This window comes from Lihuaxuella thermophila, assembly GCF_900110165.1.
In the GTDB taxonomy this organism is placed as follows: domain Bacteria; phylum Bacillota; class Bacilli; order Thermoactinomycetales; family Thermoactinomycetaceae; genus Lihuaxuella; species Lihuaxuella thermophila.
This window is the reverse complement of sequence record NZ_FOCQ01000003.1, coordinates 57,672-288,357: the sequence shown is the minus strand read 5'-3', so window position 1 is coordinate 288,357 and position 230,686 is coordinate 57,672. Positions and strand designations below refer to the sequence as shown.

Sequence of the window (230,686 nt, the reverse complement as noted above, 5' to 3'; positions counted from 1 at the left end):
TTCAAATCCACTCCGCAGACACAACCGATTCCCGGGAAGCAGATGGTACAGGGTCGTTCCGGCGGCTACATGTTTGAAGCCGGAACCTGGGCGATGGTTCGACGTTGCCTGATCACGGGAACCGCAAACGGAGCTTACTATGCGGGACGAACCGAGCTAACGGAAGACTTTGTAAACACCTTGAAACTGGCGATCGAAGAAGATCCGTGCAAAGTTGCCGAGGAGATCGTCTACGCCTCCGATGGTCGCTCGGTGAACAACAGCTCTCCTTTGTTCGCTTTGGTTCTGCTTTCAATGGGGACCAAGCCTGAAGCGAAGCAGGCATTTTTGGACATCTTTCCTCAAGTGGTACGAACGGCAAGCCATTTTTACGAGTGGCTTTCCTATACAAAAGCCATTCGTGGTTTCGGCAAGATCGTCCGGAAAGCCGGAATCGAATGGCTGTCCAGGAATGACGTGAAAGGTCTGGCTTACCAGCTTCTCAAATACCAACAACGTCATGGATTCTCCAACCGGGATGTGTTGCGTCTGTTCCATGTCCATCCGCCAACGGTTGACCATCAGCGTCTGTTTGAATGGGTCGTCAAAGGATGGACAGATTTGCCTGAAGAACCGCCATCTGATGCACTGTCTCAAATCTGGTGGTATGAATGGTTAAAGCGAAATCCTGAGCAAACCCATACAGCGATTCGGGAGGGGCGCTTGACCCATGAAATGGCAGCGCCTGTCGGAGTGATGGACAAACAAGCATGGCAACTGCTGTTTGAAGGCATGCCGATCACGGCGATGCTTCGGAATCTCGGCTCCCTCACCGAAATTGGTGTACTTCGTGCCGATGAAACGGCGAATCTGGACAGGGTCGAAGAAGTTCTGAACAATAAAGATCATCTGCGCAAAGGTCGCATCCACCCCATCGATGTGCTGAAGGCGCTCAAAACGTATGAATCCGGAGGAAGGATCGGCAGAAGCAAAAAGACATGGGAACCGGTTGCCCGCCTTGTAGACATTCTCGACAAAGCGGTGGAGCTGTCCTTCGAGGTGCAAGAACCGACCGGAAAGGTGTTCATGCATGCCGTGGACGTTTCCGGCTCGATGAGTTATGCCCATGTTCCTTCCGTCGGATTAACCTGTTCAGAAATCGCAACCGCGATGGCGCTGGTTACTGCCAAAGCGGAAAAGAATTACATGATTCGTGGCTTTGCTGAAACGTTTCGTGACTTGAAGATCACCGCGAAAGACAGTTTCTCCTCCGCTCTCAAGAAGGCAGAGAATCAAACCTTCGGCGCGACAGACGCTTCGGTTGCTTATGATTGGATGATCAAGAAAAACTTTCACGCGGATGTGATCTGTTTCTGGACCGATAGCGAATCCTGGGCAGGGCGCAGGCATCCCTCTCAGGCGCTGGCGGATTATCGGAACAAGGTGAATCCGCACATCAAGGCGATCTATGTCACTTTGACGCCCTACAATATCACGCTGGTCGACCCGGATGATCCGAACTCCTATGACTTCGGCGGATTTGACCCGGGTATTCCCAAACTTGTCCAAATGATAGCCAATAATGAACTGTAAATCCCTCTATATGACATCGGTGTTGTTCACCGTCATCAATAAGAACGAAAGCCGGCAGGTAACGCTTGGTGCGTTATCGCCTGCTTTCTTTTTGGATGATTCGTGGTTTCTCTCTGCTGCTGTGGCATTAAGGTGGAAAGAGGAATACCTGACGGAATTGAGGAAAGCACGGCTCCATGCTCAACCTTCGATTTCATGACTGGCTGGGACAAGCAGAAGCAATTTGATATAATATACATAGAAAGTTTGTAAAAGTATGAATAAAAGTTTAATTTATTAGCTGATTCCCGTTGAGATCAAGGCATGGAAGGAGGAACCTGATGAACGAATTTCGCGTGCCGCCGGTCATTCTGTACGGTCGCGGTTCTCTGTCGCAGGCAGGTGATCAGGCGGCAAGTTTGGGGAGAAGGGCGCTGATCATCAGCGACCGCGTCATGGAAAAGCTCGGCTATGTGAAGCGGTGTGAACAGTTACTGGATCAAGCCGGGGTTTCTTCTGTTTCGTATCCGGATGTCAATTCGGAGACCACGGATCAGCATGTTGCGGAAGCCCTGGAGATCTTGCAACAAGAAAAGTGCGACCTGCTTGTCGCCATCGGCGGGGGCAGCTGTCTGGACGCAGCCAAAGCGGTCTCCATCGTGGCGAAAAACGGTGGTTATATCCGCGATTATATGGGCGGGAAAAGAGCGATCATCCATCCCCCGGTCCCGATGATTGCGATTCCGACGACAGCTGGGACAGGTTCCGAGGTGACCAGTGCCGTCGTGGTCACCAACACGACCAACGATGTGAAGATGATGATCAAGCATCCCGCTTTCATCCCCAAAGTAGCGATTGTCGACCCCGTTTTGACCGTTTCGTCACCGCCCCATGTGACTGCTGCCACCGGAATCGATGCCTTGTGCCATGCGGTTGAGGCCTACCTGTCACGCCGTGCCCAACCGGTCACGGATTCGCTGGCCTTGTCGTCGATTCGGCTGATTGGCCGGAATATACGAACGGCTTATAAAAATGGGAGCGATCTGGAGGCCAGAGAACACATGGCCATCGCTGCGATGCAGGCGGGTATGGCTTTTTCCAACGCATCCGTTTGTCTGGTTCACGGAATGTCCCGCCCGATTGGAGCGGTTTTTCATGTCCCGCACGGCATATCCAATGCGATGCTGCTGCCGGCCGTGCTGGAGTTCAGCAAGGAGGCATGCATCGAGCGTTTGGCCGCCATTGGCCGGGTCTATTGCGATGATTTGAAAGCGCTTGCCGATGAGCGGGCGGCGGACGAGTTTGTTTCCATGATCAAACAACTCTGCCTGGATCTCAATATTCCCAATATGAAAGAACAGGGGATCGACCGGGCCAAATTGGAGCAAGTCGTCGATAAAATGGCGGCTGATGCTCTGGAGAGCGGAAGTCCGGCAATGAATCCGCGCATTCCGACACATGCGGAAATCGTGGAGCTGTATCGTGTTTGTTATGATTATAATTTTCAAAGTATTGGAAATTATGAGTGAGGGGTGAACCCGATGAAACCATCCAAGGACCAGGTCGTCAAATCCGCATTTTCCAGCTTCATCGGTACGGCCATCGAATGGTATGACTTCTTTTTATACGGGACAGCGGCCGCTCTCGTCTTTCCCAAGCTCTTCTTTCCGGAGTCCGATCCGCTGGTTGGAACACTGCAATCGTTTGCCACTTTTACGCTCGGTTTTGTCGCGCGGCCGTTTGGCGGAATTATTTTCGGTAATTACGGGGACAAAATCGGACGCAAATCCATGCTGGTCTTGACACTCTTAATCATGGGGATTTCCACCGCGCTGATCGGACTGTTGCCGACTTATGAAAACATCGGGATTTGGGCTCCCGTCCTGCTCATCGTCCTGCGCTTGTTGCAAGGGATTGGAGTGGGAGGAGAATGGGGAGGAGCGGCTTTGATTGCAGTGGAGCATGCTCCGAAAGGCAAAAGAGGTTTTTACGGCAGTTGGCCGCAGATGGGGGTTCCGGGAGGATTGTTGCTGTCGACCGCTGTATTTACCCTGTTTTCCTCTTTGCCGGACGAACAATTTTTGTCATGGGGATGGCGTATTCCGTTCCTGCTCAGCATCCTTTTGGTCGGGGTCGGTTTGTTTATCCGCCTGCGCGTGATGGAGACGCCAGCCTTTCAAAAAGTGAAGGAAACGGGGACAGAAGCCCGCATGCCGATCCTGGAAGTGCTCAAAGCGCATCCGAAAGAAGTGCTCCAGGCGATGGGCGCTCGCTTTGCCGAAAACGGGTCCTTTTACATTTTTAGCGTGTTTGTCCTTACCTATGCCACGGAACAATTGGATCTGGCAAAAAACATGGTGCTGACCGGGGTCACGCTGGCCACTGCCATCGGGTTTTTTGCCATGCCGCTGTTTGCCGCTCTTTCAGACCGCATCGGACGCCGTCCGGTCTACATGGGCGGGGCCGCATTTACCGCGCTGTTCGCTTTCCCCTTCTTTTGGCTGCTTGATACCAAGAGCACCTTATTCATCTGGCTGGCCATTGTGCTGGCGATGGTGTTCGGCCATGCGGCGATGTACGGACCGCAAGCCGCCTTCCTGTCCGAACTGTTTGGAACACGGGTCCGTTACAGCGGTATCTCCATCGGCGCTCAATTGGCATCGGTATTTGCGGGAGGAATCGCCCCGCTGGTCGCCACCTCGCTGATCGCCTGGACCGGCGGCAAACCATGGGCTGTCGCCGTTTACTTGATCTTTATGAGCCTGATTACGCTCATCTCCGTGTACTGGACCTCTGAAACGTATCAAAAAGAAATATCGGAAGAACGGACTAACGCAAAAAAAGAAGGATTTCAACGTAACACCCCTGCGGGATGAGTGCATCCTTCTTCTTGCGACCCTTGTCCAATAGCGGATAGGGGGTTGTTTTTTTACCGCTTACGCCCAACCTCCGCGATGGCCTCAGCTCAGGGCTTCCACAATGCTCTCTTCCAGGCAGTAGATCTCCACTTTTTCTTGGCTTCTCAAGACAATATCAGAATAGCTGCATACGACATGACGTCCGGTGATTTCTGCCAGTCTCGCTTTCATGAGCGAATCATATACCTCTTTTTTCATATCACGCAAGACGGAATCGACACGTCTTCCCCGAAGGGTCATACGTGTATATACTTCGTCAATCGTTGGCGTTCCTCTGGAAATGATCACGATGATGTTTCCGGAAATGAATACTTCGAAATCATTGCATGGGGTTCCAAGCAACTGATTTTGACATTCGCTAAAAGCATCGCAAATTTCTTTTTGATACCCGGTCAGATTTTTGAATTGCATCTTTCTGCTCCTTGTTCCTTCCTGCTTTTATCAGTTTAGGCCTTTTCCTTGACCAATATTCAAACAAGCAGTTAAAACCTTTACTTTTGTTAAAAATCACCGTATAATTGCCTTGGAATAAAATTAAAAATTGTTTGTTCAGGAGGAGCCTGCCACCCGCAGGCTCCTTTTGTCTTTTTTTCGGTACGGGCCGGAGAAGCAATGTTTGACAAAGGGGGACATCCGATTTAACTTCACCATTTTTGGGCATAAATGAAAAAAGTTTCTACATTTATAGGAGGAGCTATGGAACAACAAGCAATTTGGGCGATTGGTATTTTTCTTGTCATTTACGCACTGATTATTGCCGAAAAAATTCATCGCACCATTGTTGCCATGATCGGCGGGGGACTGATGGTGGTACTCGGCATCGTCGATCAAGAGACTGCGGTTCACCATATTGACTTCAATACGCTCGGACTTTTGATCGGCATGATGATTCTGGTGAACATCACGGCGGAAACGGGAGTGTTCAAATATATCGCGGTAGTGGCCGCCAAAAAGGCCCGGGGAGAGCCGGTCCGCATCCTGATTGCGCTGGCTCTTATCACCGCGGTTGGCTCGGCATTTCTGGATAATGTAACCACCGTGCTATTGATGGTGCCGGTCACCTTCAGCATCACCCGCCAACTCCGCGTCAATCCCATTCCTTTTCTGATTACGCAGATCCTCGCATCCAATGTGGGAGGAACGGCAACGCTGATCGGAGATCCGCCCAACATCATGATCGGAAGCGCCGTCAAAGAGCTGACATTTATGGCCTTTATCGAAAATTTGGGACCGATCGCAGTTATTATCATGGCCGTGCATATCCCGCTTTTTATCCTGTTATTCCGCAATCAGATCCAAACCACCGATGAACTGAAGCGGAGCATGATGAAAATGGATGAAACCCAATTAATCACGGATCGCAAACTGTTGAAGAAGTCCTTAACTGTCCTGGGGCTGACGATTCTCGGTTTTTTCCTGCATCAGCTGCTGCATCTGGAATCAGCGACGGTCGCATTGGCCGGCGCATTCCTTCTGCTTCTTTTCACTGGGGAACATGTGATGGAAGAGGCGTTTGCCAGAGTGGAATGGATGACCATTTTCTTCTTCGTAGGTTTGTTTGTTCTGGTTTCCGGCCTTATTGAAACAGGGGTGATCTCTCAACTGGCCAAGACGGCGATCGAGCTGACCGGCGGGGATCTGACGGCCACCTCGATGCTGATTTTGTGGCTGAGTGCCATCGCATCCGCTTTTCTTGACAACATCCCGTTTGTCGCCACGATGATCCCCATGATTCAGGAAATGGGGAATATGGGAGTCAGCAATCTGGAGCCGCTGTGGTGGAGCCTCGCGCTCGGAGCCTGTCTCGGCGGAAACGGATCACTCATTGGCGCAAGCGCAAACGTGATTGTAGCCGGCATGTCAGGAAAAGAAGGATATCCGATTTCATTTGTTCAGTTTTTTAAATACGGTTTTCCGCTGATGCTGCTGTCCATCATTTTGTCCAGCGTATATGTGTACATCCGTTATTTAATGTAAGGGAGAATAAAACGTATGTTAACTTACCAGTATAACCAGGACATCATAAGAATCCGGGAAACGGTAAATAAGGACGATGTGGAGTTCCACATTCAAGTCCTGAAAGAAAAACCGTTTGTAGACCATCTCAAACAAGTACAGAACTTTTTTGAAGATAACGAGGTGTATACGGACGTCCTGTTTTACGCATACGCGGACCACGAATACCGGGTCATTGTGCGTCATGATTATTACACGGATTTCATTCTGGCGCTGATGAAACATCGGTTATTACAAAGTGTCAAATGGGAGAAGGAAGGGCTCACGGATTCGGAACAGTGAAAACTCCATCCGGAGCTCAAATATGCGATCGGTGCAGGTCCGGACTTTGATCAGATCGACCGCGAGGATGTACAAAAGGTACGAGAGGCCGGACTGATGATCCACCCCTATGCAGTAAACGGAAAAGCAGATATGAAAAGGCTGCTTGAGTGGGGAGTCACCGGCATGTTTTCCAACTTCCCCGACCGCTTGCAAGCAGCTATTCGTGAGCATCGTCAAGAAACTAAGCGATAAAACAGATGCGAATCGACCGGGAAACCCTTGATCCATTTCAAGGGTTTTTCTTGTTATGGGGTGATGCGGTTTTCGGAATGACAAAAATCCCTATCCTGCCGCATCGTTTGGAAAAACGGCAAAAAAATCAATGGCCATAAAAAATAAAAAGTATGGTATTGTTAAAGTATGGCATTTTCATTATGGGAGAAAGAACAGGTTGGAACAATGGGTCAAGGAGGGGAAGACGTGAACAACAGCCTGCACCGAGCCGAAAATCTACTCGTTCCTGCTTCCAAGACGGAACCTTGTTCAATCTGTGGAAAAGAAGCGCGTTTCGTGGAGATTAGTTTTGAGTCCCCCATCTGTTCGGCAGAATGCGCCAAGCAGATGTGGAAACAGTATGTAGACACGCAAATCTCCAGAAAGTACAGGGCGATTACAGATTTTGCAAAATCACAGGACCGATGATGAAACCGGTCTGTGGTTTTGCGTTTCTATTTTTTGGATGCCGACATGGAGAGCAGGTGCGACCGGTGTGTTGAAACTGGGACGCTTGCTCTCTTTCTATTTCAATGATGTGATCCATCATCCGGTTGTTCCTTCGTCTTTTCAGAACCCAAAAAAAGAGATTTTATGCGAATAATAGGTTAAGGGATTTGCACTACCAATCATCAAGCATTCTATTACGGAATGGGAGGTGACTCGGAGATCATTGAAGAATACGGGTTCCGCCCTGTTTATTTTCGTGTTCATTTAATATAATAGATGAAAGAATTGAGGCGCATGACAGAATCATGATAGTAAAGAGAGGAGAACTATGATTAACACTGAGAAGTCTCGGACAGAGCGGGTGAAAAAGCAGAAACGCAAAAGATGGCTTCAGATTGTCATCATTGCCCTGGGGGTTCTCCTGTTTGCCTCGGGAGGATATGCCTACTATTTATACAGCTCGGTTGAATCTGCCGCAAAGAAGATGTACACGCCTTTAAAGAAAGAAAAGTCTGACCTTCGCGACGAAAAGGTTTCGGTTGATAAGAAACAACCGGTCTCCATTTTAATTATGGGTGTCGATGAACGGGAAAATGACAGAGGACGCTCGGACTCCATGGTGCTGTTAAATGTGAACCCCAGAAACAACTCCATCTTGATGATGAGCATCCCGCGGGACAGCCGCACGGAAATCGTGGGCAAAGGAAAAGAGGATAAAATCAATCACGCGTATGCGTTTGGCGGGGTTGAAATGACCATTAATACCGTGGAAAAATTCCTCAATATCCCCATTGACTATTACGTGGAAATCAATATGGAAGGATTCGCCCAAATTGTGGACACTTTGGGCGGAGTCGACGTCACCAACAAATTCTCATTTAATTATGAAGGCTATTCCTTTCCAAAAGGGGACCTTCATCTGAATGGCGTGAAGGCCTTAAAATATTCGAGAATGCGGTACGATGATCCCCGGGGGGATTTCGGCCGTGCGGAACGCCAGCGGCAGGTACTGAAAGCCGTCATTCAAAAAGCGGCCACTCCGGCGGTCTTGACCAAACTGGGAGAAATTCTGGACAGCCTGGGGAATAATGTGAAAACCAACTTGACCTTTGAGGAAATGCAAACGATGAGCACCACCTACAGGCAAGCGGCACAAAATATCAAACAAGAAGAAATCAAGGGCCGCGGCACGAAGATCAACGGTGTTTATTATTACATCGTTCCCCAGGAAGAACGAAACCGGTTAAACACTTTGATCAAACAACAATTGGAGTTGAAATAAGGAGCCGCCTCTCATGGGCATAGATGAAGCGTACCAAGCTCGTCCCGCCCCGAGAGGCTGCATTATTTTGGGATAAAATGTGCATCAACGTAAAATATGCCGGTTTTGGCTTGTAATTGATGTCAAAGATGAGGGGAAAGCTTTCTTGCTGTCGGGTGTATTTATCGGTGAAACCCTGCATCATAAATGCGGTGCAATGGCTTGATGACAGACACGCTTTCAGGGCGATTCCGTATAGCTCGGCTTGTTTCTTCAAATTCTCCTTAAATGGTAAGTTATTATTTTTTATTTTTACATCAAAATCGATGATCTGCACCTGCATGCCGAGATTGGAAAAACGATTCATATTTGCTGACAAGGCATGGCTTGAAAACTGTTGGTCACTGTCTGTTTGTATTCTTATCCCAATGCCGTGGATGGGGACACTTCGTTTTTTAAACTCTGATACCATTTGATAAACGGTTTGAGACTTGGCATTCCATCGTTCCATCTGATGGTCATCGTAGAATAAAAGTGCATGAGGGTCCGCTTCATGTGCCCAGCGGAAGGCCAGCTCAATATATTCGGGACCAATAGTTCGAAGCCAGAAATTATCGCGAAACGAACCGTCGTCATTAAAAGCGCCGCTGACCACATTCCATGTGGCAACTCTCCCTTTGTAATGGGAAACTATCGTTTGGATATGTTTCTTCATCATTTGTTTGATTTCTTCTTTGGAATGGTCTCCTTGTGTCACCCAGCCGGGAAGTGCTTCACTTTGAATGAGTGTTTGCCCTCTGACATGGATCTGCTTCTCCATGGCGAAATCCACCAGAAAGTCAGCTTTGGAAAAGTCGAATTGATTCGGTTTTGAATGGATGGTTTCAAATTTTAATTCATTGGCAATGGTGATCATATTAAACTCTTGGTTCACACGTTGCCGATACGTTCTTTCACTGATGAACGATTCAAATCTGACGGATGAACCAATTTGGAAGCTTTTCGAGCTAGCCAACTCACGAAGGGAAGCAGTTTTTGCTCCCGGTCCTCGGTCGGAGGTGCCCTTTGTTTCGTTTGTTTTAGAGATGAGATATACCCATAGAATCAGCAATAAGTTCATGAAAAACAAGAACAGGCATAAGTAAAGCAATCTTCTGTTTATAGGAAACCTCTCGAACAAAATGGTGGCCTCCTTTCATCAAGATCGATGGGCTGCGGCAACGGATGATGGAAGCCGAAATGTTGCAGGGAAGCCGGCGGATTGTGATAGAATGTCGATTAATTTCTGATAAGCCGGCTTGGGATTGTAATTTTTATCAAAGATCAGAGGGGAGTATTCTTCCAGCCAACTATGGCGATCCGTAAAGCCCCACATGATAAAAGCTTTGCAATTGCTCGCTGACAGACAGGTTTTAAGAAGATCACCATAGATTTCTGCTTGTTGATCCCAGGCTTCTTTTGTCGCTGCTTGTTTTTTGTTTACTTTTACGTCCAATTCTGTGATATGTACTTGGATATTGAGATCTGCCAAGCGCTTCATATTTTTGGAGATTGCTTTCAGATCCGGCTTTTGATCGATCGCTGTATGCAGCTGAAATCCGACTCCGTGAATGGGAACACCCCGTTTTTTAAAATCTGATATCATTTGATAGATGGTATCAGATTTGGCGTTAGATCCTTCATTATTATAATCGTTGTAGAATAAAAGGGCATCAGGGTCCGCTTCGTGTGCCCAACGAAAGGCGAGCTCAATATACTCAGGGCCGATGGACCGAAACCAGAAATTATCGCGGTACGTCCCATCGTCATGAAAAGCTTCGTTCACCACATCCCAAGCAAAAACTTTTCCCTTGTAATGAGAAACGATCATTTGAATGTGTTCTTTGAGAATTCGTTTGGTTTCCTCTTTGGAGTACTTGCCTTCTGTGATCCATGTTGGAAGCCCTTTGTCCCAGACGAGTGTGTGCCCCCTGACTTTCATTTGATGATCGGAAGCGAAATCTACCAGTAAGTCGGACTCCGAAAAATTATAATGATCCGGTTGGGGATGGATATTCTCGATTTTCATCGCATTTTCAATCGTGATGGTGTTGAATTCCCGATAGAGGATTTCTCTGTACTTATGTTCTCTGGTAAAAGGCCAGTGTCTTAAAGATGTTCCGATTAACAAGTTTTTCTTTTTGGCCAGCTCCCGAAGAGAGGTCTGTTTTCCTGAGGCAGGAGACGGCTGATCGGTACCCCCGGACCGGTTATTTAAAGCGGGAGTGGGTTGTACATTTCGGGAAGTTTCATTCACTCTTGTTTCAGCGGTATGGTTTATTAACTGGATGATTAAACATATGTTGGCTAAAGCAAAAAAAAAGGAGATGAACAGCAATGCTCGATTGACCGGAAGTCTCAAATTATAAGATCCTCCTTCATAAACATTCATAACTAAATTTACCACAACGAATTGGAAATGCAATGTCAATCCGTCTACATACAAACAGAGGGGGGATTGACAGTGACTGAAGAGGATGTTGGGTGATTTCCGTACCGGAATGAATGACAAATATTGCTGGTTTTCTTTTCTTTTTACATATTTTTAAATGGTTTTTCAGGAATAAAGCTGATAAAATGATGAACAAATATAGGACTGCATAAATTTTACCAGGAATTGCTGAAAGGTCTTTTTGACACAAAATCGCTTCTGATTTCGAAAGATAGGGTAGGAGTTGTTCCATTCCAACCATGTACAGTCAAATGTTATGATATGTATTCGTAATAGAAACGGGCTTTAAATTCATGATTTTCTTATTTACAAATGCTTAAACTTACGGGAAGAGGAGCTTATATACATATATGGAAAGGGAAATCGGACTCGCTGATATTTGGAGAATCATTCGCAAACATTTAAAGCTGATTCTGACTGTCTCATTGTTGCTCAGTCTCGCTACCGGACTGGTGATCTATTTTGTGCAGAAACCTGAATATGAAGCTACGACATATGTATATGTCAAAACATATAGCAGCGGTAATTCTTTTAATGATGTGTTGGCCAATCAAAAGGATCTGAACACACACGCGGACATCATTAGAAGCGAACGGATCGCAAATGAAGTTATCAGCATGTTAAATTTGAAGCTTACCCCTGATCAGCTGCTGCAGAAAGTGAGTGTAACCCCCGTCAAAGATTCGCTAATTCTCTCGATCAAGGTTACGGATGGCAACCATAAGCAGGCAGTGATGATTGCCAATGGCTTTGCTGAAGTTTTTGAGAAAAACATTCACCATATTATGAAAGTGGCAAGAGTTACAGTCTTTGACAAAGCAAAGGAAGAACCGAACCCGGTTCCTGTAAACCCCAGTCCCTATAAATATTCGGCTCTCGTTTTTGCGCTTGGGTTGATGGTCGGGATTGCCGTTGTGCTTTTGAAGGAGTTTTTCGATCGATCCATTAAAACCGAGCAAGAGGTTGAACTGTTGTTTGAGGCTCCACTCTTGGGGGTCATCACCAACTTTGAGAAAGAAAAGAAAGCGAAGGTGTGAAAAAGATGGCGAAAGGAGGGAAACCGTTGAAGGACCGTGAAGCAGCAGGCAAGCTGATTTGCCTCTATAATCCCAAATCCCCAATAGCGGAAGCCTTTCGAACTTTGCGAACAAACATTCAATTCACGGCGATGAACCGGGGAATCAAAACGATCATGATTACATCTGCTCTTCCCGGTGAAGGCAAATCCACCATTATTTCCAATCTTGCGGTTGCCATGGCGCAATCGGGAAAGCAGGTTTTGCTCATCGATGCCGATTTTCGCCGGCCTGATCTCCATCATATCTTCCGAATGCCTAATAATAAGGGGCTCTCTAACGTGTTGATGAATCAGGCTGAAGCCGGTGAGGTGATCAGCGAAGTCCCGGATATCTGGCTGGATGTCATCACTTCCGGCCAACCGCCAAGCAGCCCTGCGGATTTGATCGGATCCCGGCGGATGCAGGACCTTCTCGAGGAAGTAAAAGAGCAATATGACGTGATCTTTATCGATACGCCACCGATTCTCGCCGTTACGGACCCTCAGCTATTGGCCAGCTTTGTGGATGGCGTGCTTTTGGTGATCAGCAGCGGTAAAGTCAGTTATGATGACGCAAAGAAAGTAAAGGCAATGCTGGAGTACGTGAAGGCAAATCTGATTGGTACAGTTTTAAATGATAAAGAGGTTGAAACGATTGCTTATTATTGAGTGATGTTTCTGCGGGTGGTGTCAGCGATGGGAGGAAATATATGATCGATCTCCATTGTCATATTCTTCCGGGACTTGATGATGGAGCACAAACCATGGTAGAGGCGCTGGAGATGGCCCGAATAGCCGTTGCGGACGGAATTACCGATATCGTGGCAACGCCGCACACGCATGACGGTATCTATAAAAATCTCTCCAAAGAGGTATTAAAAGCGGTTGATGAGTTTCAATCGGTTTTGGATCGCAAAGGGATTCCCCTGCGTGTCCATCCGGGGGCGGAAGTTCACATTCATGTGGAGTTTCTGAGAAATATTTTTTCGTTTAATGTACTTACCGTCAATCAATGCAGATACGTTTTGCTTGAGCTTCCTGTTCAAACCATCCCCCGGTTTACTGAAAAGCTCATTTATGAGTTGCTGGAAAATGGACTGGTTCCGATGATCGCACATCCTGAACGAAACGCAGTGATTCGGGAAAATTTCGATCTCCTTGCGGACTGGATACGCGAAGGAGCGATCGCTCAACTGACGGCAGGCAGCTTGATGGGATGGATGGGAGAACGGACAAAAGCGGTTGCTGAGTATATGGTTAAACACCGTTTGGTTCAGGTGATCGCCAGCGACGCACATAACACAGTACGAAGGCGCCCGGAATTGAAAACCGCCTATGAATTGATTTCACACATAACTTCCAGAGAAGAGGAACGGATGTTTCGAATCAATGCCGAGGCCGTTTTCTGGGGAGAAGATTGCGAACGATTGGAACCGACCATAGACAGGAATAAGAAGTGGATTTCTTTTTGAATATCTTCAGAGATCTTTCAGGGGTGGGATCATTCATGCAGAGAACAGTCAAAAAAGCGGTCATTCCGGCAGCCGGATTGGGGACAAGGTTTCTGCCGGCCACAAAGGCCATGCCGAAAGAAATGCTTCCCATCGTGGATAAGCCGACGATTCAATACATTGTGGAAGAAGCGGTCCAGTCCGGAATTGAAGAAATTATCATCATTACCGGCCGCAACAAACACGCGATCGAAGACCATTTTGATAAAAACATTGAACTGGAGTTCAATTTGGTAGAAAAAAATAAACAAGAGTTATATAAACTTGTCGAAGGCATTACCAATCTGGCAGATATTTATTATGTGAGACAAAAGGAAGCATTGGGACTGGGACATGCCATCTGGTGTGCCCGTCAATTAATTGGAAATGAGCCCTTTGCCGTCTTATTGGGAGACATGGTTTGCTACAGCGAAACTCCTTGTTTAAAGCAAATGATCCGTCTCTATGAGGAGAAACAAGCCAGTATCATTGGTGTTCAGCCTGTTGCCTGGGAAGATGTGGACAAGTATGGCGTGATTGAGGGAGAACAGATTAATCTGCGGGTGAATCGAATCAAAAACCTGGTGGAAAAGCCAAAGAAGAACCCTCCGTCTAATTTGGCGATCATGGGACGTTATATTTTAGAACCGAAGATCTTTCAAATCCTGGAAAATACCCAAAGAGGGGTTGGCGGAGAGATTCAATTGACGGATGCGTTGCAGATCCTTGTTCAACAAGAAGCCATGTTCAGCTATATGCTGGAAGGCAAAGTGTACGATGTTGGAAGCAAATTGGGCTTTTTAGAAGCCAATATCGAGTTTGCCCTTAGAAATGAAGAGTTGAACGAAAGCTTTAGTCAATATTTGGCAAACTTTGCGAAAGAAAACTCACTTCAAAATATCAATCGTTGACGGAGGCGCATGCGTATGGGGCTGATTCAGAATCAAGCATATGCGGGATTGACAACCGAGAGAGTAAATCGCCCATATATCACAATATCAAACCATTGTTTGATATTGTGATTGCTGCGTTTCTCCTCATTTTGCTCTCCCCTCTTTTGGGCGCAATCGCTCTCTTGATCAAGCTGGACTCCCGAGGGCCCGTAATATTTAAGCAACCCCGAATCGGGAAAGGCGGAAAAGAGTTTTTCATCTATAAGTTTCGCACCATGTATGTGGATGCACCCAGCCAGGGAAGATCTCCGGAAAGCGAGGATGATCCCAGGATTACGAGAATAGGGAGGGTCCTGAGAAAAACCAGTTTAGATGAATTGCCGCAATTAATGAACATATTAAAAGGGGAGATGAGTTTAGTAGGACCCCGTCCCGAACAGAAGATGATTGTCGAACAGTATTACACAAACTATGAAAAGCAACGGTTTTTAGTAAAACCCGGCATTACGGGTTTGTGGCAAATCAGCATGGACCGGACCAAACCGATTCATGAAAACTTGCAATATGACTTTACCTATATCGAAAATGTATCTTTCCGCAACGATTTGAAAATCCTGTTGAAAACAGTGATGGTCATGGTCAGGAGCAATACATTTAGCATTGGGTTTCTTTCATTTGTGTTTTTATCATCATAAATTTACCTTCATAGCCGGATGTGACTAGAATGCTAGGTAAGATGAAAAACAGCGGGTTGGTCCGAAATACATGGTGGACTTTGCTTGGACAGGGAGCGCGCATTGGAATACAAGCCATCTATTTTGTCATCATCGCCCGCTGTCTGGGAAATGCAGGGTACGGGGCCTTTATCGGAGTCGTTTCCCTTGTCGCAATTCTCGCTCCTTTTTCCGGCTTGGGGACCGGATTTCTCCTCATTAAAAATGTGGCCAGAGATTCTGGTGTGTTCAGGCATTATTGGGGCAACGCTTTAGTGGTCACGATGTTGTCCGGGTGTCTTTTCACTGTCTTGGTTTTATCTATTTCTCATTTTATATTGCCAGCTTCCATCCCGGTAGCGTTGACTCTTACGATTGCTCTGTCAGACCTGTTGTTTGCGAGAGTTTTAGATATTTGCTCTCAATCCTTTCAGGCTTTCCAACAGATGGCAAGATACACACAGCTGCAAGTATTACTGAGTGTTTCAAGACTGTTTGCCGCGTTCAGCCTGGTTATCTTCAGCAATACTCCGTCACCGGTGTATTGGGGATGGCTTTATCTGTTAAGCACTGTCGTCAGTGCCGTCGTGGCAGTGATCTATGTATGTATAAAGCTGGGGCTTCCGAAGTGGAAGGCGGCCGGATTGAGCAGCGAGATGATCGAAGGCTTCTATTTCTCGATCAGCTTTTCGGCACAGAGTATTTATAACAGCATAGATAAAACGTTGCTGGCCCGTTTGTCCACATTGGAAGCGGCGGGAATTTACGCTGCGGCTTTCCGGATTGTGGAGGTCTCTTTTACTCCTGTGCTGTCTTTGGTATACGCCTCTTTTGCGAAGTTTTTCCAACAAGGGGCAACAGGTATAAGAGGAAGCCTTCACTTTGCCAAGCGGCTGTTGCCGGCAGCGGGTGGATATGGTTTGCTGGTCGGATTGGGAATCTATTTTACCGCTCCGATTCTTCCCTTTGTCTTGGGTGATGATTATCAAACAGCCGTCGAAGCCATTCGTTGGTTAGCCCTGATTCCTTTTTTAAAATCTGTGAACGTGTTTGCTGCCAATTCACTCACAGGTGCCGGTTATCAGGGACTTCGAAGCGCCATTCAAGTGGGTGTCGCTTTGTTGAGCATACTGCTCAATATTTTGCTTATTCCAGTTTACTCTTGGAAAGGGGCGGCCATCGCAAGTTTGGCGTCCGAGACCTTGCTTGCAGTCGGACTCTGGGGGGCGGCTTGGTATCTTTACAAAAAACCTACCCGCTTGCTTGCGGCTCAGGAGGTTAAAGTTGAGAGTTAAAGTAAAAGAAATTCCATCCATCTTAGAGAAGATCTTTATTGTTGCGGCAATCTTTTTTTATACCCGATCTCCCCTTCCGCTGGTATGGAGCACAGAAGAGTTTTGGCAGGCGCCCGTGTTAAATTTTATTTGGTCTTCCATCTATGGCATTACCGTTTTTTTGATCCTCTTTCATTGGAGAAAATCGATTGCCAAGGCCCGAAAAGATATCTTTATCCTACTCCTCGCAGGCCTTGGTCTTATTTCGGTCTTTTGGTCTGACTATGCAGCCGTTACCTTCAGTCGGGGCCTGACGCTGCTGATTATCACCCTGTTTGGAATTTATCTCGGCAGCCGATACGAATTGAAGGAATTGCTGTGCCTTTTCGCCTGGGCATTGGGCATCGCAGCCGCAATCAGCCTGATATACGGGTTGCTGCTTCCACAAACCGGAATAGACTCGGAATTTCATGTCGGGGCTTGGAAAGGGATTTACGGACATAAGAACCATCTGGGGCGCATGATGGCGTTATGTGCCATCCTCTTTCTTCTCTTTGGGCAAACGTTTACGAAATACCGGCGGGTTTCTCTCATAGGATTTACGCTATCCGTTTTGCTTGTCTTACTCTCAACTTCCACAACTGCCTTGGTCGTGATTCTGACGCTCCTGGTCTTGCAGCCTTTATTTAAAGCTTTGCGCCTGCATTTGCTTATAATCATCCCGTTCTTCATCTTTACCCTGATCATTGCCGGGGGAGCACTGGCATGGTTTGTCAGCAATGCTGAAACCGTGTTTACCACATTGGGAAAAGATATTACCCTCACTGGCCGGACTCAGCTGTGGGAGACAGTTTTTTCAATGATCCAGGAACGGTCCTTACTTGGATACGGGTATGGTGCATTTTGGCTGGGCTATGATGGCCCGTCTGCACAGGTTTGGCTGACGGTCAATTGGGACCCCCCGCATGCGCATAACGGGTATCTGGACACTTGGCTGGAATTGGGCTTACTGGGACTCCTTCTCTTTGTGCTTGGATATATCAGGAATATAAAAATGGCGGTACAGTTTTTGCGTTCCACTCCAACATCGGAAGGATTGTGGCCGCTGGTATTCTTGACATTTATGATTTTGGTCAATATTTCGGAAAGCTGTATTTTAAGTTTAAACGGTTCTGCTTATTGGTTGATCTATACAGCAACCGTACATTATGTTCATAACCGGATCTATCAGAGAGGGCAAAGCCAGGATCGAAGAGATACTGGATCAGGAGTTTTAAAGACGGGAACGTGTAAAAGTGCGTAACTATTTGTGGTGATGATTTTGATGCAAGTTTAATCCGAAATCAGGCAAAAGGACGGTTTTTCTATGAACAAAACTCCTATTGTCAGTGTCGTGATTCCCACAAGGGGCCGGGCCCTTCTTTTGAAGAGGGCGATCGAAAGTGTACTGGCTCAGACTTTTCAAGATTTTGAGATTGTGGTAGTCGTTGACGGACGTGATGAAGAGACAGAGAAAATACTTGGGGAAATTCCTGACCCGCGTTTAAAGACCATCATCAACGAACATTCTCTAGGCGGTGCTGAAGCGCGGAATGTGGGGGTGCGCCATGCCCGGGGGGAATGGATCGCGCTCTTAGATGATGATGACGAATGGTTGCCTCGAAAATTGGAGGTTCAGTATCAGGCGGCCAGGCAATCATCCTATCGGTATCCTGTCGTGTACTGTCAATTATTCGGCAGAACGCCGCGCGGCGATTATATCTGGCCGAGACGGGGCATGAAAGAAAATGAACATATCTCTGAATATCTGATGGCCCGCCAAACACTGTTTCAAGGAGAAGGGTTGATTATATCAACCATGTTGTTTGTCCCGCGTGATTTGATGCTTCAAGTGCCTTTCCAAAAAGATTTAAAAAGAAATCAGGATTGGGATTGGATTTTAAGAGCGGCGTTACATGAAGGAGTTGGATTTGAGTATTGTGAAGAAGTGCTTGCTGTATGGTATGTCGAAGACGGAAGGCAAAGTATCAGCAGGCAAGGGAACTGGGAGTATTCCGCCCGGTGGATTAAGCAGAATAAATCGCTCGTCACTCCCCGTGCATACGCTGCTTATTTAATGGTTGTAGTAAGCAGCATAGCGGCACGAGAAGGGGACCGGAAAGGACTTTATCAAATTTTCCGAGAAGCGATTTCGAACGGAAAGCCGGCTTTGATCGATATTTTGCTCTTTTTCGGCATCTGGATCATACCCCAGGAGACCAGGCGTAAATTGAGGAGTTTGATTCAACTTCATTCAAAATAAACGATCAGGACTGACAAGGGCCATCTCCTGCACGAGCCGTGATTGGACGTAGTTGCATGTGGGAGGGCGTACCCGGCGGAGAGGGAAAGCGGGCCACTTGTTTGAACGACATCGAGTTGGAGTCTCAATCGAAGGAGAAACCGGAAAGATGCCGAAAGCCGATCTCGCGGCATACACACTTTCTTATAAAAAGGGTGAAAGTATGAAGGTTGTTCAAGTGGTGACACAAATGGAAGGAGGGGGGGCACAACGTGTAGCCGTACTCTTAGCTGAACAGTTGATGAAGCGGGGGCATGAGACTGAGGTCTGGTTTTTGTATCAAAAAAGAGACACTTATGCTTCGCTTCCCTGGGCAAAAGTGTTTCTTTCCCACCCGCCCGGGAACTTATTTGATGTTTGTAAGATCCTCTTCACTTTAGCGGTTATGATCATCAAAACCAAACCGCAAGTGCTGATCTCTCATACACATTACTCCAATGTCATCGTTCAGTCCCTTGCTCTATTATTGGGAGTAAAACGACGAATCGCTGTACAGCACAGCCCTGTGGAATCCTATCCCAAGTTGGCTCTTCTGTTAGACCGCATCATCGGTTCGATGGGAGTATATACCCGTAACATCGTCGTTTCAGGAGCTGTATATGAATCTCTGAAGAGATATCCGAAATCATATATAAGAAAAGTCATGCAGATCGATAACGGGATTCCTTTCTCTCAGCCGACCATGGATCGTGAGGAATTGAGAGAACGCTTCTCGATTCCCGGCAATGCTCCGCTGTTGGTGAACGTAGGCCGATTGTCCAAACCAAAGAATCAGCGCGTATTAATTGAGATGATGCCTTTTCTGCCTGGTTTTCATCTGGTCATCGCAGGAGACGGAGAATTGAGGGATGACCTGAAAAAGTTTTCGGTGGAGTTAGGCTGTGAAGATCGGGTCCATTTGATCGGGGAAGTGGCTCCCGAAGATGTGGTCAACATCTTACACATGGCGGACATATTCATATTTCCTTCGCTCTATGAAGCCATGGGAATCGCATTGATTGAAGCCATGAACCAAGGCTTGCCGATCATTGCAAGTGATATTCCTGCGACGAGAGAGGTTACGGGAGCCGAAGAAGGCGTCCATGCCGCAATACTCGTTTCACCTGAGGATACCGTCGGCTTTATTGAAGCTGTCAACCGTGTTCTGGCTGATCAAGTCTTGGCCGAAAGGTTGGGAAAAAAGGCAAAGGAGAGAGCGAAGCGGTATCGGGTAGAAGATATGGCGGATAAATATATTGATTGTTCGTTATGATCCCCAGTCAGCTATCTAGGCCACTGATATTGACGTTGTTTACAGCAGGAGGAAAAAGTGAATGCCTCAAATATTGGGTGTTTCTGTTGATGCGCTAACCATGGATGATCTCCACCGGATTATCGGGAAAATCGTTTCTAACGACGAAAAAGCGATCATTGCCAACCACAATCTGCACAGCCTTTATATTTATCATCACGATGCCCGAATGCGCGAATTTTATAAGCTGGCCAAGTATGCGCATATCGATGGCATGCCCATCGTTTTCTTGGGCCAACGGCTCGGATTTCAGCTGGAACGTCGCCACCGCGTCACCTATGTGGACTGGATTCGCCCGCTCATGAAAGAGGCGGTCCAAAACCATTGGCGAGTCTTCTTTTTGGGTTCCAAACCCGGTGTCGGAGAGAAAGCAGCAGAATTGCTCAGCTCCGAGTTTCCGGGATTGAAGATTCACACTCATCACGGTTACTTTGATATCACCCCCGAGAGCGTCGAAAATCAATCCATTCTGGAACAGATTCGCCGAGTGAACCCACATCTTTTGCTGGTTGGAATGGGAATGCCGCGTCAAGAGAGATGGATTCTCGAAAATCTGAATGATATATCGGCAAATGTCATTCTTCCTGCGGGAGCATGTATGGACTATGTGGCGGGTGTTGTGCCCACTCCGCCGAGGTGGATGGGCCAAGTCGGGCTGGAATGGCTCTACCGGTTATTTAGTGAGCCTAAACGGCTTTGGAGACGATACTTGATCGAACCATGGTTTATTTTGCGATTGTTTCTCAAGGAACTCGTTGGGAACAGGGCACACCGTCAGGAATAACTCATTTTAGGGGGAGTTCAAAGTGATCTTGGTTATCGGAGGAGCTGGCTATATCGGCAGCCACGCAGTGAAATTGCTGTTGGATCAAGGATATCAGGTTGTTGTGTTCGATAATTTGTCTACCGGCCATCAGGAAGCGGTAGATCCACGGGCGGTTTTCGTACAGGGAGAATTGGGCAGCCGGACAGACTTGGATCATTTATTCTCTAAATATCCCATTGAGGGAGTGATGCACTTTGCTGCCCATATCCAAGTGGGCGAGTCTGTGACCGATCCGTTCAAGTATTACGAGAATAATGTTGCTTCTACCTTGACGCTGCTTTCAGTTATGCTTCAACATGGCGTGAAGAAATTGATATTTTCTTCAACCGCGGCGGTGTACGGATTGCCTGAGGAGGATGTGATACAAGAGGAGTTACCAGCCAATCCCATCAATCCTTATGGAAGAAGCAAGTGGATGGTCGAACAGATCTTACAGGATTTCTCCTATGCTTACGGGCTGGAATACGTCGCGTTGCGTTATTTTAATGCTGCAGGCGCGGATCAATCCGGAAAAATTGGAGAGGATCATGATCCGGAAACCCACCTAATTCCTGTGATTTTGCAACATCTGTTGGGCCTGAGGGAGAAGATTACAGTGTTTGGCACGGATTATCCTACTCCTGACGGAACTTGCATCCGGGATTATATCCATGTGGTAGATTTAGTTGAGGCGCATATATACGCTATGCGTGCACTTTTGGACAACCGTGTAAAAAATGAAGCCTTTAATCTGGGAACCGGCCACGGTTACTCGGTCAAAGAAGTAATCGACATGTGTGAAAAGGTAACAGGAAAGAAGGCAACTGTAGAATATGGAGCGCGCCGGGAAGGAGATCCACCGAAATTGGTGGCGTCCTCGGAAAAGATGCATCGGGTACTCGGATGGAAACCGACGCACAATCTGGAAGACATCGTGCGGACGGCTTGGAACTGGCACCGGAATCATCCGAACGGATATGTGGACAAGCGTCATCATGTTTAAACAGATACGGGTGATGGTATGAAAAAGATTGTTGTTACAGGGGCAGCAGGCTTTCTTGGTTCCCATCTCACCAGGGACTTGCTGGGACAAGGCCATCAAGTGATCGGAATCGATAACCTGTCTACCGGAAAAAGAACCAATATCGAAGACTTTCTCAGTGATCCCAACTTTCATTTTATCGAGTTTGATGTGGCGGATCCCCGCATTCTCGAACTTATGGAACTGGATGGTGTCCGGGAAATCTACCATCTTGCATCCCCTGCGTCGCCGAAGTTTTATCAGGCGGCCCCTTTTGAGACAATTGCCGTCAATACGATCGGGACCCAAAACATGCTGGAGCTTGCGAAAAAGAACAATGCCAAGCTGTTGTACGCGAGCACCAGTGAAGCTTACGGTGATCCGCTGGTACACCCCCAGCCGGAAGACTACCGCGGCAATGTGAACACATGGGGCCCGCGGGCCTGCTATGACGAAGCGAAGAGAATGGGGGAAGTTTTCTGTTATGAATACTTCACCCGCTTTCACGTACCGGTGAAAGTGGTGCGGATCTTCAATACTTACTCGGCGGGACTTCGCAATGATGATGGAAGGGTGATTTCCAACTTCGTCACCCAGGCCTTGACCGGGCAGGATATCACTGTGTACGGTGACGGATCCCAGACCCGTTCCTTCTGTTACATCGATGATAATATCCGCGCGTTAGAGCTGGCGATGGAAAAAGATGAAGCGACGGGTGAAATCATCAATATCGGCAACCCGAAAGAATACACCATTCTCGAGGTTGCCCGGATGGTAAAAAGACTGACGGGATCTGAAAGCAACATCACTTTCCACCCGCTTCCCCAGGATGATCCGAAAGTGAGGCGTCCTGTCATCGATAAAGCGAAAAAGTTGTTGGATTGGGAACCGGCGGTAGACCTCGAAGAAGGCTTGAAAAGAACGATCGCCGTTTACAGACAGAGGTTAACATGTTTACAGTAACGAGAGATTTGGAGGATGCCCTATGAATGTGGTGTGTATCGGGTCGGGTTATGTGGGAAGTGTGACAGGGACAGCCTTTGCTGTGTTGGGACACCCCACCACGGTCATCGATATCGATCCATCGAAGATCGATCTGTTAAATGCGGGAAAAAGTCCGATCTATGAACCGGGATTGGATCAGCTCGTCCGGAAATATATCGGAAAGACTTTATTTGCGACAACCTCCTACCAACCCGTCCATGAGGCAGATGTCGTTTTTATCGGAGTGGGCACGCCTTCCAAACAGGACGGGACGGCTGATCTCACCTATATAAAAAAAGCGGCGGAACTGATCGGAGCCTATTTACATCCCCACCGCTTTACCGTGGTTGTGAATAAATCCACCGTGCCGGTGGGGACGGCCGATCTTGTCACTGCCATTATCGAGGAAGCATCCGGTCTCAAAGCGGGTGAACACTTCTCCGTTGTCAGCAACCCGGAATTTTTGCGGGAAGGTTATGCCTTGGAAGATGTGTTTTTCCCTGACCGCATCGTGGTCGGATCCAATCATGAGCGGGCCAAAAACATCATGAGAGAATTGTATCACCGTCTGGTGGAGAGAGTCTCGTATGAGGAGATAAGCAAAGATTTTGCATTCCCTTATAATCCATTAACTCCCAAAGCTGTCTATTTTGAGACGGATGTCAAAAGCGCCGAAATGATCAAATACGCTTCCAATGCCTTTTTAGCCGTGAAAATCAGTTATATTAACGAAGTGGCCAGGCTGTGTGAAACCCTGGGGGCAAACGTACTGGATGTAGCCAGGGGCATGGGACTGGATTCAAGAATCGGCGGGAAGTTTTTGCAAGTTTCCAGTGGTTGGAGCGGAAGCTGTTTTCCGAAAGACACGGCCGAGTTTTTGCAGACCAGCCGGAAATACGGAACGGAGCTTTCCATCGTGAAGGCGGCGATCGAATCCAACCGGAAAATGCATGAATTTGTGGTGGAAAAGATCCGGCGCCGGTTAAAGATCTTAAACGGCAAAAAGATCGGCATCCTGGGCTTGACTTTCAAACCCAACACCGATGATGCCCGCCAGACGCAAGCCTCGGTCATTATCCAGATGCTGCTCGACCTTGGAGCAAACATAAGGGTTCACGATCCCAAAGGAATGGAAATGTTCAAGGCAGTCCATCCCCACTTGCACGTTCAATACTGTGCTTCCGCCGAAGATGTGGCGCATCAAGCGGACGGCATCGTCTTGCTCACCCACTGGAATGAATACTTGCAGCTGGATTGGAAGCAAATGCTTTCCATCATGAAAACTCCTTATCTGTTGGATACGCGCAACTTCCTGCCCAAAAAGCTGTTAATCGGGCTCGGTTACCAATATGAAGGCTTGGGAATCGGTACTGAACAGGAGATCGATGGAGGAATCATGAATCAATTTTCCGTTTTGTCTGTTTAAAGTGTGGAGAAAAACACTTTGTGTTTTGCTTTCTATATTTACGGACGAGCTTATGCGGTTTAACATTAAAATAAGAAATTACCGAATGAACTGCGTTGAGAGGGTGGACCCAAAATGGTCACCCTTTTCGTTTATAATGTGAAAAACAAATGCTTTTTTGCAAAAAAACAAATGACAATGAACTCGAACCAATTGAATATGGGGAGGTGAATTCATGGCAGTCTACAATAAATTGATCCGTGACAAGATTCCTGAGATAATCGCTGCCTCCAACAAAGAAGCTGTCATCAGAACACTTACTGATCATGAATATATGGAAGAGGCGAAGAAAAAGCTGTACGAGGAGCTGGAAGAGTATAAAGCCGCGGTGAATGACCGTGAAGCACTGGAAGAGTTGGCCGATATTATGGAATTGATTTATGCTCTTGCGGCTGTGCACGGTTCATCAAAAGAGGGACTGGAAGAAATCCGCCTCTCAAAAGCGGAGAAACGCGGAGGGTTTGCAAAAAAACTATTTTTGGTCGAGGTTAAGGAATGAGCAGAGTACGATTGACTACATCTCAATTATATCCTCATTTAATTCAAGCAATTGAGAAGTCGGATGCAATTTACATACTTGTCTCTTTTATCATGGCATCTGGTGCTTCTCTCCTACATGAACCGCTGGAACGGGCAGCTAAGCGTGGGGCGGATATCAAAATCTGTACGGGGGACTATCTGTATATCACGTCGCCGATTGCTTTGGAGCAGCTTTTATCTATTGAAGGAGCCGAAATTCGTCTTTTTCGATCTCTGAACCAATCGTTTCACGCCAAGGCGTATTTGTTTCGTTCAAAAACCGACGGTTTTATTGTGATCGGTTCTTCCAATCTGTCTAATAGTGCTCTCACATCCGGGATTGAGTGGAACCTGTCTGTTTCCAAAAATGCCGATCCGGAAGTATTTGAGCAGGCGTTTTCAGAGTTTATGGCCGTTTTTCACCATGAGCAAACGATTCCGGTCAATTTGGAGACTCTCGCTGATTATAGGAGAGAATATACAGAGTACCATAAAATCCATCCGGTTCTCCCGATTTTTAAAGAAGAAATTGCTGAAAGCAGACCTGAATATGAACTGGATACAGAGGTCGAAATTACTCCCCATGAGGTGCAAAAAGCAGCACTGGATTCTCTCCTGTCTACCATGGAAGAAGGATATAAGCGCGCAATGATTATCATGGCGACAGGATTGGGGAAAACATATTTAAGCGCATTCTTTGCACAGCATTTTAATAAAGTTCTTTTTATTGCCCATCGGGAAGAGATATTGCGCCAGGCTGAACGTTCTTTTTTAAAAGTGGATGACTCATGGAAGACAGGATTTTATTATGGAAGCCGGGAAGACCGCCATGCAGATGTTTTATTTGCCTCTATTCAGAAATTGTCAATGAAGCATCATCTGACTTCTCTTACACCTGATGAATTTGACCTTATCATCGTTGATGAGTTCCATCACGCTTCCGCAAACTCCTATCGTAAAGTGATCGATTATTTTAAACCCCGTTTTTTGCTGGGGATGACAGCCACACCGGATCGGTTGGATGGCGGAAATATTTATGCCCTTTGTGAGAATAACGTTGCTTTCCAAATGCACTTTATTGAAGCGATTGAGAGAGGTTTTCTCGTTCCTTTCCACTATATGGGCGTTTATGATGAGATTGATTATTCGAAGATTCGTCTGGTTGGCGGGCATTACGACCGGAGCCAACTGGAAGCGGCGCAAATTCAAGAAAAGATGGCGGACAATATTTATCAAGCGTGGAAAAAGTACCGCCAAACGAGAACGATTGCTTTTTGTTCTACGATTCGCCAAGCCCAATTTTTATCCGATTATTTTAACCGGCATGGGGAAAGAACGATTGCACTGCATAGCAAGTCGGGTCTGGCTGCACGTTCCAGTTCCATCAAAGAGCTTGAAGAGGGAAGGATGGACGTCATTTTTACGGTCGATCTGTTTAATGAAGGGGTGGACATCCCTGCTGTGGATACTCTGCTGTTTGTCCGGCCTACCGAATCGATCTCCATCTTTACCCAGCAAATCGGACGCGGTTTGAGGTTGGCTGAAGGAAAGAAGTATTGCCAGATTATTGATCTGATCGGAAACTATAAAAACTTGGATGCAAAACTACGCCTGTTTGAAAAATCGGGTATCAAAAAAGGAAACCGAATCGAACCTGCCGTTCCTGAACTATGCGTGTTTGAGCTGGATACAAAGGCGATTGACTTTCTGGAGTACTATAAAAAAAATCTGCCATCACGCAAACAGCGGCTTATCCAAAGCTATTACGATGTAAAACGGGAGATCGGAAGAAGGCCTTCTTATCTGGAATTGCATCTGAACGGTTGGGAAGATTCGGGAGGTTACCGGCAAGAATGGGGATCCTACGCCGATTTTCTTGCTTCAGTGAATGAACTGTCCGATAATGAAGAAGCGGCTCTCACTTCTCATGGAAGCCTGATACGCGAAGTGGAGAAAACCTCGATGAGCAAAAGTTATAAAATGGTGCTGTTAAAAGCCATGTTGCAACGAGGAACTAAAAAATGGGCTCACCCGGTTTCGCCCGCTGAAGTGGCTCACTTTTTCCACTCTTATTTAACCAGCGCACCTTATCGACGAAAAATTGACGGGATTTCCAGTAAAACGCTTGCAGAAGAATACGATGAAAGAAAAGTGGCTGAACTGATTCTGAAGATGCCAATGTCCAAATGGGCAGGATCAACAGATGGGAACTTTTTACTTGAGGATGGCCGCTTTTTTGTGAACGGTTATCAGACCATCCATTCAGACGAATTGTATCAATTTGTTTCAGAGATCTGTGAATATCGTTTGCACCGCTATTTTGAAAAGAAAGCGAAGAGGGTTGACTCCGGTCAATGAAACTGAATTTATAAAATGGCAAAGGATGTCTCCGATGAGTTGTGTTTTTTGCAGCCAGCCAAATAAGATACTGGAGAATGATCTGGCATTTGCCATCTATGATAAGTATCCTGTCAACCAGGGGCATATGTTGATCATCCCGAAACGGCATGTCAGCGACTACTTCGATCTGACGGTGATGGAGAAGCAGGCGGTCGACCGGCTCTTGGCAGCAGCAAGAAATCATCTGGAGAAACATTATCAGCCGGATGGTTATAACGTAGGCATTAATTGCGGGAAGGCGGCGGGGCAAACCATTTTCCACGTTCATGTCCATCTGATCCCGCGTTATGTCGGGGATCTAAATGATCCGCGCGGCGGAGTTCGGGGAGTGATCCCGGACAAGCGTATTTACTAGGCGTGAAGCTGGCAGTTGAAATGGTCTAACATTCACCATTCCAGACTCAGCTTAATTAGTTGACAGGTTGGTTGACGGCTCAATTGATCTCTTAATAAGAAAATGAAACAGGAGTAAAACATTTCCCGGAGGTCTGTCATTGAACAGGCCTCTTTTTTGTTAGTCCGAGAGTGATAGGATGGCCTGCATTTACATGGATTTATGGAAATTGACGCAAAAAATATATTATATAACATTTTCTCTAAAAGGGTGATACCAAAAATGCAATGACTTGTTTTATAAAATATTTCCATCCATTATTTTAGTTGCGGAGGGATGTTTGTGGAACCAACTAATACTTCTGGTTCAGGGAAAGCAGCCCAAGTACCGAAAGAGATAAAAAAATGGAACTGGGGTGCGTTTTTCGCAAACTGGATGTGGGGAATCGGAAACCGTACTTACTCGGCTCTACTCGCGGCGATCCCATTGGTTGGATGGTTGTATGCCATCGTTCTCGGTTTAAAAGGCAGTGAGTGGGCGTGGCAGAATAAGCGTTGGAAAAGTATCGAACATTTTAAGAGAGTCCAGCGGATTTGGGCAATTGTCGGATTGCTCTATTTTATTTTTTTCGTTTTTGTAACGGTGGGTTTGTTAAGTACAAACCCACCCGGCCCGGCAGAAACAGAATCGGCGGCACAGATTGCAGATGAAAGCGACGAGAAAGATTCAGTAAAGCCCGCGCCCAAAAAAGATCAGGATACGAAAGATGAATCATCACCCGTTAAGACGGAGCCAGGGAAAACGACCCCATCACCGGATGAAGATAAAAAGACGGGCACACCAAATCCCGCACCTTCACCTAGCGATGAGAAAAAGGCAAATTCGCCAAATCCTGCACCTACTCCTTCTGCGGAACCCAAGCTAAAATATGATCCCCATGGCCCGGACCGGGATTGCAAAGATTTCAGCAGCCCGGAGGAAGCCCAAGCCTTTTTTGAAGCGGCCGGGCCCGGGGACCCGCACCGTCTGGACCGGGATAAGGACGGGGTCGCCTGCAATTCAAACTGATCAATGATGTGTTTGTGAGGTTGCTGAGAAAACTCGGTAACCTCTTTTTTTATCCATATCGTGACATTAAAAAACACTGATGTTCTGAAGGTATAGATTCCGCTTGAGTTTTTCGGAATAAATGCAAAAGAAAAAGTTTATGGAATTAAAGGGAAGTTGCGCTTATCATCCCCTTTTCTTACGATGAAACAAAGTTTTTGGTCCCTAAATTTTCGGATCAATACGAATACCTTAACAGAGGAGATTTGTTTCTTGAAAAACAATGCAACAGTGTCGGAGGTCTTGAATGGGGGATATCAGTGGAAAAGTGCGATTGCTCAAGGTGTTGGAGGTTTTGGAGAGAGAAACGGACGAAGATCATTATCTGAGCTTGGATGAGTTGGAAAAAAAGCTGATGATCGAATTTGGGCCGGATTTTTCAGTGGGCAAGAAAGCACTTTTGTCGGACATCAGGGCACTGAAGGAGGCCGGTTTTGACATCCTTGAAGATGAGGGGAAATTCGGAAAAAAAATGTTCAGTTATCCCCATCGGCTGTTTGAGCCATACGAATTGCGCATGCTGATCGATGCCGCGATGTATTCGCATTTTATCACCAAGGAAGATGCCAGGTCATTAATTGAGAAGTTGCAAAAACAGACCAGCAGCCACATCTCCAAAAAGCTTCAGGAGCAAATCAGGTATCTGGATTATACCATGAAGGCGGATAATCACCAGTTAAAATATTATGTGGACACGATTTACCAAGCTTGCTCGGAGCGCAAAAAGATCCGCTTTCGATACGGAAAGTATAATCTGGATAAAGAATTTGTGCTGAAGAAAAACGGAGAATGGTATGAAGTAAAACCCTATGCACTGGTCTGGTTGTACAGCAATTACTATTTGATTGGCAAATACGGAGAGGAAGAAACATTTCGCCATTACCGCGTCGACCGGATGAGAAATGTGCATATGCTTTCCCGGCGCTTTAAAAAAGAGCCATTCAACGTCGTTGATTATGTAAATAAAACAGTCCGCATGTTTTCCGGACCGGAAAAACAAGTAAAAATCCAGTTTCATGACGATGAGGATCACACCTTTATCAATATTGTTCTGGATCGTTTTGGAAAAGATGTCCATATTGAAAAGGGGGATGATGGTTCATTTATTGTAACTGTGTCTGTAAATATCAGTCAGGGTCTGGTCAGCTGGATCTTAACCTGGGGTTCCAAAGTGAAGGTATTGTCGCCGCTGGAACTGGTGGAGAATGTAAAAAGAGAAACGGAGAAAATGTACCGGTTGTATCATGAGGCCGAAATCGCCGGGTATCGGATTATCTCTTCCCATTCATAAGTGTTGATCCCAATGATCAAAATCAACGAGGGCAGATTCACGTTCTGCCTTTTTTTCATGACGAACTCCCGGTTTTCAGCTGCGGGGTGGAGTGATGATGGAAACGGGAGGGCTGTTTGGTCTGGAAAGTCTACCCTCTTGTTCAATCGCCAACCAGACGGCCATCCACGGATGAGGGGAGCCCAAGCAGTGTTGAAAGTTTAAAAGAGATCAAGGTGGCTGATGAAGCCGCCTTTTTTAGGTTTTCTCCTAAAAAAAGCATTAACTTCTTCGCTGAAAATTTTTGTTAAGTATACGGGAGATTCGCATAAGCTGTATTAGGGAATTCGGGTGGAGGAGGTTGGGGATGATGTGGCAGGAATATTTGGCCAGGGCCCATTTGTACAAGAAGCTCGCTGATTATTACAGATATAGAAATACCAGGCGCTACCTGGATTATGAGCGAATCTACTATGAGTACTTGAAAAGATTTGCCGAAGTATATGTGCAAGAAACGGGACTGGACCCCCAGCCTTACTTGAACCTTGCCTCCCATTCTGCCGCTAGCAAAGCTGAAAGCAGACTGACGGCCATCCGCCTGTTGCATGCGTCCCCAAGCCTGGGGAAAATCCCGTTGGATATCTATGTGAATGGGCGTTTGTTGATCAGGATGCTTCCGTACGGAGTGACAAGCAAATACTTCCTTTTGCCTGGCGGAGAATATCGATTTGATGTGTTCCCGACAGGAAGAAAAAGATTTAAACCTCTCAGCAGCCAATCTTTGAATTTGGAAGCGGGAACCCATTCTCTGATCGGGATGGTAGATGGGGGACTGATGACCTACCGGCAAGAACCCAATCCGGTGAAGGATAGGGTGAGAATCAGATTTATTCATCTGGCAGCAGGCGTTTCGGAGTTGAGTATCGCCCTTTCGGACGGAACGGTCTTGACCCGGAGGATCGGTCTCACAGAAGCAACGGAGTATTTTACCCTCTCTCCGGTGAAAAATCGTTTTGTCTTCAAACAGGTTAACACAGAAGAACCGATATTCGCCACTTCAGAGATTCATTTACGAGAGGAAAAGGTTTATACGCTGATCATTTTGTATGCCCATCAGCGGATTTACCCGCTCATTTTAAGAGATCTTGGCAGATTTTCGCATTCATGAACCGGAACTTGTTGTTGATTTGAACCAGGTCCCGGTCTTTATTTATGAAACGGATCGACAGACGGAGCGGAGGAATAAGTGGGTGACTCTGCGCTAGGAAAACAAATTGCGGAGCGGTCTTTCATCCAGGGGTGTGATCGTCCGTTTTATTTTTTTGGTGCCGAACTGGCACTTTTTTCTTTAATAAAGTTTACGTATCAATGGGGAAGACAAATTTATTTTCTTAAAAAACCAGTAAAATTGGAGTCATTTGCTTTTTGGCCGGAGTATGGAAAAATTTACACTCCTAAATATCCCAGTTTTTATGCATTTCTTTATTTATTTCAATAAAGAGATAGATTAAACTAGATATAACAAGATTCCGAAAGGGAGATCGACATTGAACGTTTTAGAAATGAACGAAATTGGCAAATTTATCCGTAAAATTAGAAAGGAGCGAGGGCTGCGCCTGGAAGATTTGTCCGATGAGCACATCTCCACAGCGACAATCAGTAATATCGAGCGTGGAGTCCCGCATGTCAATAAAGAAAAAGTATTATATTTATTAAGTAAATTAAATATCGATATCAATGAAATTCCGGAATTAATGGAAAAAGACAGCGAAAACATGGAGAGCTTACAGCTGAAATTCACAGCTGTGGAAACGATGATCGAAATAGGCAATGAAGGAGGCGCACTCCGTTATTTATCGGAAATTTTAGAGGAATCTCCTTCCAGTCACCCCGCTACCGTTCATTTTTTAAAGGGAAAATGTTATGCCGGGAAAAAGGACTGGAGAAAAGCTGAACGTGAGTTTGGCGAAGCAATTCGGTTGTCTTACCAGGACGCCTACTCACAGAAGACAAATCTGGAAGCGATCAGTTATGAACATCTTGCGGAGTGTCGTTCAGCGCAAAATGACTGGGAGCAAGCATTGAAGTTTGCAGAACGCGGATTGGAAGTTTTTCAGGAAGGGGCGTCCGGTTATGACCAGGTTCAGTACTCCTTGATGATGAACCGCGTCGTTTATCTGGACCGGTTGGGACGCGTGGATGAAGCGCAAAAAAGTCTGGACGAGCTGTGGAGTTTTATTCCGCACATTCAAAACCAGGGTGTACTGCTCAGGATGTATGCGCTCAGAGCCGACCTGTTCCGGCGCATGAAGTTATATCATGATGCGGTCCGTTATGCCAGAGAAGGAATTCGCATAGCAGCCGCCAGCAAGAATTATGACGGCATGTTTAGATTATGGAACATCCTCGGGATCGCTTACATGGAGCTTTCCGATTGGGAGGATGCGGAGACCTGTTTTGAGTTTATTATGAACCTGAAGGACCGGATTTCCAATAAAAAGGAAATGATTCAGGTTTACTGTTCTCTGGGACATCTCTATTTATTGCAGCAAAAATGGGTACGGGCGCAGGAGATCTTGGAGCAAGCCGTCAAATGGGGAGAAGAGCTGGAGGATGATGCAGAGTTAAGCCTGGCCCTTTTCATGATGGGACGTTTGCTGAAAGAGAAGAAACAATACAGCGAAGCGGTCTCCTATCTCAAGCGATCCGTGTACCTGGCTGAGAAAAACAAACTCGCGGAGCGGGTATGCGCGGGGTACTACGAAATTGCCCAATGTCATGAGCAGTCAGGGAATCGGGATGAACTCAGAGATACAACAGAAAAGCTCTATCAATCGCAAAAACAGTTGAGGCTCAACCCGGGGTTGACGAGTAAATGGTAAGGTTCAAGTGACGGCATCTCATCAAATTTTTTGAGATGCTTATTTTTTTTGCTTCGAGGCCGGTCGGTTGAATACAGGAAAAGATTCGAATGTGTAGAATTATCTATTTGTTTCGTGAAAAATTAAGGAAATCGTTGTAAGGAGGATCTTCATGAAAAGAAAGCTTTTGCTCGCATCTTTGTCGCTGGTCTTACCAGCCTCTCTTCTTTTCACGACGGCTTTCGCCAAACCGGCGGTTCAGCCCAAAGTTTCAGCGGAAAGAATTTACGCGGATATCGCCCGGCTGGCATACAAGGATGACGCAAGGGTGGCCGGAACGGAGGGGGAACATCAAGCGGCTGCATTTATTGCAAAAAAATTCCGCAAAATGGGGCTGGAGGTGCAAATCCAAAAATTCCCGTTCACCGCATTTATCAATCGCGGGGCATCTTTGAAAGTAAACCAGCCTGAGGCTAAAGAGCTTGGGACCCATGCTTTTGAGTATTCCGCCAGCACTCCGGATGCCGGAATCACACAGGAAATCGTCGATGCCGGACTTGGGGGGCCCGATGATTTCTCCAGAATTGATGCAAAAGGAAAAATCGCCCTCATCAAGCGCGGAGGTTACACATTCTATGAAAAAACAGAAAACGCTGCTAAAGCGGGAGCCGTCGGAGTCCTTATTTACAACAATGTGAGCGGGACCATCAATGGAACGCTGGGCCAGCCTTCCAGTATTCCTGCGCTGGCGCTCAGCGATGTGGACGGAGTTTACCTCAAGGGCCTTCTCGATCAGGGGAGTCAAGTGGTCGTTACGATGAAAGCGGATACGGAGATCCGGCAAAGCTATTCGCAAAATGTGATCGCCACATTAAAAGCGGATCAAAAAGCGAGCAATCCCAAAACGATCGTTCTCGGCGCCCACTATGACGGGGTGGATACACCCGCCGCCAATGACAACGCTTCCGGAACGGCTACGATGCTGGAAGTAGCGCGCATCTTGTCCAAGAAAAAATGGGATCACCAGATCCGCTTTATCGCTTTTGGGGCGGAAGAGGCCGGACTTGTCGGCTCTGAAAAGTATGTGGAATCGCTCACTCAGGAGCAAAAGGCCGAGATTGCCGGAATGATCAATATGGATATGGTGGGAGTGGGGGATACCCTCTACATCATGACCGCTGCGGATGGAGACCAGTCTTACCTGGTTGACGCGGCTGAGCAAAAAGCGGAAGAAATGGGGATCGCCCATGCAAGATCCTGGTCCAACCGCAGCGACCATGTGCCATTTGCAAATGCAGGCATACCGGTGGCTTTCCTGCACTATGCGGAAGATCCCAATTATCATACCGATCAGGATACGCTTGATAAAATTCAGAAAGAAGATCTTTATAACGCCGGGACACTGGCAGCCGGCTTGCTCGCGGATCTTGCAGATGAACCCAAACCCAGGATGAAGCAGGGGAAAAAGGTAAGTGGGATGGACGAGTTTCATGCACTGAAACATCGTCACCAAGCCTTGTTGACAAGGTAATTCAACTAAAAGAGTTAGGTACGGAGCCCGTTTAACCCCTCCGACAGGGGTGAAAAGTTTCCAGCGAAGTTCCGACCGGTGTTGGCGGGCCGTTCGTGCGCATCCCGGGTGGATGGAGTGATCCGGCCGGCAAAGAAAACGATCCGGTTTATACGGCGATGTAGAAAAAAGCTGGACAGACGTGATGGAGACAAAATAAAATAGAGATATCTACAGTTGACATATCCGCGAATTGTTTGTATATTGTATTAAATATATATTCTCTTATCCAGAGTGGCGGAGGGACTGGCCCGATGAAGCCCGGCAACCGGTTGGAGGAATTCCAATGAGGTGCCAATTCCTGCAGAGAAGTTTTCTCTGAGAGATGAGAGAGGTCGAGAATGAATGTAGACGCCTTTTCTGCTCTCAGAGTGGAAAAGGCGTTTTTCAATATTATTTTTTGATAAAAAAGGATGAAGACAATGAAGAAAAAGACGGTGGCAGAGCGGTTAAAAGAAAAGATTCTCATTTTGGACGGCGCGATGGGGACCATGTTGCAGCAGGCCAACCTCACGGCGGAGGACTTCGGCGGGGAAGCGTATGACGGATGCAATGAATTTTTGAATATCACCCGTCCCGATCTGATCCGCCGGATTCACGACGCCTACTTTGAAGCGGGAGCCGATATTGTGGAAACCAATACGTTTGGAGCGACTTCCGTTGTGCTGGCGGAATACAATCTTCAGCACCGGACGGAGGAGATCAACCTGGCGGCGGCGCGCTGTGCCGTGGAAATGCGCGACAAATGGTCGACCCCGGACTGGCCGCGCTATGTTGCCGGGGCGATGGGACCGACGACGAAAACGTTATCCGTCACCGGCGGAGTTACGTTTGAGGAACTGATCGATTCTTACTACCTCCAGGCGAAAGCGTTGATCCGGGGGGGAGTCGACCTCCTCCTGCTGGAAACGTCCCAGGACACGCTCAATGTGAAAGCAGGCAGTATCGGGATTCGCCGGGCATTTGAAGAGCTCGGGACAGAGCTTCCCATCATGATCTCCGGCACGATCGAGCCGATGGGAACGATGCTGGCCGGTCAGGGTATTGAAGCCTTTTATATCTCGGTTGAACACCTCAAACCGATTGCGGTCGGCCTCAATTGCGCGACCGGCCCGGAATTTATGAAGGATCACATCCGGACTCTGTCAGGCTTGGCCGGTTGTGCGGTAAGCTGTTATCCCAATGCCGGTCTTCCGGATGAAGACGGCAACTACCTGGAAACGCCGCAGGCTCTGGCCCGCAAACTGGCCGACTTTGCCGATGCCGGTTGGTTGAACATGGCCGGCGGCTGCTGTGGAACGACACCGGAACATATCCGGGCGATTGCCGAGGCGATGAAAGAAAAGCAACCCCGTCAGCCGGCGAAACAGCACCCTCCTGCGGTCTCCGGGATCGAACCCGTTTATCTGGAGCCGGAAAACCGCCCGCTTTTGGTCGGAGAGCGGACCAATGTGATCGGGTCCAGGAAGTTTAAACGGCTCATCGCAGAAGAGAAATATGAAGAAGCTTCTGAAATTGCCCGCAAACAGGTGAAAGGCGGAGCACAGATTATCGACATCTGCCTCGCCGATCCGGATCGCGATGAGCTGGCGGATATGGAGCAATTCTTGAAGTTTGTCACCAAAAAAGTGAAGGTTCCCCTGATGATTGATTCGACAGATCCCCGGGTGCTGGATCGTGCCCTTGCCTATTCGCAGGGAAAGGCAGTGATCAACTCGATCAACCTGGAAGACGGGGAAGAGCGTTTCGCCGAGGTGGTCCCGCTCCTTCACCGTTACGGGGCGGCGGTTGTGGTCGGAACGATCGATGAAAAGGGCATGGCGGTATCCAGAGAGCGCAAGCTGGAAGTGGCGAAGCGGTCGTATGACCTGCTTGTCCGTAAATACGGGGTTCGTCCGGAGGATATTATTTTTGACCCGCTTGTCTTTCCGGTGGGAACAGGGGACGAGCAGTACATCGGTTCCGCTCTCGAGACAGTGGAAGGCATCCGGCTGATCAAGGAAGCGTTGCCCCAGTGCTCGACGATTCTGGGTATCTCCAATGTTTCGTTCGGGTTGCCGGGTGCGGGACGCGAAGTGTTGAACGCCGTTTACATGTATGAATGCACCAAGGCGGGGCTGGATTATGCGATTGTCAACACCGAGAAACTGGAGCGGTATGCCTCCATCCCGGAAGAAGAAAGACGCTTGGCCCAGCAGCTTTTATTTGAAACCGACCACGGAAATTACGAAGCGGTGTTGGCTGAATTTACCGCTTTTTACCGGGAGAAAAAGGTAGAAAAGAAAATTCCCGTCACCAACCTGTCCCTGGAGGAGAGACTGGCCCGTTATGTCGTGGAAGGAAGCAAAGACGGGCTGTTTGAGGATCTGGAGGAAGCGCTGAAAAAATATGCGCCGCTCGACATTATCAATGGGCCACTGATGGCGGGAATGGATGAAGTGGGCCGGTTGTTCAACGATAACCAGCTGATTGTCGCCGAAGTATTGCAGAGTGCGGAAGTGATGAAAGCATCGGTGGCTTTCCTTGAACCACACATGGATAAAACGGAAACCAACACCAAAGGCAAAATCATTCTGGCCACGGTAAAAGGAGATGTCCACGACATCGGCAAAAACTTGGTGGAAATTATTTTGTCCAATAATGGCTACGAGGTGGTCAATCTGGGGATTAAAGTGCCGCCGGAGCAGTTGATCGAGGCGGCGCGCAAGGAAAAGCCGGATGCGATCGGGCTGTCCGGACTCCTGGTCAAGTCGGCGCAACAGATGGTGGTGACGGCCCAGGATTTAAAAGCGGCCGACATCGACATTCCGTTGCTGGTGGGCGGAGCGGCCCTTTCGCGCAAGTTCACCGAAACGAGGATCGCTCCCGAATACGACGGTCCTGTCCTGTACGCGAAAGATGCCATGAATGGCCTGGAACTGGCCAACCGGCTGATGAACCCCGAAGAGAGAGAAGCGCTGGTGGAAGAGCTTCGACGCAGCCGGCTGGCAGCTCTGGAACGGGCGGAGCAAAAAGAACGGGCGGAGACGGTGTCCGTTTCGGCCGCGAGAAGCACAGTGGACAGGGAAGCCCCCGTTTATGTGCCGCCTGACTTTGAACGTCACGTGTATCGCGATTATCCGGTCACCCATCTGCTTCCCTATCTGAATGAGCAGATGCTTCTGAGCAAGCATTTGGGCATCCGGGGGAATGTGGAGAAGTTGCTGGAAGAGGGGGATCCGAAGGCAGTGGAGCTAAAGGACAGGGTGGATGAATTCATCCTGCGTGCCATCCGGGACCGTCTGATCCGTCCGCAGGGGGTATACCGGTTTTTCCCTGCCCAGGCAGACGGAAATGACATTCTCGTCTACGATCCGGCGGAGCCCGGCCGTATACTGGAACGTTTTTCATTCCCGCGCCAGACCAAGCCACCCTATCTTTGTCTGGCCGACTACCTGCGTCCCGCGGAGTCGGGGGTCATGGATTATGTCGGATTCCTCGCCGTCACGGCCGGGATTGGTGTGAGGGAACTGTCGGAGCAATGGAAAAACGACGGGGATTATCTCCATTCGCATCTGCTGCAGGCGGTGGCGCTGGAGCTGGCCGAAGCTTTCGCCGAGCGCTTGCACCATGTGATGAGGGACCGCTGGGGCTTCCCCGATCCGGCTGAGATGACCATGAAAGAGCGGTTTGGCGCCAGATACCAGGGGATTCGCGTATCGTTCGGCTATCCGGCCTGTCCGAATCTGGAAGATCAGAAAAAGCTGTTCCGTTTGATCCAGCCTGAAACGATCGGCATCCATCTTACCGAGGGATGTATGATGGAGCCTGAAGCTTCTGTTTCGGCCATGGTATTTTCACATCCCCAGGCGCGTTATTTCAATGCGGTGTAAGGAGGAGTCGAGTTGAGCAAAAAACCGTTAAAAGAGTATCTGGCAGAGTCCCTGATCGTGGGGGACGGAGCGATGGCCACTTATTTATTTCAACAGGGAGTCTCGATCGGCCATTGCAACGAAGAGTTAGTACTGACGAGTCCCTCCTTGATCGCTGAAGTCCACCGGGCGTATTACGAAGCGGGAGCCCGCCTGATTGAAACCAATACCTACGGAGCCAACCGGGAGCGGCTGGCCCGGTACGGACTGGAGAGCAAAGTGATCCGCATCAACCGGGAAGCGGTGAAGGTGGCGCGCGAATCCGTGGGGGAGGATGCTTATGTGGCCGGCTCCATCGGTTCGATCTGCGCCGGCCGGGTTGCGGCTTTTGATGAAGAAGAGTATCGGGATATGTATGAAGAACAAGCCACGGCTCTCTTGCATGCAGGAGTGGATGCCATCATTCTGGAAACTTTTTTGGATGTAAAAGAGCTCCTGATCGCTGTGAAGGCCATCCGCCCGTTGACCCGGGTTCCGCTCATTGCCCAGTTGTCCACCATCGAAGTGGGACGCACACGGGATGCGTATTCCTTAACTGAAGCTTTCCGCTTGCTGGCGGAGCATGGCGCTGACGGAGTGGGGATCAATTGCCGGCTCGGCCCGGTCGAGATTTTGCGAAGCCTGGAGAAGACAGTGGTTCCGGAAAACCTCATTCTGTCCGCCTTCCCCAACGCTGGCAGATTGGGAATGAGTGACGGGGAGCTGAAATACAAATCGATCCCCGGCTATTTTGAGGAAACGGCAGACTTATTAGTGGAGCAGGGGGTTCGCCTTCTCGGGGGATGCTGCGGGACGACTCCGGAGCATATTCGCCGGGTAGCGGCCGCTCTTTCCGGAAAAAAACCTGTCAAACGAGTGAATCCTGAACTTTGCCGAATCGAAGCGGTAACCACGGAACCGGTAGAGATTGTCCGGACCCGACCGACAGTGGTCGAAAAGGTGAAAAATGAACGCACCATTATCTGTGAATTCGATACGCCGAAGGATTTGGAGATCAGCGGCTTTTTAACCGGAGCCCAGCGCTTGCAGGAAGCCGGTGTCGACACGATCACGATGGCGGACAACTCCCTGGCCACCGCCCGTATGAGCAATCTCGCTTTGGGAGCCATCTTGAAATCACAATTCGGCATCGACCCGCTGGTGCATGTGGCTTGCCGTGACCGCAACTTGCTCGGCCAACAATCCCATCTGATGGGGCTCCATGCGCTGGGAATCGACCAAATTCTCGTGATTACCGGGGACCCCACCCGAATGGGCGACTTGCCGGGAGCCAGCTCCATTTATGATGTCACTTCCTTTGAATTGATTCGCATGGTGAAACAGTTGAATGACGGTATTTCCTTTTCCGGAAAAAGATTAAAACAAAAAGCCCGCTTTGTGGTGGGAACCGCCTTTAACCCTCATGTAAGGCAGCTGGAAGCAGCGGTGCGAAGGCTGGAGAAAAAGGTGGCAGCCGGAGCCGACTTTGTGATGACCCAGCCTGTGTATGATGAACAAGGAATCCTGAATGTTTACGAAGCGACCAAACATGTGGGCATCCCTGTTTTCATCGGTATCATGCCGCTGACCGGATACCGCAATGCGTTGTTTCTGCATAACGAAGTGCCGGGGATTAAGATTCCGGAACATGTGCTGAAGCGGATGGAAGCCGTTCAGGAGGACCGGGAAGCGGGGAGAAGGGAAGGCGTAGAGATTGCCAAGGAATTGCTGGATGTGGCCATGGAAAAATTCCGGGGCATCTATCTGATTACTCCGTTTTCCTTCTGGAAGATGACCGAAGAACTGGCTCTCTATATCCGGCAGAAAGACCGGCGTCGCGTCGCTGTGGAGGCGTAATGAGAACAACGGCATGGAACGGTTCCGGAAACCGTTTCCGGTGAGTCTGCCATTGGAGACAAATAGAAAAGCAGTGTTTTACAAGGCAGTCTACAGTCGCAAAGCTGGCTCAAATAGGGTCGGCTTTTTATACGATATTTGCAACCATTTCATCCATGGTGGTGGACGTTAGGCATAAGGGTTTTCCAGTGCGTGTGTCCTTTGTGGTCAAAGTGCTCCTGAGTTTGTGCTTCCGGGGCGGTCGGTCGTGTTGGTCTCCGTTCTCTTGAGGCCGGCAAGGATGAAAAAAACCGGCCGCTCCGGCCTCTCACTACGGGCGCGGGTAAAACTCGCTGCCGCTCAAGCAGGTGATCCGCTTTCTCCCCACGCTTAAGGTCCTCCGCTGGGAGCGGCCTCAAAGGCACTTCGTCCAATCACAGCCCCCCTGCACGATTTTGCGTTTCGTCTCCAGGTGTATCAACTAGTCAAACTGTTATCTGTGCAAGATCGACACGTGTGAGCGGAGGAATTTGTTTTCCGGCGGAGCGACTCTGCCACTGCATCGGAGCGGAGACGGAAAGCAAATTCCGCAGCGGGCTCTCATCGCTGGGTTGTGGCCAGCTGTCAAGGACTGTATTCTTCGCAATCTCCCTAAGCAGAACCAGCGGAGAAATCTTTTTTGCGGCGAAGCATCGGAACGGAGTCGCAAAAAAAGATTTTGGAGCGGCTTCAAACAGATCCACTTTCATTCCCGGTTTGTCTCCGTAATCATGATCGTTTGATACGAAAATTGCAAGACCCGCGTATTCATCCAAGTTGTGACAAACGATCATGTCCGATCATTATAAGTGCCAAGGATGATCCCCGCTCTCATCACCGCGTTCGGCTTCAGGTAATCTCACTTGATCATGGGGATTTTGGCGCAGTCTCCCAAAGAGATCCAATAACGGCCGCTTTTTTGCTGTATTTCCACAGGTGTTTCATAAAAGTGGCTCAGACGTTCAGTGGTCAAAACTTCCGGAGTACGGCCAGTCGTATATACTTCACCGTTTTTCAGGAGCAGTGTATGTGTAAAACAGGGCAAAATCTCCTCAATATGATGGGTCACATAAATCAGAGTGGGGGCATCCGGTTGCTCGGTGATCTTACGGATCATGCTTAATACCTGTTCTCTGGCGATGAGGTCAAGGCCGGTACACGGTTCATCCAGTATCAATAACCGGGGTGAAGCCATCAAAGCTCTTGCGATCAGCACTTTTTGCCGTTCGCCCTGGGATAATGTCGCATAAGTTCTTTTCCTGAGCTCTTCACACCCCAAAAAAGACAGCAAAGCGGCGGCTTGTCCCACATCCGTCTGATCCGGCTGTTCATAGAGGCCGATGGAAGCAAATTTGCCGCTGAGCACGATCCTTTCGGCGAGTTCATGGCCATGCAATCGTTCCTGCAATGACGTGCTTACCCAGCCGATTTGCCTGCGCAATTCGCGCAGATCGCATTCGCCGAATTTCTTGCCGAGAACAGAAATGCTTCCTGTTGTGGGCCAAATATAGCCATTGATCAAATTGAGCAGAGTTGTCTTGCCTGAGCCGTTCAGACCGGCCAGGCACCAGTGTTCACCCGCTTGCACGCGCCAGGTAACATCTTTTAAAATCATTCTCTTTTCCCGCTGGAACGAAACGTTTTGTAGATCGATCACCATCACAATCCCCCTTTTCAGCTATAAATAAAAACAGACCTTCCATGCATGAAGGTCTCCGCTATATTATAAGGATTCCGGTTAAGACAAGCTAATTCCTTCTTCTCACACTGAGAAAGAATAAAGCCCTTTGTTCGATCCAATCAATTAAATGCAACGATTCTGCTCGCATCCAAAGCTGCTTTCAAGGGAGTTTGCTGAAAAAAACACTTTTGCACGCAGGGATCTGTTCAATTTCCGGTAAGGAAGCTGGAAGTTTTGATCGCTGGAGATCCGTTCCGTCAAGGGACGAATCCGCTGGCGCAAAACCCGGTACTTGTATCCGAGCCTTCTTCCTTTGAAGCTGTATGCCAGTTGGTCGGCATTGCCCATGTCATCGCCCCCCTTTGGTTTATGTTATTGGACATCGGTCTGCCGGGATTCCTTCCGTTCGACATAAGATGTGATAATATTCCTCCTTTTGACAAAAAACACCGCCGCAACAACCATTAAAAGCGGACGGTAAAGGTGGAGCCCTTCCCCGGTTTGCTTTGTACCGAGATTTTGCCTCCGTGCTTTTCGACGATCCACTTGGCTATGCTCAAACCCAGTCCGGTCCCGCCATCACTTCTTGTCCGGGCCTGGTCTCCACGGAAAAATCGGTCAAAAATCCGCGGTAAATCCTCTTTGGAAATGCCCATTCCCGTATCCGCCACTTGCAGATAAATCTCGTTCCCTTTTTTCCGGCAGGTTAAGGTAATGGTTCCCGAGGGAGGAGTGTATTTGAAAGCATTGTCCAGCAGGATCACCAGCAATTGATGGAGGCGTTCACGGTCGCCGTTCAAAGTGAGCGGACCGCTGATATCCACGTGAAATTGGTGTTGATTCAACTCGGCCAATTCCTTAAAATGATCCGCCACTTCATGAACCAATTGATCAAAATCAAAAACGTCTCTGTTGAGCTCCAGTTGGTTGGAATCGCTCCGCGCCAACGTGAGCAGACTGGAAACCAGCTTGCTCAGCCGGCGTGTTTCACGGTAAATGGTCGAGATATCCGGGCTCTTCTCTTCAATCGTTTGTTTGGGGTTTCTGAGCAATAGTTCGGTCCGGGTTTGGATCACCGCCAGCGGAGTGCGCAGTTCATGTGAGGCGTCGGCGACAAATTGTTGTTGAGCCTGCCAAGCTTGCTGAATCGGGACCAGGGAGCGCCTTGCCAGATAATATCCCACGCCGGCAGCGATCAGGATGGCAACACAACACCCGATGACAATATTTTTTCGGAGTTCACCCAGCAATTGAAGCTCGGCATTGGTGTTGCGAATGACCTGTACGATCAATTCCTCATCTTGTGATGTGAGCACGGATACGGCGATGGAACGGAACTGAAGGCTTCCGATGCGCAGGTTGTGGACTTTTCCATCCACTTGTTCAGGGTACAATTGAGAGATGTTGTAAATGTTAATAGGAGTTTGGCCGATTTTTCGGATTTCCTTTTGTTTAACATCCCAGACGATGACTTCCACCAAAGGGTCGGGGTCGGGAAAAATAAAGAAAGGTTCGCCCAACATTTCCGCTTTCATCTCTTCAGCGCGAAGAATCAGGGTTTGATCAATTTTCTTAAACTGTTGATTCTCCATGAACCAGTACAGCCAGGCGCCCAGCAGGCTGACAACGAGAAGAAAAACGATTGCATTTTGCAAAGTGAGGCGAAGCAGTGTTTTACGAAACATCACAGTCTTCCTTTAGCATATATCCGACGCCGCGAACGGTGCGGATGATTTTTTGCAGATGAAAGGGGGACAGCTTTTTACGCAGATAGTGGATATACAGCTCAACCACCGAAAGAGTGGTGTCGCAATCAAATCCCCATACCCGGTCAAACAATTGTTCACGGGTTAAGATATGGCCGGCATTTTGCACCAAATACTCAAGCAGCGCGAATTCTTTGGCGGTCAATTCGAGGGGAGATCCCTGGATCACCGCTGTTTGCTGTTTGGGATTCAGGGAGATGGGGCCGTAAGTCAATGTTCCTTCGCGTCCAAGCGCTCCTTTTCGCCGCAACAGCGCACGCACCCGGGCCAACAGTTCCGGAACGGCAAACGGCTTGACCAAATAGTCATCCGCTCCTTCATCCAATCCGCGCACTTTATCTTCCACGCTGTCTTTGGCGGTCAGCATCAGCACGGGCACGTCGATGTTTTGTCGCCGGATTTGTCTCAACACTTCCAGTCCGCTCATGACCGGCAGCATGATATCCAAAATGATCAGGTCGTAAATGTTTTGTTCGGCCAAAAAAAGACCTTCATCTCCTGCAGATGCCGTATCCACTTGGAATTCTTCCTGCAAGATGCGCTGAATCGATTCAAGCAGAGGTTGGTCATCTTCAATTAAGAGGACCTTCATGTTAAATCCCCTCGCGATCCGTTACTGATACTCGGGTAGCAGAATGGCAGAAGAATGTATGAAGTGTGAGGAGTCGAAAGAAAAGTTATCATATTATTCATCATACCAATTCTATTCAGCAAGGAGGAGATGAAAAGGGAGAAACCATAAAATTTTCACAGAAAAGAGAGTGGTAAAAAGCGGGTGCGGAAACTGAAAATCACCATTCACCGAGATTATGGCTGATAACAGGCCCGAAATGAAAAAAGTTGAATGATTTCGTGACTTTCTTCACCTGTACAAGCTATCAATTATGTAGTATATATTTATTTGGGCAAAGGATTAATTACGGGAGGGTAATATTCGAAAATGAATGAAAATTTACTGGACTCCTCGGCACTTTTGATCTTTTTTATGATTATTTCGTTTGTTTTAGCCACTCTTTATATCCGTGAAAGAATGAAAAGCTCGAAAGAATGAAAACCTCCTGTGATGCCTCGCTGAAATGCGGGGTTTTTTAGTTTTTGAAATGTGAGACCCTCCTGAATGGCAGGAGGGTCTTTTTCAGGCAGATCAGTCTCCGCAACTTTCCCAGTGTCTGCGACCCGAAGAGGATTCACGCGATGAGGATTCCCAGTATCTGCGGGCAGAGCTGGGATATCTGTGATGGCAAGAGTCGTACGGTCTTTGATGGCAGGAATCATAAGGCATGTGATGGCAGGAGTCGTAATAAGGTCTGTGATGATGCGGATTTCTGCAATATTTCATATACCACTTGAGCATTTTCTTTTCATATTTATGGCACATTTTCATGTGGTGATACAGGTGGCGCAACATATGGGGATCGCAGGGCAGATGATAGTGCATGGGCATCATATGTTCCATCGGCGGCATCACAGGCATCACAGGAGCTTCCATCGGCGGCCTGGGCCGTTTGACAGGAGGGTACGGCGCCACCGGCCGCTTTGGCTTAGGTGCTGGTCTGACTGGTGCAGGCTGCACAGGTGGCAGAGGCTGCACAGGCGGCAGAGGCTGCACAGGTGGCATGGGTTTTTTCTCCACAATCTTCACACCCTTTTTCGTTTTTTGACAGTGTATCCTATGTTGTTTCTGTGACACATGTACCAAGTGTACCAGCCTATCTTTGTGAGCAGTGGATTCGGAGCTTACTTGGTGGATGGGTCATAATAAGATATAATAGGAACGACTACGCCTTCGAACCTGCGATGGCGTCGGGAGGGACTAATCATGGAAGTTTTGAAAATTACTCCGCGCGGCTATTGTTACGGAGTTGTGGATGCGATGGTTCTCGCCAGACAGGCAGCCAAAAACCTGGACTTGCCGCGACCGATCTATATTCTGGGAATGATCGTTCACAATAAACACGTCGTGGAAGCATTTACGGATGAAGGCATTATTACGCTCGACGGAACCAACCGTATGGAGCTGCTTGACAAAATCGATCAAGGGACAGTGATTTTCACTGCGCACGGGGTATCCCCGGAAGTACGCCGCCGTGCAAGGGAAAAGGGGCTAACCATTGTGGATGCGACCTGTCCCGATGTGACGCGCACGCATGATCTGATCCGGGAAAAAGTAGCCGAAGGGTACGAAGTGATTTATATCGGAAAACAGGGGCACCCGGAACCCGAGGGGGCCATGGGGGTTGCCCCCGGACATGTTCACTTGGTGGAAAAAGAAGAGGATATCGAAAAACTGCACTTTGATACGGACCGTCTGCTGGTCACCAACCAAACGACCATGAGCCAGTGGGATACGGCGCATCTGATGAACAAAGTGAGAGAAAAATTCCCCACCGTGGAGATTCACAATGAGATTTGCCTGGCGACCCAGGAACGCCAAGAAGCGGTCGCTGAACAGGCCAAGGAAACGGATCTGGTGATCGTGGTCGGTGACCCGCGCAGCAACAACTCGAATCGACTGGCCCAAGTAGCCGAAGAAATTGCCGGCGTCAAAGCGTACCGTGTCTCCGATGTGACGGAAATCGATATTGAATGGTTGAAAGGGAAGAAAAAAGTGGGGGTTACATCGGGAGCGTCCACTCCGACTCCCATCACCCGGGAAGTGATTCGTTTCCTTGAACAGTTTGACGAGAACGACCCATCCACCTGGAATAAGGAACGAACCGTGGATATGAAAAAAATCCTCCCCCCTGTCCGGGAGAAAAAAGTGCAGACAAAAGGGTAACCGGGAGAGCTCTCCCGGTTTTGTTATCTCGAACCTATTGTTATTATTCTGTCAACTTCGGTCAGATGAGCGTGCTTTTGTTTTGCGGATAACGGGAAGCCATAAAATCGTAGCATTGATTCATGGTGCCGCGAAACTCTATGCGATGATCTTTTTTCATCGGGTTATACCAGGCAAAATAGTTATCCTCATGGATAATGGATGGCGGCAATTTTTCCGAATCTCTGATTACGTAATACACCAGAAAACACCTCCTAGCTGTAGTATGGTTCAAAAAAATGAAAGTTAACCATGATTTAAAAAAAATTTCCTTCTTCATCATAAACCAATTCGTTCGCACGACATCCTGCACCAGGGGCATGCTTACCAGCGCCTTTTAAATCCCGATCTTCCGGCAGGCGGGTTGAATATTTGTTATGATGAAAAGGGAACGGGTAATCCCGGAAAAGGACCCGTTCGCGGCAGGTTTGAATCAGGATCCGTCCTGGAGGTGGACACCATCGCTGTAGTTCTGCTTTTTATTGACGGAGTGGGCTTGGGTGATCAAGCTTCCTATAATCCGTGGGTGACACATCCTACGCCGCACCTGAGCGATCTGTTGGGTGGAAACTCCTTATGTGAACGGGCGGTGGGAGCTTACGGAGCGGACGTACTGCTAATAAAAACGGACGCCACCCTGGGTGTGAGGGGGATTCCGCAGAGCGCCACCGGACAGGCAGCCATCTTTACGGGCAGAAATGCTCCTGCCGCGATGGGCTGCCATATGAGCGGTCTGCCGTTTCGCCGCTTACGGGAGTGGGTGGAACAGGATAATATTTATCGGCAGTTTCGAAGAAAAGGGTGGAGGGCGACGTTTGCCAACAGTTATACCAAGGAGTATTTTGCCCGGCCGGCCACCCGCAGGGGCTGGATTTCGGTCACGACCGCAACGGTTCAGTCAGCGGATGAGCCGCTCAGGGATTTATCCGACTTGTTGGCGGGGCGTGCCGTCTATCATGACCTCACCCGCCGCACCTTGAAACGGTACATGCCAGAACTGGAAGAAATCGTTCCCGAACAAGCGGCCCGCGATTTGTGGGGGATCGCCCGTGATTATCACCTGGTGGTGCACGAGTTTTTCCTGAGCGACCGCGCCGGGCATAAGCAGGAGCCGGAACTGGTTTCCTGGGTGATCGAAACCTATGACCGCTTTCTGGGGGAACTGGTCAGGAAAAAAGGGCCCCATGATACGATTGTGCTTGTCAGCGACCATGGAAACAGCGAAGATTTGCGGGTGCAGACCCACACGGCGAATCCGGTCCCTACACTGATCATCGGAGATCGGGAAGCCGTGGAGGAGAAGGAGATTGCCAAATGGGATCTGACCTGCATTGCGCCGCTATTGCATCGGCTGGTACAGCGTCAGATCCGAGGAAAAGAAGAAAAGGACGGATAAATATGTCGAAACGGTATATACCTCAAATCAGAGAAGCTTCCATTCCCGAAGATGGAGGATGGGCAGAACTGGATACCAACCCGGTGCTCCTGTTATCCATCCCCGAATGGAAAGATGTGGTCACCAAGCCTTCGGAGGGGCATCAGTACGTATGGATGTATGATCGGGCCGAAGACGCTTATTTGTTTTGCTTTCGATTAAGCAATCGGGTCGAGAAGGCGATCGCCTTTCCGCGGGAGCACGCCGGAATGCTGCTGACGGATGAACGGGCGTATCAAACTTTTTCCATCCTCATCACGTCGGAGAGTCTGGAAAACATCCATCCCAGCTCTCCCTTGTTGCTTTTACGAAATGTGGAATTAAAGAGGCATCCCAAGGCAGGATGGTAACAGAAACGGTGACCGCCGACCAGGCGATCACCGTTTGAATGTATTACGGCCGAATGTACACAGGTGTACCGATTCCTACATAGCGGGCCAAATCTTCAACATCGCGGTTATGCATGCGGATGCAGCCTCTGGACACCATTCTTCCGATGGAAGCCGGGTTGTTGGTTCCATGAATGCCATAATGCGGTCGGGACAGTCCCATCCAAAGAGTTCCAAACGGGCTGAGCGGTCCTCCCGGATAGGAGTAGGGATATGGGACTTTGTTGATGATCCTGTAGTCCCCCACCGGCGTCCGGGTGGCAACTCTTCCGATGGCGATCGGATAGGATTTGATCAGCCTGGTTCCGTGGTACAGGTACAGGCGGAATTGGGAGAGCCGAATCCGGATGACATACATAAAAATCACTCCTTTCTTCAATGTACGAAGAAAAGGAGTGAATGGTCACGCATCCGGATCAATAATCGTCGATATGAAAACGTTCGGTCAGTTCGGGACCATCGATTTTTTCCTGCTCGGCTTTCAGGCGTTCCAACAATTTTTTATACTCATCTGCTCTGGCATATGGAGGTTCTGTTTCCAAAACCTTGGTCAACGCGCGAATCACAATACCCCGCTCTCTGGGTGATAAATACATGACCGATCCCCCTGTTTGTTCAATAATGGTAGGGTAGTCGCAAAAAATTCTTAGATTTCCAAATTGAGTATAGGCAAACTTTATCTAATATCTTTCCCAGGAAAAACAAAAGTTACACATAAAAATATTCGTTTATTTAATAGTTGATACCTGAATCCCAACAGAAACATGAAATAAAAAGATTGCCATCTTCTGTGAGAAATTGGACATAAATACAAGGGTAAATGGCGGATCAGCAGGGGATACATATATCCAAAAGATCCAATCGAGAGGGAGGAAAAAGGACAGTGAATGTTGTGCAGAAAACAACCCCCGATGCAGCCATTGAGCTGGATGAATACAATAGCCGGATTAAGCTGATGCGTTATCAGACAGATGATCTGGAACGCCTGGCCTTGCATCTGGAGGAGCTGGCCAAAGAAAGAGGGATCGGAAAAGTAATGATTTATGCCGATCCCGAGGATGAGTCCTCCTTCGAAAAGCTGGGCTTTGAAAAAGAAGGAGAGATCAGTGTTTTTTTTAACGGTGAACCTGCATTTATCTTGTCCCGGTTTCTGGATGACCGGCGTGCCGTGACAAAGGATGAAGAAAAGAAAGACTCCATCGTGGAGATGGCCGAACAGACGGAAACATTGAGCCAGCCTCCGGAATTGGATCCCGCCTTTACCCTGCGCCATGCGACTCCGGATGATGCCCGGGAACTGGCCGAATTGTACCGGCTTGTCTTTGAGACTTACCCAACGCCGATTCATGAGGAAGAATTTATTCGGGAATGTATGCAAAATGATGTATACTTTTCGGTTGTGCTGCATGAAGGGAAGATCATCAGTTCAGCTTCTGCGGATGTGTTTACCAAATATAATTGTGCGGAAATCACAGACTGTGCCACCCATCCCGATTACCGGGGAAAAGGTTTGCTGAGCGCCATTATCTTTGATTTGGAACAGCGGATGAAACAAGCGGGGGTCCCCAATCTTTTTTCCTTGACCAGGGCCGTTTCCGCCGGGATGAATATTGTGATGGCCAAACTGGGATTTGAGTACCAGGGGCGGCTCATTCAGAACAGCCACATTGCGGGACAATTTGAGGATATGAATATCTGGGTGAAAAAGTTGAAAATTTAAGATCAATATAGATCAAACATCCCGACGTCGTAACCCAATTGTTTGAGGTAGGTAAACAGCTGAGCGCGGTGATGGGCCGTGTGAGTGACGATTTCAAGCAGCCACTTCGCCTGGGAATTGGGCTCGTGGGCATAAAAAGCTGTTGTTTTTTTCTCAAAGAAGGTGTGTGGATCCAGTGATTCCATGTATTCCTTTAAACGGATGAATCCGGTTTCCAATACATCGATCAAACCTTCTTTGTCCTCGGCAGACAGTTCTGCCTCCAGTTGCCGGATGGCGATTTCATCATTTTCCAGCAAAATGGCCAGATCTACGGCAGGAATTTGCACCAGATGAGTGGCCAACTCCTTCAGAGTGCGCATCGACTCATGTGGACGGAAAGTCCAATCAGCAGCGTCGATTTTCATAAGCAATTGACGTGTCGTGCGTACAAGCACAGAAAGTTCGTGCAGGAGGAGTTCCCTGGTGTGGATTGAATCTTGCATCCAATTTCCCCTTTCCTACGATCGTTCGGTAGTCTAAATGGATGGATTCGTTTCTTTTTACCGAATTTCCTCCCTATCCTTCAGTGATTCCTGCTGTTATGAATATGACATTAAATTAGGGTGAATTAACTATTGCAGTTTGAAAGAGAATGTGCTAAGTTAAACATTGTGACATTGAGCTAGTAGGATCCAGGATTCACTTAAAGGGTTGGGACCTCACTGGACTAACCTTCCCCCGTGGTGAACAAGCAGATCCTAGCGGAATTTGGCTCACACCAACTTTTTGCTAGGAAAGGGGGCCGAAAGAGATGGAATATTCTACTTTCGGAAGGCATGTAGCCATGGATGCATGGGGTGTTGATTTTGACCTGCTAAATGATGTTTCGCTGCTTGAGTATCACTTGAAGGAAGCCGCAAAAAAATGCGGGGCAACCGTCCTGTCCGTTCAATCCCAACAGTTTGAGCCGCAAGGAGCAACGGTGCTGGTCATGCTCTCGGAAAGCCACCTGTCGATTCACACCTATCCGGAAAGAGGATTTGCAGCTTTAGACTGCTACACTTGTGGTCACACTGTTGATCCCATGATCGCCATTGAGTACATGCTCAATGTGTTAAAGCCGACCCAGGCATTTCCGAAAGTGCTTCGGAGAGGCGTCGGGCCTATTGAGGTAGTCCAACCGACAGCAATTGAGCTGAAAAAAGAAGTGACCGTTTAACGAATACATGAACCCCTTCGCTGCTGAGTGAAGGGGTCTTATATATGATTCAATAAGAAAAAGGAACCATGAGAGCCATTGTTCTCAGGTTCCTTTTTCTTTTTTACGTGCGGCGGCCGGCGATTTTTCTTACTTGGTCTCCGTCTTCCTGGCGGACCGCTTCATCAGCGAGCGATTTGGCCGCCTTTGCATCAACCCGGCGCACGGCTTGTTTCACTTCCGGAATGCTGCCGGCGCTCAGTGAGAGTTCGTGCAGGCCGAGTCCGATCAACACCTCAGCCATGGCGGGGTCTCCGGCCAGCTCCCCGCACATGCCCACGATGATGCCGGCTTTCTCAGCTGCCTGACAAGTCATTTGCACGAGACGGAGCACAGCGGGATGAGCAGCATCGTAAAGATGGGCCACTTGCTCATTTCCGCGGTCAGCCGCTAAGGTGTATTGGGTTAAATCATTGGTGCCGATGCTCATAAAGTCGACTTCCTGCGCCAGCAAATCAGCGGTGACAGCCGCTGCCGGAACTTCAATCATAATTCCCACCGGAATGGAATCAGAAACAGGGATTCCTTCCTGTTTCAGTTCATTTTTGCACTCATCGAGCAATGCTTTGGCAGCACGGACTTCGGACAGATTCTCGATCATCGGAAACATAATCCAAAGCGTTCCGTGTACGCTGGCACGGAGGAGAGCACGCAGCTGCGTTTTAAAAATATCCGGATTGGCCAGGCAATAGCGAATGGCCCGGTGTCCCAGGAACGGGTTTTCTTCTTTCGGCAGGTCGGCATAAGGCAGATCTTTGTCTCCGCCGATATCCAGAGTGCGGATGACGACCGGCTTTGTGCCGAATGCTTTCAATACTTTGGAGTAAGCCTGATATTGCTCTTCTTCCGTGGGCCAATGATCATTTTCAAGGTAAAGAAACTCGGTGCGGAACAACCCGACGCCCTCTGCATGGTTTTTGAGTGCGAGATCCACATCATTCAGGCTGCCGATGTTGGCAAACACTTGGATGCGTTTGCCGTCTTTGGTCACGGCATCCTGGGCTGCTTCAGCGAGAGCCTGCTCGCGGGCTTTCTTTTGTTTTTCGATTTGCTCACGGGCCACACGCTCTTCTTCGGCAGACGGGTTGACGGTAATCTCGCCTTTGTCTCCGTCGATGATCAGGATATCCCCGTCCTGCAATTTTTCAATCGCCGCACCGAGGCCCAGAACAGCAGGAATGCCGAGAGTACGCGCCATGATGGCGGCATGGGCTGTTTTGCTCCCTTTGGCGGTCACCATCCCGGCGATTCCTTCCGGAAACTGAGCGGTATCAGAAGGAGTCAGCTCTTCCGATACAACCACGCTCCCCGGCTCCAGGAGTGAGGGGTCGAAGGGTGTTTTGCCCAGCAGGAGGAGCAGGAGGCGGTTTCCGACATCGCGGATATCGTCCGCGCGGGCTTGCATGTATTCATCGTCCAATGAAGCGAGCATGCCGCTCATTTCCTGGGTTACTTCCGCACAGACAGCTTCCGCATTTTTCTGCTGAGTCTGTATGCGGTTCCGCATTTCACCAGTAAAGGACGGATCATCCAGAAAGGCCAGATGGGCATCGAAGACAGCGGCTTCTTCTTCTCCCATGCGCTCGGCCGTTGTTTCCCGCAACTTGGAAATTTGTTCTTTGGCCTGTTCCACCGCTTTTTGCAGTTTGGCCAGCTCTTTTTCGGGCTCGTCCACATGCCGGGTCTCAACAACGGGTTTTTCTTTGCGCCACCAGATCACCCGGCCGATCGCCAGGCCGGGTGAGGCGCCAACTCCTTTAACTTGGGTCAATGTTTTCCCCCCGTTCGTTTGACGTGGTTATTCCTGATGGTTTTCGAGAAAAGAAGCCAGCTTTTCCACAGCAGCTTCCGCATCTTCTCCCTCAGCGCGAACGGTGAGGGTGTCATTTTGTTTCGCGGCCAGTGACATCACACCAAGCAAGCTTTTCGCGTCTACTACTTTTTCGTTTTTGATAATTTTGATCGTGCTTTTAAAGGACCCCGCTTCTTTTACCAACAGTGACGCCGGACGAGCATGGAGTCCGCTTGGATTTTTAATTGTAACCGTTTTTTCTGCCATTCGTATTTTACCCCTTTACTTGTCTTGCTTTCATAGAGTGCCAGCCGGGACAACCAAATCGGTTCCCGAACTGCTGAGCGGCCCGGATGGCCTTCGGAGTGATCCGGGGGAGTGTTTGAATTCACATGGTCTGCCCCATTTGAATGAGTATGACACCCATGGAGGTACATATGCCCGCTGAGGAAAGCAAATGGGACGGGTGATGACCAACCTTCACCATTGGGGTGCCAACGGTCATCAATCAAGAATCCCATTGCTCAGCCGCATGGCGTCTCAACATGGATAAGACTTGGTTTAATACCTTTTCGCCGTTCATCGTCGCAAAAGCGACCGGATCGATCGGTTCAAGAGGAATGTGATGCTGTATGGCGATGGGTCCCAGTTCTTTGATCAAGTGGCGCACCTGGGGCTCCAGCAAAACCGCATCCGCTTCTTTGGCCTTGAAACGGAAGTGGGCAACGCCGGAAGCTTCCGCCACCAGTTGAATTCGCCTGTGAACGGCTGCATCGGTCACTTTTTTGCAAAGAATGCCGGAGGTCATTCCCATGCTGCATAAAATCAGTAAACGGATTGGTTTGGACATTGGATCCTCCGAAAGAACAATTTCGACTTTATCTTTCCCGTCCCCCAAACAACGCATGTGCCTGAAAAAAAGAAGCCCATCCGCCTCTAAAATATAGTAGCAAATTTTATGCCAACCATGGAGGATCAGGGAAATAGGATCATTGGATGGTTACGAGTCCGACATGATCTGCCGTGCCGGGTCCCGCCGAATCAATATTTTTCGCTCATCTGCGGGAGTTTTTTCAAACACCCCAAAGGTTGAAAAAAAAGAAAAAAGTGTGCAGGGAAATTTGCACACTTCACACGGTTCCGTCCGGGGCGGCAGAGGAGAGGCGGGCCAATTCTTCGGCTGTACCGGTCGGGTACTCAAGATGAAAAATTCCTTCCAGTTGTTGGAGAAGCTTTTTCCAGACAAATATTTGCGTCGAGGGCGGATGGGTTCCTTCGATTGGCCGGGCGGGTTCCTCCTGCTTTCTTCCTGCATCCAATTGTGTTTTCAACAGCCGGTCCGTATACACGCCCAGGTGCATCCAACATCCCAGCTCCCGTTCCGGGTCCCACTGAAATACTTGGCGAAAAGTGCTCATCTCCTTGTTGATGATTTCCACAAACCGCCGCGGATTGTAATGAACGACCGTCTCCAGGAGCCCCTGCAGAATCAAATCGGGAATCTGTTGCCAAGATAGTTTGGGTTCACCGTCTTTGCCGACCGGGACGGGGCGGGTCTCATTCAACCGCTCAACCAGGCGTTGAAATCCATGGGGTTGATACAATTCCCACACGGGGAGATAATACACGTCATCCAGGTCCGGAGGTACGGTTCCCACAACTGCGATTAAGTCAAATTCTTCTTTTAAATACTCCAGCATGAGAGAGCGGCGGCTCATCGGATCAATCTGAACGGACTTAACGGCAACATCCTGATCCGACTTTGGCAGGTTTTCTTTAAGCCAATCCTCCAATGAGACGGCGGACCCCTCGCCGGTTAAACAAACAGTTGCGATTAAACGTTGCTTGGGCGATTTCCTGCCTTTATGGGCAGTCAGAAAGAGAGAGATTAAGTCTATTTCGTGATCGGGCAGGGAAATGCCCAGCCCCTGCTCTAAATCATCCGCGATCTTTTGCGCGATTTCCTTGTAGACTGCTTTTGGATTGGCCGGCGGCAGAGACGACATCCTGGAAGAAGATCCCGATCTCTTTAAATAAGACTGAATGTGGAGGTTTAGCGCCGTTAACTGGGTACTGGAAACAGGGATATTCAATTCCTGAACCGACCTGTGCAGGATCTCCGCAAGTTTAAGCTCCAACTCCCGGTTATCGGGTATGAACTGCTTTTCATTCCGTTCCGCGGACTCCAAAAGAGAAAGGATATATTGACTCACGATTTCCTGCATCTCTTGATCGATTTCCGTCGGGCTGGCGTTTTGCCCGAGCAGAGCTTCTTTTCGTCTCCGGCATTCATCGTAAATATTGGGAAACGGGTTCTCACTCAGATCCTTGGGCCGCTCTTTTCCAGAAAGCAGAGGTTTTACCGTTTGCGAGACCCGTTTGTGTTCACGCAAGTTATGCGGCAGATCTTCGAATCGGATCACAATCTCATCTTCGTTTGGATGGTTCAGGTGGCGCAAAAAGGCGCGGGCACAGGCAATTTGCACATCGCTTTTCAGTTGGCCGATGTTTCCCGGACAGTCGTAACGGAGAAGGACCGTCCGGCATTCAGGAGCCATGCGCAAGGGCACATGCATTTTGCGTGCTTCCTCATCCAGAAAAAATTGCAGTAACCGTTCCCGTTCCTGCGGGCCTCTCTTTCGGAGAGGGGGGAGTGTCAGCTTCACCGAAAATCGACGGTATAAGGTGGGAAGCAACGCTTTTTGCGGGGATTCGGTAGTAGCGGCGACCATGCGAATATTCACCCTGCGTGCGGCCCCGGTCTCTCCCAGCCGGCGATAGGTTCCCTGGTCCATCAGGTAAAAGAGCATTTCCTGCCCGGAGGGAGGAAGACGATGAATTTCGTCCAAAAACAAAATTCCACCGTCAGCTTTTTCCACCAAACTCTCTTTATCTGCTTGTGCCCCGGTATAAGCTCCTTTTTTCACCCCGAATAATTGGGCCATCAATAATTCCGGGTTTTGCGCGTATTCGGCACAGTTGAAAGCGATAAAAGGAGCGTCCGGCTCCATTCGCCGGTCAGAAATGGCGATCTGATACAGGGTTTTGGCGAGATAGCTTTTACCGGTGCCGGTTTCCCCTGTCAGCATGATGGGCAGTCCGTTTGGCGGATAGAAGAGAGCGGCCAGCGCTTCTTCCAAAATGGTCTGCAAACTTTGGTCCACGCCAATCAAAGACGGGAATGACAGAGATTCGCGAGACACAGGTGTCCGGGACGGTGGATGTGCCGGTGAGGGGCTGCCCTGATTTTCCATACCGGTTGCCGATATATAGCGTACAGGCCGGCCGATAATTTTTCTGGCTTTCTTGTTCTTAACCAATTCATTCAGATAGCGGCTGGCGGTGGAACGGTCAAGGTTTAATTCTGCGGCCACTGTTTGTGCCGTTACACCGTCTTGAGATCGGTGGATGAGTTGTTCGACCCAATTGATTTTTTTCATCACTGCTCCCCAACCTACGCTGATGTTATAAAATCTTCCTTTCTATCATACACAGTTTGCACACTGATTGGGAATGTAAATCATAGGAACCGGGCTTGAATTATTTCTAAACGCGAAGGAAAGAGAGGGGATCGTGAAGAATTGTTACACGAGCATGATGAAATAGGAAGGCAGGAAGTGGCTGGTAATATATTTGAATAAACTGAGGGAGGTTTATGGATATGGAAGAAAAAATGCAAGAATTAAAGAAGCGTTTGCGTGAAATTTATGATATTCACTCCGCTTTGTCCGTGCTGAGCTGGGATCAGAATACGTATATGCCTCCGGCGGGAACGGAAGCAAGGGGGAGGCAGATGTCCACACTGGGGCGGGTAGCCCATGAAAAGCTGACCGATCCGGCCCTGGGGCAACTCTTGGAAGACCTCTCTTCTTATGAGAAAAGCTTGCCTTATGAGTCGGATGAGGCCAGCCTGATTCGCGTGACCCGCCGTGAATACGAACAAGCGGTGCGTGTCCCGTCGGATTTCATCGCCAACTTTTACAACCATACCGCCCAGGTCTATCAGGCATGGGTGGAAGCCAGAGCGGAGGATGATTTTGCCAAAGTAGCCCCGCTGCTGGAAAAAACACTGGAATTCAGCCGTGAGTATGCCGGATATTTCCCCGGATATGAACATATCGCCGATCCGCTCATCGACCGGATGGATTACGGGATGAAAGCGTCAGCCATTCAATCCTTGTTCTCCGAGCTGAGAAAGCAGTTGGTCCCGTTGGTGGAAGAGGTGACTTCCCGCCCGTCTGTTGATGATTCTTGTTTGCTCCAGCATTATCCCAAAGACAAGCAGCTTGAATTCGGGATGAACGTGAGCAGGAAACTGGGCTTGGACTTTACCCGTGCCCGCCAGGATTTGGCTCCCCATCCGTTTATGACCAAGTTTGCGCACGGTGATGTCCGCATTACCACCCGTGTCAAGGAAAATGATTTGGGGGAGGCACTCTTCAGCACCATTCATGAAACAGGGCATGCTCTCTATGAATTGGGCATCGATCCTTCTCTGGAAGGAACACCGCTTCACGGAGGAACCTCGTCCGCCGTCCACGAAAGCCAGTCCCGCCTGTGGGAAAACATTGTCGGCCGGAGCCGCGGTTTCTGGAACCATTTCTTCCCCCAGCTCAAAGAAATGTTTCCGTCCCAGCTGGGCAATGTGACACTGGACGAGTTTTACCGCGCCATCAACCGGGTGCAGCGCTCCCTGATTCGGACCGAAGCGGATGAGCTGACGTACAACCTGCATGTGATCATCCGTTTTGATCTGGAACTGGCCATGCTGGAAGGAAACCTGGCTGTGAAGGACCTGCCGGATGCCTGGCGCAGCCGCTACCAGTCCGATCTGGGCATCTCTTCCCCCGATGACAAAAACGGAGTGTTGCAAGATATCCACTGGTTTATGGACTACATCGGCGGCGTGTTCCAGGGTTACACCCTTGGCAATATTTTGAGCTGCCAGTTCTATGAAGCTGCGTTAAAAGCCCATCCTGAAATCCCGGAACAAATCGAGCAAGGGGAGTTCGGAACCCTGCACGGATGGCTGAAGGAAAACATCTATCGTCACGGAAGCAAATTTACATCGGAAGAACTCGTGCAACGGGCCACCGGCTCCACTCTGACCATTGAACCTTACATCCGGTATTTGCGTAAGAAATACAGTGAATTGTATTTAACTTAATCAATAAAACGAGAGAGAAGAATACGGGGATTGAGACATCATGGGATGATCTCAATCCCTTTTTGTGTTGTGTGGGTGTTTAAAAGTCCGATCTTTGCCCGTTTACGTTGGAGGGTACCTGTTTTTTCCTTCTCCCGTTTATCTTCACGCTTTTCTTTTGCGATGCTCTCTCTATGAAACCTTGCTTTCCAGTACTCTCATTAAACCTGTGTTATGTGCATGACTTTTGCTTCGATCCGATACAGGAAGCCGAGATCATTGACCCGGCTTTTCCAAAATGAACCCATATCAATTTGCGATTGGAAGAAAAGGTGACTTGAAGTAAGATTAACGTAAAAGAGATGTACAGGCGAAGGGATGTGAAGGGATGAGTACCAAGAACAATTTTAACCATTCGGCGGACGAGCTGGAATTTCAGCACACCGCGGAAGAGGAAGAGGAGTACGTGATGGAGCAAGAGTTGGAGAATGAGCAGTGGGAGGTTTTGGAGGAGCAAAACACGGTTGAGTTCTTCCCGGCGCAGGCGGTCGTGTCCAATCCGGTCAACAGTACGGTGCTTGAGCCGCATAATGAAAATAAATTTAATAGCGAATCTTTAGGAAGTAGCTGGGAGTCTGCTTCTGCTGTCCGTATTGATTTGGAAGAGGATTGGGAAGAAGACGCATGGTTGGAGCGCTGGCGGATGAATCCGGAAAAATATCTGGTCACAGCTTTGCCGCCGGATCTGTCGCAGCGATTGGAAGAAGCGGCCCGGGAGAAGAAAATGAAAAGAAATGAGTTTGTCCTGAAAGCGTTGGAAGAGGCTTGCCGTCAGGCGGAGTTGGACAAGATCCGCAGAAGGGGATTGGCTGAAGGCGAACCGGCGAAGCTGATCAAAGATCCGAAAACCGGAAAATACCGCTGTTTCCCGGCCGATTTCTTCACCGATGAAGAGCTGTACGGTTATGAAGTGATTGAGGGCAAGTATTACCAGAAGAACTGGGAAAAGACCGAGAATGGCTGGGTACAGGTCAATAAAGGATACTTTGAGGCCAGCGGAGACCAGAATGCCCCTTATATTCAAATGGTCAACAACAAACCGGTCGGTTCCTGGGAAGTGTATCCGTTTGAGTTCTTTGAACATGACTGGAAATGGGGCATCTATGACAATAAAAATGTGGTGATCGAAGTGGTCGGCCGCAAAGGGGAAGACGGACAAATCCTTCTCGATGTATTTGTGGACAATGAGCTCGTGGATTCGGTTAAAACTTCCCGGGAAGTTCACCGGATCATCATGGAGCACCTGTAATGGTTACATAGGGAAGGCTAATGTTTTTTCCCGATTGATGCCGGATCTGGCTGAAAAAACGGTTTCCGGTTGTGAAGCGGTGTTTAACCACTTTTCCGTTAAAAAATGATGCCAAGGAGGGGGAGACAAGTTGAAACTCAGAAAGATTAATCGTTTGTTGGTTGCCAACCGCGGGGAAATCGCGATCCGGATTTTCCGCGCTGCTACCGAGTTGGGAATTCGGACGATCGCTATTTATTCCGAACAGGATAATGTCTCATTGCACCGGTTCAAAGCCGATGAATCTTATCTGGTGGGGGCGGGCAAAGGTCCCATCGAAGCGTATCTGGATATTGAAAGTATTATCGACATTGCCAAGCGCAACGATGTGGACGCCATCCATCCCGGGTATGGCTTTCTGGCTGAAAACGCAGAATTTGCCAAGCGCTGTCAGGAAGAAGGGATTATTTTTATCGGCCCTTCCCCGGAGTTGATCGAGAAATTCGGTGACAAGGTAGAAGCGCGCAACATGGCGATTCAAGCCGGCATTCCGGTGATTCCGGGGACGGCTGAGCCGATTGAATCCCTGCAGGATGCCTTGCTGTTTGGCAAGCAACACGGGTACCCGATCATCATTAAAGGAGTTTCCGGCGGCGGCGGACGGGGAATGCGGATTGTCCGCAATCAGGAAGAGCTGAAAGAGGCGCTGGACCGGGCCCGGTCCGAAGCGCGTTCAGCCTTTGGGAACGCCAAGGTGTACCTGGAGAGATATTTGGAAAATCCCAAGCATATCGAAGTGCAAATCCTCGGTGACGAGCATGGGAATATCGTTCATCTTTATGAGCGCGATTGCTCCGTGCAGCGCCGGCACCAAAAAGTGGTCGAGGTAGCCCCCAGTCTCTCTCTCTCCGGCAAGCTGCGGGAAGAAATTTGCCAGGCAGCGTTAAAACTGATGAAAAACGTCGGTTATACCAATGCGGGAACCGTGGAGTTTCTGGTCACGCCTGATCAAAAATATTACTTCATTGAGGTCAATCCGCGCATTCAGGTGGAGCATACCATCACGGAGTTAATCACGGGCATTGATATTGTACAAGCCCAGATTCGCATTGCCGAAGGTCATTCGTTGAGCGATCCCGAAATTTCGATCGGTTCACAGGCGGAGGTCCGAACCAACGGATACGCGATTCAATGCCGGGTAACCACCGAAGACCCGGAAAATGACTTCTTCCCTGATACGGGACGGCTACTCGCTTATCGTTCCGGCGGCGGATTCGGGGTGCGCCTGGATGCGGGCAATGGCTATGCCGGGGCCGTCATCACCCCGTATTATGATTCTTTGCTCGTTAAAATCTCAACGTTTGGCGTCACTTTTGAACAAGCCGCTAAAAAAATGCTCCGAACCTTGCGGGAGTTCCGGATTCGCGGTGTGAAAACGAATCTGCCGTTTTTGGAAAATGTGGTGACACATCCCGATTTTCTCAGCGGCAATTACGATACCTCTTTTATCGACACCAAACCGGAGCTGTTCGCCTTTAAAGAAAGAAAGGACCGCGGAACCAAGCTGCTAAATTACATCGGAAACACCATTGTCAACGGGTATCCCGGCCTTGCCAAGGATAAAAAGCCTCATTTTGATCCTCCGAGAATACCCAGGACGTCTTTCGCCCAGCCGTATCCGGAGGGAACGAAGCAAATTCTTGATCGCGAAGGGCCGGATGGATTGATTAAGTGGATCCAGGAACAAAAGAAAGTGCTGGTCACGGATACCACCTTCCGTGATGCCCATCAGTCCCTGTTCGCAACGCGCGTGCGCACGTATGACATGGTGGCGATTGCGGAAGCGACAGGCAAGCTTGCCCCGGGACTGTTTTCACTGGAGATGTGGGGCGGTGCCACCTTTGATACCAGCATGCGCTTCCTGTACGAATCTCCATGGGAACGGCTGCAGCTGTTACGGGAAAAAATCCCCAACATTTTGTTCCAGATGCTATTACGCGGCGCGAATGCCGTCGGCTATACCAACTATCCCGACAATGTGATCCGAGCGTTTGTCAAGGCTTCCGCCGAGCAGGGGATTGATGTGTTCCGCGTCTTCGACAGCTTAAACTGGCTGCCGGGCATGCAGGTGGCGATCGAAGCGGTGCGGGAAGCCGGGAAAATAGCGGAAGGGACCATTTGTTACACCGGGGATATTTTGGATGAGACGAAAACCAAATACACGCTGAGCTATTATGTGAATCTGGCGAAAGAGCTGGAAAAAGCGGGAGCTCATATTCTCGCCATCAAAGACATGGCGGGACTGCTCAAACCTTATGCCGCTTATGAACTGATCCGCGCGCTCAAACAGGAAATCGGAATCCCGATCCATCTGCATACCCACGATACCTCGGGGAATGGCGTGGCCATGCTGCTCAAAGCCGTGGAAGCGGGTGTCGATATCGTGGATGCCTGCGTGAGTTCCCTGTCCGGGCTCACCTCCCAGCCCAGCCTGAATGCACTGATCGCCGCGCTGGAACGGACCGGGCGCGATACAGGACTCAACCTCCTGGAATATAATCAGCTTTCGGATTACTGGGCAGATGTCCGTCACTATTACCGTGGCTTTGAAAGTGATATGAAGGCGAGCACGACAGATGTTTATCTCCATGAGATGCCTGGCGGGCAGTATACCAACCTCGAGCAGCAGGCGAAAGCCGTCGGTCTCGGAGGCCGCTGGGACGAAGTCAAAACGATGTATGCCACCGTCAACCAGATGTTTGGAGACATTGTAAAAGTAACGCCATCTTCCAAGGTTGTCGGGGACATGGCCCTGTTTATGGTCCAGAACAACCTGACCGAACAGGATATCTATGAAAAAGGAGAACGCATAGATTTTCCTGATTCCGTCGTTCAGTTCTTCCAGGGCTATTTGGGCCAGCCACCCGGCGGGTTCCCGAAACGGCTGCAGGAAATTATTCTAAAAGGAAGGGAGAGTTTTACCACCCGTCCGGGCGAACTGCTTGAACCGGTTGATTTTTCACAGATCAAACAAGAACTGGAAGAGAAAATCGGGCGGGAGCCCGGCGAGCTGGACGTGCTCTCTTATATCATGTATCCGCAGGTATTCCTGCAATATGAGCAAACCAGAAAAGAATACGGGGATCTGTCCGTGCTGAGTACACCTGTCTTCTTCTACGGATTGCGGCCCGGCGAAGAGACGGCGGTCAGCATCGAACGCGGAAAAACGCTGATCATCAAGCTCATGGCTGTCGGTGACCTGAACCCTGACGGAACCCGCACCATCTACTTTGAATTAAACGGCCAGCCGCGTGAGATCCGGGTACGCGACGAGTCCGCCAAGGTCTCGGAAAACACCCGTCCCAAAGCGGACCTGAAGAATCCGAACCACATCGGGGCCACCATGCCCGGAAAAGTGGTGAAGGTACTGGTGGAAGAAGGGGATAAGGTACACAAAGGAGAGCACCTGCTCGTCACGGAGGCGATGAAGATGGAAACCACCATCCAGGCCCCCGCTGACGGCCGAATCAAAACCCTGGTCGTCAAAGCGGGCGACATGATCGAAGCGGGCGATCTGCTCCTGGAATTGGAATAGATCCTGATGAAAACAGACCGGCTACCATAGCCGGCCTGTTTTTTTCAATCCTTGTTCAAATGTTTATCTCATGCTATACTCTAATCGTTAATTGTAAACCTATATATATTTTCGGTTTACATATGGGAAGGAGTTGGTGATTTGGCCTACTCATATCAGGAGTTGCTGGAGAAAAACAGGCGCTACCTGTGGAATCCGTTTACGCAAATGAAGGAATATTTGCAAGATGAACCGCTCATCATCGAACGCGGCGAAGGGGTTAAGCTGATCGATGTTCTCGGCAACGAGTATTATGACGGCAATGCTTCGGTGTGGTTGAATCCGCACGGGCATAACCGAAGGGAATTAAATGAGGCAATTATCGAACAGTTGGGCAAAATCGCCCACTCCACCTTGCTCGGAATGGCCAATGTCCCGTCCATTTTGCTGGCGGAACGGCTGGTTCAGCTGGCGCCGGAAAATCTGGACAAAGTGTTTTTTTCGGACAGCGGGGCGGAAGCGGTCGAGATCGGCTTGAAAATGGCTTTTCTCTACTGGAAACATCGCGGACGGCCGGAGAAGCAGATCTTCCTCAGCATGAAAAACGCCTACCACGGGGATACCGTCGGGGCGGTGAGCGTGGGGGGCATGGACTTGTTTCATGCTTCCTTTGACAAACTTTTGTTTCAGACAGAGAAAGTTTCCTATCCGTATCCCTATCGCTTTCCGGGCACGAAAGAGGAGTGCAAGGAAGCGTGCCTGCGGGAACTCCGGGAACGCCTGGAAGAAAAAGGGGACCGGATCGCCGGATTGATCGTGGAGCCGATGGTGCAAGGGGCCGGAGGCATGATTATGATGCCGGAAGGGTATCTCGCGGAAGTGGAAAAGCTGTGCCGCCGGCATGATGTGTTGCTGCTTGTCGATGAAGTGGCGACCGGCTTCGGACGGACCGGCAAGATGTTTGCCTGCGAGCATGAGGGAGTTCAACCGGACATCATGATGGTCGGGAAGAAGCTGACCGGCGGTTACCTGCCCGTGGCGGCCACCCTCACCTCTGACGAAGTGTACGATGCTTTTTACGGGGATCACGAAGAAGTGAAAACCTTTTTCCACGGGCATTCGTATACCGGAAACCAGCTGGGATGCGCGGTCGCGATTGCCAATCTGGACTTGTATGAAAAAGAGCGGTTGGTCGAATATGTGGCGGAAACGAGCCGCCTGCTTGCCGATTGGCTGAGTGAGATCGGGCAGCTTCCCCATGTGGGGGAAGTGCGTCAACTGGGATTTATGGTCGGGATTGAACTGGTCCGCGACAAGAGGACAAAAGAGCCGTATTCATGGGCGGACAAAATCGGGGTGCGCGTGTGCCGCCGGGCAAGGGAGCTGGGACTCATCACCCGGCCGCTGGATCATGTGATCACCTTAATGCCTCCGCTGGCCGCGACACCGGAAGATCTGAAAGCGATGGTCCGGATTTTGCACCGGGCGATCCGGGAGGTGACAGAATCATGAGCCAAGGCATCTTTATTACGGCAACGGATACGGGTGTGGGGAAAACGGTGATTACGGCAGGATTGGCCCTGGCACTCAAGGAACAGGGCTGCCGTGTCGGGGTGATGAAACCCGTGCAAAGCGGACACTCCCTCAGTGATCCGGAGAGTGACGGGATGAGGCTTAAAGCCTGGACGGGTGTGGACGACTCCATCGATGAGATCGTCGCTTACAACTTTCACCTCCCGGTCGCCCCCGGGCTGGCTGCGGAACTGGCAGGGGAAACCATTGACCGGTCGGTGATTCTGGAACGCTTGGACCGGCTGGCCGGCAAATATGATGTGGTGTTCGTCGAAGGCGCCGGAGGGTTGATGGTCCCCCTCGGCAGCAACTGGACGATTGCCGATCTGGCCGGAGAGATCGGCTGGCCCCTGTTGATTGTGGCCCGGCCGCTGCTCGGCACGGTCAACCATACGGTCCTCACCACCCTGGCGGCCCGCCGGTTGGGACTGTCTCCTGTCGGGGTGATTTTAAACGGGCTTCGTCCTGAAGAGACGGAACCCAGTGTGGAACATAATCCGCGTTTGATCGAAGCCTTTGCGCAAATTCCGGTACTCGGCTCCGTTCCCTGGCTGGCCGATTTGTCGCCGGAACATTTGAAAGAGTCCGTTCTGGAACATGTGGATGTAGCAAAGCTCTTACATCTTCTCCAAAGGGAGGCGTCATAAGATGACGGAACAAAGCGTTGTCACTCAAGAGTCGCGCTGGGAGACATATGCGGACAAAGCGCTCGCGGGTGAATGTTTAACGATGGAAGAGGGGTTGTCCGTCCTCACTGCCCCTGATGAAGAATTGCTTCCCCTTCTTCACGCCGCCTTTCGCGTTCGGCGCCATTATTTCGGGAAAAAAGTGAAGCTGAACATGATCATCAATGCGAAAAGCGGCTATTGCCCGGAAGATTGCGGCTACTGTTCCCAGTCGATCGTGTCCACCGCGCCGATTGAGAAGTATACCCTGCTGAAAAAAGAGGTGCTGGTCCAAGGAGCCAAAGAGGCGCTTGCCAGGAAAGCGGGCACATACTGTATCGTGGCCAGCGGACGCGGCCCGACAGACAAAGAACTGGATGAAGTGGTGGAGGCGGTCAAAGAGATCAAACGGGACATGAAGCTGAAAATTTGCGCCTGCCTGGGAATTTTGCGGGAAGATCAGGCGAAACGGCTGAAAGAAGCCGGTGTGGAACGGTATAACCACAATCTGAATACCAGTGCCGATCACTATGCCAACATTACGACCACCCATACGTATGATCAACGGGTTCAAACGGTAAAATCGGTCAAAGAAGCGGGGATGTCCCCTTGCTCCGGCTGCATTATCGGCATGGGTGAAACCCATGAGCAGGTGGTGGACATCGCCTATTCCCTGCGTGAACTGGATGCCGACTCCATCCCGGTCAACTTTTTAAATCCCATTCCGGGAACACCGCTTGAGCACAGGCGCGATTTGGACCCTCGCTACTGCCTGAAAGTATTGGCTTTGTTCCGCTTTATCTGCCCGGCCAAAGAGATTCGCGTCTCCGGGGGAAGAGAAGTCAACTTGCGCCATTTGCAACCGCTCTCCCTTTATCCCGCCAACGCGATTTTTGTGGGGGATTACCTCACCACGGAGGGACAGGCGGCCAGTCTTGACCACCAGATGATTGAAGACCTGGGCTTTGAGATCGAAGAGTGCGCCTTATGAGCCGGAGCTGGGATTCATTCATTCAACAGGAATTAGCCCGTCTGGCTTCCCTCGATCTGAAGCGGGAGCTGATCCCCGTCGAACGTGCGGTTCAACCGGTGTGTATCCGTCAGGGAGAGCAAATGATTAATTTTTCTTCCAACAATTATCTGGGCTTGGCCGGACATCCGGAACTGGTCAAAGCGATGCAACAGGCGGCCGGGCGGGGAGCAGGTGCTACCGCTTCCCGCCTGATTTTGGGGCACGACCCGGAGATGGAGCGGTTGGAAGAGGAAATCGCCCGTTTTAAGGGGACGGAGGCTGCTCTGGTGTTCGGAAGCGGATATATGGCCAATGTAGGTGTGTTGTCGGCTTTCCTGAGTAAAAGCGATGCCGTATTTAGCGATCAGCTGAATCATGCCAGCATTGTGGACGGCATCCGTTTAAGCGGGGCGAAACATTACCGCTTTCGCCACCGGGATCTGGATCACCTGGAAAAGATGCTCAAGGATGCTGACGCGAAAGGGTATAAACGAAAATGGATTGTGACCGACACGATTTTCAGCATGGATGGGGATACGGCTCCGCTTGCAGGGCTGGTTCAGTTGAAGGAAAAATATGAAGCGGCCTTGATGGTGGATGATGCCCATGGATCGGGCGTGTTCGGCCCGAACGGAGAAGGCTATCCCCACCAGTTGGGCTTGCAGGACCGCATCGATCTCACCATGGGCACATTCAGCAAGGCGTTTGGCGTGTACGGGGCGTATGTAGCCGGAAAAAAAGACTGGATTCGTTTCCTGGTGCACAAATGCCGCAGTTTCATCTATACGACAGGCTTGCCGCCGGCCGTCACCGGGGGAATTCGCGCGGCGCTAACATTGGTGAAAAACGGACAAGAGTTGCGCCGCCGGCTGCGGGATCAAAGCGGATGGTTCCGGGACCAGCTCCTGAAGCGGGGATTTGATCTGGCCGGGTCTACGACGCACATTGTGCCTGTTGTCATCGGCGGGAGCGGCTCTGCTTTGGCATTCAGCCGGTTTCTCTCGGAACGGGGAATTCTGGCGGTTGCCATCCGCCCTCCGACTGTACCGGAAGGAAAGGCCCGCCTGCGTTTTTCCCTTATGGCCAACCATACGGAAGAAGATTTGGCGAAGGCCGTCGAGGTCATCTCGGAGGCGGGAAGAGAATTGGGTGTGATCTGAGTGAGAGAACCAGCTTCGTTTTTGTGGCTGAGCGGCTGGTCCGTATCGGCGGAAATTTGGCAGCCGTTCATCCGCGAGTTTCCAGGCGTGCGGCATCAGGCGATTGATTTCTGTGATTGTGAACAGAGGGAAGAAATTTTACCCAAAGCCAAAGAAGCCCTTCAAACTCTGGATTCATCCCGGGTGGTTCTGATCGGTTGGTCGCTGGGAGCCATGGCGGCTCTCGAACTGGCTTACCAATTCCCGGACCGGATTGAAGCTTTGTTTTTAATCGGAGCGACGGGAAAATTTGTCCGGTCCATAGAGGAAAAATCCGGCTGGGACGAGAGGGTCCTGAAACGGATGATGAAGGCAGTAAGCTCTGCCCCCGCCCAGGTGATCGGATCATTTGACCAGCGCATGTTTTCCGCTTCAGAATTGGAGTCCGGGTGGCTGAATCAATGGCAAAAAAGATACCGTCGCCGGTTGCCCCCGGTTACGCCGCTGCTCTCGGGTTTGGAGTATTTGCAGCATTTTTCCGTGTACCCGGCGGTCCGGGACATCCAAGCTCCGGTTTACCTGCTTACAGGAGAAGAGGATGCCATTTGTCCGGTCCGGGATGCCAGGTATTTGGAGCGGCACTTGCGTTACGGGGAGTTGACGGTTTGGGAAGAAACGGGCCACTTGTGTTTTTGGACGGAACGGGACCGTTTTCATCACTGGCTGGAGGAGAAGATTTTGGAATGCAAAAAGGACAGGTAGCCAAACGGTTTAATCGTTCGGCGGTCACTTATGACCAATATGCCCTCGTGCAGAAGGAGATGGCCCGTCGCCTTCTTTTTACGCTGCAAACGCTTGATCTGAAAGCAGAAAAGATCCTTGAGCTGGGGTGCGGCACCGGGTATTTCACCCGTCTGCTGCTGGATCATTATCCCGCATCCGAAGTGACGGCTGTCGATCTCGCGGAGAAAATGGTGGAGACCGCCCGGCAAAAAACAGAACCCTCGGACCGTGTCCGCTTTTTCGTGGGTGATGCGGAAAATCTGGACCGAAGCTCGCTTGGGACTTTTGATTTGATTGTGTCCAATGCCATGATCCAGTGGCTGGCGCGTCCCAGCGAAGCCTTATCCGGGTGGGCTTCCTTATTGAAGCCGAATGGCTGGCTGGTTGCCTCCACGTTCGGTCCGGACACCTTTCAAGAACTGCGTTCTCTCTTTCAGCGGGTCGAGGAAGAGATGGGACTGGAACCGAAACCGCATGTAATCTCCATGCGGACACCGGGTGAATGGCAGCGCTTGTTTCATGAATCCGCTTATCGTGAGGTGGATTATCTGGAGTATCGCCATCGCGCAGAATACCGGGATTGCCGTGATTTTCTGAAATCTGTCAAAGCGACCGGGGCCAGTTACAATGAAGCCGAACTCAATTTGCTAACGAGTAGTCGCGTTCTTCTTCGGGTGATGGATGCGTACAACCGAATCTATCGGTCCGGAAGCGGGGTGTCGGCCACTTATCACTTGGTGGAGATCCGCGGGCGGAAACGGGCCGAATAACAATGAATGATGGGGAGAGATCCCCGTTTTTTCTTTGTTTAAAACGGGAAGTTTGAAACATGGGCAGGAGTTTGCGAACAAAAGGAGAAACAAATAGCTCAATAGAAACGGAATTCCTTTAACATATTACAGAATTTTCTGTAATATAGAAATAGAAATAGGAAAAGTCAAGAGAGGAGCGGTGAGCAGTGAAGATGGACAAAGACCGGCTGGTACGACAAATCAATCAATCCGTAACTTCATTTGATGAACATGCGGTTATACATAAAAAGATGGCTCATCGGCTCCTCTTCGCTGTCAAAGAAAAAATGGCTCATGCAGAACAGATTTTGGAGATCGGGTGCGGCACCGGATATTTGACGCAACTCCTCATCGACCACTACCCCACAGCCACGGTGACGGCGGTTGATTTGGCGGAAAAAATGATCTCGACTGCCAAAGAGAAAGTGGAACCCCGCGAGCGGGTCCGGTTTTTAACAGCCGATGCGGAACAGATTGAATTCAGCCGGCTCGGTTCTTTTGATTTTATCGTCTCCAATGTCACCTTTCAGTGGCTCACTTCTCCGGAGAAAACCATTTGCAATTTAATAAGGGCTTTAAAAACGGAGGGGTGGTTGATGACCACCACATACGGTCCCGACACCTTTCAGGAATTGAGGGAGATGTTTCAACGAGTGGAGCAGGAGGCCGGGATCCAACCGGAAAAACACACCTTGCCGCTCAGGTCTGCCGAGCAGTGGGAACTTCTTTTCCAAAGAACCGGTCTGACTCATGTCCAGTCCATTGAAGGCTGGCACCGTTCCGTCTTTTCCGACTGCCGCCAGTTTCTCGAATCCGTGAAAGCCACGGGGGAAAGCTACAGTGAAGCAAATTATTCCGTCTCGGCCACCCGCCGGATCCTGACCACGGTGATCGAGCGATATAACTATACCTACCGGTGCAGGGAGGGAGTCTACGCAACCTATCACCTGCTGCAAATCATGGGTCAAAAAGGCCGGGATTCTTCATTTTCCTTTTGCTTGTAAACGTGCTTTATACGATAATAGAAGCGTATATGGATAAGAAAGGGTTGACGGCATGTTTAAATCGCTTCTTGCTTCCCTGGGCGTAGGCGCTGCGAAAATCGACCTGATCCTGGATCGCGATGTAGTGGTGATGGGCGAAGAGGTGACAGGAAAGATCGTGTTGAAAGGCGGAGAGGTGGAACAGCTGATTGAAGGGCTCTCCGTCGAGTTTCGTCTGGCTTCCTCTTATAAAAAAGGAGACCATCATGTCCATGTGAATGAAAAAATCGCCACCATCCCGATTTTGACCGAAACGTATACCGTCCCTCCCCACCAAGTCACAGAGTATCCGTTTTCGTTTATCTGCCCCAATTATTTGCCCGTTTCTTCCGTCAACACGCGCTATTACTTTCAAACCAATCTCGAGATCAGCAATGCTTTGGATGCGAAGGATCGCGATTTTGTCGAAGTCCATCCTTCCGGCTTGCAAAAAAATTTCCTGGACGGTTTCAAGGCCCTGGGCTTCGTTCATCGCGGGGAAGGATATACCGGCAGCAGGGACCAAGGAATTCAAATCATTCAGTTTCATCCCACCACTTGGCTGAAGGGTGAATATGACGAAATTGTCTTTATGTACCAGCCGCATGCCACCCAACATGGGGTGAGCGGATTTTTTGAGCTGGACAAACGCACCAGCGGGCTGCTCGGCATGATTGCCGACGAGCTGGATTTGGATGAGAAAAAAGGCCGTTTCCATTTTAACGCCGCTGAACTGGCTTCGGTGGACCAAGCAGCTGAAACGATTCGCCGGTTTATTATTACTAATTCTCAAGGGTTGATCGGCAAGTAATGATCGAAGATGTTTCGCGCCGGATTATTAAACTCCGGCGTTTTTTTATGTTGCCGAATTTTTCAGCCCATCACCGAGGGAACTCTTTTGCTAAGATAGAGAGGGATGGTTGAAGCAGGATATTCACAGAAGAAAGAACAGCTTCGATCACGGAGGGAGTGGAATGTGTGTCGGAAATACGCATCTTGCTGGTCGACGATGAGGTTGAAATTTTAAATATGATCCGAATCGCCCTGCTGAAAGAGGAAGTCGGTCAGGTGTTGACGGCCGGGAGCGCCGCTGAAGCCGTCCGGCTGTGCCGGGAACACCGTCCGCATCTCATCGTGCTCGATGTCATGCTGCCCGATGGGGAAGGGTTTGATGTGTGCCGGGAAATGAGGCAGTTCACAGATGCTCCCATCCTCTTTTTAACGGCACGAACCACCGATTTAGACAAACTGACCGGCTTCAGCATGGGTGCGGATGACTATATTACCAAGCCGTTTAACCCCCTGGAACTGGTTGCGCGCATCAAAGCCCAACTCCGGCGCTTGCAACTGATCCGGTCTGCGATTCAGGCCAAACCCAACATTTATGACTTTGGCCGCTTTTCGATCCATGAGGAATCCGGACAGCTGATCGTGAACGGGAGAGAAGTTCCCTGTCCCGCGATGGAGTATAAACTGCTGGTGTTTCTTTGCAGCCACCCGAACCGCATTTTCAGCAAAAAACAACTCTACGAGCAGGTGTGGGGAGAAGAGAGTTTGGGGGATGAGAACACGGTCATGGTCCATATCAGAAGATTGCGGGAAAAGATCGAAATCAACCCCAGTCACCCCGAGTATTTGGTCACCGTGCGCGGACTTGGCTATAAACTGGTCGCTCCCAAAAGAGGGTTGCCGCAGTGAAGCTCAACGGTCGGATTACATGGCATTTTTTATGGCGGTCTTTTTTGGTGATGGTGCTGATCACCGTGTATTACATGGGATTGATCCTCGTCGCCTATAACGACCTATCCGACATTATAGAGAGACAGACCCGAAAATACGAGTCTCCGCGCGATCTCCTGGTCGATGTTTATCATCACACCCATATTCAGGGCCGGACAGTGAAAGTGGATTCACAACAGCTCAGAGAAGTGGCGAAAAGCCGGGGGTGGGTGCAAGTTTTGGATCGGACGGGGAGAGAAATCTTCCAATATCGGCGGCCGGACGACATCCCGAGACGATATACGCCGGGAATGCTTGTCGACTACAGAAAAAAAGAGGTCTCCGCCTATCAAATCTATACCTGGTATCATGGCGATTACACCTGGATTTACGGGGTCACCAAACCGGAGGCGGCTCTGCTGCAGGAAGTGCAAAAGCAAACCTCGCTGCAAGGCGAAAGAGTGAATGTGGCTCCGTCGGCATTGGCGAAACTCTCCCAACATCATTCCTGGCTGCAAATATTGGATGAACAGGGGAGAGAAATTTTTCAATACCATCGTCCCGCCGGCCAACCCATCCGGTATACTCCAGGCTTGTTTGCATATCACGAAGAATATGAATCCCGTCTGATCTATCACAGTGATACCTTGAACGGCAAACGGCTCACCTGGGTGATTGGACTGCCGGACTCTGACTTCGGGACAGATACCGATATGAACCAATATGGGGCGGAAAGAAGGAGAGAAAGAGGGGAATTTATCTTTTATGCGTCCATGGCGGGCAACATCGTCATCGTCTTTTTGATCGCCTTTTTGTTTGGAAACCGACTGGGCAGGCCCGTATTGCATATGATGGACTGGCTGCAGGATCTGGCCCGGGGAGTCTATGCCGAACCGGTGAACAGAAAAGGAGTCCCGAAGAGCCTGGATCCGGCCAGCGGGAAATTGCGCCGTTCATACCGGACGTACCGGGAAGTGATCGAAGCACTCCGCCAACTCACATCTGCCTTAAAACAAAACGAGGACAACAGGCTTCGCCTTGAAAAGACCAGAGAAGAGTGGATTGCCGGGATCTCCCACGATTTGAAAACACCGCTGTCTTCAGTGAAAGGCTATGCGGATTTGCTCTGTGAAGAAGAGTATGACTGGAACAGAGAGGAAATCAGGCAGTACGCCCGCGTCATCCGGGATAAAGCGCAGTATATGGAAGAGCTGATCGATGACCTCAACCTGACTTTTCGCTTGAAAAATGAAGCGCTGCCTCTGCAAAGACAAGAACAAGATCTGGTGGAGCTGGTCCGCCGTTCGGTGATCCATTTGGCCAACAATCCCATGGCGGCAGATCAATGCATCACATTTGAACCCGAGGCAGAACCGCTTTATTTTCCCGTGGATCCAAAATGGTTCCAACGGGCGCTCAACAATTTGCTGACCAACGCGTCCGTCCATAATCCGGCCGGAACGAAAATCTCTGTTACTGTTGCCAAAAGAACGGACAAAGGCAGGGAAGAAGTAATCATCTCCATTGAAGACAACGGGCGGGGAATGGATGAGGAAACGCGGTCCCGGTTATTTGACAGGTATTATCGCGGAACCCATACGTCCGTGAAAGAAGCCGGAACGGGTCTCGGCATGGCGATCGCCGACCAATTGATCCAAGCGCATGGCGGCCGGATCGAGATTGACAGTTCACCGGGAAAAGGGACCAAGATCCGCATTGTATTGAGACAGTAAAGAATAGGATCAAACGCCTGGTTTTTACAGAAAACCAGGCGTTTTTTACTGCCGGAAATCAACGGATGAACACAATGTATGGGAAATTTGCAAGATCCAATCTTTGCGAGCTGCTCGGCTGTTTTGGGGTAGGCCATTACCACGGCTGAAACCACGAACAACGTCGTCCAAATAATTCGATTCGAATCCCGATTCCGCCTTTATTTTATTTCTTGAAACGATTCTCATCCCTATATATACTCAGTATATGAGTACTGAGTATATAGTGATGAGGAGAGAGTAACGATGGTCCGTTTGGAAAACGTCACCAAAATCCACTCGACCGGGACTGCCCCATTTGCCGCCTTGAAAAATATCTCTCTTCAAGTGAACAAAGGCGAATTTGTTGCCGTTATGGGACCGAGCGGTGCAGGAAAAAGCACGCTTTTGCAACTGATCGGAGGACTCGACGTCCCTACGGAAGGTTCTGTGTGGGTGGATGGGATGGAACTGTCCCAGTTGGGGGAGACGAAACGAACGATGTTTCGCCGCAGCAAGATTGGTGTAATATTCCAAAATCATCAGCTGCTTCCGATGCTGACGGTAGAGGAAAACATTGCCTTTCCCCTTTACGCCGACAGGACACCCAAAGCTACGATTAAGAAACGCGTGGCCCGGTTGCTTGATCAGTTGGGCCTGAAGGATAAAGCGAATAGTTTTCCCTCAGCGCTCAGCGGCGGCGAACAGCAGCGTGTGGCCATTGCCCGTGCCCTGGCCATCAAACCGGCCCTTTTGCTTGCCGACGAGCCGACCGGGAATTTGGACAGAAGTCAGGGAGCTGAGTTACTGAAACAATTGTCCAGGCTTCACCGGGAAGAGGAACTGACCCTGATCATGGTGACTCACGATCCCTACGCCGCCGGGTTTGCCGAGCGCATGCTCATGCTTCGTGATGGACGGATCGTCGATGAGTGCTCAGCAAAGGGGGGAGACATTCGTGAACTTATGGAAAATCTCTTTTCGCCCCTGGATTCGCCATAAATGGCGCACGATTTTTACGATGATCTCGATCGTGTTGGGAACGGCCCTGATGACGTCCATGATGACTTCCGTGCAGGCAACTCAAACGGCTGTGCGGGCCAAACTGGAACAGGAGCCGCCGAGGCTGACGATCAAAGGGAACAACTTTGTCTTTTCAGAGGACTTGGTTTCCCTTGTCCGTCAATCGGTTGGTCCGGATGTACGGGTCAAGGCCCGGTTGGATTACACTGTTCAAGTTCAGTTGTCCCATCGCCCCTCTCCGAAGGAAGAGACAGACTCGCTGAAGGTTCGTCTCCATGGATTCGTGTCCCCGGCGGAAGAGCTCCGGCCTTTTCGGATGCAGGATGGGGATTCGCGCGGACAGGGGCTTTGGATCGATCAAAAGACAGCCCGGTTATGGAAGGTTCAAGCGGGCGATACCGTTTTGTTTATGGTGAAAGGAAAGCCTCAACCCATTCGCGTTACGGCCGTTGTGAATCAAACACCGGAGCTGAGCAATCCCGATCATTGGGAGGAAGCGAATGACCAAGTTTGGAACGTGGCACTTCCGCTCTCCACTTTGCAGCGTTGGACGGACAATGGGGGCAAGATCAGCGCCATTGAAATAACTCCCCCGCGCGATGAGATCCCTGCTTTCAAAAAACGGCTCAATGATGCGCTATCCCGTTATCCTGTCTATGTGGAGCAGGATATCAAGGATGAGTTGGATCTTGCACGGGGAATGGATGAAATTTTTCAGGGTCTCCAGGCGGTCGGCTTCCTGGGGATCGCCTTGGGCACGCTGATTCTATATGGAACCTACCATGCTTCGGTGGCGGAACGAAGAAGCGAATTTGCCGTGATGAAAGCTGTCGGTTTCACTTCCCGGCAAATCGTCGTTTGGCTCCTGCGTGAAATCATGATCTTCGCTTTGATGGGGGTCCCGATCGGAGTGCTTCTCGGTGCGGTCTCGTCCCGTTGGATCGCCCAAGAACTGGACAGAATCTTTGATTTGCGGACGCCAGTGCCGCCCGACTGGTTCCCTTCCCTGTTGATCGCGGGCTGTGCAAGCTTGATCGCCGTTGTGCTCGCAACCCTTGTTCCGCTTTTCCATGCGGCTAAAACCAAATGCGGCCACTATGGTGAAGCAAGGGGATCTAACAAGCGGTCTCTTCCTCTTCAATGGCTGTTCAAGATTTTGTCCCTGTTTCCGGCAGTCATGAAATGGGTCTTTCTAGCGGTTTCTCTCATCGCATCTAAGCTTCTCGGCTATGAAGGTGAACTGGCCAAACGCTATACGCTCAGCAATCCCTCGAGAATCGCGTTGCCTGCCGGTCTGATTTGCGTGACAGTCGCTTGCATGGTTGTGACGGTGCACATAGAGGCTGCCGCAGAGCGCAACATTCACGTCAGTTCGCGCCCGTTGTTGGGCGGTGACCTTGCGTTTTCCCTGTATGAGCCGGCCGGGGCCGAAGAATTGTCACAAATGTCCAGGTGGCCCGGTATACAAAAGTGGTCTGCTTATCGTGAAATGAAGGCAGCCGCATGGATGGATCGGAAAAGCCGGGACGTGCTTGTCATCAGTTCGCCGGACCCCGAATGGAAACTGCCCCTGTTTGTCCCGGACCAACCGGGCGGAGAAATTCGGGACCGGATGAAGAAGCCCAACGCGATTTTGCTGGGACAAACCCTTTACCGTGAATGGGGCGGGAAAACGGGAGATTTCATCTGGATCGAAACACCGAAAGGAAAGCGCCCTTTCCAGGTGGTCGGGCAAGTGTACACCCTGCGGGGAAAAGGGAACGCCGCTTTCGTCTCTGACGATTCATTTGTCCAAACATTCGGGTCGCACGATGTGAGGCACGTGGTGATTCAAAAGGCTCCGTCCGCTGACATTTCCCGGATCAAACAACAAGTGATCGACACTTATTCGGAACGTCTCTTCTCCGTTCAAACCTTGGATGGGTTTATCGAACACCGATTGGAAGCCACACGGCACCCGCTCAAACTTTTCCGGCTTCTGCTTGGAGCGATCTGGATCGTCGCTGGCCTGGGCTTATTGAATGCGATTTGGGTGAGCGTGCTGGAACGTTCAGAAGAAATCCGGTGGATGAAATTGATTGCTTTCACCCCAAAGCAAGTACGCAACACCATCATCGCAGAAGGTTTCATCATCGGGATGTCGGGTACGCTCGCCGGAATCACACTCGGCTTCCTCCTTGTTCCAGCGGCGATGGCTGGTGCGGACATTATTGGAGTGCGGGAAGCGGGTCCAATGCCGTTCAGTTCCTTGCTTCTCATCGCCGTGTTTGGGTTGATCATCAGTTTCCTGGCGAGCTTTCCCCCGGCGGCCAAAGCAGCCCGCATTTCTGTTGCCCATGTTCACCAGCAGGATTAAGGAGGGGCTTCGATGTCTGTTAAACATGCGATTCTCGGACTTTTATACGAAAAACCGCGCCATGGGTATGAGATCAAGACAGGTTTTGAACAGATGGTCCACCAACAATGGCCCTTGAATTCCGGACAAGTGTACACCACCTTGGAACGTTTGGTTCGGGACCGGCTGGTTGAGCCGCTGGGAGAAGATGTACGGGACCGGAAACAATATCGGATCACCGAAGCGGGCAAACAAGAGTTGAGGCGATGGCTGCTTGAACCCGTGCAAAAATCGCTGTTGAAAGACGAAATGTTTTTCAAATGGTTGTGTGCGAGAAAAATGGGTTTTCCCGAAATCGACAAGATGATTATGAACCAAAAGAAAAAAATGATGGAAACGATCTTGCAGCTTACGCAATTACAAGCACAACTGGATCGGGAACAACACGGGGACATGATCCTTTTAATCGAGGGCGGCCTGCTGCATCTGGAAGCGGACCTCAAATGGCTGCAATGCCTGGAGGAAGAAGGATCGTCCCCTGCCTGGGAGGTTCAACATGAAAAGAAGAGGGAGTAAGGGGAGCCCGGTCTTAGAGGTCCTTAACCTGACGAAGCGGATCGGGGGCAAAGCCTTAATCGATCAGGTGTCTTTTCAAGTATATCCCGGGGAAGTGTTTGGCCTCCTCGGACCCAATGGCGCCGGTAAGACGACACTCATCCGGATGATGGTGGGGCTGATGGGGATCACCGAAGGAGAGGTGCTCATTCACGGAGCCAGCATTCGAACGCGTTTCGAAGAAGCGATTCAACATGTGGGGGCGATTGTGGAAAATCCCGAGTTCTACGGGTATATGTCAGGATACAAGAACCTGGTCCACTTTTCCTGCATGCGGCCTGAGGTAACAACAGACAGAATCGATGAGGTGGTTTCATTAGTCAGGTTGGACCCGTACATCGATGACCCTGTTCGGACATATTCTTTGGGAATGCGGCAGCGGCTGGGATTGGCACAGGCCATCCTTCACCGGCCTTCCATATTGATTCTGGACGAGCCGACGAACGGGCTGGATCCGGCGGGAATACTGGAACTTCGCCATTATTTGCGTGATCTTGCCGCAAAGGAAGGAACCGCAGTGGTGGTTTCGAGTCACTTATTATCTGAAATGGAGCTCGTATGTGACAGAGTGGCCTTTCTTCAGCAGGGGAGACTGATTGACATCAGGCGAATGGATGAGAGGGTGCGATCCGGTCAAGAGCAGCCGGTTCGAGTGGAAGTGGATCAGCCGGAAAAAATTCCCCGCATTTTAAAGGACTGGGGGGGTGGCCGCCATTGGAGGTTTGTATCCGACGGATTTGAAATTATCCTGCCGAGGGAACAGATTGCGGATTTGAATATGAAACTGTGTGCCGAGGGAATCCGGGTATATGAAATTCGAAGGCTGGCACCCACTCTAGAGCAGATGTTTCTGGAGATGACAGGAGATGATCCGAATGCCTAATCTTTGGAGTCTGATTCGGATGGAAAATCTAAAAATATTTGAACGTTCCAGGACATGGGTATTTTTCGGAGCGTTGATTACATGCAGTTTCATCATCGCCTGGATCATGAACTGGTTTGGGTTTTTGAATGCTGGCCGGGATGATGCATGGGAATTTGTATGGAGTTCCGTGCAAACTCTGTTTCTCGCAAAGCTGCTTGCTTCGGTGATTGCAGGGGATATTGTATCCAGTGAATTTGCCTGGGGAACGGCAAAATTATTATTGATTCGCCCGGCCAGCCGAACGAAAATTCTCTTCGCCAAGTATATGGCCGTTCTGATATTTGTCGCCCTATGTATGATCCTGACCTTGTTCTCTTCCTTTTTGTTTGGCGCCATGTTTTTTGGCATTCGTTTCGATGTTCAGTACGTCACTCCCAAATGGCAAGACATCGGGGCTGTTTATGGGTTATTTTTCGTTGAAATCATCATGACAGCGACATTTGCTTTTATGCTGTCAGCCATCTCACGGAGCAGTTCATTTTCGATTGGCCTGTCGGTTTTCTTTATACTGGCCGGACCCGCAGTGGTAGAGTTGTGCCGAATGGTCGGATTTGACGGAGGAAAATATCTGCTGTCTGCCAATATGAATCTGCGTCAGTATATGGAAGGAAACAACCCGTTATTCGAAGGAATGTCGCCGGGATTTTCCATCACTGTTCTGCTTATCTATTTCTTCGTTTTTCATCTGTTGTCATGGATCTCTTTTACCAGAAGGGATATAGACGTCTAATGTGAATGGTGCAACGATTGAATTCACGACGAACCGCCATTCAACTGAAAGTTGGTCTGTGAACTGTTTCGATTTAACAAAGCAGCAGATGTCGTTCATCCGATGTGTTTTCGGGAGTGAGAGACTCCAATGATCGGGTTGTTGCAGGCCATCAACACATCTCCTTAAACTCACCAATCCATATGAAAATCTTTGGAGGATCACAATGAAATTGTTTAAAAATAAACCATTCAAACGCAAATGGATCTATGTATCTCTCCTTTTCCTCCTCTTTGTCTATCTGAATAACAGTTCACTGCTGGTCGCAGAAAATCAGGGGAAACCTTTGCTGCTTGCTCACCGCGGACTTGCCCAAACATTTCCGATGGAAGGATTAACAAATGAAACGTGCACAGCGAAGCGGATTTACCAGCCCGAACACCCCTACTTGGAAAACACGATTCCTTCTATGAAAGCAGCGTTTCAGGCCGGGGCAGATGTGGTTGAATTGGATGTCCATCCCACAAAGGATGGGAAGTGGGCTGTTTTTCACGATTGGACCCTGGAGTGCAGGACCAATGGCAAGGGAGTCACACGGGATCATACGCTGGCAGAATTGAAGAAACTGGATATTGGTTACGGCTATACGGCTGATGGCGGAAAAACCTTTCCTTTCCGTGGCAAAGGGGTGGGTCTGATGCCATCCCTGGATGAAGTCTTTCGGCAATTTCCGAATCAATCGTTCCTGATCCATATCAAAAGCGATGATCCGAAAGAAGGTATCCAACTGGCTGGTTATCTTTCCAAACTTCCACCCTCTCACCTGGATAAATTAGCGGTGTATGGCGGAGATCAGCCGATTCAAGCTTTACAAGAGCGACTTCCCGGCATGCGGGTGATGTCAAAACAAACCATGAAAGATTGCCTGGTTCCATACATTGCCGTAGGATGGACGGGCTATGTTCCAAGTTCTTGCTCCCGCACTCAATTGCATATCCCTGAAAAAATCGCCCCGTGGCTTTGGGGTTGGCCCGATCGTTTTCTCCAGCGAATGGATCAACACGACACGCGTGTGATTCTTGTCGCCGGAGGGGGCGGTTTCTCCGAGGGATTTGACACAGCCGAGGATCTCAAACGGCTTCCCCGCCATTATACCGGCGGAATTTGGACAAACCGGATTGACCGAGTGGCGCCTCTACTCAAGGAAGAGATTCAGAAACAAGAGTAGATATCTTGAGGCTACGAATAAAAACGGACATGACAGCTTGGCACGACCCTGGATGAAAAGCCCGGCTGCGGAATTTGTTTGTGTCAATCCGGTGGGAATGTTGGCCTGTTTTGATCCCGCTCCGAAATCTTTTTGGCGACTCCGTTCCGATGCAGTGGCAGAGTCACTCGTCGCCAAAAAGATTTCTCCGCTGGTTCTGCTTATCAAGATTGACAAAGAAACGGGTCCATGAAAGCTTGCAGAATTCTGGATAAAAGCCCGCTCCGGAATTTTTTTCCGTCTCCGCTCCAATGCAGTGGCAGAGTCGCTCCACCGGAAAACAAATTCCTCCGCTCACACGTATCTATTTTTCACACAAAAGCTTACATGACGTACTGAGACAACCTAAAGATCAAACGCAAAATCGTGCAGGGAGGCCGTGATTGGGCGAAGTGCCTTTGAGGCCGTCCCCAGCGGAGGCCCCGAGCGGAGGGAGGAAGCGGGTAACGTGTTTGAGCGACAGCGAGTTTTACCCGCGCCCGTAGCGAGAGGGCCGGAGCGGCCAGTTTTCATCCCCGCCGGCCTCAAGAGCACGGAGACCAACACGGCCGACCGCCCCGGAAGCACAATCACAGAAAAAATTCTTTCACAACCCGTTTTGCTTCATTGGCAGTTACAAGAGCACGGAGACCAACACGGCCGACCGCCCCGGAAGCACAATCACAGAAAAAATTCTTTCACAACCCGTTTTGCTTCCTCGCCGGCCTCAAGAGCACGGAGACCAACACGGCCAACTGCCCCCGAAGCACAAACATAGATACACCTTCCCTACACAACACAGTTTGACAGAAAACGATCATGGCTCACAGTACACTATCATGGTAGGGAATGTGGACCATACAATTTTCGTATAAAAAAGAACCGAGGGATGCACGTGAAAATCGACTATTCCCGCAAAATCCCAAAAACGATCTTAACCCCGGCCACGGGCTATTTAACCGGATATAACTATACGTTAAATCCCTACACGGGTTGTGCGTTTGCCTGCTCATACTGCTATGTGCGCAGAATGCCGATTGCCCTGTTCCGCGGGCAGGAATGGGGAACATGGGTGGAGATGAAACAACATGCAACTGAACTCCTGCGCCGGGATTTAAAAAAAGCGAAGAAAAAAGGGCCGGTCACCATCTTTATGTCTTCCAGCACAGACCCTTATCAGCCGCTGGAATATAAAGAACAGGTGACCCGGGCGCTGCTCGAAGTCATGGCCGTGAATCAACCGGACTTCCTGTTCGTCCAGACGCGCAGCCCGCTTGTCACCAGAGATATCGATTTATTTGCGGAGCTGAAAGACCGGATTCGCATCAGTGTAACGGTGGAAACCGATCTGGAGGAGATCCGGAAAACATTTACCCCATTTGCCCCGCCGATTGCAGCCAGGCTTCAGGCACTGAAAAGATTAAGAGCTGCCGGCTTGCCGGTTCAAGCCACTCTTTCACCGGTTCTGCCATTTTCAAAAAAATTTCCGGGGAAATTGGCAGAGATTGTCGACCGTGTTTGTGTGGATGATTATTTCCGGGGGGACGGCAGCGGCGGGAGACGGACGGAGAAGCTGGGAATCAGGCGGATTTATGAAAGGCTCCATCTGGAAGAGTGGTACCAAAAAGAAACCATCGAAAAAGTCGTGGAAGAACTGAAAGAGACTTTTGACGAAAGCCGGATATTGTTGAGTCAGCAAGGTTTCCTCCCTTGACGTGCCGGGAGGAAACCTTGACGACAAAATGTACGAAAAAGTGCGACTTCCCTCTTGACGGATGAAGAAAACAGAGAAATAATATTATTGAAATCAATTTTAAAGCAAGGAAAATTTCTGTATGTTTAAAATGTAATACGTCCCGTCTCTACATGAAAAGAGTGGAGTTATTGCGCCTATCCTGATGAAGGTGTTTTTTTCTAACCATTTAATGAATGATCATTCATTCAGGTGGGCGCCGCCAGCCAACAGATCACGAGAGGAGGAACGCGCTTGGCACGCATAAAAAAAGCTGCTGTGCTGGGAGCCGGTGTGATGGGTGCTGCCATTGCCGGCCATTTGGCCAACGTGGGCATTCCCACACTGCTGTTGGACATCGTTCCGCGCGAATTGACGGAAAAGGAAAAAGAAAAAGGATTGACATTGAGTGACCGGGTGGTGCGCAACCGCCTGGCCCAAGCCGGGAAAGACCGGCTGTTTAAAGAAAAGCCCTCCCCCTTGTTCACCAAAGAGACAGCCCATTTGATCCAGGTCGGCAACATGGAGGACGATTTCGACAAACTGGCCGGGGTCGACTGGATCATTGAGGTGGTTGTGGAAAATCTCAAAATCAAACAAGACCTGTTTGCCCGTCTGGAACAAGTGTGGAAGCCGGGAATCATCGTCAGTTCCAATACCTCCGGAATTTCCATCAATCAGATGGTGGAAGGGCGTTCCGAGGAGTTCAAAAAGCATTTCATGGGGACGCATTTCTTCAATCCGCCCCGCTATATGAAGTTGTTGGAGATCATCCCCAACGCATCGACAGACCCTGCGATACTGGATGAAATGAAAGCGTTTGCCGAAGAGGTGTTGGGAAAAGGGGTTGTCATCTGCAAAGACACTCCCAACTTTATCGCCAACCGGATCGGCACCTACGGTTTGCAGATCACTTTGCAGGCGATGGAAGAATTGGGGCTGGGGCCGGATGAAGTGGATGCGGTCACCGGGCGTGCCATGGGCCGACCGAAGAGTGCAACTTTCCGCACGTTGGATCTGGTTGGTCTGGACACTTTTATCCATGTGGCCAACAATGTCCACGACAATGTAGAGGATCCCGAAGAAAAACAGGCTTTTGTCGTTTCACCCATTCTCAAAAAAATGGTGGAAAACAAGTGGCTGGGTGAAAAATCGGGGCAAGGTTTCTATAAAAAAGTGAAGACGGATGCCGGCAAGGAGATTTTGGCCCTCGACCCCAAAACCATGGAATACCGTCCGAGCAAGAAACTGAAAGCCCGGTCGCTCGACCAGGCAAAACGGGCCAAATCGCTGCCCGAACAGTTGCAGGCATTGGTTTACGCCGATGATGCGGCGGGAAAACTCGCCTGGTACATCACGAAAAAGGTACTCATTTACTCCGCCAATCGCCTGCATGAGATCGCCGATGATATCGTCAGTGTGGATCAGGCGATGAAATGGGGATTCAACTGGGAGCTCGGCCCGTTTGAAATGTGGGACGCCATCGGAGTGGAAAAATCAGTGGCCCGTATGCGCGAAGAAGGGGAAACCATTCCGAAGCTGGTGGAAGACCTGCTTGCATCCGGCGGGAAAAGCTTCTACAAAACCGATGCGGGAAAACGCTATGCGTTCTATGTGGGCGGTAAGTTCAGCGAAGTCAATGAGCATGACAAAGCGATTTCGCTTGCCCGTTTGAAAGAGCAGGGCAAATTGATCAAAGGCAACAAAGGAGCCAGCCTGATCGATCTCGGTGATGATATCGCCTGCCTGGAGTTTCACTCCCCCAAACAGGCCATCGGAGCCGATATTCTCAACATGATCAACACGGCTGTCAAAGAAGTGTCAGCCAACTACCGCGGTCTGGTGATCAGCGCGGAAGCACCCAACTTCTGTGTCGGGGCCAACCTGATGCTGATGTTGATGGAAGCGCAGGATCACAACTGGCCCGAAATCGATCTGATGGTGCGCCAATTCCAGAATGCGATGGGATCGCTCCGATACCTGGACCGCCCGGTGGTCGCCGCTCCCTATGGCATGACCCTGGGAGGCGGGGTGGAAGTTTGCCTGCCTTGTGACCGGATTCAGGCAGCGGCGGAAACATACATGGGGCTGGTTGAAGTAGGTGTCGGCCTGATCCCGGGCGGGGGCGGAAACAAAGAAATGCTGATCCGCTGGACGGAAGGAGTGGACCCCAACGACCGGGTCGCTTTGCAACCGCTCGTCAACCATGTGTTTATGGCCATCGGGCAGGCCAAAGTATCCACCAGCGGCTTGGAAGCGAGAAAGTACAAATTCTTGCGGTCCTGTGACGGCATCACCGCCAACCGCGACCATCTCATTTATGACGCGAAACAAGTGGCGCTCGGCATGGCGAAGGCCGGTTATCAACCGCCGCAGCCCGTCAGGATTCCGGTGGTGGGTGAAACCGGATATAACGTGCTCAAACTCGGGGCTTACGGACTTTTGAAATCTGGTTATATCTCCGAACACGATTACAAGATTGCCTGCAAACTGGCGTATGTCCTCTCGGGGGGAGATGTGCCGGAAGGAACGCTCGTCACCGAACAATACCTCCTGGACATTGAACGGGAAGCTTTCCTCAGCCTGATCGGAGAGCCCAAAACACAGGCGAGGATGCAATATATGCTGGCAAAAGGAAAACCGCTCCGCAACTAAGATCATAGAAGGAGGAGAAAGGATGCGCGAAGCTGTCATCGTTGCAGGTGCCCGCACCGCGGTCGGAAAAGCGAACAAAGGCACCTTGCGCCATACCCGTCCCGATGAGCTGGGCGCCGCAGTGGTCGCCGATTTGATGAAGCGCGTACCGCAAGTGGACCCGAAAGAAGTGGAAGATGTCATCATCGGCTGTGCTTTTCCCGAAGGAGAACAGGGGATGAACATGGCCCGGATCATCGCCCTCAGGGCAGGTCTGCCCACCGATGTTCCCGGCATGACCGTCAACCGGTTCTGCTCTTCGGGATTGCAAACGATTGCCATTGCCGCCGAAAAAATCATGTGCGGATTTGCCGATATCATGATTGCCGGCGGAGTGGAAAGCATGAGCATGGTACCGATGGGGGGGTACAAGCCGGCACCCAATCCCTATCTGATGGAGCATCTTCCCGAAACATACATGTCCATGGGACATACGGCTGAAGAAGTGGCCAAGCGGTACAACATCACGAGGGAAGACCAGGACCGCTTTGCCGTGGAAAGCCACCGAAAAGCGTATGCGGCGATCCAGGCCGGCAAGTTTAAGGACGAGATTGTTCCCGTTCAGGTCCAACATCGTTATTTCGATGAAAAAGGGAAGCTGCAAGTCAAAGAAGAAGTTTTTGACACCGATGAAGGAGTGCGGCCGGGAACCAGCATGGAAGTGCTCAGCACCCTGCGTCCGGTTTTTCATGTCAATGGAACCGTCACTGCGGGCAACTCTTCTCAGACGAGTGACGGGGCGGCCGCGGTGATGCTCATGTCCCGTGAAAAAGCGGAGGAACTGGGGGTCAAACCGCTCGCCATTTTCCGCGGGTTCACCCTCGGCGGCGTCGATCCCGACGTGATGGGCATCGGTCCCGTCGCCGCTGTGCCGAAACTGCTGAAACGTACCGGGGTTCGTTTGGAGGAGATTGATTTAATCGAATTGAACGAAGCGTTTGCTTCCCAGTCTGTGGCTGTCATCCGCGAACTTGGCCTCAATCCGGACATTGTCAATGTGAACGGGGGCGCGATCGCCCTGGGGCATCCGCTGGGGTGCTCGGGCGCCAAACTGACCGTCACCATTCTGAACGAACTGATTCGCAGGCAAAAGCGTTACGGATTGATCACCATGTGCATCGGCGGCGGAATGGGTGCGGCCGGGTTGATCGAACGGGTTTCTTAATACTTCGGATTAAGGGGGAATACGCAAATGACAAAAGTGAACGGCGGCGCTTTTCTGATCGAACCAACCGATCCCAAAGACGTTTTTACTCCGGAAGACCTCAATGAAGAGCAAAAAATGATCGCCAAAACGACGGAAGATTTCGTGAAGGACAGAGTCTGGCCGGTGTTGGAAGAGATTGAGCAGCACAAATTCGAGCATACCGTCAGACTGTTAAAAGAAGCGGGAGATCTGGGCCTGTTGGGTGCCGACGTCCCGGAGAAATACGAGGGACTGGGACTGGATAAAATCAGCTCCAGCCTGATTACGGAAAAAATATCTCTGGGTCGTTCCTTTGGCCTTTCCCACGGGGCGCATGTGGGAATCGGCACGCTGCCCATCGTCTTTTTCGGAAATGAGGAACAAAAGAAAAAATATCTGCCCGATCTGGCAACGGGCCGCAAATTTGCCGCTTATGCACTGACGGAGCCCGGGTCCGGCTCGGATGCGCTGGGTGCTAAAACGACGGCTGTGTTAAGCGATGACGGCAAGCATTACATCTTAAACGGCGAGAAGCAATGGATCACCAACTCCGGTTTTGCCGATGTGTTTGTAGTGTATGCCAAAATCGACGGCGACAAGTTTTCCGCCTTTATCGTGGAGCGCGATTTTCCGGGTGTATCCACCGGTCCGGAAGAGAAGAAAATGGGGATTAAAGGATCTTCCACCCGTACGCTCATTTTGCAAGACGCCAAAGTGCCAGTGGAAAACCTGCTGGGAGAAGCAGGCAAAGGCCACCTGATCGCATTCAACATCCTGAACATCGGCCGCTACAAACTGGCCGTGGGGACCCTGGGATCATCCAAACGGGCGATTGAAATTTCCGCCAAATATGCGAAAGAGCGCAAACAATTTAAAATTCCGATCGCCAAATTCGGACTCATCCGCGAGAAACTGGCCAACATGGCGATCAAAACGTACGCGTTGGAAAGCATGGTTTACCGGATCGGCGGGATGTTTGAAGCCGGCCTGGAAGGAGTCGAAGATGCCGAAGGTTCCGTCGCAGCCCAGGCGATCGGCCAGCTGGCGATCGAGTGCTCCATTGCCAAAGTGTTCGGTTCGGAAGTGCTCGACTACGTGGTGGATGAAGGGGTTCAAATCCACGGCGGTTACGGTTTCATGAATGAGTACGAAATCGAAAACATGTACCGCGACTCCCGCATCAACCGCATTTTTGAAGGAACCAACGAAATCAACCGGCTCTTGATCCCGGCCACGCTGATGCGCAAAGCGATGAAAGGCGAGTTGGCGCTGATGCAGGCCGCTCAAGACCTGCAAGAAAAATTGCTGACCTTGATGCCGTCCCTGCCGGAGGAAGATGCTCCTGTTCTGGAAGAAGAGGAGAAATTGGTGGAGAATGCGAAAAAAATCTTCCTCATGATCGCTGGCCTGGCGGTGCAAAAATATGAACAGGAACTGAACAAGGAGCAGGAAATCCTGCGTGACATTGCCGATATCGCCATCGAGACATTTGCCATGGAAAGCGCCCTGTTGCGCACCAAAAAAGCGATCGCCCAAAACGGCGAAGAGAAAGAACAGGCGAAAATCGATCTCACCCGAGCTTATATCTACGAATCATTCCAGAAGGTAGATGCCTTTGCCCGCCATACGCTGGCCGCGCTCGAAGAAGGGGATGTTCTCCGTACCCAGCTGTCCGTGCTGAAGAAACTGACCCGCCTGCAACCGCTGAACGAAGTGGCGCTCAAACGCACCATCGCCGCCCGCATCCTGGACACGGAAAAATATACAGTGTAAGGAAAAAGGTCCTGCAGACCAATGATCTGCAGGACTTTTTAACGCTGAACTTATGTAACAAACATCTGATAAAGTACCCATGAAATCCAAACAGCCAAAGTGATCCAGATGAGAATGATCAGTGCCCCCATTACCCAATTTTTCGGTTTCCTTTGGGCCATCAGCTTCTCAGCTTTTTCAGCACAATCGGAAATCACATGTTCCGGAATCATCTTCAACGCCAACCAGATCCCCAGAGGAACGATGATGATATCATCTAAATATCCGAGAACGGGAATAAAATCAGGAATGAAATCAATCGGACTGAAAGCATAGGCTACGACACATATAGCAAATAACTTCGCATACCACGCCACACGATTATCCCTGTACGCATAGGAAAGAACATAAGCTTGCTTTTTTAATTGCCTTGCCTTATTTTTGAGTGCCTGTAACGCTGTCGATTCTGCCAATCATGTCACTTCCTTCTTCTTTCGTGACAGCTAAATCTTTCACGGGTGGAACCACTTGTTGCCCAGATTGTAAACATGAAAAACTCTTTCAAGTAACATGTGTGACTGACGGAACTGGGTTAGAAGCAAAAGCAGGAGTGAAAAAAGGCAGGCTTGTGTGGTGATGTTCAGCCATGCCTTCATTTTCTAATCTTATTCAATAATGGACTGCTTCTCAAAAGTTTTTTAACCATGGGACATGATTAACACGTTCGTTTCATTTAAGTGGAATTTTGTCTGATGCGTTAGCTAGTTTGCTGGAAAGCAGATAAACCCGTTTACCATTTGCTTAAAATGCCGGCTGTTCCTGCCACGGCGAGAATGACGATCAGGGGAAACGAGCCGGGGAGTAAACCATAAAGAGCGACAAGAGCGAGGGAGGACCAGATTCCGGTACACCAGTGGCAGCTCAGCATCACTCCCACCCAGTAACGCCATCCGGTTCCTTTGATCTCGACATTTGGAACCACCTTTCCGGACTCATCCTCTTCCAGGGTAATGGTCACAAAAGGGTCGCGAAGGAAGGCAGTGATCTGATCATACATAATCAGATGGGTAAGCCGGTAGGAGGCGAGAACCAGCATCACGAAGTGCAGCCACGAGATTTCATGCAACATGTTGATCACCCCGGTTTTTTCTGTCTTTATTTCGTCGAAAGCTTTTAACTTTCAAACGCGAGTTGAAAGATAAGTAGAAAAGCAAAAAGACTCTGCTTGAAGGGTTTAAGAATATACATCATTTTCTTCCATATTGTATGAGTGATTTTTGCAGAACGTGCCGTTTTCTTTCATATTCATATAAAAAAGGCGTTCATGCGAAATCAATGGATCGATCAATAAAAAAGAGCACCAAAAAAGGTGCTCCGGGATGCGAGCATCGACTTTTCTACCCTATGGTCTTGGTCTTCTTGGTCTTGGCCTTCTTGGTCTTGGAGGTCTTGGTCCTGGACCCGGTGGTGGTGTCGGTGGCAGTGCAGGGCATTGTACTTGACCGAGACGTTCCTGCATACAAACTCTAAAGCTCTCTAAAGTTGTCGTGAGTCCAAAGCACAAATCAGCGATCGTGAAACAAGAATTTTGAGTTGGCGTTTGTCTGGGTGAGATTTTCTTTTTCAAACCCATCCTCTCCTTTCAGTTTTTGCATGGGATTAATTTATAAGATGGATTGATCAGGTGAATCCTAACTTCTCTTTTTTCGTCTTGGTCCTGGTGTCGGGCATTGTACCCTGCCCAGGTTATCGAACAAACAACTTCTAAAAGAGGACCGGGGACCGGTTGGGAAACGAGAAATACAGAGAGTAGCGATATTCAAACAAGCTTCTTGTTCCGGCCTCAATTGTCTGGGTTTCAATGTCTTTTTCAGACGAATCATCTCCTTTCAAAGGATCTATACTATTAAATGCAAAGACTAAATAGATTGTAAGGGCGGTTGATATAATGCATTCATTCGTTTTTTATCTATCTATCAACTGCTCTCTAAAATAGGTGCCTTCAGACTGTAAACAAAAAAGCCCTCTTCAGTTCAGATCCTGACCCCTCTCTTTTGTTTGTGCACTTATAAATAGTCTCTATCAAGATATCAATTGGGTGAGCAGGATATGCGATGAACCAATCATATTGAAACTGAATTTCATAGAATTTCTTGTAAAGAGGAAGGGAGGCAATCAACTGGAGAGAAAAATTTCTGAAGCAAGAAAACTCCATTCAAGAAAAATCCGACTAACATACTCTGCGTAGATTTGACAGATTTATTAGGCGTGTACCTTGTTTTGAGTTGGAAGATCTTATAAACGGCTACTGCCCCTGTCGTCGCTACGGAATATGAACAAAGGTAAAGAGCACCAAAAAAGGTGCTCCTGGATGCGAGCATCGATTTATCTACCCTATGGTCTTGGGCGTCTTGGTCTTGGCCTTCTCGGTCTTGGGGGTCTTGGTCCTGGTGTCGGTGGCAGTGCCGGGCATTGAACTTGACCGAGACGTTGCTGCATACAAACTCTAAAGTCCTCTAAATTAGTTCCTACAAGTCCCCAGCACAAATCAGAGATCGTGAAACAAGATTGTTGTGTTGGCGTTTGCCTGGGTGAGATTTTCTTTTTCAAAAAATCCTCTCCTTTCAGCTTTTGTATGTGATGGATTTATCAGGTAAATCCTAACTTCTCTTTTTTCGTCTTGGTCCTGGTGACGGGCATTGTACCCGACCAAGTTGATCGAACATACAACTTCTAAAAGAGGCCCGATTGGTCGGGAAACGGGAAAAGCAGAGTGAAGAGATACTCAAACAAGCTTCTTGTTCCGGTCTTAATTGTCTAGGGGTGAGTCTTTTTTTCAAACCCATCCTCTCCTTTCAAGGATCTATACTATTAAATGCAAAGAGCAGATAGATTGTAAGGGCCGTTGATTTAATACAACCGCCCATTTTTTAACCATCTGTCAACTACTCTCTAAAATGTGCTCTCAGACCGTAAACAAAAAAGCCCCCGTCAATCCGGGTTTCCCCTTGTCTATGTTCGATATCCCATCTTTCACAGTTTTGAAGAGGTTCTGCCTCCGTCGATGTTCTGCTTTTTGGTTGTGCACGTAAAAATAGGCACTATCAAGTTATCATTTGGGTGAGCAGGATGTGCGATGAACCAAACATTATAGAATTGAATTTCATAGAATCTCTTATATAGAGGTCGAAGGGAGGCAATCAAATGGAGAGGAAAATTTCCGGAAACAAGAAAACTCCTGTTCATAAAACTTCAACCAAGAAAACCCCAACGAAGCATACTCAGCGTGAATTTTTCAGATGTGTGCCTTGTTTTGAGCTGGAAAGACTTGTAAGATTCTACTGCCGTCGTCGTCGATTCTAAGGGATGTTATATACAAAGGCAACCGAGATCAGTCTCGGTTGCCTTTTCATGCGATCCTGAGGCCATTGTCCCCGTTTCCTAAGTAAATGGGGCCCAATCGGTCCGATCCCCCTTGACCCTTTCGAATAGCCAATATATACATAAAATTTGGATAATTATAAATATATGATATAATAAAAGAAATGATCCCGGAAGGGGGCTGTCCATGCTTAAAGAGGCAAAGACTGGAACGGATAAGGAAGTGGGCTTTGTCGTGATCGAAGGCTTTTTGGCACTGGGTTTGACCGTCTTCTTCATTATTATGACCGACCATCATCATGTCCGATGTGTGGGTGAAGCCCAAGCCGCTCCTGCTTATTTCGGTCTCGTACTCTTCGGTGGCCCCTTGCTCTTGTTGTTTTTTATCGTGATCATGGTCATTTTGCGCAGGCTTGGACACGGACAGATGAAATTACATGGGATGAAACTCTTTATCTTGGTCGTCGTTTCCCAACTCCTTGTCTTTGTCCTGCTCAGTGCGTTGATGAAATCAGGGAAATGTTCCTCGTTTTCATACGCTGCTGCAAAGGTTTCGGACCAAAAATCATAATTCCATACCCCCGGCAACAGAACGGGGGCAGAACTTCAGGATTTCAAATACAAATGACCGGGCCTCAGAAGGTTGAACCCGTGGGTTCGGTACATTTTCACTTTCATCAACGGTCACTTTCCCATGTATCGCCGCCGGTATTGGGCCGGCGTTACACGGGTCTCTTGGGAGAAAACGCGGGTGAAGTAATGGACGGAACCGAAACCGGTCATCTCGGCAATCTCCTTGATCGTGTGATCCCCGGCCGTGAGCAACCGGGTCGCGGCCTTGATTCGTTCCCGGCGAATGAACTGGGAAAACGTGCATCCCAGCTCCCGGGAAAATAACCGGGCGAGATGTCGGCCGGAGATGTGGAGATCATTGGCTACATCATTCAGGTTCAAAGGAGAGGAGAGATTATCCCGGATAAACAACTGGGCTCTTTGCAAGAGGATGGAAGAGGATTGCGGGATCGGCGACATCTGCATATCTCCGTGTTCCAGGAAAGCGGTCAGGAAGGAAAGGAGCAGCGAGTGAGCCATGCTTTTGATCATGGCTTCATTTTTTATCGGATGGCGGCTGCCCGCCTCCGTCAGTAATGCTTTCCAGAGATGAACAGCGGAGATTTCTTCCACATGTGATAAAATCATCCGTTCTGCTTCACGAAGCCGCAAGAAATGGTTCCTGCAAGTTTCGCCGGATTTTGAAGATAAGAGATCAAACGCCACAAACAGTATAAACAAACCGGTTTGGCTGCGGATCTGATGAATGACCCCTGGCCGGGATAAAAATAAGGTTCCCCTTTTAAGCGGATGTTCTTCCCCATCATCCACATACATGCCCTCACCGTCCACAATGTAGCAAACCTCGAAAAACGAGTGGCGGTGGAGGGGATTGTCGTGATGGTTCGGGTTGGCTCCCCAATAGTAAACCTGAAAAGAGGCCTCGTCATTCATCAGCTCCCGCGCATATCGGTTGAGATAGGCTTCTCCTTCTCTGCACACCTGCTTAAACATGAACGATCCCCCCATGTCCTGATCAGACAAAAGAATGACGGTTAAATCCAAAGACACCAATGCCTCTCTCCTCTTACAATAAAGGAAAATGACGAAAGGGTTTGATTTTATGATAACATCCCGCGATGTCGAATTTTACAAAGAAAATGGCTATTTGCTCGTAAAAGAAGTGTTTGACGCGGATGAAGTGGAGGAGATGAGGCAGGCATTGGATCACATCCTGCGGCGGGCGGTGGAGGCCAACCGGGATCGGAATGCCGCCTGGCAGGGGGATTATATTCCGGCTGATGAATTGAAGAAGCTTGTCCTGAAGGGATTTCATGACCTGCACTACCATGACGCGGCATTTATGAGAGCGATCATTCACCCGCGGCTGGTTTCCGTCTTGCAGATGCTGATCGGGCCCAATGTCCAGCTGCATCATTCCAAGATGCTGGTGAAACCTCCGGAAAAAGGTGCCGCTTTTCCCATGCATCAGGATTATCCGTACTTTCCCCACGAAAAGCATACGATGCTCGCGGCCAGTGTGCATCTGGATGATGCTGACCCCGAGAACGGGTGTATCTATGTCATTCCCAAATCACATCAAAAAGGCCCCCTTCCCCATGTGGGCCACCATTATTTGAATCATAAGGAATACCCGATTACGATGGGAATTCCGTGTCCAGCCCGGGCCGGTGATGTGCTCTTCTTCAATTACTTGACGATACACGGTTCCCAGCCCAATAAGAGCGACCGGATCAGAAGAAATGTTCTCTTTCAATACAGGGACCCGTCGGATCCTCCGACCAAAGATGTTCATGTCAACTGGGGGCAAGGTTTGATGGTGTGCGGGGAAAATCCTGTTTTCCGTGAATATCATCCGGAATACAAGTTAAAATAAGGGGATTTGAAGAGGAGCCGGGGGATTAGGATGCTTTTTTGCGCAGTTTTAAGATATGCCGGAAAGTCTCGCGATCGAGGTTTTTAAAGACCAGCGTTCCCGGCTTGATGTTGATTTCATAGATCCAGATGCGATGAAAAGGATCGATGCCGATATCCAGGCCAAATTCGCTCCATCTTGGATAGACCCTGCTGATGATCTTTGTCGCCTGTTTGGAAATGGTGCAAAGTTCTTCAATGGTGTGCTCGGCTCTTCTTGGATTGTATCCCAGGTCATCCGTAAGCAGACGATCCACATGCTTGGAAATTCCGCCGCTATACGCGTTGGTCACAATACTTTTTTTGGGAGCCACCCGTCCGACGATGCCGGCAACTCGCCATTTTCCCTTGATCCGCATCAGATGTACCCGGATATCAAACAAATGTCCGGTTAACGTGACGCTGTTAATTCCCTGCTGGATGATATAGGGGCGGTCGATTTTGGCCTGATGGATGGCTTCCCACAGGTGCGGCAAGTGAAAGTGGACAGATTCCGACCCGGTATCTCTGGTACGCAGCAAAAACTCGCCTGACGGCAATGGGTCAATGCGCAGGATACCCTTGCCCTGGCAGGAGTTGTCCGGCTTCAGGTAGACAAAAGGAAACTGCCTCAGCATGGGGGAAAGAGAGGCCTGCGACAGGGGGAGAGTCTCGGGAATATACGGACCGATGGTTTTGTGTCTCCGGAGTAAACGGGAGTTGTCCAATTTACTGATCACACTGCCCATCAACGCATCTTCCTTTCATGTAGATTGAAAATGGAGGAGATGCTGAAGCTATTTCAGCATTTGCCGGCTCCAACCAACGCCTCTTGGTGAAGCGGAAAAAGAGCCCCTGGGTTGGAGCCGGGTTGAGCATCGGTTGTGTGGGTCTCTCAATATCAGATCTCTTACTATTGTATGTTTCTCATTGATAGAATGTCAGAGCTTGTGCCGATCGCGGAAGTCTATTTCAGGTCACACCCGCTGTTTTTGCCGGGCTTCACACGATGGGAACGCCTTTTACAGAAAAAACAGCCCAAGGCCTTAAACCGGCCTCGGGCTGCAAGGAGGAGGCGATACTTCAGAAACTTGCGACAGCTTATGGAGGTAATAACACTCTTCGCGGTACATATGATCCGCCAGCAACGGGGCAATGGTACTCAGCGCTTTTTTGCTCAGGCTCAACTCCTCAATTTCCTCCAAAAACTTTTGAAATAAAATGATTTCCAATTCCACTTCTCGGTTAAATCTGGAGAGGGCAGGAAACCGTTTGAGATGGGTGCGGAGAAAACCGGCCAGTTCAATGGCTTTAAGGTAAAACGCATTGAAATGTTTGGTAAACATGCGGCTTTTTTCGATGAGCTTTTTTTCTACTCCATCCAGCCGTTGTTCAATGCCGGTTGCATGTCCGGAAGCGTCGGGCAACCATAACAGATGATGATGAAGAGGATGGAGCGGAGGGGGGACCTTCCCCTTTAGGAGGAAACATAAAATCCGCAGATATTCGTCCAGTTCGTTCACCATATGATTGATAAACGTTGGCGTCAGGTTGAAGGCGAACTCTTCGGTCAGCAATCGGCGCAATAGATGCAGCTTAAACTTGCGCAACTTGTGGGCCGCTTTATAAGATGCCTTCAAGTCATGGGGCGAGTCGCGGATGATGTCTTTAAACAACTGGCGCAAACATTTCGCTGTTTTCACCTCTTCTTTTTCCCGCGGAGACAAAGAGTCGAGGATAAATTGACAATGATCCCTTAATATATGGAGCCAAAAACTTTGTTCAAATTGAACCGTTTCCGTAAAGCTATGCAAATGAATCCAGCTCCTCTCACCGGCTTTGGGATGCATACCCAAGAATATACTTATGAGGGACCACGGATGATTATTAAAAGGAATTCGGCTTATTTTCCGGGTTTGCGGCTCAGATTTCTTCTCTGGTGAAATAAATTGATTCTCAACATTGGGTTTGCGGTTTGGGTAAAGATGAATTGGTTGTATCTGGAACGAAGATTTAATCAAGCTTCTGGTTCCTAGTTAAAAAGCTCTTACTTTATGTCATGACCATAAAGTAAGAGCTTTTTTTCGCTTAAATTTAGATTTCTTATCAAGGTGCTTGGCTGGCTCCACTCCGGCCCCGCTTGGAACGCCATTCGCACAGCAGGATGCGAGCAGAATTGAAGTATTATCCGAGTGAGCGCTTGGGGAGCAATTGTCTCTTTCTGTTCACAAAACGTTCGATCCGTGTCAGCGCCTCACCCAGCCGCTCGATCGAAGTGGCATAGGAACAACGGATGTGGCCGGTTCCGCTGGGGCCGAATACATCTCCGGGAACGACCGCCACCTCTTCTTCTTCGAGCAATTGTTCGGCAAAGGTGTGAGCGTCCAGTCCGGTGGATTCGATCGAGGGAAACACATAAAAAGCGCCTTGAGGATCGTGGCATTTCAGCCCCATATCCTGAAAAGCTTTGACGACCAGGCGACGGCGGCGGTCATATTGGGAGACCATCGCTTCGCATTCCTGGAGTCCGTTTTTAACTGCTTCCAGTGCCGCCATCTGGCTGGTGATGGGGGCACAGAGCGCGGTATATTGGTGGATCTTGAGCATTCCGGACAAGATGGGGAGCGGGGCCGCTGTATAACCGATCCTCCAGCCTGTCATGGCAAATGCTTTTGAAAAACCGCTGACCAGAATCACGTGCTCCTTCATTCCGGGCAACGAACCAATCGAAGTGTGCCGCCCCTGATATGTCAGTTCTGCATAAATTTCGTCGGAAATCACCAACAACCCGTGCTTTTTGACTAACGCGGCGATCGGTTCAAGGTCTTCTCTTCGCATGATCGCCCCTGTAGGGTTGTTGGGGTAACACAAAATAAGTACTTTGCTGCGGGGGGTGATCGCTTTTTCCAATTCCTCCGCGCGCAATTTGAACCCGTATTGGGCATAAGTGGGCACAGGGACGGGTTTCCCGCCGGCCAATTGGACGCAGGGGGTATAGGAAACATAACAGGGCTCCGGAATCAATACCTCGTCCCCGGCAGCGACCAGGGCGCGCAAAGCGAGGTCGATGGCTTCACTGGCCCCGAATGTGACCAGAATCTCCTGTTCATCGTAGTTGAGAGAAAAACGCCGGTTCAGGTATGACGCAATCTCCCGGATGAGTTCCGGCATCCCCTGGTTCGAGGTATAAGTGGTCATTCCCCGCTCCAAAGCGGCTACACAGGCTTCGCGCACATGCCAGGGTGTGACGAAGTCCGGCTCTCCTACCCCGAGGGAGATGGCGTTTGGCTTTTGATTAACCAGATCAAAGAAGCGGCGGATTCCGGAGGGGGCCAGGTTTTTTACGACCGGTGACAGTTTTTCTTCCAAATTCATGGGGTGATCACCAACCGCTCGTCTTTTTCCGGGTCATCCAGAATGACGCCGTCTTCTTTATATTTCTTCATGACAAAATGAGTCGTGGTTCCCATCACGGAGTCAAGAGTTGCCAACTTTTCCGTGACAAAGCGCCCCACGGCTTCCATCGAATCCACTTCCAGTTCCACCGACAAATCGTAAGCCCCGGACATCAGATAAACACTGCGCACTTCCGGAAAGCGGTAGATTCGTCTCGCCAGAGCGTCAAAGCCGTATCCGCGCTGCGGCGCCACTTTGACATCGATGAGTGCAGATACTTTGGGCTTTTCAGATTTTTGCCAGTTGATGACGGCTCCATATTTGACGATGATTCCTGTTTTCTCCAATTCCTGGATGATCTGTTCCACTTTTTCCTTGCTTTCCCCCAGCATGTGGGCAATTTTTTCCGTTTCCAGCCGCGAATTCTCTTTCAACAAAGAAAGAATCTCGTGCTGAAGGTGTTCGGACATCTTGGCAAGCTCCTCTCGAAATGGGAAATAAACTTCTTTGTATTATACAACAGACACGGAAAGTTGGCGATAAAAAGTCCTATGGTGAAGGATGCAGGAGAGAAGTTGCGGGGATGGGGAAATGGTTCATATTCTGTCTGATGAATACGGGGAATTGCTAAATTGTGAGTAGTCAGTAAAGGGAAGGGAAAAAGAGGAAGGAACCCTCGGTTTGAGAGATGTCCTTTCTATTTTTGGAACAAGTTTTTTATTACGAAAAGCGCATTGGCCGGGCGTTCGGCGATGCGTCGCGTAAAATACGAATACCAGTCTTTTCCGTAAGGAGTATACACACGCACCTTGTACCCTTCGCTGACCAATTTTTTCTGAAGGCCGCTCCTGACTCCGAACAACATCTGGAATTCATACAGGTTGTTTGGAATCTGGTTTTCCTTCAACCAGGTTTTCAAATGGTCAATGATTTGTTCATCATGGGTGGCGATGGCGGTATAGGACCCGTTGTTCAGGTGCATTTTCACCAGCTTCACATAGTTTTCATCCACGTCTTTTTTGTCAGGGAAAGCCACTTCCGGCGGCTCTTTGTACGCCCCTTTGACAATCCGCAAATTGATTTTCCTTTTGCCCAGTTCGGCCACATCGCCATGTGAACGGTACAGATAGGATTGAATGACTAAACCGATATGCTCTTTTCCGTACCTTTCCACGAGTGTGTTGAAAATGTCGATCGTCATCTGGACCCGGGGGGAATCTTCCATATCGATGCGGACAAAATTATTCATTTCTTTCGCTTTGGACGTAATCCGGTCCATGTTTTCCAAACAGAAGTCAGGGTCAATATCGAGGCCCAATTGGGTCAGTTTGACGGAAACATTGGAACGGACTCCGTGCTTTTCGATCGCGTCATAGATATCGATGACGGCTTGTGTGGCCGCCAGTGCGTCCTCACGATTGGAAACACTTTCCCCCAAATGGTCCAACGTCACCAAAAGCCCCTCAGCATTCAATTTTTTGACGGCTTCGATGGCTTCGTCCAGCGTTTCTCCCGCGACGAAACGGGAAGCCCCCAACTTCATTCCGTACTTGGACACCAAGGCCGTGACAAGGCGGTTTCCCGCGACAGACAAGACTGCTTTCCGGGATAAAGACATGGCTTGTTCACCCGCTTTTTTATTAAGGGTTTAAAAAAATCGTATTCATTATACGTATGACAAGAAAAATAAACAATAGGTACAGGGAGCGATTGAAGTCGGCCCACAGAGTGCGTTACAATGGCTGAGGGTGAACATACCCGAGGTAGCCAATGAAACCAAACAGGGGGGAATCGTCGTGATCGAATTCAGAAACGAGCCTTTTACCGATTTTTCGAAGGAAGAAAACCGCCTTGCTTTTGAAGCGGCTCTCTCCAAAGTAAAATCGGAGCTGGGCAAAGAATATGACATCATCATCGGTGGCAAGCACATCAAAACGGACCGCAAAGTGAAGTCGATCAACCCGTCCAATTTGGACGAAGTGATCGGAATCATCTCTGAAGCGGATACCGACCTGGCTGAACAAGCGATGCAAACGGCGATCGAGACGTTTGCAACCTGGAAAAAAGTTGATCCGGCGGCACGTGCCCGCGTTTTATTCAAAGCGGCAGCCATTCTGCGCCGCAGAAAACATGAATTTTCCGCTTGGATGGTGCTGGAAGCCGGTAAAAGCTGGCCGGAAGCGGATGCAGATACCGCTGAAGCGATCGACTTCATGGAATTTTACGGCCGTGAAATGATCCGTTTGAGCGAACGCCAACCGCTTACCCGGATTCCGGGCGAGGATAACAACCTGACCTACATCCCGCTCGGTGTGGGTGTCGTGATTCCTCCGTGGAACTTCCCGCTCGCGATCATGGTGGGAATGACCACCTCCGCCATTGTTGCAGGAAACACGGTCGTGCTCAAGCCGGCAACCCCGACCAATGTCATCGCGGCGAAATTCATGGAAATCCTGAAAGATGCCGGCCTTCCGGATGGGGTGGTCAACTACGTGCCCGGCCCGGGTGCTGAAGTGGGCGAATACCTGGTAAAACATCCGTTCACCCGCTTTATTTCCTTTACCGGATCTCGTGAAGTGGGGCTCCGCATCAACGAGTTGGCAGCGAAAACAGCTCCGGGACAGAAGTGGATCAAACGCGTGGTCGCGGAAATGGGCGGAAAAGACTCCATCATCGTGGACGAGGATGCGGATCTCGACCTGGCTGCAGATGCCATCGTCAAATCGGCTTTCGGTTTCTCCGGACAAAAATGCTCGGCATGCTCCCGTGCCATTGTCCATCAAAATGTATATGATGAAGTGCTGAACAAAGTGGTGGCCAAAACCAAGGAACTGAAAGTGGGCGAAGCCAAGACGCTGGGCATCGACCTCGGGCCGGTGATCGATGATAAAGCCTATAATAAAATCCTCGAGTACATCGAAATCGGCAAACAAGAAGGGCGCTTGATGACCGGCGGAGGCAAAGCGGAAGGAAACGGATACTTTATCCAACCGACCATCTTTGCCGATGTGGATCCGAAGGCGCGCATCGCTCAGGAAGAAATCTTCGGACCTGTCCTGGCGTTTATCAAAGCGAAAGATTTTGATCATGCTCTTGAAATCGCTAACAACACGGAGTTTGGACTCACCGGATCGGTCATTTGCCGCGACCGCTTGAAGTTGGAAAAAGCGCGTGAAGAATTCTTCGTGGGTAACCTCTACTTCAACCGCAAATGTACGGGTGCATTGGTCGGCGTTCATCCGTTTGGCGGTTTCAACATGTCCGGAACCGACTCCAAAGCAGGCGGACGCGATTATCTCTTGCTCTTCACCCAGGCCAAACTGGTGTCCGAGCAACTGTAAAACTGCAAAAACAACGGGATTGAGACGGGCTCTCGTCCTGTTGTTTTTTTTATTTCATTAATATGCGCCCCCCGTTCATGGTTGCTTTATACAATGAAAGCGGACGCGAAACAGGTTTACAAGCTAAGGGAAGAGGGAATAGCCACTCTAAAATTACTATAAATAATATTTGCATTCATCCGGGATTACATAATCGGACACAAACATAGAAAACTTGACATTTTTTTAACATAAATATATATTCAATTTAGGATTATTATTGTAATATTTTGTGATGATCTTTTAAAAAGTAACTGTTTTCGGAAAATTTTGTTAGGGGGGGATCAGAATAATCCGCTTTTCGAATGTGAACAAATGGTTTGGGGATTTCCAGGTACTAAAAAATATCAACCTGGAAATTAAAGCAGGGGAAGTCGTCGTGATTCTCGGTCCCAGCGGATCCGGCAAAAGCACGCTGCTTCGCTGCATCAACAAATTGGAAACCATTTCAGAAGGGGAACTGGTCGTTGACGGCTTTAAAGTGAATGACCCCAAAACCAATATTAACCTCCTGCGTCAGGAAATCGGCATGGTCTTCCAGCATTTTAATCTCTATCCGCACAAAACCGTGCTGGAAAATATCACATTAGCTCCGATAAAAGTACGGAAAATGAATCCGGAAGAAGCCAAAAAAATCGCGCTTGAATACCTCAAAAAAGTAGGCATTCCGGAAAAAGCGGATGCTTACCCGTCTCAGCTGTCCGGGGGGCAGCAGCAGCGGGTGGCGATTGCCAGAGGACTCGCCATGAAACCGAAAATCATGCTGTTCGACGAACCTACGTCCGCGCTGGATCCGGAGATGATCGGGGAAGTGCTGGATGTCATGAGGACGCTGGCCAAAGAAGGGATGACCATGGTGGTCGTCACCCACGAAATGGGCTTTGCCCGTGAGGTGGCTGACCGGATCATCTTCATGGATGAGGGGCAAATCATGGAAACCGGGACACCGGAAGAGTTTTTCAACAATCCGAAAGAAGAACGCACCCGACAATTTTTGAGCAGAATTCTCAAACATTAACACGTGGGAGGGAATGGGATGAAATGGAAGAAATGGCTGGCCTTGTCTGTGGCGCTCCTGATGGCTTTGATGGTTGCCGCCTGCGGCTCTTCCGCTGATCAGGGAAATGGGGACCAACAAGCAGCCAGTGCCGTGGAAGCGATTAAAAAGCGCGGAAAATTGGTAGTGGGAGTCAAATATGACACCTATCTCTTCGGTTACAAAGACCCGGCGGACAATCAGGTGAAGGGATTTGAAATTGACCTGATGAAAGAACTCGCCAAACGGATGCTGGGTGACGAGAACAAGATCGAGTTAAAAGAAGTGAACTCCAAAACCCGCATTAAACTCTTAAAAGGCGGAGACATTGACTTGATCTGTGCCACGATGACCATCACGGAAAAGCGAAAAGAAGAGATCGATTTCTCACGTGTTTACTTCATGGCCGGTCAATCTCTGCTCGTTCACAAGGATAGCCCCATCAAAGACGTGAAAGATACAGCCGGCAAGAGAGTGGCCACGGCGAAAGGAGCCACCAGCGGTAAAAACATCCAGGCCGTCGTCCCGAATGTGGATCTCAAACTCTATGAAAACTATGCCGATGCCTTTACCGCATTGCGCGCGGGGCAAGTGGACGCCTTAACCACCGATGACAGTATTCTGATGGGGATGCAGCAACAAGATCCCAATTATAAGCTGGTTGGCGAGCACTTCACCCAGGAGCCGTACGGAATCGGTGTAGATAAAAAGAACAAAGATCTGTTGGAGTATGTCAACAAATTCCTGGATGACATCATGAAAGACGGTACGTACGATACGCTCTACAAAAAATGGTTCAAGAAAGACCCGCCGAAAGACCTTCCGAAAGATGCCGTGCAAAAATCTCCGACAACTTAATAGTCTGGCGAAGGATGGGCTTTCACATATCGTAAAGCCCATCTTTTTCTAAGCGGTACATTGGTGAAAGGAATGATGGCATGTTTGACTTCGGTTTTCTTGAAGGCTATGAACAGGATTTTATCGACGGATTCTTGACGACGATCGGAGTCAGTCTGTTTGCGCTGGTGCTGAGTTTGGCTCTCGGAACGGTGATTGCTGTCTTTCGCATTTCCGGCGTGAAACCCCTCGAATGGTTCGGTACTGCTTATGTTGAGTTTTTCCGCAATACTCCGCTGGTGATCCAAGTATTTTTCTTCTATGTCGGCCTTCCTGCACTCGGGATCAAACTGTCTGCATTTTTAGTGGGTTCGTTCGGCTTGTCCATTTATACGAGTTCTTATATCGCCGAAGCCATCCGGGCCGGCATTCAATCGGTGCCGAAAGGGCAGATGGAAGCGGCCCGTTCGTCCGGACTGACCTATATTCAGGCCATGCAGTATGTGATTTTGCCGCAGGCGTTTAAGCTGATTGTTCCACCTCTGGGCAACCAGTTTATCAACCTGGTCAAGAACTCTTCGGTTCTGGCGGTGATCGCCGGGGGGGACTTGCTGTATGCGGCCGATGTGGCGGGAACGGAGCAGGATATCACTCCCATTTATATCTTTGTCGCCGTTTTATATCTTCTGTTGACGATTCCGCTCAGCTTGGGAGTGAACTATTTGGAACGCCGTTGGTCAAAAGCGGGTACGCGTTAAGGAGGGAAGCGATTTGGATTTTTCGGTCGTTTTTAATGAAGCGCATCTCAAATTTTTATGGGATGGTTTGCTGGTGACCTTGGAAGTGGCTGCGGCCGCGATTGTCCTGAGTTTCATCCTGGGAATCATCCTGGGAACCCTTCGCTATACCAGGTTGCCGGTGATTTCTCATCTGGCCACCTTATATATAGAGGTGATTCGCAATCTGCCGCTGCTCTTAATCATTTTCTTCGGCTGGTTTGGGTTAAAAGAGTGGGGAGTTGAATTGCCGATCACCATGTCCGTGATTCTCAGCATGACGGTATTCACTTCGGCACTCGTCGCCGAGATCGTGCGCAGCGGTTTGAATTCAGTGGATCGAGGGCAGATTGAAGCTGCTCGTTCACAAGGCTTCACTTATCTACAAACCTTGAACTATATCATTATGCCTCAGGCATTAAAACGGATGATTCCTCCTTTGGTCAGCCAATTTGTGGCGCTCATTAAAGATACGGCATTAGCGGTGGCGATCACCTTGCCGGAACTTACCCATAATGCGCAGATCATTTACAATAAATATCCGGTTGCTGCTATTCCGATGCTTCTGTTTGTCGCACTGATCTACTTTGTCATTAACTACAGTTTATCCCTGGCAAGCCGCCGTCTTGAGAAAAAATTGGCAGGTTGATCGGATATAAAAAGATCCGGCATCGGGAGCGGTCAGAACGGTTCCCCGTGATCCGGGGTTTTGCATGACGAACATAAAATGCCGCGTTTGATTTTACATCTGCGCGGTTCTTTTTTTTTGTTTTTTTCTAATAGAATATTTGTGTACAGGATGGAAATAAGTGGGGATGGGACCGCGAGTTTCATTATGATCGAAGTTGTCAAATACTGATAAGGCAGGTAGGGCTGCAACATGAATGATGTTATTGACTCTTTTCTCGAATGGCTCGCAGAACTCTGATACCTGGGGATTGCGCTCGGACTGATGGTGGAGGTGATTCCCAGCGAAATAGTCTTGTCCTACGGTGGTTATCTGATCGCGAATCAACAAATCACTTTTGCCGGAGCGGTGATCGCCGGCACGATCGGGGGAGTGCTCGCCCAACTGTTCTTGTACTGGGCAGGATATTACGGCGGCAGGTCATTTTTGGAAAAATACGGAAAGGATGTCCTGATTCGTGAAAAACATCTCGATGTCGCCGAAGAATGGTTTAACCGCTATGGGACGGGAGTCATCTTTGGGGCGCGTTTTATTCCCGTGGTCCGCCATGCGATCTCCATTCCGGCAGGGATTGCCAAAATGTCATTCATCCGCTTTACCACGCTGACGACGACATGGTCGATTTTTTTCCTTTATTTGGGCATGGGGCTCGGGGATAACTGGAAACAGATGAAAGAAGCGGCTTCTCCATACATCACGGACATCGGCATCGTTGCTGGTGCTCTTCTGTTGTTATACTTGCTGATCCAATGGTACAAAAAGAGAAATGCAAGAAATGGTTTTTGGCATCATTAACAATTCCTCATCAAATTCGTAGTATAATATCTGATAAATAGGTGTCCCTTACAAAGGGGGGAAATGGATTGAACATCGGAGGAATGGAATGGATTCTTATTTTTATCGTCGCTTTGATCTTGTTCGGCCCGAAAAAATTGCCGGAACTGGGACGGGCTGTGGGTAAGTCCATTCGGGAGTTTAAAAATGCCACCAGCGGCATCTTGAGCGATGATGAGGAGAAAAGACAGGAACCTGCCCGGGCGGCACAATCGGAAGTCAAAAAAGAACCTCCGGCTGCCCAAACAAACCTGACAAACAAAGATGCTTAACAGGTTTAGGATAGAAAAAGGATGTCCAATCGGACATCCTTTTTTAGCAACATCGGCGAATCGTCCCCCCGCCGTATTTTTCATCAATGGCTTGGCGGTGAAATTCCGCTTCGCTCAAAGGCTTTTCGCCGGGGTGGTGTTTGTGGAAATGTTCGAGATATCTTTCATAATTGGGAACTCCGGCTATTTCATTCAGATAATCGGCGATCAGCCGGAACGGTTTTTTCCAGCGAGGGCAAAGCGTGTTTTTTTCGCTCATCAGTCACCCTCCATTGATTCAGGCTTTGTGTGGAATATAGGCCGATTCGCGTAACGGGAGTTTTTCATGTTTCACCAGGATTTTATACCAGACGCGGGCTGCATCGATGATGATCAGAGCCACCAGGATCATAAAAATGGCGGTGAGAACGGCATCGATTTGATTGTTGAGAACGATGCGTTCCATCTCTTCCATCGACTTGGCCGGACCGAGGATCTGGCCTTTATTGATGGCATCCTGGTATTTCTCCGCAGCCGCCAGGAAGCCGATGGATGCTTTTTCATGGAACAGCTTTTGCCATCCGGCGGTCATGGTTACCGTGGTCAGCCAGACAAGCGGGACAAAGGTGATCCATGAGTAGACCGCTTTACCCATCTTGATCAGGATGGTGGTACCGACGACCAATGCTACGACAGCCAGCATTTGGTTGGCAATTCCGAACAGGGGCCATAAGGTGTTAATCCCGCCCAGCGGATCAATCACCCCTTGGTAGAGGAAATATCCCCATCCGGCCACGATGGCGCCACTGGCCAGGATATTGGCCGGATACCATTCGGTCTGACCCAGCTTTGGTGAAAACCGCCCGAGCAAATCTTGCAGGATGAAGCGTCCTACCCGCGTTCCGGCATCGATGGTGGTCAGGATGAAAACGGCTTCAAACAAGATGGCGAAGTGGTACCAGAAGGCCATTAACGCTTCGCTGGTGAAACTGGAGAATATAAAGGCCATTCCGACCGCGAGCGTCGGTGCGCCTCCTGTACGGGAAAGAATGGTGGATTCGCCGATCGATTTCGCCCAGTTGGTCAGCTCTTCCGGCGTGATGGTAAAGCCCATCTTGGAAACAGCGGCAGCCGCGCTTGCCACATCGGTTCCAAGCACCGCAGCCGGGCTGTTCATCGCAAAATAGACACCCGGGGTCAATACGCAAGCGGAGATCAAGGCCATAATACCAACAAAAGATTCCGTCAACATTCCGCCGTAACCGATCATACGCGCATGGGATTCACGGGCGATCATTTTCGGCGTGGTTCCGGACGAGACAAGCGCGTGGAAGCCGGAAATCGCGCCGCAGGCGATCGTGATGAAGACGAACGGGAACAGATTGCCGGAAAATACGGGACCTGTTCCATCAATAAATTTGGTGAGAGCAGGCATTTTCAGGTCGGGCATCACGAACACAATACCGAGCGCCAAAGCGAAAATGGTACCGATTTTCAGAAAGGTGCTGAGATAATCGCGCGGCGCCAGGAGCAGCCAAACCGGAATGACAGAAGCGACAAAACCGTAAATAATCATCAACCAGGCAATGGTGGTTCCTTCCAGGGTGAACAACGGTCCAAGGGTCGGATGTTCGGCAACGTATTGGCCCGCGATCAGGGAAAGAAGCAAAAGGGCAAAGCCGATCAGCGATGTTTCCAACACTTTCCCCGGTCGGATATAACGCATGTAAATCCCCATGAAAAGGGCGATGGGAATGGTCATGGCGATGGTAAACATGCCCCACGGGCTGTGAGCGAGCGCTTTCACAACTACGAGCGCCAACACCGCGAGCAGAATGATCATAATTCCAAGAATGGCAAAGAGAGCGGTGAAACCTCCCACCGGTCCGATCTCTTCCCTGGCCATGTCACCGAGGGATTTACCGTTCCGGCGCATGGAACCAAACAGGATGATGAAGTCCTGGACAGCACCTCCCAGTACAACGCCGACAACAATCCACAGCGTACCCGGAAGATACCCCATCTGTGCGGCCAGGATCGGGCCGACGAGCGGACCTGCCCCTGCGATCGCGGCAAAGTGGTGGCCAAATAACACCCACTTGTTGGTGGGGACAAAGTCTTTTCCGTCGTTGATCACTTCAGCGGGAGTCTTCCTGTTGTCATCCAATTCAAACACTTTTCGGGCCATAAAGCGGCTGTAAAAACGATAACCGATCGCATAAGTACACGTTGCCGCCGTCAGGAGCCAGAGGGCATTCACCGTTTCACCGCGCTTCAGGGCCAAAATGGCAAAACCCGCGGCTCCGAGAGCGGAAATCGCCGCCCAGATCAAATAAGAAAGCCAGCGCTTCTTCATTGAATCATCCTTTCCACTGAAAAATATGAATAGATATATCTATAATTATACTCGAATTAAGTCATTATTTGGACACAAAAAAGTTGGAAAACTGTTGAAATGGCTCTAATTTAAATGAAATTGAAATGAAAAAAGACAGGCCCGTCCTACAGAGCCTGCCGTCCCGGCCATCCTCATCATTCCTTCTTATCGCTGATATAGGCCCATTTCAGCGTATAATCAGGACCGTAAGGATGCCTGTACAAGTTTTTGACATACGGTTTTTGCAAATAAGCGGAACCGATATAAAAGAGGGGAATGATCGCGGCTTCCCGTTGATCGGAAATCAGTGTTCTCTCTGCCTGGATGAGCAAGGCCAGCTTCTCTCTTTCTGCGGGAGACTGCTGGGCATGATTGATCAGCCGGTCATAATGGGGGTTTTTATGTTCCATGTGATTGAGCGGGTTTTTGGAAACCCATACGGAGAGAAAATTGAACGGATCGTTGAAATCCCCCCGCCAGCGGGACAAAACCATGTCAAATTGACCGGTATTTTCCATTTTGAATTTGATCTTGGAGGGAGGGGAGTTGAGCTTTATTTCCAATCCCAAATTGTCCTTCAATTGCTTTTTAATGGAGATGGCGATTTTCCTGCGTGAATCGTCATAGCTTAACAGCTGCAATCCTTTTGGCGGTTTGGATAAGCCGAGTTCTTTTAATCCCTTTTGAAAATATGCTCTCGCCTTTCTCACATCAGGGGTGACAATTTCTCCCCCTGACATTTGACGGAAAGAGCGTGTACCCATCCCGGTGATGGTTGGCGGAACCAGTGAACCTGCAGGTTTGGAGCCGTCTTTTAATATTTCGTCGGTGATGACGGAACGGTTGATCGCGAGGGTGATCGCCCGGCGAATATTGGCGTTCTTAAAAAATTTGTTTTTCTGATTGAGGAGGAGATACTGGATTCTGGCTGTTTCAATATACAGATAGTCGGGAGACTGTTTAAATCCTTCAGCAAACTCTTGATCCAACCTGGCCATGTCCGATTGGTTGGTATTGTACATACGGATTTCCGTAGCCGTATCCTTTACAAAGTGGATGTCTATTTGTTTGAGCCGGACGTTGTCCCGGTCCCAATAGTTTGCGTTTTTGACCAGCATCATTTTTTGCGGGGAAATCTTTGTAACCGTAAAAGGTCCGCTGTAGGCAACGGTTTCCGGTTTTTTGCCGTAATGATTTTTTAACTTCTCCACGAACTCTTTTCGCTGCGGTTGGAAAACGGGCAGGGTGAGCATGCTCAAAAAGTTAAGGGTGGGCTTTTTCAGCCTCACTTCCAATGTTTTGTCATCCCTGGCTGTGACACCTACCTGATCTGCCGGAACTTTATTATTGTGATAGGCTTCAGCACCTGCGATGCAAAAGAGAATGTTGGATTTCTGCGCTTTGAGTTCGGGATCCAGCACCCTCTTCCATGCGTATTCAAAATCTTGCGCGCGGATCGGCTGACCGTCGTTCCATTTGATTCCTTCCCGCAGCCTGAATGTGTACACCTTTCGGTCCACACTGATTTTTACACTTTCCGCCAGACCGTAAATGGGACGATGATCTTTGCCCATTCTCATCAACCCTTCTCCCACATTATTTAATATGTTGAAAGAAGTGGTGTCTGTGGCAGTGGCGCTGTCGAGATTGACAAAATTGACGGGTTCAGTCAATCTCAGTATCTGCTTGTCGTCATTTTTTGCCGCGTTTAATTGGGAGGTGATTTCGAAACAAGCGACAACCAAAGCAAATGCCAACAATCCGATCAACAGAACCTTCCATTTTTTGCTCAAAGAAATCTCTCCTAACTCTACTTTAGTAAATATATGGCAATTTCAATTATAAATATTCCAATTATTGTTGCAAGATTAAATCCAAGGAAAACAGAGCAGAGTGGATCTGCTTGATCAGGAAATGGAGCCCGGGAGCGGAGAGAGGCTATTCTTCCAATCTTTGTGTCGTCAAAGGAATGTCAACAGCGACCGCAGGAAATCTCTTTCTTTTGTGCTATACTGTGATAAGACTGGATTGGGCAAACTGATGCTATTGATGATGACGGATCTGTTGCAGCGGAGGTGAACATGATGTCAATCTCGAGAGAAGAAGTGCAAAAAGTAGCCTTTCTGGCCCGCTTAAAGTTGACGGAACAGGAAGCGGACCAGTTTACCGGCCAATTAAATGACATCCTTCAATTTGCGGAGAAATTGAACGAGCTGGATACGGACCAGGTGGAGCCGACGAGCCATGTACTGCCGATGGCCAACGTGATGCGGGAAGATGAAGTGAAGCCCTCTGTGTCCGGGGAAAAAGCTTTATCCAACGCGCCGGATCAGCAGGATGGCATGTTCCGTGTACCAGCTGTATTTGAAGAATAAGGGGGAGTACCATGTCGCTTCTACGTGAATCGTTAACAGAGATACATAAGCGTCTTGCCAACCGTGAACTTTCTGCGCGCGACCTGGTAGAAGAATCTCTCAGCCAAATTGAGAAAGTAGACGGAAAAATACGCGCCTTTTTGACAGTGGATGCCGAAGGGGCGAGAAAACGCGCAGACGAATTGGATCAGACCCTGCAGGGTTCTGAGCGGAGGGGCCTGCTGGCGGCCCTCCCGGCGGGAATCAAAGATAACATTTGTACCGAAGGGCTCACCACCACTTGTGCGAGCCGGCTGCTGGCCAATTATCGCCCGATCTACAACGCAACGGTGGTGGAAAAGCTGGCGGAATCCGAAGCGGTAACCATCGGGAAAATGAATATGGATGAATTTGCCATGGGTTCCTCGACGGAAAACTCCGGCTTTCATCTCACCTACAATCCGTGGGACCTGGAACGTGTGCCGGGCGGCTCCAGCGGTGGTTCGGCCGCGGCGGTGGCAGCAGGGGAGGTTTACTTTGCGCTCGGTTCGGATACCGGGGGATCCATCCGCCAGCCTGCCGCGTTTTGTGGCGTTGTCGGGTTAAAGCCGACGTACGGGCGTGTTTCCCGTTACGGTTTGGTCGCGTTTGCCTCCTCCCTGGATCAAATCGGGCCGCTCACCAAAAATGTGGAGGATGCGGCTTATGTGTTGCAGGTCCTGGCCGGACATGACCCGAAAGACTCCACTTCCGCCCGTGTGGAAGTGCCGGATTATCTGTCGGCGCTGACCGGGGATGTGAAGGGCTTGCGCGTGGCCGTCCCGAAAGAGATGATGGGGGAAGGCATTGAGCCCGGCGTGCGTGAACGGGTAAAGGAGGCGCTTCTCAAGCTGGAGCAAATGGGGGCCGTTGTCGAAGAAGTCTCTCTCACTCACGCCGATTATGCCGTAGCCACTTATTATCTGATCGCTCCGGCGGAAGCCTCTTCCAACCTGGCCCGCTATGACGGTGTCCGCTATGGTGTCCGCAAGGAAGGGGAAAATCTCGTTGACATGTTTCTGGAAACGCGCAGCCAGGGCTTCGGGGCCGAGGTGAAGCGGCGGATTATGCTCGGAACTTATGCCCTGAGCTCCGGATACTATGATGCTTACTACTTAAAAGCGCAAAAAATGCGCACCCTCATCCGCAGGGACTTTGAAAACATCTTTGCCGCCTATGATGTGGTCATCGGGCCGACGACGCCGACGACCGCCTTCAAGATCGGTGAAAAAGTGGACGATCCCCTTACCATGTATGCCAACGACATTTGTACGATTCCGGTCAACCTGGCAGGTTTGCCTGCGATCAGCGTTCCCTGCGGTTTGGCGGACGGTTTGCCCGTCGGGCTGCAAATCATCGGTAAGGCTTTTGATGAAGCTACCATTTTGCGCGTCGCTCATGCTTTTGAGCAGGAAACGGAGCGTTTGCCATTTCCGGAGATGGGAGGTTCCGCAGATGAGTAAGTACGAAACAGTGATCGGATTAGAAGTTCACGTCGAGTTATCCACCAAAAGCAAGATCTTCTGCGGTTGTTCCACAGCGTTCGGCGCTCCTCCCAACACCCATACCTGTCCGGTCTGCCTTGGCCATCCGGGAGTTCTGCCAGTCCTCAACCGCGAAGCGGTCAACTATGCCATGAAAGCGGCAATGGCTTTGAATTGTGAGATCGCTGAATACAGCAAATTTGACAGGAAAAACTATTTTTACCCTGATTTACCCAAAGCCTATCAAATCTCGCAATATGATCAACCCATCGGTCAAAACGGATGGATTGAAATTGAAGTGGACGGTAAGAAAAAGCGGATCGGCATCACACGTGTCCATTTGGAAGAAGATGCCGGGAAACTGAATCATATTGAAGGCGGAAAAGCTTCGCTGGTCGACTATAACCGTGTCGGAGTTCCGCTCATCGAAATCGTTTCAGAGCCGGATTTACGTTCCCCTGCAGAAGCAAAAGCCTATTTGGAAAAGCTGAAGACCATCATCCAATACACCGGTGTTTCCGATGTGAAGATGGAAGAAGGGTCCTTGCGCTGCGATGCCAACATCAGTCTGCGTCCGGCGGGTTCCACCACTTTGGGAACCAAAACGGAGCTAAAGAACCTCAACTCCTTCCGCAACGTAGAAAAAGCGTTGGAGTATGAACAACAACGCCAGGCGGAGCTTCTCGATCGCGGGGAAGAAATTGTGCAGCAAACCTTGCGCTGGCTGGAAGACGAAAACCGCACCAAATTGATGCGTACCAAAGAAGAAGCTCACGATTATCGCTATTTCCCGGAGCCTGATCTGGTTCGTCTCCATATTGACGAGGCATGGAAAGAGGAGATCCGCGCCTCCATTCCGGAACTGCCCGATGCGCGCAAGGAAAGATATACGCGCGAGTACGGCTTGTCCGATTATGATGCCGGCATTCTCATCTCTTCCAGAAGCATTGCCGATTTCTTCGATCAAACCGTGGCCCGGGAGGCTGATCCCAAGCTCGCCTCCAACTGGATTACCAGCGACTTGTTGGGCTACCTCAATGCGGAAGGAAAAGAGATCGAAGAAATCAAGGTCACACCCCGGCATCTGGCCGAGTTGATCCAACTGATCCAAAAAGGGACCATCAGCAGCAAAATCGCCAAACAAGTGTTCAAAGAGATGCTGGACAGCGGAAAAGAGCCGGGTAAGATTGTGGAAGAACAGGGCCTGGTGCAAATCAGCGATGAAGGGCAGTTAAAAGAAGAAGTGGCCAAAGTGGTGGCCGCCAACCCGCAGTCGGTCGAAGACTTTAAGAACGGAAAAGACCGGGCACTCGGCTTTTTAGTCGGACAAGTGATGAAAGCAACCAAAGGAAAAGCCAATCCACAACTTGTGAACAAGCTGATCCGCGAGCATATTGGCAAATAGCAAGATGTAAGCAAAACGGCTCGTCCCTTGGGGGCGGGCTCCTTTTTAGCAGAAAAGAACCACTGGAGGAGGCTGGCCGTTGCAGTTATTTCATATTCTCATCGTTGTCCTGTTTTTCGGCTTTGGCGTTTACAATCTTTTCATCGAAAATTCGCCCGTGTTGGCTGTTCACTTTCTCCTGATTGCCCTGTATTTTTTCGTCACTCTGTATGAGCTTCGCGGCAGGCCGTTTTCGAGAAAAATTTACCTTCTCCTAACTGTACTGTTGGTTGCCGACGGGCTCCTGAATATGTTCATCTTTCCAACCAGCCTGTTGAGCGGGATTATCAGCTTTTTCTTTGCTTTTATCTGCTGGCAGACCTATCAGCGTTTGAAAAGAAGTTAAACGCGGAAACGATGCGCTTGTGTTAAAATCATCAAAGGGCTACATGAGGGGTGAAAGGTATGAAACAGCGCGGAGTACTGGTGATTGCCCATGGTTCCAGCAAAAAAGACTGGGTAGAGCTTGTGGATCGGGCTGTGAGCCAGGTTCAACTGGATATGCCTGTCATGACCAGTTTTTTGGAAATGGTCGAAGGACGCTCCATCCAGGATGGAATTGACGCACTGGAGAGTCAAGGGGTAACGGAAATCATCGCGGTTCCTCTGTTCGTCTCCTCGGGCAGCACGCATATCGAAGAAATCGGCTATCTGCTGGGAGTCAACAAACATCCCGCCATTGAGGTGGATGAAGAACCGCTTCAAATAAAAGCAAGAATCCGGATGTGTCCCGCCATGGATGACCATCCGTTGATCCGTGATATTCTGCTCGAAAGGGCCAAAGAGATGAGCGTCAAGCCGGAGGAAGAGGTGGTCCTCCTGGTGGGGCACGGCAGTGATGTGGAAGGATTCAAACAAATCTGGGAGAAAGGGATGGCCAGCCTGGCAGAGCAGATCCGCACAGAAGTGGGCTTTGCTGGGGCAGCGCTGGCTACCATGCACCCGGATAACCTGCACCAGCAGCTCAGCAAATGGAGCAAAGAATATCGCGTACTCGTGCTGCCTCTCTTTCTGAGCGAAGGGTATTTCACCCGAAAGGTGATTCCATCCAAGATGGAAGGGCTTGACTATGTATACACGGGTAAAACTTATTTGCCCAGTCCGCTCATTTCCCGTTGGATTGAAGCCGTCGTCCGTGAGGAACTCTCCAAAAAAGAAGCGGTCTGAAAAAGAAAGGAAAAACAAAGACAGACAGGAATATATCCTGATTCCACCCCGACTTCCCAGCACATTTCATTGAAGCTGACCTCAAAATAGAGAGCTGACCGGTCTTTATAGATAAAAGCGGGCTTTCGTGGAGGACACGTTGCAGATTCGGTGAAACGAAGCAGTCCTGCCAATTGAGTTTCGAGCAGATTCAATGAAAAATACCGACGGATTTCTTGGCAGATAACGAAACAACCGGGCGTTTCCCCGGTTGTTTCGTTATGCAAGGCATCGCGGGAGGAATGGGTTTTGTCCGCTTCACGAGTCGGAAACAAACACTGCCTCACTTGCTTTGACTTTGTTTTCCCTCGATCGATACCCATTTCAGAGAATACTCCGCATCGATGGGATGCCTGTACAGTTTTTTCACGTACGGCTTTTGTAAATAGGATTGAGCCTCGTAATACAAAGGAACGGCTCCGGCATCACTGATTATAATCTCTTCCGCTTTAATCAAATCCTGATTCCGCTCTTTGTAGATGCGATTGCTCTTCGATTTCAAAATGAACAGATCAAACGTCCGGTTGTGCCAGCGTCCAAAATTGACCTTGCTTTTGCTGGTTGCGATTTCCAGAAATGCCATCGGATCATTGTAGTCGCCGATATAGCGTAATAGAGTAAACTGGAATTGTCCGTTTTTTTCCATTCCGATTTTTTGCCTCAATTGCAGAGGGTTGATCAAGACCCGCACGCCCAAATTCTCTTCAAATTGCTTCTTCAAAAAAAGAGCAATCCGTTTCCGCTCATCATCGTTCACGTTTAAGATCAACCGCTCCGGAACCTGGTTGAGGTGCACTTCTTTCAAACCCTCTCTCAATAACTGCCTGGCCTTGACCGGGTCAAACGCCAGATAATCCTTCGTCTGATTTCTAAACGGCCGGCCGTTATAAGCAGTGATTGTCGGCGGCACCATACCTCCTGCCGGGAGCGAGCCATTATTCAAAACTTCATGCACTAACTGTTGCCGGTCGATGGACAATTGAAAGGCCTTGCGAATTTTTGGATTGGAAAAAAATTTGTTTTGGGTATTGAACATCATGAACATAACGGCTCCGCGCATGATGGTGACGCGATCCTTGTTATTTTTAAAGGCTTCATAAATCCGGGAGTTTAACGGTGCGACATCCAGTTGATTGGAAAGGTATAATCCCACGGCGGTGGTATAATCCTTTACAATCTTCACATCCACTTGATCTAATGACACGCGGCTTTTGTCCCAATAATTCCCATTCTTTTTATATCGATAACTTTGTTCGTGTTTCCAATCAGATAAAACGAACGGTCCGTTATAAACCATTTTGTCAGGAGATTTTGCGTAGTTCTCTCCAAACTTTTCCACGATGTCTTTTCGTTGTGGCAAATAAGTGGCGGAAGCGGTCAAATTCAGAAAATAGGGGATCGGATGTTTTAACGTCACTTGCAGCGTACGGTCATCCAAGGCTTTGACGCCAACGTCCTCCGCCCGCGCCCGGCCCGTATGATACTCTTCCGCATTCAGGATGGGGTAGAGTTTTATGGCCGACTTTGATTGAGTGGCAGGATTGAGAACCCGCTTCCAGGCGTATTCAAAATCCTGAGCCTTGACTGGTTGCCCATCGCTCCAAACGGCGTTGCGAATCCGGAAGGTATAGATTTTTTGGTCCTTGCTTATGTCAGGATACCCCAGCGCCATCGCGGGTTGGGGGTGATTGTTCCCGTCCAGTCTGGTCAATCCTTCCATCACGTTATTCAGCACATTGAAGGAATTTCCGTCCAGGGTAGTGGTACTGTCAAGATCCGGGGGATCGGCATCCGCCGTTAACCGAAGCACTTGCGGCGCCTGTGGTTTACCGGACAGGTTGCCGAACAAATTTTCCAGGCTAATTTGGTTGCAAGCAGTCAAAAACAAACAGGTGATCGTTACAATGAAAATAATGCTGTTTCTGGTTCGGATCATCTTCCAACCTCCTACATGCACAATGATATTTCCGTTTAACATGAATCTTCCGGAATCCCCTGGATCATGGACCGGTTCAAAACTTCTCAACATTCATTGCTCCCTCGGACACCCGCAGATTCCAGGTACATGAGCGGAGTCACCTGTGAAACCGGGGATGGACGTGGCGCTAAGATATGAAAGCGCTTACGAAATGCCGTCTGAAAGCCCGCGTTGTTAATCGTGGGGTGATGGTGGTGTTGCCTGGTATTCTCTTTTGGATATGGCAAGATCAACCAATTCGATGAGCAGTGCGGATTCCTCAGTCGACTTGAGCAGTGTATGTCCGGTTTCAGTGGAAAACTCACCTCTGGCCACCGGGTAATACCACTTGTTTTCAATGAGTATCAGAATGAGGGAACAGGAACGAGCGTACGGGTAATCGGCAGGACTTTCTGTGGTTGCAGATAAAAAATAAATCATTTTTATTTTCCCAATATAATCTATATTTTAAATGAAATTTATTCGCAAAAAAACGTAAAATCCCTCCTTCAGTGTTATATATTGAATATAAAGATAATTATTAAAATAATCGAATATAAGATCGATATAAAAAAGAGACATGTTTTTTTCGTGGATCTGTCCTTCACTAGATTCGGCGTCACCTGAGAAGTCCGCTCGGGGGTAAGAAGCGGACAGGTGACGAAACAGTTACATATCAAGGGAGTTTGCTCATCCGGGCGATCTAAGCACGCTTTTAAGCAACATGAGGAAGTTTTGTTGTTTCTTGTGGTGCGAGGCATATGGTAAGATAACTCTAAAGTTGAAAGCGAGGTGAGAGGATTGGAATTGGATTGGTGGACGTCGCTGGAGTGGTTGGTTCTTTTTATCGCCACATGTGCGACAGTATTTGTAGTTTATACCTTGATAAGATCCTCTCACTGCTTGCAACCTGCGACAGATCTTTTTCAGGCAAACAGATTCTCACGGGTTTCCCGGACAGGACACCCGCGAATCCCAATGCTTTCGAAAACGCGTCTCCGCATGGGGAACGAGGATGATGAAAGCGGCCACATCCTCCCTTCTTGTTGGGCATAAAAAAACAGAAACAAGGAGGAAGGAAGATTGACGAATTTGCCGTTGATTCAGAAGCTTATTCACTTTGTCCAGCCAGTTTTTGCGGGCCTCGAGCATTGGGTTGGCGATTGGGGCCTTGCCGTCATCTTGTTTACGGTTCTGGTGAGAATCTGCCTGATTCCCGTTTCTGTCCGACAGTCCGACCTCGCTGCCAGTCAATTTATCTTTTCCCGGAAGGCAGCCGAATTGCAGAAATCATGGACGGGAACGGCAGAAGCTTTGGCAGAGGAAATGGCCAAATTGATGCGGCAGCAAAAATTTAATCCTCTGGCCTTGTTCATGAATGCGATCATCCAGTCACCGATTCTCATCACTGTATATACGATCTTTTCCCAGCTCGGGCCGGCAGCACATTCCATCCTGGTGCCCTGGGTAAGCAGCATCGGCGTTCCGGATCCCTCGGCGATGATACCTGTCGCCGTTGCCTTGACCAGCGGGTTAACCACCATGGTGACGTTGATTCCCGGGGAGTTTATGCAAACGGGTTCGGTCAAGTTCAGCTTTGTCCTGATCACCGGGATCTCCCTCCTCATTTTGTGGACAGCCCCGGTGGCGACCGCCCTCTATTACGGAACTTCGAGCGTGTGGGGGGCATTGGAACGGAAAATATTAAGCCGCAGGGTACGTCGGCGGATTTTAGAGCAGCTGGGACCAGAAGCAAATGGTGAAGCCAGTCCTTAACGCGGGCTGGCTTTTCTCTTTGTCGAGCAACCTACCCTTATATTAACGCCGACCGCCAGTTGTTTTTTATCGTTACCGTGTATGACCGGTTGACCGATGGAGCAATTTAACTACAAAGAAAAAAGCCGCGCTTATCATAAGGCGGCATTCAAACCATTGAACAGAATAGAATCGGCGTGTCTATTCTTTTATTCGCAGACTGTTTCACTTTTTTGTCCTCATCCTTGAATTTCACATTTGTCACCGGATTGTTTCAGTGCAAGAAAAATCCTTGATTCCAAATGAAAAAACGAATATTATATTTGTTGTTATGATAAAATATTCGTTTTTTGGGGGACTGTATTCATGTTTGGTCTACATAAACAAGGATCTACTCTCAAAACAGAATTTACTGCCGGTCTCACCACTTTTTTCACGATGTCTTATATCATGGTGGTCAACCCGATCATCTTGAAAGATGCCGGTGTCCCCTTTGAGCTCAGCTTTACGGCCACCATCGTTGCAACGATCGTGGGAACCCTGCTCATGGGGTTGTATGCCAACTATCCGATCGCCATTGCACCGGCTATGGGCTTAAACGCCTATTTTGCCTATTCGGTGGTCAAGGCGCACCAGGGATTAAGCTATGAGGCTGCTTTTTCCGCCGTTTTTGTCGCGGGATTGGTGTTTGTGCTCCTTTCTTTAACCCCTCTTCGTACCAAGCTGATCGAGGTGATTCCGGATAACCTGAAAAATGCGATTACAGCTGGAATTGGGTTGTTTATCGCATTTATCGGCTTGCGTTTATCGGGGATCATCCAGGATCACCCGACCAATTTGGTGGCGCTCGGGAATCTCCATTCCCCTACCGCCGCATTAACCTTGATCGGGCTTTTGGTTACGTTGGTCTGTTTGGCGCTCAACATCAATGGCGCTTTGTTCATCGGGATGCTGGTTACCGGAGTGATCGCTTATTTCAACGGACAGCTCACCTTTCAAAAAGGATTTGTTTCCCTGCCGCAGATTCCGGATCAACTGGTCGTGGCAAATCCGGTTCAAGCCATCGGTGATGTGGTCCACTACGGGTTATATGCCGTTGTCTTCTCCTTCTTGCTGGTCACTCTTTTTGATACGACAGGCACGGTTCTCGGCGTTGCCAAACAGGCGGGGCTGATGGAAGGGAATAAGCTTCCCCGCGGGGAGCGTACCTTGATTGCCGACTCTGTGGCTACCTTGGTCGGTTCCATGTTTGGTACAAGCCCCACTTCTGCTTACATCGAATCGGCTTCCGGGGTTGCTTCCGGGGGTCGGACCGGACTCACCGCCGTCGTTGTGGCGATCCTGTTTGCCTTGTCAGCATTCTTCAGCCCTCTGATCAGTGCCGTATCCGGGCTTGCGGCAATCACCGCTCCGGCACTCATCGTCGTGGGTTCGCTTATGGTCGGACATGTGGCCTACATCAAGTGGGATCAAATCGACGAGGCGTTTCCGGCTTTTCTCGTTGTGTTGAGCATGCCGCTCACTTCCAGCATTGCAACCGGAATCGCGTTAGGCTTTATTGCTTATCCGGTCATGAAAGTAGCCAGAAAGCAGTGGAAATCGGTGCATCCCCTCGTCTATGTTTTTGCTGTCCTCTTCCTTTTACAGTTGATTTATTTGCCCCACTGACGATGAGAGCAGACCCGAAGCACTCACCGGGTCTGCTTTTTCTTATTTACTTTGGCTATAATCCAGCGGTTTTCCAGCTGCAAGGATATAAATGAGATGAAAATGAAAAAAATAGTAACAGATGGATCCATTGCCAAACTTTAAGCTCAACACCTTCACAGGTTACATCGTTAAAAGGGGAGGGCGAAACAATGCCGCGTGCTCGCCTGATCTATAATCCGACCGCCGGACGGGAATTAGTGGAAAAACGATTACCTAAAATCTTGGATCTGCTGGAAGAAGCGGGTTATGAAACTTCTTGCCGGGCCACACAGGATAAATGGTGCGCCGCAGAGGAAGCGCGTGCTGCGGCAGATAAGGGTTATGATGTCGTGATTGCCGCCGGAGGGGATGGTACGATCCATGAAGTGGTCAACGGTTTGGCCAGCCACCCTCACCCGCCGAAACTGGGGATTTTGCCGGGCGGCACGACAAATGACTTTGCCAGGGCATTAAAATTGCCGCGCGATTTGTGCCAAGCCTGCGGAGTGGTAGCCGCCGGAAGAACGATCACCATCGATATCGGAAAGTTTGGTGAGCGCTATTTTGTGAATGTGGCGGCTGCGGGAAGGATCACCGAAGTCACCTATGAGGCGCCCAGCCGGTTGAAAACGATGATGGGACCGCTCGCTTATTACGCCAAAGCGATCGAAAAGCTGGGAACACTGAATAAGCCCTTTCCGGTGCAGATTAAAACCCCGCGCGGAAAGTGGGAAGCGGAAATTCTCCTTCTCATCATGGCGAACAGCGTCTCCGTGGGCGGTTTTGAAAAATTGGCTCCATCGGCTGACTTAAGCGACGGGTTGATGGATGTGTTAATTGTTCCGAAAACCAACATCCCTGATTTGCTGCAATTGGCGGCTCTGGCGTATAAAGGCGAGCATATCCATGATTCGCGCATCATTTATTTTCAAACGGAACAGATTGATGTTGCCACCCCTGAGCCTCTCAAGTTAAATTTAGATGGGGAGTGGGGAGGGGAGCTGGCGGGAAGGTTTGAAATCCTGCCCCAGCATCTGGAAATCTTTTGTCCCTAGCGTTCATCCGGAGGTCATGCTTTTGGCAGTGGGAAATGGTTTTCCCTGAATCTCATGACCGCTGCAGAGACCCCGTTCCCTGACTATCCATCTCCAGGTTGTGACAGCCAGTCATGACCGCTTTTTTGTGAAGGAGAAAGAGTATGAAACAGAAACCTCCTGTTCATAAGGATCAACAGATTGAATACGAGATTACGGGACTGGCGCACAATGGCGCGGGTGTCGGCAAGTATGAAGGGTTTACCGTGTTCAGTCCGCTGGCGGTCCCCGGTGAGCGAGTGCGGGCTAAAATTACGCAGGTAAAGAAATCATATGCGCTTGCCGAACTGATGGAAGTGATCGAACCGCATCCTGATCGTGCGGAACCTGTGTGTCCGATCTTTGCCGAGTGCGGGGGATGCCAGGCCCAGCACCTTTCATATCCGGCCCAGCTCCGCCTCAAACGGCAACAAGTGATGGACAGTTTTGAGCGCATCGGCGGCCTGCAGGGAGTGATCATCCATCCTGTCATCGGCATGGAGAACCCTTGGAGATACCGCAACAAAGCGCAAGTTCCCTTTGGAAGAAGGGACGGGAAAGTGGTGGCCGGTTTTTATGCACCCGGCTCTCATGTAATTATCGACATGGATGCCTGTCTCATCCAACATCCCGAAAACGACCGGGCGGTGGCTGCAGTCAAACGGCTGGCCAATGAGCTGGACATTCCTCCTTATGATGAGCGAAAACACCACGGCGTGCTGCGCCATGTCATGGTTCGTGTCGGTGTGAACACGGGTGAGATGATGATCGTCCTGGTTACCAACGGGGAGCATTTACCCCATAAAAAAGCGTTGGTCGAACAGATGAAGAGCCGCTTTCCCAACCTGAAATCGATTGTGCAAAACATCAACAGCAAGCGGACCAATGTCATCCTGGGCCCCGTCAACCGTCTGCTCTGGGGGAGCGAAACGATTCACGATACAATCGGTCCGGTCCGATTTGCTATCTCTCCTCATTCCTTTTTTCAGGTGAATCCTGCGCAGACAAAAGTTCTGTATGACCAGGTACGTAAATACGCAAAGCTTACAGGCAAGGAGACGGTCATTGACGCATACTGCGGCATCGGCACGATCGCTCTCTATCTGGCGCAGGATGCCCAAGCGGTGTACGGGGTGGAAATCGTTCCCGAAGCCGTCGAAGATGCCAGGCACAACGCCAGGTTAAATGGGTTTAACCATGTTCATTTCGAAGTGGGGGCGGCGGAAGAAGTGATGCCCCGCTGGCTGAAGATGGGAATCAAGCCGGATGTGATCATAGTCGATCCTCCGCGAAAAGGCTGCGACCCGGCTCTGCTGGAGGCCGTTGTCGGCATGGGCCCGAAACGTGTGGTATATGTCTCCTGCAACCCGGCTACATTGGCAAGGGATGCGAAGGTTCTGGATGAGAAGGGATATCAGCCGGTTGAGGTTCAGCCGGTCGACATGTTCCCGCAGACGGGGCATGTGGAGTGTTGTGCACTATTCATTAGAAATGATAAATAAGAAAAATGCTGGGGAACGGAGCGAGAATTCAGTCTGAGGTAATTTGGTATCGAGCTATTGTGAAATCTTTTCGATTTCCTGCCCCGGCCCTCCCGCCGCGGGGCGTTCCCCCCCAAGCTTGGCGGGAGGGGAAAGGGGATAAGAGGATGTTAACCTCCACCATTTCCACCCCCGCCGTTTCCACCTCCATCTTCTCCGCCTCCTCCATCGCTGCCATTGCCATCTCCGAAACAAGAATCACCGCTATATGAATCTCCTCCGCCACCAGATCCCAATCCTGAACCGCCCTTGCCTATTTTATCTAAATTCTGAGGGTAGCATTACAACTAACAAGCTGGTATGATATATTACAGTTCGCAATCCTGGACTACCGATTATTTATAAACTAAACGTCAGAGAATAAGCAGGGATGGAATGAAAAATGCGAGGTATTATGAATAAACGGGAGAGAATTGAAACAGTCTTTATATATGGAGTTTTCATTTGTTACATACTTTTTTTAATTAAATTATTGATATTATCAAGAATGTCACATTTTGGTCCGTCGGAGCCTTGGACATTCAATCTCATTCCTTTTAATACTATCAAGGAATATATCTTTAGCAACTCTGCCAATATAAAACGATTCGCTTATGGTAATGTGGTTGGCAATATAGCGATCTTTATCCCCCTTGGCGCATATTTGTCATTTTTCAAAAACAATAAAGAGGGTAAAACCAATCTGTTGTTTATATTTGCAGTGAGTTTATCAGTTGAAATCATTCAGGGGATTTTAGGCATTGGAGCATCAGACATTGATGATATCATTCTAAATTGTTTGGGTGGATGGATTGGTATTTTAGGGTATAAGTTTTTATTGTTTGTATTCCGAGATGATAAAAAAGTACGTACTGCAATCGCAATACTATCTGCGATCGGATTACCTCGTCTAATATTTTATTTATTCATTATGAGAATGAAATTCTGAATATCTATATTGCATATTCAAGAAGAATCCCCTACACAAAAGGAACTAAAATGAGGATAATGGAAAAAATATTGATTTGAACAGATTTAGCTTAAAGCCACTACATAAATTTGGAGTAGTGGCTTTCATTGTGCTTTGGTATATAGAAAAGTTATGGAAGTATCGGAGATCCTGCCATTTGGTGAGTATGTTTCGGGAGAAACTGATTCCGTTTGAATCGACTGCAAGAAACTCTTTGTTCACACAGGGGGAGTAGTGGGGAGATCATGGTTTCTGAAACAGAGGTCTCATGCTCTCTCTTCCCGTCATGGATCAAACCTCAGGAACAAATATCTTTTCATAGCGATACTCCCCGTTTGTTTCTTGAATGTGGATCACCGCAGCATTTTCAACCGGTTCAAAGGATTCGATCTTTTCAACCGGCCAATTCATCAAAAAGGCGAGCAGCATTTGGATGAAGGCGCCGTGAGTAACCACAATCAGGTTTTCAACCCGTTGCTGCCGCTCAAGTCGTTGCACCACGGTATGCATAAACATTGAAGAGCGGAGATAGACATCGGCAAGTGATTCCCCGTTTGGAAAACGAAAATAAAACCGGCCTGCTGCTTTAAATTCTTTTTTGGCTTGAGGGGTTCGCTGGTTAAAATCATAGAGATTTCCAAGCTCCCACTCCCGGAGAAGAGGATTTTCATAGAAGGGTGTACCCTTGGGAAGCATTGAGAGGATCGTTTTCGCTGTCTCCATGGTTCGGAGATACGGGGATGAATAAACCATCATATTTCCTTTGACATGATCTCTGATAAATTTTGCAGTGGATTTCGCCTGTTTTCTGCCCAATTCTGTCAGGTTGTGCTTGGAATCGTGGGTATGGGCCATGCGAGACTTGTCAACATTATGTTCGGATTCACCGTGACGAATGACATAGATATTCATTTTCCGCTCCCCCTAATAAATTCAATTTTTATATTATTTTTATATCATAGCAGCATTTTTATAATGAATGGGAATATACGGACGATGTTTAATAAAAAGAAATATTTGAATAATATCATATATTCAAATATAATAAAAAGCAAATATTAAACATACTAACTGGTTAGTTGGTTCAAAGGAGGGGAATCGTTTCGTTTTGGGTTGCAGATGCGTGAAACAAAAATGCCCAAGCCCGTCTAGATGAAAAGCAACAGACAGGGGGGATTCTAGTGGATCTATTTTTTCAGCAGATCGTCAACGGCCTGGTACTTGGCAGTATTTACAGCCTTGTGGCTCTTGGCATCACTTTGATTTATGGAATTATGCATCTGCCGAACTTTGCTCACGGTCATTTGTATATGCTGGGTGCGTATGTGACCTTTTTTTTGATCACGGATTACGGTTTGAGTTACTGGCCGGCCATCCTGTTCGCTGTGGCGATACTCGTCGTGATCGGGATGTTGCTTGAGCGGCTTGTGTTTCGTCCGTTGCATCATGCACCTCATATCAACTCGATGATTGCCTCAATCGGGGTCATGTTGTTTATTGAAGCCATTGCCCGAAAAATGTGGGGGTCTGATTATCGCCGGCTTGATTCTCCGTATGATGGAATCATCGATCTGTTTGGACTGAATATCACGGAACAACGGCTCCTCGTCATTGTGTCGGCCGTTGTTCTGATGATCGGGTTGCATCTGTTTTTGAAGCGAACGGTGATCGGATCAACGATTGAAGCGATGGCTCAAAACAGAGAAGGGGCTTTCCTTGTAGGCATTAACGCCAATAAGGTTTCACTCATGACGTTCGCCATCGCGTCAGGACTAGCCGCGGCCGCCGCATCATTAGCTGCGCCGATCAACCTTGTTTATCCCTCGATGGGGGCGATGGTGAACTTGAAAGCGTTTGTGATTATTGTCCTGGGCGGAATGGGAAGCATTCCGGGGGCCGTGATCGGAGGATACATTCTTGGATTGGCGGAAAGTATATCAGGAACTTACATCAACAGTGAATATAAAGATCTGGCTGCCTTTGTCCTCTTGATCTTGATTCTGACGGTTCGGCCAACCGGACTGTTTGCGAAGGAGGCCCGCTGAAATGAGATTTGTTCCGGGCTCGAAATGGGTTGTGGCGGCACTCTTCTTCGTCGCATTGGCCATTCCTCTGCTCACCGACAACTCTTACTATCTAAATATGCTGATTATGGTATTTATCTGGTCTATTGCCGTAAGCGGAATGAATATCATCGCCGGATATGCCGGACAGTTGTCGTTGGCCCACGCGGGATTTTTTGGAATCGGTGCCTATACATTAGGGCTTTTGATGGTGAAAGCGCAGATGTCATTTCTGGTTTCACTGGCGGTGTCGGTCGTTCTGACAGGGATGGTCGGAGCGGTGGTAGGGATGATCTCCCTTCGCCTGAAAGGCCACTACTTTGCGATCTTCTCCCTCTGCATGGGAGTCATACTTTCCCTGGTCATTGAAAAGTGGGAATCGTTGACCGAGGGGGTTCGCGGCCTGCTTGGAATTCCTGTTCCGAAAATTGGTTCTGTTGAATTTTCCACCCTCACCTCTCAGTATTATTTGATCCTGTTTTTCTTTGTACTTGCCATGTTTGTAAACCGGCAAATCATCCATTCGTTGGTCGGAAGAACATTCATTTCGATTCGAAACAGTGAAGAGTTGGCGGAGTCACTGGGAATTCACGCAATGAAGAGCAAAATGCTGGCATTCGTTTATTCAACTGTGTTGGCCGGACTGGCTGGTGCATTGTATGCCGGTTATCTCCGATTCCTTGGCCCGGAAATCGCTTCCATTGAACATGCATTTGAAATGTTATTGTATCTGCTGGTTGGCGGAATCGGCACTTTGTGGGGCCCTGTGGTGGGAACCGCGCTGGTAATGACGTTGATGCAATGGCTTCAGTCCTGGCAGGATTATCGGATGATCATCTTTGGTCCGATCCTCGTACTGATCGTCATGTTCCTGCCGCATGGGATCATGGGGGCATTTGCCCAACTGAAAAAGAATCAGCCATCTGTTTTGCCGGACACCACCGATGATAAGAACCGGGGAATCGAAAGAGGGGTCAACGACCGGAGATTGGCTGGGGGGGAAAGCGATGCTTAGAACCGAAAAATTATCGAAATATTTCGGTGGCAATCAAGCGGTCAATTCGGTGGATTTCCAGATCAATCAAGGTGAAATCACCGCGATCATCGGTCCCAACGGAGCAGGAAAAACCACCTTCTTCAATCTGATCAGCGGACTTCATCCACCCACCTCCGGCAAAATCTTTTTTGAAGGTGAGGAGGTGACGAATAAGCGATCCTATGAAATGGCGAAGATGGGGATCGCGCGTACGTTTCAAACAACGAAATTATTTGCCGGAGCCACGGTGATGGAAAATTTGATGATCGGACATCGGCTTCGGACGAAAAGCGGCTTTTGGGGTGCAGTGATACGCAGCCAACGGTATCGGAATGAAGAGCGTGCGTGCAGGGAAAAAGCCCTGCAAGTACTTGAATTTGTCGGTGCCTCTGCACTGGCCAACCGTTCTGTGGCCAGCATTTCTCAGGAAGAGCAAAAAAGAGTGGCGATCGCCTTGGCGTTATCCACTGATCCAAAAATCGTCCTGCTGGATGAACCGGCGGGCGGCATTAATGCGGATGAAACAAGCAACCTGGCAGAACTGATCACAAAAATGAAGAACGCAGGCCTGACCATCTGCATTATTGAGCACAAAATGCAGATGATCATGAAACTTGCCGACCGGATCATGGTTTTGAACCAGGGAATCAAGATTGCGGAAGGAACCCCGGATGAAATCAGCCGGAATGAAACGGTGATCGAGGCGTACTTGGGAGGGGGCGCGCATGCTCAAGCTCATTGATGTGACAGTCAAGTATGGAAGTTCCACAGCGCTTCACTCGGTCAATTTGGAAGTAAACCAGGGAGAGCTGGTTGTGCTGTTAGGGGCTAACGGTGCCGGGAAGAGTACGATTTTCCGTACCATCAGCGGCTTATTAAAACCAGTGTCAGGCCAGGTCGCGTTTATGGGGCAATCGATCGGAGGGTGGTCCCCGGACCGGATTGTGAAGGCCGGAATCGTTCAATGTCCGGAAGGCAGAAACTTGTTTCCTGAGATGTCCGTCTTAAAAAATCTTACCTTGGGTGCTTACATCCATCGGAAGGACAAAGCGGGCATTGCCCGATCACTTCAAAATATTTACGAATTGTTCCCGGTTTTGTACGAGAAAAAGGAACAACCGGCCGGCTCGTTGAGCGGGGGGCAGCAGCAGATGGTTGCCATTGCAAGGGCTCTGATGGCCAGACCGAAATTGCTGCTGTTGGATGAACCTTCGGTCGGTCTTGCTCCGCTCATCGTTGAGCAGATGTTTAAAACCATCGAGAAAATCAATCGTGACGGAACCAGTGTGTTGTTGGCCGAGCAAAATGCATTTGCAGCATTGCAGATCGCCCGGCGAGGTTACGTCATCGAAAACGGACACCTGGTGCTTGAAGGGGCGCGGGAGACGCTCTGTGACAACGAGGAGGTGAGACGGGCTTATATTGGAGCTTAGGAGTATAGGACGGGTGACTGGACATTTCCGCTACGCAAATAAAAATGAATTCTGACAAGGGAGAGGGTTCAATGAGACGAGTCTGGAGAGCGCTGTTCACTCTGTCAACCGTAGTATCACTTCTTTTTCTGGCAGCATGTGGAAACTCGGGAGGAGACTCAAACGTTGTCACGATCGGGTGGTCCGGGCCCCAAAGCGGCGGGGCGGCTCTGTATGGGAAAAACACGTTGGACGGGATGAAGATGGCCATCGATGACATTAATGCCGCAGGAGGAATCAAGGTAGGACAAGATCAAGTAAAGCTGAAGCTCGTCGCACTGGATGACAAGTACCTTCCAAACGAAACGGCGACCAACGCCCGGCGGCTGAAACATGAAAATGGGGCAACGATCATCTTCACCCCGCATTCAGGCGGTGTGTTTGCGATGCAGCAGTTTAATGTGCAGGAAAATTTTCTGATTGCCGCCTATACGAGTGAACCGAAGGTCACTGAGGCCAAAAATCCGCTGTTGGTTCGCATTCCCCCCAATTATCACATTTACCCGAAGCCGTTCTCAGAAGAAATGATGAAACGGTTTGGCAAAAAAGTGGCACTGGTGCCGGGAACTCACCAGTATGCGAAAGATTGGACGGCTCTTTTTAAGCAAACGTGGATGGGACTCGGAGGAAAAATCGTTGCTGAAAACCCGGTTGATTACAACAAAGAGAGCGATTTTTCATCCGCTGTGGCGAAAGCGCTTTCAGCTAAACCGGATGTGCTGTTTGTTGGCGGAGCTTCCCAGCCTACCGCCCTCATCATTAAAGATGCCCGGGAGCAAGGGTTTAAGGGCGGTGTGATCATGATGGACCAGGCGAAATTGGAAGAGGTGGAGCAAGTGTTGAAAGACCCCCGGCTCTTGGAAGGAGTGATCGGAGTTCGTCCGGCTTCCCAGTGGCCGACAGAAGGAACGAAGAAGGTGGTTGATAGCTATAAAAAGAAGTTTGGCGCAGACAAAATCCCGACATCGGAAGTGTTATACCATTACATGGCTGTGCATCTGTTTGCAAAAGCGATGGAACTGGCCGGCACCACCGATGATCCGGCTGCCATCCGGGCAAAAATCAATGATGCCAGCAAACAATTGCCTTCAGACAAAATTCCTTTGTCGGTTGAGGGATTGTCCGAAGACGGGGCATTAATCACCCAGCCGAAAGCGATTACGATGAAAGACGGGAAGTATGTAGAAATCCAGCTTTCCTTCCAATAGGTATGACCCTATTTTTAAAAACCCTTCTTTACCTTCCGTAAGAGCTGTTGTTCTTTTGAAATGAAAAAAGTTTGAAAACATAAATGAATTATATTAAAATAAAAAATAATATGAAACATACCAACTGGTTAGTTAATCTGAAGGCGGAGGGATCTGATTGCATTTTGATTACAGTGAGAAGGTAAAAGAATTGCAGAAGCGATTAACCGAGTTTATGGAACAAGTGGTCTACCCGAATGAAACCACTTACCAACAGCAGCTGAATGAAGCCCCCGGCCGTTGGCGTACGCCTCCAATCATGGAAGAAATGAAAGCGAAGGCGAAAGCCGCCGGTTTATGGAATCTATTTTTGCCTGAGAGTGAATACGGCGCGGGGTTGACCAATCTTGAATATGCTCCGCTTTGCGAAATCATGGGACGTTCGCTCATCGCTCCCGAAGTATTTAATTGCAGTGCACCGGATACAGGAAATATGGAAGTATTGGTCCGCTATGGAACAGAGGAACAAAAAAAGCGGTGGCTGGTTCCGTTATTAAATGGCGAGATCCGTTCCTGCTTCTCGATGACCGAGCCCCATGTGGCTTCCTCGGACGCGACCAATATGGAAACCCGGATTGAACGGGACGGAGATGAATATGTGATCAACGGCAGGAAATGGTGGTCGTCAGGTGCCGGAGACCCCCGTTGCAAGATTGCGATTGTAATGGGAAGATCGAACCCGTCGGCACCCAGACATGAACAGCATTCCATGATCCTGGTGCCGCTCGATACTCCCAGAGTTAAGATTTTGCGCCATTTGCCCGTCTTCGGCTATGATCATGCTCCTCACGGACATGCAGAGATTGAATTTGACCATGTGCGTGTACCTGCTTCCCATATCATCTGGGGGGAAGGAAAGGGTTTTGCCATTGCCCAGGGAAGGCTGGGGCCGGGGCGTATTCATCATTGCATGCGCTTGATCGGGGTGGCTGAACGTGCCCTGGAACTCATGTGTAAGCGGGTAAAGGAGCGGGCTCCTTTCGGAAAACCGTTGGCCGAACGGGGAGTGATCCGGGAGTGGATTGCCAATTCCCGAATCGAAATTGAACAAGCGCGTCTGTTAACCCTGAAAGCTGCCTATATGATGGATACTGTGGGGAATAAGGTGGCCAGAAAAGAAATTGCCATGATTAAAGTGGTGGCTCCCAATATGGCTCTCAGAGTCTTGGATCGGGCGATTCAGGCTTTTGGTGCCGCAGGGGTCAGTGAAGATTTTCCGCTGGCAGCCCAGTGGGCAAACGCCAGGACTCTCCGCCTGGCAGACGGCCCGGATGAAGTTCACCGGGCAGCGATCGCAAAGATGGAATTGAAAGCGCATTCGTAACCGGAGTCCAAACCATATAAACACGGTGGAAGAGGGAGGGCTTAACATGAGTTACAGCGGGAAACCCTGGCTGAAATTTTATCATCCGAATGTGTCCGAATACTTGGAATTGGAGCGGAAAAGCCTGACGAAGCTGCTGCTGGAGTCTGTGGAAAGTTACGGGGATCAAACGGCATTAACGTTTTATGGTCAAACATGGACTTTTCAAGATGTTTATCAGAAGTCGGAACGATTCGCTGCCCGGCTCCATGAGGAGGGATTCCAAAAGGGGGACCGGCTGGCGATTATGTTGCCCAACACGCCGCACTATATTTTCTCGATATTCGGCGCTTTGCGACTCGGGGGAATTGTGGTTCAGGTCAATCCCATGTATGTGGAAAGAGAAATTGAGTATGTGCTGAATGATTCCGGTGCAGAGTTTATGGTGGTTTTTGATGCCTTGTATCCCCGCGTAAAAAATGTCCGGTCGAAAACTTCATTAAAGAAAATCATCGTGGTCAGCTTGGGGAATCAGACCACGGACCTGGACAATGGCGATTTCCGCTTTGAAGAGTTTTTGCCATCGAGTGCGGCGCAAGCTCCCAACGTGGATATCGATCCGGATGAGGATGTGGCATTCCTTCAGTACACAGGCGGAACCACGGGGGTTTCCAAGGGTGTGATGCTCACTCATTTTAATATAGCGGCCAACATCGAACAAATGTATGCGTTTTCGTATCAAACCATTGATGATATGCCCGAGAATCCGAAAGTGATGAGTATTTTGCCGATGTTTCATATTTACGGTCTGACCTGTAACGTATTTATGGGCTTCCGTGCCGGGCTCAATCAAATCATTCTACCGCGTTTCGATGTTGAAGAAGTGCTGCAGACCGTAAAACGGGAAAAGCCGTTTCAATTCGGCGGAGTTCCGACGATGTACATTGCCTTGAACAACCATCCTGATTTAGAGAATTACGGCTTTGATCAAATCAGATTTTACAATAGCGGCGGAGCGGCGATGCCGGTTGAGCAGCTCCATTTATTTGAAAAGAGAACCCATTGCAATCTCTGTGAAGGGTATGGATTATCGGAGACATCTCCCGTTACCCATTTTAATCCCCTGTTTCTTGTACGCAGGCCGGGCAGTATAGGAATTCCGGTCCCTCACACCGAGGTGAAAATTGTCAAAGAAACGGACAAAGGGATCGAAGAAGTGCCTGTGGGTGAAGTGGGTGAGCTGATGATTAAAGGGCCGCAGGTGATGAAGGGATATTGGAATAAACCCGAAGAGACCAAAGCGGTTTTAAAGGATGGTTGGCTGTTTACCGGTGATTTGGCCCGCATGGACAACGACGGATATTTTTATATTGTCGACCGGAAAAAAGATATGATTATCGCCAGCGGCTATAATGTGTACCCCAGGGAAGTCGAAGAGGTTCTCTATCAACATCCTGCAGTGAAAGAAGTCATTGTCATCGGGGTTCCGGATGAATATCGGGGAGAGACCGTAAAAGCATACATTACCTTAAAAGAAGACCAACAGGCGACGGAAGAGGAACTGATCGAGTTCTCGCGTCAATTTCTGGCGCCGTACAAAGCGCCCAGGATGATCGAATTCCGGGAACAACTGCCAAGGTCTGCCGTAGGAAAATTATTGAGAAGAGTGCTTCGGGATGAAGAAATGAAAAAGAATCCCTGATGGAACGGAATCGATGGTTTGAATGAATCGGTAGAGGGGGCGCCGTATGCATATCCGGGAATTATTTGACTTGACGGGCAAAACAGCCATTGTCACCGGTGGCGGAAGAGGATTGGGAAAACAGATCGCCGAGGCTCTTGCTGAAGCAGGAACCAATGTGGTGGTTTGTTCCCGCAAACTGGAAGCTTGCCGCGAAGTGAGTGAACGCTTAAAAGAAAAAGGGGTTCAATCCCTTGCGCTCAAGTGTGATGTTACAAATCCTGAAGATGTCCGTTCCGTGGTTGAAGAAACCTTGAATCACTTTGGCGCTATTGACATTTTGTTCAATAACAGCGGTGTCAGTTGGGGAGCTCCTGCTCTGGAGATGCCGCTCGACAAATGGAATCTGGTCATGAATGTGAATGTAACGGGAACATTCCTCATGTCGCAAGCGGTTGGAAAGGTCATGATGAAAAATCAGTCGGGGAAAATTGTCAATATTGCTTCCACTGCCGGCTTGGGGGGACAGGACCCCGAAAAATTGGATGCCGTCGGGTACACCGCCAGCAAAGGGGCCGTCATTACATTTACAAAAGATCTGGCGATGAAATTGGCACCGTACAATATTCATGTCAATGCGATTGCTCCCGGTTTTTTCCCTTCCAAAATGTCAAAGGGAGTGTTAGCCCAGGCAGGAGAGCAAATTTTAGCCCAAACTCCCTTGAAAAGGTTCGGTTCAGATGATGACCTGAAGGGGGCAGCCGTATTCTTGGCCTCCAAAGCATCGGATTATGTGACGGGCCATATATTGGTGGTTGATGGCGGCGTTCATGCCCGAAATGGGTAAAGTTGTTTTAAAAATTAAGAAATGAAAGGAAACCTTATATGAATCGTGACCCGGTGATTGTTGCAGCTGTCAGGACGGCAATCGCGAGAAATGGGGGAGCACTGGCGGCACTTCCTCCGCACCATTACGGTGCCGCCGTGCTCAAAGAAGCGATCCGGCGGGCCCGTCTGAAGCCTGAAATGATTGATGATGTGATATTCGGGAATGTGCTCAGTGGAGGCGGGAATATTGCACGCTTAAGCGCACTCAAGACAGGTTTGTCTATCGAGATTCCCGGGTTGACCATCGATCGGCAGTGCGGTTCGGGGATCAATGCGATCCATCTGGCGGCGCAGGCGATTCGGTCGGGAGAGGGCGACGTCTATCTTGCCGGAGGAGTCGAAAGTTACAGTCACGCCCCTTATTTGATGGAAAAACCCACTAAGCTGTTCCGCATGCAACCGCCCAAATTTATAAGGCCCAAATTATCTCCGGGTGAAATCGGCAACCCTCCCATGGGAATCACGGCGGAAAATCTCGTCAAAAGATATGGCATCAGCCGTGAAGAACAAGATCAATTTGCGTATAACAGCCAGCAAAAGATGGCACGCGCGATGGCTGAACAGAGATTTGAAGAGCAAATTGTTCCTGTGTCCGTTCCAAGAGGAAAAAATGAACTTGAGGTTTTTGACACGGATGAGCACCCGAGACCTGAAACGACATTGGAAGGACTGGCAAAACTGCCTCCCGCATTCCTGGAAGGGGGAAGCGTGACTGCCGGAAACAGTTCAGGATTAAATGATGCTGCTTGTGCAGTCGTGGTGATGTCACGTGAAAAAGCGGACCAATTGGGATTGAAGCCTTTGGCTGTCGTACGCGCTCAAGCCGTGGCAGCCGTTGACCCCAATATCATGGGGATCGGTCCGGTGCCTGCTACAAGGAAAGTGCTGGAGAAATCGGGCCTGACCCTGGATGAGATCGATTTGATTGAAATCAATGAAGCTTTTGCAGCTCAAGTGATCGCATGTGACCGGGAACTTCAAATGGATCCGGCCAAGGTCAATGTGAACGGGGGAGCGATCGCTCACGGTCATCCACTGGGAGCAACCGGAGCCATTTTAGCAACCAAGGCCGTCTATGAATTGAAGAGGGTTCAAGGACGATTCGCCTTGATCACTGCTTGTATCGGAGGGGGACAAGGGATCGCGACGATATTGGAACGTGAAAGTTAAGCAGATGAAGCGTTCAATATTCAACGAACATACCAACTGGTTAGTATAATTTCAGACAAATGGTCCGAATGATAGGGGGTTTTTCCAATGAAGATCGACGATGTAAAGAACATCTGTGTCGTCGGCAGCGGGTCAATGGGACATCAAATAGCGATGTTGTGCGCGTTGGGGGGTTACCATACGACGGTTCAGGATATCAATGAAGAATCGCTCAACAAAGCAAAATCGGCCCTTATCAAGATTATGGATCGATGGGTTTCCAAAGGGAAAATTTCCGATGAAGACAGAAACAAAGCTTTTGACCGCTTAACGTTTACAATCAGTTTGGAAAAAGCGGCTGCCCATGCCGATTTCGTGATTGAAGCGGTCGTTGAAAAGTTGGATGTGAAGCGGGAAGTTTTTGCCCGTTTGGATGAGATTGCTCCTCCGCATGCGATATTAGCCACAAACAGCTCTACCATTGTCAATTCGTTGATTGCGGATGCTACGAAACGACCCGAGAAGGTATGTAACCTGCATTTCTTTTATCCGGCGCTGGTGATGGATTGTGTAGAAGTGGTCATGAGTGAAAAAACATCGGAAGAAACGGCGCAGATCGCAATGGATGTATGTAGGAAGATCAACAGGACAGGCGTATTGCTGCGAAAAGAAATTTCGGGTTTTGTGGCCAACCGGATTCTCGGGGCATTGACGAGGGAAGCGGTTCAGCTGTATGAACAGGGAATTGCCGACTTCAAAGATATCGATCTGGTATGTAAAAAAGCGCTCAATCACCCGATGGGTCCGTTTGAACTCATGGACTTATCCGGAATCGATGTAGCGTATTTTGTGTCCCGGCAGCGTTTTGCAGAGACAGGTGATCCCGCGGACCGGCCGGCAGCCTGTATAGAAGAGAAAGTAAAAGCCGGACATCTTGGCCGGAAAACCGGAAAAGGCTGGTATGAGTATACAGATGGTTAAGAGAAGGGGTTCAAGCATTTATCGAAAAACGCCCTCCCCAATTTAAACATAAGTAAGGTGGTCAGGATGGCTGATCAAGATCGTGAAAAATGGAAGCATGTCCACCAGGACACCATTGCAGTACGCAGGGGGGAAGAATTAAATCTTTCACGGCTGGAGCACTTCCTGCGGAAGAAGATCGAGGGTTTGGATGATTCACCTTTGAAAATCCGCCAATTTCCATCCGGAGCTTCCAATTTGACCTATTTACTCTCCATCGGGGACTGGGAGGCGGTCCTTCGCCGCCCCCCTTTGGGTCCCGTTGCTCCCAAGGCTCATGATATGGCCCGTGAATATAAGATTTTGAGCAAACTTCATCCGGTGTTTCCGCTGGCTCCCAAACCGTATTTGTTTAGTGATGATGAGGAGATCATCGGCAGTCCGTTCTTTTTAATGGAAAGGCGGCGCGGTGTCGTACTGGATCGCGGGTTTCCGAAGCCTTATACGCCCACCCGGGAGATCTGCCGACAAATCTCCCAAACGATGGTAGACCGGCTGGCAGATCTTCACCGGATCGATTATGAGGCGGCCGGCCTGAGTGAAATCGGTTTTCCGGAGGGATTTATGAAGCGGCAGGTAACTGGTTGGATTGCCCGCTATGAACGTGCCAGGACAGATGAAATTGAGGGTGTGGAAGAGCTGAAAAAATGGATGATGGATCATTTACCGGCTTCCCCCCGGCCTGCCGTGATCCATTATGACTATAAGTTGAACAATGTCATGTTTGATTATGATGACCTAAGTAAAATGATCGGTATTTTTGACTGGGAAATGGCGACCATCGGAGATCCGCTGGCGGATCTGGGCTGTGCTTTGAGTTACTGGACTCGGGATGAAGATCCGGATGTTCTTAAGTATTGGATGGGCAAGCCTTCCATCACCCTTTTGCCCGGTTTTATGTCCAAGGAGCAATTGATCGAAGCCTATGCCAGAAAGAGCGGACGCGATGTTTCACAGATCCATTTTTATCTAACGTTTGCTTACTTTAAACTGGCGGTGATTATTCAACAAATCTATTACCGGTGGAAAAGGGGACAAACAAAAGATGAACGGTTTGCCAATTTCGGCGACCGGGTCCGCGCTTTAATGAATGTTGCCCGGGAATTATCACACAAAAAGGCCCTCTGATCTCGATGATTGACGTCATCGTTTCACCGGAGAGGAGAGAATGCGGATGAATTTCAATTTAACCGATGAGCAGAGAATGATTCAAAAAACGGTCAGGCAATTTGTGGAACGTGAATTAATCCCATTGGAACCGGAAGTCCTTCGCAATGAAAGAGAGGGAAGGCCGGGAATCAGCCGCGAGAAAATTAAAGAGCTTCAGGAGAAGGCAAAGAAGGCCGGATTTTGGGGCATCAATACGCCGGAAGAGTATGGCGGAGCCAATCTGGGAGCATTGATGCAGGCGATCGTTTTAATGGAAATAGGGAGGACCTTCGTTCCATTTAAATTTGGCGGCCATGCAGACAATATTTTGTACTATTGCAATGAATGGCAGAAAAAGAAGTATTTGATTCCCACCATTAACGGAGAGCGGAAGTCCTGCTTCGCCTTAACAGAGCCGGGGGCCGGTTCCGACCCTTCGAATATCAGGATGACTGCTGAGAAAGACGGCAGGCACTATATCCTAAACGGGGAGAAAATCTTTATCACCAATGGCAATGAAGCTGATTTTGCCATGGTGTTTGCGGTGACAAACAAACATGTCAAAGGACACGGCGGGGTCACTTGTTTTCTGGTCGACAGGGAGATGGGGTGGCGGTCCGAGCCGATCCCAACCATGGGAGAATGGGCACCTGCTTCCTTGATTTTCGAAGATGTGCGAGTACCGGAGGAAAATATTCTGGGTGAGCTCCATGGCGGTTTTCGGTTAGGCTTGGAATGGATTTCCTACGCCCGTTGGGTTGTCGGAGCGATTGCCGTCGGAGCCGCCGAGCGTCTCATTCAGATGGCCATTGATTACTCCAAGCAAAGAATCACTTTCGGAAAGCCGATTGCGGAGAGACAAGCCATTCAATGGATGATTGCCGATTCAGCGGTGGAAGTCGAAGCTGCTAAATGGCTCGTTTTGCATGCCGCATGGACGCTTGATCAAGGACGGGACAACCGGCATCTTGCTTCGATCGCGAAGTTATTCGGGGCCCAAATGGGAAACCGTGTGGTCGACCGGGTCCTTCAGATTCACGGAGGGATGGGATATACAAAAGAACTCCCGATCGAACGCTGGTACAGGGAAGCCAGATTGTGGAGGATCTATGATGGAACGGATGAAATTCAGCGTCTGATCATAGCGAGGAATTTGCTGAAAGGGCATGTGAAAATCGGGGAGCTTTTATAGATGGTGGCGGTTGCGGGAAAGTAGATGCAAATTGCTGGGATGGTACGGCTCCAACCTTCATGGGAGGCTCATCAGAGAAGACCGGGTCTTTATATGAAAAGGAAACGGGGGGATGGGAATGCGGTTAACGAACAAAGTAGCAATCGTAACAGGGGGTGGAAGCGGGATCGGCCGTGCCACCGCCCAAAAGTTTGCTCATGAAGGAGCCAAGGTGGTTGTTGCCGATGTGAATCGGGAATCAGGAACGAAGGTTGCAAATGAAATAAAAGAGCAAGGGGGAGAAGCGGTTTTCATCGCGGTTGATACTTCTTCCTATGCAAGCGTCGAATCGCTTGTTCAACAAACATTGGGAGTTTACGGAAAGTTGGATATCATGTTCAACAACGCGGGGATCACGAACACGCGATATCATGTGCTCGACATGCCGATTGAAGAATATCACCGAACCGTAGCGGTGAACCAGCACGGGGTTTTCTACGGAATCAAGGCTGCGGCAAACGCGATGAAAGATCACGGCGGCGTGATCATCAATACGGCTTCCATCTATGGATTTATTGCTGATCGTAAACATTTTCCTTATCACGCCAGCAAAGGAGCCGTGGTCATGATGACAAAATCGGCCGCACTGGATTTGGCCCGTTTTAACATCAGAGTGGTCGGAATTGCCCCAGGCCTGATCGATACGAACATTGTAAGTGAGATCAGGAATGATCCGGCGCTGTGGAACCAGATTGAAAAGGCACAGATGAGAGGCAAAGCAGGGACCCCGGAAGAAGTCGCTCAGGTGGTAACTTTTCTGGCCAGCGACGAGTCTTCCTTTATGAACGGACATGTTTTTTTCGTTGATGATGGATCTGCTTCATTCAAGCGTTAAAATGAACATAAACAGAGCTTGAATGAAAGGAAGAACTCACCATGTTCAGGACAATCATTCATCCACGGGTGTCTGAAACGGATGGAGTAGGCCATATCAACAATACAACCATTCCGGTCTGGTTTGAAGCAGGACGGGACGGAATCTTTCAAATGTTCATGCCGGATCTTTCATTTGATGATTGGAAGTTAGTGATTGTGAACATGAACATCGATTATGTAAGACAACTTTTTTACGGAAAGGAAGTGGAGGTCTTCACTTGGGTGAAGAAAATAGGCAACACCAGTTTTGTGCTCTATGAAGAGATGTATCAAGATCATCAGTTGTGTGCAAAAGGAACGGCCACCTATGTAAATTTTAATCAAAAGACTCAAAAACCGGAGCCGATTCCCCATCCTATACGCGAACAGCTGGAGGCCCATCTGTTCCATGAACATGAGATCCGTGACGGATCGAGAGGAGAATCGACATGAACCGTTTTTCGGGGTGTATTTCGGTGATCACCGGAGCCGGCAGCGGAATTGGTAAAGCTGCGGCGATTCGTTTGGCTCAGGAAGGATCAAAGGTTATTCTTGTTGGACGAACCCGGGAAAAGCTGATGAATGTGGCGGATGAGATTCATCAAAGCGCTCCTGAATCCGCCGGGGTTTATGTGGCGGATGTGACCGATGAGCATGATGTGACGGTTTTAGCACAATATGTAAAAAGTACGTATGGTGATTTGCATGTGTTGATCAATAATGCAGGGGGCTCGTTCTATTCTTCGGTCAGTCATCTTCCTGCAGAAGAGTGGGATCAAGTATTCGCTTTAAATTTGAGGAGTGTTTTTCTTGTGTCCAAACTATTAGGCCATGTGATGATTTCCGCCGCCAGCCGGGAAGATTCGAATCAAAGAAAAGACAGAGCCATTGTGAATGTGGCCTCTCTGTCCGGGCATAAACCAGGAGCGCGAATTCCGCACTACAGTGCATCCAAAGCAGCCGTGATTAATTTTACAAAAGCGCTTGCCGGAGAGTATGCTCCCTACGGAATTCGCGTCAATTCCGTTTCACCGGGCTTTGTCGAAACCCCGTTAACAGAAAAAGGATTGCAAAATGACAGCTTTGTCGAAGCGATCAAAAGACATACCGCCCTTAAACGGGTGGGGCGTCCGGATGAGATTGCCAATGTGATTGCGTTTCTTGCTTCCCAGGAATCTTCCTATATGACAGGTTCTGATGTTCTCGTTGATGGAGGATGGTTGATCACTTAAATGTTTCTATGAACGGACAAGGAGGAGTCAAGCGTATGAAGGCCATTCAATTTAGCAAGTATGGAGATCCCGATGTTTTACAAGTCGTCGATCTTCCGATACCAACATTAAAACCCGGTGAAGTTTTGGTGCGGGTCAAGGCTGCGGGGGTTAACTTTGCGGACACGATGCGTCGTCGCAACCAATATTTGGTGAAAACTCCGCTCCCCTACATCCCGGGATCCGAAGTGGCAGGTGTGATTACACAAGTGTCTCCCGAAGTAACCCATTTTAAAGTAGGGGATCGCGTAGTCGCCTTAACTGAAAACGGATGCTATGCAGAGTATAAGGCTCTTCATGAAAAGGAGCTGGTACGCATTCCGGACCGGGTGGATGAAGAGCATGCAGCTGCTCTCCTGCTTCAGGGGCTGACCGCGTACCATATATTGAAGACATCGGGGAGAATGGTTCCGGGTGAGTCCGTACTGGTTCATGCCGCAGCCGGAGGGGTTGGCACGCTGGCTGTTCAACTGGCAAAGTTGATGGGGGCCGGGCAAGTGATTGCGACGGCCAGCCATCCGGAGAAATTGGAGTTGGCACGCTCATTGGGAGCGGATGCCGGGGTCAATTATACGGAGGAAAATTGGAAGGACCAGGTGATGGAGATCACCGGCGGAAAAGGGGTCGATATTGTTCTGGAAATGGTTGGAGGGGATATCTTTAAGGAAAGCCTGAACTGCCTGGCAACTTTTGGACGACTCATCGTCTACGGCCGGGCAGGCGGGGAAAAAACCCGGTTTGATCCAACGGTCCTTATGCATCGGAATACGAGTGTGGAAGGGTTCTGGCTGCCCCGTATCATGCAGCGTCCTGATTTGTATCGAGAGAGTGTGAAGGACCTGCTGAACTATGTGGCAGAGGGCAAATTAAAAATCATGATCGGACAAAAATTGTCATTGACACAGGCAGAAAAGGCTCATCAACTTCTGGAAGAACGGCAGACAACAGGGAAGATCATTTTGATCCCTTAATGAAAAACAGGCCCCTTTCCGTTTACATGAGCCTGTCCAACCAGTGGGTTTTTTGAATCTTTTTCTGATTGTTGATGATGAAACCCTCACCCATTATAATTGTCTTAATAATTTTTCGAACACTCCTCCGTCTGCAAGGGGGACCGGAGCGACCTCTCCTGCACGCAGAAGCTGACCAGGCTGATTCCGCAATTTCCGGGGTTCAAACAACAGCGGTAGTTGATCCATCACAGGCTTAAGGAGAAAGGGGCCTTATTGTGAAACAAAAAATTGTAGAAGAGAGTATTAAATTATTTGAAATAAAAGGCTACAGTGAAACATCGATTCAAGATATTGTAGACGCGCTTGGAGTTACCAAAGGGACTTTTTACTATTATTTTGATTCGAAAGAACAGTTATTAATGGATATTCAATTAATGTATATCAATGAACTCTTGGAAAGACAGCAAGAAATCCTGCTTGATCCGAATAAGGACTGTAAAACGAAGGTATTTGAAAATATCCGGTTATTAATCAAGCAAATCAGAACCCATGGGCGTAAAGCGAAGATATTCTTTCGTGAATTGATGAACCTGAATCCGGATCATTATTTGATCATCAAACACAAAAGAAGTCAATTCCGGCTCAATTTGCAAAAAATAATCGAAATGGGCATGGAAAGAGGAGAATTCCGAACAGATTTACGGGCTGATCTGGTGACATTTTCGATTCTGGGAATGTGCAATTGGAGCTACAATTGGTTTAATCCTGATGGTCCTGCTCCGGATGACGAACTGATTCAAACCTATGTCGAGATCCTGCTGAAGGGGATCAATCACAAAAACTGATTTCACATTGATCATACCAACTGGTTGGTATGCAGATGGAGGCCCCGAGGTGAAACCGGCAGATAGAGGAGGAAAAGTGATGCGCGCTTGGATGGTCAAAGAGCTGGGGGAACCCGGTGAAGTATTGCATCTGGAGGAGATCCCCAAGCCACAGCCGGGTGCAGGAGAAGTATTGATTAAAGTGGAAGCGGCTGCTCTAAATTTTTTTGATATTTTGTTGTGTCAGGGAAAGTATCAGCAAAAACCGCCGATCCCTTTTACTCTCGGATCGGAAATTTCCGGAACCATTGAGTCGGTCGGTGAAGGAGTTTCCCTCAAAGCAGGTCAGCGGGTATTAGCCACGCCGTCGTTACCGTCCGGAGGTCTCGCGGAATGGGTCTCGGTGCCGGAAGAATTTGTCTATCCGATTCCGGATTCAATCTCCTGGAATGAGGCTGCAGCGATGTTTGTCACCTACCAGACCGCTTATTACGCTTTGCATCGATGCGCAAAAATACAGCCCGGAGAAGTGTTGTTGGTGCATGCAGGGGCCGGTGGAGTAGGTTCTGCGGCCATCCAATTAGGGGTCGCCGCGGGGGCGCGGGTTTTTGCCACTGCGGGCGGTGCAGAAAAAGTTCAAATTTGCAAAGATCTGGGGGCTGAGCTGGCCGTTGACTATCTGACAGAGGATTTTGTGACGATTGTAAACCAGGTAACGAACCGGCGTGGAGCCAATGTGATTTTTGACCCGGTTGGCGGGGATACATTCGATCGGTCCCGAAAGTGCATTGCCTTTGAAGGACGATTGCTCGTGATCGGTTTCGCCGGTGGCCGAATCGCCGATGCACCTACGAATCATGCATTGGTGAAAAATTATTCTGTGGTCGGGGTTCATTGGGGCTTGTTCCGCCAACTCATGCCGGAACGCGTTATCGAAGCACATCAGCACCTGATGTCCTTATACGGACAAGGTGCGATCCGTCCCGTTGTCTACCGGGAGTTTTTGTTTGAAGAGTTACCCGAAGCGCTGAATCTATTGGCGAACCGAAAAACATGGGGAAAACTCGTCATTAAACTGTAGCCGGAATAGCAATAAGCGAGATATGTTTATGAGCGGATGAAAGGGATCCCGGCAGCCTATATCCGTGATCAATGGATCAAGAAGATCAGGTTTCGCGCCTGGTCTTTGTTTATTGTAATCCTCTCATTATTCGCCTCAGACCGGCTCTGATTCCGTTCCATTTACCATCCATCCCCAATGGACAACGATTTCCTTGTTTCCCTATAATAGGAACAAATGTTCCGGACGGAGGCTTTCTCGTGGAATTTGTGCATCTCCATGTTCATACCGAATACAGTCTGCCGGAAGCGGTCTGCCGCTTGGAGGAGCTGATCAAAAAGGCGAAATCGCTGGGGATGACTTCGTTGGCCATTGCCGATCAGGAGACGATGGACGGGGTGATTCGTTTTTATGAATTGGCCCGAAAATACGGGATTCATCCGATTATCGGCTGCGAAATGAAGGTTGAAGACGGAGGAATGCTGATTCTGCTGGCAGCGACCCACAGAGGTTACCAACAGATGGTCGGATGGTTGAATAACGGCTTCCGGCCACCCGATTCCCATGGCGATGTAATCGCCCTCTCCGGAGGAAGAAACGGCACCATCCATCATCTGCTCAGGAATGGGCACCTGGACCGGGCCAAAGGAAAAGCAGCAGAATATGTAAAATGGTTTGGGAAAGAAAATTTTTATCTGGAGATTCAACATCACGGCTTTGCCGAAGACCAAACGATGATGGAACGAACCGAATGGCTCTCCAAACAGACCGGGATTCCTCTGGTTGCGACCCATGAGGTTTGTTATCTTGATCGAAATGATGCCTTGCTGGTTGATTTGTTCCAGCGAAAGCAAACTCATCCTCCCGCCCGGACTCCTTTTGATTTTCCCACTCCGCTTGAAATGGAGAAAAAGTTTCGCCATCTTCCTGAAGCTCTGGCAAACACCGTCCGTATTTCCCGGCGTTGCCGGTTTCACTTGCAGCCAGGATCATACAAGTTGCCGAAGTTTCCGGTTCCCGAACCATGGAGCGCGGAAGGTTATCTAAAACATCTGTGTCAGGAAGGTGTGCGCAATCGCTTTGATTTTCGTTTGCTGGATCATGATGAGCGCAACAAGTTGATCCAACGGCTCAATCGGGAACTGACGGTGATCATCAACCGGGGACTTGCCTCCTACTTTCTTATCGTCTGGGATCTCGTTCGTTTTGCTCGAAAGAACGGGATTCCCGTCGGGCCGGGCAGGGGTTCGGCTGCCGGAAGTCTGGTTGTCTACTTGCTCGGTATCACAGAAGTGAATCCGCTTGAATACGGACTTTCTTTTGAACGCTTTTTGAGCCCGGACCGGCCCGATTTACCGGACATTGATCTGGATGTCTGCCAAAGAAGGAGGCAGGAAGTCATCCAGTACCTCAAAGACAGGTATGGAGCGGATCAAGTGATTCATATCGGGGTATTCAATGCGTTCGGGACGAGGGGAGCGGTGAGGGAGGCAGGGAAACGTTTAGATTTGCCGGAAAAACAGATCGACCTTCTGGCCAAGTTGCTTCCTTCTTTTTCCGGGAAGGGGGGAATCCGCCATTGTGTCGAGAGCCTGCCGGAGTTCACCAGGATCCCGGTCCGCAAAGAGCCATATCAATCACTCTTCCGGCTGGCAGAACGTTTGGAGGGGCTTCCCCGCCATCATTCCAGCCATCCTTCGGGAATGCTGATTGGAGACGGTGATTTGGAGCGTACCGTTCCCTTAAGGCGCAGGCCGGACGGGGATTGGATGACCACCTATGACAAAGAGGATATTGCTTCGCTGGGTCTCTTGAAAATCGATTTGCTCGGGTTGCGCCATCTGACGATCATCCATGATACGCTGAAAGCTGTTTTTGAACGTACAGGCGAACAGATGGAAGTCGGTGAAATTCCCTTGAACGATGAGAAAACATTCCAAACCATCGCGGCCGGAGACACACTGGGCTGTTTTCAATTGGAAAGCATGGGCATCCGGAATTTGATGCGAAGGATGCAACCGAAAAGTCTGGACGATCTGAGTGTCCTGCTCGCTCTGTACCGCCCCGGAGCCTGGCAGGAAGGGATTGTGGAAACTTTTTTGCGCAGGCGAAACGGGGACGAGGAAATTCCCGATTGGTTGCCGGAAATCCAGCCGGTTCTCGCCCCGACTTGCGGCCTGATTCTGTATCAGGAACAGGTGATTCAAATCGCTCAAGCGGTAGCCGGTTATTCCGCGGGAGAAGGGGATTCGTTGCGGCGTGCCCTCTCCAACAAGTCTTTGGATGCGCTGAATGTTCATCGTGAGCGATTTGTGCGGGGAGCGCTGAAAAAAGGGCGGACGAACGAAGAAGCTTCATCCGTCTTCGATTTTCTTGCCCGGTTTGCCGGATACAGCTTCAATAAGGCCCACAGTGTTTCATACGCTTATCTTGCCTATTGGTCGGTTTATTTGAAAACCCATTTTCCCACAGAATTTATGGCTTCGCTGCTCAGTACGGAAGGAGGTTACTACGGCAAAAAAGTATATATCCGGGAAGTGACGAGAATGGGGATTTCCTTGCTCCGCCCGGACATCAATCGCAGCGGGTTCGGGTTCACGCCTGAGGAGAATGGAATCCGGATCGGGCTGAACCAGATCAAGGGATCAGGTCCCGGGTCCGTCGCTCAGCTGTTGCAATCGCGCCAAAAAGAAGGCCCTTTCACCTCTTTTCGGGATTTCGTTGCCAGGATGAAGGGCTGCGGGATAAAAGCACCCGTGTTGAAAGCATGGATCGCTGCCGGAGCGTGTGACGGTCTGGAGGAAAACAGGCGGCAGATGATCCATTCTCTCTGTTCTTGGCAGCTCCCTCTGTTTGACGATTTTTCACCGGATGAAAAACGGAGACTGGAGAAAAATCTGCTCGGGTTTTGTCCGGACGGGGCTCCGTCAAAAAAATGGAGACAATTTATGCATGAGTATCAAATCGTGCCCATTGAATCTTTATCCCGGATGGTTCACCAAACCAAAATCCGCGTCTCCGGGGCCGTGATTCAGTTCAGGCGGCAACGGACCACCGACGGGAAATATCTGCTGGTGCTTGTTTTGCAGGATCACTCCGGGATGGTGGAAGTGGTTTTGTATCCGGAAATTTACAAAGCTTTTCTATATCAATTAAACCCGCTGGGCATAATGGTAGAAGGGAGTCTTCGTACCGGGAATCAGACCTGTCAGGTCATAGCGGAAAAAATTAAGGCCCTCGGGGGATGAACAGTGCTGCTGATCGGAACGGCCGGATACAGTTATGAAGATTGGCGGGGGGTTTTTTACCCCGAAGATATCGACAAAAAAGAGATGCTCGGCTTTTATGCCCGCGAATTTTCTTTTACCGAAGTCAATTCAACCTTTTACCGGATGCCCAACCGCTTTATGCTGTATCACATGCAGGAAAAAACCCCCGAACATTTTCAATTCGTCATTAAAGCCTACCGGGGAATGACGCATAAGCGGGAGGAAAATAAACAGCATTTCATTGAATTTAAGGAAGCGTTGAAACCGCTGATCGAGGCCGGCAAGCTGGGGTGTGTACTCGCTCAGTTTCCGACCAGTTTTCGCAACAGGGACGAAAGCCGCGACTATTTAAAGGACTTCAGGGAACGGATGGATGATATTCCCGTGGTCATTGAGTTTCGTCATGAGGAATGGATCAATGAAAGGATTTTTGAGCTGTTGGAAGAAGAAGAACTGGGCTATGTCTGTGTGGATGAACCCCAGTTTAAAACACTGGTTCCGCCGGTTGTCCGGGCGACCAGCCGCATCGGCTATGTCCGGTTTCACGGGCGGAATTACAAAAAATGGTGGCATCATCAGGAAACCCATGAACGGTATGACTACTTATACACGGAAAAAGAGCTGAAAGACTGGGTTCCCGATATTTTAAAGCTGGCCCGGCGGACGGAAAAGACCTTTGTGAGCATGAATAACCATTACCGGGCCCAGGCGGTGATCAACGGAAGGATGCTGAAAGAATTGCTGGAAAAGGAGGCTGCTCCCCGGTGACGACCCACATCGCCCGACTGGAGGCAATCGCTGATCTCGAAGCTTTGAAAGCCGCTTGTCTTCGCGTGTTTTCGCCGGCAGAAGGGGAGCAGGTGGTATTTGGGGAAGGCCCGGAACGGGCCCGGCTGATGATGATCGGCGAAGCGCCCGGAGAACAGGAGGCCGAATCAGGCCGCCCCTTTGTCGGCAATGCGGGCAGGCTTCTCGATAAATATTTGGCAGAGGCGGGAATGGACCGTGGGGAGGTTTATATTACCAATGTGTTAAAAGTGAGGCCCCCCGGAAACCGCACGCCTAGGAAGTCGGAGATAAAAGAAGCTCTACCCTTTTTGCTCCGGCAAATCGAGTTGGTCCATCCGGTGATTCTTGTCTGCCTGGGGAGTATTTCCGTTCAGGCCGTCATCGACCCGAAAGCGAAAATTACAGAGATCAGAGGGAAATGGGTGGAGAAGGACGGGCTGCAAATCATGCCCACCTTTCATCCGTCGGCGGTATTTCACGATGAAAGCAAACGGGAAGGGTTGAAAAGGGATTTAAAGGAAGCGGGGAAAAGGTTGAAAAGCCTGGAGTGACGGGAGAATTGGTTGGAACCTGTTTCAACGCCAAAAGAAGTGTTAAGGATGTCTTCAGAGCCTTCTATCTGTAAGAAATCGGGTTGGAAGCAAGAAGGAGTTACGAAGATCAAGCACATCGCAACAGTAGCAGTCTATACGGATAACCAGGAAGAGACATTGATATTCTGAACGGAAAAAAGCGGGTTCTGAAGTCGTGCGCGATTCAATCCATGGGTTCGGGCGGAAGGTGGCTGGAAGTGGCAACCCGAGGAGCTGAATCCCGCTTGTCATCTATCCGAAATCAATGATGTCACACTTGCAGGAATTAAAACCGGATGACCGGGCAAAAATGTATCTTTTGTTTGGCCGGGTTCGTCATTTTTCTCTTTTTTAACCAGAGCTGACGAGATAAAATGATTTTGGACTTTATTTTCAGGTTTGGTACATTTCAAGTTGGGATAATGGAGTAATGGAAAGGTTAGGGAGTGGAGTTTGGGTGAAGTGTGAGGTGAAACGAGCATGTTAGTTTGTCTGGATCCGAGGCGCGGGGAAACGGACTACGGCGAGGCGGGATTGAATCTTGCCGGAAAAGAGGTTTGCCTGGATCTGGCTATTCGCATCCAGAGAAAGTTGCAAAACTATGAAGGGATCTCCGTAACGATCACACGCTCCGTGGATGGAAGTGCGAGTGCGGAGGAGAGAAGCCGCTTTGCCAACGAACAGAAGGCGGATCTCTTTATAAGTATTCATACCAATACCTGCCCGGATCTGGCCGCTACGGGATTTACTTCCTATGTGAGTGTGATCGCGGGCTTAAAAGCGAGGAGAATCCAGTGCTGGCTGCACAATCAGATCGTTTGTTTTCTTCGCAATTACGGCATTCATGATATGGGCAAAAAAAATGATACGGAATTCATCGGAGGCCATCTTCGTGAATTGCGGCAAGTCCAGATGCCTGCCATCGCCCTCTCCTTGTTTATTCCGCCCTCCAAACAAAATCAATTACTCTCGGATCCGGAGTTTTTGGATAGATACGCCTCTTGCATCGCGGAAGGGATTGCCAGGATTTACGGGTGTGAGCAAAAAACAGGAGCATGAACGTGCGGGCAAACCATAACAAAAGACTGCTGTCCACAGTTTGGAAACACAGCAGTCTTTTGTTATGTTGCGCTATTCTTCCCACACTTTTACTTCTTTCATCACTGTGCCCGGTTTCATGTTTTTCACGTGTTCCAGCCCTTGGGTCACTTGTCCGAACACGGTATGCACTCCATCCAGGTGAGGTTGGGGCTCGTGAACGATGAAAAATTGTGAAGACCCGGTATCTTTTCCGGCGTGGGCCATCGATACCGCCCCTGGAATATGTTTGTGGGGATTATTTTCAGTTTCGCACGGAATGGTATAACCTGCGCCGCCATAGCCGGTTCCGTAAGGGCAACCGCCCTGGCTGACAAAGCCCGGGATCACGCGGTGAAACTTCAGACCGTTATAGAAACCTTCATTGGCCAGCTTTTGAAAGTTTTTCACCGTCCCCGGCGCAGCTTCCGGAAAAAAATCGATCAAAATTTTTTCCCCGTTTTCCAGCTCAATGCTTCCTTTGACTGCCATCCTTACCCCTCCTTTTCAAATACCTCCCTATTCTATCTCAACTGGCCAAGGGGTTTCAATGATTCATCCTTCAGGCGGATTGTTCGCTCCACGATTGGGCACTTGCCTGTTTATAATGCATGATCACAGGATCCAATATCGAATCCCATGATTGTGTCAAGGCATATTTGCGCGCATTCAGGCTCATTTGCCGCAAAAGATTTGGATTGCTCAACAATTCCGCGATCGCTTCCATCGTACGGCGGGGGGAACGGGGTGTGCAGAGAGTACCGGTAATTCCGTCCTGAATGATCTCCTGCACCCCGCCGGATCGGGCACCGATGGCCGGAGTGCCAGAAGCGAGCGCCTCCAGAACCACATTGCCAAACGTTTCCGTCGAGGAGGGAAAGACAAACAGATCAGCATTGGCATAGGCTTCGGCTAACGCTTTTCCGTTCAGGTAACCGGTAAAAGTGGTCCGCGGCAAGCCGGCTTCTTTCAGTTCCGGAAGCAACGGCCCGTCTCCCACGATCACCCAATGGATTTGTGAACGGAGCGGTTCGGGCATGTTTTTGATCACTTCGGCCAGGATATCGAGATCTTTTTCGGGAGCAAGCCTGCCCGCATAGAGACAAATATAATTTTCATCAATTCCGTATTGGCGCCGAAAGCGGGGATGTTTTTGGCCGGGGTGAAACAGATCGGCATCCACCCCCCGTCTCCATATGTCGACTCTCGGAAAACCCCGCTGAAGGAGCTCCCGTTTGGTCTCAGCGGACGGAACCAGGACCGTATGGCAGGTGGCATGGAACCAGCGCAGGTATTTCCAGATCCAGCCGGACAGGAAACCCAGGCGGTAATATTGAAGATAGCGATCGAAGTGGGTGTGATGGGAAGCGATGAGAGGAATTCCAAATTTCTTGCTGTAATACAAGCCGCACAAACCCATATTAAAGGGGGTGGCAATATGGATCACATCGGGTTGGAAGTCGAGGAGGACTTGGCGGACGGAAGCAAAATTGGGAATCGCGATTCTGCATTCGGGATAGAGAAAAAAAGGAAAACTGGCAAAACGATGGAGGTATTCGGCGTAAAAGTCCGATTTGGAGGTTTCCGGGGCAAAGACATGAGTGGAGATGCCTTTGGCATGCAGGTAGGTTACCAAACGCTCGAGTGTGAGAGAGACACCGTTGACCTGCGGAAGGAACGTATCTGTAAACAACGCGATTTTCAAGCGGTTTCCCTCCTTCAGTGCGGAAGCGCAAAATCGTTCTCTCACCTTAAGCGTAGCCCGGAAATATGAACGGCAAGTTGAGAAGGTGTAAAGGATTGAACGACTCTTGTTTGCAAAAAAAAAAACACCCCCTCTGTCCGGGGGGGGGAATTCATGATTCGATCCGCAACCTCACTTGTTTTTCAACTCTTCCACCAGCCGTGATCCTTCTTCTTTGACGACGCGTTCCACTTCATTGATCTGTTCGATGCTGTTGGGAAGTTGTTGTATTTTTTTCATGTCAGGCTCGAGAAACTGCACCTTTCCGCCGTTGTTGGTATGAACGTAACGGGCGACACTTGCGAGGACTTCCCGGTCATCCTGAAGAATCACATAACGGATGATATAGAAAGGATGCTGATGTTCTTCCAGACCGCGGGTTTGCACAAGGTAAGCCATTTGGCTGCCTCCTTTTCAGCTTCGGGGATTGTAGTTATTGTATCAATATTTGACGGGCTGATCATCCTCTTCCGCTGTGTTCAGCATCAACTCCAGCAAATTGGCGGGGAGGATCCGTTCGTGGTATATTGATACTGTAAAAAAATACCTTTTTTCTATATATCCCATGTCTGTCAACGGCTGATTCGCGTTGGTTTTTCAATCGAATTGAAATGGAGGGGCTGTCATGCGGAAAATAGGCGGATGGTTGGTGTGGGGCTTGTTGATTTTGTCGCTTGCCGCTTGTTCCTTCCTGACTGACAAATCAAAAACGGAACCCGGGCAGAATCAACCAGGTCAAGAAAAAGCGGAAAAGAGAGCACCGCTGACAGGACTTGCGACAGATGCACCGGATCATCCGGTGTTGATGGTGATGGTGAATAACCATCGCGCGGCGCGACCGCAAACAGGGCTCGGCCTGGCAGACGTCGTGGTAGAGATGTTGGCTGAAGGTGAGATTACCCGCTTTGCTGCCTTTTATCACAGCCGAACGGAAGGGACGGTAGGGCCTGTTCGCAGCGTGAGAAACTATTACTTGGATCTGGCGGAAGGATCCAAATCCATTGTGGTGCATGCGGGAGGGGAAACGGAAGCTTTGGCCCGGATTCGCCGGGAAGGCCTCCCCAGCCTGGACGGAATCCATGCGGACAGCCGTTTCTTTACGCGTGTCCCGTTTCGGAAGCCCCCGCATAACCTGTACACGGATCTGAATCAATTATATAAGGCGGCGGAGGAAAAAGGATATCAACCATTACCTCCCCGCGCGGCCTACCTGTTTTCCGACCGGGCGGCTGCGGAAAAAGGAAAAAATGCCGGGCGCATTCAATTGATTTACCATCCGTTGTATCAAGCCGGATATCAATATGATGATGCCAGTAAGTCCTATATTCGTTATACTGAAGGAGAACGCCAAGTGGACCGGGAGTCGAATCAGCCCCTGTCCATGCAGAATGTGTTGGTTGTGTTTGCAAAACATGAGATTATAGATTCAGTCGGACATCGGTCTGTGGATGTGAAGGGAGCCGGAAAGGGATACCTTTTCCAGCGGGGAAAAGCGATTCCGGTGGAGTGGAGATACCGTGACGGATGGATCGTGCCATTCTCCGGAGGAAAAGAGGTTCCGCTGCTTCCGGGAAGAACCTGGGTGAACGTATTGCCGCAAACGGGGAAAGTCTCATTTGAGTAAGGGCTTCACCAACATTTTCATCTGATGGGGAACCTTTTTTGGTGAGGCCTTTTCAGCTAAAATAGATGGGGTGCGCTTGAGGGATCAACCCGTACAAGGATTGAAGGCCATTCGGCGGTACCGGGCCCCGGGTCAAAAAGGACTTTGTTTCTCTGTGTCGAAATTAATGCTTTAAAGGGTAAAAGGCTTCCTTCCGTCATAGGAGGAGAGAATCATGCAACTGGACAAACTGAACAAAAAAGAAGTAGAACAACTTTTCGCCGCGATTCTTAAATTGGAAACGATTGAAGAGTGTTACCGGTTTTTCGATGATTTGTGCACGGTCGGTGAGATCAAATCGCTGGCCCAGCGTCTGGAAGTGGCCCGCATGTTGCAGGAAGGATGCACCTATAATCAGATTGAGTCGGAAACGGGAGCCAGCACGGCTACCATCTCCAGGGTAAAGAGGTGTCTGCATTACGGGACTGACGGCTATAAATTGGCTTTAGACCGGTTGGCTGAAGACCGGGAGTAACCCCGCGACAGGATTGGCGGGGTTTTCTTTTGGTTGCCGTGGCGGTGGTGTATAATAGATTCTATAGGTTTTTTAAGGTCGGAGGGACTTCATACATGCTTGATCGACTGGCAGCAAGATGGAGACATCTGTTTAAACTGGATCCCAACCGGAAACTCTCTGATTTGGCGCTGAAAAAAATTTGTGAATCAGGCACCGATGCCATTATTGTAGGCGGAACGGATGGTGTCACCTTTAAGAATACCTGGGAATTGCTCCAGCGTATCAAAGATTATCCCGTTACGTGTGTGCAGGAGATTTCTTCCATTTCGGCGGTCGTTCCCGGATTTGACGGATATTTGATCCCGACTGTTTTAAATACGGACAATGCTTATTGGATTCATGGTGCTCATCATGAAGCGATCAAGAAATACGGGGAATTTATCCCGTGGGATCATGTTGTATTTGAAGGCTATGTGATATTAAATGCCGATTCCAAAGCGAGCCGCCTGACAGGATGCAAAACGGAGCTGGAAGAGGCGGATGTCACGGCGTATGCCCATTTGGCCGAACATTTGTATCGGTTCCCCGTTTTGTATGTGGAGTACAGCGGCAGGTTTGGCGATGTTGAATTGGTCAAGGCGGCCGGGAAAGTGCTGAAGCAAACGCGCCTGTTTTACGGAGGAGGCATCAGCTCGGAAGAGCAGGCGAAGACGATGGCTGAGTGGGCGGATACGGTGGTCGTCGGAAATCTCATCTATACCAATGTGGAAATGGCCATCGACACCGTCAAATGGGTCAAAGAGACAAAAATGGGTCGTTAGCGAAGCGGAGGCGATGAGCAGAGTGATGAATCAACCGATTTATTCGAGTGAGCAGTTGTTGTCAGGACTCAACCCGATGCAGCGGCGGGCGGTGGAAACGACAGAGGGTCCTGTCCAGATCGTGGCGGGGGCCGGAAGCGGCAAAACCCGTGTCCTCACCCACCGCGTTGCTTATCTCTTGGCGGAGAAGAAGATTCACCCCTGGAACATTCTGGCGATTACGTTTACGAATAAAGCTGCGAGAGAAATGAAAGACCGGATCGTTTCCCTGGTCGGGCCGGTCGCGGAAGAGATCTGGATCTCCACGTTCCATTCCATGTGTGTGCGCATCTTGAGACGGGATATTGACCGGATCGGCTACTCGCGCAACTTTACGATTCTGGACACTTCGGATCAGTTGACAGTCATCAAACAGGTTTTAAAAGAGGAAAACCTGGATCCCAAGAAATTTGAGCCGCGCTCGATTTTAAACAAGATCAGCCAGGCTAAAAACGCTCTTCAGGGACCAGACCAAATGAAGGTTCACGCGAAGAGCTTTCTGGATGAAGTGGCGGCTGAGGTGTATGAAAAGTACCAGCACAAGCTGCGTACCAATGAGTCGCTCGACTTTGACGATCTGTTGATGCAAACCGTTGTTCTTTTTGAACAGGTACCGGAAGTGAAGGAGTATTACCAGCGCAAGTTTCAGTACATTCATGTCGATGAGTACCAGGATACCAACCATGTTCAGTACGTCCTGGTGAAGCTCCTGGCCGGACGGCACCAGAATATCTGCGTTGTGGGAGATTCCGACCAGTCCATTTACCGCTTCCGGGGGGCGGATATCAGCAATATCCTCAACTTTGAACGCGACTATCCGCAGGCGAAGTTAATCAAGCTGGAACAAAATTACCGCTCCACCAAGAAGATCCTGGCCGCGGCCAATCACCTGATCGCCCACAATACGGAGAGAAAGCCGAAAGATTTGTGGACGGAAAATGAGGAAGGAGTTCCCATTCAATTCTTTGAAGCGGGGAGTGAGCATGAAGAGGCGTATTATGTGGCCGACACGATCGTTCAGGGGTACCGGCAGGGGCATCGCTACCGCGATTATGCTGTCCTGTACCGGACAAACGCCCAGTCCCGCGTGATCGAGGACGTTCTGTTAAAAGCGAACATCCCGTACACCGTGGTGGGGGGAATCAAATTCTACGAGCGGAAAGAGATTAAAGATGTGCTCGCCTATCTCCGCCTCATCGTGAATCCCCATGATGATCTAAGCTTGCAGCGGATCATCAACGTTCCCAAGAGAGGCATCGGCGCGGCCACGATGGACAAGATTGCGGCTTATGCGGCAAAGCAGGGAATCCCGCTATTTGAAGCTCTGTTGGAGGCGGAAGAGGTCGGACTGACCAAGCGGGTGATCGGACCGCTCCGGGATTTTGTCCAGCTCATCCAACAAATGCACGCCATGGCAGAGTATTTGTCGGCGGTTGAACTGACGGAAGAAATTCTGGCGAGAAGCGGATACCGCGAAGAGCTGAAAAAGGAAAATACCTTGGAGGCAGCCGGCCGCCTCGAGAACATTGACGAGTTTATTTCGGTTGCACAAGAGTTTGAAAAGCGCAGTGAAGATAAGTCGTTGATCGCCTTTCTGACCGATCTTGCCTTGATTTCCGATATTGACGCGCTGGATCAGCCGGCTGAGGACAAGCCGGACGACGCGGTGTCCTTGATGACCCTGCACAGCGCCAAAGGGCTGGAGTTCCCGCATGTGTTTCTGGTAGGAATGGAGGAGGGGATTTTCCCGCACAGCCGCTCGTTGGATGACGAGTCCGAGATGGAAGAGGAACGGCGCCTTGCCTATGTGGGCATCACCCGGGCCGAAAAGTGCCTCCATCTGTCCCGGGCCCGTACGCGCACCCTTTTCGGCATGACCAGCTCCAATTTGCCTTCCCGCTTCCTGAGCGAAATCCCGGACGATTTGATCGAAGTGGCAGGCAGAAGGAAAAAGGAATCTGCCGTTCACGACATGATGCCGAGGCGCACGGTGATTCGCCCGGTACCCAATACCGAACTGGCGTGGTCGGTGGGGGACCGGGCGGAGCATAAAAAGTGGGGGATTGGAACGGTTGTCCAAGTACAGGGCGAAGGCGAAGAGGTGGAGTTGAACATTGCCTTTCCGGCTCCGGTTGGCGTGAAAAAGCTGTTGGCCAGATATGCACCGATTAAAAAGCTTTAACGGACTGACGGACGAACCGGATGGGGATGTTTCCGATCCGGAGCTCCCTTTCCCTTCACGCAGGGGATTAATGGAAAATCATTCCCTTTTTATAAGAATCAGGGAGGATGAACGGATTGAACTTGCAAGAAGCGAAGCAACGGGCGGAAGAGCTTCATGAGCTCTTGAACGAACATAATTATCGTTACTATGTCCTGGACGCCCCGGTGATCCCGGATGCGGAGTATGACCGGCTGATGCAGGAACTGATCGAACTGGAAAAGCAATTTCCCGAGCTGGTTACTCCCGACTCACCCACGCAGCGGGTGGGAGGCCAGCCTTTGCCTTACTTTGAAAAAGTGGAACACACCCTTCCCATGCTCAGCCTCGGCAACGCTTTTAATGAGAAAGACTTGCGCGAATTTGACGAGCGGGTGCGCAAAGCGGCGGGCGGAAGGACGGTAAAATACGTCTGCGAGCTCAAAATTGACGGACTGGCCGTATCTTTGCGCTATGAGCAGGGAAGATTCGTTTTGGGCGCAACCCGCGGCGACGGAACCGTGGGAGAAGATATCACGCAAAACTTAAAAACGATTCGATCCTTACCCCTTCGCCTCAGGCAGCCGGTCACTCTGGAAGTGCGCGGGGAAGCGTTTATGCCGAAAAAAGCGTTTGAACGCCTCAATGCCGAACGGGCGAAAAAAGGGGAGCCTCTGTTTGCCAATCCCCGTAATGCCGGTGCGGGTTCACTCCGCCAGCTGGACCCGAAACTGGCGGCAGAACGGAACCTGGACATCTTTATTTACGGAACCGGAGCGGTGGAAACAGGTGACCGGTTTGACACGCATACCGAAACGCTTTCCTATCTGGCCGAGCTGGGTTTCAAAGTGAACCCCGAACGCCGGACGGTTGACAGCATTGAGGGTGTGCTGCAATATATCGATCACTGGCGTGAAAGGAGAGCCGGGCTCGGATATGAAATTGACGGCATTGTGATCAAAGTGGATGACCTGGATTTGCGCGAAGAGATGGGAACGACCGCCAAAAGCCCGCGCTGGGCGATTGCCTACAAATTTCCCGCCGAAGAAGCGGTAACCATTCTGGAAGAGATCGAGCTGAATGTGGGGCGCACCGGGGTCGTCACCCCGACCGCTCTGTTAAAACCCGTCACCCTGGCGGGAACCACGGTGAAACGCGCATCGCTTCATAACGAAGATATCATCCGCGAAAAGGGGATCATGCTCGGGGATCACGTGATCGTAAAAAAAGCCGGCGATATCATTCCTGAAGTCGTCGGGGTGCTGGCCAATCAGCGCACCGGGAATGAGCGGCCTTTTGAAATGCCCACCCGCTGTCCGGAATGCGGCAGCCAATTGGTCCGCCTGGAGGGAGAAGTGGCGCTCCGCTGCATCAATCCGCGCTGTCCGGCCCAGACGCGCGAAGGAATCATTCATTTTGTTTCCCGCGGGGCGATGAACATCGAAGGCTTGGGCGAAAAAGTGGTCACCCAGCTGTTTGAAGCAGACCTGGTCCGCAGTGTGGCCGACCTCTATTACCTGAAAAAAGAAGATCTGTTGTCGTTGGAACGGATGGGGGAGAAGTCTGTCAACAACTTGCTCGGGGCGATTGAGGCAAGCAAGCAAAACTCTGTTGAACGCCTGCTGTTCGGACTGGGCATCCGGTTTGTAGGGGCCAAAGGGGCCAAAATTCTGGCCCAGCATTTCAAACATATGGATGTCATCATGGAGGCAACGGAAGAGGAACTGGTACAACTGGAAGAGATCGGGCCGAAAATGGCGGCAAGCATCGTCACATATATGGCCAAACCGGAAGTGCGGGAGACGATTGAGCGTCTCAAAGCGGCCGGTGTCAATATGGAGTACAAGGGAGCCGCCGCCCAGGCTGACCAAGCGGCTGAAGGTGACCATCCGTTTGCCGGAAAAACGGTGGTGATCACCGGTACGCTGGAACGGATGTCGAGAAATGAAGCGACCCGGTTGCTCGAATCTCTGGGAGCGAATGTAACCGGAAGCGTCAGCAAGAAAACGGACCTCCTGATCGCGGGGGAAAAAGCGGGCTCCAAGCTGGATAAAGCGCAAAAGCTGGGCGTTCCGGTCATCGATGAGGAAACATTTTTATCCTGGTTGCCCGAATCAGTCAAAGCATCCATCTGACCCTGAACAAAAAGACCTGCCTGATGGTAAAAGGCAGGTCTTTTATAAAGACATGGGCGGATATAGGGAGATGTCCCAGAGTTATTTAACGGTCAATGCGGTTTCCGTGTGCTCGTGAATGTTGCCCTTCTCTACATGGCAGATCAAGGTGTAATTCCCTTGCTTCAATTTCACTTCCGCCACATACTCACCATTGACCCGTTCCCGGGCCTCTGCATAAATATGTTTATCTTCCTTCTTTTGATAGTATTCAAATTGGACTTGTGCACCGGTGAGCGGGCCTTGCTTGTCCATCACATGTGCGATCAGGGTGGTGTTTTGATTTGCTTTGATATGCTCATCTTTCATCAGATGGATCATGACATGGCCCGTTTGATGTTCCTGACCGTGCTCTTCCGTTTTGGGTGCGGATGTTGCCGCGTGGGAAGAGCGAAGATCGATTTCCTGCGTCACCACTTGCATATTTAGGCCCGTCTTCACGTAGATGGTGAAATGGTAGAATGCAGGTTCGGCAAAAACCTTCTGGATGCTGTATACCCCTTTTTGTGCGGGACGGGCCTTCAACTCTTCGCTCTTGGTCTGGCCTTCCTGCCGGATGTTGACTTTAACATCCGCCTGTTCGACGGGTTTTCCGTCACCGGTTACCGTGAACAGAATGTTTGTCTGCTCCTGGAGCTTGATTTCTTTAGGCTCGGTTTTCACTTTCACTTCTATTTTTTCATACGATCGTGATTCGGCTTGATGTGCGGTTGAACAACCTGTCATCACCAAAACGAGGAACAAGAGAAATGGGAGAGAACGGTTCAGCAAGATCGGATTCTCCTTTTCAGCGTGGCGTCCGGTTCTGCCAATAGCGTCTCATCTGTGTGTGAGACCATCTCCCGCCCGGGATCAATGGGTGTGCAATTCCTCGGTATGCCCGATACCGTTAAACCAGGAACAGTTCCAGTGACCATCGCTTTTTTGCATTCCGTCGCAATAGATATTTTGATAGCTGTCTAACGCGTCCATCGCACTATTAATAGACTCCAGCACGCAGTAATGGCTCATTTTGTATGAATCAATCAAGCCGAGAGAGGCGTCATAGATGAACCCGAGTCCGATGGATCGGGTACAATCCGAGTCGTTGGCCGGAAACATCCAGGTATTGGACAGCCAGTTTTCTGTGGCGTTGGGATCAAAGGGTTTCTTTCCGTCGGGTGATTCATATGCGCTTGCTTTATTACAACTCACGATATTTTTCGGTTCCCCTTTGCTGGGATCGGAAACAATTCTCATGGTGCCATCATTTAATACGTCCGCTCCATCTTCCCCCTTGCCCGTCCCGACAAATGTGTTATAGGGCAGCTGGGGATAAGTCGCCACATCCTGGGTGGTTACGTGATCATGGGAAGCATGGGAATGGGACTTCATGGCGGCGCTCATCCGGTTGCTGTTGACAAACCATTGTTTATCATAGATCTGGAGATCGATATCCATTCTGGGATGGCCTCTCTCTACCACAACCTCAAATTCGCGAAGCTTTTTCCCGTTTTCGGAAATAATCACTTTATGTTTGCCCAGCGGCACATGGGGAAGCGTGTATTTCCCTTTATGGTTCGCTCTGGTTTTCTGATCTCCCACCTGAATCTCCACTTGGGGAAGGGGGACTTTCAAATCAGCCGAGCCGTCAGGGTGATCCTTGAACAGTTTTTTTGAATGAATCTTTTTCAGTTCGTTCAATTGTTTCTTAATTTTCTTTTGTTCTTCTTTGGGTGCTTTCTCCAGTTTGGCTTCCAGGTCTTCTTTTGCCATCGCGACCACATCATCAAACCATTTTTTGGCGGGCGCGGCATTTTCTTTGTCAAATTCAATCGTCGTGTGGACTGTTCCCGTAAGTGCTGTCTTGTTCGCTGCGTAGACCGGTTCATAGATGGCTGCGCTCAGAGGCAGGAGTAATGACAGCAGAGCTAAAAACTTTCCTAAGTTTTTCATGGTCACCCTCCGGAAAATGAAAGATTACCTACAATTGGATTTTACAATGATATAAATATTTAGTCAATTATAATTTTTTCTATTTGTTTTCTGCTTTGTAGTATGATAGGAGAAGCAGGAATGGGCGAAGGGAGGACCGTCCGTGAAACAAAGAACAAAACATGTAGGAATCACCATCCTGGGCGTGTGTTTGATCAGTTTGTTATTGATCTTGAGCCTGTTTGTTGTCAAACGCTTTTTTTTGCCTGAAATCACCTTTGACGGGAGGACCATCTTTTATGAAGGGCGCCAGTATACCGTCCATCCTGATCTGGAATTGGACCGTTCAAAAGCCGGGGAAGCAGTGGGGGACAGCGGTCTTGTGATCCAAAGCATTCAAGGGTATCCGCAAGAACAGTGGTTAACCATTTGCCACGGGCATGGTCCGGCTTGTACCGTCTATATTGAAAAAAGCGTCGGCACCATCGACCTGAACCGGTTTTCACCCAGTGAAATGGCGGTGAAAGAGACACTGAGTGAGAAAAAACCGGCCACGATCCGCGACCCGAAGCTGATCAGCCAATTGGTTGAAGTGATGACAAAAGCGCCGCCGACGAAGTTCCCTAAAGATTATAAAGTTAAAAAAACCATTCAGATTCAACTAAAATCCACTCGCTTCAAACATCTGACCTATGTGCTGCTATATCTGGAAGATCAGGCAGGTCATCGTTATCTCCGCGGTGAGAAGCTGGTTGAGATCAGAGACACCCCCGAATGGATCAAAAAAATTTCTTCATGATGCCGAAGAGAAAAAACAACCCGGCAGGCTTCGCGGGTTGTTTTTGAACATTACAGATTGCTTCGGGTCGGCAGTGTGGCGTCAAATTCGGTGGTGTAAATCATCTGTTTATAATTCCGGGCTGCTTTGGCGAGATAAGGAAAGGCTTCGCGCTCTTGACCCTGGGAGAGGAGAAATTCGCCCAGTACATGCGCGGTACTGGCCACTTTCTCCGGGAGGTTGAGCGATTCAAAAATGGAGATCGCCTCCATATATAAGCGCTGAAAAGAGGCGTGATCGCCCTGGGCGTAACGGATCTGCCCCAGGTAGACGGAGCATTCGGCCGTTTGCCGGGGATGTTCGCGGCATAAGTTGATCGCTTGTGTGATATGTGACTCGGCCTTGCTGAAGTCTCCTTTCCTGATATAGACCAAGCCCATGATTTTGTGGAAAATTCCCGCTTCCCAATCGGGCAGCTTTTCATCGTGAACCTGAAGAGAGAGATGCAGATAGTGAATGGATCGGTCGAAATCGCCCAGCTTCAGATAGCAGATCGCCATCTCATGATAAGCCTGGCACATAAAGCTGTTGGAGAAGTGAAACTGTTTGCAGATGCGAATGACCCGTTCAAAATAGCCGATCGCTTCATCATACTCCCGCGTCCGGGTGTATCCCGATCCGATGATGTTCAGATAACTGCATACTTCCAGCCAGCGATCATTATGCATCATGATGTGCAGGGCTTTTTCCATGTAAACGATGCTGAGAGCGGGATTGGACAAGAGTAAGTAGGTTTTGCCGATATTGCTGTATATGTAACCTTTTTCAATCTCATCACTGATTTTGGGAAGCAGCTTCAACGCTTGTTTATAGTACTTTAATGCATAATCGTATCTCGATTTCAGGTATTCAATATTGCCTTTGATGCGGAAATATTTGACGGCCAAAGAGGGTTCATCGACATAACTGTCCCACTTCGCTTCAAAGGCTTCCAACAGGGGGTAAAACTTCTCTTCGTTGTAATTGATCACCCACAGATTGATTTCCAGAAGGTCAATTTCCATCAGGATCTTGGGATCGGCGATATATCGGGCGAGCAGCTTCAGTTGTTTCATTTTCCGCTCGGCTTCTTCATATCCGGCATAAGTGAGGGCCGATTGTACCTCGTTGATCAGTTTTCTGGCTTCCTCCAACGTGCCGTGGTCCGTGATGCCCATTAAGCGTTCGACACTCGTCTGCAAGCGTTCGGCCAGCAATTTCAATATATCCATACCGGGAGTCGCTTTTCCGTTTTCGATCAAGCTGAGATAAGGAACAGAAATAATGCCTTCAGCCAAACGGGACTGCGTCATTTTCAGTTCCTTCCGCCGCCTGCGGATATTTGTGTCAAGACCGATCTTGATCTCCTCCTTCACTTCATGACGATTTCTATATATTAGAATTCAAGGTTTATAATAGGAAATAACTTGTACTATTTAAAAAATTTAAGTCGGGTAAAGGGGATTTGCCTGGATTTTCGCCTTCAATTTTGTCGAATCTTGTCGAATTTTTAAAAACATAAAGTAGATAAAGTGGTGTATGATTATAATAACTTGCAAGTCATGATGCAAGCAGGTTTAGTTCTGTTTTGGTCTTTTGTTTTGGTCTTTGGTCCACTTTTTCGGGATTGCTTGGCACAGGCGGTCCCCTTTTTTTTGCGGAAATTTAAAGGAAATGACCCTGGTGCCGGGGAATGAAAAATAGAAGCACTTGGAAAAAAATCAAAAAAGTTCTCCACATCAAGAATTATACATCAAATGAAGGATGTTGGTTGAAAGGCAGAATAAAAATGAAAAGGAAATGGTTGACTGTCAGTGGAGCATTATTTATGCTCAGTTTTGTTTTGTACTCCTGTGATGAAGCACTCAAGCCGGGGACGGTGGCCGTACAGTCTCCGGAGGGAACGTCATGGGGCCAGAAGCTAAACGGGAACGTCGGGCGGTTTTTTTCCGAACAGATTCAGCTGGAGCCATACGCGCAAAAAGTGGGCGGTTCCCTTACCACCCCCCGGTTCACCGAATTAGCCGTGAAGGGGACGGTGCAGGTTTCCGGGACAGTGCGGGAATACCGTCAACTGAGCTCTCCGTTTGTGTGGATTCAAGTTGATTTTCTCGGGAAGGGTGAACCGGCTCTCCCTGCTTCTTTTCATTACTATGTTCCGCTCCGGCAGGGGCGGTTCAGTGAACAAATCCGTCTGTTTTCCGGCCAAGGGGCCTACAAGGTGATGATTCGCTTGCCGGGCAAGTCCAAAGACAAGTATTATTATCCGTTTGCCGCTTTTAAGGTGTTCAACCAGAGCGGGTCGGTTGTGCGGGATATCGCGTACAGTGTGGCCGCGATGAGAGCAGGTCTCTCCGTCTCCTCCCCCTTGACCGGTTATACCGTGAATCGGGAATCGATCCGGCTCGCCGGCCGATGGAACCAAAAATCCGGTCCGCAAAAGCTCCTGATTCAGGAACGTAAAGGAGAAAAGGTCTGGAAAAGAGTTATCCCTGTTAAGAACCTTCGGTTTGAAGAATCACTCCCTCTCCTGTTCGGAAAAGGCATTCATGAGTTTCAGGTGATGGTCCCTGATGAGCAGCGGGAAGGCTATTATATCGACGGGGCCACGTTTTATGTGAACAACACTTCCGAACAAGAGCGGATGCCCGTTCAATACACCGATCTTTATCAGAAACGGGGGATTCGGCTGACCTCCCCTCTTGCCGGAGGGCATGAAGTCGGCACGAGTATCAGGGTTTCCGGACGGATCGATCCTGATGGTGAATATGCCCGGCAAACCGACCATCTCATCGTTCAAACGACGAAGGGGAAGGTGAAAGCCACTTATTTTATTCCGGTCAAAGGGTACCGTTTTGACAGCAGGATCTGGATGCGTTTCGGGCCGGGAAAGTACTGGGTAACGGTTTATGTACCGGAAGTGACCAAGGAAAAGCGCGATTTTTTCCGCTTTTACACAGTGGCCAATTTGCAGGTTGAGAGCAGGAGCCGAGCCGACCTGCGCGACTTGCTGCCATCCCGCGGGGTGGAGTCGAACCATCCGGCCATCCGGGAATTAGCCCGTAAAATAACCGCCGGGAAAACGACGGACAAGGAGAAGGCCAAAGCGGTTTACCGGTATGTGGCGCAGAACATGGAGTACGATATGGAAAAATTCAGGAGAAATACGTTTGCCTGGGATGACAGCGCCTTAAAAGCCATGCGGACAAAAAAGGGTGTCTGCCAGGATTTTGCCTTTCTCTCCATCGCGTTGCTCCGCTCCATGGAGATTCCGGCCCGTTTTGTTGAAGGGGAAGCCGGCGGGCAGCGGCATGCCTGGGTGGAGGCTCGAATCGGCGGCGATTGGCTGATCATGGATCCCACGTGGGGATCTGGATACATCACTACTGAAGGCCGGTTCGTCAAAAAATATGATCCTTCCTATTTCAATCCTTCCCCCCAAACATTTGCCCGGACCCACAAGCGGAACGGGGTTCTGTACTAGGGGCATCCAGCTTACAAAAAGGCTGGATGCGAATGCCTGCTAAATGTAACGGATTGCCGAACATCTGAATTTACACGCTGAAACATCCGGGGTTACCGGATTGCTCCCTGATCTAAGATTCGGTGATCCAGATGAAATGCTTGAGTTTTTATAGATGGTATCACACCCGGGAAGAAGATCAAGCACATGAGACATAGAGCGGATCCCGCATCATGCACAACGGTCTTCGAGGTGACCGGCAGAACCCGCGGGGCCGAAGAATGAAACGAAGCACTCCGTTTATCCAGCGGAGTGCTTTTCCTTGTTTCTGAACATTTTCCGGGACTCAGCGTATTTCTTTTCGGCCAATCCCGTTCACCAGTGGGGATTTGTCATTATATAAAGATTAACGTGATTAATCCTACATTCCGAATAATGAAAAAAATAGTCGAAATAGAAATATTATCATGATAATTTTAAAGTAGAACCCTCAGGAAAATAGAAAGTGGGGACATGGATGGAGTTATTGATCTTTTTTGTTATTTTGGTTGTGGTGGCAGCCTTTGGCGGTTTGTCCATGAAGGATCATCCACGAGGGAGAAGGCGTGGTAAACGCCGAAGTGAAAGCGATGGAGGTGGAAGCAGTTGCTCTGGAAACTGCAGCAGTTGCAGCAGCGGTTGCAGCGGCGGAGGAGGATGCAGCGGGGGAAGCAGCTGAAAGTCAACATGTTCTGAATGACAAATGTGGGGGGGATCATGGGCGAGCCATGAATAGCGGGCATTTTGAAATGTGGATGGCTATGTATACGACGATCCTCATGGTTGCGTTTACAATGTTTCTCCTCTTTGCCTTTGGGATCATCATTTACAAACGATTCATTCAAAGAAAGGCAGTAAGCGTGAGTTATACGCCTTTCGATTATATCACAGGTCAAAAATCGAAAGAGTTTCATAATGATCATGAGGAAAATGAAGAGAGTACGCAATAGTTAGCCTGAAGAGGATGGTTGAAACCATCCTTTTTTTGCTGGATGAGCTCTGGCAGTACCATTTTTACTGAAACATTTGCGAACGTTTGGAGTTGGTCATTTGGCTGCCTGATTTTCATGCTGGTTGATCGTTCAGAAGGTGATAGAATGTGAATCAGATGGAAGGTCAGGAAATAACATCGACGATTCATCCAGAATCAGCAAAAACAACCGGAAACACAGAGAAAACGGTTCCATCCATTCCGTTTTCTATTTGCCCACTCCTGTACGATCGCTTGGAGTGAATCCGGCTTGGCAGGGAAATGGAGCAACTTTATGCTGGAGGGAAAAAATGCTTCTTTTTGATGCCCATATCCATTTGGAACAGTATGGGGAGGAAGAGGCAGCCGCTTTTTGCCGGGACTCCCGGGTCTACGGTCTGATCGCCGTCTCCATGGACCTGGTTTCTTCCCGGCGCACACTGGCTTTAAAACGCCGCTTCCCCCAAAAAGTGTTCGCTGCATGCGGCTTTCATCCGGAACAAAAACCGGTTGAGATCGGCCCGCTGGTCGAATGGATTCGCCAGAATGAGGCGGAAATTGACGCGATCGGTGAAATCGGCCTGCCCTATTATCTGCGGCAAAAAGCGAGGGAAAGCGGGCAGCCTTTTGATGAGAGAAATCATCTCCACATTCTGCGCACCCTGCTGTGTCTCGCCAAAGAACTGAAAAAACCGGTGATCTTGCACGCGGTCTACGAAGATACGGCCCGGGTCTGCGATCTGCTGGAAGAGTACGGAATCGATCAAGCCCATTTTCACTGGATCAAAACCGATTCAGTCACGTTGGAACGGATGGCCCGGGCGGGGTACATGGTGTCATTTACCCCTGAAATCGTTTACCGCCAAAAAACCGCAAACATCGCCGCTGCCTATCCCCTGTCACTCATCATGGCGGAGACGGATGGCCCCTGGCCGTTTGCGGGCCCTTTTTCAGGGATGCGGACAACTCCGTTCCTCCTGCATGCCGTGATCGAGCGGATCGCCGCCTTGCACAAGATGGACAGCGATCAGGCGGCCGAGCAGCTTTTGCAAAATACGATCCGGTTTATTCAAGGTTGAATGCTCGCAAAGAGGCTCTTTGAAAGTTCATCTGGACCGCACAGAAGGATACAGAGTTGCTGATCGATGAACCGTGGGATATCTTAAAGATACTATGGGATGGTGCAGCCGGAATTCGGAATTAGAATGAATGGAGAACCATATGGCAAGACGTATTTGATGTATGCGATTGTAAACGGGACTGCTTTCCGTCCACAGTAACGCATGTGCAGTGATCGTGGAATCGCAGACTACGGGATAAATGTTGTTCAGATTGAGGTGTTTCATGGACAAACAGACAACCTTTTATCATCAGGTGACGGCGGAAGAAGACGGGAAAATGCTGCACCAGGTATTGAAAAACCGCTTCCGCTTCTCACGAAGGATGATGAGCAGGCTGAGGCTGAACCGTTTGGTGACGGTAAACGGGGAAACGATCTATTTTACCGCCCGCGTTTCCCAGGGAGACCAGATTCTGATCCGCCTGCCCGGGGATGAGACGGATCATATTCCGCCGCAGGAGATCGATTTCACTGTCGTCTACGAAGATGAAGATCTCATCGTCATCGATAAACCGCCCGGTTTGGTGGTTCACCCGACGCGCGGATATCCGGACGGTACACTGGCCAACGGTTTGATGCACTATTGGGCCAAGCGGGGTGAAGCCCACAAAGTTCGTCCGGTGACCCGTCTGGATAAAGATACTTCGGGATTGATGGTGGTTGGCAAGCATGCCTATGCCCACGCCTATCTCGCGGAACAGATGGCCGAGAAACGATACCAGCGGGCTTATCTGGCCGTGGTTCATCATCAGATGGAACGGGATCGGGGAACGATCGACAAAGCGATCGCCATCGACCCGGAACAAAAGGTCTATCGCTCGGTCACGGAAGAAGAGGGCGGTTATCCGGCCATCACGCATTTTGAAGTGGTGGAGCGCTATCCGCGGGCCACACTGGTGCGGCTCATGCTGGAAACGGGACGAACCCACCAGATCCGTATCCATCTTTCGTCGATCGGACATCCCATTATCGGGGATGATATGTACGGCATCAAGGAAGAGCAGCCTTTTATCTCCCGCCAAGCCCTGCACGCCACTTACCTGCGCCTCTTTCATCCCCGCCTCCGGGTATGGAAGGAATGGGAATCTCCTCTTCCTTCGGATATGCAAAATTTAATTGCCAAATTAAAAACAGAAACCATTCAGCCTTAATGCCTGGTTTTGAACAGATCAACTGTGGACACATCGTCCACGGTTTTTCTTTTGAAGATCAAGCGTACACAGGCCTGGGATTCCGTTTCCGCATGGCTGCCGGTTCTTTCAGGGATTTCCGGTTTATCCTTGGGTTTTAACGGTTACGGTAGGGGGGTTAATCGATCGCGACAGGTCCGTTCCAAGTTTGATCTTTATTTTTTAATTGCAAAAACATCCGCAGAACAGGATTAACAAGACGAGCAGCGAAATCTATTATCAGAAAAGAATAAACCTTTTTTCATTTTTGCATATTTATATGGAAAGGAGAATGCTGATGCGATCGCCATGTCGTTATTTCCTGATTCTCCTGTTGTGTACGCTTCTTGCCGTGCCGATGGGAACGGCTGCTGAAGCGGATGCCAACAATGCGCAAGCTGCTAAGCTGACGGGGAGAATTTCCATGAGCCAACTCCCGCCCCCTTCCAACGACACCACCCCGGGCTCCTGGTTTCTGGGGGCAACTCCTCCCAACTATGATCCCAATAAACCACCCATTGTCTTTGTGCAAGGCATGAATGGAAGAGCCCAGGACTGGTGGGACGAAACGATGTATCACGGGTTGAACGACATGTATGAAAAAGCGTACAGCCATGGTTACCGCACTGCTTTTGTCCAATTATACGACGCTGCCGGCCAGGGATCTGCCAGCCAGTGGGATAATGGTCGTTTGCTCGCGTACATGTTGGAACAGATTTACCATCGTTTCGGTCAAAAAGTGAACATTGTCGCCCACAGCAAAGGAGGTCCGGATACCCAGGCAGCTTTGATTCATTACGGCGCCTACCGCTTTGTGGGGAAGGTCGTGACGCTCGGATCGCCTCACCATGGTTCTCACCTGGCCGATCTCGCCCACAGCTGGTATGCCGGATGGCTGGCGGAACTTCTGGGCATTCAAAGCCCGGGCACCTATTCCCTGCAAACCGGAGAAATGGCCAAGTTTCGTGAAGTGACAGACAGCCATGCCAACGTCGGCCAAAATGCCTACTATACCGCTGCTGGCACCAGCTGGGGTCCCTTTCCGTCTGCTTTATGGACCGGAGGCCTCTATTTGTCCCCTCATGGTCCCAATGACGGGCTGGTCAATGAATGGAGTACCCGTCTGCGATACGGTTCCCATCTCTTTACCGATGATGTGGACCATGACATGATTCGCACAGGTTCCGCATCATTTTCCCGGATTGAACCGGTCCTGCGCACGTCCCGGGCGGCGGGAGCGGCTCCGAAGGCAATGGCCCCGCCATCGGAAGCTGTGGCCGTTCCCCAAGCGGATGAACAATATGTTTACGGTGCGGCGCTCCATGCCCGGCAAACGGTGGAACACCAGGTCCCGGTCGATTCATCCTCCAGAGAAGCCCTGTTTACCATCATGACCCGATCTCCCGATGCTGAAGTCATCCTCATTTCCCCTTCCGGCGGACATTATTCCAAAGCGGGCAAAGAATATCTGGCCGCGGTTGACCGGGGACTGTTTGCCGGTGCTTATGTCCAGGCCTTCCGGATCCAACAGCCCCAACGCGGGGTGTGGAAAGTGAGAATCACCAGCCCGCGGGACGATGCCTTTTTGCTCACCACCACGTTTGTCGGTTCTTCCACGCTGTCGGTCGACCTGCCGCTCACGAGCAAGCAAAAAGATTTTGCCTTTAAAGTGAAGTTGCGTAACCCTGCACATTTTGACCCGTCCTCTCTTCAAGTGCGGCTGAAAGGCGTGACTCCCCGGGAGAAAGCAGGCCGGCTGACGAATTCGGCCCGATTCCAGCAGCAATTAAAGATGGACAGCAAACAGTTGGGAGCATTTGTCGGGAAGATTTCCACCGGACTGAAACCGGGAGCATACAACCTGACCATCGAGATCAAAGGGAAAACCAAGCGAGGAGAGCCGTTTGCCCGCACGGTGGTAAGATCGGTTCATATTGACAACTGAAGACCACAGGTTGGAGATCCGGGTCACAGGCAAATCTGTGACCCGGAATTATTTTTCCCGGAACAGATGCCACCGACAAGAAGTGCTGAAGTAAGGGTCTCTTTTTAGTAAAATAGAAGAATCACGAATGAACGGAAGGATGAATCCACTATGTCTCAACCTGTTGCCTGGATCGTCGGCGGAGCGAAAGGGCTGGGGGTGATGATCGCCAAGGGGCTGGCCGAAGATGGGTACCGGATTGCTGTCAATTACCGGCACAGCCGGGAGGCGGCGGATACATTAAAGGAAGAGATCGAACAAGCAGGCGGGGAAGCGATGGTGATGCAAGGGGATGTGAGCCGGTTGGCTGATGTGAAGCGGATGGCCCGCGAAGTACTGGATCGATGGGGGAGGGTGGATGCGCTCGTCTGCACGGCCGGCCCGTTTACGTTCAAGCGGATTCCCACCATCGAGCTGGGGGATGAACTGTGGCGGGAAATGGTGGACGGGAACTTATCCAGTGTTTTTTACCTAGTCCGTGAAATCGTACCCGTCATGCGCCGGCAGGGAGGAGGACGGATCATTACCTTTGGCTTCCCGGAAGCGGAGCAGGCCCCGGCCTGGCAGGGTTATTCCGCTTATTCCGCAGCCAAGGCGGGGCTGGTCTCTTTCACCCGCACACTGGCCCTTGAGGAAGCGCCGCATGGAATTACAGTGAATATGGTTTATCCGGGCGATATCCGCGATCCCTACAAGGAAGCTCCCATTTCAGCGGCCCGCGGCAACCGGGATCCCCGGAACCCGGTCGGGCGGCCGGGCACCGGGGAGGATGTGGCCCGTGTCGTGCGGTTTCTGGTCCATCCGGATTCCGATTTTATCACCGGGGCGGTCATCCCCGTCACAGGGGGTTTTACAAATGACCGCTTTCATGTAAAATAGGCATAAGATTTATGTAATATTCCTGTAATAATTTTTTTGGCCCGATGAAAACGATTGGGCGCCATTTTGCGTTATAATGGATAGGTGTGTTTTGCTCAGGGCTTCAGTTGGCGGCGAAAGTACCAGCCCAGCCCGAACCAGAAACCGGAACCGATCAGGCCGGCCAGCAGGCCGATGCTTCCGACCGTCTTCCACAGGAAAAGGGAAGCGGCCAGTCCGACGAGTCCGGTCACATGGCATGCAAACACGGCAGCTTTGACATTCATCGCTCTCACCTCTCTACCAATATAGCACAGAAAAGGGAGAATGGACGAAGAGAAGGACAAAAGTTGACAGAAAGTCATCGATCTCGCCGAATAATATAGCAGTAATGGTTTAATTATTTATTTTTCCGGCAAGAACAAGTTTTTCAGGAGGTAAAATAAATGTCTCAATTTCAGAGGGACCGCTTCCGCAGTGAATACAGTCCCATGCCTCCCGCCACCCGCAGTCAGCGCGTAGGGTCCAGATCCCGTTCCGCGCGTATGGGCGGCCCGGGCGGCAAGAAACCGAAAAAAGGGCTTGCCAAGTTTTTTACATGGAAATGGCTCTTATTGGTGCTGCTGACATCCCTGTTGCTGGTGGTCGGGGGATGTTCAGCCATTATGTCGTACGGCGAACAGATAGATCTTGAAAAATTGAACAATATTAAGTCCTCATCGGAAATTTTGGATGCCCAGGGCAAGCCGATCGGAACCATCGGGGATTTTAAAAGGGAATACGTGAATTTGGAAGATGTTAAAAAAGTAAATCCAATGCTGCCGAAAGCATTCGTCAAAGTGGAGGATGTCCGCTTTTACGATCATAGCGGCGTCGACTTTAAAGCATTGGCCCGTGCTGTATGGGCGGTCATCGAATCCGGTGGAAAACCGACCCAGGGCGGGGGAACCATCACCATGCAGGTGGCCCGTAACGTGATTTTGGAAGATAACGATAAAAACATAACCCGGAAAATCAAGGAGATTGCCACCGCTTGGAATATAGAAAGAAAATATGAGAAAGATAAAATCTTGGAAGCTTACTTGAACTATATCTATTTTGGCAATGGCGTCAACGGAATCAAGATGGCTGCAAAGGTTTATTTTAACAAGGATATCACCAAAGATAAGCTAACCCCTGCTGAGATTGCGCTGTTGGCGGGTATGCCGCAGGCGCCGTCCCAGTATGATCCGTTTGGCAACGAGGAGCAGAAGAAAGCCGCCGAAGATCGGAGAGAGATCGTTCTGGATGAAATGGCGGAAGACAACGAAATGGAGCCGCTCATCAGTCAGGAAGAAGCGGATAAGGCCAAGAAGGAGCCTTTAACCACAACCCAAGCCGGTCTGAAGTACGCAAAGACCAATGATCAATTTGCCGCCTACAAGAAACTGGTGGTGGATGAGCTGCGTACGCGTTTCGGTATTGATGAGAACAAATTGCGCAACTATACCCTGAAAGTCGAGACGGGATTGAATCAGCAAGCACAGGCCGCAACCAACCGGGTCCTGGCCGATGACAAGTATTATAGAGGATATAAGCAATTGAATGCCGGAACGGCCACCATTGACCTGAAAACAGGGTTGATTGCGGCGATCGGCGGAGGCCGGAACTATCAAGTCGGGGGCCTCGTCAAAGGAGGATATGAATTCCGCCAGCCCGGTTCGTCGATTAAGCCGTTGACGGTGTATGCGCCTGCCATTGAAAAAGGGAATGGGGAAGTAAACGAGTACTACAAGGTTCCGGATGAAAAAATCACCATCGGCGGATGGACGCCGAGAAACGCCAGTGGCCAGTACTACGGCGAAGTGTCGATGGGCTATGTTGTGAAGAAGTCACTCAACGCCGGAACCGCCTGGCTGTTGAAGAACAAAGTGGGGCTGGATGATTCGTATAGCTATGCCACCGAAAAACTGGGCTTGCCTTTGACAGACAAGGATCAAAACTACCCGGCCCTGGCGTTGGGCGGATTGGACAAAGGGGTTACACCCCTGCAATTGGCCCGGGCATATACGTCACTCGCCCGCGATGGAGAGATGGTTCACGCCTATGCCATTAAGCGGGTGATCGATGTAAAGACAAACGAGGAAATCAAGCCCGAATCCGATAAGGAAATCAAGAAAAAGAAAGTATTCGAGCCAAAAACGGCCTGGTGGATGACGCGGATGCTGATCGATGTCGTGAAAGACCAGGACGGTACCGGTCACGATGCCCGTTTGGCCGGTGGCAGACCGGTAGCCGGAAAAACGGGGACCACGAACGAAAACAAAGTGGCCTGGTTTGCCGGGTATACGCCGGAATATGTCACAACCGTGATGGTGTATAACGAAAGCAGCGATGAATCCGACCGGGTAGAGGCGCTGTCGGGCGGAAAAATCCCGGCCCGCATTTTCAAAGCCATTATGGACGAAACGCTGGAAGGCCAACCGGTCAGTGAATTTAAGGCACCACCGGGTGTTCAGGACCCCACCCCGCCGTTCCAGCTTGAAAAGCCGCGTTTAAGCGGTCATTATGATGCAAACTCAAACACGGTATACCTCAGCTGGCAACAGCAGAGGGAGCGGGTCAAGTATGAGGTGTACCGCTCCGATGACGGCGGACAAACCTTCAACATGATCGGAGAAGCTCCCGGCGGAAGCACAGGATTCTCTGACAACAGTGTCCAGCCTCCGCAAGGTGGAGGAGATTTCTTCGATGGATTCTTCGGCGGCGGACAGGAAAAATCGTACATCTATAAAGTGGTCGCCGTTGATACGATGGCTGAAAACGGTGAGGAAGCGAAGAAAGAATCGGATCTCCTCCGAGTCACTGTCAAACCGAAAAAAGACGACAAAAAAGATGATGAAAACAAAGATCAAGGCCAGAATGGCCAGGACAATGAAGGCGACAATCAAGACTCCCGGGATGGGCAGCAGGGAGGAGACTTCGGAAATGACAATGACAACATAGGTAATCCAGGAGGAGACTTCGGCGATACCGGCGGAGATTCGACAGGTGATTCTTCCGGTGGTGATAACTCCGGTGATTCCTCCGGCGGCGGGAAGAAAAACGGGGGCGATACGGACGGTGGAGGGATCTTCTAAGTAAATCCCGTTAGCTTTTGACCAGCGAATTGCGATATTCGCTGGTCTTTTTTTGTGCTGAACTGCCGGTCGTGAATGTGTTCTAACCCTCCGCTTCTCCCCATAAACTAGTCCTAACAGATGGACAGGAGGGAGTGCGATTGAGAGAAAGGTGGGTGCTCGCCTGCCGGATCGGCTTTACTTATATCGGGACGGTGGTGGGCGCGGGGTTTGCCTCAGGGCAGGAGATTTTGCAATTTTTCACTCTTCAGGGAAAATACAGCCATTGGGGCATTTTGATGTCTACCTTTTTATTTGTCTGGTTGGGAACCCGGATGATGCTGTTGGGTCATCGCTTGAAGGCCCAGTCATACGAAGAGTTCAACCTCTACCTGTTCGGGGAGCGGTGGGGCAGATGGATGACCGCTTTTGTGGGCATCATTCTGTTTGGGGTCACCACGGCGATGATGTCCGGGACGGGAGCCTTGTTTGAGGAGCAACTGGGGTGGTCATTTCACCTGGGGGTGATCTTTACCGCATTTGTATCCTACTTGGTCATTATCCGGGGGATGGAGGGGATTTTATCCGTCAACTCTCTGGTGGTTCCGCTCATGTTTTTGTTTACGGCGCTGGTGGCGATTCACGGATGGAAAACGGGGGATATGGCGTCGCTGAATGACATTCCTTCCCGGTTAAAAGAAAGCCACTGGTTACTGTCGGCCATCACTTATGTCGCTTTTAATTTGGCCATGTCCCAGGCGGTCCTGGTCCCGCTCGGAGGGGAAGTGAAAGATCCGGCGACGATCCGTTTGGGAGGCTGGATTGGAGGGATTGGACTGGGGATGATGCTCTTGGCCAGCAATTTTGCGATGCAGCTGCGCCTGGATGATCTGGCGGGGACGGAGATTCCGATGGCTTTTGTCATTCACGCATTGGGAGCAGGGATGAAGTACTTTTTTCTGACCGTGATGTGGGGAGAGATTTTTACCACCCTGATCGGCAATGTTTATGGCTTGGCGGCCAATTTGAGCCAGGTGGTTCCGTTTCGCCTGCAAACGATTATGGCACTAATCTTTCTGTTCGGCTATTTGTTTTCACTGATCGGCTTTCCGACTCTGGTCAGCTATTTATATCCCTTTTTCGGTTACTCGGGAATCATCCTCATTGTGCTCCTCGTCCTGCGCAGACTGCCAAGGCAGTAGATCTCAAGACCCAACCGCTCAAGGTAAAAGCGGTTGGGTACTCTGATCGGGAGATTTCTTAAAGCAGGGAAGTGGGAAAATGATCGTGCTGCTCACCATCGGAATGGCATACCTGATCGGCTCCATCCCCATCGAGTGGTGGGTGGTGCGTCACCGGCCTTCTTCTTTTGCCGCGCCTTCGCTCACGGCGCTTCATCGGCAACAAGTGGTGATTCTTCTGGTGATTGATCTTCTCAAAGGGATCATCGCAACGCTGATCGGTTTCCTCCTCGGGGGATGGTTGGCGGCCTGCCTGGCGGCGATTGCCGTTGTGACAGGCAGTATCTATTCCGTCTTTGGCGGATCGAACGGTGGAAAGGGATTGGCTGTGGCAGCGGGAACCATGCTGGTGCTCAGCCCGCTTCTGATGTTGATCGGGATCGTGATTTATCTGATCAGCCTGCTCTTGACCCGCTATCTGTTTGTCGCCACATGTTTGACCGTGGTTGCCGTCCTGCTGCTGGGTCTCGTACTGGTTTCCCACTTTTATGTATGGTTGGTCCTTTTATTCCTGGGAGTGATTGTGCTGTTCTCACAAAGACCCCATCGGAGGGGGTTTCGCAAAGGCCGGAAGCCTCCGTTTCGCTTCCGCAATCCTTTTGCTTAGGGATAGCCATGGGGTTATTGGAACAAAACGGGACGGGGTTATAGTTCAAACGCGATTTTGTAGCCGGTATGTTTGCGGACATGGAAGACTCCGGTGTCCATGATCAGGTATTGGGCTTTCATCCCGATCAGCTTCCCGTGGATCTCCGCTTCTTTGTCCAGACTCAACGAGTTCACTTTTTCCGGCACGGAGAGTTGGGGATAGCGGAATTCGTACAGCTCGGGTTCGGAAATCAGATAGGAACGGAAACCGGCAGGAAGCTTGTCCAGCAGCTCTGCTCTTGCCTCCATCAGATCGCGTCCGGATGTTTCGTTTTTCAACATCTTGCGCCAGTTGGTTTTATCCTTGATGAACCCGGACAGGTGCACTTCAATCTCCCCGGCTGTTTTGCGGTCCGGGACTTCCAGGAACGGGATGGCCCGCACCGCTCCCTGATCAATCCATCTTTTCATCATGTTCGATTTTCGGGTGATGCCCACTTTGATGTCGCTGCTTAACGCCAGGTAGACGATATGGGGCTGCATACACTGGTGCTCGCCAAATTGAGGGTCCCGGCAAGTACCCGCATGAAAGTGGCACAATTCGGGCTTGACGATGCACAAATCGTTTTCCGGAAGTTGAATAAAGCATTTATAGCAATATCCGTGATTGTAAGTCTTTTTTATTTTTTGTCCGCAATGACAACACGCTTTTTCATTGAGAAATGTAATTCGGATCGTTTTGCCGAGATGCTGGTTGAGCGCGATTTGCTGTTCATCCAGCCGGGCGTAGTAATCCACCGGGTCGGACGGGGTATGTACGAGCGGTCTGAGATAGCCGATCTGTGCCAATTTGAGGCCTCCTGACGTCTCTATGATTCTAGCATCTATTATAGCACGGGAAGCGGCCAGGAGTCGGGCTAAATCGTATGTCTGTGAAGGAGGGAGGATGGGTTGTTTTTGCCAGTATTCAAGGGGGTTTTTAGGTGTTAAAAAGCTTTGATAACTGAAATTTAGTTATAAAACAATCCGGTATGCAAAAGGAGAGTCATCCGGTTGAAAAAAATATGCCATCATGAAACAAAGTGGAGAAATCTAACGTTTATATATTACGAATAGCGAATCACATCGTCAGGCACGATTCCTTTTTTGGAAAAATCTTTAAGAGATTTATATAGATTACTTAAATTTTGCTATACCCTTAATATTGATATACATGTTTGCCCCCTTGAGCAAAAGGCTGGTGAAAGATCGCCGGTCTTTTTGCTTTTATACGGAAATGATTTGGCGGATTCTCTTATATCTTTTCTTTTTGTCGTTTAGTATACTTGGTGAAAAAGAAGTCCAATCTGTGAGGCGGTTATGTTAAGGAAAAAGCTGATCTTGGTTGTCTGCTCTTTGTTGGGCCTGTTTCTCTGTTTTCATTTTGCCATGGTGGCGGTACACTTATCTCCCCGCAACCCGTTCAAGGAAAGAATTTCAGCGGCGATCAACGGCTACATGAACCCCGTGTTCAAGCAAGGCTGGTATTTGTTTGCCCCCAATCCTGTGAATCGGCATGAATCCTTGCAGATAAAAGCAAGATATACGGATGCGGCCGGGAGACCGCGTGAAACGGACTGGTTGGACATCTCGAAACCGATGGTCAGGGAGATTCGGGCAAACCGCTTGTCTCCTAAGTCACGCCTGCTTGTATACGAATCGAAGTTGATTGACGGCTTTTTATCCGATGAGCCTGCCGCCCGTCGCAAAGCGGAAAAGAGGTTAGGTGCTTACGCTTCCTATTTATTACAAAAAAGGCTGAAAATCAAAGGCCACATCAGCGAAGTTCGCGTTCGCGTCGTGGTGAATAAGTTTCCCCGATTTAAAGAACGGCACCAGCCGGATTCCAAGGGCATCCTCTACTACCATTACACCTCATGGATTCCTTTCGGGTCTGTCGGGCAAAAGGGGGAGATTCCGTGAGCGATAAGTTTCTTTCCCTGCTCACCCGAAAACACGGGCTGATCGGACTGAGCATGACCCGGATCTTTTTTGGAATCGCCTTCTTGTATCAATTGGTTCCAAATTGGTCTCAGCGTTATTTGCTTTGGGGTCCGGCCGGCCTGGTTCCCTATGGGGAGTATAAAAAGTATGCCGCGGATCAAGGGCTTGTCACCTTGTTTGATCTCAGTTCTTCCCCCTGGCTGGTGGATGTCATGTTTTTAGGCGGAGTCGTGGTTGCTCTGGCTTACACGCTGGGTTATCGCACCTGGTTGACGGGATGCCTGCTGGCTGTTTTCGTTTGGTCATTTTATTATCGAAATGTCTATATTGTTCACGGCGGAGACACGGTCTTGCGCTTGCAACTCACTTATTTGCTGTTTGCTCATGTTGGCGCGCATTTTTCTCTGGACGCCCTCCGGAGGAAAAAGAAGGGGGATTCCGGGAACCGTGACCGGCTCTGGCATGATTTGGCGGCGGCTGTACACAACTTTGCCTGGCTGGCGGCAGTCATCCAATTGGCGTTCATCTATTTTGCGGCCGGAACTTACAAGATCCAAGGTTCAATGTGGCGAGACGGCACGGCCTTATATTACGCGAGCCGGGTGCAGGATTTCTATACACCCGGACTGGGTGAATGGTTGTGGCAGCATGACGTGGTTGTGGTCCTGCTCACCCATCTGACTGTCTTGTACCAGGTAGCGTTTCCTTTCTTGTTGCTCAATCGTTATACCAAGTATCTGGCACTCCTCACCGCTTTTCTCTTTCATGCGGGAATCGCTGTATTTATGGGATTGATTGATTTTTCGTGGATCATGATCGGATGTGAGTTTTTATTGTTGACAGACCGGGACTACCGGATGATTGCGGCGGGATGGAGACGTCTGACCAGCTGGATCGGGTCGGCATGGCAAAGGCTTCGGGAGGAAGGCGGACGCAGGCTGAAAGCTTGATTCCAGTTGAAGCAATCACAGCGAATGAAGAACGAAAAAGCACTCACCGATTCGAAGGTGAGTGCTTTCTCGTTTGATTTAAGCTTCTTCGATTATATAAGCATCCGTAATTCCGGCCGCTTTTACTTCCTGCAGGCGGGCTTCCGCGTTTTCCTTGATGCGGTATGCCCCGGCTTGTACACGATACCAGGTGGTTCCGGAAATGGTTACTTGCACGACGATGGCGTCAATTCCTTTGGTCGCTAAATACGCTTTGCGGTTGTCAGCGTTTTGCTGGTCCTTAAAGGCTCCTGCGATCACCTTAAACAAGGTTTTTGGCGGCAGGGATAAAGCTTTGGCAATTCCTTCGCCGATCGCGGAAGACAGGTCATTGATAAAGGTGCTGTTTCGGAGCAGATTCAAATCATTCGCATTATCGATAAACAAATTCTCCAATAAGACGGCGGGCATGTTGGTTTCCCGCAATACATAGAAATTGGCTCGTTTTTTTCCGCGATCGCGCACCCCGTATTTAGGACCGATGACTCCCATGACTGTGTTGTGGATGATATCTCTCCATTGCACGGTTTGAGAGGAAACCGGGCCGTCATAGATATAGCTCTCCCAGCCGGAACCTCCGCCGGCGTTGATGTGAATGGAGCAAAAATAATCGGCATTGTTGGAGTTGGCCAGTGCAGCCCTTTCCTGTAGACTGACGGTTTGATCCGTCGTTCTTGTCATCAGAAGAGTGGCTTGATAGCGGTTGGCCAGATAATCGCGAACCTTAAGCCCGATCGCCAGCGTAAAGTTTTTCTCTTGATAGCTGCCGTTGACGGCGCCCGAATCACTTCCCCCGTGCCCCGGGTCAATGACAATCTTCGCCATTTCTGTCACCTCGCTTTTTTATCAGTCTATGAAAAACGAAGTGAAAAGGTAAAAGCGATCAACTATGAGAAGAGAATGAGAATGTGAAAATAGGAATTTGTGAAGCAATCATGTGGTTGATGATGAACCTGTATATTTATTTTATCATAAATTCTATTAATATAGAATAAATTATATTAAAATTCAGATAAAATTAACAGATTGGCTGAAAGATGGTTCTTCCAAATTGAGCTTTCCGATCGGATGGAACGACAAGGGCCGTCCTTGTCTAAAAGACGGCCCGGTGCATTACCCCAATGTTTTCTTAAAAAATCCGGCTGTTTCGCGAATGGCTTCTTCCAGATGGGGAGTCATCCCCGCAAACGGATGAACGGCTCCCATGGTGTGGTTGGCACCGCCAATCACATGGAGGGTCGCCCGGGGGGCTGCTTCCGCCATCTGCTTGGCCCCTTCCAGAAAACCGGGGAGATCCTGGTCGCCCTGTACGAGCAACAGAGGACAATGAAGCTGCGGCAGGCGTCCCAGAATATCAAAGCGTTCCTTGTTTTGCTCGATGTCCTCGATCACCTCCCGTCCGACCGGCATCTGCTGGCCGGTACGGGCATTCGGAATGTAAGCGACTCCTTTTTCCCTTATTTCCGAAATGATCCGGGGATCCAGGAAATCAACCCGGTGGATGCTGTTCCAAATGACCACGCTTTGGATCTCGGGATGATCAAAGGCAAAGATCAAGCTGTTGCCGCCGCCGCGGCTGTGTCCCATGATTCCTGTCCGCTCCAGATGCATGCGCTCGGCAAAAGGAAGTGATCCCCTTTTTACATGTTCCAGCAAAAAGGCGAGATCCTCTTGTTCGCGGCTGAAAGTAAGACGGGCAAATTTATCGAGTTCTGTGAACCTTTCCGGATCTTCACCGACTCCGTTCATGGAAAAGTTGAAGGTGATCACCGCAAAGCCCGCTTCGGCCAACGTTTCGGCGAGAACCGGGAAAAACCCCCAATTCTTGAAGCCTTTAAAACCGTGGCAAACGATGATGACAGGCAGGCGCCCCGAACCTTCCGGAACCCGGATTTCCCCGCGGATCAGCCGTTCTTCCTTGCCCAGATCCAACCGAAAGGACTGCTGCTGCATCAGTCATCTCTCCTTGTCAAAGAATGCGAAAATTGAATATGATTCTTCTTTACTATATAATGAAGGCGGACGAAGTGAATAGAGGGCAAGATCTTTCTTAACGGAAAGCGAAGAGGGAAGTCCGGTGAAAGTCCGGCGCGGTCCCGCCACTGTAAATGGGAAGTACGGCCGCAGGATGCCACTGTCGTTTCGCGATGGGAAGGCGCGGCTGAATCGATGAACCATGAGCCAGGATACCTGTCTTGTCCCGAACACTTGCGTTCTCCTTCGAGGTAAAGGAGAAACGCGTGCACCCGGTCGTTCTTCGACTGTATTTTTGCATGCGCTTCTTCACCCCTGTGCCTCGAACGGCACAGGGGTTTTTGATTTGACCATTTGCAGGAGGGAAAGTAGATGCGGATGCCTATTGGCAAAGGTTTGGCCTTATTGTTTTCGTTTATTCTGATCTTCGGCATCGTGTTGGCGGGCTGCGCTCCCGCACCGGGGGCGAATCAGGCGGGCATGGATACCCCCAAAAAGCCCGGAAGCATTAACTACCCGATCAAACTGAAAGATCAGGCCGGCAATCTTGTCACCATTGAAAAACAGCCGCAGCGGATCGTCTCCTTGATTCCGAGCAATACGGAAATCGCCTATGCCCTCAATCTGGGCAAACAGATGGTGGGGGTTACCGCCAACGATGATTATCCGGCTGAAGCTAAAAAGCTGCCCAAAGTGGGCGACTGGAAAATAAATGTCGAAAAAGTGGTTGAACTGAAACCGGATCTGGTATTGGCCAACACGGCTAACGGCAAAGAAACAATCGATCAACTGAAAAAGCTGGGACTGAAGGTACTGGTGCTGGATGCCCAGAGCATCAGAGATGTTTACAAATCGATTGACCTGGTGGGCGATGCGACGAACCGTGCATGGGAAGCAGACCAGTTGGTCGCCCGCATGGAAAAAGCGAAAAGAGATGTATTTACCAAAGTGGCCCGGGTTTCCAGAGAAAAGCCCGTGAAGGTGTTTGTCGAGATTTCGCCCGATCTCTTTACGGCCGGCGGGGACACGTTTATGAATGAACTGGTCACGGTGGCGGGCGGAAAAAACGTAGCCGTCGATGTGAAAGGCTGGCCGCAGGTGTCGGCGGAGCAAGTGGTGAAGTGGAATCCCGATGTCATTATCTCCACTCACGGCGGGGAACAGGAGATTCTGGAGCGCAAAGGCTGGTCGTCCATCCCGGCTGTCAAAAACAAACGGGTGTATTCCATTGATCCCAATCTGACCAACCGGCCGGGACCGCGGATTGTCCAGGGAATTGAGCAAATAGCGGCTGTCTTATATCCGGAACAGTTCGGCGGGAAAAAATGACGAACCAGCTGTCAATGAGAAGGAAGCGGCTCCTCTTTTGGGGCGGAGGATTATTCCTCTGCCTTCTGTTTTCCGTCTCAACCGCTGTGTCGCTCGGAAGTGCGGACATCGACCCCTGGACAGTTTGGAAGGTGATCATCACCCGGTTGATGGGAGTTTCTCCCCAGGTGACGGGCGTCGATGAAGCGTCTGTGGCAATCGTCTGGCAACTGCGCCTGCCGCGGGTGCTTCTGGCCGCGGTGGTGGGAGCTTCACTCGCACTGGCTGGTGTGATTTTTCAGGGTCTCTTGAAAAATCCCCTGGCAGACCCGTATATTTTGGGCGTGTCTTCCGGATCGGCGGTCGGGGCTGTCCTGGCCATTCTCACTGGTTGGGGAATCAGCTGGTTCGGCAAATGGACCGTTCCCGCCTTTGCTTTTATCGGGGCCTGTCTGGCTCTCTTTCTGGTCGTGCGGCTGGCCAGAACGGATGCCGGGGTGCGGACCGAGTCGCTGATTTTGTCCGGAGTGGTTGTGAACGCTTTTTTTGGTGCGGTGCTGACGTTTGCCATCTCCATATCCAGGGAAGATCTGCTGCAGCGCATCCAATTTTGGCTGATGGGCAGTTTTACGTTGCGCGAATGGGATCATGTCTGGATTGTGATCCCTTTCTTGTGCATCGGTCTTACCGTCGGCTTGTTGATGAGCCGGGAGCTGAATTTGCTCACCCTGGGAGATCGTCCCGCTTATCACTTGGGAGTATCCGTTTTGCACATTCGGTTGTTTTTGCTCATCACCGCCTCTCTGGTGACGGCTGTGGCCGTCTCCGTTTCGGGAACGATCGGATTTGTCGGCCTGGTCATCCCCCACGTGATCAGGCTGCTGACCGGTGCCGACCACAGGACTTTACTGCCTTTATCCGTGTTGGCGGGAGCTGTTTTTCTGGTCTGGGGAGATTGCCTCGCCCGCTCGCTGCTCAACCCGGCGGAACTGCCTGTCGGGGCGGTGACTGCTTTTGCCGGCGCTCCATTTTTCGGCTACATCCTGAGAAAACATCGGCACAAGCTGAATTAGGCAGGGAGGCCTCTTTGATATGCTGATCGCTGAAGGGATCACGAAATTATACGGGGGAAAAAAGATTTTGGACGGGATTCATCTCCGGCTGGAGCGGGGAGAATTCCTGGGTCTCTTGGGACCCAACGGCAGCGGCAAAAGCACCCTGGTCAAATGCCTGACCGGAGAGGAACGGCCCGATGCGGGAACGATCTGGCTGGAGGGGAAGGAACTGTTTTCCTATTCCCGCAAAGAACGGGCGCAGAAGATTGCCGTTCTGCCCCAGGAAGGGATGGAGCCCGTTCCGTTTACGGTGGAAGAAGTCGTCATGATGGGCCGGTACCCGTACCAGGGGAAGTGGTCTTGGCTGGAGGCAGCCGACCGGGAGATGGTGAACCGAGTGCTGCAGGAGACGGGGATCGATCATCTATCCGGGAGATTCGTCCACCATCTGAGCGGAGGAGAACGCCAACGGGTGGCGCTGGCGAAAACGATGGCCCAGGAGCCTGAGCTGCTTGTGCTGGATGAACCCACCACCTACCTGGATATCCGGTATCAATGCCATCTGCTTGAGCTGATCCGCTCCTGGCAAGAGCGAAAACAGCTGACCGTCCTGATCATTTTGCATGACATCAATCTGGCTGCCCAGTACTGCGACCGGCTGTTGCTGTTGAAAGAAGGAAAACTTGTTCAATCAGGCAAACCTGAAGAAGTGATTCAGCCAACTGTCATCGAAGAAGTATACGGGGTGAAACCGCTGGTGATCCGTCATCCCCAGCTGCAAGTTCCGCAAATCCTGTTGCCATCTGAACGAAAAAGCGTTTCCCTTTTTCAGCAAACGAAGGGTTGAAAGGGAAAAGGGGAAAAGAAAGGGGAGCAAGCATGAAAATCTACACGCGTACCGGTGACGAAGGAAAGACAGGCGTGATCGGGGGCCGTGTCCACAAGGATGATATCCGGGTGGAGGCCTACGGAACGGTGGATGAAGTGAACGCATGGATCGGGGAAGCGATCGTGCGCATGAATCCCCAAGTGCATCAGGATATGATCGACGACCTCACTGAAATTCAGCATGAATTGTTTGACGCCGGCGGCGATCTGGCCCAGGCCGGAAAAAAACGCCAGTATAAAGTGACTGACGAGATGGTGACGCGCCTCGAACAGCTCATCGACAAATATGATGCCGAATGTCAGCCGCTTAAGCGGTTTATCCTGCCGGGCGGCTCCCCGGTTTCCGCCGTGCTGCATGTGTGCCGCGTCCTAACGCGAAGAGCGGAACGCCGGGTGGTGACCCTGTGCAGGGAGCAGGAAACGAATGAGGAAGTCCGACGGTACTTAAACCGCCTCTCCGACTTCTTCTTCACGCTTGCCAGGGCCGCCAATGTTCGTGCCGGGGTTTCGGACGTGGAGTATAAACGGGGCGGGCAAGTGTTTGAATGAAACGGTCTAAAAAAAGGATTCCTGACGCATCGGCCGTCCGGGAATCCTTTTTTCATCCTCCAGGGCATCAGTGACCCTGGTCTGCTTCGCTGTCGACGCCAAACCCCTCGGCAAACAGCTTTTTCAGTTGTTCCAGCGCAAGATCCGCATCTGCTCCATAGGTGCGCAACAGGGCAGGGCCGTTGATGAAACCTGAGGCTAACATGCACATGCCGAGCACACTTTTGGCGTTGATGGTGGTATCGTTTGTCTCGATGACGATGTAGCTGTTGAATTGATCCGCTGTTTCCACAAACCGCAACACTTTGGTCAAGTCGATTTTTTGAGGTATTTTGCACGGGGAAGTAAGTTCCATCATGATAAGTCAACTCCTTCAAACAAATGAAAGATGAAAGAAAAACGGCGAAATCAAGGTCATAAACAGGGCGGAAATGCTCACGGCCATGCTTCCCATCGCTCCCTCCAATTCTCCCCATTCAAACGCGCGGCTCGCTCCGAGAGCTTGTGCCGAAGCCCCCAAAGCCAGGCCTCTGGCCATTCTGCTATTGATTTGTCCCCATTTGAAGAAGAGTGGTCCGGTGATGAGAGAAAAGACTCCGGATGTAATCACAAATAGAACCGTAAGGGAAGGGATCCCGCCCAGTGACTGGGAAATGGACACCGCAATAGGGGCGGTGACCGACTTGGGAATCAGAGAGAGCGTCATTTCTTGGTTTAAATCCACTCCTTTTGCCAGCAGTACAATGCAGGCGACCCCCGCCAGCATGCCGCACGCAACGCTGGAAATGATGATCGGGAGATGTTTTTTTAGCAACTTGATCTGTTTGTATAGCGGGACAGCCAGCGAAACAGTGGCCGTACCCAGAAGCAGGGAAAAAATCCCGGATCCCGAGGTATACCGGTCGTAGTCTACATGAAATAAAGCGAGCAGGCAGATCACCGCAATGGTGACGGTATAGAGCGGATTCAACCAATTTTTGTTAAATTTTTCAAACACGCGTACCCCGATGGCATAACTGGAACAGGTGATCACGGTGCATAAGGCCGTGTTACTGACTAATGTTTCCATCTTGTTTCCTCCTCTTCCTCCTGGTTTCAAAATATTCAGCCGTAAATGCGGTGACGAGTAATACGGTAAAACTGCTGGCGGTCAGGATGATGGCCAGTTTGATTCCTTCTGTTTTGAAAGCGCCTGTATAGTGAACAACTCCGATGATGGACGGGATCAACAGGAGTGAGAAATGTCTGATGTGCAACCGGGCAATCGTTTCGATCCAAGGCAGTTTAAAAACTCCCAGCGACAAGGCCGCGAACAGCAGGATCATTCCGACGAAACTGCCGGGTAAAGGCAGATGTAGCCAGGCCACGAGGCCGTTTCCCGTGAGGTAGATGGTGAGTATTGTAAGAAACTGTAACAGGATACGTACCATTCGGAAAACACCTCCGGTCAGGACTTCCTTTCCTTTTCACATTAAGTATGTCATGAGCGGAGAAGTTATTTCCACAAAAATGTCATATTTGATAACACAAATCCTTTTTATCTCAAGTGGATATGTAAGATTATCTAACAGAACTCGAGTCCGAGTGTTCCGTTTTGTGCTATAGTAAAATCGAGGTGAGAAGTTCATGTCCTATAAAGACCGGAAAGTGATCAGCATCGGAACGGTGAGCGAGCTGACGGGATTGTCGGTAAGGCAAATACGCTATTATGAGGAACGAAAGTTGATTTTTCCCGAGCGGACCAAAGGCGGAACGAGGAGATATTCATTTTCGGATGTGGAAAGATTAATCAACATCGCCAACCAGATCGAGGATGGCCTGCAAACATCCGAAATCAAAAAGATGGAGAAAAGGAGAGAAGACCGCAAATTGCGTGACCAGATGATCCGCGGACAGTTGAATGCCGCATTCGGTATCAGGAAATGAGGCGGCAGACGATTGGATCTGGAAATCACGGTTTCTTCTACATCTGAAAGGGAAGAGCCTGGCCGATTACGAGCCGGGTTTTTGTATTTTTAAGATTTAGTGAACGGGTACTCTCCGAAACGAAAAAGCCCGCCATTTCCATGCATGTTGTTCACGGCCGGTTCTCATCGAAACTGCAGGGGATCAATTTTTGCCGTATATATAGTGAGTACTCACTTACAATGTTATAATTAATAAAGAAATCGAACAAAGAAGGGGGTATGGTTCTTGGCTAAACCGGTTCTTTATTTTCATGAGGTGGATCGATTCAGCCTGCCTCTGGTCGGCGGGAAGGGAGCGAATCTGGGAGAGCTTTGTAAAGCGGGTTTCCCGGTGCCGCCGGGGTTTTGTGTCACGACTCAAGCATATAAAGAATTCATCCAAATGAGCTCGGAGATGGATTCATTTTTCGAGTTGCTCGACCATCTCGACGCGGACGATATCGAAGGACTGCGGAAGACCGCGGAGCAAATTCGCGCGCATCTCCTTCAACTTGAGATTCCCGAACATATAAAAAAGGGAATTACAGAAGCCTGGGCGGCTTCGGGGGAAGAGTTCGCCTATGCGGTCCGTTCCAGTGCAACGGCGGAGGATTTGCCGACTGCCTCTTTCGCCGGACAGCAGGATACTTTTTTAAATATCAGGGGAAAAGAGGACTTGCTCTTTCATATCCGCCGATGCTGGGCCTCTCTGTTTACGGATCGGGCGATTGCTTATCGCAAGAAAAATGGTTTTGATCACCGGCAAGTGTATCTGTCCGTGGTGGTACAGCGCATGGTGAGGCCGGATGTTTCCGGTATTTTATTTACCGCTGATCCGGTCAACGGAAACCGCAACGTGGTTTCGATCGATGCCAGTTTCGGATTGGGGGAAGCGATTGTTTCCGGGATCGTGTCCGCCGATTTGTATAAGGTAAAACAAGATCGGATCATCCAGAAACAAGTGGCCGAGAAGAAAAAAGCCATATACTCTCTGCCTGAAGGGGGAACGGTCACTCGCGAACTGCCGCCTGATCTTCGGGAAAAATCGTCGCTGACGGATGAACAGGTTCTGGCGCTCGCCCGGCTTGGCAAACAAATCGAGCAGCATTTCGGCTCTCCCCAGGATATCGAATTTTGCGTGGAAAGGGGAGAAGTGTATATTGTGCAAAGCCGTCCGATCACTTCCCTGTATCCACGCCCGGATCTGCCCATGACTCCCTTGCGTGTCCTTTTCTCGTTCGGACACCAGCAAGTGATGACCGAAGCGTTGAAGCCGCTGGCCATCTCAACACTCAGAACGGTATTTCCCTTTGGCAAAGAGGACCCGGTTTCAGAAAGCGAGGTTTTCCTGGAAGCGGGCAGCCGCATCTATGCAGACCTGACCGACTTGTTGCGGTTCAAACTGGGCAGAAAAATCATTCCCCAAGTATTCCGCATGATGGATGAACTGATCAGCCAGGCGATTTCCGAGGTGGTCAACCGTCCGGAATTCCTGGAACAAAAGCCGGACAAGGAAGTAGCCGGAACGGTTCGGAAAAACGTATGGCCGATCCTGTTAAACATTCAAAAGAACCTTTGGTTTCGTGATCCCGAGCTGGCTCTGGACAGAGTCAATGAAAAAATCAGCGAACGGCTCGAAGAAGTTGCCAAGCGCTTGCAACACACTTCCGGTTCCGGCAGAGTGAAGGCGATTCAACAAGAATTGGCAAAGATTTTTCCCTTTATTTTCGAGCATATCGCCCATTACCTCGGAGCCGGAATGATCTCCATGTTTTTGCTCCATAAATGTGTCCCGCGCTGGCTGGGTGAAGATCCGGGGTTGCACCGGTTGAATAAATCGCTGTCCGGTAACGTCACCAGTGAGATGGGATTGGAGATTGGCGACCTGGCTGATCTCGCCAAAAATTATCCCCAGGTCGCGGAGTATTTGCAGCGGGCGACGGATGAAACCTTTGTTGACGGCCTCGAACGTGTCCGTGGCGGAGATGTTTTTCGGGAAGCGTTTGAGAAATTTATGCGCAAATATGGAATGCGTTGCGCCGGAGAGATCGACATCACCCGAACGCGTTGGCATGAATCCCCTTCTGCGCTCGTTTCTGCGATTCTGGGGCATATGCAAAGTGTTTCGCCCGGTGAACACCGTGACCGATTTGCTGCGGGGGAGAGAGAAGCCGATCAAACGGCTGAAGAGATCCTGACCAAAGTCAAACAGACTGCATTCGGCAAGATCAAAGCGAAGTGGCTTCGCCGGATGATAAAAAATTACAGGCACTATGGAGCGCTCAGAGAGCACCATAAATATGCGTTGATTTGCCACCTGGATTTATGCAGGCAGGCGCTCTTGGAAGAAAGCCGTCTTCTGGTGAAGCAGGGCAAACTGAAACGACAGGAAGATGTGTACTATCTGAAGTTGTCGGAGCTTAAGGAGATCTTGGAGAACCGTTTTGCGGGCGATTTGGAACGATTGATCCGTGAGCGCAAAGAGTTGTATGAACAGCATCGGAAGTTGTCTCCTCCCCGTGTGATGACAAGCGAAGGGGAGATCGTAACAGGTGTCGGCCATGCCCGGCATGCACCTCCCGGTGCTCTCATCGGGACGCCGGTCTCTGCGGGAATTGCCGAAGGAGTTGCACGCGTGGTGCTGGATCCGGAAAAAGCCAAACTGAACCGCGGTGAAATTCTTGTCGCTCCGCACACAGACCCCGGTTGGACGCCCCTGTTTCAATCAGCTGTAGCCTTAATCACGGAAGTGGGCGGATTGATGACACACGGCTCCGTTGTGGCCCGTGAATACGGGATTCCAGCCGTGGTGGGAGTTGCTGACGCCACGAAAAAGATTAGAGACGGACAACGGATTCGCGTTCATGGAGATCAGGGGTATGTGGAGATCCTGGATGAGGGCGCAGACGAAAACAGCGGCTGAGCGGACCGAACGCTTACACCGCTTAAGAGGTTCATGGTAGATCGACGGGCGTGAGTATTTGAATCATGTCGCGCAAAAAATTAAAATGAGGAGCGAAGCTGTTTAAACAACCCACTGGGAGGAATCACTTTGTCACTTGTCATGTATCTTTATCCCAAATGCGGAACCTGCCGCAAAGCCAAAAAGTTCTTTGAGGAGCACGGAGTCGCTTTTACGGAAAAAAATATCGCAACCGAACCCCCTTCCCGGGAAGAATTGGCTGAACTGGTGCAAAAGAGCGGTCTTCCCGCGCAGAAGTTTTTCAATACCAGCGGCATGAAATACCGGGAGCTGGGCTTGTCACAGAAACTGAAGGGGATGAACGAGGAGGAAAAACTGGATCTTCTCGCTTCCGACGGGATGCTGATTAAACGGCCCATTGTGACCGATGGGGAGAAGGTGACCGTCGGCTTTAAAGAAGAGACATTTGCGGACACCTGGCTGAAGTGAATCGCACTCTTTACTGAAGAAACTGCCCTTGGCCGGAAGGCTGCGGGCAGTTTTCCGCATCAAAAAAATTCAACCGATGTTAAGGAAGGGTTTAACTGTTTGTTGGGTTGAAGGATTAGAATTGGATGAGAAGGGGAAAAGAACTTCACCGAGAGGAGGGGGATCCGGATGTCTTCACCCGACCATCATCAGGACGGCTCCTTTATTATTCTCTTTGACGGCGTCTGCAACTTTTGCAATGAATGGGTACAATTTGTGATCCGGCGCGATTCACGAGCAAAATTCCGCTTTGCTCCTTTACAATCCGACACGGGGCAATCGTTGCTCTCTGCTCGTGGAATCGATCCCGCCGGCTTGGACTCGCTTGTCCTGATCGAGAAGAACCGCCATTCGACTCAGTCCACGGCAGTCCTCCGCATCTGCAAGGAACTGGACGGGTTATGGAAAGTTCTTTATCTGTTGATCCTTGTTCCCAGGCCGCTTCGAAACGCGGTCTACCGATGGGTGGCCGCCAATCGCTATCGCTGGTTTGGTAAGCGGGAGAGCTGCATGATCCCCACTCCCGAAATACGCGGGCGATTTTTGGAACTGGATACACAGACGTAAAACAACCTGGTTGTGAGATACCCCATCATAATCAAATAACGGAAAAATGACCGATTACAGAGAAGAATCGGTCATTTTTCCGTTTGAGCATTTCTATGATGAATATCGTTTGCGACGATGATGCCGGTCCGAAGAAGAATAGTGCCGGTGAGGGGACGAGGAGTAACTATGGTGCCGGTGGCGGTGATGATCGGAAGAAGAGTAGTGACGACGGCGTTTTCGTTTGCGTTTGGAGGAGGAGAAAAAGCCGAACAAGCCGCAGTAATATTTTAATGCCTCCAATTGTTCTCTTAATTCCCCTTTATAGGCAACCGGTTGACGGGTGTGGAAAAAGCGTCCTACATCCACGATCTTCACCTGGCCATCTTGATGAACCATGATATTGTTCAGATGGAGGTCATCGGGAATAACCCCTTCCGCGTAGCAACGCTCCACCGCCTCCTCAATCTGGTCAAACAGGCGCTCAGTTAGCTTCTCGCCCGCTTGAAGAGCTTGTCCCAACGTAAAGCCGTTGACCTTGTCCACAATCATAAACCGGTCTTCCCTATAGTGCAGCGCGGGAAAAGCGGCATGCCCCGAGAGCCGGGATAACAGGATAGCATCTTCTTTTTCGCTGCAATCCGGTTTAAACACTTTAACTGCGAAATTTTCAAATTCATACACTTTGCCGCTCAGCCCTTCGCCAAGCAAGCGGTGTTGACGGTCAATCTCTCCATTCGCGATCAGGGAGCCAAGGTGCTCGACAACGCCCGGATCAATAGAGAAAGCATGACGGTCCATGGAGGGTCCCCTTTCAGGCTTCGATTTTTCCTTACAATTGTACGCTTTCCCGGCACGAATATGACATAAACTCATTTGGGCTGAAGTTCACAAATCGTTCATCCCGGCCCTGCATAAATAAAGAAAGCCGTTGACATCGCCTGTCAATGGCTTTCCCCGTCTGAGCCGGATTCGATTCGGGATGTCGGTTTGGGGGCGATGCCGCCTACCAGCAACTCAACGATCCATTCAATTTCTTCATTCTCTTCCCCTTTGGCCATCAACTCCGGAATCACATTGCTGGCAAACAGATAGGCCCCGATTTGCGACATGACTCCACGTAAAATGACATGGTCGGGGAGGTCGGCACGCAGTTTGCCCATATTTTTCAGTTCCTCGATTTTTTCAGAGGCCATATGGACCACATGTTTGGCAACATGCGTTTTCAGGGCCTCGCGGATCTCCGGATGGAACAAGCTCTCTACCAAGATGATGCGGATCGTTTTCCAGTTTTCTTCAAAGAGTTTTTTCCGGTCGACGATCAACTCGTGCAATAGATCCCTAAGTGGCTTGTCCTGATCGAGGATGTTGAGGACGGGAGTGGCGATATAAGAGCTGGCCACCCGGGCGATTGCCGGGATAACCAAGCGCAACAGCAATCCTTTTTTGGTACGGTAATGCTTAAAAATGGTGGCTTCCGCCACTCCGGCGCGTTCAGCGATTTCGCTGGTCGAAGCTCCGCTGAAACCTTTTTCCGCGAACACATGAATGGCCGCTTCCAAAATCTTTTTCTGCTTTTGTGTTTCTTTGTCTTCATTCAGATTCAGGTCATATTGCTCCGCGATCTCATGAATCCATTCATCCCAACTTTTTTTGGACATTTTCTGCTGCTATAAACATAGACAAATGTCCATGCCCTGTAGCAGATAACCCCCTTTCCTTTGTAAAACATGAGGAACTTTTCCTACTTGTCCCCTTCGTGGCTGATTACATGCACAAAGATATCTTTCAGCGTCGGCCGTGCCGTCCCTGCATGGGCGGCATATCGTTGTTTCAGTTCATCCACCGTTCCCTTCGCCACCATCCGCCCTTTGTTCATGAGCGCGATTTGATCGCATCGCTCCGCCTCATCCATGTAGTGCGTGTTCACCAAAATGGTCATCCCCGGTTCAGTCAGCTTATAGAGCTGTTCCCAGAACAGGCGCCGGGTCAGGGGATCGACATTGGTCGGCTCGTCAGAAACAACAGCGGAGGCATGTGCACAATTGAGGAAGCGAAAGCATCCCGCTGCCGGATTCCGGCTCCGAGCGACGCACTGCTTGGCCGCATCTTGGAGGGAAAACTGACAGATGAGCTCATTCAGCCGGTATTTGCTATTGTCCACACCATAGATCCGGGCCGAGTAGCGGAGATTTTCTTCCACGGTCAGTTCGGGATAAAGGGAGAATCGTTGCGACATGTACCCGATCCGCTGTTTGATTTCCGCCCGTTCTTTCATACTATCATGCCCCAATACCCGCCCCTTCCGCTCGTCGGAGGCAAAATTCCGCACATGATCCGGATGAGGGTCGTTTTGCCGGCTCAAATGGTGCCGAGCAGACCAAACACACTCCCTTTCGACACTGTTAATGATACCTGATTTACCGCGCAAAAGGTACCGATTGTTTGCTGATCCGGTTGAGTTGAATCATGTCTGTCTCCCCCTTTCCCGCATCCAATGGATGAACACGTCTTCGAAGATGGGGAGAGTTTTGTCCATTCCAGGAGCTGTTCACTCCGCTGTTTCGCTTCATACCCGGGGCAGCCGTACAAAACAGCAAATTCTCTTCAATGCTCCGGTTTTACCTTCTTCGCCGGACGCAGGAGGACGGAAACCAACTCGGCCGACCGCCTCGGTTCACAAACACAGAAACAGCACACTTTTACGGAAATCTGCCGGGCTCAATCGTCTCCTTTGTTCTCTTCGGCATAAACAATGTGGAGGAGCTCATTGAGTTGGCGGGTTTTCAGCCGGAAATTCTCTTTCTCAAACCAGGCCAGCAATCGGCTTTGATCGGCGTAATATTCATCTTCAATGCTGTCCACCACATCTTTCCTTCCCCGTTTGAGCCAGGAGTGCAGATAAGTGTCGCGTGCTGCGCGATTTAGAAACATCAGATCCAATATGCAAATCCGCCCTCCAGGTTTTAATACGCGCTTCATTTCTCCGAGAGCCATTTCTTTTTGCTCATCAGTGAGATGATGAAGGGCATAACTGGTCACGATGAAATCAAAAGAGTGATCCGGGTACGGAACGGCCAGAAAATTGCCGATTCTCGTTTCGAGCTGCGGCAGTTTTTGTTTGCATACTTTCAACATCTCTCTGGACTGATCGATGCCTTTCAGGTGATAACCACGGGAAATAAAACGGGCAGCCAGATTGCCTGTTCCCACGCCAATCTCCAGCCCCGTCTCTTCTTTTTTCGGCTGAATCCACTCCAATACCAAATCCAGTCCGGACTCATAATCCCGATGCACGTTGAAATCATCCGAACCGCTTTCTACCAGTTGATCGTAGAAATTGGCCTGCCGGTCAAAATGCCATCGATCCTCCCATTTTGTCCGTATTTCTTGCGCTCGTCTGGACTGTTCCGCCAGTTTCCACAATTCTTCCCACGTCCAGGAATTGCGGGCATCATACCGGTCGATCATCTGATCCAGGGTGGAAATCACCTGCTTAATCCTCACCCATTCGGCAAACAAAACGGCGCGCTGCAGTTCCAGGTAGTACAGGACTTCTTCCGTTTCTCCCTTATCCAGCTCTTCCAGCACCTGCTTGATCTTTTCGACCGGCATCCCCACTTCGCGAAGTGCAACGATGGTCTGCAGCCGCCAGGCTTCTTTCTCGCCAAAGATTCGATACCCGGTGAGGGGATCTTTTTTGGGGTTTATTAATCCTTTTTCCTCATAAAAACGAATCGTTCGCGGCGTCACCTTCAACTTTTTGGCAATCTGTTGAATTCGCAATGCACTTCCCCTTTTCTTCACATGGATTCACCGTTCATTGTACCGGTTTACGTTACGTAAAAGTGAAGTTTTGCATGTTTAGGGGGGAGCGAGTCAAACTATGGTAGAAAAGAGTCTTTGAACGAAAAGGGGGGAGGCCAATGGAAGCCGATGGCTTGAATCAGGTCCGTACGGTGACGGGCCACTTGGTTGAACAATTGACCGCATGGGGAGTCCGGCGCATCTATGGGGTGGCTGGAGATGCCAACCTGTACTTGCTGGATGAACTGGCCAGGCAAGACAAGATCCGGTATATCTCCTGCCGGCATGAAACAACCGCTGCTCTGATGGCGGCGGCAGAAGCGAAGGTAACCGGAAAGCCGGCCGTGTGCACGGCAACGAGCGGGCCGGGAATCGCTCTATTATTAAACGGGCTGGCTGATGCCTATAAGGATCATGTGCCTGTCCTGGCGATTACCGGACAGGTGGAGCGGCCCCGATTGGGCATTGGGGGCAAGCAAGATATTGACCAGCAACGGTTGATGGACCCGATTGCTTTGTACACATCTTTGGTGGTGGATCCCCGGGCATTTCCGCACCAATTGAACATCGCCATGAAAACGGCTGTTTCCGGAGGGGGAGTGGCTCATCTCAGCATTCCCAAAGATGTGTGGCCGCTCTCTCTGAACGCCCCGATCTATTCCATGCCGCCGCAAATCCCTGTGATGATGCCCAATAAAACGGACATGGTTTCTGTGCTCGACTGGATTAATCAGGCGGAGCGGCCTGTTCTTCTGGTCGGTCGGGGGGTCAGGGAAGCACAGGAGCAGGTGATGAAACTAGCGGAAAAAATTCAGGCCCCGCTTATGGTCACCATGCCTGCGAAATCATACATTCCCAATGATCATCCCCTGTTTGTCGGAGGATTGGGACAGGCCGGGAGCGAAGCGGCTACCGATCTCTTAAAACAATCCGATCTCTGCATTATTCTGGGTGCCACCTGGTGGCCGGAAGATTATGTGCCTAAACATGTACCCACTGTACAAATCGATGCCAGATGGGAAAATATCGGCCGCACGCACCCCAATGTGGCTTCATTGGCAGGAGACCTTTCGTATTTGCTCGGCGAGATGATCTATGGGGTCCGGGCCAAGGAAAATGACCGATGGCTGAATGAAATCAGGCAAAAAAAAGAGAACTGGACCCGGAGAATCGAAGCGGAAGCCGGGCAAAACGGGTTTCCGCTCGCTCCCCAGCGGGTGATGGCGGCAATCAGCCGGTGTCTGCAACGGGATGCCGTAATCGCCCTGGATGTGGGAGATCATACGCTTTGGTTTGAACGAATCGCCGAGCTGGCTGGACAAGAAGTTCTGATCTCAGGCCGATGGCGCACTCTCGGGTTCGGTTTGCCTGCTGCTATGGCTGCCCAGCTGGTGTATCCCGAGCGGCAAGTGGTTTCCATCGCGGGAGACGGAGGATTTCTGACCACTGCGGCCGATTTGGCAACAGTGGCCCGTTATCAATTGCCGATTACGATCTTCCTGATCAATAACGGCTCTTATGCCATGGAAAAAAACCGAATGAAAGCCAGCGGACTGCAAACACTCGGCTCGGATCTTTTCAACCCGGATTTTGTCGCGTTCGCTCAAGCGTTCGGGGTTACCGGATACCGGGTGGAGAGAGTGGAAGAGCTGGAAGGCGCCATTCGCCAGGCACTTGCCTCCAAGCAACCGGCTCTAGTTGATATCTGGTGTGATGACACGATTGTTCCCCATACGCAGATGTGAGATTTCTTTTAGATCCTTGCGGGCGGGAAAACCCCTGACTTTAGTTACGGGGACGATAGCGAGCGTACCACGGGCACTCCTTCTGGCCGTCGGACGAGGGAGGGTGGTACCTTCTACGCATGGGGAGTGGTCAACGGAATCCATGACACACATGGATACAGCCGTCAGCCACTGAATTTTTTCTGCACCGGTACAGACGGACGGTACAGATGCTGGGTCGGGGCGATCCAAACCTGGCCGGTGCCGGTGAAGGTCTGCAATAGGCCTTCGCCGCTCGTCACGGAACCGATCATCGATTGGGTCGATTTCTCTACCGTGAACTGGATGCTGCCGCTGCGCAAGAGGGCAAAGTCCCCGTCCACCTGCAAGCGTTCGTTGTTCAACTGGAATTTTATGATCTCATCTTGCGGAACGGGTGACTTGAGCACACAGATGCCGGAGCCGCTCAGCTTGGTTTGGAAGAAACCTTCACCGCCCCTTGTCGCGGAAGAGATGTTTTTCATGGCGGCCAAGCCCACTTTTACCGTTGATTCACAGCAATAGAACATGCCCTTATCGACGATGATTTCTTCATGATCCAGCTGGTGGATCAGATAATGTCCAAAGTCGGGTTCCAGATAGATTTCCCCTTGTCCCTGATAGGTGGGTTTGAAGACGGATTCATTGGTCAGCATGGAGCTGGCCAATTTTTTTAGCATCCCCGTGGCCCCGCCTACAGAGTTTTCCACGGTGATGTGGCCTTTCATAAAGTGGAGTGCTCCCGCTTCCGTCATCACCGTCCCGTTGTTCAGCGTGATCCGGACTTGCTTCAGGCGGACACCGCTTTTTTGTGAAAAGTAATAATCGGGAAGTTCAAGCGGTTTGTATTGCAGGATTTCAAATTTGGCATACGGTCCCTGTGCTGATTCGATCACTTCAAATAATTTTTCCATCACGCTGCTTGCCCTATGGCAGAGCAAGCACCTCCTTTTCAAAAGGTGATTTCCTAAATTCTATAAACTTATTATTGAATGAATGGAGGCACTTTTCAATGGCCGATAAAATAAATGCCCCGAAGTCCTTTCGGGCGGAAAGGATTCGGGGTGATTCGGTTCACTGAGTGGTTAATTGAATTCGCCCTTCAATTTGGGCGGAAAACGGCTGTGGAAGCTGTTTGATGTATTCGATGAGCGCATCCAGATCCACCGGTCCGACGATCCGGTTGAGCCCTTCGTTGAACACGGTAAAATCATCTCCGCCCGAGGCGAGAAAGCTGTTAACGGTCACGGTGTAGGTTTGTGTCGGATCAATGGGTGTGCCGTCTGTTTTTTTGAGGTCGACAACACGGTCATGGGCCGGGCGGTCGGGATTATAGGAATACTGCAACCCGGAGATTTGCAGGATGCGGATCCGGCCGGGGTCCTGGAATTGCTGATTGAGCACGCGCCGGATTTGCTCGCCGGTCAGTTCCATCTTGACCAGATCATTGTTGAAGGGTTGAACGGTAAACACATCGCCCCAGGTTACTTTTCCGGCAGGCAGGTCAGCCCGGATGCCGCCCGGGTTCATAAAGGCGAAGTCGGTCTGCATTTTCCAGCGCTGTGCATCGGCGATCAAATTGCCGAGCGCTGATTCCCCCGCTTGATTGGTTTGGCGGGTAATCGCTGCGGAGGTTTGTCCCACTTCCTGATTGATGATCGGTTCCACTTTGGCTTGCGCCTGGTCCACGATGTGTTGGATCTCAGCGTCGGGTGTCATGCCTTGATGGAACGTGGTGACCACTTCCGCCCGTTTTTGGATCACATCTTTGCTGCGGCGGTCGAGGACGAGATCCACATCGGCAATCGCGGTTCCGTAGCTGTAAGCTTGTACAACCAGCTTGCCGTCGATGTTGCCGTTCAAAAAAGTATGGGAATGTCCGGCAAAGACGACATCCACTTCAGGATCCAGTTTTTTGGTGATCTCGGCGATCGGGCCCGTGATTTCCCCTGTCTTGCTGTCCTGGGTGCCGCCTTCATGGGCGAGAACCATGATGGCTTGAACCCCTTTTTTCTTCAGTTTTGTGACTTCGTGGTTGATCGCTTCCGCCTCATCGGTGAAGACCACATCTTTCACCCCGTCAGGAGTGACGATGGACGGAGTGGTTTTGGTTACAACTCCGATGAATCCGATCGGAATTCCTTTGACCCGCTTGATGATGTGAGGAGGCAAAATGGGACGGTTTGTCTGTTTGTCGAGCACGTTGGCAACCGTATAAGGGAAATCGGCGCCTTCAAAGTACCCCGTTTTCGGGTGGCTTCCGCCGTAGATCAGGCGCATCATTTCCTTGACGCCTTCATCAAATTCGTGGTTTCCGACTGTACCGACATCAAAACCCAACGTGTTGAGAATTTCAATGGTCGGTTCGTCCTGGAGAAGTGCCGATACCGGTGCACTCGCCCCGACGACATCGCCTGCATGAACCAGCAGCGTGTTGGGATTTTCCATTTCGCGCTCCAAGTAGGCGGCAAGATAGGCAGCCGTTCCGACAGGCTGATTGTTCACTTTCCCGACTCTGTCCAGTTGTCCGTGGAAATCGTTGATGCTCAGCATCTGAACACTGACCGGTTTCGGATCTTTCCCTCCATCGGCAAAAGCAGTGAGAAAAGGAACAGAAACCAGCGAGAGCAGGCTCAAAAAGACGGCTCCTGCACGATGCCTGAATGTGTGGCCCACGAAAGAAATTCTCCTCTCCCAGAATACTGTTTTTTTGTGGATGATTAGAGCATAACTGCTTTTTAGTAAGCAGCCGTTATCCATTTGTAAATATTATAGAAATCTTATTCAACTCCTCTTTTTTAAAAAATATTAAAAGAAATATTTACAGATACAAGTGCGCTTTTTACAGAGGAGTTGAGAGTGTGGGGGAGAGTAATTTGGTTTTCGGTGAACGAGTCGATGAAACCCAACGGACAACGGTATGATCCCGAACTTTGAAATGCAGTTTTTCGGAAGGTGACAGGTGCAGCGACAGACATTGATAATCCCTTTCATATAATAGTAACTTTAAACTAGGATTGACTTTAATTAACAGACGTGTTATTTTGATCTTGTGCCAAACAAGACCCTTGATTATAAATTTTACATAGTGGGTAGATTAAGTTTGGCAAAACTTTAAGTCTAACCATTAGTTGAGGAGGAGTTTCAAGTGGCGCAACGTCTTGTAGGATTAAAAGCTCCGGATTTCGAAATGGAAAGCACAAAAAATCTGGAAACGCTGGATGAGAAAGTAAAGCTTTCCGACTATGAAGGAAAATGGCTCGTTCTTTTCTTCTATCCGCTGGATTTCACTTTTGTTTGCCCGACTGAAATCACGGCTCTCTCCGACCGTTATGAAGAATTTGCCGACCTCGATTGTGAAATCATCGGTGTAAGCACCGACAGCAAATATTCTCACCGTGCTTGGATTAAAACTCCCCGCAGCGAAAACGGACTCGGCGAACTCAAATTCCCGTTGGCTGCAGACACCACTCACAAAGTAAGCCGTGACTATGGTGTTCTCATTGAAGAAGAAGGTATCGCCTTGCGCGGTCTGTTCATCATCGATCCGGAAGGAATCGTTCGTTACCAAGTGGTAACCGATTTGAATGTCGGCCGCAGCGTAGATGAAACTCTCCGCGTGCTGCAAGCACTGCAAACCGGAGGACTCTGCCCAGCCAACTGGAAACCGGGCGAAAAAACTCTTTAATTCCCTTCAGGACCGCAAGAGGGCCTAACGCCACCGTTAGGTCCTTTATTTCCATTCACCAGGAGGTAGATTGAAGTGGCCTTGCGTTTACGTACGGAAATGCCTGAGATCAAAGGGATCACCGAATGGGTCAACGGGGAAGTAACCAACAGCGATTTGGCAGGCCAACCCGTTTTGGTCCATTTCTGGTCGATCAGCTGCCATATGTGCAAAGAAAGCCTGCCGGAACTCAATCGGATGAGAGAAGAACTGCCTCAGCTGAAATTGGTGGGCATTCACATGCCGCGTTCTGAAAAAGATACAGATGTGGACGCAGTCAAAGAAACCATAGTAAAATACGAACTGAAACATCCCCAAGGCATTGATAATCAGCATAATGTGGTGGATGCATTTGAAAATGAGTATGTACCGGCTTTCTATCTTTTTGACAAAAATGGGCTGCTCCGGCACCGGTCGGCCGGTGAGAAAGCGCTTTCCATGTTGAAAAAACCTTTAGAGCGCGTGTTGGGAGAGCTCGAATAAGCGGAGGGAAATGTGGATGAACTTGCCAAAAGAACTGCGTTATACTGAGGAGCATGAATGGGTGCAAACATTGGACGGAGATAAAGTCCGCATCGGAATCACCGACTTTGCCCAATCTGAGCTTGGAGATATCGTATTCGTAGAGCTTCCTGAAGTAGGGGCGGAAGTGACCGCCGGAGAGCCGTTTGGCAGCGTGGAATCCGTCAAGACCGTTTCTGAATTGTATGCTCCGGTCAGCGGGAAAGTGGTCGAGGTAAACGGCGAGCTGGAAAGCTCCCCTGAAAATGTGAATGACTCCCCTTACGGAGACGGCTGGATGATTGTGGTCGAGATGTCCGATCCTTCCCAGCTGGAAAATCTGCTCACCGCAGAACAGTATGAACAAGCGGTAAGCGAAAGCTAATCATATTCCGATTTCCCCTGGTAAATAACCTTCTCATGAAAGTCGCCGCACTGGTGCAAAATAAGAACAGAGGTTATTTGATCAGGGGGTTTTTTTATGTCTGATGAGCGTAACTCCTGCCGCATCAATATTACACGCAAAGTGACCGGAAAAATGGAAGCGGGCGGGCTGGTGTTGTACCACAATCGTTCCCCGGTCGGCAAGATTAACATGCAAACAGGAGAAGTTGAAATATATGATGGTTATACCATGGAGGATAACCATATTTATGCGGTGGGAGATCACCGGGTTTTTCAAAATCATTATGCACACAACTGTGATATGGGCTGGTGTCCCTGAGAAGCATAGCATCTGGCTGTGCTTTTTCTAATTTCTTCCCTTGCGTTTGCACTTTACAGATTTGTGGTAAAATAATAACACATCCTTAACGAATCAGCTCGATTTGTTGCAGGGGTTTTGATCATAACAGGGAACGGGAGGGAAGACCATGAGCTACTGCTGTGGAGCATCCAAGATCGGGATGGTTGGAACATTGCGCCAGCAGTCGATTGTGGTGCATCATGTTCCTATGCTCTATTGTCCTGTATGCCATGACATTGAAGTTCACCCAGCTGTGAAAGAAGAATTTGAGTTAGTGGTCGAATATGCCAAAGAAGATCGTGTGAAGGAAACCACCCTCCGAGAAGTTGTAAACCCCGATATGGTCGCTGAGTGGAAGGAATTTTGTGTAAGTTTCCAAGAGGATGGCGATTTGGAAGCCATTTTGCGGGAACAAATCGATCACTCGCTCGATCTGCTCCGTATTTCCAAAATCCTTTCCAATGATGAATGGGGAGAGGAATTGAAAGTGCGTCTCAAAGTATTAACCGAGCGTTTGAAAAAGGTAGAGCAGCAAAAAGAAAGCAGCAAATGATCCATGCTTAGACGGAAATAGAGTTTGATCCGGTTCAAATATAAAGAAGCAAGCTAACCCAGCGGTCCTCAGCGGATGCTGGGTTTTTTATGGCCCGTTCAGTGAACCGATGCAATTCTCTCAGTTCATGATTCATCGATTAAACCAGTTTGGAAGGCGAATGGAGAAAGGTGCGAATCTGGTTGATTAAAAGGTTGATCGCTACCTCATTGTGGCCGCCCTCGGGAATGATGAGATCCGCGTAGCGTTTGGTCGGTTCCACAAACTGCAAGTGCATCGGGCGAACCACGCTCAGATATTGTTCCATCACGGATTCGAATGTGCGGCCGCGCTCCTTGATATCCCGCTCGATTCTCCGCAAAATGCGCACATCCGCATCCGTGTCCACAAATAGTTTGATGTCCATCAGATCCCGCAGGCGCTCATCATCGAGAACCAAAATGCCTTCAACGATAATCACGTCTTTGGGGACCAGATAAATGGTCTCGCTGGAGCGGGTATGGAGTTTGTAGTCATAGACGGGTTTATCAATCGGCTGGTAATGCAGCAACTTGTGCAGGTGCTCAAGAAGCAGATCGTTATCAAATGCGAGCGGATGGTCGTAGTTTGTGTTGGCCCGCTCTTCCAGCGACAGATGGGACTGGTCTTTATAATACGAATCTTGTTCAAGATATACGACCGAATCCGAAAACTGTTCCACAATCTTCCGCGCAACGGTTGTTTTTCCCGAACCGGTACCGCCTGCCACTCCGATTACTACAGGTTTCATCATCATCCATGTCTTCCTTCCTGACATTCCGTTTCCATCACTCTGCTGATCATAGCAAATCTTCTTCTGTGTTTTCAATATAAAAGGCTGATCTTTATAAATAAAGATAGAGAAACAGCCCGCACCGGGATGGGCGGGCTGTTGTTTGGAGCTATTTATAGTTTTGGTCCGGCGGCTTTAACCGCTGCCGATACATCCGGAAACTTGGCGAAATGTTGATGGAACCGTTCAGCCAGCTCTTTGGCCTTCTGATCGTATTCATCCGTATTTTTCCACGTGTTTCTCGGGTTTAACAGTTCAGCAGGCACACCCGGACACTCGAGCGGCATCGCCAGCCCGAAGATCGGATCGACGGTATATTTCACCTGGCTGAGTTCCCTGTTGATGGCTGCGCGTACCATGGCGCGGGTGTAGCCCAGGTTCATGCGCTCGCCCACTCCGTAAGGACCACCTGTCCAACCGGTGTTGACGAGGTAGACATCCACTTGGTGCTCGGCGATTTTTTTGCCCAGCATTTCTGCGTACACATGGGCCGGGCGGGGCAGGAACGGGGCGCCAAAGCAGGTGGAGAAAGTTGCCTCCGGTTCCGTCACCCCTCGCTCCGTTCCCGCCAGCTTGCTGGTGTACCCGGACAAGAAATGGTACATGGCTTGTTCAGGCGTCAATTTGGAAATGGGGGGTAAGACGCCGAAAGCATCCGCGGTTAAAAACAAGATGACATTCGGGTGACCGGCCACGCCGGGAATCACTGCACCCGGAATGAAATCAACGGGATAGGCGGCACGGGTGTTTTCGGTGAGGGTATTGTCATGAAAATCCGGTTTTCTGTGTTGGTCCAGTACCACGTTTTCCAATACGGTTCCAAAACGGATCGCTTCCCAGATTTGAGGTTCCTTTTCCCGGCTGAGACCGATGCACTTGGCATAGCATCCGCCCTCAAAGTTGAATACACCGCGATCCGACCAGCCGTGTTCATCATCACCGATCAGCAAACGTTCCGGGTCGGCGGACAGAGTGGTTTTTCCCGTTCCGGACAAGCCGAAGAAAAGGGCCACATCCCCGTCTTTTCCGACATTGGCGGAGCAGTGCATCGGCAGGACACCCTGATCAGGCAGTAAATAGTTCATCACGCTGAAAATGGATTTTTTCATTTCCCCGGCGTATTGAGTACCGGCGATGATCACCAGTTTACGTTCAAAGCTCACGGCGATGACCGTTTCCGAACGGGTTCCGTCCACGGAAGGATCCGCTTTAAATCCGGGGGCGCAAACAACGGTAAACTCGGGTTTATGCCCGGCCAGTTCCTCTTCGGTCGGGCGGATGAACAGTTGGCGCACGAACAGATTGTGCCAGGCATATTCATTGATGACCCGGATGGGGAGGCGATAAGTGGGGTCCGCTCCGGCAAATCCGTCGAAAATATAGACTTCCTTGTCCCGCAAGTAACTTTGTAAACGCGTCCAAATTTGTTCAAACTTTTCAGGATCCATGGGCTGGTTGACGCTGCCCCAGTCGATGAAGTTTGTGACCGATGGATCATTCACGGTGTATTTATCTTTCGGTGAGCGACCGGTGAAGGGGCCGGTCAGGGCTCTGAGGGCTCCTTCATGGGTCAGTACGGCTTCATTTTTGCGCAGTGCTTCTTCCACCAGTTCCGCTACGCTCAAGTTCATATGTTTTTTGCCGCCAAAATGAAAAGAAGCTCCACTTTCGGTTTGAATCACCATACTCATGTTCACAGCCACCTTTGTCTATTCAGCAGGAATATGTCATACCAATTCGAGAAAGAGTATAACATAATCGGTGTGCAAAGGTGAACCGGTAGATTGTTTTTCTTTTTTTCGTCAATTTTATGCCCTGTTTTCGTTTATAAAGGCGAATATTGGCTGTCATGAAGTATATGGTGGATATATAGGACAGCCGCCCATTTTCATGAGGAAAGCAAAAAGGTGGTGAACTGGCGGGATTGTCATCATTCCCAAAAGACAGCAGAGTCATGGCTTATAGCATAAATAACCATTGACTTTTCAACAAATAAATGATACTTTGGAACAGAATGAATTCCACTGCGGGAGTGTTATAATGAGTCAATTAAAGGAAGGGGCCGTCGTACAGGGAGAAGTGATCTCGACCAAACCTTTCGGGGCCTTTATAAAATTGGAATCGGGGGAAACCGGTCTGGTTCACATCTCACAAATCTCTACAAAATATGTAGAAAAAGTTGAAGATGAACTGCAGGTTGGTGCCGTTGTCAAAGCAAAAGTGCTTTCCATCGATCCTTCGGGAAAAATTTCCTTGTCGATAAAAGCATTGAGCGAAGATCGCCCTCCGCGTGAAAAGAGAAACCCTCAAGACCGCCGGGGCGGGCGCAAAGGGCCTGCTGATTTCGAGGATATGATGAAGAAATGGCTGAAAAGCAGCGAGGAACGTTTAAACGCACTGGCTGCCAAGCAGAAAAAGAATCGCTGAACGACGGTTTATACAAAGATAGTCTAAGTGAGAAAAAATACATCTTCCCAAGCAGGAAGATGTTTTTTATTTATCATCACGGCTTTTTATTTTTTTGGAAAACGATGAACCCATGCGTTGATGCATAAACCAAAAAAGCGATCCCGATTCCCTGCGCGGAATGGATCGCTTTTTGGTTTGTTCTTAACTTCTTTTTTCGATCACGAGCAGAGAGGGGGCATGGCGGCGGTTCAGGATCTGCTGCCACATCACTTGGAACCTTCTGGAACAAAGCGCAGAGGCCCAATGAACGACCGCGTCAGCCTCTTCCTGCCCCCCCGGATGACCGGTATACAAAGCGAGGGTGATGAGTCCTCCGGGTGCCAGCCATTCCGTGCAAATCTGCAAGGCATGGAGGGTCGTTTCCGGCTGTGTGATGATCGCGGGATTGCCATGCGGCAGATAGCCGAGGTTAAACATGGCCGCATCCACTTTCCCTTTGATCTCTTCAGGAAGCATCTTGTCCATTTGATGATGGCTACATCTGAACAATTGCACCTGTTGCTCCTGACCGGCGTCTCTCAGCCTGCGTCTGGTAGCCTCAATCGCTTCCGCTTGAATGTCAAAACCGAAGACACGACCTGCAGGCCCCGCGAGTTGGGCCAAAAACAGCGTATCATGCCCGTTGCCCACCGTTGCGTCAATCGCCGTTCCCCCAGCCGTAAGAGCCAGGCGGATCCAGGAGCGGGCGCTTTCCAACGTGGAGGGGAGAATCAACGGAGTTCCTCCTCAGCCGGCCGGAATCTCAGGCGGCTTGCGCGGTTTGGCTTTTTTGCCTTGCCATGAGTTGCGGCGCTCCAGTTCATCATCAATGGCATTCAGCACTTCCCACTTTTTGAGGCTCCACATGGGGCCCATGAGCAGGTCCGGAGGGCCGTCCCCGGTGAGGCGGTGAATGGTGACATCCGGGGGAAGCAGTTCGAGTGAGTCGGCGACCAGCCGCACATATTGATCCTTGTCCAGAAACTGAAGCAACCCTTGCTCATATTGCTTGACCATCGGGGTGTTTTTTAACAGATGCAAAAGATGGATTTTGATCCCCTGGATATCCATATTGGCGCACGCTTCGACCGTCTCCATCATCATCTCTTCCGTTTCGCCGGGAAGTCCGTGGATGATGTGGACACAGGTCCGAATCCCGTGTTTGCGCAGCTTTTCAAGTCCTCTGAGAAAGCAGGCGAAATCATGCCCGCGGTTGACGAGTTGAGAGGTGCGTTCATGGATGGTCTGCAACCCCAGTTCTACCCACAGGTAGGTCCGCTGGTTTAACTCGGCCAGATATTCCACCACATCATCGGGTAAACAGTCGGGACGGGTGGCGATCGCTAAGCCTACCACACCTTCTTGGGCGAGGATGGTTTCATACATTTCGCGCAGTTGTCCGACCGGTGCGTAGGTGTTGCTGAATGCCTGGAAGTAACCCAGATATTTGGCATCGGGCCATTTGGTGTGCATCCGTTCCTTTACATCCCGGAACTGCTTGATCAGGTCATCGCGACGATTCCCGGCAAAGTCGCCGGACCCGCGGGCACTGCAAAACGTGCAGCCCCCCACCGCCACCTTTCCATCCCGGTTCGGGCAGGTAAAGCCGCCGTCCAGTGCCACTTTAAAAACTTTTTGCTTGAAGATTTGCCGCAAATGGTGGTTCCATGTATGATAACGCTTATCTCCCCACAGGCGGGGAGTTTCTTCTGAAGTGATTCGTTCGGCTAACATATCTGATCATCCTTTTGGCTTAAAAAGGTGCGAGAGTACGATCCTATTATACACGATTTCGCTCGGTGATGTTGCCCCTTGGGGTCAATTTGGAATCGAACAAATGGCGCAGGTTGTCTATAATAGGGGAGAATGAATCGCTGTTGCAAAAAGGGGTGCAGAGGATGGATATTCGCGTGAGGCCGTACACATTGGACGATTTTGAGGCATTGCTCACCGTACAACGGGAAGCGTTTCCTCCTCCTTTTCCGGAAGAGTTGCTTTGGAATCGGGAACAGATCGCCGCGCATGTCGAGGTTTTTCCGGAAGGAGCGATGGTTGCAGAAGTGGATGGGATCATCGCGGGTTCGGCCACCTCGTTGATCGTCCGATTCACCGGCGAGCCCCATACCTGGGCGGAAGTGGCCGATGACGGGTATATTCGCCGCAGCCATCAACCGGACGGAGACAGTCTCTACGGGATCGATCTGTGTGTCCGTCCCTCTTTCCGCGGCCATGGAGTGGCACAGGCTTTGTATGAAGCGCGCAAAAATCTGGTCAGGAGCCTGGGCCTAAAAAGGCTGATCGCCGGATGCCGCATTCCCGGATTTCATCGATACGCCGGATCGATGACGGCTGAAGAATATGTGCAAAAAGTGGTTCAAGGTGAGTTGAAGGATCTCGTATTGAGTTTTATGGTGAAACAAGGGCTGAAGCCGGTGCAGGTAATGGATGATTATCTGGAAGATGAAGAATCGATGAACAAGGCCGTGTTGGTGGAATGGCTGAACCCGGACGACAAGGAGGGGAAGAAAATTGGCTAATGTGGGAGTCGTCCAGTACAGAATTGCTCCCCTTCAAACGGAAGCACAGTTTTGGGAGGGACTTGAACATCATGTCCGTCAGGCACAAAAACAAGGAGTGGAATTGCTCGTATTTCCCGAGTATCTAACGGCCTCGCTGCTGGCGCTCCGGCCGGCTTTAACGCACCGGCAGGCTTGCGCCTACTTGGATCAGTTCACCGGCACGTATCTCAAGTTTTTCCAAAAATTGAGCCGGGAAGCGGACATGATGATTTTAGCCGGAACGCATATTCATGAAGTAAATGGTTCATATGTGAATGAGGCTTTCTTCTTCTATCCGGACGGTCGGGTGGAAAGACAGATGAAACTTCACCTCACGCCTGAGGAACGAAAAGTGTGGAAACTGGCGCCGGGAGAAGATTTAAGGGTGTTTGACACCCCGATTGGCAAAACGGTCATTTTAATCTGTTATGATATCGAGTTTCCGGAACTGGCCCGCATCGCGGCTGAACAGCAGGCGGAATTGATCTTAAACCCCGTCTACACCGACACGATGGCCGGTTATTATCGCGTCCGTCACACAGCCCAGGCGAGGGCGGTTGAAAACCAACGTTTCATCGTGCAATGCGGCATGGTGGGAGGCTTGCCGCACATTCCCCAGATCGATGCCGCGTATGCGCAAAGCGGATTCTTCTCTCCCTGTGATCACCCTTTTCCGCCGGACGGGGTTTTGGCCCTCTGCCAAGCGGATCAGGAAGAAGTCCTCTCTTGCCAGCTGGACCTTGAACGGCTTCGAAAGAACTGGGAGCAGGGAAAAGTCTCGCCGTTTAAAGACCGCAAACCGGAGTTGTACCGGCGGTTGCAAGCAGAAATTGAAACTAAATCCTGAAGTCACAGGCTCCGCTTCACTCTTATGAACAAAAACCAGCGATTGGATTTATTGGTATAGGCCCTTCTTGATGAAATGTATGATCGTTTGCAGAAGCAATATATAAGAAAAACAGGAGCGATCCCATGTTTTTGGGAGAACTCCTGCATTTTCATTTATTCCCGATTACCGAATGCATTTACAAAATGATCATGAAACCATAACGGAACTGCCTGATAAACATTTAAACGCGCACAGTGTCTGACATCTTCTTCAAATCCGCGTTCACGCAACTCACGTCCGCTCCCGCAATCCCAAATCAGCTCCCTGATGTTTGGTTCGGCATGATGAAACGCGCCAATGCAAACTTCAGCTTCCGGAGACTTACTGCCCTTCAGCTCTGCAAGGATGGCGCCGGCCCCTAAATAATCCTCCATCGAAGGCCGGAGCAGATTTTCGCCATCTTGCACATGGTTCCATTGTTCACCACAGGGAACAATCGTAATATCAGCCCCTGTCTCCAATTGCAGTCGATTCGCCATTTCAGCGACTGCTGAGGCATTTAACAGACAGCCAATCAAGAGAGCGGGAACTTTCGATGCGATCCATGTACAAGCGGCTCCGTTTAATGAGCATAAGACAAATTTTTTTCCCGAGTGTACGGGTCCAAAAGATCCGGGTGATAAAGAAGGTTTTCCGAGCCTGGCTGCCTCTGCCCTGCCTAAAATCAGTTCGGCCCCCTTTTGTCCGGCATAGGTCCTGGCTTGCTCATTCAGCGGGGGCGGATGAGGAAAAATAATCGCTCCAACGTTTACAGCCGTGACGACTGTGGAAGAAAAACTAAGAACATCGACAATAATGGTAATATCGCCCCGCTCAGCGGCTTCCCTCGCCCCCCGTTGTCCCCATTCGACCCGGCATCGGTAGGGGGATTGACTAAAAGTGGACATGCAAAAAACCCCTCTCATTGTAATCGTTTTCGCTGAAATACTGATGGATGGATGACCCTGGATGGGCGAAGGAGTGACTAGATCCCTCATCTATCATACAAGAACATAAATATTTCGGGATTTCAAAACCCAGTCAACCTGTTTCATCGGGAAATTGTATATACTCTGCTGGTACATGCCCGACCAACCAAACGTCATTATCTGACCGATAAAATACATAACCCGCTTCCGCCATCTCTTTCGCTAAAATGGTTAAGATCACAGGGCGTCCACGCCGACTGCCAACTTGATCAGCGACGGCTCGCGTTTGAGATAAATGAACATGGTGACGAGACTGTTTGGTTAAACCCTGTTGTTTGATCGCAGCCAAAAAACGGGACGCTGTTCCATGATAGAGTCGATCCGGTGGCTGTTTCGGCAGATAGCCCAGTTGTACTGGTACAGAATGCCCTTGTACAGCTCGAATGCGCTGACCATCCTGGCTAATGGCAAATCGCCTTTTATCATTGCTCTTCACTACTTTATGCAGTTCATCACGATCAACCGGAAAACCATTTCTCTGACATCCTGCGAGCAGTTCGCCGATTTCTGCCCAACCTGCTTGATCCAATTGGATTCCGATTTTTTCCGGACGATGACGTAGTACAAAACTTAAAAATTTACTCACTTTGATCAGGCGCTCTTCTGACATGATTTATTCACTCTTTCTTCTTTGTGTGGAGAAGGAGATGTCTCATTTCTGCCAATATTTTAATTGTTCGACAGGGCATCCGCAAATCTCTTGTATGCTCGTCCCCTGCAATGTCAGAAACGGTCATCATTACCAAAAGGAAATTCAATATTGAAGCGTGTAACATCACGCCAGTTTGCATGAAAAGTGGAACAGTTTATGAGAATTTCCTCCGTCGAAAAGTAGTTTCCATCGTGTTGAAGGAACGGCATAGCAGGAGGAAAGTTATTATTGGGGAGGAAGAGAGATGGATCTGAAAAAAATCTTGTTCGGAACACACAATAAATCGAAAGTAGCCAGGATCAAAACGGTTGTCAAAGATTTACCAATACAAATCGTTGGACTTAACGATTTAAACATGGTTGAAGAGCCAGAGGAAGATGGAATGAATGTTATTGACAATGCAGTAAAAAAAGCGAAGTTCTACTATCGTCTCTCTAAAATGCCGACTTTCTCGATTGACAATAGTTTGTATATCGATAAACTCCCGGAAAGCGAACAGCCAGGGTTGATGGTGAGAAGGGCAGGCGGTAAAAAGCTCACTGATCGGGAAATGATTGAGTACTATTCCCGTCAACTAGAAAAAATAGGTGGAGAAAGTAAGGGGAAGTGGGTATCCGGTATCGCTTTTGTTTGGGGGGAAAACCTGATCAGGCAAGATGAACTGGTTGAAGAGAGATACTTTGTTTCAAAGCCTAGCAAGGTAATCAAGGAAGGGTTCCCCCTGGCAAGTTTGGCCATCGACCTTACTCTTAATCAATATCTTTCAGAAATAACGGATGATGAACGGCAGAAAGTGAAAAATGATGCGGACCGAAAGATTTACAATATATTTGTTGATGTACTAGAGAGAATAGAGGGATGAATGTTGACTTTACATGAGAGAAAAGGTTAAAACACTTTCAATTTCGTTTATACTCCATCATTTTCAGCAGCGTCCGCATCTACGTTTGCCGGTGATTTTCCGCTTGATCAAGCGTAGAAACCCGCATCAGCCTTTTTGATTGCTGAAAAAGAATCCTGTTTGTGAGCATTGCGGACAGGGAAAGAGAAAGCCGAGCCGAAACCCGGTTCCGAATAACAAAAGTGTTTTCGCCTGACTGACAGGTCTTGATCTCCACGGAGAGAAATCTGTATTTGTCATCAATAAAAGAATTTTTGTAAAAGCTAAAGCTGAGGAAGTTCAATTGACAAATTTTATCTAAGTTGTATTATGGAATAAAGGCGCATTGTTCCAAACGGAAAAAATCAGAAACAGCAAGATTTTAACTGCGATTCCCCCTTTCTGTTATAAAACAGTTTTTGTTTTTGGTTATAACAGTTAAACGCTTTCAGTTAAACTTATGGATGAGGTGATTGAAGAATGGCCAAGACCAAACAGATGGCGAAGGGGTTGGCGAATGCCGAAGTTCGGTTGCAACCCATTGAAACCTTTCAGATTCTGGACATTGACGGCAAAGTCGTCAATAAAGATGAGATGCCGGAGTTAACAGATGAACAATTGCGCGAGTTGATGAGAAGAATGGTCTTCACGCGCGTCTGGGATCAGCGCGCAGTCGGTTTGGCTCGCCAGGGACGCCTCGGTTTCTATGCTCCCGTTTCCGGCCAGGAAGCCACGATGATCGGGAGCCAGTATGCCTTGAAAAAAGAAGACTTCATTCTTCCGGGTTATCGGGATATCCCGCAGCTCTACTGGCATGGTTATCCGATGTACCAGGCTTTTCTTTGGTCTCGTGGCCATCAGCACGGAGGTCAAATTCCGGAAGGCGTCAATGTGTTAATGCCGCAAATCATCATCGGCGCCCAATATGTCCAGACAGCGGGCGTGGCGATGGCGTTCAAGAAGCGCGGTGAAAAGCGGGTGGCCATCACCTTTACCGGTGACGGAGGAAGCTCCCAGGGAGACTTCTATGAAGCGATGAACTTTGCGGGTGTTTACAATCTTCCTGCTGTTTTTGTCGTGCAAAACAACCGTTATGCCATTTCGACCCCGGTTGAAATTCAGACCGCGGCGCAAACCATCGCGCAAAAAGGCGTGGCCGCCGGCATACGCAGCGTTCAGGTAGACGGAATGGATGTGCTCGCAGTCTACAAAGTCGTTTCCGATGCTGTGGAAAGAGCGCGGAACGGAGAAGGGCCCACCCTCATCGAAGCGCTCAACTATCGTCTCGGACCGCACTCCATGTCCGGAGATGACCCCACCCGTTACCGCAGCAAAGATGAGCCGGGTGAATATGACGAGAAAGAACCGCTTGTACGCTTCCGCAGATACCTGGAAAGCAAAAAACTGTGGACGGAAGAAGATGAAAACCGCGTCGTCGAAGAAGCGAAAAAAGCGGTAGCCGAAGCGATCAAAAAAGCGGAAACCTATGAAAAGATGACGATTGAGGGCCTGATTGACAGCATGTTTGAAAATACGCCTCCACATCTGGAAGAGCAGAAAGCAGAGTTCACGGTCAAGGAGGGTAAATAATCCATGGCACAAATGACAATGGTAAAAGCAATCAACGATGCACTGCGCTTGGAACTGAAGCGCGACCCCAATGTACTCATTTTTGGTGAAGACGTGGGCAAAAACGGCGGCGTATTCCGCGTAACGGACGGACTGCAAAACGAGTTTGGCGCAGATCGCGTCTTTGACACTCCTCTGGCTGAATCCGGAATCGGGGGACTGGCTGTGGGTCTGGGGACCCAAGGCTTCCGGCCTGTAGCCGAAATTCAGTTTATCGGCTTTATCTTTGAAGCGATGGATTCCATCGCTGTACAAGCCCCCCGGATGCGCTATCGCTCCGGCGGCAGATACAATTGCCCTGTCACGTTCCGGGCTCCGTTTGGCGCAGGAGTTAAATCACCGGAGCTGCATAGTGACAGCCTGGAAGGATTGATCACGCAAACCCCGGGAATTAAAGTGGTCGTCCCGTCCAACCCGTATGATGCCAAAGGCTTGCTGCTCTCCGCCATTCGTGATAATGATCCCGTCTTCTTCCTGGAGCATTTGAAGCTTTATTTCACAAAAGGAGAAGTGCCGGAAGGCGAATATACCATTCCGCTCGGCAAAGCCAACGTTGTGCGTGAAGGTTCTGATGTCACCATCATTACCTACGGAGCGATGGTACATACATCGCTGAAAGCAGCGGAAATGGCCGAAAAAGAAAGAGGAGCCAAAGTGGAAGTGATTGACCTGCGGACGATCAGCCCGATTGACATTGAGACGATCGTCAACTCCGTTGAGAAGACCGGCCGTGCCATCATTGTCCAGGAAGCGCAAAAATCCTCTGGTATCGCCGCAGAAGTGATCGCACAAATTAATGAGAAAGCGATCCTGAAGTTGGAAGCCCCGGTTCTCCGCGTGACCGGACCGGATACCGTGCTCGGATTCCCGCAAATTGAAGATGAGTGGCTCCCAACCCCGGCCCGCGTGCTTGCCGCAATCAATCAAGTATTGGATTTCTGATCGATCAACCGATGAGCTCTTTTCTCTTGTGCGCGCCGATCACGGGAATGAATGAGCGGACATCACAGCAGCTTCTTTGTACCGCCGTTTCATTCGCCCGGTGCTTCGGGAGAAAATGGACTACTTGAAGAAATGATTGTTTCTGAGATGGGAGGAAAACACTCGTGGCATACGAATTTCTATTGCCTGACGTGGGTGAAGGTATTCAGGAAGGTGAAATCGTCAAACTGCATGTCAAAGAAGGCGACAAAATCGAAGAGTTTGATACGTTTCTGGAAGTTCAGACCGATAAAGCGGTGGTAGAAGTACCTTCCCCTGTAACGGGTACAGTGAGAGAGCTCAAAATCAAAGAAGGGGATGTCGTCCCCACCCATTCCCTGATCGCGATCATCGATGCGGAAGGGGAAGAGCCTGCCGCTGAAGAAAAAGCAGAAGCCCCCCAAGCGGAAGAGCCCAAGCAAGCAGATCAGCCGGCCGCCGAAAAAACCCAGACGGCAGTCAATGCCGGAGCGGCCAGAAAAGGCAACGTTCTGGCCATGCCTTCCGTGCGCAAACTTGCCCGCGAATTGGGAGTGGACATTACGCAGGTTAAAGGGACCGGCAAACACGGACGCATTTTGGCTGAAGATGTGAAAAGTTTCGCCTCCGGTGAAAAAGTGGCCAAGCCGACCGTGCAGCCGCAAGAGGAACCCAAAGCGGCAGCTGCACCGGCAACGGCGAAAACCGCGATTGAAACCACCGGTACGGAAGAACGCATTCCGCTTCGCGGCATCCGCCGTACCATTGCCAAACGCATGGTGGAAAGCAAGCACACCGCGCCGCACGTCACCATTATGGACGAAGTGGATGCAACCGAATTGATCGCGCTTAGAAAATGGGGCAAAACCATCGCCGAAGAACGCAATATCAAGCTGACCTATTTGCCGTTTATCATCAAAGCAGTCATCGCCGCATTGCGTCAGTTCCCGACACTGAATGCATCGATCGATGATGAAAAAGAAGAAATCATTATCAAAAATTACTATCACATCGGATTGGCTGCGGCCACCGACAACGGCCTGCTGGTTCCGGTCTTAAGAGATGCCGACCGCAAATCCATTTTTGAACTGGCGGAAGAAATCGCCGACAAAGCAACACGGGCGCGCAGCATGAAACTGGATGCGAGCGAACTGAAAGGAAGTACGTTCACCATTTCGAACATCGGCGGTTTTGGCGGACAATTCTTTACACCGGTCATCAACTACCCCGAAGTGGCCATCCTGGGTGTAGGAACCATCAAGGAAAAGCCGGTTGTGCACAATGGGGAAATCGCCATCCGTCCGCAGATGTTCGTATCTCTCAGCTTTGACCACCGCCTGATCGACGGCGACGTGGCTGCCCGATTCTTGAGCCGTGTGAAGCAATTGCTGGAAAGCCCGAATCTACTGATGATGGAGATGAGATAACATGGTAGTGGGAGATCTTGCACAAGAAGTTGATGTTCTCGTTATCGGTGCGGGGCCTGGCGGTTATGTGGCCGCCATCCGTGCCGCTCAACTGGGACGCAGCGTGACCATCGTAGATAAAGATGCCCTGGGCGGTGTCTGCCTCAACCGCGGGTGTATTCCGTCCAAAGCGATTATCAGCGCGGCTGAGCGCTATATGCACATCAAAGAAGCGGGTGACCTGGGCATCGAAATATCCGGCGACGTGAGCGTGAACATGCCCAAGCTGATCGAATGGAAAAACGGGGTCGTCAAGAAGCTGACCGGCGGGGTCCAGTCCCTGCTGAAAGGCAACCAAGTGGACATCGTGTACGGAGAAGCGTATTTCAGCGGCCCGAACAGCGTGCGCATTTCCAATGACGAATCCAGCCAGACTTATAAATTCAACGATGTGATCATCGCGACCGGTTCCCGTCCGGTTGAACTAAGTGTATTGCCATTTGACGGCAAACGCATCCTGTCTTCCACTGAAGCCCTGAATTTGCATGAAGTGCCGAAACGCCTGGTAGTTGTGGGTGGCGGATATATCGGGCTGGAATTGGGAACCGCGTATGCCAAATTGGGGGCAGAGGTCACCATTCTGGAAGGAACCAAATCCTTGCTCCCGGGAACCGATCCGGCACTGACCAAAATGGTTACCCGCAAGCTGAAAAAGCTTGGCGTCACCGTGATTACGGAAGCCATGGTGCAAGGCGGGGAAGTAAACGGTGAGGAAGTAACCGTTCGCGCCACTGTGAACGGAGAAGAGAAAGCCTTCACCGCCGATTATTGCCTTGTATCCGTCGGCCGCAAGCCAAACACCGATGAACTGGGTCTGGAAATCGCCGGTGTGGAATTGGATGAGCGCGGCTTTATCAAGATTGACAACCAATGCCGCACCAATGTAGAGCACATATACGCGATCGGGGACTGTGCTGGCGGAGTGCTGTTGGCTCATAAAGCAAGCTATGAAGCCAAAGTGGCGGCAGAAGCCATGTGCGGCATGAGCAGTGTGATCGATTACCAGGCGATGCCGTTTGTGATCTTCAGTGATCCGGAGATCGCCTATACGGGACTCACCGAAGCACAAGCCAAAGAAGAGGGATATGACCCGATTGTCAGCCGTTTCGCCTTCCAAGCCAACGGCCGGGCTCTTTCCATGAACCATGCGGACGGATTTGTCCAAGTGGTTGCAGACAAGGAAACCAAACAACTCCTGGGTGTGCAGATCGTTGGCCCGGAAGCTTCCACCCTCATTTCCGAAGCGGTATTCGCCATCGAAATGGGCGCCAACGCGGAGGACCTCGCCCTTACCATCCATGCTCACCCGACCCTGCCGGAAACCATCATGGAAGCGGCTGAAGGTGTGTTCGGAAATGCCATTCATATGGTGAATAAAAAGTAAAAGACCCGGATCAAACGGGCTGACGAAAAGAGTCGAGATCATCCATCTCGACTCTTTTCTTTATGCAGGATATGTATGGCAGGGATGCCCCGTCTCAGGATCGGCGCTACCGATCAGGCATGCAGGGAAAAGTGGGATTACCAGCGGCCCGTTTCCGATGCCCTTCCACAAAAAAATTTTAATCTGTCGGCTGTTTTCCCTATAATTTTATTTTAACAGATGGATCAACTGGATCATTGAAATATAGGATCATTTATTCAGATAACACATGAAAACAATATCAATATATATAAAAAATTGACAGAAAATAGTTTTATTTAATCTGATTTTAGCAGAAGGAATATGAGCTTTACATATTGAATTAGTAAGTCCCTCAAAAGATCGAAATAGATGATCTGATAGGTTGGCAAATAAAGGATTAAGATTGAAGATGTTGACTAAGGAGGTGTGATCCTGTTACCGGAAACATAGACAGTTCAAGCGACCGGCAACATGGGATGCAGCGGAAAAAATTCGGGGTTTCCATCAGGCTATGTTTCAGTAGCAGGATTCTCAAATGATGAAAATGGGTGATATGATCCCGGCGCTTAAACTGGTTAACTTGAATGTAGCCAATGTGGAGCCGAAGGATCTGACAAAAAATCAGCTCCATATGGTCTTTCAACTGATCAATGATATGTTGGAATCGCACTCGCGTGCCACCCCGGAAGAAAAAGCAGGATTTGAGCGATATCAAAACAGCTACCTGAGCAAACGCATCTTGCATGACTGGAAACGGAACCGGATGAAAATCAAGGCCTGTGCGGCTGTCGAGTCCAGCCGGCAGAGGGAAATCTGCCGAACCGTTTTTGGGCAGATGAAACCCATGATAACAGGGCGTTTTTATGAAGAATATAAAGGAAAAGGCATTGAAATGAATCGCTTGACGTTTTCCGCGTTTCTTTGGAATCAACGATACATATCCATAAAATTGAGAAAGCTCCTGGACAGCAAATACTGGAGCGAGATCATCCAATTTGTGGATTTACTGGATGAAGAAGATCTGTTCAACGGCTAGCTAAACAATTACATACGAAGCTGGTTCCCCGATCCCCCGTCTCTTTGAAGCCGGGGGCATTTTCCTTATGAAATTGAAAAAATTCCGTCAAGGAAAATGCAAATGAAATGTGAAATAAAATAGAGAGAAAACCTTCTTAACAGGAGAGTAATATAGATGAAAACATCGATTCAAATTGAGGTAAGACCGACGGAAATTGATGTGATGGGGCATGTGAACAATGCCAAGTATCTGGAGTACATGGAATGGAGCCGTGAGGACTGGTATAACAAAGCCGGCCTCCCGTTTGATGTGTTTGTTGAGATGGGCATGGGAACCGTCACGGCCAACATCAATATCAACTACCGCAAAGAAGCGAAATTGGGGCAGAAATTGACCGTGTCCACGGAGCCGGTGCGCAAAGGAAGGAGCAGTTATGTGCTGAAACATGAGATATACAATGAAAGCGGGGAACTTGTGGCCGATGCGGAAGTGGTGAATGTCGTCATCGATCTGAAGGCGAGAAAATCAGTACCGCTGCCGGAAGCCCTGGCCAAGCAGTTTGAAAGCTGAGCGGGCAGGAAGGGGAAGCTCCGGCATCAACAGCGGGCTTTTTACAAAAAAAGCAGGGAGGCAAAAGATATCCCTGCTTTTTCATATGTGCACGGCGGCGGGGGATCATTTGTGGGCTTTGCGCATCTCCCGCAGTTCTTCCAGGATTCCTTCAATTTCCATCATGGTCAGGCGTCCCTGTTTCTTTTGAATCATTTGGTGGATTTCCAACAAATCTTCGTAATCGCTGAGCCGGAAATCTTCCGGGTTGATGATGGCGGCGTTGACCACTTTAAGACTTGTTTTGATTTCACCAACGATTCGTTCCAAATTCTCTTGGCTGGGTGTTTCCAGGTTCACGGGCTCCATCCTCTCTTTATAGACTCTTTTTCATTGTACCGAAAGAAAACGAAAAAACCCATACATTCATACGAAGGGAGAAGAGTCAAATGGGACACAGTCCATCCGGCTATCCACCGCTTTATGTGGACTTTCTTTATTATTTTAACGTGAAACAAGACTATTATGAGTGTCATGAGGTTCTGGAAGAGCTGTGGCTGGAGGAAGGGCGGGAGCGGTTTTACCAGGGTCTTCTGCAAGTGGCGGTCGGACTCTATCACTTTCAGAATGGAAATGTCGGCGGGGCTCTCAAAATGATGCGAGGCGCTTTGGATAAACTGTCCAATTATCCGGATCCTGTTTGGATGGGGATCGATCTTTGCCAGGTGAAGCGCCGGACAAAGGAGTATCTGGAAAAGCTGGAGCAGTTTCAAGCGAAGCCGTTCTCCTTTTATGCGTTCGAGATTCAGGTGACGGATGAAGAGTTGCGCAAACGGGTTGAACAGAGAGGGAGATAAAAAGGCTGGATTCCTGGCTTGATCCAACCTTTCCGTGTTAAAGATGAAATACTTTTTGCTTGATGAGGGCGAGACATTCTCTTGTTTTATGGTAAGGGGTAAACAGCACCCTGGAATGGACGGGAGCCGGGGCAGCGTGTATGCCGGCTTGGCGGGCGTAATTTAAAGCCCGGTACATGTGATAATCGTGGGTGACAATGTACAATTCCGTCCATTTGTGCTTTTGCAAAATCTCTGCGGTGAATTTTAAATTTTCCTTGGTATTGCTGGAACGATCCTCCAGAATCAGGTGTTCGGCAGGTACTCCGCGGTCGACCAGATATTTTTTCATGCCCTCCGCTTCTGTGATGCCGTTATTCCCCAGCCCTCCCGAAAGGATGATGTACTGAACCAACCCGTCATGATAGAGCCGGAGAGCCTGGTTTAACCTTTCCTGAAGCGCGGGGCTCGGTTGCTGATCCCATAGGGCGGCCCCTAATACGATGGCCGCCTGCCGGGTCCGGCCGTCGGGGTCGACATGATCATAGCGCGATACCAAAGGCCATAAATAGCCGAAGAAGATCAGACCGATGATCACCAGAGAGGTTCCAGCCGTGAGGACCCATTTGTTTGTCAACATGTACCACAACTCCAATGAATTTTAAACTGAGACAGACTGCGGGCAAATGACGGTCAGTTTTCCAGTTGGCAATCGGACATAAACGGAGGATGGGGATGGTAAATGGAAAACTTGCCGTTTTCCCTGTTCAGATCGATCACCAGGCCGTCCATCCAGGCTGATTCGGATGGCAGCCAGGCAAACACGATTCCCTTTTCTGTTTTCGTTTCATACTCCGGAAGGATTTCGGTAAGCTCCAGCGCAAAAGAAGGGGCGCTGCATCCGGAAGTGAGCGGAACCACGCGGACGGCGAGAGGTTCCGGCGATCTCTCCCCGGAGATCAGCAGTTTGAGCCTGATCGCGGCCAGCTCACTGAGTTGTATGTTCATTGGGTTGATCAACTCCGCCTTGAAACTCACTAATTGCCAATATAACAAAAAAGCGGGCGGAGGAAAAGACAGCATCTTGTCTTCAATATACGGGTGAAGATCCCGGTTCATTCATCCATTTTCCGTTCATACTAAGGATGAACCGGAGGGATTGTGATGAACAGGAAAGCCATCCTGTACGGATGTTTGTACTCTGCCCCCTGTTTGGTTATAAATGCCGTACCCTATGTCTTATCCACGGAAGCCACTTATTGGTCGGGAAGTTTGGTCTACTGGCTTCTCTTTGGTTTATCGGCATATTTTGTTCTGATGTTCAGCAAAGACCAAAGAGACGATTACGCTGACTAGAGCGGTTCGGTTCCCGATTTGGATTGCCTGATTGTAAATCCAGAGATGATAAAAGTCCTTCTCATGTGGAAGGACTTTTTGTATTTCGGCTGACGACTCACCCAATTTTGTGCAAACCGATGTCCACAAGTTGTGATGAAAACGTTTTCTGGGTTTCAATAACCTTTAATATAATAGTTTATGCGGAAAGGGTTTTTGTTATGCAATTAGATCAAAGAAGTATCCGGTTATTGCAGGAGATCATTTCCTTGCCCGGCGCGAGCATCGGAGATCTGGAACGGAAACTGCGTCTTTCCCGCAGACAGATTCAATATGATCTGGATAAGATCAACGGCTGGTTGAACGAAAAGAATCTGCCCCCCGTCCAGTATGACCGGCAGCAAGGTTTTCGGGTGGACCCGTCTGTTGCAAATCAAGCTGCGGAGCTCCAGACTCCCCGTTCGAAAGAGGTTTATATACTGACTGACCAAGAACGGGCCCGATTCGTCTTGCTCCTGTTGCTCGCCAAAAAAGAACACCTGTCGCTCCTCCATATCAGCAGCGCACTTCAAGTGAGCCGCAATACGGCTTTAAATGACATCAAAAAAGCCAATCGCCTGGCCGGGGAATACGGGATTCAACTTCGCTATAGCCGTTCGGAAGGTTATTTTCTCAACGGATTGGAATGGAACCGGAGGCGGTTGCTTGCTTCGCTCATCCGGAGCTGCCTTTCCCGCGAAAATGGAGAATGGTTGCTCTCGCAACCGCTGGGAGACGATGTGGAGCGGGTCCAAATGGTTCAGAGGGAATTGGAGCGGATCGAAAACCAGTTACAAATTTGCTATACCGATGAACGGTTGGCGGAGTTGGCTTATGAGATTGTCTATACAGTGATCCGCATTCAAACGGGGAACCGGTTGTCATGGCCGGTCGATGGCTGGCAAGAGGTGGTTTCCACGGCGGAGTACGGAGCGATGGAAAATCTTTTTCATTTATTGAAATGGGAAGAAAAGGAGTTTCCTGAAGAACGGGCTTATTTTGCCCTTCAATTGTTGGCAACCAATATGGCAGATGCCGGCGATGATGAGCCGGACCCTCACAGGCAACAATGGCTGGATCTGTCTTTCCGGATGATTGAGGAGTTTGAGAAGCACGCCTGCGTCGAATTGAAGGAAAAAGAAAAGTTGGCCCGGCAAATTTTTCAACACCTGCGTCCGGCCTACTTTCGTGTGAAGTTTGGCCTGGAATTGAAAAATCCATTGTGTGGTCTGATCATGAAGGAACACAGCGAACTTCATCACCTGGTCAAAAAGGCGATGGAGCCGTTCGTCCGTAGGGTTGGCCGTCCCGTGTCAGATGATGAAATGGCTTATGTGACGATGCATTTTGGCAGTTGGCTGAGAAGGCAGGGGATGGAGCTGGCTTCCTGGCCGAAGGCGGTTGTTGTTTGTCCCAAAGGAGTAGCCATCTCCAAAATGCTCTTCATCAAACTGAAGGAAATGTTTCCCGATCTTCTCTTTTTGGACAGCTTGTCCGTCCGGGAGTTTTACAAGTCTCCGTTTTCTTATGACATCGTTTTTTCCACCGTATTTGTGAGAACGGAGGCCATGCTCTTCATTGTAAACCCCATTATCGACAAGGAAGAGGAACAAAGGATATACAGAGAAGTGATGCAGGTTTTATACGGTTTTTCCCTGACGGAGCCGGATGTTCCGGCACTGGTCGAGCTCATTGGCCAATATGCCGACATTCGGGATGCCGACGGGTTGGCCGGAGCTCTTCGCCGGCACTTCAAAAATCGGTTCAAAAAAGGATGGATGAGGAAGGAGACAGACAAGCCCGTGTTAGATGAATTGATCACCGAAGAAACTGTCCAATTGGCTGACGAGGTGGCCGACTGGCAGGAAGCCGTACGGTTGGCGGCTCAACCACTTCTTGAGAACGGATCGGTTGAACCGTCATATGTCGAGGCGATGATCCGCTCCATTCAAGAGACGGGACCATACGTCGTGATCACCCCAAAAGTGGCCATTCCCCATGCCCGCCCGGAAGAAGGCGTGAACATCCTGTCCATGAGCCTTCTCCGCTTGAAACAAAGCGTGTTGTTTGGCGATAAAAAGCCGGTTCACTTAGTCATCGTCCTGGCGGCCACCGATGGTGAATCCCATCTGAGAGCACTTGCCCAGCTGACCGAGTTGCTATCCTCGGAAGAAAATATTGACCGCCTCATTCAGTGTGAGGAAAAAGCAGAGATCATGAAACTCATTCATCATTATTCGAAAGGGGAAACGTTTAAATGAAAATTTTGGTTGTGTGCGGAAACGGACTGGGAAGCAGTTTCATCATGGAGCTGAATGTAAAAAAAGCGCTGGCTGAACTCGGCAAAGAAGCGGAGGTGACTCATACGGATCTGGCAACGGCGCGCACGGAAAAAGCGGATCTTTACATTGGAGCCAAAGATATCATCCACAGCCTTGACGATGGAACACGCCGGATCATCGCTTTGGAGAACGTGATGAATATCGGAGAAATGAAAGAGAAGCTTTCCCCATATTTATGAAAATAGGGTAAACATCCTTTCCCGGCTGGTCCATGTACGGGTGTCGTCCGTTTCCCAACGGCCTCATCCCCATCACAGTCAGCCGGTGAAACAAATGACTTTGAAGCAGGAGAGGAGGATTTCTTTATGTTTGACATGATAATGAAAGATATTTTGGGAACCCCGGCCATTTTGGTCGGTCTGTTTGCACTCATCGGCCTTCTTTTGCAGAAAAAAGGAGCTGCCGACATCGTTGCCGGCACGCTGAAAACCATTATGGGCTTTCTGATCATCGGAGCAGGAGCGAATGTGATCATCGGTTCTCTGGATGTATTTGGCAAAATGTTTAACCAGGCCTTTCACATTACCGGGGTGATTCCCAATAACGAGGCGATCGTGGCCGTGGCCCAGAACACCTTTGGCATGGAAACGGCGCTGATCATGGTGTTCGGGATGGTTGTCAATATCCTGCTGGCCCGTTTTACCCGGTTTAAATATATCTTTCTCACCGGGCATCATACGATGTTCATGGCTTGCCTCATCGGAGTGATTTTGTCGACGAGCGGGGTCAAAGGAGTCGGAACCGTCCTCCTGGGCTCTGTTTTGCTGGGGTTGTGTATGGTCCTGTTTCCGGCGCTGTTGCAGCCCTATGTGAGACAGATTACGAACAGCGACGACTTTGCCGTGGGCCATTTTGGGTCGCTGGGCTACTTTGTCGCGGGAACGGTCGGGAAATATTTCGGGAATAAGGATCATTCGACCGAAAATATTAAGGTTCCCAAGCAACTCGGCTTTTTGCGGGATACCTCGGTGGCGGTCTCTTTGACGATGACCCTGCTCTTCATTATTGTGGCGCTCTTTGCCGGTCAAACGTTTGTGGAGAGCAAGCTGTCGGGCGGTACCAATTATATCGTCTACTCGCTCATTCAGGCGATTACCTTTGCCGCAGGGGTGTACATCGTTCTGGCCGGGGTGCGGATTCTGATCGCGGAGATTGTTCCGGCATTTAAAGGAATCGCGGATAAGATCGTGCCCAATGCCAAACCGGCTCTCGATTGTCCCACCGTCTTCCCGTTTGCCCCCAATGCCGTCATCATCGGTTTCATCATGAGCTTTCTGGCAGGTCTGATCAGCATGTTTTTGCTTCCTCTGTTTGGGCTTGCGGTGATTGTTCCCGGTTTGGTTCCTCATTTCTTTACCGGAGCGACTGCGGGTGTCTTTGGGAACGCAACCGGCGGAAGGAGAGGGGCGATCCTTGGAGCCTTTGCCAACGGGCTTTTGATCAGCTTTCTGCCGGCATTGCTGCTGCCGCTTTTGGGAACCCTTGGCTTTGAAAAGACCACTTTTGGCGACTCCGACTTCGGGGTGGTAGGGTTGATTCTCGGTTATCTCATCAAACTGTTTTAAAGCAAGAACCCTGCCGGTCAAATGAGCGGCAGGGTTCTTTTTTTAATCAAGCCGTTTGTTTTTCTCTCTGGTTCCATTCCTTCACCTTTTGGTCATCCGGAAGGAAATAAGTGAGTACGCCGAGAAGCGGCAGAAATCCGATCCAATGCATCACGCTTGAGAGTCCCGCCATGTCGATCATTTTTCCCAAGCCCACCGAACCAACCGCTCCCATGCCGAATGCAAATCCGACGGTTAAACCGGAAACCATCCCGATTTTGCCCGGGAACAGCTGCTGTGCGTAGACCACGGTGACGGAAAAACTGGACAGCACGATAAAGCCGTTCATGAGTAAGATCACATACGCCCAGGAGGCGTTCACATAAGGCAGGAGCAGGGCAAGCGGCGCGGAACCCAGCATCGAAAAATATATAATCCTTTTCATGCCGAATCGGTCTGCGAGCGGGCCGCCGAAGAACGTTCCGGCTGCACCGGCCAACAGGAAGAGGAAAATGTAGATTTGCGCGTGTTCCAACGAGATGTGGTACCGTTCCATCAAATAGAACTGATAGTAGGTGCTGATGCCGGCGTGATACCAGGAGCGGACGAAAATAAGAAAGATCAGCAAAATCATGGCGAAAAGAAGCGCCTTTTTTATTCCGCTCGTTTGAGCTGCCGCCTGCTCTTGATTTGCGGGACGGGGATGGGCGCGCAGATAGCCCTGATACCACCTGGCGATGAATAGCTGGATCACCAGGGCGGTGCCTGCCACTAACGTAAACCAGAGGGCTCCCCGTTGCCCGAGCGGGATAAAGATCAGGTAGGTCATCAGCGGAGCGAGAGCTTGTCCCGTGTTCCCGCCTACCTGAAAGATCGATTGAGCCAGCCCCCGTCGATTTCCGGCAGCCAAATAGGATACACGCGAAGATTCGGGATGAAAGATGGCAGAGCCGATTCCCACCAGCACGACGGCCAACAGGACAAACATGTAGCTGGGTGCAAAGGCCAGACAGAACATCCCGAGACAGGTGGAAGCCATTCCGATTGGCAGCATATACGGAAAAGGGCGTTTGTCCGTATACCAGCCAAACACCGGTTGCAGTAGAGAGGCGGTAAAGTTGATGGCAAAGCCAATCCATCCGATCTGCGTGTAAGTCAGGTGCATCGAATTTTTCAAGATGGGAAAGATGGCCGGAATCACCGCTTGCATGGAGTCATTGAACAGATGGACAAGGCTAATCAAAAATAAAATAGGATATATAGTTGGTTTTGCATCGAAGCGCTCGGTTGAGGAAAGTTGCATGGGTAGCTCTCCTATCCGTTCATTCAATCCGAACTGTTTTCTCTCGTAAATTTAGATTATCGAAATTATAAAATGCCAAACAGGAGTTGGCAAGACATTTTTCATGATCATGATCCCGCCCTTCTTGCATCTAAAAGAGAGTTCATTTTCAATAACTTTTTAGATGGACTTTTGGTTCAAATTGGAAGGATCCTGGATTCGCTCCTTTATTTAGAGAAGTTAACACATTCTTATTTCTTTTTTATCAATCATATGATCGATAGATGATTTTGGGCTGTTATGCTAAAGAAACAGAGCTTTCTTAAGGAAATGGATGCGAACTTGGCTGCTCGAACGGTTTTTCTGATTTACCTCTTGACCATTTCTTTGGGATTTTTTCTCGATTCTCGTAATAAACTTAAATAGTACAATTTACTTATTTAAATTAGGACCTTTATTTAAATTAAATCTGTTTATCATAATTTAATCACTAAATATACAGAAATAACATTGACAATTAAATATTTAATTAATAGAATGAATAGTGTAAGAATAATTAATTATATTTGAAGTTGAACAAAATGAAGGAGGAATCATGGACAAAGCGAATTCAACGGAAAAACATGTCGTGATCGGTACAGGTGCGCTGGGGAAGGCAGTCGTCAGGGAGCTGGTGTCCAGAGGAAAAGCGGTACGAGCCGTCAACCGAACCGGCCTGGCTGATCTGCCGTCGGAAGTTGAAGTGGTTCAAGCAGATGCCATGAACCTGGAAGAATTGCAGAAAGTTTGCCTAGATGCAGCGGTCATTTATAACTGCACCAATGTTCCTTATGCGGAGTGGTCGGAAAAGCTGGTGCCGATGATCGAAAATATCATCTCGGCAGCAGAATCTGCCGGGGCAAAGCTGGTACATGGCGATAATCTTTATATGTATGGTCCTGTCTCGACCGAGATGACCGAAGATCTGCCGAATGCCGCTACCGGACCCAAAGGGCGGATCCGGGCGCATATCGCAGACAAGATTATGCAGGCGCATGCCCAAAAGAGAATCAGGGCCGCAATCGGTCGTGCTTCCAACTTTTATGGTCCCGATGTGTTCGATTCGATCGTGGGTGAAAAGCTGTTTATCGCAGCATTGGAAGGAAAGGCCGCACAAGTGCTCGGTGATCCTGATGCGCCTCATACATATACTTTTATCGATGATTTTGCCAAAGGTTTAATTACACTGGGTGAACGTGAGGAAGCCTTGGGTGAAATCTGGCATATTCCCAGTGGGGAAACCTTAACGACGAGACAATTCATCGAAATGGTATATGAAGAGGCGGGAACACCGGCCAAACTAAGCGTGGCTCCCAAGCTGGGAATTGCTTTCCTGTCATTATTCAGCCCCTTTATGAGGGATGTGAAAGAAATTTTATATCAATTTGAGAAACCCTTTGTCATGAACCACAGTAAATTTGAAAGCACTTTTGGTGCCAATGCCACCCCGCACCGGGAAGCGATTCGGAAAACGCTCGAGTGGTGTCGAATGCGCGCGAGACAAACTGTAGAGACACGATGAAAGGGGATCTTGATCTCATGGAGCAAAGGAAAGTAAATGAACCGATCGCCATCATCGGAATGGGATGTCGTTTTCCGGGTGGTGCCGATAGCCCGGACAAATTTTAGAATATTTTGAAAAGTGGTGTTGACGCAATTTCAGAGGTTCCGAAAGACCGTTGGGATCTCAAGGCATTTTATAATCCCAGCCGGGAGATCCCGGGCAGACTCATCACCCGGTGGGGCGGTTTCCTGGATCAGATCGACCAATTTGACGCTTCCTTTTTTGGGATCTCCCCGCGTGAAGCAGCTTTAATGGACCCTCAACAGCGCTTGTTGCTGGAAGTCACCTGGGAGTGTTTGGAAGATGCCGGACAAGTTCCTGAAAAGTTAGCCGGCTCCAAAACAGGTGTATTTATGGGCGGCTTTACCCTGGATTACAAGCTGCTGCAATTTTCGGAGAGCAATCGCCATTTAGTCGACTCTCATACGGCTACGGGTGCGATGATGACCCTGTTGGCAAACCGGCTATCTTATGTATTTGATTTCCAAGGGCCCAGTGTGGCTGTCGATACGGCTTGTTCTTCGTCGCTGGTTGCCGTCCATTTGGCATGTCAAAGTTTATGGAACGGCGAGACAGACCTGGCCTTGGCCGGCGGAGTCAATATCATGCTCAAACCCGATTATACGATTGCAGAGTCCAAAGCGGGCATGCTTTCACCTGACGGGCGTTCCAAAACCTGGGATTCTAGCGCCAACGGTTATGTTCGGGGAGAGGGTGCGGGAGTCATTCTGTTAAAGCCCTTGTCCCAAGCACTGGCCGACGGAGATCCGATTCATGCCTTAATCCGTGCGACCGGTGTGAACCAAGACGGGCATAGCAACGGGATCACGGTTCCGCGAAGAGAAGCTCAGGAGGCGCTGTTAAGAGAGGTATACAGCCGTGCCGGCGTTTCACCGGGGCAAATTCAATACGTGGAAGCACATGGAACAGGGACCCCCGTAGGAGATCCGATCGAGGTGAATGCTCTGGGTTCGGTCCTCTCCGAAGGCCGTCCGGAAGGAGAAAAATGCTTCGTCGGTTCAGTGAAGACCAATATCGGACATACAGAAGCCGCTGCAGGGGTGGCTGGTTTAATCAAAGCGGTACTTTGTTTAAAACACAAACAAATCCCTCCGAATCTGCACCTGAAAAATCCAAACCCGTCCATTTCTTTTGAAAAGTTACGCCTACAGGTGGCACAGGAACTGACCCCGTGGCCCGATGCGGAAGGCCCTGCCTTGGCGGGAGTCAATTCCTTCGGATTTGGCGGAACCAATGCTCACGTTTTGTTGGAAGAAGCCCCTGGATCCCGCCGGGTGGATCAAACCAGCGAGTCATTGGAAAGCCAACGGGAATATTTGCTCCCATTATCGGCACGGAGCCCGGAAGCGCTCAAAGATTTGGCGGAGTCTTTCCAGGGGATGTTAACGGACGGTGAGCAGGATATTCACTTGCATCACCTCGGTTACACCGCAAGTCTTCGCCGGAGCCACCATGAAGACCGCTTGGCCCTGGTCGTTCGCTCGAAAGAGAAGTTGTCGGATCATTTAAAAGCATATGTGAATGACGAACTGCGCCCGGGGATGTCCTCCGGACGGGTGAACATTCAGCGCCATCTGGGTCAAAACGAACCTGCACCGCCTTCACTTGCCTTCGTATTCGCGGGAATGGGGCCGCAATGGTGGGCAATGGGACGCGAACTATTGGAAAAAGAACCTGTTTTCCGGGAAACGGTGGAAAAAGTTGATAAAGAATTCACCAAGATTTCCGGTTGGTCTCTGCTGAAAGAGATGTGCGCCGATGAGGCCGAATCGCGGATGGATGAAGCGCAAGTTGCTCAACCCGCGAACTTTGCCTTGCAGCTCGGTTTGGCCGCCTTGTGGCGTTCGTGGGGAATCCGGCCCGATGCGATCGTCGGACACAGCGCGGGTGAAGTAGCTGCCGCTTATGAAGCCGGAGTCTACAGTTTGGAGGATGCTGTGCGCATCATCTACCATCGCAGCCGTCTGCAACAGAGAATGACCGGACTCGGGAAATTGGCTGCTGTCGGATTGCCGCTCAGCGAAGCAAAGAAAGTGCTGGAAGGATTTGAAGAGGAAATCTCGATCGCGGCCATCAACAGCCCGAATGCCGTCACCCTCGTCGGCGACCCGGCCGCGTTGGAAAAAGTGTTGCTTCCTTTGCAGGAAAAGGGCGTATTTACACGCTACCTGCATGGAAAAGTCCCTTATCACAGCCATTATATGGATCCGTTAAGAGAAGAGTTATTGGATGTCCTTCAAGATATTAACCCTCGCCAAGCTTCCATTCCTTTGTATTCTACCGCTTTTGGAAAGCTTTCTGACGGAAGAGAATGGAACGCCGAATACTGGTGGAAAAATGTGCGAGAGCCGGTTTATTTCTCTTCCGCCATCGAAGCACTCATCGAAGCAAATACCCACACATTTTTAGAATTGAGTCCGCACCCCGTACTAACCAGCTCCATCAAAGAATGTTTGGCACAAAAAGAAGCAGAAGGAACCGTCGTGCACTCCCTGCGGCGCAAAGAGCCGGAAAGGGCTGAGATCCTGGGATCTTTGGGAGCCCTTTACACCTTGGGTTTTGCCGTTGATTGGAACGCGTTTTATCCCGAAGGTGGACAAGTGGTCAAGCTTCCGTCCTATCCTTGGCAGCGTGTGCGGCATTGGCAGGAATCCGAAGCTTCAGAACAAGACCGCTTGGGGACAGGGCAGCATCCGTTGCTGGGCCGCCGGTTGAGGTCACCGTATCCGACCTGGGAAGTGCAGATGGACAAATGGCACAGGCGCTATTTGGATGATCACCGCATCCAGGGCGAAGTGGTTTATCCGGGAGCAGCTTATGTCGAGATGGGTTTGGCGGCTGCCAGAGAAGCTTTTGGGGACAGGACTTCTTCCTTATATGTAGAGGATATCGAGTTTCATAAAGCTTTGTTCCTAAATGAGGAAAAAGTTCCCAAGATGCAAGTGCTGCTGGATCCCAATGACGGTTCCTTCCGCATCTACTCGACCTTTAATCCGGAAGGTAAAGATTGGAATCTGCATGCGAGCGGCAAGGTCCAACCGCAAAATAGCGGCAACGTAACGAAGTTGGAATTAAATGAACTGAAGAGCCGGATATTCAATGAGATTCCCCGCGAAGAATGTTATCGCCAATTCAAAATGCTGGGTCTGGAATATGGGGAAACCTTCCAGGGAATTGAACGGTTATGGCAAGGATCGCGGGAGGCATTGGCGGAAATCCGCATTCCGGAAGCACTTGAACATGAAATTCCGGAATATCAGGTTCACCCGGCAGTGCTGGATGTTTGTTTTCAAGTGATGGCGGCAGCGTTGCCGTTTGCCGATCCGGAGAAAGATGAAGTGACCGTCTATATGCCGACGGGGGTCAAACAGGGACGGGTGAGAGGAAACCTCCGTTCACATATGTGGATCTATGCAACGATTGAGGATCAGCAGGATGAGTATCTGAGAGGCGACATCTTCCTGCTGGATCAAGAGGGAAATATTATCATCGAGATTCAAGGGTGCCGGGCAAAATCCCTCACGCAGGATGCCCAGGCGGCAACATCGGCACAGCCCCCTTCGTATTATGAATTGAAGTGGGTGTTGAAAGAGGAGGAAAGCAAGGAACCGGCTGCTGTGACCCAACAACCGGAACAAGCCGGAAACTGGCTGATTTTCGCTGATGAACAAGGCGTTGGACAAGCTCTTGCGAAAAAGCTGGAGGAACAGGGCCAGCATGCGATTCTCGTCTATCCGGGAGACGGCTATACCAAGGACGGGGAGAGACATTATCGTATTCACCCGGCAAACCCGGAAGATATGCAGGCACTCCTCGAACAAGTCCTGGAAGGGAATCAATGCAGCGGGTTGGTGCATTTGTGGAGTTTGAACATCACCGCTCCGGAGTTGACCACCACCACCACCCTTCAACAAGCAGAAGAGCTGGGATGTATTAGTGTACTCCACCTCGTCCAGTCGCTGGCCAAACGGAGCTGGCGGAGAGCTCCTAAATTGTGGCTGGTCACGCGCGGAGCACAGCAAGTGGGCGAAGAAGCAGAATCGGTGAATCCTGCACAAGCATCGCTGTGGGGAATGGCAAGGGTGCTTGGCCATCAAGAACATAAAGATTTATATGGCGGGATTATCGATCTGGACCTTGCCGGCGGTGATGACAGCGCCTGCTTGTTCGAGGCGATTTGGAATCCCGGCGAAGAAGATCAAATCGCCTTCCGCGGAGGAAAGAGATATGTGGCCCGTCTCCACGAACATCACAATTTCGCTCTGCCTGTTGCACCCACATTCAGACCTGATGCCAGTTACTTGATTACGGGCGGATTCGGAGCACTGGGCTTGTTGGTGGCACGCTGGATGATCCGGCAGGGAGCCCGGAGACTCCTCCTGGTCGGGCGCGGGGCATTGCCTCCCCGTTCTGAATGGAGCCGGGTGACAGATTCCCGCCTTGCTGAAAGAATCCAGGCCGTTCGTGAATTGGAGTCGATGGGAGCCAGTGTTCACGTGATCGCTGCGGATGTCTCCCGTGAAGAAGAAATCGTGTCCGCGCTTCAAGATTACGAAGCCAACGAATGGCCGCCGGTTCGGGGAGTGGTTCATTCCGCGGGCGTAGCCCTGCCTCAGTTGATGCTGCAAATGGACGCGAAGGCGTTTACGGATGTGCTCCGTCCCAAAGTGATGGGAGCTTGGAACCTGCATCGCTATTTTGCAGACAAGCCATTAGACTTCTTTGTACTCTTCTCTTCGATCGCTTCGTTGGTCGTGTCGCCGGGACAAGGCAATTACGCGGCAGGAAACGCCTATATGGATGCGCTGGCCGGTTACCGTCAATCGTTGGGTCTGCCTGCTGTCAGCATCAATTGGGGACCATGGGCTGAAGTGGGAATGGCTACAAAACTGGATTTGACCGAGTTTTTCGAACGGCGCGGAAACTATCCTTTCACTCCACAACAAGGACTGGAAGCGCTGGGTCATATCCTCGGACAAAGCGCGCCCCAGGTCGCCGTGGCAACCGCGAACTGGCCTGTCGTGGCTGAGATGAACTATCCGATGGGAGTTGCTCCGGCCATGCTCGCCGATTTGTTGGAGGAAGAAAAACAAAACAGCAAAACGGAAACAGAACAAAACAACGAAGATTTCGTCAAAGGAGTTTTGCTGGCTGCCCCGTCTTCGGAACGGCCCGCCTTGCTGGAATCGTATCTGCAGGATTTAGCCGCATCCGTGTTGCGCATGGATCGCTCCAAACTGAACGTTGACCAGTCATTAAGTACGCTGGGCCTCGATTCCATGATGGCGATTGACCTGAAAAACCGGATGGAGAAGAAACTGGGTGTCAGTCTTGCCGTCGTTGATTTGCTCAAAGGTCCGACTGTCAAACAACTGGCGGCCAACCTCTTGCCACAGTTGGAGTTGGAAGAAGATGATGAGACAGCGGAACTTTTGGCCGAATTGGAACAGTTGTCTGAAGAAGAAATTCAAGCGCTGTTAGAGGAAGTAGCAACAACAGAGGAGATGAAACCATGAGCAAACTGCATGAACGTCTATCCTCGCTTTCTGCCGAAAAACGCGCATTGATTGAAAAACTGCTC

At 49.8% G+C, this 230,686-nt stretch carries 211 protein-coding genes, 1 pseudogene and 2 riboswitches (2 of these 214 only partly in view); of the genes and pseudogenes, 153 read left to right on the top strand and 59 right to left on the bottom strand.

The window, feature by feature from the left end; translation table 11 throughout:
* The 3 genes from BMW55_RS04920 to BMW55_RS04910 all read left to right on the top strand — a co-directional run.
* Positions 1-1,572, top strand: the 3' portion of a protein-coding gene (locus BMW55_RS04920) for a TROVE domain-containing protein (RefSeq protein WP_089965906.1). Its footprint begins 24 nt before the window's first position; 1,572 of the gene's 1,596 nt are visible here — the last part of the coding sequence; the start codon falls outside the window, past its left edge; it ends in the stop codon at positions 1,570-1,572.
* Between the two features lie 320 nt (positions 1,573-1,892).
* Positions 1,893-3,080 carry an iron-containing alcohol dehydrogenase gene (locus tag BMW55_RS04915; RefSeq protein ID WP_089965904.1) on the top strand — a complete coding sequence of 396 codons (1,188 nt, stop codon included), beginning with the start codon at positions 1,893-1,895 and terminating at the stop codon, positions 3,078-3,080.
* 12 nt (positions 3,081-3,092) lie between these two features.
* On the top strand, positions 3,093-4,427 hold the full coding sequence (locus tag BMW55_RS04910) for an MFS transporter (RefSeq protein ID WP_089965902.1): 1,335 nt from the start codon (positions 3,093-3,095) through the stop codon (positions 4,425-4,427).
* An 84-nt stretch (positions 4,428-4,511) separates the two neighbouring features.
* On the opposite strand, the gene BMW55_RS04905 is transcribed toward BMW55_RS04910, so the two are convergent.
* Complete coding sequence (locus tag BMW55_RS04905) at positions 4,512-4,880, bottom strand: Na-translocating system protein MpsC family protein (RefSeq protein WP_089965900.1); 369 nt, start codon at positions 4,878-4,880, stop codon at positions 4,512-4,514.
* A 285-nt stretch (positions 4,881-5,165) separates the two neighbouring features.
* Here BMW55_RS04905 and BMW55_RS04900 point away from each other — a divergent pair, with 285 nt between their 5' ends.
* From BMW55_RS04900 to BMW55_RS04880, 5 genes are all read left to right on the top strand, one after another.
* Positions 5,166-6,446 carry an ArsB/NhaD family transporter gene (locus tag BMW55_RS04900; protein ID WP_089965898.1) on the top strand — a complete coding sequence of 427 codons (1,281 nt, stop codon included), beginning with the start codon at positions 5,166-5,168 and terminating at the stop codon, positions 6,444-6,446.
* A gap of 15 nt (positions 6,447-6,461) precedes the next feature.
* Positions 6,462-6,767: a hypothetical protein gene (locus BMW55_RS04895; protein WP_089965896.1), complete on the top strand. Its 306-nt coding sequence runs from the start codon at positions 6,462-6,464 to the stop codon at positions 6,765-6,767.
* A gap of 27 nt (positions 6,768-6,794) precedes the next feature.
* Positions 6,795-7,001, top strand: a complete 207-nt coding sequence (locus tag BMW55_RS04890; RefSeq protein ID WP_139179438.1) for a glycerophosphodiester phosphodiesterase family protein — start codon at positions 6,795-6,797, stop codon at positions 6,999-7,001.
* Between the two features lie 228 nt (positions 7,002-7,229).
* Complete coding sequence (locus tag BMW55_RS04885; protein WP_089965892.1) at positions 7,230-7,451, top strand: hypothetical protein; 222 nt, start codon at positions 7,230-7,232, stop codon at positions 7,449-7,451.
* A 349-nt stretch (positions 7,452-7,800) separates the two neighbouring features.
* Positions 7,801-8,754 (top strand): LCP family glycopolymer transferase, encoded by a 954-nt coding sequence (locus BMW55_RS04880; protein ID WP_089965890.1) that lies wholly within the window; start codon positions 7,801-7,803, stop codon positions 8,752-8,754.
* Here the strand turns inward: BMW55_RS04880 and BMW55_RS04875 are convergent.
* Entirely contained in the window at positions 8,729-9,913 is a 1,185-nt protein-coding gene (locus BMW55_RS04875; protein ID WP_089965889.1) for an endo-1,4-beta-xylanase, read from the bottom strand. The genes BMW55_RS04880 and BMW55_RS04875 overlap by 26 nt on opposite strands.
* A gap of 18 nt (positions 9,914-9,931) precedes the next feature.
* Positions 9,932-11,134: an endo-1,4-beta-xylanase gene (locus BMW55_RS04870; RefSeq protein ID WP_170839743.1), complete on the bottom strand. Its 1,203-nt coding sequence runs from the start codon at positions 11,132-11,134 to the stop codon at positions 9,932-9,934.
* 440 nt (positions 11,135-11,574) lie between these two features.
* Here BMW55_RS04870 and BMW55_RS04865 point away from each other — a divergent pair, with 440 nt between their 5' ends.
* The 25 genes from BMW55_RS04865 (at position 11,575) to BMW55_RS04750 (ending at position 40,366) form a co-directional block, all read left to right on the top strand.
* Positions 11,575-12,261, top strand: coding sequence for a YveK family protein (locus BMW55_RS04865; protein WP_089965885.1), 687 nt, complete (start codon positions 11,575-11,577; stop codon positions 12,259-12,261).
* A gap of 26 nt (positions 12,262-12,287) precedes the next feature.
* Complete coding sequence (locus BMW55_RS04860; protein WP_244527437.1) at positions 12,288-12,950, top strand: CpsD/CapB family tyrosine-protein kinase; 663 nt, start codon at positions 12,288-12,290, stop codon at positions 12,948-12,950.
* A 41-nt stretch (positions 12,951-12,991) separates the two neighbouring features.
* Positions 12,992-13,753 (top strand): tyrosine-protein phosphatase, encoded by a 762-nt coding sequence (locus tag BMW55_RS04855; RefSeq protein WP_089965883.1) that lies wholly within the window; start codon positions 12,992-12,994, stop codon positions 13,751-13,753.
* A 35-nt stretch (positions 13,754-13,788) separates the two neighbouring features.
* Positions 13,789-14,682, top strand: coding sequence for a UTP--glucose-1-phosphate uridylyltransferase GalU (gene galU, locus BMW55_RS04850; protein WP_089965881.1), 894 nt, complete (start codon positions 13,789-13,791; stop codon positions 14,680-14,682).
* The gene (locus BMW55_RS04845; protein WP_342027736.1) at positions 14,679-15,359 is read left to right on the top strand and encodes a sugar transferase; all 681 of its coding nucleotides are present in this window, start codon (positions 14,679-14,681) and stop codon (positions 15,357-15,359) included. The genes galU and BMW55_RS04845 overlap by 4 nt, the downstream gene beginning before the upstream one ends.
* Before the next feature lie 29 nt (positions 15,360-15,388).
* Complete coding sequence (locus BMW55_RS04840) at positions 15,389-16,672, top strand: oligosaccharide flippase family protein (protein WP_089965880.1); 1,284 nt, start codon at positions 15,389-15,391, stop codon at positions 16,670-16,672.
* Entirely contained in the window at positions 16,662-17,954 is a 1,293-nt protein-coding gene (locus BMW55_RS04835) for an O-antigen ligase family protein (RefSeq protein WP_089965878.1), read from the top strand. The genes BMW55_RS04840 and BMW55_RS04835 overlap by 11 nt, the downstream gene beginning before the upstream one ends.
* 63 nt (positions 17,955-18,017) lie before the next feature.
* Positions 18,018-18,953, top strand: coding sequence for a glycosyltransferase family 2 protein (locus tag BMW55_RS04830; RefSeq protein ID WP_089965876.1), 936 nt, complete (start codon positions 18,018-18,020; stop codon positions 18,951-18,953).
* Positions 18,954-19,101: 148 nt separating this feature from the next.
* Entirely contained in the window at positions 19,102-20,244 is a 1,143-nt protein-coding gene (locus BMW55_RS04825; RefSeq protein WP_089965874.1) for a glycosyltransferase family 4 protein, read from the top strand.
* A gap of 61 nt (positions 20,245-20,305) precedes the next feature.
* Positions 20,306-21,067 carry a WecB/TagA/CpsF family glycosyltransferase gene (locus tag BMW55_RS04820; RefSeq protein ID WP_089965872.1) on the top strand — a complete coding sequence of 254 codons (762 nt, stop codon included), beginning with the start codon at positions 20,306-20,308 and terminating at the stop codon, positions 21,065-21,067.
* A gap of 22 nt (positions 21,068-21,089) precedes the next feature.
* A complete protein-coding gene (gene galE / locus BMW55_RS04815; RefSeq protein ID WP_089965870.1) occupies positions 21,090-22,091 on the top strand; it encodes a UDP-glucose 4-epimerase GalE in 1,002 nt (333 codons plus the stop codon).
* Positions 22,092-22,109: 18 nt separating this feature from the next.
* Positions 22,110-23,072 (top strand): UDP-glucuronic acid decarboxylase family protein, encoded by a 963-nt coding sequence (locus BMW55_RS04810; protein WP_089965868.1) that lies wholly within the window; start codon positions 22,110-22,112, stop codon positions 23,070-23,072.
* 22 nt (positions 23,073-23,094) lie between these two features.
* Positions 23,095-24,519 carry a UDP-glucose dehydrogenase family protein gene (locus BMW55_RS04805; protein WP_089965866.1) on the top strand — a complete coding sequence of 475 codons (1,425 nt, stop codon included), beginning with the start codon at positions 23,095-23,097 and terminating at the stop codon, positions 24,517-24,519.
* Positions 24,520-24,733: 214 nt separating this feature from the next.
* Positions 24,734-25,057 (top strand): nucleoside triphosphate pyrophosphohydrolase, encoded by a 324-nt coding sequence (locus tag BMW55_RS04800; RefSeq protein WP_089965864.1) that lies wholly within the window; start codon positions 24,734-24,736, stop codon positions 25,055-25,057.
* Entirely contained in the window at positions 25,054-27,435 is a 2,382-nt protein-coding gene (locus BMW55_RS04795) for a DEAD/DEAH box helicase family protein (RefSeq protein ID WP_089965862.1), read from the top strand. Before BMW55_RS04800 ends, BMW55_RS04795 begins: the two co-directional genes overlap by 4 nt.
* Positions 27,436-27,469: 34 nt before the next feature.
* Positions 27,470-27,832 (top strand): HIT family protein, encoded by a 363-nt coding sequence (locus BMW55_RS04790; protein ID WP_089965860.1) that lies wholly within the window; start codon positions 27,470-27,472, stop codon positions 27,830-27,832.
* 321 nt (positions 27,833-28,153) lie between these two features.
* Positions 28,154-28,879, top strand: a complete 726-nt coding sequence (locus BMW55_RS04785) for an excalibur calcium-binding domain-containing protein (RefSeq protein WP_089965858.1) — start codon at positions 28,154-28,156, stop codon at positions 28,877-28,879.
* 286 nt (positions 28,880-29,165) lie between these two features.
* On the top strand, positions 29,166-30,209 hold the full coding sequence (locus BMW55_RS04780) for a helix-turn-helix transcriptional regulator (protein ID WP_089965856.1): 1,044 nt from the start codon (positions 29,166-29,168) through the stop codon (positions 30,207-30,209).
* Between the two features lie 116 nt (positions 30,210-30,325).
* The gene (locus BMW55_RS19235; RefSeq protein ID WP_170839742.1) at positions 30,326-30,499 is read left to right on the top strand and encodes a hypothetical protein; all 174 of its coding nucleotides are present in this window, start codon (positions 30,326-30,328) and stop codon (positions 30,497-30,499) included.
* Positions 30,500-30,558: 59 nt separating this feature from the next.
* Positions 30,559-31,356: a DUF4397 domain-containing protein gene (locus BMW55_RS04775; protein ID WP_170839741.1), complete on the top strand. Its 798-nt coding sequence runs from the start codon at positions 30,559-30,561 to the stop codon at positions 31,354-31,356.
* 78 nt (positions 31,357-31,434) lie between these two features.
* Entirely contained in the window at positions 31,435-31,686 is a 252-nt protein-coding gene (locus BMW55_RS04770; RefSeq protein WP_089965852.1) for a hypothetical protein, read from the top strand.
* 49 nt (positions 31,687-31,735) lie between these two features.
* Entirely contained in the window at positions 31,736-33,070 is a 1,335-nt protein-coding gene (locus BMW55_RS04765) for a helix-turn-helix domain-containing protein (protein WP_089965850.1), read from the top strand.
* 151 nt (positions 33,071-33,221) lie between these two features.
* On the top strand, positions 33,222-34,580 hold the full coding sequence (locus BMW55_RS04760; protein ID WP_089965848.1) for a DUF4910 domain-containing protein: 1,359 nt from the start codon (positions 33,222-33,224) through the stop codon (positions 34,578-34,580).
* Positions 34,581-34,841: 261 nt separating this feature from the next.
* A riboswitch (SAM riboswitch) is annotated at positions 34,842-34,951 on the top strand.
* A 90-nt stretch (positions 34,952-35,041) separates the two neighbouring features.
* The gene (metH, locus tag BMW55_RS04755; RefSeq protein WP_089965845.1) at positions 35,042-38,491 is read left to right on the top strand and encodes a methionine synthase; all 3,450 of its coding nucleotides are present in this window, start codon (positions 35,042-35,044) and stop codon (positions 38,489-38,491) included.
* A 12-nt stretch (positions 38,492-38,503) separates the two neighbouring features.
* On the top strand, positions 38,504-40,366 hold the full coding sequence (locus tag BMW55_RS04750; protein ID WP_089965843.1) for a bifunctional homocysteine S-methyltransferase/methylenetetrahydrofolate reductase: 1,863 nt from the start codon (positions 38,504-38,506) through the stop codon (positions 40,364-40,366).
* Between the two features lie 464 nt (positions 40,367-40,830).
* Here the strand turns inward: BMW55_RS04750 and BMW55_RS04740 are convergent, their stop codons facing one another.
* The 5 genes from BMW55_RS04740 to BMW55_RS04720 all read right to left on the bottom strand — a co-directional run bounded on the left by BMW55_RS04740 (position 40,831) and on the right by BMW55_RS04720 (position 44,423).
* Positions 40,831-41,094: a hypothetical protein gene (locus BMW55_RS04740; protein ID WP_139179437.1), complete on the bottom strand. Its 264-nt coding sequence runs from the start codon at positions 41,092-41,094 to the stop codon at positions 40,831-40,833.
* Between the two features lie 149 nt (positions 41,095-41,243).
* Positions 41,244-42,044 (bottom strand): ABC transporter ATP-binding protein, encoded by an 801-nt coding sequence (locus BMW55_RS04735; protein WP_089965837.1) that lies wholly within the window; start codon positions 42,042-42,044, stop codon positions 41,244-41,246.
* Positions 42,045-42,188: 144 nt separating this feature from the next.
* Positions 42,189-42,413 (bottom strand): hypothetical protein, encoded by a 225-nt coding sequence (locus BMW55_RS04730; RefSeq protein WP_089965835.1) that lies wholly within the window; start codon positions 42,411-42,413, stop codon positions 42,189-42,191.
* Between the two features lie 116 nt (positions 42,414-42,529).
* Entirely contained in the window at positions 42,530-43,750 is a 1,221-nt protein-coding gene (locus BMW55_RS04725; RefSeq protein ID WP_089965833.1) for a sensor histidine kinase, read from the bottom strand.
* Entirely contained in the window at positions 43,740-44,423 is a 684-nt protein-coding gene (locus BMW55_RS04720) for a response regulator transcription factor (RefSeq protein WP_089965830.1), read from the bottom strand. Before BMW55_RS04720 ends, BMW55_RS04725 begins: the two co-directional genes overlap by 11 nt.
* Positions 44,424-45,267: 844 nt before the next feature.
* Here BMW55_RS04720 and BMW55_RS18950 point away from each other — a divergent pair.
* Together BMW55_RS18950 and BMW55_RS04715 are read left to right on the top strand one after the other, a co-directional pair.
* A complete protein-coding gene (locus tag BMW55_RS18950; protein ID WP_139179436.1) occupies positions 45,268-45,492 on the top strand; it encodes a hypothetical protein in 225 nt (74 codons plus the stop codon).
* A 158-nt stretch (positions 45,493-45,650) separates the two neighbouring features.
* Positions 45,651-46,610: a 4-hydroxy-3-methylbut-2-enyl diphosphate reductase gene (locus BMW55_RS04715; RefSeq protein WP_089965829.1), complete on the top strand. Its 960-nt coding sequence runs from the start codon at positions 45,651-45,653 to the stop codon at positions 46,608-46,610.
* Between the two features lie 61 nt (positions 46,611-46,671).
* On the opposite strand, the gene BMW55_RS04710 is transcribed toward BMW55_RS04715, so the two are convergent.
* Positions 46,672-46,851, bottom strand: a complete 180-nt coding sequence (locus BMW55_RS04710) for a hypothetical protein (protein WP_089965827.1) — start codon at positions 46,849-46,851, stop codon at positions 46,672-46,674.
* A 162-nt stretch (positions 46,852-47,013) separates the two neighbouring features.
* Between BMW55_RS04710 and BMW55_RS04705 the strand changes: the two genes are divergently transcribed.
* The gene (locus BMW55_RS04705) at positions 47,014-48,045 is read left to right on the top strand and encodes a hypothetical protein (RefSeq protein ID WP_089965826.1); all 1,032 of its coding nucleotides are present in this window, start codon (positions 47,014-47,016) and stop codon (positions 48,043-48,045) included.
* Positions 48,046-48,047: 2 nt separating this feature from the next.
* On the top strand, positions 48,048-48,434 hold the full coding sequence (locus tag BMW55_RS04700) for a hypothetical protein (protein ID WP_089965824.1): 387 nt from the start codon (positions 48,048-48,050) through the stop codon (positions 48,432-48,434).
* A gap of 43 nt (positions 48,435-48,477) precedes the next feature.
* Here BMW55_RS04700 and BMW55_RS04695 read toward each other — a convergent pair whose 3' ends face one another.
* Positions 48,478-48,831, bottom strand: a complete 354-nt coding sequence (locus tag BMW55_RS04695) for a L,D-transpeptidase (RefSeq protein WP_170839740.1) — start codon at positions 48,829-48,831, stop codon at positions 48,478-48,480.
* Between the two features lie 58 nt (positions 48,832-48,889).
* Positions 48,890-49,069: a hypothetical protein gene (locus BMW55_RS04690; protein ID WP_089965822.1), complete on the bottom strand. Its 180-nt coding sequence runs from the start codon at positions 49,067-49,069 to the stop codon at positions 48,890-48,892.
* Positions 49,070-49,356: 287 nt separating this feature from the next.
* Between BMW55_RS04690 and ablB the strand changes: the two genes are divergently transcribed.
* Positions 49,357-50,193, top strand: a complete 837-nt coding sequence (gene ablB / locus BMW55_RS04685) for a putative beta-lysine N-acetyltransferase (RefSeq protein WP_170839739.1) — start codon at positions 49,357-49,359, stop codon at positions 50,191-50,193.
* Between the two features lie 2 nt (positions 50,194-50,195).
* Here the strand turns inward: ablB and BMW55_RS04680 are convergent, their stop codons facing one another.
* Complete coding sequence (locus BMW55_RS04680) at positions 50,196-50,678, bottom strand: DinB family protein (RefSeq protein ID WP_089965818.1); 483 nt, start codon at positions 50,676-50,678, stop codon at positions 50,196-50,198.
* Positions 50,679-50,986: 308 nt separating this feature from the next.
* Here BMW55_RS04680 and speD point away from each other — a divergent pair, with 308 nt between their 5' ends.
* Positions 50,987-51,394: an adenosylmethionine decarboxylase gene (speD, locus tag BMW55_RS04675; protein ID WP_089965816.1), complete on the top strand. Its 408-nt coding sequence runs from the start codon at positions 50,987-50,989 to the stop codon at positions 51,392-51,394.
* Between the two features lie 103 nt (positions 51,395-51,497).
* Here speD and ptsP read toward each other — a convergent pair whose 3' ends face one another.
* The 4 genes from ptsP to BMW55_RS04655 all read right to left on the bottom strand — a co-directional run bounded on the left by ptsP (position 51,498) and on the right by BMW55_RS04655 (position 56,665).
* Positions 51,498-53,204 carry a phosphoenolpyruvate--protein phosphotransferase gene (gene ptsP, locus BMW55_RS04670; RefSeq protein ID WP_089965815.1) on the bottom strand — a complete coding sequence of 569 codons (1,707 nt, stop codon included), beginning with the start codon at positions 53,202-53,204 and terminating at the stop codon, positions 51,498-51,500.
* Positions 53,205-53,231: 27 nt separating this feature from the next.
* On the bottom strand, positions 53,232-53,492 hold the full coding sequence (locus BMW55_RS04665) for an HPr family phosphocarrier protein (protein WP_089965813.1): 261 nt from the start codon (positions 53,490-53,492) through the stop codon (positions 53,232-53,234).
* Positions 53,493-53,733: 241 nt separating this feature from the next.
* Entirely contained in the window at positions 53,734-54,075 is a 342-nt protein-coding gene (locus BMW55_RS04660; RefSeq protein WP_089966030.1) for a PTS sugar transporter subunit IIB, read from the bottom strand.
* A gap of 280 nt (positions 54,076-54,355) precedes the next feature.
* Positions 54,356-56,665 (bottom strand): sigma 54-interacting transcriptional regulator, encoded by a 2,310-nt coding sequence (locus tag BMW55_RS04655; protein ID WP_089965811.1) that lies wholly within the window; start codon positions 56,663-56,665, stop codon positions 54,356-54,358.
* A 221-nt stretch (positions 56,666-56,886) separates the two neighbouring features.
* Here BMW55_RS04655 and BMW55_RS04650 point away from each other — a divergent pair, with 221 nt between their 5' ends.
* From BMW55_RS04650 to BMW55_RS04535, 24 genes are all read left to right on the top strand, one after another.
* Positions 56,887-58,392 carry a carboxypeptidase M32 gene (locus BMW55_RS04650; protein ID WP_089965809.1) on the top strand — a complete coding sequence of 502 codons (1,506 nt, stop codon included), beginning with the start codon at positions 56,887-56,889 and terminating at the stop codon, positions 58,390-58,392.
* 367 nt (positions 58,393-58,759) lie between these two features.
* Positions 58,760-59,680 (top strand): ribbon-helix-helix domain-containing protein, encoded by a 921-nt coding sequence (locus tag BMW55_RS04645; RefSeq protein WP_089965807.1) that lies wholly within the window; start codon positions 58,760-58,762, stop codon positions 59,678-59,680.
* Between the two features lie 130 nt (positions 59,681-59,810).
* Positions 59,811-63,254, top strand: coding sequence for a pyruvate carboxylase (pyc, locus tag BMW55_RS04640; RefSeq protein WP_089965805.1), 3,444 nt, complete (start codon positions 59,811-59,813; stop codon positions 63,252-63,254).
* Positions 63,255-63,395: 141 nt separating this feature from the next.
* Positions 63,396-64,745, top strand: a complete 1,350-nt coding sequence (gene bioA / locus BMW55_RS04635) for an adenosylmethionine--8-amino-7-oxononanoate transaminase (RefSeq protein WP_089965803.1) — start codon at positions 63,396-63,398, stop codon at positions 64,743-64,745.
* A complete protein-coding gene (gene bioD / locus BMW55_RS04630; RefSeq protein WP_089965802.1) occupies positions 64,742-65,452 on the top strand; it encodes a dethiobiotin synthase in 711 nt (236 codons plus the stop codon). Before bioA ends, bioD begins: the two co-directional genes overlap by 4 nt.
* Position 65,453: 1 nt before the next feature.
* Complete coding sequence (gene bioB / locus BMW55_RS04625; protein WP_089965800.1) at positions 65,454-66,461, top strand: biotin synthase BioB; 1,008 nt, start codon at positions 65,454-65,456, stop codon at positions 66,459-66,461.
* Positions 66,458-67,642 (top strand): 8-amino-7-oxononanoate synthase, encoded by a 1,185-nt coding sequence (gene bioF, locus BMW55_RS04620; RefSeq protein ID WP_089965798.1) that lies wholly within the window; start codon positions 66,458-66,460, stop codon positions 67,640-67,642. Before bioB ends, bioF begins: the two co-directional genes overlap by 4 nt.
* Entirely contained in the window at positions 67,643-68,383 is a 741-nt protein-coding gene (locus tag BMW55_RS04615) for an alpha/beta fold hydrolase (protein ID WP_089965796.1), read from the top strand. It abuts the gene before it with no gap.
* A complete protein-coding gene (gene bioC, locus BMW55_RS04610; protein ID WP_089965795.1) occupies positions 68,365-69,174 on the top strand; it encodes a malonyl-ACP O-methyltransferase BioC in 810 nt (269 codons plus the stop codon). The genes BMW55_RS04615 and bioC (BMW55_RS04610) overlap by 19 nt, the downstream gene beginning before the upstream one ends.
* 194 nt (positions 69,175-69,368) lie before the next feature.
* A complete protein-coding gene (bioC, locus tag BMW55_RS04605) occupies positions 69,369-70,199 on the top strand; it encodes a malonyl-ACP O-methyltransferase BioC (protein ID WP_244527450.1) in 831 nt (276 codons plus the stop codon).
* Between the two features lie 52 nt (positions 70,200-70,251).
* The gene (locus BMW55_RS04600; RefSeq protein WP_089965792.1) at positions 70,252-71,028 is read left to right on the top strand and encodes a sporulation protein; all 777 of its coding nucleotides are present in this window, start codon (positions 70,252-70,254) and stop codon (positions 71,026-71,028) included.
* Positions 71,029-71,195: 167 nt separating this feature from the next.
* Positions 71,196-71,915 carry a response regulator transcription factor gene (locus BMW55_RS04595; RefSeq protein ID WP_089965791.1) on the top strand — a complete coding sequence of 240 codons (720 nt, stop codon included), beginning with the start codon at positions 71,196-71,198 and terminating at the stop codon, positions 71,913-71,915.
* On the top strand, positions 71,912-73,669 hold the full coding sequence (locus tag BMW55_RS04590) for a sensor histidine kinase (RefSeq protein ID WP_089965789.1): 1,758 nt from the start codon (positions 71,912-71,914) through the stop codon (positions 73,667-73,669). The genes BMW55_RS04595 and BMW55_RS04590 overlap by 4 nt, the downstream gene beginning before the upstream one ends.
* A 285-nt stretch (positions 73,670-73,954) precedes the next feature.
* Positions 73,955-74,689 carry an ABC transporter ATP-binding protein gene (locus BMW55_RS04585; RefSeq protein ID WP_089965787.1) on the top strand — a complete coding sequence of 245 codons (735 nt, stop codon included), beginning with the start codon at positions 73,955-73,957 and terminating at the stop codon, positions 74,687-74,689.
* On the top strand, positions 74,646-77,066 hold the full coding sequence (locus BMW55_RS04580; RefSeq protein WP_170839738.1) for an ABC transporter permease: 2,421 nt from the start codon (positions 74,646-74,648) through the stop codon (positions 77,064-77,066). Before BMW55_RS04585 ends, BMW55_RS04580 begins: the two co-directional genes overlap by 44 nt.
* Before the next feature lie 12 nt (positions 77,067-77,078).
* Positions 77,079-77,621 carry a PadR family transcriptional regulator gene (locus BMW55_RS04575; RefSeq protein WP_089965784.1) on the top strand — a complete coding sequence of 181 codons (543 nt, stop codon included), beginning with the start codon at positions 77,079-77,081 and terminating at the stop codon, positions 77,619-77,621.
* On the top strand, positions 77,602-78,543 hold the full coding sequence (locus tag BMW55_RS04570; protein ID WP_089965783.1) for an ABC transporter ATP-binding protein: 942 nt from the start codon (positions 77,602-77,604) through the stop codon (positions 78,541-78,543). The genes BMW55_RS04575 and BMW55_RS04570 overlap by 20 nt, the downstream gene beginning before the upstream one ends.
* Positions 78,536-79,315, top strand: coding sequence for an ABC transporter permease (locus BMW55_RS04565; protein WP_170839737.1), 780 nt, complete (start codon positions 78,536-78,538; stop codon positions 79,313-79,315). Before BMW55_RS04570 ends, BMW55_RS04565 begins: the two co-directional genes overlap by 8 nt.
* A 205-nt stretch (positions 79,316-79,520) precedes the next feature.
* On the top strand, positions 79,521-80,522 hold the full coding sequence (locus tag BMW55_RS04560) for a glycerophosphodiester phosphodiesterase family protein (RefSeq protein ID WP_089965779.1): 1,002 nt from the start codon (positions 79,521-79,523) through the stop codon (positions 80,520-80,522).
* Between the two features lie 37 nt (positions 80,523-80,559).
* Entirely contained in the window at positions 80,560-80,754 is a 195-nt protein-coding gene (locus tag BMW55_RS04555; protein WP_089965778.1) for a hypothetical protein, read from the top strand.
* 681 nt (positions 80,755-81,435) lie between these two features.
* Positions 81,436-82,254: an SPL family radical SAM protein gene (locus BMW55_RS04550; protein ID WP_089966028.1), complete on the top strand. Its 819-nt coding sequence runs from the start codon at positions 81,436-81,438 to the stop codon at positions 82,252-82,254.
* Positions 82,255-82,527: 273 nt separating this feature from the next.
* Positions 82,528-84,927: a 3-hydroxyacyl-CoA dehydrogenase/enoyl-CoA hydratase family protein gene (locus BMW55_RS04545; RefSeq protein ID WP_089965777.1), complete on the top strand. Its 2,400-nt coding sequence runs from the start codon at positions 82,528-82,530 to the stop codon at positions 84,925-84,927.
* Positions 84,928-84,949: 22 nt separating this feature from the next.
* Positions 84,950-86,131 (top strand): acetyl-CoA C-acyltransferase, encoded by a 1,182-nt coding sequence (locus BMW55_RS04540; RefSeq protein ID WP_089965776.1) that lies wholly within the window; start codon positions 84,950-84,952, stop codon positions 86,129-86,131.
* A gap of 27 nt (positions 86,132-86,158) precedes the next feature.
* On the top strand, positions 86,159-87,925 hold the full coding sequence (locus BMW55_RS04535) for an acyl-CoA dehydrogenase family protein (RefSeq protein WP_089965774.1): 1,767 nt from the start codon (positions 86,159-86,161) through the stop codon (positions 87,923-87,925).
* A gap of 50 nt (positions 87,926-87,975) precedes the next feature.
* Here BMW55_RS04535 and BMW55_RS04530 read toward each other — a convergent pair whose 3' ends face one another.
* Together BMW55_RS04530 and BMW55_RS04525 are read right to left on the bottom strand one after the other, a co-directional pair.
* The gene (locus BMW55_RS04530; RefSeq protein ID WP_089965772.1) at positions 87,976-88,377 is read right to left on the bottom strand and encodes a YkvA family protein; all 402 of its coding nucleotides are present in this window, start codon (positions 88,375-88,377) and stop codon (positions 87,976-87,978) included.
* Positions 88,378-88,694: 317 nt separating this feature from the next.
* Entirely contained in the window at positions 88,695-89,033 is a 339-nt protein-coding gene (locus BMW55_RS04525; protein WP_342027733.1) for a DUF1360 domain-containing protein, read from the bottom strand.
* Between the two features lie 2,439 nt (positions 89,034-91,472).
* Between BMW55_RS04525 and BMW55_RS04515 the strand changes: the two genes are divergently transcribed.
* Entirely contained in the window at positions 91,473-91,856 is a 384-nt protein-coding gene (locus BMW55_RS04515; RefSeq protein WP_089965769.1) for a hypothetical protein, read from the top strand.
* A gap of 113 nt (positions 91,857-91,969) precedes the next feature.
* On the opposite strand, the gene BMW55_RS04510 is transcribed toward BMW55_RS04515, so the two are convergent.
* A complete protein-coding gene (locus BMW55_RS04510) occupies positions 91,970-92,908 on the bottom strand; it encodes an AraC family transcriptional regulator (protein ID WP_089965767.1) in 939 nt (312 codons plus the stop codon).
* A 52-nt stretch (positions 92,909-92,960) separates the two neighbouring features.
* Between BMW55_RS04510 and BMW55_RS04505 the strand changes: the two genes are divergently transcribed.
* Positions 92,961-93,734, top strand: coding sequence for a phytanoyl-CoA dioxygenase family protein (locus BMW55_RS04505; protein ID WP_089966025.1), 774 nt, complete (start codon positions 92,961-92,963; stop codon positions 93,732-93,734).
* Between the two features lie 25 nt (positions 93,735-93,759).
* On the opposite strand, the gene BMW55_RS04500 is transcribed toward BMW55_RS04505, so the two are convergent.
* From BMW55_RS04500 to BMW55_RS04480, 5 genes are all read right to left on the bottom strand, one after another.
* Positions 93,760-94,500, bottom strand: a complete 741-nt coding sequence (locus BMW55_RS04500) for a YheC/YheD family protein (RefSeq protein ID WP_089965765.1) — start codon at positions 94,498-94,500, stop codon at positions 93,760-93,762.
* Positions 94,501-94,797: 297 nt separating this feature from the next.
* Positions 94,798-95,565, bottom strand: a complete 768-nt coding sequence (locus BMW55_RS04495) for a DUF2935 domain-containing protein (RefSeq protein WP_244527436.1) — start codon at positions 95,563-95,565, stop codon at positions 94,798-94,800.
* A 370-nt stretch (positions 95,566-95,935) separates the two neighbouring features.
* Positions 95,936-97,126: an aminotransferase class I/II-fold pyridoxal phosphate-dependent enzyme gene (locus BMW55_RS04490; protein ID WP_089965762.1), complete on the bottom strand. Its 1,191-nt coding sequence runs from the start codon at positions 97,124-97,126 to the stop codon at positions 95,936-95,938.
* Complete coding sequence (locus BMW55_RS04485; protein WP_089965761.1) at positions 97,123-97,617, bottom strand: Lrp/AsnC family transcriptional regulator; 495 nt, start codon at positions 97,615-97,617, stop codon at positions 97,123-97,125. The genes BMW55_RS04490 and BMW55_RS04485 overlap by 4 nt, the downstream gene beginning before the upstream one ends.
* Before the next feature lie 227 nt (positions 97,618-97,844).
* On the bottom strand, positions 97,845-98,765 hold the full coding sequence (locus BMW55_RS04480) for a proline dehydrogenase family protein (protein ID WP_089965759.1): 921 nt from the start codon (positions 98,763-98,765) through the stop codon (positions 97,845-97,847).
* A 178-nt stretch (positions 98,766-98,943) separates the two neighbouring features.
* Here BMW55_RS04480 and pruA point away from each other — a divergent pair, with 178 nt between their 5' ends.
* The 7 genes and pseudogenes from pruA to BMW55_RS19805 all read left to right on the top strand — a co-directional run.
* The gene (pruA, locus tag BMW55_RS04475) at positions 98,944-100,488 is read left to right on the top strand and encodes an L-glutamate gamma-semialdehyde dehydrogenase (protein WP_425283815.1); all 1,545 of its coding nucleotides are present in this window, start codon (positions 98,944-98,946) and stop codon (positions 100,486-100,488) included.
* Between the two features lie 328 nt (positions 100,489-100,816).
* A complete protein-coding gene (locus tag BMW55_RS04470; RefSeq protein ID WP_089965757.1) occupies positions 100,817-101,545 on the top strand; it encodes an amino acid ABC transporter ATP-binding protein in 729 nt (242 codons plus the stop codon).
* Positions 101,546-101,563: 18 nt separating this feature from the next.
* Positions 101,564-102,421: a transporter substrate-binding domain-containing protein gene (locus tag BMW55_RS04465; protein ID WP_089965755.1), complete on the top strand. Its 858-nt coding sequence runs from the start codon at positions 101,564-101,566 to the stop codon at positions 102,419-102,421.
* An 80-nt stretch (positions 102,422-102,501) separates the two neighbouring features.
* Positions 102,502-103,158, top strand: coding sequence for an amino acid ABC transporter permease (locus BMW55_RS04460; RefSeq protein ID WP_089965753.1), 657 nt, complete (start codon positions 102,502-102,504; stop codon positions 103,156-103,158).
* A gap of 13 nt (positions 103,159-103,171) precedes the next feature.
* A complete protein-coding gene (locus BMW55_RS04455; RefSeq protein ID WP_089965751.1) occupies positions 103,172-103,825 on the top strand; it encodes an amino acid ABC transporter permease in 654 nt (217 codons plus the stop codon).
* Positions 103,826-104,107: 282 nt separating this feature from the next.
* Entirely contained in the window at positions 104,108-104,659 is a 552-nt protein-coding gene (uptA, locus tag BMW55_RS04445) for an undecaprenyl phosphate transporter UptA (protein ID WP_244527446.1), read from the top strand.
* A 68-nt stretch (positions 104,660-104,727) separates the two neighbouring features.
* Positions 104,728-104,892, top strand: a pseudogene (locus BMW55_RS19805) (twin-arginine translocase TatA/TatE family subunit); the annotation flags it as partial.
* Positions 104,893-105,013: 121 nt separating this feature from the next.
* Here BMW55_RS19805 and BMW55_RS04435 read toward each other — a convergent pair.
* The 3 genes from BMW55_RS04435 to BMW55_RS04425 all read right to left on the bottom strand — a co-directional run bounded on the left by BMW55_RS04435 (position 105,014) and on the right by BMW55_RS04425 (position 109,119).
* The gene (locus BMW55_RS04435) at positions 105,014-105,229 is read right to left on the bottom strand and encodes a YbdD/YjiX family protein (RefSeq protein ID WP_089965747.1); all 216 of its coding nucleotides are present in this window, start codon (positions 105,227-105,229) and stop codon (positions 105,014-105,016) included.
* A gap of 18 nt (positions 105,230-105,247) precedes the next feature.
* Positions 105,248-107,305, bottom strand: a complete 2,058-nt coding sequence (locus BMW55_RS04430) for a carbon starvation CstA family protein (protein WP_089965745.1) — start codon at positions 107,303-107,305, stop codon at positions 105,248-105,250.
* A 176-nt stretch (positions 107,306-107,481) separates the two neighbouring features.
* Positions 107,482-109,119, bottom strand: coding sequence for a peptide ABC transporter substrate-binding protein (locus BMW55_RS04425; protein WP_089965744.1), 1,638 nt, complete (start codon positions 109,117-109,119; stop codon positions 107,482-107,484).
* 291 nt (positions 109,120-109,410) lie between these two features.
* Here BMW55_RS04425 and gatC point away from each other — a divergent pair, with 291 nt between their 5' ends.
* From gatC to BMW55_RS04395, 5 genes are all read left to right on the top strand, one after another.
* A complete protein-coding gene (gene gatC, locus BMW55_RS04415; protein ID WP_280139738.1) occupies positions 109,411-109,701 on the top strand; it encodes an Asp-tRNA(Asn)/Glu-tRNA(Gln) amidotransferase subunit GatC in 291 nt (96 codons plus the stop codon).
* An 11-nt stretch (positions 109,702-109,712) separates the two neighbouring features.
* Positions 109,713-111,182, top strand: coding sequence for an Asp-tRNA(Asn)/Glu-tRNA(Gln) amidotransferase subunit GatA (gatA, locus tag BMW55_RS04410; protein ID WP_089965738.1), 1,470 nt, complete (start codon positions 109,713-109,715; stop codon positions 111,180-111,182).
* On the top strand, positions 111,175-112,608 hold the full coding sequence (gatB, locus tag BMW55_RS04405; RefSeq protein ID WP_089965736.1) for an Asp-tRNA(Asn)/Glu-tRNA(Gln) amidotransferase subunit GatB: 1,434 nt from the start codon (positions 111,175-111,177) through the stop codon (positions 112,606-112,608). Before gatA ends, gatB begins: the two co-directional genes overlap by 8 nt.
* Before the next feature lie 79 nt (positions 112,609-112,687).
* On the top strand, positions 112,688-112,993 hold the full coding sequence (locus BMW55_RS04400; RefSeq protein WP_089965735.1) for a hypothetical protein: 306 nt from the start codon (positions 112,688-112,690) through the stop codon (positions 112,991-112,993).
* A 59-nt stretch (positions 112,994-113,052) separates the two neighbouring features.
* Positions 113,053-113,814, top strand: a complete 762-nt coding sequence (locus BMW55_RS04395; protein WP_089965733.1) for a sirohydrochlorin chelatase — start codon at positions 113,053-113,055, stop codon at positions 113,812-113,814.
* Between the two features lie 322 nt (positions 113,815-114,136).
* On the opposite strand, the gene BMW55_RS04390 is transcribed toward BMW55_RS04395, so the two are convergent.
* Positions 114,137-115,789, bottom strand: a complete 1,653-nt coding sequence (locus tag BMW55_RS04390; RefSeq protein WP_170839735.1) for a peptide ABC transporter substrate-binding protein — start codon at positions 115,787-115,789, stop codon at positions 114,137-114,139.
* Between the two features lie 1,104 nt (positions 115,790-116,893).
* On the opposite strand from BMW55_RS04390, the gene BMW55_RS04380 reads away from it, so the two are divergent.
* The 4 genes from BMW55_RS04380 (at position 116,894) to rlmD (ending at position 121,829) form a co-directional block, all read left to right on the top strand.
* Positions 116,894-117,586, top strand: coding sequence for a YidC/Oxa1 family membrane protein insertase (locus tag BMW55_RS04380; protein WP_089965728.1), 693 nt, complete (start codon positions 116,894-116,896; stop codon positions 117,584-117,586).
* A gap of 345 nt (positions 117,587-117,931) precedes the next feature.
* Positions 117,932-119,233: an NCS2 family permease gene (locus BMW55_RS04375; protein WP_089965726.1), complete on the top strand. Its 1,302-nt coding sequence runs from the start codon at positions 117,932-117,934 to the stop codon at positions 119,231-119,233.
* Positions 119,234-119,424: 191 nt separating this feature from the next.
* Positions 119,425-120,309 carry a YegS/Rv2252/BmrU family lipid kinase gene (locus tag BMW55_RS04370; protein ID WP_089965724.1) on the top strand — a complete coding sequence of 295 codons (885 nt, stop codon included), beginning with the start codon at positions 119,425-119,427 and terminating at the stop codon, positions 120,307-120,309.
* A gap of 143 nt (positions 120,310-120,452) precedes the next feature.
* Entirely contained in the window at positions 120,453-121,829 is a 1,377-nt protein-coding gene (gene rlmD / locus BMW55_RS04365) for a 23S rRNA (uracil(1939)-C(5))-methyltransferase RlmD (protein ID WP_089965723.1), read from the top strand.
* A gap of 28 nt (positions 121,830-121,857) precedes the next feature.
* Here rlmD and BMW55_RS04360 read toward each other — a convergent pair whose 3' ends face one another.
* Complete coding sequence (locus tag BMW55_RS04360; RefSeq protein WP_139179434.1) at positions 121,858-122,094, bottom strand: hypothetical protein; 237 nt, start codon at positions 122,092-122,094, stop codon at positions 121,858-121,860.
* 156 nt (positions 122,095-122,250) lie between these two features.
* On the opposite strand from BMW55_RS04360, the gene BMW55_RS04355 reads away from it, so the two are divergent.
* The gene (locus BMW55_RS04355; protein WP_244527435.1) at positions 122,251-122,796 is read left to right on the top strand and encodes a VanZ family protein; all 546 of its coding nucleotides are present in this window, start codon (positions 122,251-122,253) and stop codon (positions 122,794-122,796) included.
* A gap of 312 nt (positions 122,797-123,108) precedes the next feature.
* Here BMW55_RS04355 and BMW55_RS04350 read toward each other — a convergent pair whose 3' ends face one another.
* Positions 123,109-123,729 carry a histidine phosphatase family protein gene (locus tag BMW55_RS04350; protein ID WP_089965719.1) on the bottom strand — a complete coding sequence of 207 codons (621 nt, stop codon included), beginning with the start codon at positions 123,727-123,729 and terminating at the stop codon, positions 123,109-123,111.
* A gap of 269 nt (positions 123,730-123,998) precedes the next feature.
* On the opposite strand from BMW55_RS04350, the gene BMW55_RS04345 reads away from it, so the two are divergent.
* The 22 genes from BMW55_RS04345 to BMW55_RS04240 all read left to right on the top strand — a co-directional run bounded on the left by BMW55_RS04345 (position 123,999) and on the right by BMW55_RS04240 (position 147,708).
* A complete protein-coding gene (locus tag BMW55_RS04345) occupies positions 123,999-124,862 on the top strand; it encodes a branched-chain amino acid ABC transporter permease (RefSeq protein ID WP_089965717.1) in 864 nt (287 codons plus the stop codon).
* 1 nt (position 124,863) lies between these two features.
* On the top strand, positions 124,864-125,895 hold the full coding sequence (locus tag BMW55_RS04340; protein ID WP_089965716.1) for a branched-chain amino acid ABC transporter permease: 1,032 nt from the start codon (positions 124,864-124,866) through the stop codon (positions 125,893-125,895).
* Positions 125,888-126,658 carry an ABC transporter ATP-binding protein gene (locus tag BMW55_RS04335; RefSeq protein ID WP_089965714.1) on the top strand — a complete coding sequence of 257 codons (771 nt, stop codon included), beginning with the start codon at positions 125,888-125,890 and terminating at the stop codon, positions 126,656-126,658. Before BMW55_RS04340 ends, BMW55_RS04335 begins: the two co-directional genes overlap by 8 nt.
* Complete coding sequence (locus BMW55_RS04330; protein ID WP_089965712.1) at positions 126,642-127,349, top strand: ABC transporter ATP-binding protein; 708 nt, start codon at positions 126,642-126,644, stop codon at positions 127,347-127,349. Before BMW55_RS04335 ends, BMW55_RS04330 begins: the two co-directional genes overlap by 17 nt.
* Positions 127,350-127,420: 71 nt before the next feature.
* Positions 127,421-128,596, top strand: a complete 1,176-nt coding sequence (locus BMW55_RS04325) for an ABC transporter substrate-binding protein (RefSeq protein WP_089965711.1) — start codon at positions 127,421-127,423, stop codon at positions 128,594-128,596.
* A gap of 157 nt (positions 128,597-128,753) precedes the next feature.
* Complete coding sequence (locus BMW55_RS04320; RefSeq protein WP_089965709.1) at positions 128,754-129,959, top strand: acyl-CoA dehydrogenase; 1,206 nt, start codon at positions 128,754-128,756, stop codon at positions 129,957-129,959.
* 46 nt (positions 129,960-130,005) lie between these two features.
* Entirely contained in the window at positions 130,006-131,640 is a 1,635-nt protein-coding gene (locus BMW55_RS04315; RefSeq protein WP_089965707.1) for a long-chain-fatty-acid--CoA ligase, read from the top strand.
* A gap of 46 nt (positions 131,641-131,686) precedes the next feature.
* Positions 131,687-132,466: an SDR family oxidoreductase gene (locus BMW55_RS04310; protein ID WP_089965705.1), complete on the top strand. Its 780-nt coding sequence runs from the start codon at positions 131,687-131,689 to the stop codon at positions 132,464-132,466.
* 38 nt (positions 132,467-132,504) lie between these two features.
* A complete protein-coding gene (locus BMW55_RS04305) occupies positions 132,505-133,677 on the top strand; it encodes a thiolase family protein (protein WP_089965704.1) in 1,173 nt (390 codons plus the stop codon).
* Positions 133,678-133,764: 87 nt separating this feature from the next.
* Complete coding sequence (locus tag BMW55_RS04300) at positions 133,765-134,637, top strand: 3-hydroxyacyl-CoA dehydrogenase family protein (RefSeq protein WP_089965702.1); 873 nt, start codon at positions 133,765-133,767, stop codon at positions 134,635-134,637.
* Positions 134,638-134,703: 66 nt separating this feature from the next.
* Positions 134,704-135,804: a phosphotransferase family protein gene (locus tag BMW55_RS04295; protein ID WP_089965701.1), complete on the top strand. Its 1,101-nt coding sequence runs from the start codon at positions 134,704-134,706 to the stop codon at positions 135,802-135,804.
* A 46-nt stretch (positions 135,805-135,850) separates the two neighbouring features.
* Positions 135,851-137,017 carry an acyl-CoA dehydrogenase family protein gene (locus BMW55_RS04290; protein WP_089965699.1) on the top strand — a complete coding sequence of 389 codons (1,167 nt, stop codon included), beginning with the start codon at positions 135,851-135,853 and terminating at the stop codon, positions 137,015-137,017.
* Between the two features lie 118 nt (positions 137,018-137,135).
* Positions 137,136-137,891, top strand: coding sequence for an SDR family NAD(P)-dependent oxidoreductase (locus tag BMW55_RS04285; RefSeq protein WP_089965698.1), 756 nt, complete (start codon positions 137,136-137,138; stop codon positions 137,889-137,891).
* 41 nt (positions 137,892-137,932) lie between these two features.
* A complete protein-coding gene (locus BMW55_RS04280) occupies positions 137,933-138,364 on the top strand; it encodes an acyl-CoA thioesterase (protein ID WP_089965696.1) in 432 nt (143 codons plus the stop codon).
* Positions 138,361-139,143: an SDR family NAD(P)-dependent oxidoreductase gene (locus BMW55_RS04275; protein ID WP_089965695.1), complete on the top strand. Its 783-nt coding sequence runs from the start codon at positions 138,361-138,363 to the stop codon at positions 139,141-139,143. The genes BMW55_RS04280 and BMW55_RS04275 overlap by 4 nt, the downstream gene beginning before the upstream one ends.
* A 35-nt stretch (positions 139,144-139,178) precedes the next feature.
* The gene (locus BMW55_RS04270) at positions 139,179-140,153 is read left to right on the top strand and encodes a quinone oxidoreductase family protein (protein WP_089965693.1); all 975 of its coding nucleotides are present in this window, start codon (positions 139,179-139,181) and stop codon (positions 140,151-140,153) included.
* A gap of 257 nt (positions 140,154-140,410) precedes the next feature.
* A complete protein-coding gene (locus BMW55_RS04265; protein ID WP_089965692.1) occupies positions 140,411-140,980 on the top strand; it encodes a TetR/AcrR family transcriptional regulator in 570 nt (189 codons plus the stop codon).
* Positions 140,981-141,059: 79 nt separating this feature from the next.
* Positions 141,060-142,040, top strand: a complete 981-nt coding sequence (locus BMW55_RS04260) for an NADPH:quinone oxidoreductase family protein (protein ID WP_089965690.1) — start codon at positions 141,060-141,062, stop codon at positions 142,038-142,040.
* Positions 142,041-142,279: 239 nt separating this feature from the next.
* A complete protein-coding gene (locus BMW55_RS04255; protein WP_170839734.1) occupies positions 142,280-145,267 on the top strand; it encodes a DNA polymerase III subunit alpha in 2,988 nt (995 codons plus the stop codon).
* Between the two features lie 3 nt (positions 145,268-145,270).
* Positions 145,271-146,056: a DUF72 domain-containing protein gene (locus BMW55_RS04250; protein ID WP_089965687.1), complete on the top strand. Its 786-nt coding sequence runs from the start codon at positions 145,271-145,273 to the stop codon at positions 146,054-146,056.
* Entirely contained in the window at positions 146,053-146,628 is a 576-nt protein-coding gene (locus tag BMW55_RS04245; RefSeq protein ID WP_089965685.1) for a uracil-DNA glycosylase, read from the top strand. Before BMW55_RS04250 ends, BMW55_RS04245 begins: the two co-directional genes overlap by 4 nt.
* A gap of 501 nt (positions 146,629-147,129) precedes the next feature.
* Positions 147,130-147,708, top strand: coding sequence for an N-acetylmuramoyl-L-alanine amidase family protein (locus tag BMW55_RS04240; RefSeq protein ID WP_089965684.1), 579 nt, complete (start codon positions 147,130-147,132; stop codon positions 147,706-147,708).
* Between the two features lie 72 nt (positions 147,709-147,780).
* Here BMW55_RS04240 and BMW55_RS04235 read toward each other — a convergent pair whose 3' ends face one another.
* From BMW55_RS04235 to BMW55_RS04225, 3 genes are all read right to left on the bottom strand, one after another.
* A complete protein-coding gene (locus BMW55_RS04235) occupies positions 147,781-148,218 on the bottom strand; it encodes a peptidylprolyl isomerase (protein ID WP_089965682.1) in 438 nt (145 codons plus the stop codon).
* 70 nt (positions 148,219-148,288) lie between these two features.
* Positions 148,289-149,431 (bottom strand): glycosyltransferase family 4 protein, encoded by a 1,143-nt coding sequence (locus BMW55_RS04230; protein ID WP_089965680.1) that lies wholly within the window; start codon positions 149,429-149,431, stop codon positions 148,289-148,291.
* Positions 149,432-149,602: 171 nt separating this feature from the next.
* Positions 149,603-149,869, bottom strand: a complete 267-nt coding sequence (locus BMW55_RS04225; RefSeq protein ID WP_089965678.1) for a hypothetical protein — start codon at positions 149,867-149,869, stop codon at positions 149,603-149,605.
* A gap of 226 nt (positions 149,870-150,095) precedes the next feature.
* Here BMW55_RS04225 and BMW55_RS04220 point away from each other — a divergent pair, with 226 nt between their 5' ends.
* The 5 genes from BMW55_RS04220 (at position 150,096) to ligA (ending at position 156,785) form a co-directional block, all read left to right on the top strand.
* Complete coding sequence (locus BMW55_RS04220; RefSeq protein WP_089965677.1) at positions 150,096-151,094, top strand: DUF3048 domain-containing protein; 999 nt, start codon at positions 150,096-150,098, stop codon at positions 151,092-151,094.
* 214 nt (positions 151,095-151,308) lie between these two features.
* Positions 151,309-151,608: a YerC/YecD family TrpR-related protein gene (locus tag BMW55_RS04215; RefSeq protein WP_089965675.1), complete on the top strand. Its 300-nt coding sequence runs from the start codon at positions 151,309-151,311 to the stop codon at positions 151,606-151,608.
* 95 nt (positions 151,609-151,703) lie between these two features.
* Positions 151,704-152,411 (top strand): heptaprenylglyceryl phosphate synthase, encoded by a 708-nt coding sequence (gene pcrB, locus BMW55_RS04210; RefSeq protein ID WP_089965673.1) that lies wholly within the window; start codon positions 151,704-151,706, stop codon positions 152,409-152,411.
* A gap of 25 nt (positions 152,412-152,436) precedes the next feature.
* Positions 152,437-154,632, top strand: a complete 2,196-nt coding sequence (gene pcrA / locus BMW55_RS04205) for a DNA helicase PcrA (RefSeq protein WP_089965672.1) — start codon at positions 152,437-152,439, stop codon at positions 154,630-154,632.
* Between the two features lie 116 nt (positions 154,633-154,748).
* Complete coding sequence (gene ligA / locus BMW55_RS04200; protein ID WP_089965670.1) at positions 154,749-156,785, top strand: NAD-dependent DNA ligase LigA; 2,037 nt, start codon at positions 154,749-154,751, stop codon at positions 156,783-156,785.
* Positions 156,786-156,866: 81 nt separating this feature from the next.
* Here ligA and BMW55_RS04195 read toward each other — a convergent pair whose 3' ends face one another.
* The gene (locus BMW55_RS04195; RefSeq protein WP_089965668.1) at positions 156,867-157,595 is read right to left on the bottom strand and encodes a FixH family protein; all 729 of its coding nucleotides are present in this window, start codon (positions 157,593-157,595) and stop codon (positions 156,867-156,869) included.
* Positions 157,596-157,676: 81 nt separating this feature from the next.
* Entirely contained in the window at positions 157,677-158,759 is a 1,083-nt protein-coding gene (locus BMW55_RS04190; RefSeq protein ID WP_089965667.1) for a peptidase associated/transthyretin-like domain-containing protein, read from the bottom strand.
* A gap of 142 nt (positions 158,760-158,901) precedes the next feature.
* Between BMW55_RS04190 and BMW55_RS04185 the strand changes: the two genes are divergently transcribed.
* Positions 158,902-159,537, top strand: a complete 636-nt coding sequence (locus BMW55_RS04185; protein ID WP_089965665.1) for a hypothetical protein — start codon at positions 158,902-158,904, stop codon at positions 159,535-159,537.
* A 50-nt stretch (positions 159,538-159,587) separates the two neighbouring features.
* On the opposite strand, the gene BMW55_RS04180 is transcribed toward BMW55_RS04185, so the two are convergent.
* A complete protein-coding gene (locus BMW55_RS04180) occupies positions 159,588-160,931 on the bottom strand; it encodes a tetratricopeptide repeat protein (RefSeq protein ID WP_089965664.1) in 1,344 nt (447 codons plus the stop codon).
* A 452-nt stretch (positions 160,932-161,383) separates the two neighbouring features.
* Here BMW55_RS04180 and BMW55_RS04175 point away from each other — a divergent pair, with 452 nt between their 5' ends.
* The 6 genes from BMW55_RS04175 (at position 161,384) to BMW55_RS04150 (ending at position 169,179) form a co-directional block, all read left to right on the top strand.
* Complete coding sequence (locus BMW55_RS04175; protein WP_170839733.1) at positions 161,384-163,039, top strand: transglutaminase domain-containing protein; 1,656 nt, start codon at positions 161,384-161,386, stop codon at positions 163,037-163,039.
* Between the two features lie 584 nt (positions 163,040-163,623).
* A complete protein-coding gene (locus BMW55_RS19915; protein ID WP_089965661.1) occupies positions 163,624-164,007 on the top strand; it encodes a DUF3951 domain-containing protein in 384 nt (127 codons plus the stop codon).
* Between the two features lie 331 nt (positions 164,008-164,338).
* Entirely contained in the window at positions 164,339-165,106 is a 768-nt protein-coding gene (locus BMW55_RS04165; RefSeq protein WP_089965659.1) for a TatD family hydrolase, read from the top strand.
* Between the two features lie 265 nt (positions 165,107-165,371).
* A complete protein-coding gene (locus BMW55_RS04160) occupies positions 165,372-166,298 on the top strand; it encodes an RluA family pseudouridine synthase (RefSeq protein WP_170839732.1) in 927 nt (308 codons plus the stop codon).
* A gap of 316 nt (positions 166,299-166,614) precedes the next feature.
* Positions 166,615-168,261 (top strand): esterase/lipase family protein, encoded by a 1,647-nt coding sequence (locus tag BMW55_RS04155; RefSeq protein ID WP_089965656.1) that lies wholly within the window; start codon positions 166,615-166,617, stop codon positions 168,259-168,261.
* Positions 168,262-168,411: 150 nt separating this feature from the next.
* On the top strand, positions 168,412-169,179 hold the full coding sequence (locus BMW55_RS04150; protein WP_089965655.1) for an SDR family oxidoreductase: 768 nt from the start codon (positions 168,412-168,414) through the stop codon (positions 169,177-169,179).
* A 95-nt stretch (positions 169,180-169,274) separates the two neighbouring features.
* Here the strand turns inward: BMW55_RS04150 and BMW55_RS19230 are convergent, their stop codons facing one another.
* On the bottom strand, positions 169,275-169,445 hold the full coding sequence (locus BMW55_RS19230) for a hypothetical protein (RefSeq protein ID WP_170839731.1): 171 nt from the start codon (positions 169,443-169,445) through the stop codon (positions 169,275-169,277).
* 159 nt (positions 169,446-169,604) lie between these two features.
* On the opposite strand from BMW55_RS19230, the gene BMW55_RS19800 reads away from it, so the two are divergent.
* The 3 genes from BMW55_RS19800 (at position 169,605) to BMW55_RS04135 (ending at position 174,104) form a co-directional block, all read left to right on the top strand.
* Complete coding sequence (locus BMW55_RS19800) at positions 169,605-172,277, top strand: transglycosylase domain-containing protein (RefSeq protein ID WP_089965653.1); 2,673 nt, start codon at positions 169,605-169,607, stop codon at positions 172,275-172,277.
* 140 nt (positions 172,278-172,417) lie between these two features.
* The gene (locus BMW55_RS04140; RefSeq protein WP_089965651.1) at positions 172,418-173,458 is read left to right on the top strand and encodes a YkvI family membrane protein; all 1,041 of its coding nucleotides are present in this window, start codon (positions 172,418-172,420) and stop codon (positions 173,456-173,458) included.
* 79 nt (positions 173,459-173,537) lie between these two features.
* Entirely contained in the window at positions 173,538-174,104 is a 567-nt protein-coding gene (locus tag BMW55_RS04135; protein ID WP_089965649.1) for a glycerol-3-phosphate acyltransferase, read from the top strand.
* A gap of 38 nt (positions 174,105-174,142) precedes the next feature.
* On the opposite strand, the gene BMW55_RS04130 is transcribed toward BMW55_RS04135, so the two are convergent.
* Positions 174,143-174,934: a DUF2797 domain-containing protein gene (locus BMW55_RS04130; RefSeq protein WP_089965647.1), complete on the bottom strand. Its 792-nt coding sequence runs from the start codon at positions 174,932-174,934 to the stop codon at positions 174,143-174,145.
* 510 nt (positions 174,935-175,444) lie between these two features.
* Here BMW55_RS04130 and BMW55_RS04125 point away from each other — a divergent pair.
* Together BMW55_RS04125 and BMW55_RS04120 are read left to right on the top strand one after the other, a co-directional pair.
* Positions 175,445-176,047, top strand: coding sequence for a DUF5819 family protein (locus BMW55_RS04125; RefSeq protein WP_089965646.1), 603 nt, complete (start codon positions 175,445-175,447; stop codon positions 176,045-176,047).
* Positions 176,044-177,018, top strand: a complete 975-nt coding sequence (locus BMW55_RS04120; RefSeq protein ID WP_089965644.1) for an HTTM domain-containing protein — start codon at positions 176,044-176,046, stop codon at positions 177,016-177,018. The genes BMW55_RS04125 and BMW55_RS04120 overlap by 4 nt, the downstream gene beginning before the upstream one ends.
* Positions 177,019-177,096: 78 nt before the next feature.
* Here the strand turns inward: BMW55_RS04120 and BMW55_RS04115 are convergent, their stop codons facing one another.
* A complete protein-coding gene (locus BMW55_RS04115; RefSeq protein WP_089965642.1) occupies positions 177,097-177,882 on the bottom strand; it encodes an N-acetylmuramoyl-L-alanine amidase in 786 nt (261 codons plus the stop codon).
* Positions 177,883-178,170: 288 nt separating this feature from the next.
* On the bottom strand, positions 178,171-179,010 hold the full coding sequence (locus BMW55_RS04110) for an alpha/beta hydrolase family protein (RefSeq protein WP_089965641.1): 840 nt from the start codon (positions 179,008-179,010) through the stop codon (positions 178,171-178,173).
* Positions 179,011-179,081: 71 nt separating this feature from the next.
* Positions 179,082-179,269, top strand: a riboswitch (cobalamin riboswitch).
* A gap of 134 nt (positions 179,270-179,403) precedes the next feature.
* Between BMW55_RS04110 and BMW55_RS04105 the strand changes: the two genes are divergently transcribed.
* From BMW55_RS04105 to BMW55_RS04090, 4 genes are read left to right on the top strand one after another with little or no spacing between them, the layout of a single operon-like run.
* Entirely contained in the window at positions 179,404-180,360 is a 957-nt protein-coding gene (locus tag BMW55_RS04105) for an ABC transporter substrate-binding protein (RefSeq protein WP_089965638.1), read from the top strand.
* Positions 180,357-181,412: a FecCD family ABC transporter permease gene (locus BMW55_RS04100; protein WP_244527434.1), complete on the top strand. Its 1,056-nt coding sequence runs from the start codon at positions 180,357-180,359 to the stop codon at positions 181,410-181,412. Before BMW55_RS04105 ends, BMW55_RS04100 begins: the two co-directional genes overlap by 4 nt.
* Positions 181,413-181,431: 19 nt before the next feature.
* Positions 181,432-182,241 carry a heme ABC transporter ATP-binding protein gene (locus BMW55_RS04095; RefSeq protein WP_089965637.1) on the top strand — a complete coding sequence of 270 codons (810 nt, stop codon included), beginning with the start codon at positions 181,432-181,434 and terminating at the stop codon, positions 182,239-182,241.
* Positions 182,242-182,273: 32 nt separating this feature from the next.
* Entirely contained in the window at positions 182,274-182,831 is a 558-nt protein-coding gene (locus BMW55_RS04090) for a cob(I)yrinic acid a,c-diamide adenosyltransferase (protein ID WP_089965635.1), read from the top strand.
* A 67-nt stretch (positions 182,832-182,898) separates the two neighbouring features.
* Here the strand turns inward: BMW55_RS04090 and BMW55_RS04085 are convergent, their stop codons facing one another.
* From BMW55_RS04085 to BMW55_RS04075, 3 genes are read right to left on the bottom strand one after another with little or no spacing between them, the layout of a single operon-like run.
* Positions 182,899-183,189, bottom strand: a complete 291-nt coding sequence (locus tag BMW55_RS04085; protein WP_089965633.1) for an HPr family phosphocarrier protein — start codon at positions 183,187-183,189, stop codon at positions 182,899-182,901.
* A gap of 15 nt (positions 183,190-183,204) precedes the next feature.
* Positions 183,205-183,900, bottom strand: a complete 696-nt coding sequence (locus BMW55_RS04080; protein ID WP_089965632.1) for an LrgB family protein — start codon at positions 183,898-183,900, stop codon at positions 183,205-183,207.
* Entirely contained in the window at positions 183,881-184,261 is a 381-nt protein-coding gene (locus BMW55_RS04075) for a CidA/LrgA family protein (RefSeq protein WP_089965630.1), read from the bottom strand. Before BMW55_RS04075 ends, BMW55_RS04080 begins: the two co-directional genes overlap by 20 nt.
* Positions 184,262-184,457: 196 nt before the next feature.
* Here BMW55_RS04075 and BMW55_RS04070 point away from each other — a divergent pair, with 196 nt between their 5' ends.
* The 4 genes from BMW55_RS04070 (at position 184,458) to BMW55_RS04055 (ending at position 188,795) form a co-directional block, all read left to right on the top strand.
* On the top strand, positions 184,458-184,757 hold the full coding sequence (locus tag BMW55_RS04070; RefSeq protein WP_089965629.1) for a MerR family transcriptional regulator: 300 nt from the start codon (positions 184,458-184,460) through the stop codon (positions 184,755-184,757).
* A 267-nt stretch (positions 184,758-185,024) separates the two neighbouring features.
* Positions 185,025-187,700, top strand: coding sequence for a phosphoenolpyruvate synthase (locus BMW55_RS04065; protein WP_089965627.1), 2,676 nt, complete (start codon positions 185,025-185,027; stop codon positions 187,698-187,700).
* A 129-nt stretch (positions 187,701-187,829) separates the two neighbouring features.
* Positions 187,830-188,189: an arsenate reductase family protein gene (locus BMW55_RS04060; RefSeq protein ID WP_089965626.1), complete on the top strand. Its 360-nt coding sequence runs from the start codon at positions 187,830-187,832 to the stop codon at positions 188,187-188,189.
* A gap of 168 nt (positions 188,190-188,357) precedes the next feature.
* Positions 188,358-188,795, top strand: coding sequence for a thiol-disulfide oxidoreductase DCC family protein (locus BMW55_RS04055; protein WP_089965624.1), 438 nt, complete (start codon positions 188,358-188,360; stop codon positions 188,793-188,795).
* Positions 188,796-188,888: 93 nt separating this feature from the next.
* Here BMW55_RS04055 and BMW55_RS04050 read toward each other — a convergent pair whose 3' ends face one another.
* The 4 genes from BMW55_RS04050 to BMW55_RS04030 form a co-directional block, all read right to left on the bottom strand.
* Positions 188,889-189,575, bottom strand: a complete 687-nt coding sequence (locus BMW55_RS04050; RefSeq protein WP_170839730.1) for a protein kinase domain-containing protein — start codon at positions 189,573-189,575, stop codon at positions 188,889-188,891.
* A gap of 143 nt (positions 189,576-189,718) precedes the next feature.
* Complete coding sequence (locus tag BMW55_RS04045; protein ID WP_089965621.1) at positions 189,719-190,435, bottom strand: TetR/AcrR family transcriptional regulator; 717 nt, start codon at positions 190,433-190,435, stop codon at positions 189,719-189,721.
* 83 nt (positions 190,436-190,518) lie between these two features.
* Positions 190,519-191,052, bottom strand: coding sequence for an ATP-binding cassette domain-containing protein (locus tag BMW55_RS04040; RefSeq protein WP_139179431.1), 534 nt, complete (start codon positions 191,050-191,052; stop codon positions 190,519-190,521).
* A gap of 443 nt (positions 191,053-191,495) precedes the next feature.
* Positions 191,496-192,560 (bottom strand): MerR family transcriptional regulator, encoded by a 1,065-nt coding sequence (locus tag BMW55_RS04030; protein ID WP_089965617.1) that lies wholly within the window; start codon positions 192,558-192,560, stop codon positions 191,496-191,498.
* Positions 192,561-192,700: 140 nt separating this feature from the next.
* On the opposite strand from BMW55_RS04030, the gene BMW55_RS04025 reads away from it, so the two are divergent.
* The gene (locus tag BMW55_RS04025; protein ID WP_089965615.1) at positions 192,701-194,326 is read left to right on the top strand and encodes a thiamine pyrophosphate-binding protein; all 1,626 of its coding nucleotides are present in this window, start codon (positions 192,701-192,703) and stop codon (positions 194,324-194,326) included.
* A gap of 164 nt (positions 194,327-194,490) precedes the next feature.
* Here BMW55_RS04025 and BMW55_RS04020 read toward each other — a convergent pair whose 3' ends face one another.
* On the bottom strand, positions 194,491-195,258 hold the full coding sequence (locus BMW55_RS04020; protein ID WP_089965614.1) for an AIM24 family protein: 768 nt from the start codon (positions 195,256-195,258) through the stop codon (positions 194,491-194,493).
* Between the two features lie 160 nt (positions 195,259-195,418).
* Positions 195,419-197,020, bottom strand: a complete 1,602-nt coding sequence (locus BMW55_RS04015; RefSeq protein WP_425283814.1) for a bifunctional metallophosphatase/5'-nucleotidase — start codon at positions 197,018-197,020, stop codon at positions 195,419-195,421.
* A gap of 472 nt (positions 197,021-197,492) precedes the next feature.
* Here BMW55_RS04015 and BMW55_RS04010 point away from each other — a divergent pair, with 472 nt between their 5' ends.
* The 5 genes from BMW55_RS04010 to BMW55_RS03990 all read left to right on the top strand — a co-directional run bounded on the left by BMW55_RS04010 (position 197,493) and on the right by BMW55_RS03990 (position 199,870).
* On the top strand, positions 197,493-198,032 hold the full coding sequence (locus BMW55_RS04010) for a peroxiredoxin (protein WP_089965611.1): 540 nt from the start codon (positions 197,493-197,495) through the stop codon (positions 198,030-198,032).
* Between the two features lie 81 nt (positions 198,033-198,113).
* Entirely contained in the window at positions 198,114-198,554 is a 441-nt protein-coding gene (locus BMW55_RS04005) for a TlpA family protein disulfide reductase (protein WP_089966016.1), read from the top strand.
* Positions 198,555-198,570: 16 nt separating this feature from the next.
* The gene (gene gcvH / locus BMW55_RS04000) at positions 198,571-198,957 is read left to right on the top strand and encodes a glycine cleavage system protein GcvH (RefSeq protein ID WP_089965608.1); all 387 of its coding nucleotides are present in this window, start codon (positions 198,571-198,573) and stop codon (positions 198,955-198,957) included.
* A 96-nt stretch (positions 198,958-199,053) separates the two neighbouring features.
* Positions 199,054-199,296, top strand: coding sequence for a DUF2553 family protein (locus BMW55_RS03995; protein ID WP_089965606.1), 243 nt, complete (start codon positions 199,054-199,056; stop codon positions 199,294-199,296).
* Positions 199,297-199,444: 148 nt separating this feature from the next.
* The gene (locus tag BMW55_RS03990) at positions 199,445-199,870 is read left to right on the top strand and encodes a hypothetical protein (protein ID WP_089965604.1); all 426 of its coding nucleotides are present in this window, start codon (positions 199,445-199,447) and stop codon (positions 199,868-199,870) included.
* A 139-nt stretch (positions 199,871-200,009) separates the two neighbouring features.
* On the opposite strand, the gene udk is transcribed toward BMW55_RS03990, so the two are convergent.
* Together udk and pckA are read right to left on the bottom strand one after the other, a co-directional pair.
* Complete coding sequence (udk, locus tag BMW55_RS03985) at positions 200,010-200,645, bottom strand: uridine kinase (RefSeq protein WP_089965602.1); 636 nt, start codon at positions 200,643-200,645, stop codon at positions 200,010-200,012.
* A gap of 149 nt (positions 200,646-200,794) precedes the next feature.
* Positions 200,795-202,366 carry a phosphoenolpyruvate carboxykinase (ATP) gene (gene pckA / locus BMW55_RS03980; protein WP_089966012.1) on the bottom strand — a complete coding sequence of 524 codons (1,572 nt, stop codon included), beginning with the start codon at positions 202,364-202,366 and terminating at the stop codon, positions 200,795-200,797.
* Between the two features lie 355 nt (positions 202,367-202,721).
* Between pckA and BMW55_RS03975 the strand changes: the two genes are divergently transcribed.
* Positions 202,722-203,108: a S1 RNA-binding domain-containing protein gene (locus BMW55_RS03975; protein WP_089965600.1), complete on the top strand. Its 387-nt coding sequence runs from the start codon at positions 202,722-202,724 to the stop codon at positions 203,106-203,108.
* A 183-nt stretch (positions 203,109-203,291) separates the two neighbouring features.
* Here the strand turns inward: BMW55_RS03975 and mnmM are convergent, their stop codons facing one another.
* Both mnmM and mnmL read right to left on the bottom strand, forming a co-directional pair.
* Positions 203,292-203,864: a tRNA 5-(aminomethyl)-2-thiouridylate-methyltransferase MnmM gene (gene mnmM / locus BMW55_RS03970; protein ID WP_089965598.1), complete on the bottom strand. Its 573-nt coding sequence runs from the start codon at positions 203,862-203,864 to the stop codon at positions 203,292-203,294.
* 12 nt (positions 203,865-203,876) lie between these two features.
* Positions 203,877-204,863: a tRNA modification radical SAM protein MnmL/YtqA gene (gene mnmL / locus BMW55_RS03965; RefSeq protein ID WP_089965596.1), complete on the bottom strand. Its 987-nt coding sequence runs from the start codon at positions 204,861-204,863 to the stop codon at positions 203,877-203,879.
* Positions 204,864-205,027: 164 nt separating this feature from the next.
* On the opposite strand from mnmL, the gene BMW55_RS03960 reads away from it, so the two are divergent.
* Together BMW55_RS03960 and BMW55_RS03955 are read left to right on the top strand one after the other, a co-directional pair.
* The gene (locus BMW55_RS03960) at positions 205,028-205,666 is read left to right on the top strand and encodes a GNAT family N-acetyltransferase (protein ID WP_089966010.1); all 639 of its coding nucleotides are present in this window, start codon (positions 205,028-205,030) and stop codon (positions 205,664-205,666) included.
* Between the two features lies 1 nt (position 205,667).
* Complete coding sequence (locus BMW55_RS03955) at positions 205,668-206,534, top strand: carbon-nitrogen hydrolase family protein (protein WP_244527444.1); 867 nt, start codon at positions 205,668-205,670, stop codon at positions 206,532-206,534.
* 155 nt (positions 206,535-206,689) lie between these two features.
* Here BMW55_RS03955 and BMW55_RS03950 read toward each other — a convergent pair whose 3' ends face one another.
* Both BMW55_RS03950 and BMW55_RS03945 read right to left on the bottom strand, forming a co-directional pair.
* Positions 206,690-207,463: a 2-phosphosulfolactate phosphatase gene (locus BMW55_RS03950; RefSeq protein ID WP_089965593.1), complete on the bottom strand. Its 774-nt coding sequence runs from the start codon at positions 207,461-207,463 to the stop codon at positions 206,690-206,692.
* Between the two features lie 133 nt (positions 207,464-207,596).
* Positions 207,597-208,154: an RNA 2'-phosphotransferase gene (locus tag BMW55_RS03945; protein WP_089965591.1), complete on the bottom strand. Its 558-nt coding sequence runs from the start codon at positions 208,152-208,154 to the stop codon at positions 207,597-207,599.
* 286 nt (positions 208,155-208,440) lie between these two features.
* On the opposite strand from BMW55_RS03945, the gene BMW55_RS03940 reads away from it, so the two are divergent.
* The 7 genes from BMW55_RS03940 (at position 208,441) to BMW55_RS03910 (ending at position 216,124) form a co-directional block, all read left to right on the top strand.
* On the top strand, positions 208,441-209,058 hold the full coding sequence (locus BMW55_RS03940) for a non-canonical purine NTP pyrophosphatase (RefSeq protein WP_089965590.1): 618 nt from the start codon (positions 208,441-208,443) through the stop codon (positions 209,056-209,058).
* A gap of 516 nt (positions 209,059-209,574) precedes the next feature.
* Positions 209,575-210,666: a pyruvate dehydrogenase (acetyl-transferring) E1 component subunit alpha gene (gene pdhA / locus BMW55_RS03935; RefSeq protein WP_089966008.1), complete on the top strand. Its 1,092-nt coding sequence runs from the start codon at positions 209,575-209,577 to the stop codon at positions 210,664-210,666.
* 3 nt (positions 210,667-210,669) lie between these two features.
* Positions 210,670-211,647: an alpha-ketoacid dehydrogenase subunit beta gene (locus tag BMW55_RS03930; RefSeq protein WP_089965588.1), complete on the top strand. Its 978-nt coding sequence runs from the start codon at positions 210,670-210,672 to the stop codon at positions 211,645-211,647.
* 164 nt (positions 211,648-211,811) lie between these two features.
* Positions 211,812-213,092, top strand: a complete 1,281-nt coding sequence (locus BMW55_RS03925; protein WP_089965586.1) for a dihydrolipoamide acetyltransferase family protein — start codon at positions 211,812-211,814, stop codon at positions 213,090-213,092.
* A gap of 1 nt (position 213,093) precedes the next feature.
* Positions 213,094-214,515: a dihydrolipoyl dehydrogenase gene (gene lpdA / locus BMW55_RS03920; protein WP_089965585.1), complete on the top strand. Its 1,422-nt coding sequence runs from the start codon at positions 213,094-213,096 to the stop codon at positions 214,513-214,515.
* A 556-nt stretch (positions 214,516-215,071) separates the two neighbouring features.
* Positions 215,072-215,572, top strand: a complete 501-nt coding sequence (locus BMW55_RS03915; RefSeq protein ID WP_089965584.1) for a hypothetical protein — start codon at positions 215,072-215,074, stop codon at positions 215,570-215,572.
* Positions 215,573-215,728: 156 nt separating this feature from the next.
* Positions 215,729-216,124 (top strand): acyl-CoA thioesterase, encoded by a 396-nt coding sequence (locus BMW55_RS03910; RefSeq protein WP_089965582.1) that lies wholly within the window; start codon positions 215,729-215,731, stop codon positions 216,122-216,124.
* Positions 216,125-216,229: 105 nt separating this feature from the next.
* On the opposite strand, the gene BMW55_RS03905 is transcribed toward BMW55_RS03910, so the two are convergent.
* Positions 216,230-216,463 carry a DUF1128 domain-containing protein gene (locus tag BMW55_RS03905; protein WP_170839728.1) on the bottom strand — a complete coding sequence of 78 codons (234 nt, stop codon included), beginning with the start codon at positions 216,461-216,463 and terminating at the stop codon, positions 216,230-216,232.
* Positions 216,464-216,552: 89 nt separating this feature from the next.
* Here BMW55_RS03905 and BMW55_RS03900 point away from each other — a divergent pair, with 89 nt between their 5' ends.
* Positions 216,553-216,960 carry a DUF309 domain-containing protein gene (locus BMW55_RS03900; RefSeq protein ID WP_089965579.1) on the top strand — a complete coding sequence of 136 codons (408 nt, stop codon included), beginning with the start codon at positions 216,553-216,555 and terminating at the stop codon, positions 216,958-216,960.
* A 37-nt stretch (positions 216,961-216,997) separates the two neighbouring features.
* Here the strand turns inward: BMW55_RS03900 and BMW55_RS03895 are convergent, their stop codons facing one another.
* Both BMW55_RS03895 and BMW55_RS03890 read right to left on the bottom strand, forming a co-directional pair.
* The gene (locus BMW55_RS03895; protein ID WP_089965577.1) at positions 216,998-217,579 is read right to left on the bottom strand and encodes a YdcF family protein; all 582 of its coding nucleotides are present in this window, start codon (positions 217,577-217,579) and stop codon (positions 216,998-217,000) included.
* Positions 217,580-217,632: 53 nt separating this feature from the next.
* Entirely contained in the window at positions 217,633-217,947 is a 315-nt protein-coding gene (locus BMW55_RS03890) for an iron-sulfur cluster assembly accessory protein (RefSeq protein WP_139179430.1), read from the bottom strand.
* 156 nt (positions 217,948-218,103) lie between these two features.
* Here BMW55_RS03890 and BMW55_RS03885 point away from each other — a divergent pair, with 156 nt between their 5' ends.
* From BMW55_RS03885 to BMW55_RS03870, 4 genes are all read left to right on the top strand, one after another.
* The gene (locus BMW55_RS03885) at positions 218,104-218,295 is read left to right on the top strand and encodes a hypothetical protein (protein WP_089965573.1); all 192 of its coding nucleotides are present in this window, start codon (positions 218,104-218,106) and stop codon (positions 218,293-218,295) included.
* Positions 218,296-218,495: 200 nt separating this feature from the next.
* Positions 218,496-220,574: a BglG family transcription antiterminator gene (locus BMW55_RS03880; RefSeq protein ID WP_170839727.1), complete on the top strand. Its 2,079-nt coding sequence runs from the start codon at positions 218,496-218,498 to the stop codon at positions 220,572-220,574.
* A complete protein-coding gene (locus BMW55_RS03875; RefSeq protein WP_089965570.1) occupies positions 220,571-220,834 on the top strand; it encodes a PTS sugar transporter subunit IIB in 264 nt (87 codons plus the stop codon). Before BMW55_RS03880 ends, BMW55_RS03875 begins: the two co-directional genes overlap by 4 nt.
* 126 nt (positions 220,835-220,960) lie before the next feature.
* Positions 220,961-222,220 (top strand): PTS ascorbate transporter subunit IIC, encoded by a 1,260-nt coding sequence (locus BMW55_RS03870; RefSeq protein WP_089965569.1) that lies wholly within the window; start codon positions 220,961-220,963, stop codon positions 222,218-222,220.
* A 46-nt stretch (positions 222,221-222,266) separates the two neighbouring features.
* Here the strand turns inward: BMW55_RS03870 and BMW55_RS03865 are convergent, their stop codons facing one another.
* Complete coding sequence (locus tag BMW55_RS03865; protein WP_089965567.1) at positions 222,267-223,502, bottom strand: MFS transporter; 1,236 nt, start codon at positions 223,500-223,502, stop codon at positions 222,267-222,269.
* Between the two features lie 574 nt (positions 223,503-224,076).
* Here BMW55_RS03865 and BMW55_RS03860 point away from each other — a divergent pair.
* The 3 genes from BMW55_RS03860 to BMW55_RS03850 all read left to right on the top strand — a co-directional run.
* Positions 224,077-225,042 (top strand): NAD-dependent epimerase/dehydratase family protein, encoded by a 966-nt coding sequence (locus BMW55_RS03860; RefSeq protein WP_089965566.1) that lies wholly within the window; start codon positions 224,077-224,079, stop codon positions 225,040-225,042.
* Between the two features lie 113 nt (positions 225,043-225,155).
* Complete coding sequence (locus tag BMW55_RS03855; protein ID WP_244527433.1) at positions 225,156-230,621, top strand: type I polyketide synthase; 5,466 nt, start codon at positions 225,156-225,158, stop codon at positions 230,619-230,621.
* A protein-coding gene (locus BMW55_RS03850; RefSeq protein WP_089965564.1) for a non-ribosomal peptide synthetase crosses the window boundary here: on the top strand, positions 230,618-230,686 show its 5' portion. It continues 6,426 nt past the right edge of the window; only the first 69 of its 6,495 coding nucleotides appear in the window; the start codon lies at positions 230,618-230,620; the stop codon falls past the right edge of the window. Before BMW55_RS03855 ends, BMW55_RS03850 begins: the two co-directional genes overlap by 4 nt.

What these genes read in the sequence shown, in the direction of transcription:
- BMW55_RS04915 (WP_089965904.1), top strand. Translation starts at nt 1,893, where the DNA reads ATGAACGAATTTCGCGTGCCGCCGGTCATTCTGTACGGTCGCGGTTCT.
- BMW55_RS04910 (WP_089965902.1), top strand. Translation starts at nt 3,093, where the DNA reads ATGAAACCATCCAAGGACCAGGTCGTCAAATCCGCATTTTCCAGCTTC.
- BMW55_RS04905 (WP_089965900.1), bottom strand. Translation starts at nt 4,880, where the DNA reads ATGCAATTCAAAAATCTGACCGGGTATCAAAAAGAAATTTGCGATGCT.
- BMW55_RS04900 (WP_089965898.1), top strand. Translation starts at nt 5,166, where the DNA reads ATGGAACAACAAGCAATTTGGGCGATTGGTATTTTTCTTGTCATTTAC.
- BMW55_RS04895 (WP_089965896.1), top strand. Translation starts at nt 6,462, where the DNA reads ATGTTAACTTACCAGTATAACCAGGACATCATAAGAATCCGGGAAACG.
- BMW55_RS04880 (WP_089965890.1), top strand. Translation starts at nt 7,801, where the DNA reads ATGATTAACACTGAGAAGTCTCGGACAGAGCGGGTGAAAAAGCAGAAA.
- BMW55_RS04865 (WP_089965885.1), top strand. Translation starts at nt 11,575, where the DNA reads ATGGAAAGGGAAATCGGACTCGCTGATATTTGGAGAATCATTCGCAAA.
- BMW55_RS04855 (WP_089965883.1), top strand. Translation starts at nt 12,992, where the DNA reads ATGATCGATCTCCATTGTCATATTCTTCCGGGACTTGATGATGGAGCA.
- galU (WP_089965881.1), top strand. Translation starts at nt 13,789, where the DNA reads ATGCAGAGAACAGTCAAAAAAGCGGTCATTCCGGCAGCCGGATTGGGG.
- BMW55_RS04840 (WP_089965880.1), top strand. Translation starts at nt 15,389, where the DNA reads ATGCTAGGTAAGATGAAAAACAGCGGGTTGGTCCGAAATACATGGTGG.
- BMW55_RS04830 (WP_089965876.1), top strand. Translation starts at nt 18,018, where the DNA reads ATGAACAAAACTCCTATTGTCAGTGTCGTGATTCCCACAAGGGGCCGG.
- BMW55_RS04825 (WP_089965874.1), top strand. Translation starts at nt 19,102, where the DNA reads ATGCCGAAAGCCGATCTCGCGGCATACACACTTTCTTATAAAAAGGGT.
- BMW55_RS04820 (WP_089965872.1), top strand. Translation starts at nt 20,306, where the DNA reads ATGCCTCAAATATTGGGTGTTTCTGTTGATGCGCTAACCATGGATGAT.
- BMW55_RS04810 (WP_089965868.1), top strand. Translation starts at nt 22,110, where the DNA reads ATGAAAAAGATTGTTGTTACAGGGGCAGCAGGCTTTCTTGGTTCCCAT.
- BMW55_RS04805 (WP_089965866.1), top strand. Translation starts at nt 23,095, where the DNA reads ATGAATGTGGTGTGTATCGGGTCGGGTTATGTGGGAAGTGTGACAGGG.
- BMW55_RS04800 (WP_089965864.1), top strand. Translation starts at nt 24,734, where the DNA reads ATGGCAGTCTACAATAAATTGATCCGTGACAAGATTCCTGAGATAATC.
- BMW55_RS04795 (WP_089965862.1), top strand. Translation starts at nt 25,054, where the DNA reads ATGAGCAGAGTACGATTGACTACATCTCAATTATATCCTCATTTAATT.
- BMW55_RS04790 (WP_089965860.1), top strand. Translation starts at nt 27,470, where the DNA reads ATGAGTTGTGTTTTTTGCAGCCAGCCAAATAAGATACTGGAGAATGAT.
- BMW55_RS04780 (WP_089965856.1), top strand. Translation starts at nt 29,166, where the DNA reads ATGGGGGATATCAGTGGAAAAGTGCGATTGCTCAAGGTGTTGGAGGTT.
- BMW55_RS04775 (WP_170839741.1), top strand. Translation starts at nt 30,559, where the DNA reads ATGTGGCAGGAATATTTGGCCAGGGCCCATTTGTACAAGAAGCTCGCT.
- BMW55_RS04760 (WP_089965848.1), top strand. Translation starts at nt 33,222, where the DNA reads ATGAAAAGAAAGCTTTTGCTCGCATCTTTGTCGCTGGTCTTACCAGCC.
- metH (WP_089965845.1), top strand. Translation starts at nt 35,042, where the DNA reads ATGAAGAAAAAGACGGTGGCAGAGCGGTTAAAAGAAAAGATTCTCATT.
- BMW55_RS04740 (WP_139179437.1), bottom strand. Translation starts at nt 41,094, where the DNA reads ATGAAAGTGGATCTGTTTGAAGCCGCTCCAAAATCTTTTTTTGCGACT.
- BMW55_RS04735 (WP_089965837.1), bottom strand. Translation starts at nt 42,044, where the DNA reads ATGGTGATCGATCTACAAAACGTTTCGTTCCAGCGGGAAAAGAGAATG.
- BMW55_RS04730 (WP_089965835.1), bottom strand. Translation starts at nt 42,413, where the DNA reads ATGGGCAATGCCGACCAACTGGCATACAGCTTCAAAGGAAGAAGGCTC.
- BMW55_RS04725 (WP_089965833.1), bottom strand. Translation starts at nt 43,750, where the DNA reads ATGTTTCGTAAAACACTGCTTCGCCTCACTTTGCAAAATGCAATCGTT.
- BMW55_RS04720 (WP_089965830.1), bottom strand. Translation starts at nt 44,423, where the DNA reads ATGAAGGTCCTCTTAATTGAAGATGACCAACCTCTGCTTGAATCGATT.
- BMW55_RS18950 (WP_139179436.1), top strand. Translation starts at nt 45,268, where the DNA reads ATGGGCATCATATGTTCCATCGGCGGCATCACAGGCATCACAGGAGCT.
- BMW55_RS04715 (WP_089965829.1), top strand. Translation starts at nt 45,651, where the DNA reads ATGGAAGTTTTGAAAATTACTCCGCGCGGCTATTGTTACGGAGTTGTG.
- BMW55_RS04700 (WP_089965824.1), top strand. Translation starts at nt 48,048, where the DNA reads ATGTCGAAACGGTATATACCTCAAATCAGAGAAGCTTCCATTCCCGAA.
- BMW55_RS04695 (WP_170839740.1), bottom strand. Translation starts at nt 48,831, where the DNA reads ATGTATGTCATCCGGATTCGGCTCTCCCAATTCCGCCTGTACCTGTAC.
- BMW55_RS04690 (WP_089965822.1), bottom strand. Translation starts at nt 49,069, where the DNA reads ATGTATTTATCACCCAGAGAGCGGGGTATTGTGATTCGCGCGTTGACC.
- BMW55_RS04680 (WP_089965818.1), bottom strand. Translation starts at nt 50,678, where the DNA reads ATGCAAGATTCAATCCACACCAGGGAACTCCTCCTGCACGAACTTTCT.
- speD (WP_089965816.1), top strand. Translation starts at nt 50,987, where the DNA reads ATGGAATATTCTACTTTCGGAAGGCATGTAGCCATGGATGCATGGGGT.
- BMW55_RS04665 (WP_089965813.1), bottom strand. Translation starts at nt 53,492, where the DNA reads ATGGCAGAAAAAACGGTTACAATTAAAAATCCAAGCGGACTCCATGCT.
- BMW55_RS04660 (WP_089966030.1), bottom strand. Translation starts at nt 54,075, where the DNA reads ATGTCCAAACCAATCCGTTTACTGATTTTATGCAGCATGGGAATGACC.
- BMW55_RS04655 (WP_089965811.1), bottom strand. Translation starts at nt 56,665, where the DNA reads ATGAAAAAAATCAATTGGGTCGAACAACTCATCCACCGATCTCAAGAC.
- BMW55_RS04650 (WP_089965809.1), top strand. Translation starts at nt 56,887, where the DNA reads ATGGAAGAAAAAATGCAAGAATTAAAGAAGCGTTTGCGTGAAATTTAT.
- BMW55_RS04645 (WP_089965807.1), top strand. Translation starts at nt 58,760, where the DNA reads ATGAGTACCAAGAACAATTTTAACCATTCGGCGGACGAGCTGGAATTT.
- bioD (WP_089965802.1), top strand. Translation starts at nt 64,742, where the DNA reads ATGAGCCAAGGCATCTTTATTACGGCAACGGATACGGGTGTGGGGAAA.
- bioB (WP_089965800.1), top strand. Translation starts at nt 65,454, where the DNA reads ATGACGGAACAAAGCGTTGTCACTCAAGAGTCGCGCTGGGAGACATAT.
- bioF (WP_089965798.1), top strand. Translation starts at nt 66,458, where the DNA reads ATGAGCCGGAGCTGGGATTCATTCATTCAACAGGAATTAGCCCGTCTG.
- bioC (WP_089965795.1), top strand. Translation starts at nt 68,365, where the DNA reads ATGCAAAAAGGACAGGTAGCCAAACGGTTTAATCGTTCGGCGGTCACT.
- bioC (WP_244527450.1), top strand. Translation starts at nt 69,369, where the DNA reads ATGGACAAAGACCGGCTGGTACGACAAATCAATCAATCCGTAACTTCA.
- BMW55_RS04600 (WP_089965792.1), top strand. Translation starts at nt 70,252, where the DNA reads ATGTTTAAATCGCTTCTTGCTTCCCTGGGCGTAGGCGCTGCGAAAATC.
- BMW55_RS04585 (WP_089965787.1), top strand. Translation starts at nt 73,955, where the DNA reads ATGGTCCGTTTGGAAAACGTCACCAAAATCCACTCGACCGGGACTGCC.
- BMW55_RS04575 (WP_089965784.1), top strand. Translation starts at nt 77,079, where the DNA reads ATGTCTGTTAAACATGCGATTCTCGGACTTTTATACGAAAAACCGCGC.
- BMW55_RS04570 (WP_089965783.1), top strand. Translation starts at nt 77,602, where the DNA reads ATGAAAAGAAGAGGGAGTAAGGGGAGCCCGGTCTTAGAGGTCCTTAAC.
- BMW55_RS04565 (WP_170839737.1), top strand. Translation starts at nt 78,536, where the DNA reads ATGCCTAATCTTTGGAGTCTGATTCGGATGGAAAATCTAAAAATATTT.
- BMW55_RS04560 (WP_089965779.1), top strand. Translation starts at nt 79,521, where the DNA reads ATGAAATTGTTTAAAAATAAACCATTCAAACGCAAATGGATCTATGTA.
- BMW55_RS04540 (WP_089965776.1), top strand. Translation starts at nt 84,950, where the DNA reads ATGCGCGAAGCTGTCATCGTTGCAGGTGCCCGCACCGCGGTCGGAAAA.
- BMW55_RS04535 (WP_089965774.1), top strand. Translation starts at nt 86,159, where the DNA reads ATGACAAAAGTGAACGGCGGCGCTTTTCTGATCGAACCAACCGATCCC.
- BMW55_RS04525 (WP_342027733.1), bottom strand. Translation starts at nt 89,033, where the DNA reads ATGTTGCATGAAATCTCGTGGCTGCACTTCGTGATGCTGGTTCTCGCC.
- BMW55_RS04515 (WP_089965769.1), top strand. Translation starts at nt 91,473, where the DNA reads ATGCTTAAAGAGGCAAAGACTGGAACGGATAAGGAAGTGGGCTTTGTC.
- BMW55_RS04505 (WP_089966025.1), top strand. Translation starts at nt 92,961, where the DNA reads ATGATAACATCCCGCGATGTCGAATTTTACAAAGAAAATGGCTATTTG.
- BMW55_RS04500 (WP_089965765.1), bottom strand. Translation starts at nt 94,500, where the DNA reads ATGGGCAGTGTGATCAGTAAATTGGACAACTCCCGTTTACTCCGGAGA.
- BMW55_RS04490 (WP_089965762.1), bottom strand. Translation starts at nt 97,126, where the DNA reads ATGAATTTGGAAGAAAAACTGTCACCGGTCGTAAAAAACCTGGCCCCC.
- BMW55_RS04485 (WP_089965761.1), bottom strand. Translation starts at nt 97,617, where the DNA reads ATGTCCGAACACCTTCAGCACGAGATTCTTTCTTTGTTGAAAGAGAAT.
- BMW55_RS04480 (WP_089965759.1), bottom strand. Translation starts at nt 98,765, where the DNA reads ATGTCTTTATCCCGGAAAGCAGTCTTGTCTGTCGCGGGAAACCGCCTT.
- BMW55_RS04465 (WP_089965755.1), top strand. Translation starts at nt 101,564, where the DNA reads ATGAAATGGAAGAAATGGCTGGCCTTGTCTGTGGCGCTCCTGATGGCT.
- BMW55_RS04460 (WP_089965753.1), top strand. Translation starts at nt 102,502, where the DNA reads ATGTTTGACTTCGGTTTTCTTGAAGGCTATGAACAGGATTTTATCGAC.
- BMW55_RS04435 (WP_089965747.1), bottom strand. Translation starts at nt 105,229, where the DNA reads ATGAGCGAAAAAAACACGCTTTGCCCTCGCTGGAAAAAACCGTTCCGG.
- BMW55_RS04430 (WP_089965745.1), bottom strand. Translation starts at nt 107,305, where the DNA reads ATGAAGAAGCGCTGGCTTTCTTATTTGATCTGGGCGGCGATTTCCGCT.
- gatC (WP_280139738.1), top strand. Translation starts at nt 109,411, where the DNA reads ATGTCAATCTCGAGAGAAGAAGTGCAAAAAGTAGCCTTTCTGGCCCGC.
- gatA (WP_089965738.1), top strand. Translation starts at nt 109,713, where the DNA reads ATGTCGCTTCTACGTGAATCGTTAACAGAGATACATAAGCGTCTTGCC.
- gatB (WP_089965736.1), top strand. Translation starts at nt 111,175, where the DNA reads ATGAGTAAGTACGAAACAGTGATCGGATTAGAAGTTCACGTCGAGTTA.
- BMW55_RS04395 (WP_089965733.1), top strand. Translation starts at nt 113,053, where the DNA reads ATGAAACAGCGCGGAGTACTGGTGATTGCCCATGGTTCCAGCAAAAAA.
- BMW55_RS04390 (WP_170839735.1), bottom strand. Translation starts at nt 115,789, where the DNA reads ATGATCCGAACCAGAAACAGCATTATTTTCATTGTAACGATCACCTGT.
- BMW55_RS04375 (WP_089965726.1), top strand. Translation starts at nt 117,932, where the DNA reads ATGTTTGGTCTACATAAACAAGGATCTACTCTCAAAACAGAATTTACT.
- BMW55_RS04370 (WP_089965724.1), top strand. Translation starts at nt 119,425, where the DNA reads ATGCCGCGTGCTCGCCTGATCTATAATCCGACCGCCGGACGGGAATTA.
- rlmD (WP_089965723.1), top strand. Translation starts at nt 120,453, where the DNA reads ATGAAACAGAAACCTCCTGTTCATAAGGATCAACAGATTGAATACGAG.
- BMW55_RS04355 (WP_244527435.1), top strand. Translation starts at nt 122,251, where the DNA reads ATGCGAGGTATTATGAATAAACGGGAGAGAATTGAAACAGTCTTTATA.
- BMW55_RS04350 (WP_089965719.1), bottom strand. Translation starts at nt 123,729, where the DNA reads ATGAATATCTATGTCATTCGTCACGGTGAATCCGAACATAATGTTGAC.
- BMW55_RS04340 (WP_089965716.1), top strand. Translation starts at nt 124,864, where the DNA reads ATGAGATTTGTTCCGGGCTCGAAATGGGTTGTGGCGGCACTCTTCTTC.
- BMW55_RS04335 (WP_089965714.1), top strand. Translation starts at nt 125,888, where the DNA reads ATGCTTAGAACCGAAAAATTATCGAAATATTTCGGTGGCAATCAAGCG.
- BMW55_RS04330 (WP_089965712.1), top strand. Translation starts at nt 126,642, where the DNA reads ATGCTCAAGCTCATTGATGTGACAGTCAAGTATGGAAGTTCCACAGCG.
- BMW55_RS04325 (WP_089965711.1), top strand. Translation starts at nt 127,421, where the DNA reads ATGAGACGAGTCTGGAGAGCGCTGTTCACTCTGTCAACCGTAGTATCA.
- BMW55_RS04315 (WP_089965707.1), top strand. Translation starts at nt 130,006, where the DNA reads ATGAGTTACAGCGGGAAACCCTGGCTGAAATTTTATCATCCGAATGTG.
- BMW55_RS04310 (WP_089965705.1), top strand. Translation starts at nt 131,687, where the DNA reads ATGCATATCCGGGAATTATTTGACTTGACGGGCAAAACAGCCATTGTC.
- BMW55_RS04305 (WP_089965704.1), top strand. Translation starts at nt 132,505, where the DNA reads ATGAATCGTGACCCGGTGATTGTTGCAGCTGTCAGGACGGCAATCGCG.
- BMW55_RS04300 (WP_089965702.1), top strand. Translation starts at nt 133,765, where the DNA reads ATGAAGATCGACGATGTAAAGAACATCTGTGTCGTCGGCAGCGGGTCA.
- BMW55_RS04295 (WP_089965701.1), top strand. Translation starts at nt 134,704, where the DNA reads ATGGCTGATCAAGATCGTGAAAAATGGAAGCATGTCCACCAGGACACC.
- BMW55_RS04290 (WP_089965699.1), top strand. Translation starts at nt 135,851, where the DNA reads ATGAATTTCAATTTAACCGATGAGCAGAGAATGATTCAAAAAACGGTC.
- BMW55_RS04285 (WP_089965698.1), top strand. Translation starts at nt 137,136, where the DNA reads ATGCGGTTAACGAACAAAGTAGCAATCGTAACAGGGGGTGGAAGCGGG.
- BMW55_RS04280 (WP_089965696.1), top strand. Translation starts at nt 137,933, where the DNA reads ATGTTCAGGACAATCATTCATCCACGGGTGTCTGAAACGGATGGAGTA.
- BMW55_RS04275 (WP_089965695.1), top strand. Translation starts at nt 138,361, where the DNA reads ATGAACCGTTTTTCGGGGTGTATTTCGGTGATCACCGGAGCCGGCAGC.
- BMW55_RS04270 (WP_089965693.1), top strand. Translation starts at nt 139,179, where the DNA reads ATGAAGGCCATTCAATTTAGCAAGTATGGAGATCCCGATGTTTTACAA.
- BMW55_RS04260 (WP_089965690.1), top strand. Translation starts at nt 141,060, where the DNA reads ATGCGCGCTTGGATGGTCAAAGAGCTGGGGGAACCCGGTGAAGTATTG.
- BMW55_RS04240 (WP_089965684.1), top strand. Translation starts at nt 147,130, where the DNA reads ATGTTAGTTTGTCTGGATCCGAGGCGCGGGGAAACGGACTACGGCGAG.
- BMW55_RS04235 (WP_089965682.1), bottom strand. Translation starts at nt 148,218, where the DNA reads ATGGCAGTCAAAGGAAGCATTGAGCTGGAAAACGGGGAAAAAATTTTG.
- BMW55_RS04225 (WP_089965678.1), bottom strand. Translation starts at nt 149,869, where the DNA reads ATGGCTTACCTTGTGCAAACCCGCGGTCTGGAAGAACATCAGCATCCT.
- BMW55_RS04220 (WP_089965677.1), top strand. Translation starts at nt 150,096, where the DNA reads ATGCGGAAAATAGGCGGATGGTTGGTGTGGGGCTTGTTGATTTTGTCG.
- BMW55_RS04215 (WP_089965675.1), top strand. Translation starts at nt 151,309, where the DNA reads ATGCAACTGGACAAACTGAACAAAAAAGAAGTAGAACAACTTTTCGCC.
- pcrB (WP_089965673.1), top strand. Translation starts at nt 151,704, where the DNA reads ATGCTTGATCGACTGGCAGCAAGATGGAGACATCTGTTTAAACTGGAT.
- pcrA (WP_089965672.1), top strand. Translation starts at nt 152,437, where the DNA reads ATGAATCAACCGATTTATTCGAGTGAGCAGTTGTTGTCAGGACTCAAC.
- BMW55_RS04190 (WP_089965667.1), bottom strand. Translation starts at nt 158,759, where the DNA reads ATGAAAAACTTAGGAAAGTTTTTAGCTCTGCTGTCATTACTCCTGCCT.
- BMW55_RS04175 (WP_170839733.1), top strand. Translation starts at nt 161,384, where the DNA reads ATGCTCAGTTTTGTTTTGTACTCCTGTGATGAAGCACTCAAGCCGGGG.
- BMW55_RS04165 (WP_089965659.1), top strand. Translation starts at nt 164,339, where the DNA reads ATGCTTCTTTTTGATGCCCATATCCATTTGGAACAGTATGGGGAGGAA.
- BMW55_RS04160 (WP_170839732.1), top strand. Translation starts at nt 165,372, where the DNA reads ATGGACAAACAGACAACCTTTTATCATCAGGTGACGGCGGAAGAAGAC.
- BMW55_RS04155 (WP_089965656.1), top strand. Translation starts at nt 166,615, where the DNA reads ATGCGATCGCCATGTCGTTATTTCCTGATTCTCCTGTTGTGTACGCTT.
- BMW55_RS04150 (WP_089965655.1), top strand. Translation starts at nt 168,412, where the DNA reads ATGTCTCAACCTGTTGCCTGGATCGTCGGCGGAGCGAAAGGGCTGGGG.
- BMW55_RS19230 (WP_170839731.1), bottom strand. Translation starts at nt 169,445, where the DNA reads ATGAATGTCAAAGCTGCCGTGTTTGCATGCCATGTGACCGGACTCGTC.
- BMW55_RS19800 (WP_089965653.1), top strand. Translation starts at nt 169,605, where the DNA reads ATGTCTCAATTTCAGAGGGACCGCTTCCGCAGTGAATACAGTCCCATG.
- BMW55_RS04135 (WP_089965649.1), top strand. Translation starts at nt 173,538, where the DNA reads ATGATCGTGCTGCTCACCATCGGAATGGCATACCTGATCGGCTCCATC.
- BMW55_RS04125 (WP_089965646.1), top strand. Translation starts at nt 175,445, where the DNA reads ATGTTAAGGAAAAAGCTGATCTTGGTTGTCTGCTCTTTGTTGGGCCTG.
- BMW55_RS04115 (WP_089965642.1), bottom strand. Translation starts at nt 177,882, where the DNA reads ATGGCGAAGATTGTCATTGACCCGGGGCACGGGGGAAGTGATTCGGGC.
- BMW55_RS04110 (WP_089965641.1), bottom strand. Translation starts at nt 179,010, where the DNA reads ATGCAGCAGCAGTCCTTTCGGTTGGATCTGGGCAAGGAAGAACGGCTG.
- BMW55_RS04105 (WP_089965638.1), top strand. Translation starts at nt 179,404, where the DNA reads ATGCGGATGCCTATTGGCAAAGGTTTGGCCTTATTGTTTTCGTTTATT.
- BMW55_RS04100 (WP_244527434.1), top strand. Translation starts at nt 180,357, where the DNA reads ATGACGAACCAGCTGTCAATGAGAAGGAAGCGGCTCCTCTTTTGGGGC.
- BMW55_RS04095 (WP_089965637.1), top strand. Translation starts at nt 181,432, where the DNA reads ATGCTGATCGCTGAAGGGATCACGAAATTATACGGGGGAAAAAAGATT.
- BMW55_RS04090 (WP_089965635.1), top strand. Translation starts at nt 182,274, where the DNA reads ATGAAAATCTACACGCGTACCGGTGACGAAGGAAAGACAGGCGTGATC.
- BMW55_RS04085 (WP_089965633.1), bottom strand. Translation starts at nt 183,189, where the DNA reads ATGATGGAACTTACTTCCCCGTGCAAAATACCTCAAAAAATCGACTTG.
- BMW55_RS04080 (WP_089965632.1), bottom strand. Translation starts at nt 183,900, where the DNA reads ATGGAAACATTAGTCAGTAACACGGCCTTATGCACCGTGATCACCTGT.
- BMW55_RS04075 (WP_089965630.1), bottom strand. Translation starts at nt 184,261, where the DNA reads ATGGTACGTATCCTGTTACAGTTTCTTACAATACTCACCATCTACCTC.
- BMW55_RS04070 (WP_089965629.1), top strand. Translation starts at nt 184,458, where the DNA reads ATGTCCTATAAAGACCGGAAAGTGATCAGCATCGGAACGGTGAGCGAG.
- BMW55_RS04055 (WP_089965624.1), top strand. Translation starts at nt 188,358, where the DNA reads ATGTCTTCACCCGACCATCATCAGGACGGCTCCTTTATTATTCTCTTT.
- BMW55_RS04050 (WP_170839730.1), bottom strand. Translation starts at nt 189,575, where the DNA reads ATGGACCGTCATGCTTTCTCTATTGATCCGGGCGTTGTCGAGCACCTT.
- BMW55_RS04045 (WP_089965621.1), bottom strand. Translation starts at nt 190,435, where the DNA reads ATGTCCAAAAAAAGTTGGGATGAATGGATTCATGAGATCGCGGAGCAA.
- BMW55_RS04040 (WP_139179431.1), bottom strand. Translation starts at nt 191,052, where the DNA reads ATGAAAGAACGGGCGGAAATCAAACAGCGGATCGGGTACATGTCGCAA.
- BMW55_RS04025 (WP_089965615.1), top strand. Translation starts at nt 192,701, where the DNA reads ATGGAAGCCGATGGCTTGAATCAGGTCCGTACGGTGACGGGCCACTTG.
- BMW55_RS04020 (WP_089965614.1), bottom strand. Translation starts at nt 195,258, where the DNA reads ATGGAAAAATTATTTGAAGTGATCGAATCAGCACAGGGACCGTATGCC.
- gcvH (WP_089965608.1), top strand. Translation starts at nt 198,571, where the DNA reads ATGAACTTGCCAAAAGAACTGCGTTATACTGAGGAGCATGAATGGGTG.
- BMW55_RS03995 (WP_089965606.1), top strand. Translation starts at nt 199,054, where the DNA reads ATGTCTGATGAGCGTAACTCCTGCCGCATCAATATTACACGCAAAGTG.
- BMW55_RS03990 (WP_089965604.1), top strand. Translation starts at nt 199,445, where the DNA reads ATGAGCTACTGCTGTGGAGCATCCAAGATCGGGATGGTTGGAACATTG.
- udk (WP_089965602.1), bottom strand. Translation starts at nt 200,645, where the DNA reads ATGATGATGAAACCTGTAGTAATCGGAGTGGCAGGCGGTACCGGTTCG.
- pckA (WP_089966012.1), bottom strand. Translation starts at nt 202,366, where the DNA reads ATGGTGATTCAAACCGAAAGTGGAGCTTCTTTTCATTTTGGCGGCAAA.
- BMW55_RS03975 (WP_089965600.1), top strand. Translation starts at nt 202,722, where the DNA reads ATGAGTCAATTAAAGGAAGGGGCCGTCGTACAGGGAGAAGTGATCTCG.
- mnmL (WP_089965596.1), bottom strand. Translation starts at nt 204,863, where the DNA reads ATGTTAGCCGAACGAATCACTTCAGAAGAAACTCCCCGCCTGTGGGGA.
- BMW55_RS03960 (WP_089966010.1), top strand. Translation starts at nt 205,028, where the DNA reads ATGGATATTCGCGTGAGGCCGTACACATTGGACGATTTTGAGGCATTG.
- BMW55_RS03950 (WP_089965593.1), bottom strand. Translation starts at nt 207,463, where the DNA reads ATGTCCACTTTTAGTCAATCCCCCTACCGATGCCGGGTCGAATGGGGA.
- BMW55_RS03945 (WP_089965591.1), bottom strand. Translation starts at nt 208,154, where the DNA reads ATGTCAGAAGAGCGCCTGATCAAAGTGAGTAAATTTTTAAGTTTTGTA.
- BMW55_RS03940 (WP_089965590.1), top strand. Translation starts at nt 208,441, where the DNA reads ATGGATCTGAAAAAAATCTTGTTCGGAACACACAATAAATCGAAAGTA.
- pdhA (WP_089966008.1), top strand. Translation starts at nt 209,575, where the DNA reads ATGGCGAAGGGGTTGGCGAATGCCGAAGTTCGGTTGCAACCCATTGAA.
- BMW55_RS03930 (WP_089965588.1), top strand. Translation starts at nt 210,670, where the DNA reads ATGGCACAAATGACAATGGTAAAAGCAATCAACGATGCACTGCGCTTG.
- lpdA (WP_089965585.1), top strand. Translation starts at nt 213,094, where the DNA reads ATGGTAGTGGGAGATCTTGCACAAGAAGTTGATGTTCTCGTTATCGGT.
- BMW55_RS03915 (WP_089965584.1), top strand. Translation starts at nt 215,072, where the DNA reads ATGATGAAAATGGGTGATATGATCCCGGCGCTTAAACTGGTTAACTTG.
- BMW55_RS03910 (WP_089965582.1), top strand. Translation starts at nt 215,729, where the DNA reads ATGAAAACATCGATTCAAATTGAGGTAAGACCGACGGAAATTGATGTG.
- BMW55_RS03900 (WP_089965579.1), top strand. Translation starts at nt 216,553, where the DNA reads ATGGGACACAGTCCATCCGGCTATCCACCGCTTTATGTGGACTTTCTT.
- BMW55_RS03895 (WP_089965577.1), bottom strand. Translation starts at nt 217,579, where the DNA reads ATGTTGACAAACAAATGGGTCCTCACGGCTGGAACCTCTCTGGTGATC.
- BMW55_RS03890 (WP_139179430.1), bottom strand. Translation starts at nt 217,947, where the DNA reads ATGAACATACAACTCAGTGAGCTGGCCGCGATCAGGCTCAAACTGCTG.
- BMW55_RS03885 (WP_089965573.1), top strand. Translation starts at nt 218,104, where the DNA reads ATGAACAGGAAAGCCATCCTGTACGGATGTTTGTACTCTGCCCCCTGT.
- BMW55_RS03880 (WP_170839727.1), top strand. Translation starts at nt 218,496, where the DNA reads ATGCAATTAGATCAAAGAAGTATCCGGTTATTGCAGGAGATCATTTCC.
- BMW55_RS03875 (WP_089965570.1), top strand. Translation starts at nt 220,571, where the DNA reads ATGAAAATTTTGGTTGTGTGCGGAAACGGACTGGGAAGCAGTTTCATC.
- BMW55_RS03870 (WP_089965569.1), top strand. Translation starts at nt 220,961, where the DNA reads ATGTTTGACATGATAATGAAAGATATTTTGGGAACCCCGGCCATTTTG.
- BMW55_RS03865 (WP_089965567.1), bottom strand. Translation starts at nt 223,502, where the DNA reads ATGCAACTTTCCTCAACCGAGCGCTTCGATGCAAAACCAACTATATAT.
- BMW55_RS03860 (WP_089965566.1), top strand. Translation starts at nt 224,077, where the DNA reads ATGGACAAAGCGAATTCAACGGAAAAACATGTCGTGATCGGTACAGGT.